This window comes from Pseudobutyrivibrio sp. C4, assembly GCF_900111635.1.
Classification (GTDB): Bacteria; Bacillota; Clostridia; order Lachnospirales; family Lachnospiraceae; genus Pseudobutyrivibrio; species Pseudobutyrivibrio ruminis.
The window spans coordinates 1-230686 of the sequence record NZ_FOHF01000002.1; the positions used below are offsets into that span (position 1 = coordinate 1).

Below are 230686 nucleotides of genomic sequence, written 5' to 3' on the forward strand. Positions count from 1 at the left end.
TGTGGGATCTTAGCTCAGCTGGGAGAGCATCTGCCTTACAAGCAGGGGGTCACAGGTTCGAGCCCTGTAGGTCCCATTCACAATCATTAATTTGATTGTAGATGCCGTAGTGGCGGAACTGGCAGACGCGCGGGACTTAAAATCCCGTGGTGGCGACATCGTACCGGTTCGATTCCGGTCTACGGCATTCACTCTTTTGAGTGAAACTGAATATTGTGTGTGTGTAGCTCAGCTGGATAGAGCACTTGGCTACGGACCAAGGTGTCGGGGGTTCGAATCCTCTCACGCACGCTAAATTAAAAGAAAAAGAGATAGGTTTTACCTATCTCTTTTTTCTTTTAACTCATTCGAACTCTCGCCTGCCGGCTCGGTCGGCGCTAAACGACGTCCACTGGACGTCAGCGCCCTCTCACGCACGCTATTTTGGGCGCAATCTTTATTATAATCATAGACAGCTAACATTGACAGTGTTTATATGATGTGATAAAACTGTACTATAAGCTGTAGTACAGTCTAGAACATATGGGGAATTGAAGTATGAGAATAATTGGCTTTTTCTTGTGGTTAATACAGGGAATATTGTTGTTGGCTTTGACCATGTTAGGCCTTATGGCGATTGACTATTATGTTAGTCCAGATTGGTTATACAATGACAATATTGTCTTTTTTATTTTAGGTCTAGTATTTTTTATTCATTTTATATTTGGAATTAAAAGAAGTAATAAGAGATATAATAAGAAACAAGAGTATGAAGATACATATTATGATGAGAATCAGCCTGTAAAGACTTATCATGCTCACACTAAGAAACCAAATCATTTACGTCGTTCTTTCCTGGCTTGTTCACTGGTAGCTTTATTATTAATCGGGCTAGGTATTCATAACATTTCAAAGCAAAATGAATTAGATGGCGTACCGGAAAACGTTATTGAGTTTGGTGAAAATTATCCAGAAGCAGAGGAATACGTTAAGAATTTCAATAAATACGCATATGCTGATCTTGACATGGATGTGTCAGATGAAATGTCCAAGAAAGACATTCCTCTTTTTATCCAGTGGGATAAAAGATGGGGATATAAAAACTATGGCGCTAATTACGTGGGCGTAGCAGGCTGTGGTCCTACTTGTCTGGCTATGGTTGTGTGTGGATTAGAGCAAGATGCAGATATAAATCCGTATGTTGTTGCAGAATATGCATCAGACAAGGGATACTATACATATGGTCAGGGAACATCCTGGGATATTATGACAGAAGGTGCGCGTCATTACGGACTGAGCGTTTCTAGTGGAAATGTTTCTTCGGAATATATTACAGACAATTTGTCTAGCGAAACGCCTATGATTTGCTCAATGTCACCAGGAGATTTTACAAAAACAGGGCATTTTATTGTATTAACTGGAATAGATTCAAACGGAAAAATCATTGTAAATGATCCAAACAGTCCTAAGAATAGTAACAAACACTGGGATGTAAATACATTAGTATCCCAGATGAAGAGTGTTTGGAAATATAATATATAGTTAAATTGGAGGGGAAGAGATGAAAAAATTACTTGTATGTTGTCTTTGTGGTTTATTATTAGTTGGATGTGGACAGTCCAACGCAGATAATACATCAGAATTAGAAAGTTCAGAGGAGACTAATCAGGTACAAGAATCAGTTGAAAGTGAACCAGAAGAGTCAGAAGAAACAACTGAAGCAGAGCCTGAAATAGCAGAATATCCATTGGATCTTGATATATCAGGATGTGATACTTTTACACAGATTGTGGATACTGTACTTGAGCCAGGAATGGGCTATACAAACGAAACAATCGGTGATACAGACGCTTTGTTAGTATGCACATTTGCTTACGATAACATGGATGGCAATATGGCAGCTATCGATTCGGCGATATATGTTTATAATGATGGCGTGCCAGAGTGTATCGGAAATGTATCCTCTATAGGCACAGCTTATCCGCTTGCAGTAAAGGATGGCTATTTATATGTTGGAATCTATCATGGAACTGCAAAATATACTATTGAAGATAATGAGTTAATTGAGGTTGAATCTTCCTGGATAGAATATGATGATGAGGGTAACGAAGAATTCTATTATCATGAAGTAGCAGGAGAAGAAACAAAATCAGAAAGCTCTGATGTAGTAGACAGCATTCAGAATGAATATGATGAAGCTACAATCCTCAATTTCGATGTAATTCAATAAAAAGGGTGAAGCGCTAGCATTGAATGCTAGCGCTTCTTTTATTAAATGTATTGAAATGAAAAATGAAGTTATTATCTAGTAGTTATTATTTGCTCTGTTCCGCAAGCCATGACCACATATTTACGCCATCTTCTTCACATTCATTGTTGAAGAAGTACAACCATGACCAGTGGCCCATGTATTGGTATGCTTCACCGTCATCTCCGGTGAAACGACCAGTTGTATCATGTACATCGTCAAATACTGAAGAATGAACATTAGCACCTATTGCTTCGAGTCGTTTGATTGTTGGTATTTCAAAATTTTCTGGAACAACAGTTGTGTCGTTTTTCGCATATATGAACCATACTGGTAAATCCTTAATTGATTCAATTTGAGCATCTGTGATTCCACTGTCAGCGTATGCTTCACAGATTGGGAAAGCAGCTGCAAAATAATCAGGATAATTCATAATCATATCCATTGTCATGTAGCCACCATTTGAGCATCCTCCAATATAAATACGATTTGTATCGATATTAGGATTAGATGCAACGTATTCATCTATAAGGCCTTTTAATGTTTCAAGGTAAACAGAGTCTGTACCAGGATTATCGGCCCAATCTCCATTTTCATTATAAGTAAGCCAGAAGGTATCTGTTTGAGGTGTAAGTACATAAGCTCCACCCATTACTTCTTGAAATTCATCGGAATATAAAGCTGTTACTTCGTTGCCTAATACAGCGATTTCGTTTTGTGTACCACCTTCTCCTGCACCATGAATCCAAATAACAAGTGGGTGTTTATTTCCGTCATCTTCTGGAGCATAAGAACCATATGTCAGTGTATACTTGTCATCTGAATATGTTCCTGTAAAATCAACGTTTTCAAGTTGAGGATAAATCGAACCATCTAAAGATAAATCAATAGCCGAGTCAATTGTGACATCAGAAATATCAGCTCCATCTGCACTCTTTAAAGTTTGACCATCATTTAATGTAACTTCCAGTTCATAAGGTGAGCACACAGTGTTTTGCCAAGTGAAAACATCGTAGCAGAATGGGTTACCCTCATCTGGACTATATGAAAGCTCAAGAGCAACATATTCAGATGAATCAGTTTTGTTTCCATTCTCATCACAGGTGTAGGCATCTAATACGGTCCTGTCTGCAGTTGCTGTAATGTGTTCTGAAGGATCACCTTCAAAGTTTTCATCCATAAGTGCGGCATAGTTAAATGATTCTTTTGTTTCAGATACAGAAAATGTATCAGCCGATACTGATGAAGAATCAATTGAATCATTAAAGTGGATTATTGTAGTAGTTACTGCTGGGCCCCAATCATCACCAACTACTACAGCTTTTTGTGTTCCAGTTAATGAAACTGGAGTGTTTGCATCGACTGTGGCATCACTGTTTGAAGATTCAGTTGTACCACAACCCACAAGACCGAAGACACACAATGATGCCATCAGTAGAGAAATAGTTTTTTTCCTCATTGTAAAAATCCTCCCATATATTGATTGATAATAGAATGAATAATAGCACAAATAAACTCTGCAGATTTAGTTGACTGATAACTGGTTAAAAAATAAGGATGATTGGTAAAACAAAAAAACTGATGCAATTCAATGGTATGTGATATAATTTCTAAAGACTAGTTTTTGGAGGTACAATCATGAAAGCATATTTTGCAGGTGGATGTTTTTGGTGTGTGACACCAATTTATAAAATATATGGAGTGGACCAGGTAACATGTGGCTACTCCGGTGGTGATGAAGTAAATCCTACATATGAGGATGTTAAGGCGCAAAAGACAGGACATAGGGAAACTATTGAATTGACATATGATCCAGCAAATGTGACCTATGACAAATTGCTTGATATTTATCTTGCAAATGTTGATCCCTTTGATGGAGAAGGCCAGTTCATTGATAAAGGTTTTTCTTATACATTAGCTATCTATTACAATGCTGATGAAGAAAAAGCTATTGCTGAAAAGAAGATAAAGGAGCTGGAGCAGGAGACAGGTAAGAAGGTTCAAATCTCCTTAGAAAAGTTTAAAAGCTTTTATGAGGCAGAGGAAGAACATCAGGATTATTATTTAAAAAATCCGGAAGCCTTTGAAAAGGAGCTAATAGAAAGCGGTCGAAAGGAGTCATAATCATGCAGGAAAAACTAAAAAAGATAAAGGTTTTGTTTGGTGATGTAGATAACACACTTCTTTGCCTAAAAATGTACAACGAAGCCGGTAAAAGAATAGTTGGTTTTGAAGATGCTAACGACTGGCTTAAGTATAATATAAACAATAATGCTTACATCAAATGCCAGGCTCCTAGAGGAGTAAAGAATCTTATTGATGATTTGCATTTTAATCATGGCGTTAAGATTTATGGCCTTACAGAATGTAGCAACTCTTTTGAATACAACTCAAAATATAACCGTCTGAGAGAGTGTTACCCAGGTGTTTTCGAGCATCATGGAGATCTGATTTCAACAGAAACACGTCATAAAAAAGTTCTCATAATGAAAATGATTGCAGAACGCGACGGCTACAATATGGACGAGATTATGTTTATAGATGATAGCTATACAGAAATTATGGAAGCTTTTGGAGCAGGAATCTTGGCCATGCATACCACAGAAGTTATGGAGCGATTCATGTAATAAAGGTATTCCAAAACGGAATATAAGCTATACATAAATGAATACACAATACCCCTTAAATCTATTGCGATAAACAAAGTATGATTATAAAATTTACTTTGTATGTTTTAAAGAATAAGGGGTATTTTTTTGGTATATATAATTAAAAGGGTATTACAGTTAATACCGATTCTGTTTGCAATTACATTTCTTTCATTTGCAATGATGAGACTTGCAGGAAGCGATGTTGTTGAGCAGAAAATGTTGAACACAGGACAGGTTATTTCAGAGACACAGCTTGAAATGGCAAGGGAACAATTAGGCCTTAATTCTCCATTTTTAGTTCAATATTTTAGATGGCTTGGCAATTTGCTTCACGGAGATATGGGCGTTAGCTATGTCTCTGGCAAGGATGTGTTTGAGACTTTTGTTTCAAAGCTTCCTGCCACAATACTGCTTACAGTTACATCGATTGTGCTTACAGTCATAATATCCATTCCTCTTGGAGTAATATCAGCTGTATATCAAAACAAATTCATAGACTACATAATTAGATTTTTTAGCTTTATTGGAAATAGTTTGCCTAATTTTTTTGTATCCTTGGTACTTATGTATTTCCTAGGAATCAAATTGGGATGGCTACCAATTATTTCAAAGGATATTAATAGCACTAGTATAATCATGCCAACTTTGACTTTGGCTATAGCTATGTCTTCAAAATATTTGCGTCAGGTTCGTACAACTGTGTTGGATGAGCTAAGCAAGGATTATATTGTTGGAGCTAAAGCAAGAGGTGTAAAGTTTTCAATTACACTCATGGGAAGTGTGCTTCGTGCAACGCTTGTAACAATAATTACGCTGTTGGCATTATCTATTGGAAGCCTTTTGGGGGGAACAGCTATTGTTGAATCTATTTTTATGTGGGATGGCGTTGGCAAAATGGCAGTAGATGCCATTAATATGCGTGACTATCCAATTATTCAGGCATATGTAATGTGGATGGCGATTATCTATGTGCTCGTTAATCTCATTACAGATTTATCATACAGATTCTTGGACCCAAGAATTAGATTGGGGGATAGAGAATCATGAAAAAGAAAATCAAATTAATCATAATGAGTTGCTTAGTAGTTCTGATTATTGTTATGGCTATTTTCGCAACATATATATGTCCATATGATCCTTATGAACAGGATTTAAGTATTGCCTATCAGGCCCCTTGTTTACAGCATCTTATGGGAACAGATGCCTATGGCAGAGACATGTTTTCAAGAGTAATAATAGGTGGCCAGGTAAGTATATTGTCTACCCTTGCTTTAGTATTAATAATTGCAATATTCGGTACAACAGTGGGGATAATATGCGGATACTTTGGTAATAAAGTTGATTTTGTTGTTATGAGAATATCAGATTTATGTCTTGCTTTTCCAGGATTAGTATTTGCTCTAGCAGTAGCAGCAATACTAGGTGGAGGTATCGTAAATGCGGTAATAGCATTGGCGGTTATAAGCTGGCCAAAGTATTCTCGAGTGGCTAGAGGACTTACACTATCTATAAAGGATTGTGCTTACATTGAGGCAGCAAAATTAGCAGGAGATAATTCTCTTCAAATAATTTGCCGTCATGTGATTCCAAATATATTAGGACCAATCATAGTTACAGCCACATTAGATATTGGAACAATGATGATGGAAATCGCAGGTTTATCATTCCTAGGCCTTGGCGCGCAGCCACCTGTAGCAGAGTGGGGAAGTATGATGTCTAATGGACGAAGCATGTTGCAGACTTACCCATGGGTTGTATTATCACCTGGAATTGCAATTTTTATATCAGTAGTTATTTTCAATCTTTTTGGAGATACATTACGTGACGCAGTCGATCCGAAAAACATATCAGGATCGTTAAAGAATAAAAATTAGAAATTTCTATAATAAAGAAATTTTTAATATATAAAATAAGGAGTATTTATAATGAAAAAGTTAGTAGCAATGTTTCTTGCTTTGACACTTACAGCAGCTACATTTGTAGGCTGTGGAACAAAAGCAGAAAACCAGACAGCTGATTCTAGCGCAGAATCAGGGAAAAAGACATTTGTCTTTGGAGACACAACATTTAATGCAGAAAATGAAGAGGCAAATATTGATCCACATGACACATATTGTGGATGGGCAGCAATTAGATATGGAGTGGGAGAGACACTATTCAAGTTCAATGACAATATGGAACTTGAGCCATGGATTGCTGAAAGTTATGAAAACATTGATGAATTAACATGGAAGATTACACTTAAGGATGGCGTAACATTCTCTAATGGAAATCCTTGTGATGCAGAGGCAGTAAAGGCTTGCATCGAGGATTTGGTTGCAGTTCATGAACGTGCAGCAGGAGATTTGGCAATTGATTCAATTGAGGCAGATGGCCTTGAGCTTACAATTAAAACTACAACACCAAAGCCAACATTAATTAATTATCTTTGTGACCCTTATGGATGTATTATAGATGTTACTGCAGGAAATGCAGATGGAATCGTTGTTGGTACAGGTCCATTTGTTGCAACAGAGTTGGTTACAGATGACCATTTAAATCTAGTAAAGAACGAGAATTACTGGGGTGGAAATGTAAATATTGATGAAGTAACTGTTCTTACTATCTCTGATGGAGATACACTTGCAATGGCACTTCAGAATGGTGACATTGATGCTGCTTATGGTATGGCATATGCAAGTTATCCATTATTTGAAAATGATGATTATGTATTTACAAGCACAGCAACAAGCCGCGCGTTCTACCTTCAGATGAATTACAATTCAGATATCATAAAGGATGATGCAGTACGAGAGGCCATTGCTCTTGGCATTGATAAAGAGGGATTCGTAAATACGTTATTAAATGGATATGGTTATGTAGGTTCAGGTGCATTCCCAGATACATTCCCATTTGGTGCGGGCGTAAATGCCAAGGAGTATGACCCTGAAAAGGCTAAGGAAGTTCTCGAAGCAGCAGGTTGGGTTGATACTGATGGTGATGGAATCAGAGAAAAAGATGGAAAGACATTAACAATCAATTGGGTATCATATCCTAGCCGTCAGGAGCTTCCTCTTTTAGCTGAGAGCGCTCAGGCTAATCTAAAGGATATCGGAATTGATGTACAGTTAAATGTAACAGCTGACCACGGCACAATCGTTTCAGAGCCTACAGGATGGGACGTATATGCAGCAGCATTTGTTACAGCCGGCATTGGTGATCCAATGTATTTCTTTAGTACACATTGTTTATCAGATTCAACAAAGAATCGTGGAGCATATTCTAATGCACAGTTGGAAGAACTTGCACAGGAGATGAACAACACATTTGATGTTGATGCAAGAAATGATTTGGCTGTTCAGATGCAGCAGATAATTTTGGATGATGATGCATTTGTATTCTGCTCATTCCTTCGCATGAGCATGATTAGCAAGTCAAATGTCACAGGCTTGACAGCTCATTCTAGTGATTATTATGAGCTTACAGCAGAATTAGATATTAATTAATTTGAGGAGAGCTTACGCTATGAATGAAACTTTTTTTGATTACAATTCCGTAAGTATAGAATTTGATGGAAAAGTGGCAGTTAATAGCGTAAGCTTTTCTATTAATAAGGGCGAAGTGCTTGCTTTAGTAGGTGAGTCTGGCAGTGGTAAATCTACAATAATTAAGTCGATAATTGGAATACTAAATTCAGATGGAAAAGTAACTGAAGGCGAAGTGGTATTCGAAGGTGAAAATCTCTTTTCTAAAAAGGAAAAAGAGTATCGAAATATACGCGGAAAAAAAATAGGAATGATTTTCCAGGACTCATTAGGTTCCTTTTGCCCAATAAGGACAATCGGAGACCAGATAACAGAAGCGGTGAGAGCTCATGAAAAAATAAGCAAACCAGAAGTGAAGGCAAAAGCATTGGAGCTATTTCATAAGCTGAATTTTAGTGAACCGGAAAAGCTATGGAAAAGCTATCCATTTGAGCTGTCTGGTGGAATGAATCAACGTGTAGGAATAGCTATGGCGATGTTACTTGATCCGCCATTACTTTTGGCGGATGAGCCAACCAGTGCTCTGGATCCCAAAGCTACAGATATGGTTTTAGAGGAACTCAATAATATGCGTGATAATCTTGGTACTTCTATCATCATTGTGACTCATGACATGTCAATTGTGCCAAGAATAGCAGACAAAATATTAGTTTTAAAAGATGGAACAGTAATGGAATATGGTAATGCCACAGAGGTCTTAAACAATCCTAAAAGCGATTACACAAAGCTTTTATGTGACGCAGTGCCAGTTTCAGGGAGAAAAGGATGGAACCTTTCATTAAAGTAGAAAATATATGTAAGACATTTTCTAGGAATGACAAACAGAATACAGAGGTCCTGAAGGGCATTTCTTTTCAGGTGAATAAAGGTGAATGTCTCGGAATAGTTGGAGAGTCCGGAAGTGGAAAAAGCACATTGGCGCGAATTATGCTTGGGCTGATTCCTGCTACAGATGGAAAGATAATCATCAATGGAGAAGAGCAAAAGGGCATTAGACTTGGAAGCCAGATGGTCTTTCAGAACCCAAATGAATCTTTTAATCCTCGTAAAACTATTGGGTATGGTGTCGGTGAAGGTTTAAAGAATAAGGGGGTGCCACAGGACGAAATTGACGAAAAGATAGATTATCTTTTCGACATGTGTGGTCTACAAAGGGAGTTGAAAAATAAATATCCACACCAAATCAGCGGAGGACAATGTCAGCGAGCTGCTATAGCCAGAGCGTTAGCTATGAATCCGGATATACTTATATGTGATGAAGCAACAAGTGCGTTGGATGTGACGGTACAAAAACAAGTAATCGAACTGTTGCAGGAACTTAGAAGCAAGCAGGATATAACGATTATATTTATCAGTCATAACATGGCACTTGTAGAAATGTTTTGTGATCGAGCCATTTTGATTGAAAATGGCACAACAAAAAGAACTTTTGGTCCAACATAGCCCAAAACTATGGCTATTAACAGTAAAATAAAGTACAATAAAAACTGTTCGGAGGCAATCCAGTTTCTGAATGGTTTTTTATTTTTTAAGATTATGGAAAAGTTAGTAAACGATAATAAAGCCTATTGGATTCAAAGAGCCAAAGGCTATTCAGAGGTTAATAAAGAAGAGTTATCCGGGATTCAGCATTGCACATGGAAAGAGTTTTTGGTGTCAGAAATCTCCAAGTGTTTTCCTGATAGGGAGCCTAGCTCAATAAAGGTCTTGGACGTGGGTGCTGGTCCAGGTTTTATATCTATTATTTTATCTGAGGCAGGCTATCAGGTTACTGCATTCGATTTCGCAGATACCATGCTGGCAGAGGCTAAAGCTAATGCTGGCGAATTATCAAATCAAATAAATTTTGTTCAAGGAGATGCATTGAATCTTCCATTTGAAAAAGATTCTTTTGATGTGGTATTTTCACGAAATCTTACCTGGAATCTTTCAGACCCTGCAAGGGCATATGTTCAGTGGCTTTCTGTTTTAAAGACAGGTGGGCTAATGCTTGTGTTTGATGCAAATTGGTATTCATATCTAGTAGATGAAGAAAAAATGCAAGAATACAAAACAGATCGAGACAATGTAAAAAATAGTTGTCTGGATGACTACAATATAGGCGATAATTTTGAGCAGATGGAACGCATCGCTCTTTCATTGCCACTTACAGATAAAATTCGTCCTAAGTGGGATTATGAATTTTTAAATAGTATTGAAGCAGGGCAGGTGTCCGTGCTTGAGGATGTGGGAAGCAGACTCTATTCTGAAAAAGAAAGGATAAATTATAATTCTACCCCACTATTTATGGTTAGAACAGTAAAAGGGTTATTTTAATGGGTGAGTTACACTATATTGCCTTTGAGGAAGAGGCAGATGATATAAAAGAGAAAGTAGAAAGCTACTGGACCAAAAGAGCCGATGGTTTTTTCAATTTAAGACACGATGAAATAGAAAGCAATAAAGCTGATAGATGGCTTAAAGAAATAGAAAAGTATTTACCAACAGATAGAAGCCTTAAGATTCTTGATGTTGGATGTGGAGCTGGATTTTTTGAAATTATTTTAGGAAAGCTTGGGCACAGTGTTACTGGTATCGATTTAACTGAAGAGATGGTTGCTAAAGCAAATGAAATGATTCGCATATACGATATGGACTCTTCAAAGATAAAGGCTCAGGTTGGAGATGCAGAGAATCTTGACTTTGCTGATGAGGAATTCGATGTAGTGATTAGTAGAAATCTTACATGGACACTTCCACATCCAATTGATGCTTATACACAGTGGCATAGAGTCCTTAAAAAGGGTGGAGTCCTGCTTAATTTTGATGCGGAATATGCTAAAGGGGCTCATAACCTTAAAAGCCCAGAAAATCTTGCACACAAGGATATACCGGATAATCTTAAAGAAGAATGTCATGATATTTATCACATGCTTACAATCAGTATGTTAGATAGACCTCATTGGGATGAACATGTTTTATCTGATATAGGATTTTCATCAATTGAGGTTGACGATGATTTTGGAAATAGAATATTTGTAGAGCATGACGAGTTTTATATACCAGACAAAATGTTTAGTATCAAAGCTGTTAAAGCATAATGATGGGGGATTATTATGGAAATAAAGCAATTAAAATACTTTGTTGTAGCTGCAGATGTGGGATCTTTTAGTGAAGCGGCAAAGGTTTTATATACAACTCAATCCAGTGTCAGCAAGGTAATCTCTGCTCTCGAAAAGGAATTAGGCTATAACCTTTTTCAAAGAGAGAGCAAAGGTATTGCTTTGACATATGAGGGAGTGAAGTTTCACAACAAGGCAAGCGTCCTTGTTTCTGATTTTGAAGCACTGGAAACAACTAGTGTGGAGAATAATAATATCGTAAAAATAAGTATTAACCATAGTTCATGGTTGGCAAACTGTTTCTCAGATTTTTATGAATTAAATAAAGACGATGATGTTTGCTATAACATTCATACAGACACAACTCATAACATCATTAATCGTATGAGAATAATGGAGGATGAGGTTGGCTTTGTATATGTATTTCCTGATACAAGATTACAGTTTGAATATGAAATAAAAAAATATCAGTTGAAATTCGAAAGACTAAAGTCTGTGGATGGAATGATTTATTTCCAGCCAGATGATATACAGCAGAATAGGGATTATTCAAGCAAGATTATTCATGATTTGAAATATATTCAATCTGAACAGGATGATTATATTAGGCAGGAATCATTCCAAACGGAGGATGGTGAGCCTGTAAATATAAAAAATGATATTGCTGTAATTACAAATAGTGATTATGTTATGCATGCATTATTAAAAAATAATTCATTAGCAAATCTTAGTGCGGATAGCTTTAATAGTTATGATTTAGGAATTAGACCAGGAATTCGACTTAAAAATACAAGAGGCAGTATTGACTTCGGAATCATTACAAATGAGAAGGGAAGACAAAGCAAGCAAGCAAGGGCATTTGTGGATTATATTAAGAAACAACTACTTTAATTTTTAGAAACTCTTTTTTTGAGTAAAGCGATAAAGCGTGAATATTCAAGGGCTTGAGGGATAATTTGACAAAAAATAAATTTTGAAAAATTGTGAAGAAATTATGAAAAAAGACTTGCGCAAATGTGTATTAAGTGTTATATTCTATATCGTACTAGCGAAAAGCTAATACCAAATTTTTCATAACTCAGCGACCAAGGGCAACTTTGGTCGCACTCCCCGAACTTCCAGTCGGCGCTGTGGCGCCGGCTTTTTTTATTTTTATGATTATGAATAAATAATCATAAAAGAGAAAAGAAGTGATTTACTACCCAAAAGACAAAGTGAGTCCGTAATTATAGGTGGTTTTTTATACGCGGTATAGGTATAATAAATCATACGAGTAATTCGTATGTTTTTAGTTAGGAGTGTAAATAATGGGTGAAGTTAAAGTAATTGAAATCGGTGAGAGCGTTTTCGCGGAAAACGAAGCGGCAGCTGATGCAATTAGAAATCAAATGAAAGAGCAGGGAACATTCTTTTTGAATGTAATGTCTGGTCCAGGATCAGGAAAGACAACTACACTTTCTGCTCTTATTAATAGAATGAAAGATAAATACAAAATCGGTGAGATGGATGTTGATATCGAAACAAGTATCGACGCTCAGCGTGTAGCCGACGCTACAGGTGTTCAGTCTATCCAGATTCACAATATGGGACTTTGTCACATCGATGCAGATATGACAAGTCGTGCATTAATGGAATACGACACAACAGATTTTGATTTATTAATTTTGGAAAACATTGGTAATCTTGTTTGTCCAGCAGAGTTTGATGTTGGAGCCAACAAAAACCTTATGTTACTTTCAGTTCCAGAGGGAGACGATAAGCCACTTAAGTACCCTCTTATGTTCGAGATTAGTGACGTAGTATTAATTAATAAGATAGATACTCTTGAGTATTTTGATTTTAGCAAAGAAAAAGTTACAGAAAGAATCTTGAAGCTCAATCCAAATGCAAAGATTTTCTTCGTAAGTGGAAAGACTGGCGAGGGACTTGATGAAGTTGTTGCATGGTTAGAGGATGAAATTGCTGCAGTAAAATAGTTTTAAATGTTCGGCTTTATATAAGGAGAATAATTTGAATTATCAGCAGAAAAATATGACGAGAAGTGAGTACGAAGAATTTTTGAAAGTTTCAGCTGGCGAAATGCCAGCTGATTTAGTACTGCGCAATGGAGTATATCTGGACGTATTCACAAATCAGTTCAAAAAAGGTGATATTGCAATTAGCAAAGGTAGCTTTGCGGGAATAGGTAAATACGAAGGTAAAATGACCATCGATATGACAGGCAAGACAATTGTGCCTGGATTTATCGATGGTCATATTCATATAGAAAGTACTACGGTAGTTCCTGAGATTTTTGCAAAAGAGGCAATCCTGCACGGAACCACAGCCATATTGACAGATCCTCATGAGATAGCAAACGTAATGGGGACAGACGGAATAAAATACATGTTGGAAGCTACAGAGAACCTTCCTATGGACATATTCTTTATGATTCCATCCTGCGTTCCATCCTGCGAGTTCGACGAAAGCGGTGCTCAGATATTCGCTCAGGATATGAAGCCATTTTTATCTAACAAAAGAGTATATGGTATTGCAGAACTGATGGATGTAAATGGCGTCGTTAATCGCAGATTCGATGTGATTGATAAGACATATCTGGCAATTATGGAGGATAAGCTGATAGACGGACATGCGCCTTTAGTAACGGGACAGCAATTGATGGCTTATGTTGCAGCAGGAGTGCTTTCAGATCATGAATGTTCAAATATTGATGAAGCGATGGAAAAGCTTGGCGCCGGTCTTTGGATAATGATTAGAGAAGGTACAGCAGCCCAAAATCTGGAGGCACTTGTTGATTTGTGCAAAGAGCCATATGCATCCAGATGTATGTTTTGCACTGATGACAGACACATCAATGACATAATGGATTATGGTCATATTGATAATATAATAAGAAAAGCAATCAATTTAGGAGTGGATCCTGTAATTGCATATAAAATGGCTTCGTGCACTGCGGGAGTGTATTTTGGACTTCGCGACAGGGGGGCCATCTCACCGGGATTTCTTGCGGATTTTGTGGTGTTGAATGATGTGAATAGTGTGGATATTGATAGAGTATACAAAGCAGGTGTGGAAATGACTCCTGACTACTTAAAAACACACTGTAAAAGCAATGTATCTTCTGACCTTATAGAAAAGTCTCATAATACATTTAACCTGCCACAGATAACAAAGGAACTGTTGTTAAATAATAAAGCTTTGCCGGTGCTTGGCTTGGTAGAAGGACAGCTCATAACAACAGACGAGGGAAAAGCCGAGGCGATAGATGTATCAAAGGATATTCTTAAGGCGGTTGTGGTAGAAAGGCACAACGGCACAGGCCATATAGGAATGGGATTTATTAAAGGCTATGGCTTGAAAAGAGGAGCTATTGCAACATCAGTCGCTCATGATGCTCACAATATTATTGCTATCGGAGTATCAGAGGAAAACATATCAGCGGCTATCAATGAGCTAAAGAAAATAGGTGGTGGAATTGTGGTGTACGATGGAGAAAAGGTGCTTAAGACCTATCCACTTCCTGTTGCAGGCTTAATGAGTGAAGTAAGTGCTGATGATGCAAAGACAAAGCTAGATGAGATACATGAGGCAGCTTATCAGCTGGGAGTTAATAAAAATATTGATCCATTTATGACATTGAGTTTTACAGCTTTACCGGTAATACCGGAATTGCGAATTACAACTCATGGTGTGGTAAATGTTAATGATTGGAAATTAGTTTAAATAACAAATCTATTTTAGGGGAATATATGCTACAATAGCACTTATGGATAAGAAAAGAATATTTATAACAGTAGTAATTGCTCTCTGGATTATGCTGATATGGGGACACAGCATGCAGCCAGCCACAATATCGGAGCATGAAAGTGGACGTGTATTATATTATCTTGGCAAAATATTCCCTGCTTTGCTTGCAAGCGAAGACGGAATGGTTATTGTTAGAAAAGCTGCACATATTACAGAGTTTCTTATATTAGGAATATTACTTACAGTAGCTTTTGCAAACAGAATATATGGAAGGTTTAACAGATTCACAACTCCAGCCCTTACGGGTCTTTTTGTTGCATTCATTGATGAAACAATACAGCTTTTTGTTGTAGGCCGTTCAGGGGAAGTAAGAGACCTTTGGTTTGATTTTGGAGGAGTTGTATTAGGAACACTTATTGCACTTGCTTTTTCAAGCGGCAAGCGAACCCGTAGAAAATACTAAGGTGCAAGATTAAAAATAAATTCTAAAAGTGGAGGCAGCATATGGGAAAAAAGAAGATAGTTATCGCACTGGGACATGACGCATTAGGTACCACTGTACTTGAGCAGTGGAATGCTACAAAGCGCACAGCAGTTGCAGTAGCAGAGTTTATTAAGCAGGATTATCAGGTTGTCGTTACTCACAGCAACGGACCACAGGTTAGCATGATTCACACAGCAATGTCTGAGTTCTACCAGAATCATCCTGATTACACATCTACACCAATGTCAGTTTGTTCAGCAATGAGCCAGGGATATATCGGTTACGATTTGCAGCAGGCTATCCGTTCTGAGCTTGTTAGCTGCGGAATTTACAAGCCAGTTTCAACTATTCTTACACAGGTAACAGTTGATCCATATGATGAAGCCTTCTATAAGCCAACAAAGGTTATTGGCAGAGTTATGACTGAGGCCCAGGCCGAGGCAGAAGAAGCAAAAGGCAATCACACTGTTAAGGTTGAGGGTGGATACAGACGAATTGTTGCTGCTCCAAAGCCAATGGAGATTGTTGAAATTGATGCTATCAAAGCTTTGTGCGAGGCAGACCAGGTTGTTATTGCAGCAGGTGGCGGCGGTATTCCAGTTCTCACACAGGACAACAGCCTAAAGGGTGCATCTGCAGTTGTTGAGAAGGATACAGCAGCAGGTCTTCTTGCTTCTGAGCTTGAAGCAGATATGCTGGTTATTCTTACTAGTGTTACAAAGGTATGCAAAAACTTTGGCAAGCCAAATGAAGAGCCTCTTGACTATATCTCAATTGCTGAGGCTAAAAAGATGCTTGAAGATGGAGAGTTTGGCGAGACAGATATGGCACCTAAGATTCAGGCAGCTATTGATTACATTGGCGATTCAGCCATTAGAAAGGTATTGATTACAAAGCTATCAGATGCTGGCAACGCTGTAGGCGGCCAGACTGGTACAATGATTGGAAAATAATAAATGACCATAAAAGATTTAGAGATTGGACAAACAGCGAGAATTGATGAAGTAGGGGGCGAAGGGGCACTTAGACAACATTTCTTGGACATGGGAGTTATACCAGGTGTAGAGGTCACTCTTGTGAGACTGGCGCCTATGGGTGATCCTATGGAACTTCGCGTACACGGCTATGAGCTTACTCTTAGGTTAGCAGATGCTGCCCAGATAAAAGCTACTCCAGTGGAAAATAGGGTTCAGGAGGAAATTACTCAGTCCAAGAAAGATAAACACGATATAAACCATCCTGGCTTAGGTGAGGAAGGAAAGTATCATCTCAAGGGTGACGGCACCCCACTTCCAAAGGGCGAGATGCTTACATTTGCTCTTGTTGGTAACCAGAATTGTGGTAAGACTACACTCTTTAATCAACTCACTGGAGCCAATCAGCATGTTGGTAATTTCCCTGGTGTTACAGTAGACAGAAAAGATGGTGTAATCAGGGGTAAAGAATTTACATGCATCACAGATCTTCCTGGAATATATTCAATGTCGCCATATTCTAGTGAAGAACTTGTCAGCAGAGATTTTGTTTTAAAAGAAAAGCCAAAAGCTATTATCAATATTGTCGATGCCACAAATATCGAACGTAATCTTTACCTTACAATGCAGCTATTGGAACTTAGTATTCCTATGGTTGTTGCTCTTAATATGATGGATGAGTTAAGAGGCAACGGTGGTTCGGTAGATATTAACCGAATGGAAAAAATGCTGGGAGTTCCAGTTGTTCCTATTTCTGCATCTAAAAACGAAGGTATTGATGAGTTAGTTGCTCATGCACTTCATATAGCTCAGTATCAGGAAAAGCCAGAGATAGACGATTTCTGTGATGAAAACGATAACGGCGGTGCAGTGCATAGATGTATCCACGGTGTTATTCATCTTATGGAGGATCATGCTAAAAGAGCAGATATCCCTGTTCGCTTTGCAGCCAGCAAAGCCATCGAAAACGATGCGCAGATAATAAAGCGTCTTGATTTAGATGAAAATGAAATAGAGACATTAGAGCACATCACAAAGCAGATGGAAAAGGAAAGAGGTCTCGATAGAAGTGCTGCCATGGCAGACATGAGATTTGCTTTCATTGAAAAAGTTTGCAATGAATGTGTAATCAAACCTAGAGAAAGTAAAGAGCACATTCGCAGTCAGAAAATTGATAAATGGCTTACAGGTAAATACACAGCTATTCCTATTTTTGTTTGCGTAATGGCAATGGTATTTTTCCTTACATTCAATGTTATAGGAGCATGGCTTCAGGGCTTGTTAGAAATAGGAATTGAAGCGTTAACAAATATTACAGATGCTGCACTGACTGCTGCTAATGTTAATGTAACTGTTCACGAGCTTGTTATTGGCGGCATTTTTGAAGGTGTAGGAGGTGTGCTTAGCTTCCTGCCTATCATCATAACAATGTTTTTCTTCCTATCCATATTGGAGGATAGTGGTTACATTGCCAGAGTAGCTTTCTTCATGGATAAGCTACTTCGTAAAATCGGATTATCTGGAAGAAGTATCGTTCCACTTTTGATTGGATTTGGATGTACTGTTCCTGCAGTTATGTCAACTAGGACACTGCCTAGCGACAGAGATAGAAAGATGACAATCTTGCTTACACCATTTATGAGTTGTACAGCTAAGCTTCCAATCTACACATTCTTTGTTGCAGCATTTTTCCCTAACCATGGATGGCTTGTGATTACAGTTTTGTATTTCCTTGGTATATTCTTGGGAGTGCTAGCTGCATTGTTCTTTAAAAAGGTTAGATTTAAAGGAGAGGCTGTTCCATTTGTTATGGAGCTGCCAAACTATAGATTGCCTAGTGCCAGAAACGTAATTCAGTTGCTTTGGGAAAAGGCAAAGGATTTCTTACAGAGAGCATTCACTGTGATTTTCCTTGCGACTGTAATTGTCTGGGTTCTTCAAAGCTTTGATACACATCTCAATTTAGTATCAGATCAAAAGGATAGTATTCTCGCGCTTATAGCTGGAGGATTAGCTCCTCTCTTTTCACCTATCGGATTGGGAGATTGGAGAATTTGTACATCCCTTATTTCAGGATTTATGGCAAAGGAAAGTGTTGTATCTGTATTGGAAGTACTATTTGGAAGTACTGGTGTTGCAGCTTCGATGTCCACTCTGACAGCATTTTGTTTGTTGGTATTTTCACTTCTTTACACACCATGCGTTGCAGCTATTGCATCTATAAAAAGAGAGATGGGAAGCAAGTGGGCAGTATGTGTTGTTATTTGGCAGTGTGCTATCGCCTGGGTTTGCACATTTATAGTACATACAATAGGACTTCTCATGGGTCTAGTTTAATACTGAATATCTTTAGCAGAGTTTCACATACGTGGAGCTCTGTTTTTTGTTTACACTAATTCAAGTGAGAAATACCTTTCTAAAATTAAATATAGAAAACTTAAGTTAGATGCTTGAAACTACATCCAAATTGTGCTATGTTATACATGCGTTAGAGAAGGCTAACGCTAATTCATGTTAGCTAACATCGGTTGGGTACAATTAATTATAGGCCGGAATAGCTAATTGAGGGATAAATAAAAGTAAGGAAGTAATATATGATGCCATTAGTAGTTGCGCCAACAGGCGAAGAACAGATGATTAAACGAATTGGCGGTTCAGAAGAAGTGAAGCGTCACTTGCAAGAGCTTGGTTTTGTACCAGGGGGATTTGTAACAGTAGTAAACGAGATAGGTGGAAACCTAATCGTTAATGTTAAGGAGTCAAGAGTAGCTGTTGATAAACAACTGGCTCAAAAGATATTTATATAGTAAAAAGGAGAGAAAAATGAAGACATTAAGAGATGTAAGTGTCGGTGAAACAGTTACAGTAGCAAAGCTTACTGGCGAAGGCGCTGTAAAAAGAAGAATCATGGACATGGGTATTACAAAGGGTGTTGAGATTTACGTTCGTAAGATTGCACCATTGGGAGATCCAGTTGAAATTACAGTTAGAGGATATGAGCTTTCTGTACGTAAGGCTGATGCAGAAATGATTCTTTTAAAGGAGGACTAAAAAAGTGGGAATTCGTATTGCGCTTGCAGGTAATCCAAACTGCGGTAAAACAACATTGTTCAATGCACTTACAGGTTCTAACCAGTTCGTTGGTAACTGGCCAGGTGTTACTGTAGAGTACAAAGAGGGTAAATTCAAAGGTGATAAGGAAGTTACAATCGTCGACCTTCCTGGTATCTATTCACTCTCTCCATATACATTAGAGGAGGTTGTATCTCGTAACTATCTTATTGATGAAAAGCCAGATGCTATTATCAATGTTATTGATGGTACAAACCTTGAAAGAAACCTTTATCTTACAACTCAGATTGTTGAGCTTGGTATCCCAGTAGTTATCGGTATCAACATGATGGATGTTGTAGAAAAGAATGGTGATAAGATAAATGCTTCAAAGCTTTCAGAAGAAATCGGTGTTCCTGTTTATGAGCTTTCTGCTTTAAAGAACAGAGGTCTTAAGGAAATCGTTGATGCAGCAGTTAAGGCTGGAAAGGAAGCTAAGCCACAGTCACCAAAGCACAGATTTGATGGTTCAGTAGAGCATGCACTTGCTCACATCGAGGAGCTTTGCTTACATAACATTTCTGATGAAAATGTTCAGAGATGGTATTCAATCAAGTTATTCGAGCGTGATCAGAAGATTCAGGAAAAGCTTGGTCTTTCATCTGATGTTATCTCTCACATCGAAAACGACATTGCTTCATGCGAAAAAGAAATGGATGATGATTCAGAGTCAATCATCACTGGCGAGAGATACAACTACATCGGAACAATCATCAATGGTTGTGTAAAGAAGGCTTCAAAGGGAATGACAACATCTGATAAGATTGATCAGATTGTTACAAACAGATTCCTTGCACTTCCAATCTTTGCAGTAGTTATGTTCCTTGTATACTTTGTATCAGTTACAACAGTTGGTACATGGGCTACTGATTGGGCAAATGATGGTGTATTCGGTGATGGATGGCATTTATTTGCTATCGGTTCTGCTGATTACGCAGATGCAGCTGATGAGTTCACAGCAAATCAGCTTATCGTTGATGGCTATGATTTATATGTAGAAGAAAATGGCACAGAGCCTACAGGCGATTTCGAATATCCTGTAGAGGATGAAGAAACAGCTGCTGTTGAGTATGAGACAGCTACACTTGCTGATTATGAAGCAGCTGCAGCTTATGTAGAAGCTAATGAGGAGCCAGACCCAGCAAACTACGGCGTATGGATTCCTGGTATTCCTGTTTACATTGAGGCAGCTCTTGATGCTATTAACTGCAACGATGTAGTTAAGGGACTTATCCTTGATGGTATCGTAGCAGGTGTTGGTGCAGTTCTTGGTTTCGTTCCACAGATGCTTGTACTTTTCATCTTCCTTGCATTCCTTGAGTCTTGCGGATACATGGCTCGTGTTGCTTTCATCATGGACCGTATCTTCAGAAAGTTTGGTCTTTCAGGTAAGTCATTTATTCCAATGCTTATCGGTACAGGTTGTGGTGTTCCTGGTATCATGGCATCACGTACTATCGAAAATGATAGAGACCGTAAGATGACAATCATGACAACAACATTTATTCCATGTGGAGCTAAGCTTCCATTCATCGCAATGGTAGCAGGCGCTATCTTTGGTGGAGCAGCTTGGGTTGCACCTTCTGCTTACTTCCTTGGAATTTTTGCAATCATCGTATCTGGTATCATGCTTAAGAAGACAAAGCTCTTCGCAGGCGACCCAGCACCATTCGTTATGGAGCTTCCTGCATACCACTGGCCAACAGTTTCAAACGTGCTTCGTAGCATGTGGGAGCGTGGATGGTCATTTATCAAGAAAGCTGGTACAATTATCTTACTTTCAACAATCGTAGTTTGGTTCTGCACATTCTTCGGTGTTGTTGATGGTGCATTTACAATGCTTGAAGAGGATCAGATTGATCATTCAATTCTTGCTACACTTGGTAGATGTCTTGCATGGATTTTCATTCCACTTGGATTTGGTGATTGGGAAGCTACAGTTGCTTCAATCACTGGTCTTGTTGCAAAGGAAAACATCGTTGGTACACTTGCTATTATCTACGGTGCTTCTGGTGATGTTTACGAGACAATGCGTGCTGCATTTACAGATGCATCAGGTTTCGCATTCCTTGCATTCAACCTTCTTTGCGCTCCTTGCTTCGCAGCTATGGGTGCAATCAAGCGTGAGATGAACAACACAAAGTGGTTCTGGACAGCAATCGGATATCAGTGTGGTTTCGCATGGGGAATCGGACTTATCGTATATCAGGTAGGTAAGGTATTCACAGGCGAAGGATTTACATTCGGTACAATCTTTGGTATCGCAGCTATCTGCTGCCTTGTATACGGATTGTTCCGTAAGGATAAGTACAACAAATAAGAGGTAATAATTATGGGTACATTCATAGTAGTAGTTATATTAATTGCAATTGTTGCAGCAATAGTTCGTTCATTGGTCAAAGCCCGCAAGCGTGGCGAACATCCAGCGTGTGGTGGAGACTGTGGTAGCTGCGGCGGAAGCTGTGGATGTCACTAACGTATATACGAATCCCTCGGTCAGTATTGACTGGGGGATTTTTTAATTGATTAAAAAAATTAAGACATGTTGCGCGCAATGGGGCTTTTTGGTATTATTTGAAGTATGAGCGAGGAAATCAAATTTTCCGTAATAATGCCTACATACGGAGTGGGCGATTATATTGGTGATGCACTTGGCTGTCTTCAAATGCAGACCTATGACAACTTCGAAGTTATCATAGTGGATGATTGTTCTCCTGATTCTTCAGGAGACATTGCAAGGGGATATATGGAGCGCGACGACCGCTTCTATTATGTTAAGCACGACACAAACCAAGGGGTATCTGCTGCTAGAAATACAGGCATAGAGCATGCCACTGGGGACTACATTTTATTCCTGGATCCAGACGATTTATACGAAAGAAATCTTCTTAGAGTATGTGCAGCAGCGTTGGAAAGAAACCCTGTGGATTTGCTTGTGTTCAGCTTCACTGAGGACTACAGAAATGCAGCCGGCAAAATCGAATTCATGAAGGGGATTACCCTGGATATGATGGATTACGATGATGATATGGTTACCACAAGTGATGCTGCAACAATCCATAAAATGGCAATGCAGATGGAAGCCATTACAATGCTTGGTTATCCTTGGAACAAATGCTACAAGACAAGCATCATTAAGGAGAATAATCTTCAATATCAAAAGATTAAGCATGTAGAAGATATTCTTTTTAACTGTGACTTTTTAGATTACACAACATCGCTTACTGTGTTAAACGATGTTTTATATCACTATAGAAATCAGGGGCAGGTTCGTCTTACAGGTGGAGAAATCGAGGACTACTTTAAGCTCCAAAAGATTCGTATCGAGAGAATTTACGACCAGCAACAGAAATGGAAGACCTGCGATTTCGAAGCGCTGGGTACTCTTTCAAAGGAATACTTCAGAAGCTTCCAATCAGCAATGGTTCGTCAGTTGGAATCAGGCGTGAAGACCGACGATATTTTGAAGTGGTGTAATGCAGAAGCAGAGACAGAACTGTATCAGAATCTTCGCAGATATATGCCGGAGGATTCAAAGACATTAAAGCTTTTGTATAAGCCTCTTACAGAGGGAATGTTTGGAACAGCTCTTAGAAGAGCCAGACTTATGAAATACACAAAGAGCCATTTCCCTGGAGTGTTTAATAGAGCTAAGCAGCTTAGATAGGCTGATTTGCTTTTAACAATTGGCTAAGGTATAATATAGCTAAGTTTCGAAGAGGAGGTTAAGGATGACAGATCAAGGGTTTTTAATTTTCTTTTTTGTATTAATATTATTAGTTGTTATAGTGGCAGTTATAGCAGTAGTTTCTGCAGTGTCAGGAGCCGCAGCTGCAATCGTCGATGAAGAGGACGAGGAAGAGTCTTAAGCCACGTTTAATCAGGTTATGCTAGGGCACCTTTATGGTGCCCTATACTTTTAATTAGGAGATAGATTTGGATATAAAAATTATTATTGCAATGCACAAACCTTTTCAGATACCGGCAGGTGAGGACTATGTTCCACTGCAGGTAGGTGCGGCAGGCAAAGATAGTATAGGTAATATTTTAAGGGACGATGAGGGAGATAATATCTCTGCTAAGAATCCTTATTATTGTGAATTGACTGGGCTTTATTATGCATGGAAGAATTTGGATGCAGAGGCCATAGGCTTGGTTCATTACAGAAGATACTTTTCGCTTAAGTCAAAGAAATATAGAAAGCATCATGGCTATTTTGATTCGGTGTTATCCCATGATGAGGCAAAGGCTCTTCTTACAAGAGCAGATGTGATAGTACCTAAGAAGCGTCGTTACTATATTGAAAGCTTATACAGTCACTATGCTCATACCTTGGATGGCGCTCATTTGGATATTGCAAAAGAAATTGTAGGTCAGTGCTATCCAGAATACATGAACTCATTGGTAAAGGTTTATGCAAGGTCATGGGGCTACATGTTCAATATGGCCATCATGCCAAAGAAGGAATTGGATGAGTATTGTACTTGGCTTTTTGATATATTGGGCCGCATGGAAGAAAAGATAGATACTACATCTTTGGATGCTTTTTCAGCACGACTTTATGGAAGAGTTAGTGAAATTCTTTTTAATGTTTGGATTGATAAAAAGCAGGAGGAAGGTTTATCCATTGTGGAATGCCCTGTAATCGATATGGAACCAATCAATTGGCCTAAGAAGATTATGGGATTTTTGCAGGCTAAGTTTTTCGGCAAGAAATATAAAGCAAGCATGTAAATTAGAGGCGAGAATAATGAAAATATCAGTGATTACCCCTTTCTATGAAGGGGAAAAATATATGGAAAAATATGTGGCTTGCATGGAAGCAAATCGTAAGTCATTGGAGGCTGCAGGTCACAGTTTGGAGGTTGTACTTGTAAATGACAGCCCATGGAAAAAGCTAGAGGCAGTGTCAATAAACAACCAATATTTTTCCGTTATAACTAATCCGGAAAATAAGGGAATACACTATAGTAGGGTATCAGGCTTAAAGTCATCGACTGGGGATTATATTATGTTCCTTGATCAAGATGATTTGCTTGAAGCAGATGCTCTTGTGAAAATGGCAGACGCATTGTCTTCAAAATCTTGCGATATGATTATCGCAAATGCGAAGTTGGAACAGGCAGATGGTTCATATTTATCATGGTATAGAACTGATGCACATTGGAATAGAGTGTGGGATTTGCAAACATATCTCAAGGTAGGAATTCAAATCATCTCACCAGGACAGTGTTTGATAAAGAAAAGCGCGATTCCAGAATTTTGGAATGAGCATTTAGTCAGAGTAAATGGAGCTGATGATTATTATTTGTGGCTTCTTATGCTTGCAGCAGGAAAGCGAGCAGCTTATTTAAAAGAAGCTTTATACATTCATAAATACACTGGAGCAAACATTTCAGCTGATACGTCAGCCACTGATGCTTCGGTATACGATTTTATAGAATTACTTTACGATTGTGATTATTTTAAAGAGGAAGACATAATCACTCTTCACGAAATGATTACTTATAAAGCTCAGTTTAGAAAGAGTAGCCTGGTTGGCAAAATCGGATGCTCGTTAGCAAATCTTGGTATATTTATTTTTAATCTTAAATTTAAGAGAGAGACTAAAACCAAGTATGGTTTTAACAGATAATCTAGGAGATATGGAATGAAGGATGTAGCAATTCTACTTGCCACATATAATGGGGCAAAGTATTTGCGAGCTCAGCTGGACAGTCTTTTCGGACAGACAAATCAGGACTTTCGAATAGTTGCACATGACGATGGCTCTTCAGACGAGACTATCAATATTTTAAATGAATACATGGATAAGTATCCAGATAGACTGGAAATAATTTACGGTCATCCGACAGGAAGTCCTAAAGCAAATTTCATGTATCTATTGTCTGAAGTAGAAGCGGACTACTATTTCTTTTGCGATCAGGATGATGTTTGGTATCCCGATAAGGTTGAGAAGAGCATAGAGAAGCTACTTGAAACAGAGATAGACTCAGGAGAAATGGAGAGGAAACCGGCTATCGTATTTACGGATATGACAGTTGTGGATGAGAATCTTAATGTAATAGATAATTCGTTTATACGATACTTAGGTAGAAGCCCAAAGAACACAGCCTACACTCAGGTAATTATCGATAATCCGGCGGCAGGGACAACTATGTGCTTTAATAGAGCTTTGAGGGATATAGCTGTGTCATGTGATAGTGTTCAGTGGGAAAATGTGCCAATGCATGATGCGTGGCTTCTTGAAATAGCATCCATATTTGGAACTGTTTATGCAATTGATGAGCCTATGGTTTATTACCGTCAAACTGGGCACAACACTATGGGGGCAGTTACTGAATCAACATCTGAAAAGGTGGCTCGTAATGCAGGTGACATAGCAAATGGATTTCTTTGCAAGAAAAAGGCTTTCATAAATGAAGCACGAATTTTTGCCAGGGAGATTCTTAGACTAAAGGATATACCTGAGGACAAATTAAAAGTGCTGAATGGTTTTGTCCATATAGGCTCAAAGCCAAAGCTTTATAGAATCAGTTATTATCGCAGACATAATTTTACCCGAGCTAAGCATAATCTTTGGATGAGACTTTGGGTATAGAATAGAGGAAATGTAATGGCAGAGAAATCAGCAGTATTTTTTGATATAGATGGTACACTTTGGAACTACGATAAATTCATTCCAGATAGCTGTAGAGAAGGAATAAAGCAGCTCAGGGAAAACGGGCATTTGGCTTTTATCTGTAGTGGGCGAGCAAGATCTTTTATTCAGGATCCAGATTTGCTTAGTCTGGGATTTGATGGAATTGTTTGTTCATGTGGATGCCATATTGAAATAGGTGGAAAAACAGTTTACGAAAAACTAATTGATGTGGATAAAGCTATCGAAACAGTTGAACTGATTCGTGGATACGGATTCAGACCTATTCTAGAAGGACCAAATCAGTTATATATGGAAGACCGTGAGTTTGGCTTGGATGATGGATTTGGCAATATTTTGCGCAGGGACATGGGAAGTAATTTGCTTGGAATCGACAGCAATTATGGAAAGTGGACAATCAACAAAATGTCATGTGCAACAGACGTTGATGAAGACATGCGAATTGAGTGCTACGATAGACTTCGTAAGGACTATCAGATTATCGAGCATAGTGACACTGTTTGCGAGTTGGTGCCAATAGGTCATACCAAAGCGACAGGCATGATGAAAGCATGTGAGCTTGCAGGCATTGATCCAAAGAATACATATGCATTCGGTGATAGCGAGAATGATTTAGATATGCTTGCAGCAGCTGCTGTAGGCATTGCAATGGGGAATGGTACTGAACGTGCGAAGGTAACAGCAGATTATGTGACAACTGCCTTTGACGATGATGGTATATACAATGGATTAAAACACTTTGGGTTAATCTAAATTTTTATAATGTGGGGAGGGGTTTGAATGGATTTTGTAAATAGCGAAACTATTCTGAAGATGGATCGCAAAGCAGCAAATGATAATTATAATGAGATTGACAATAGTTTCAAAGCTTACAAAGATGAAAAAAAGCTTCATGAAGGGGATGATTATCAAGCGCATATGTTTGATCGGTCTTATTTTGGTGGAAATGAGGAATCACAAAGGCTTATTGACTACTATAAGACCAAAATAGATATGACTGACGATGATATAAAAGGCATTAAAGACAATATGCATGCTGCTCCTGCTTTCGATGTAATCACTCAAGAGCAGTACAATAGCAAAAATCGCCTTTCAAAATATAAATATAGAAGAAAAGTAAAAAAATATTTTAAAAAGAGAAGAGATAACCGAAAAGAAGTCTACGATAAAGGTAAAAAATTCAAGGACCTTAAAGACGAAGAAATAAAAGCATCAAGACTTGATAGAAAACTATTCGTACTAGACGAAAAGGTTAGAATTCAAGAAAAGATAAACGGTTATTACAATGCTGGGGTTTATCAAGATGTACAGGAAGATGCGGATTCCATTGAGGCAGCATATCAAAGAGAAAAAAGCAACGAGTTCCGAAGAGCGGAATTAGACGTGGCAGCTTATGAGGCTAAGGTTCAAGGGATAAATAAGTCGGAAGGAATGAAAGCACTTGGTTTTTATACGGATTATACTGAACATTGTGTTAAAATGAACAATTATCTTAGATTCGGAGCAATATCTGGATTTGAAAACTATGCTAAAAAGGGACGTGATTTAATCAGGTCAAACAAAATCGGAAGGGATTTGGTCGTTCGCCGTGGTGTAAAAGGGGTAAAATCACTGGGTTATATGCTCAATTTACCTAACGTAGATAAAATGTCATATGAGGATATAAAAAATGCATTTGAACAAAAGATTCATTCCGAAGAAGAAATCATTATGAGCGACAAGGGGTTTATAAGTACATCCTTACCGTTCGTGCTCCCTTCGTATACGGCAGAAGGAGAAAATAGTATTAATAATCCTTCTAATAATTCTCCAGTAGGTATAGAATTTATAATTCTCGCAAAGAAAGGAACCCAAGCTATTAATCTAACTACCACATCTGAACATTTTGGAGAATGCGAATTATTATTAAAGCCGGGTACGAAATTCAAGATGGTGAAAGCTATTACTGATGGATCCGCGAATCTTGAAAATGGAAGTGAGGGTAGCTGGAAAATCTATCTGACAACAATACCATCCAGTGAAGATGGTGAATTAAAGGAGGCTTCATAATGAATTTTGATATAAAAACAATTTCATCAAAACAAGCAGAGTCTCTTGGGGAGTATATTTTTCCGCCAGTTTTAGGCTCACAGGGATTTTCAGACTATGGGTTTTATATTGCTATTCAGGATAAGGAATTACTAGGAATGGCAGTTATTGATCCAAAGCCTGATATGATAGAAGTACTTAGCCTGGCAGTTAATCCAAAGTACGAAGGCCAGGGGGTAGCTACTGATTTGTTACGAGGAGCATTGGAAAAAACAATGACTCTCTATGACTCGGACATGGCAATGGATACTATTTTCTATGCAACTTTTTCATCTGAGTTTAAATGCAGTGCTGCTCTAGCTAAAATACTTGAAAAGCTTGGTTTTGAGCAGTTTGATACAGGCGCATTTCAGATTGTTACAGTAAAGCAGTTGAAGGAAAGTGAAAACTTAAATATTCCATCTGTCAAAGAAAAGGTAAATAAAAGAATTGCTTCCAACAGAATAGTGCCATTAAAAGAAATGTCAAAAAAGAGCGTCAGTGATTTCTTATATGACCTTTCCGAGAAAAAGGAGATTGTAGATAGATTGAATCCAGATAATCTGGATGAAGATATTAGCTTATTTACTGTCATTGATGGAAAAATAACTGCATGTATTCTTTTTGAAGAGATGCAGGAGGATATTATACAGAACGTTTTGGTATATCAAGTTCCTCGTAATGATATTAAAAAAGTGGAGTTGATGTATTTGTTGTCAGCTGCAGCCTCTGCTATAGCTGAGAAGTATCCTGCAGATGTGGAAGTATCATTCCTGGCAGCAAACGAAGCGTCTGACAAGCTTTTGGATAATCTTTTTGATTCTACAAAAGATTCAGGCAAACAATTGATATATGCTATGGATTTTGAAGCAGCAATGGTTATGCAGGGAGAGGAAAGATTCCATTCGGATCTTCATTTCCAAGGAATCACCTTAGAAAATATGGTATGCAAATCCTGCAAGCATTGTCAGGATTCAATTCTTGAATGTGCGAAGTTCTACCAGAAACCAGATCGAGTGCTGGATGGTGAGGAGTGCAGTTATTTCGAAGCTAAATAGAATTAAGACCCTATCGTATATACGGTAGGGCCTTTTTGTTTATTCTTCGTCGAGGGGCTCGCTTTCATTGGCAGAGGTGACCTCCACCTCTACTTCAGTAACCACCTCTTGTTTCTCAGTTTTTTTGATGGATTTAATAGTTACATTATTATCTACATCAATAGATGCTGAAATATTGTAGCCACTTGTAAAATCATCATCAAAGGATACCTTTGATAGAATCATTTTGATATCATCGTTTTCAATGTTTTGTATAAACTCGTCGGCAGATTGATTTTCTACAAGCTCGTAGGTGGATTCCAGGGATAATTCAGTTGTATCGAGACGAGCAAATGGGTCATCATATACTTCCTTTGTGTAGGAAACGATTATGGTGCAGTGATTTTCTGAATGTGTTTCGACTATTGTTTCGGTTTCAATAGTTTCGTCCTCGGCTTTGTCAGCAACTTCTTCGGCCTCGTCCTCAGTTTCTTCAGCTTCTTCCTTAACTTCTTCTTCGGCGTTTTCTGTGACTTCTTCAGCAGATTCATCCTTGGCTTCAGACTTAGTCTTAGATTCATCTTCAGATTCCACAGAGGATTCGGTTTCATTATTTACAGTATCCTCTACAGAGTCATAACTATTTTCTTCATCCGTAATTTCAGTAATTTCTGCAGATGTAGTGTTTTCTTCTGCTGCTAAGCTTTCCGTTGGAAAACTAAACCATAGAATAGCAATAGATACTATGGCTGTTAGTAATTTTTTCTTCATGTTTTACTCCTAATATTTAATCATTTAATAGTGGAACTTAATGTAGTTTACGCGGTAGTCTCCAGGGACCTGGCCAACATATACATCTTTGCTGTTGTAAGTAGGTTTTTCGGCTTCCATATTTATGATGACGTATAATCCTTCCAATTGATTGTCATCGTAATAGGATAAATCAATAAACTTTGTCTGTGTATCGATGGCATTTGAACTAAAGATGCCAGAGTCTATAATTTCACCGTACCTATTTAGAATGGTATAGCTTGTTTTTGTAGCGTTTGCACTGATGGTGACGCCTTTTGGTCCCTTTGTAATTTTACTTGCTGGAAGTGAGCATGAGCCTTTTCCAACTCCTGAGGCTGAACCACTTAAATCAGCGCCAGTAAAAGTGATTTCACCAGAACCTTTTAGTACAGTGTCAGTTTTTGGAGCAGCAGAAGTGTGAGCAAAGTCTGCAGTGTATTCAATTCTATCGGTATATGATGTGTTAGTAATAGAATCATCAATAATATTGTGAGCAGTACCACAGTTTACGCATCGCATTATGCAAGTGCAGCTTGTGTGGTCCGCATTCCAGTTGTAATCTGAAACAGCAAAAGAATGGCCGTATCTAATACATCTTTTTACATCAGCGTAGGTACCGTTTACGTCAAAAGAATTGTGTCTTCCATTATTGCTTGTGCCATAGCACTCGCCACTACCTACATGCTCTGAATAGCTAGTACGCTGGTTTCCGTGACCGTGATAGATTTTTACACCACAATCGACAACTATGGTAGATGACCAGGTGTCCCTGCTTGAAAGGACGATAGAACTATTTTCAGTCCACCCTGATTCGGAGATGACACGGCCCGTTTTGGAATCATAAATCCTCCAACGGTATGTGGAACCCTGTCCACCTCCGGCACCACCAGGATAACCGCTTGAAAGATTAATCCTACCTACACCCACTGGTTTGTTAAATACGGTGCTTGCTTCATCACAGTGACCGCTGCACCAAAATGATGGATCGACATGACCACCGGGACGAACACCGGCTTTGCTGTTACAAGCGGAAACGTTGATATTACCATCGTGATAAATATTGTGAGTCTGACCGGCTCTTGCTACTGCATTATTGATGCTCCATCCTCCAGAAGCATTAGGATGCTTAAGATAGTAACGCATAAGCCAATCCTGCATCTGCTCGTAGGTGGTTCCGTTGCCGGAAACCAGAGTGCGCAGTCGTGCCCAATATCCACCGCCGAAGCAAATATTGTAGGCCAGCCAATCATAGTCGTTATCACCCAGGTCGGTAGCAGATTTGTAATCGCAGTCAGCATCGGAAACCATGAAAATCAGATACATATCATTGTTGTTTTGAGCTACATCTTCAGCACCTGTCCATAGTTGATTTGATACTTTGTAACCTTCAGCTCCATTTACGATAATGTCACCAACATGCACATCGTTATTGCCAATAGCATAGTTAAAGAATTCCTGAGCTTTTGCTGAAACAAAGCCTTCATAGGATGCTGCAATAAGATTGTACAATTCTACAGAATTATTTCTTGCTGCAATAGCGGCTGCTCCATGGTCTACATAGTCATTTACCATCCACTGCATATATGTGCGCACCCAGTCCTTTTGAGGGGTATTTAGCTTTGAATACTGATTACCGTATATACGAAGTACATCTATATCATGTGTAGATGCAGTGGTGCATGTGGCAGACCATTTTGCATTTTGCTTATCATCTGAAGTGGAATTGATGCCCATTAAAAATACATTAGTAGGAGAGTTGAATCCGCCACCAAGATATTTCCCTTCTGCTGTCAGGTCTACAACAGATTTTGCAAAAACAGGATGGTCTTTGATAGTTTTTGTGTATTGCGTAAACACTGCTGGATTTTCGTTTATCCAATTAACGACAAATTCAGGGTTATTAATAACAGTTTGATAAAGGAAAGTGTCAAATTCAGGATTGTAAGTGACCTGCTTATTCTGGGAACTTTCGGTTGTCCCGGTTGAGCTTACGTAGTTGCTGTAGTATCGATTGGACCAGCTTGTAAACTGCGGATGATACCAAGGCATGCCTGGGGTCCAGTTTAGTTCCTCTTTAAAAAGCTTTAACCAGACGTACTGAGTGACATCACTTTTGCTATACGAATATTTGGATAAGTAGTTAACGTAGTCAGATCTGAAAGGAATAAATTGTTTTGTTTCTTCTGCGCGTGCAGTTATAGAAGTGCCAAAGAGCGCACTAAATACAATCACCAACGACAGTAGCGTGTTGATGATATTTCTTACCATTTTTTTCATTAACTCCTCCTGATATTAAAAAGGCTTAAACTCATTGCCGACGTAGTAACCATGGGAGTTAGTCATTGGATCGTAACCAAATTCAAAGTAGGTTTCATTATCGGAAATGCGATCGTTTATCCTGTCTATTTGTTCCTGTAAATCATTATCTTTGGTATCCATGTTTTCTTGAAGCATGGCATCCCCTTCTTCCTGAGAAAGTTTCAACTCATCATGCATGGACTCCATTTCTTCGTGAATAGATTTTTCCAAGTTGTTTATGATTTTTTCTAAATCAGTAAGTTCCCACGCACTAGAATCAGATGGGGAAGCAGTGTTGTTGTCCTTTAAAGAAACATAAAGGTGCTCATTATAAATGACATAGGCGCCTTTGTTATAAGTGCTTCCTGGAGCATAATCTGCTGCGCCAAGTGAATTCTGATAGGTTCTGCGAAGTCCATCAATCATTGATGTGAGATTTTCGGACTGCTCATTTAATTGACCATCGGTGTATGCTTTTAGCTTTTCGATTTCGCTGATTAATTCCTTGCTGTCTTTCTCATCGGTGGTTTTGTTTTCATCCAGCTCACCTTGTAGTAATTGAATAAGCTGATCAACGTAAGTCTTGTTCTCTGCATATTTGTTTTCAATGATACTAGTCAGGTCTTCTATGGCATCCTTGTTGCTTTGTATATCAGAATAGATATCATTTTCCGTAAGATATTGATTGATGATTTCTCCCAATGCCTGGTTTTGCTCTGTTGTAAAACCGTTTGAAGACTCGATGTATTCTGCAAGGAATTTTAAAATCTTTCTTTTGGCTGCTTCCTGGTTTAGGTCGCCATCTGTATAATCATCAATTGCATCAAGATAAGAATTAGTGATGTACTCTTGAATCTCATCCACTGTTAATTCTGACGCTGAAACAGTCTTCATAGAGCGAAGATTTTTTATACCTAAAATCATGAAATGCCCAAGTGTAATCAAAAGCACAAGTGCCAGTGTCGAAATGAAAATAGCAATCTTGTTTAAGGTGCCATCTGGATATCTATAAGTGTCAATAATGTCCTGTAAAAGGGTATAGTTGTCCCTTGTATCGTTTAATTTCTTTTTCATATAACTCGTATCTCCTTATTTCAGAAATTGTTTGATTTTATTGTTGATAGACTGATAGTCCAGGGGACAATCTGAAGTTTCAAAAGTAGCAATCAGATTTTCTCCTAGATAGATTTGATTTTTTGCGTCATCAATTGTAATTAAGTTTTCATATCTGAATGGAATTTGCTGCTCAGATAGAGCAATCGCAATCATAGACTCTGATTTAGATCGAACCATTAGCCCGCCAACTGTGGGATGAACCAAGCTTTCTGGATAATTGGTATTCTTGGGATAGTCTGCATTAGCCCAAACAGTTGCCTCTGAATCTAGTTTCCCGAAATAGTCAGAGAGTAGTTCGACATAAGCTTTACATATTTCTTTAAAGCAAGCTTCTTTGCCAAATCAACATTGCTCTTCTTTAGATAGTGTTGTTCATGATTATATGTAACAAACCATTTTGTTGAGTTAGAACAGTGCCCTATTGATAAATCTCCTTCTGGCAGAGTCTTTAATAACTTATTCAATTGATTAAGCTTTGTTTGTATTCTGTTTTTTTCTTCTTGGATTCAATCAACTCCTTTCATTTGAGATTTTTGCACTATTTAAAAATGATTGAGAAAAATTTGGCGAAACGCCAAGATGTATCAAAAGATACTTGGAGACTATATCATGGGAAATGAATAATTACAAGAAGAATTTTTTTTATTTTTGCTTTAGGATTTATAACGAAGTGCTGTGAGGCGTTATTTTTACAGGGGTTGTGGGTGAAAAAATTTTTATAATTATTCAAGGTAGAGACTGCAAATTCAATACTTCCCCAGAATAAATTCATATGAAACATCCTTTCAGATTAACTTCCCTCATCTTGACAGAATAGGGAAATTTTTCTATTATTAGATAAGTTTAAATGCGTTGATGGAGAGGAGTACACAGACCTCGTCCTGTAGAGAGGGCCGCTCACTGGCTGAAAGGTGGCCTAGGATAGAATTGTGGAAGGTAGCTTCGGAGCAGGTGGTGAACAAAGCGCGGCCGGAAAAGTCGTGGATAAGCCAACCCGAGTCGTTCCCGTAAGGAATAAGATGAGTTATAAATGCAGGTGGTAACGCGAATTTTCGCCCTGTGTACGTAGTAATACGTGCATAGGGCTTTTTTAATGCCTAGAAAGGAAAAGAAAATGAAAGAATTAGCAAAAACTTATGATCCTAAGGGTCTGGAAGACAGACTCTATAAGAAGTGGGAGGAGAATGGCTATTTCCATGCTGAGGTTGATCGCAGCAAGAAGCCATTCACTATTGTGATGCCACCACCAAATATTACAGGACAGCTTCACATGGGACATGCATTAGATAACACAATGCAGGATATTCTTATCAGATACAAGAGAATGCAGGGATACTCAGCTCTTTGGCAGCCAGGTACTGACCATGCAGCTATCGCTACAGAGGTAAAGGTTATCGAGCACCTTAAGAAGCAGGGAATCGAAAAGGATGACCTTGGTCGCGAGGGATTCCTTGAAAAGTGCTGGGATTGGAAAGATGAGTATGGAACACGTATCATCAACCAGCTTAAGAAGATGGGTTCTTCTGCTGATTGGGAGCGTGAAAGATTCACTATGGATGAAGGCTGCTCAAAGGCTGTAGAAGAAGTTTTTGTTAAGCTTTACAACGAAGGCTACATCTACAAGGGCAACCGTATTATTAACTGGTGTCCGGTTTGCCAGACTTCTATTTCAGATGCAGAAGTAGAGCATGAGGAGCAGGCAGGACATTTCTGGCACATGAAGTACGAAATCGTTGGCGAGCCAGGCCGCTACGTAACATTCGCTACTACACGTCCAGAGACAATGCTTGGTGATACAGCTGTAGCTGTTAATCCTAAGGATGAAAGATATCAGGATATCATTGGCAAGACAGTAATGCTTCCATTTGTAAATCGTGAGATTCCTGTTGTTGCAGATGAATATGTAGATATGGAATTTGGTACAGGTGTTGTTAAGATTACTCCAGCACATGACCCTAACGATTTCGAGGTAGGAAAGAGACACAACCTTCCTGTTATCAACGTTCTCAATGATGATGCTACTATCAATTCAAACGGTGGCGAGTTTGAGGGAATGGATAGATACGAAGCTCGTGAAATCATCGTTAAGAAGATGGATGAGATGGGTCTCCTTGTAAAAATCGAAGATCATACACACAATGTTGGTACACATGATAGATGTAACACAACAGTAGAACCAATGGTTAAGCCACAGTGGTTCGTTGCAATGGAAGAGCTTGCAAAGCCAGCTATCGAGGCTATCAAGACTGGCGAGCTTCAGTTCGTTCCAAAGAATTATGACAAGACATATTTACACTGGCTTGAGAACATTCGTGATTGGTGTATTTCACGTCAGTTATGGTGGGGCCACAGAATCCCTGCTTACTACTGCGAGAAGTGTGGTGAGACAGTTGTTGCTAAAGCTTCAGAGGCTCCAACAGTTTGCCCTAAGTGCGGCCACACTCATATGAAGCAGGATGAGGATACACTTGATACATGGTTCTCATCAGCTCTTTGGCCATTCTCAACACTTGGTTGGCCAAACAACACAGAGGAGCTTGATTACTTCTATCCAACAGACGTACTTGTTACTGGATACGATATCATCTTCTTCTGGGTAATCAGAATGGTATTCTCAGGATACGCTCACACAGGTAAGAGCCCATTCCACACAGTACTTATCCACGGCCTTGTTAGAGATTCACAGGGACGTAAGATGTCTAAGTCACTTGGAAATGGTATCGATCCACTTGAAATTATTGATAAGTATGGCGCTGATGCACTTCGTCTTACTCTTATCACAGGTAATGCACCTGGAAACGATATGAGATTCTACAACGAGCGTGTTGAAAACAGCCGTAACTTCGCAAACAAGGTATGGAACGCTTCACGTTTCATCATGATGAATCTTGCTGACAATCAGGTTACTGAGCCAGCAACAGCAGACCTTGCAACAGAAGATAAGTGGATTATCTCTAAGGTAAACACACTTGCAAAAGATGTTACAGAAAACATGGATAAGTATGAGCTTGGTATTGCAGTTCAGAAAGTTTATGACTTCATTTGGGATGAGTTCTGCGATTGGTATATCGAAATCGTTAAGCCACGTATGTACTCAGAGGAATATACAGCAAGCAAGAACGCAGCACTTTGGACAGCTAAGTATGCACTTACAAATGCACTTAAGCTTCTTCATCCATTCATGCCATTCATTACAGAAGAAATCTTCTGCACTCTTCAGAGCGAGGAAGAAACAATCATGCTTTCAGCTTGGCCTGAGTATGATGAGACAAAGAACTTCCCAGTTGATGAGGCAAAGGTTGAGCGTGCAAAGGATGTTGTTCGTGGTATGAGACAGCTTCGTACAGATATGGATGTTCCACCTTCAAAGAAGGCAGCTATCCACATCGTTTCAGATAATGCTGAGGTACGTGCTACATTTGATGAAATCACACCAATCTTCAAGACACTTGCAGGTGCAACAGAAGTATATGTTCAGGCAGATAAGCTTGGTATTGGCGATGATGCTGTTTCAGCAGTTATTCCTGATGCAACACTCTTTGTTCCACTTGAGGATCTTGTAGATTTTGAAAAGGAAAAAGAGCGTCTTACAAAGGAAAAAGAGAAGCTCGAGAAAGAGCTTGCTCGTTCACGCGGAATGCTTTCAAATGAAAAGTTTATGAGCAAGGCTCCAGAGGCAAAGGTTGCCGAAGAGCGCGAAAAGCTCGCAAAATATGAGGCAATGATGGCTCAGGTTGAGGCCCGCCTCGCAAGCATGAAGTAATAAAATTATTAAAGTTAGCCTGTAACTATCAAGCTCTGAGTGTTACTCAAGGAGCCAATCTCGCGACGGAGTAATACTCGGGCTTGAGAGTGTAACAGGCGAGGAGGAAACTATGGATATTAAGAACATTTTAAGCAAATGCGACCACACACTTCTTGGTGTGGATGCAACATGGAACGACATTAAGGGGATTGTTGATGATGGAATGAAGTATGAGACTGCTTCAGTTTGCATCCCAGCTAGCTTTGTAAAGCAGGCTGCTGATTATGTAAAGGAGCAGGGCGGACATCTTCCAATCTGCACAGTAATTGGATTCCCTAATGGTTATGCAACAACAGCTTCTAAGTGCTTTATGGCAAGTGATGCTGTAGATAACGGTGCTTCAGAAGTAGATATGGTTATCAATGTAGGTTGGGTTAAGGAAGGCCGTTATGATGATGTTCTTGCTGAGATTAACGCAATTAAGGCTGCTTGCAAGGGTAAGCTTCTTAAGGTAATCATTGAGTGCTGCTTACTTACAGACGAAGAGAAGATTAAGATGTGCGAAGTTGTTTCTAAGTCAGATGCAGATTACATCAAGACTTCAACAGGCTTCTCTACAGGCGGAGCTACATTTGATGATATCAAGCTTATGGCAGATCACATGACAAACGGCAAGCTTATCAAGGCTGCAGGTGGAATTGCTTCACTTGAGGATGCTCAGAAGTTTATCGACCTTGGAGCATCTAGACTTGGTACAAGTAGAGTTGTAAAAGCTGTTAAAGGACTTCCAAACGACGGTAAATACTAATCAGCTGTGAAATTTTCATGAAAATTCTAGTAAAATTAGAATATTTCATGACAAAATTAGAAATAATAACTATAATTATCTTAATATAGTACTATACGTGTACTATGGTTATTATGTACTAAAAATACTACTAGCATAATGTTTTGGGGGACTTATGGCTCAGCCGGTTAGCGCGTTTGCACCAAAAGTACAAGTATCATCAGACGGTTTGGAAGCTACTATGACTTTCAAGATTCCTGATGGAAAAAATGAAGTACCTAAGTTTACTGCAGCACAGTTACTTGGGTTCTTGAGTAATGCCAATGTTTCCTTTGGTATCGACCAAGAGATGTTGGCAAGGCTTGCCGATAGTCCTATTTACGGAAGGCCTATCAAGGTTGCAGCGGGCACACCACAGCAGCAAGGTACCCCGGGATATTACGAGTATCTTTTTGATACAAACTTCAATAGAAAACCAACAATTCGTCCAGATGGCACTGCCGACTATATGAGTATTAAAACAATAGAGACAGTGCAGGAGGGCGATGTTATTGCTACATATCACCCAGCGGTTCAAGGCAGTAGAGGTATGTCTGTTCGTGGACAAATTCTCGAGCCTAAGCCTGTGAGAGATTTGCCACCATTGATTGGTAGAGGCTTTGACAGATCAAGTGACAATCTTACATACACAGCAAAGATTGATGGGAAAATAGAGGTAAACCAGGGGAAGATTCTGGTTTCTCCTGTTCATGAAGTGCAAGGTGATGTTGGCATAGAAACAGGTAACATCAAGTTTAACGGTGATGTTATTGTGCATGGCGGCGTACATGATGGTGCCGTCATTGATGCAGCAGGAAATGTCATAATACATGGGCTTATAGAGGATTGTGACATTCGCGCAGGCAAGGATTTATTCTTGCTATCAGGCGTAAAGGGAAATGAAAAAACAATTATTGATTGCAAGGGCTCTATCACAGCTCAGTTCGTAGAGTATGCAATCATCACATGTTCGGGCAATATTACAGCAGATTATTTCTTTAAGAGTAAAATCTCCTGTGATGGCCACATAGAATTAAATGGAAACAATGCTTCTATTATAGGAGGATATGTTTCTGCAGTTCAGGGTGTAGAGGTCAATGATATTGGCAACTCATTTGGAACTATTACAAATGTATCAGTAGGCGTAGATGTTGAGCGTGCTGCTGAATACGAGATGTTAGCGAAGAAAATAATGGCACTTAATGCCAATGTTCAGAAGATAAAAAAAGGTATCGAGGATTTCGACAAGTTAGGCGAAGAACGCGGTATAAATGTAAAAGAAGATCCAAGACGTATGCAGCTTCTGCGTGTACGTATTCGTGATGAGGCAATCGTTTTGGAAGAAACCAAAAAGCTTAATTACATGAAAGAAGTTATTATGTCTGGCAAGGACGCTACTATCAAGGTGTATAGACGTCTATATGCAGGAAGCAATCTTTCTGTAGATGATCATCATGCAAGTATCAACGAAACTCATGAAGCAATCGAGATAGAAAAAAGCGAAGAAGGCATAAGACTGGTTAAAATAAGAGGCTAGACAGAGGTAAATCATGATAGATTTCGAAGAAGAATTAAAAAAATATGAACCTGCCATAGAAGTAGAGCAGGCCGAGGCAGATATTAAGGCTAGAGACTTAACAGATTTAACAGATTTGTTGATGAACTTATCTACTCAGCAGAATAACGGGAAATAATTGAAGCTTATATTTTACGGAGAATAATAAATGCAATGTTTTATGTGTGGTACCGAAGTTGGTAACGACAAAGTTTGTTACAACTGCGGTGCCGATATTTTGTTATACAAACAAATCATATACACATCCTATGTGTTCTATAATCAGGGCTTGGAAAAGGCCAAAGTCAAGGACTTATCTGGTGCAATTGATTCACTGAAATCATCACTTCAATACTACAAGTATAATACTAGAGCACGTAACCTTCTTGGACTCTGCTATTATCAGACAGGAGAGATGGTTAGAGCTCTAAACGAATGGGTCCTTTCAAAAAATCTGCAGGAAGAGGATAATCCTGATGCGGACAGATATCTTGCAGAAATCGAGAGTGATCCAGGATTATTAACAAAAACTAATTCCACAATCAAAAAATACAATCAGGCTATCGAATATTGCAAGGCCGGTAGTAGAGATTTGGCTATGATTCAGCTGAAAAAGGTTGTAAGCCAGAATCCAAATTTTGTAAAGGCTTTGCAGTTGCTTTCTCTTCTTTATATTCAGGAAAAGAAGTATGCTGACGCAAGGAAATTCCTGAGTCAGGCAGCTAAAATCGATAGCAATAATACTACGACAATACGATATATCCACGAGGTGAAGGAACGTCTCAAGGAGCAGAATACCGGCAGAAGAAGAAAGAAAAACGATGTAGTTACTTTCGCAGATGGTAACGACACAGTTATCATGTCTGAGAATTCATTTAGAAGCATGCTGGACAACTCACGAGCAAGCTTCATGAATATTTTGCTTGGATTGGTTATCGGTTTGTTGATTTGTTTCTTCCTTGTTGTGCCAACAGTTAGAGACAATATGACTGACGATAATACAGACACTGTTCTTGCTTTAAATGAAGAATTATCAGATGCAAAAACAGAGAATGAATCTCTTCAATCAGAAATCGAAAGCTTACAGTCAAGCTTAAGCGCTTATGACGACAAGCAGGATATTGCTACATCTTACGATAATCTATTCGCAGCTCAGAATTATTATAACGAGGGTGATAGCGTTACTGCAGCTGATTATATTCAGCTTGTTACAAGGGATGTGCTTGGAGAACAGGGGCAGACTGCATATGACAATTTATATGCTAGCTTGTCACCTACAATTATCCAGGGGTATTACGATGATGGCAACAACTTCTATACAGAAGAAAACTATGAAAGTGCAATCACAAATTTCAAGACAGTTGTTGAAATAGACGAGACATACAATAGCGGAGCAGCTCTATTTTTACTTGGAGATTGCTACAGACTTACAGGAGAAACTGAACTAGCACTTGAATGCTTTAATCGTGTTGTTGAGCTCTACCCAAGTAATAAATGGGGCAAGCAGGCAAAGGTTTACATTGCCGCTGATGACACAGAATTAAGTGCTACAGAAGTAGGTGAATAATATGACAGATTTTGAATTAGTAAAGTTAGCTCTAGAAGCTAGAGAAATGGCGTACACACCATATTCTCATCATAAAGTTGGCGCTGCTCTTTTATGCAAAGATGGCACAGTTTTCAAGGGATGCAATGTTGAAAACGCAGGATACACTCCTACAAATTGTGCTGAGAGAACTGCAGTGTTCAAAGCAGTAAGCGAGGGCTACAAAGAATACGAAGCCATTGCAGTAGTTGGTGGAATGGATAATCTAAAGGATCTTCCACTTTGTGCACCTTGTGGTGTATGCCGTCAGGTACTTAATGAATTTGGTGATCCTGATACCTTTAGAATTATTCTTGCAGAAGTTAAAAATGCAGATGATTTGTCTAACATTACACAGGATGATGTCAAAATGACAAACAAAACCTTAAAAGAGATACTTCCACTAGGTTTTGGACCAAAAAACTTGTATATAGAATAGTCACAAAAAGTCCTATATTTGTTGCAAAAATAGCAAAATAAATTATAATTTAACTATGTGTTTCTTTATCAGAAGAAACAAAGCAAATAGGAGGAATAGAAGAATGAAAAAGAAGTTATTAAGTGTACTTCTCGTAGCTGCTATGGCTGTATCAACATTTGTTGCATGTGGATCATCTGCATCATCTGATAGCTCATCAGCTACAACAACTGAGGGGGCTGCAGAAACTGAGGCAGCAAGCGATTTCAGAATCGCAATGATTACTGACTCTGGTGATATCACAGATCAGTCATTCAACCAGACAACATACGAGGCTATTCAGGCATTTTCTGCTGAAACAGGTGCTGATTTCCAGTACTATAAGCCAGCAGACAACACAGACGATGACCGTGTTGCTGCATTTGAGAACGCAGTAGCTGATGGTTACAACGTAGTAGTTTGTCCAGGTTATCTTTTCGCTGCTATGATTGCAGAAGTTGCTGATACTTATCCAGATGTTACAATCATCGCACTTGACTGTGGTGAGGGCGACTTCGCTGATGCAGGCATGACAGAAATCCCTTCAAACGTATGTGCATTCACATACCAGGAAGAGCTTGCTGGTTACATGGCAGGTTATGCAGTAGTTAAAGAAGGCTATACAAAGCTTGGTTTCCTTGGTGGTATCGCTGTTCCAGCTGTTATCCGTTATGGATACGGTTTCGTAGCAGGTGCTGATAAGGCTGCTGAGGAGCTTGGAAATTCTTCTGAGGTTGAAGTTAATTATGTATATGGTGGTCAGTTCCAGGGTGATGAGGCTATCACAGCTACTATGGATTCTTGGTACTCAAACGGTACTGAAATCGTATTCGCATGTGGTGGTGGTATCTACACATCAGCTTGCGAAGCTGCTGTAAAGGCTGACGGACACGTTGTTGGTGTCGACGTTGATCAGTCAGGCGTAATTCACGATCAGTATGATGTTGAGGGTCTTTGCGTAACATCTGCTATGAAGGGTCTTGCTGCAACAGTAGAGGCTACACTTACAGATGTTGTCGATGGAAATTGGGATGCTCATGCAGGAAAGATCGAGAACCTTGGTCTTGTATCAGGTACAGATCCTTCTTTAAACTATGTTCAGCTTCCAACAGACACATGGACAATGCAAAACTTCACAGTTGATGATTACAACACACTTGTTTCTCAGATGTATGATGGAACAATCACAGTTGACGTAAGCATCGATGCTATGCCAACAACAACAATCAAGGTTACAGAGTTTGATAATATTCACTAAGGCGTAACTAGATTACAAAGGGAAGGCTTAGTCCTTCCCTTTTTTTGAAATTATAGCAAGGCTATAAAAATCCTTATATGAGGTGTAATGATTTTTATGGTTTTGCTAGCTGAGTCAGGCTAGGCGTAAATCAAAATTTTTATTGTAGAAAGGTATTGCGATGGAAGATTATGTAATTGAGATGCTGCATATTACAAAAGAATTTCCAGGCATTATTGCAAATGACGACATCACTTTGCAACTTAAGCGCGGAGAAATTCATGCACTTCTCGGTGAAAATGGAGCTGGAAAGTCCACGCTTATGAGCGTTCTTTTTGGACTGTACACTCCAGAAAAGGGAGTAATTAAAAAAGACGGTAAAGAGGTTAAAATTAGTAATCCAAATGATGCTACTGACCTAGGTATCGGAATGGTTCATCAGCATTTCATGTTGGTAGATATCTTTTCGGTACTTGATAACATCATTCTTGGATCAGAGCCAAGCAAGTTTGGTTTCCTCACAAAGGAAGAAGCCAGAGCAAAGGTTATTAGATTGTCTGAAAAGTACAATCTTAAGGTTGATCCTGATGCTATGGTAGAGGATATCACTGTTGGTATGCAGCAGCGTGTAGAAATCCTTAAGATGCTTTACAGAGATAACGAAGTTCTTATCTTTGACGAGCCTACAGCTGTTCTTACACCTCAGGAAATAGATGAGCTTATGAAAATCATGAAGGAGCTTGCAGCAGAAGGTAAGTCAATCCTTTTCATCACTCACAAGCTCAACGAAATCATGGAAGTTGCTGACAGATGTTCAATCCTTAGAAAGGGTAAATACATCGGTACAGTTGATGTTGCAAACACTACCAAGGAAGAGCTTTCTTCTATGATGGTTGGACGTAATGTAAAGTTTGCAGTAGACAAGGCACCAGCAAATCCTGGCAAAGAAGTATTGAAGGTAGAGAATGTTTGTGTAAAGAGTAAGATTCATTCAAATGATTCTGTACACAACGTTTCATTCAATGTTCGCGCCGGTGAAATCGTATGTATCGCTGGTATCGACGGAAATGGTCAGACAGAGTTCGTTGGAGCTCTTACAGGTCTCGATGATATTTCAAGTGGTAAAATCACTCTTTGTGGTGAGGATATCACAAAGAAATCTATCAGATATAAGAACACACATGGTATGAGTCATGTCCCAGAAGACAGACATAAGCATGGTCTTGTTCTTGACTATACTCTTGAGGAAAACATGATTCTTCAGAGATATTTCCAGCCAGCTTTCCAGAAGTGTGGACTTATCAAAAAGAAAGAGATGAGACAGTACTCTGACAGACTTGCAAGTGCATTTGATGTTCGTTCTGGCCAGGGCGCTCGCACAATTGTCCGTTCTATGTCTGGTGGTAACCAGCAGAAGGCTATCGTTGCTCGTGAGATGGATAGAGACCATGAGCTTCTTGTTGCAGTTCAGCCTACAAGAGGTCTTGATGTTGGTGCTATCGAATATATCCACGAGGAAATCGTTAAAGAGAGAGACAACGGTAAGGCAATCTTACTTGTTTCTTTAGAGTTGGATGAGGTTATGAACCTATCTGATAGAATTCTTGTTATGTATGAAGGTGAAATCGTTGGAGAGGTAGATCCAAAGCAGACTACACTTCAGGAACTTGGCCTTTATATGTCAGGCGCAAAGCGAGACAACGGAAAGGAGGCTAACTAATGGGAGAGAAGATTAGCTTTTTTAGACGCCCTGCCGTTCAGACGATTATTGCGTCAATTCTATGTGCAGTTTTAGGTATATTCATCGGATATATCATTCTACTTACAATGAATGCTGAGCATGCGACTGAAGGTATGCAGGCAATCATTACAAACTTTTTCAAGTTTAGCGGGAACTCAACAGTTCTTATGAAATACATGGGATCATTCCTTGTAAAATCAATGCCACTTATTCTTTGTGCTGAAGCAATTCTTTTTGCTTACAAAGCCGGATTGTTCAATATCGGAGCTGCCGGTCAGTACACAGTAGGTATTATCGCCAGCCTTTATTGCTCATTGGCACTTGGTTGGAACTGGTTCTTATGTGTTGTTGCAGCAATTGCTGCAGGTGCTCTTTGGGGATTTATGGCAGGACTCCTTAAGGCATACTTCAACGTAAACGAAGTTATCGCAGGTATCATGCTCAACTGGATTGGCTTATATCTTTGCAACATTATCATTGGTGGCGAAAAATGTATGAATCAGACAAAGTCTGAGACATTTGATATTGTATCAGTTAATCCTTCAGCAATATTACCTGGATTCATACAGGATTTCTTCGGTGGCAATAAATACACAACAATCGCAATACCAGCAACAATTATTATTGCTATCGCAATCCTTGTAGTTCTTAACAAGACAACATTTGGTTATGAATTAAAGGCAACAGGTCACAACAAAGAGGCTGCTAAATATGCAGGTATGAATGCAAAGCGCAATATCATCCTTACACTTGTTATTTCAGGTGCCATTTCAGGATTTGCAGCTTCTCAGTTCTATCTTACAGGAATGGAGCACTACACAATTTCTGCTTCAGTTCCAGGCATGGGATTCTCAGGAATCGCCGTTGCGTTCCTTGGTGGTTTACATCCAATCGGAACAATTTTCGCTGGCTTATTTGTAGAGTACATTACTCTTGGTGGTCAGTACCTCAACACAAACTATTACAACCCACAGGTTGCTGATTTAGTTATAGCTATTATCATTTACCTTTGCGGTTTCGTATTGTTCTTTAAGACATTAGTTAATAGACCAGCTAAGGTAAAGGTTAACGCCAATGCCGAGCCAGCAACAAAGTCAGCTAAGGCTGAAGAAAAGGAGGTGTAGTATGGCTTTACTTATTCAATACACCCTCATCTCATCAGCAGTACTGATTCTTGTAGCTTTGGGTGGAATGTTCTCAGAGCGAAGCGGTATCATCAATCTTGGTCTTGAAGGAATCATGGTATTCGGAGCTATGGCAGGTGCTATGGTAATGGTTCTTGTTCCTGAAAATTGGCCAAAGGCAGCAATCATCGTTTGCACACTTTGTGCAGCAGCAATCGCAGGTATGCTTTCATCACTGTTAATCGCAGTTGCCTGCATCAACTTCAAGGCAGATCAGACCCTTGTAGGTACAGCTGTAAACATGCTTGCAACAGCAGCAGCTACTGTTATTATCAAGGCTTTCAACACAACACGTTCTCACGGTTCAGATTTCTCTGCAAAGCTTGATTACAACAGAGGTTACAAAGCATTTATTATTCACACTAGCAAAATCGACTTCAACTGGTTCGAGGTTGTTGGTTTAGTTCTTCTTGTAGCAGCAATTGTCGTATTCTACAAGACAAAGTTTGCTCTTAGACTTAGAGCATGTGGTGAGCATCCACAGGCAGCAGATTCAGTAGGTATCAATGTATACGCTATGAGATATGCAGGTGTTCTTATTTCAGGATTCCTTGCAGGTATCGGTGGTATTATCTACATCGCAGCTGCAAACTCAACATGGCATTTTGATTACGGTGTTGCCGGAGCAGGTTTCCTTGCTCTTGCAGTTATGATTTTTGGTCAGTGGAAGCCAGAGCGTATTGCGTGGTCAGCAATCCTCTTCGCTGTATTTAGATCACTTTCAAACGTATATACAGCAATCGGATTCTTACATGCATTACCTATTTCAGGAACTGTTTACAACATGTTCCCTTACATTGTTTCACTTATCGTTCTTGCATTTACATCACAGAATTCACGTGCACCAAAGGCAGAAGGAATTCCATACGATAAAGGTGCTAGATAAATTGTCATATGAAAATAATTAGCGTAGACGAAATGAAGCCGGGAATGATTCTGGCGGAAAAGATAATAAGTCCTAAGGGACAGGTTCTTGCCAATGAAGGTACAGCCATAACAGCTCAGCAGCTTTTGCACATGAGCTATTATGGCATCAAAGAACTAAAGATTCAGGACGAGGAAGATGCGATTGAAAAATATCAATTCGATGCGCCTGATGAGTTCATCGGTGAGACCCAGTCTTGGCGAATTCTCAATAGTGAGGAATTCAAAGAGTTCAAGCGAGCATACGAAAAATGCTCCGATAGGCTTGAAGGGATTATCAGTGATTTTGCTGAGAAACAGGGGGCATTGGATGATACCGAATTAATCCAGGAGATTCATTCGGTGTTTGAAAAGCATTCTACAGGTCTTGGCATTATGGCTATGATGCTAAACATTCAGGAGATTGACCGTAGCACATTCAGGCATTCTGTGAATGTGGCAATCATTTCCAGAGTGTGTGGAGGATGGCTTGGTATTACAGATGAGAAAGAGCTTGATGTTCTTACTATGTGTGGTCTTTATCACGATATAGGAAAATCTCTTGTGCCTCACAGTATTTTGACTAAGCCAGGTCCACTTAATGCAGAAGAGTATGGTCGAATGGCCGAGCATCCACTTCTCGGATATAATCTGCTTAGTGATTTGCCAATAGATAGACGCATAAAGCTTGCTGCTCTTCAGCACCATGAGCGTAATGATGGCAGCGGTTATCCTTATGGTCTTACAAAGGACTTTATCAATCCTTTTTCAAAGATAATAGCTATTACAGATGTGTATGACGCTATGACAGCTGATAGAGTATATCGAGCTGGAATTTGTCCATTTGAAGTAATTGCTCAGTTCCAAAGAGTGGAGCCAAGCAAGTACGATCAAAATGTATTACATGTCTTTCTACAGAATATTGCCCAGTCCTATATTGGGACAGGTGTGCTTCTTTCGGATAATTCTCGTGGAATTATCACTATGGTTAAAAAGAACGCTTTAGCAAGTCCACTAATACAGCTGGATGACGGTTCGTTCGTAGATTTGCAGGAGCGTACAGATTTGTACATTAGAGCTTGTATATAAAGAAAAGCTAGGAGTTATTGCTCCTAGCTTTTCTGTTTATGCACATATAAGTGATTATTTTAATAGATTATCAACAACCCCAAGTCCATCAAATGTTGCAAGATAATCCTTGATTGTTTCTGGACGACGGATAAGCTTGAAGCTACCATCTTCCTTAAGAAGAACTTCAGCGCTCTTAAGCTTTCCATTGTAGTTATAACCCATTGAGTAGCCGTGTGCACCTGTATCGTGGATAAATAGGATGTCTCCCATATCGATTTGTGGAAGCTGACGGTCTACAGCGAATTTATCGCAATTCTCACAGAGAGAACCAGTGATGTCGTATACCTTATCCTCTGGAGCATTTTCCTTTCCAAGAACTGTTACATGATGATATGAACCGTATACAGCTGGACGCATAAGGTCTACAGCACATGCATCCACTCCGATGTATTCCTTGTAAATGTGCTTTTCGTGGATAGCTGTTGTAACAAGTCCACCATAAGGTCCCATCATAAAACGACCCATTTCAGTGAAGATAGCAACATCTCCAAGGCCGGCAGGAACAAGAATCTCATCAAAGGCCTTATGAACGCCTTCACCAATCACTGCAATATCGTTTGGCTTTTGATCTGGACGGTATGCAATACCAACTCCGCCAGAAAGGTTAACAAACGAAATGGCAATACCTGTCTTTTCTTTAAGCTCAACAATTAGTTCGAATAAAGTCTTTGCAAGGGCAGGGTAGTAATCATTTGTAACAGTGTTTGAAACAAGGAATGCATGGATTCCGAATTCCTCAACGCCCTTATCTCTGAGAACCTGATATGCCTCGAAAATCTGCTCCTTAGTCATTCCGTATTTGCTATCCCCAGGGTTGTCCATGATGCCGTTTGAAAGCTCATATACGCCGCCTGGATTGTATCTGCAACACATCTTCTTAGGAAAATGACCAACGGCTTTCTCGTAGAAATCAATGTGTGTAAAGTCGTCTAAATTTACGATGACTCCTAAATCATCAGCGTACTTGAATTCGCTAGCAGGAGTATCATTAGAAGAAAACATTATATCGTCTTTTTTGAAACCAATCTGGTCTGATAATGCAAGCTCTACATATGATGCACAGTCAACGCCGCAACCTTCTTCCTGAAGAATTTTTAGGATGAATGGATTTGGATTTGCCTTAACAGCAAAATATTCTTTGAAACCTTTATTCCAGCTAAATGCCTTGTTTACCGCACGGGCATTTTCGCGGATTCCCTTTTCGTCATAAATGTTGAAAGGAGTTGGGATTGTTTGTGTAATTTCTTGAATCTTTTCTTTTGTAACAAATGGGGTTTTCATAGCTATTCATCTCCTTGACAATGATACTCAACTTTGATATGCTTTTTCTTGCTGAATAAGCAAGCTGGTGTGGCTCAGAGGTAGAGCACTTCCTTGGTAAGGAAGGGGTCACGGGTTCAATTCCCGTCACCAGCTCTTTTTTATTATCTTCTTTTCTCTGATTGGGAATACTTTAACATAATAAAGTGTTAATGTAAACTGATTTTACACAACTGATTATAATTTTAGGAGGTATATAAATGGACACTAGTAAATATGTAGACTACATGGTAAATCAAACTGTTGATATTCTGGGTATAGATAGCCCTACAGGGTTCACAGCCACTGCAGCCAAGCATTTGATGGCAGAATATGAAAAGCTTGGTTACAAGCCTCAGATGACAACTAAGGGAGGTATCCTTGTTGATTTGGGAGGCAAGGCAGAGGATGATGCGCTTCTTATCGAAGCTCACATGGACACATTAGGCGGAATGGTTTGTAAGATTAAGGATAACGGTAATCTTGAGCTTACTCCACTTGGTGGATTCAATCCAAACAATGGTGAGTCTGAAAACTGTCGCATCTACACCAGAGATGGCAAGGTTTACGAGGGAACATTCCAGCTTAATGACGCATCTGTTCACGTTAATGGAGATTACTCTATAAAGACTCGTGAGTTTAAGGGTATGGAAGTGGTTGTTGATGAGGAGGTTTCATCTGCAGATGATACAAAGGAACTTGGTATCATGATTGGTGATATCGTTGCTTTCGAGCCACGCACAAGAGTTACAGAGTCAGGCTACATCAAGAGTCGTTTCCTTGATGATAAGCTTTCTGTTGGAATTCTTCTTGGCCAGGCAAAATATTTGGCAGACAATAAAATCACACCAGAGAGAAAGGTATACCATCACATCACTGTTTACGAAGAGGTTGGACATGGCGCATGCGGTACTGTTCCAGATGGTGTTACAGAGATTCTTTCAGTAGATATGGGATGCATTGGCGAGGGACTTGATTGCAAGGAGACACAGGTAAGTATCTGTGCAAAGGATAGCGGTGGCCCTTACAATTATGATGTGGTTTCTGCTTTGATAAAGGCCGCTAGAGAGAATGATATCGATTTTGCGGTAGATGTTTACCCTCATTATGGTTCGGACGCTGATGCGGCTCTTAACGCGGGCTACGATGTAAAGCATGGACTTATCGGAGCTGGTGTTTATGCAAGCCACGGATACGAACGCTCTCACAAGAAGGGTGTTGAAAATACATTCAAGCTTCTTATCAACTATGTAAAATAAATAGAGCTGATTATATTAAAATGACAAGGCTTATTGGGCCTTGTCTTTTTGATTTATTTAAGGTTTTAGTTGTAATGTTTTAACACATCGAGTCCCAGCAATAAAGCTTTTTCATGAGAGTCCTTACCAAAGTCTCTGGCATCATAATCATGAACATTTGCCAAAGAATCTCCGGTGAAGAGGAACTGACCGAACTTGGCACCGCGCTTTTTACTAACAGCAGCAAGAGCAGCGCATTCCATTTCCACAACAGAACATCCATCTTCTAATCTATGTTTAACCATATCTTTTGTCTCTCTGAAAAATGCATCTGTAGTCCAGGTAGTGCAGGTTACAAATGGAAGATCATGGTCATTAAAACAGCTTTCTATGGCCTCTACAGGCTCTGTATCAAGCTCTATAAATCGAGAAGCAGGAAGGTAGTGATATGAAGTGCCTTCGGCTCTGAGGGCTTTTGTAGGAACGATAAAAGCGTTTTCAGGTAAATCAGCCAGTACACCGCAGGAACCAACAGCAATAATCTTTTCGCACCCACATGCTATCAACGAATCCAAAAGTGAAGCAGCGGCAGGAGCACCGATTATTGGCTGCACCAGGCAGATATCTTCATCGCCATTCTGCAAAATATAAATATTTACAATATGGGAAAAGGTTTTGAATTCTTCCACTTTTCTGGCATTGTGCTCCAGGGCATATTTTTCAACTACATCACCTAGGAATGCAAAAAGACATTTCTTTGGAAGGGCTACATTATTCCATTCATATGCTGGAGCTATTACTTCAGCTGAGTGGTCGTCGTATTCAAGTATTGGTATGTCGTGTTTAATAATCATGGTGTTCCTCCCTTGTATTTTTAATGGATAGTATAACAATGTTGGGGAGGAAAATACAGAGTTATTTTTAATTTTATAGAAAAAGACCTAGGTATGTACCTAGGTCTTTTTCATTTCCATATGCCGGCTGCGGGACTTGAACCCGCACGATGTTGCCATCAACAGATTTTGAGTCTGCCTCGTCTGCCAATTCCGACAAGCCGGCGTCCGCAGACTAGTATACTAAATTAGATTGATAATTGCAATGCGTTTTTTAGTTTTTCTAGCAACTTTCCGTACTGGTCGATGACATCGTCGTGATGGCTTTTTATATAGTCAATTTTGTTTTCTTTTGCTGCGAATTCAAGGTTCTTTGCGGCACTGGATAGTTCCTCGGCACCGATGGTAAGAGCAGTGCCCTTTAGGGAGTGAGCAATGATTTGATAATTAGCCCAGTCCTCTTTCTGAAGGAGGCTGTTCAATGCTTCACGTTTGTCCTCGTTAACAAATGTGGTTACAATCTGGCGGTAGAAATCTTCATCGCCTGCAGCAAATTCCAGGCCAGCTTTTGCATCTATAAAGCTAAGTGATTTGATGAATTCACTTTCTTCTGGCTCCTGATTAGAATCAGCTTCTGGCTCCTCAGCAGCTTGAATCAAATCTTCTGGTAAATGCTTCAGTACCATCTCGTCCAAAGCATCTGGCTTAATAGGCTTTGAAAGATAATCCGTAAATCCGTTTTCCAGATATTTCTTATCAGCACCCATCATTGCATTAGCGGTAAGCATAACAACTGGTGTTTCAAGGTTTGCACTGGCACCGTTTGCACGAATGCGCTTAAGCACTTCGATGCCGTCCATCTCTGGCATCATATGATCAAGGAAGATGATATCGTATTTACGTTTATGTGCCAGGGCGAGAGCGTCATGGCCATTTAAAGCTGTATCAATCTGTATCTGTGTTTTCTTTAATAGACCAACAAATACATCCAGATTCATTTGCACATCGTCTACTGCAAGTATTCGAGCTTTTGGCGCAATAAAGCTATTTGTATAAGTAAGCTTTTTACGCATATCCAAATCGGTTAGTTCTCCGATTGGTTCAGGGTTGCTTATTTGCTGAGGTATTTCAACGGTGAAAGTAGAGCCATGCTGGTAAGTACTTTTTACGTTGATAACACCATGCAATAAGGATACAAGGTTCTGGGTGATAGTTAAGCCCAGGCCGGTACCCTGGATGGTTCTGTTTCTAGAAAGCTCAAATCTTTGGAAGTTCTCAAAAATATGAGGTAAGTCTTCCTCTTTTATACCAATACCGTTGTCCTTGACCTGAATAACAAGTGCAAGGAAGTTATCATTTCTTTCTTTGTAAGTGGCGCTAAATTGTATGTTTCCGCCCTCAGGAGTGTATTTTACAGCATTAGATAGAAGATTAGATAGAATCTGCTTAATTCGGATATCATCACCTATCAGCCCTGTTGGAAGATTTGGGTCACAGGTAAATGAAAGCATCTGATTCTTCTGGGAAGAAAGGCTTGTAAACATGTGATAACACTCTATTAAAAGATGCTGAATGTTGTATTCGCCGGCGACAACCTCAAGCTTGCCGGATTCAATTTTTGAGAAATCAAGTACGTCATTAATTAAAGAAGTAAGATTTTTCGAAGCGACGTTGATGTTTTCTGCGTATTTTAAAATGGTTTCGTCTTTGCATTCGCGGCGAATCAGCTCATCCATACCGGAAATAATATTAATAGGAGTACGGATTTCGTGAGAAATATTGCTGATGAATTCGGACTTTGCTTTATTAGCTGCCTGAGCTTCATCGATAAGTCGGTTTTCTTCAGTAAGATCAGTAGCAACAAGGATATAGCACATTGGCTGGTTGCTTCGATCGAATTTGCAAGAGAAATTGACGAGGATAACCTTGTTTGTCAACTTTGACGTCAATCGATAGTCAATTACATCGCCTTCGGAGGCTTTTTCAAACATCTTAAGTGGCTCGCCTGAATTTAACTCAAAAATCTCTTTTAAACGAATACGATGTGGCTCATGGTCGAGACCCAAAAGCTTGTCAGCATATTCATTGGATAAATTGAGGTGATAGTTGGTATCGAACACCAGCAGACCTGTTCCCAATGTAGAGAAGATGTCTTTACTGATACTGTTAACAGTGATGTTGAACATCATGTAGTTGTTGGATGCAACAAAGAAAACAACAAAGGCGAAGAACATACCAACAGTGTAAAATACGTGAGTGAGATTAAAATCACTATCGTATATACGGAAATCTGGAATGCATGATGCAGCCAGAATCAAGTTAGAAACATATGCGAAAAATACGAGACGTTTCTCTCTTTTGAAACGCACACTGACTGCCCAAACGCAGGCGATTATGAACATAGAAATACCCATTATAGTTAAGAACGTATAATGGAAAAGATGGCGATATGGATCAAGACGTACATACGCAGTATAGTTTGCGTAGCGCACGAAAGTATCAGATTCCTTACTTCCAAAAATCACAATATCAAATAACGAAGCAAGACCTGATAATCCTATAATGAAATACTCTGCGAATCGGCTGAAATTTAAACAACTGGTTACAAGAAGGATTTCAGCCATAAGATAAATATCGATTCCAATTAGCCCCAGCACTCTAAAATAGTATGCAAATCTAAGGTCAGGGCTGAGGGACATGATAGAGTATCCCATACAGCATAGACCATTTCCTAAGGCTAGCATGAACACCGAATATTTGAAAAATCCTTTAGTGTGTTTCTCCCTCTTTAAAAAGCTTGCACCAAGGTGCAGCGAGGTGGCTCCGGCCAGCAAAATTATTATGTTAATGTATGTAATATTGTTAATTAAAAGTTCCATAAAATCATTATATAAAATAATTTTCTGATTTTCATTATCAACTTGAGAAAATTGTGGTATCATTTCTTATACAAAGATATAGGGGGCAAATATGAGAGTTGCAGTAATAGATGACGAAAGTATATTTAGAATGCAATTGAAAATGATGGTAGAAAAACTTTCTGCGAGCAAGGAGATACCTCTAGAAGTTGAGGAATTCTCAAGCGGACCAGATTTTATTTCTGTTTTATCAGAAAGAAGATTCGACATTGTATTCATGGACATCTTCATGCCGGACATGGATGGCATAGAAGCAGCAAAAAAACTCAGAGAGATGACGGAGAGGACTTTCCTTATATTCATGACAGCGTCGGAAGGTCATTATCCAGATGCATTTTCACTACATGCTTTTGACTACGTCACAAAACCATTTACAATAGAAAGAATAGATCAGGTTCTGACAGAGATAATCGAGCATACACCTATGGATGCAGCCTTTATTAAACTATCAGCTGGGCCGATAGATGAAAAGGTATATTTAAAGGATATTATCTCAGTAACAACAGATGGCCATTACCTGGAAATCAACAAGGATGATGGCACAACCAGCAGAGTCAGACTTACATCAGGCGAATTTTTGGATTTGGCTGGTGCAGACAAAAGATTCATCATGGTAAATCGCGGCATAATTATTAATATGGACTTTATTCATCACCTTGAGGGTGGCGATATTTACATGGATGATAAGAGTATATTCCCGATTTCAGCTCGTAAAGTATCGGAAATTTCTCAACAGATAAAGGATTATCAATTTAGTAATAGATAAAATATTTTAAGTTAGCCGTAATACTTTTGCCAGATTTTAATCAATCTTGCCAAGGGCGTTGCGTCTAACTTTTTTTATGTTACGCTATAAGCAGGGAATTTGGACTTTTTAAATTGAAAGGGCACAGAAAGTTATGAGGAGAGGTTCAGCAAAGGCTTTGGCAGCTGGATTATCTACAATTACATTAGCTAGTAGTATCGTATTTCCGATACAGGTAGAGGCTTCAGAGAATTCTGAAGGCTCTGTTGTTGTGCCTTCAGATACTAAAGAGCAGCAGGTTGTTTCGCCAGAGGAAGCTGCAGTAGAAAGTAGCGCTAGCGCAACTGAATCGGTCGCAGAGACACTTGTTGATGCAGGCGTTTCTACAGAAGTAAGCGATGCAGTGAGTGCTGGCATTGTAGAGGAAAACGCTACTTCTGATTCTCAGGCAATCGCACAAGATATTACCGATGCTAATCAGCAGGTTTCTGATGCAGCTACAGCGGTTTCAGGTGTGGCAGATGCAAAGGATACCATGGATTCAAGCATTGCAGCAGCCGATGAAAGCCTTGCTTCAGCAAATGATACGGCTTCAAGCGTAGCACAGGTCACAGGCCAGGCTAGCGAAGTGGCAAATGCAGCAGTGGTTGCAGTGGCAGACACAAACACTGATCAGGAAAGTGCAGAAGCTATTATCGCAGATGCTACCGCCACTGTTGAGGAAGCTGAAAAGCAGTTCGCATCAGCAGAGGAAACTTATAACAACAAACTTTCAGAATATGAATCAGCTAAAGCGGAATACGAAGCTGCAGCTGAAGAATATAACAATAAAAAATCACAGGCTACATCAGATTTATCAGATGCAGAGGCCACACTTACAGACGCCCAGGAAAAGCTCGCTTCATTAGAAGAGCAGCTGGAGGCGGCAGGCCAGGACCTTGCAGCAGCTGGCGCAGATGCACTTATTGCAGCAGACGCAGATAAATCAGATGTCACATCATACATCGCTACAGTGGTAGAACATTACTACGCACCAAACACAGAGCTTGCTGATGGCCAGTCCGTATCAAACTTTACAGTCACACCTTACAAAGGAAATGTTATTGGTATTTCATATGATATTGTGGATGCCGATGGTAATGTTGTGCGTAACGTTAGTGCTAATTACGGATATACGGTAGATTACAAATCTGGTGAAGTTCGCATTTACGACAGAGATATGGTATACGAATACCAGGACATCAACGGCAACACTGTTTCTCTTACAAAGGAAGAGGCTGAGCAGCTGAAGGATGGCGTGATTGAGTATTCTTATTGGACTGCCACAGGATTTTATATTCCAAGTTATAATGGTATGGTGTATGAAGGCGAAGTAAGACTCTATGATGGCGTATCTTGGAGATATAAGAAATTTGATGATTTAGTTAATTATGAAAAAACAATAGGAAGAGTAGTTACAAGCACACCTGAAGAATACTATAGAGAATATGGCTACTTCAAGTATTACCAAGGCACCAGCGTTTCATCCACTGTTAAGAACTCAAAATACACATCAGAGGACGACCTTAAAAATGCAATAGTTGATGATGCAAAGAAGCAAAATAAAGCGACAGGCGTTGCTTTCGATAAAAGCAGGCTATTAAACATAACAGAGCACAATACGACTGCTGAGGTTTATAGTTACGAAGTAAACAAGAATCAGGTATTTACAAGCGCATCCAAGGATTACGCTTCATATATATCAGAGATTACTGAAAAGTATAATGCTTACAAAGCTCTTTCAGAGGCGGTCAGCTCAGCAAAGGCGGACTTTGAATCAGCCAAGCAGACAGTATCTAGCTTGAAGCAGCAGATTGCAGATTTAGATGCCGCAAGCGATATTAATACAGGAATGGAGCTTGCAAGGCTACAGGGCGAGCTTGAAAAAGCTCAGGCTAATTACGACATAGCAAAATCAAATCTGGCAGATGCAAAGGAAGCTTTAGCAACAGCAAAATCAACATATGAAGCCAGATTCAACACAGTTTCTTCTATAGCATTAGCTCCGGCAGAATCCGAAGAGGTTATCCAAGATGAAGAGGAAATCGAAGAGGAAGAGCTAGAGGAAGAAGAAATTGAAGATGAGGAATCAGTAGAAGAGATTCACATAATCACTTTCCCAAGTGGCAATGCTGGCGGATATGGATATGGTGGCGAGGCAGAGATTCCACAGGATCAGCCTGAGGAGCCTGCACCAGAGGAGACAGTCACAATCGAAGAGGAACAGTCACCTACAGGAATCACCTTAGCAGGCCTCATGGAAAGAGGCAAATGGTTCGTCGGACTTGCAGGTGTTTCAACTGCAGGAGTTGGCGTTGGTATCCTCGAAGCAAAGCGCCGAGCAGCTATAAAGCTCATCGATAAATTAAATCAGTAATAGTTACTAACTAGTCAGCATATGCTGGCTAGTTTTTTTGTGGAAACATCTTGCCAAAAAATGTCACATTTTGCCAACGTTATTGTACGTAACGATTTTCAATGTTATATTTTATAACAGATGTTCACGCAACGTTCACATAACAATCATGGAATGTTAACAATGTGTAATGTACGGTTTAGGGAAAGGAATTTATACGTATGAAGAAGAATGTAGTAAAAGCAATGTCAGTTGGCTTATCGGCAATCACAATTGCAAGCTCACTGAGCGTGCCTGTATTTGCAGAGGAGTCAACAGAAGGGGGACAGCCAGCGGAACCAATCACAGCTTCTCAAGAGGCAGAGACTAATGTAGCAGAGCAGACTGTGGTAAACGATACAGCAGCGCTGAATGAAAGCTACAATGGTGGTCAGTCAGAAACACCAGTAGAAGGTGAGACTAGTACAGAAGGTGAAGCACAGACAACAAACGACACAAAGTCTACACTCGATAAAGTTAAGGATGCTGTTAACACTACAAATGCTACATTTGAAGATGACGACACATATTCATTCAAGGAAAATAGCGAAGTTAGAGATGAATTAGGTAATGTTGTTGTTGACGAAAACGGTGAAATAAAGACAGAAGAAAAGACTGTAGAAGGAAATTATAAAGAAACTGCAGCTGATGCTCAGAAAGCTGCAGAGGCAGCGGGAAAAGCGATTGCAGCCGCAGCAACTGATGCTGAACATATTAAAGATGCAGCGGGCAAGATGGATGCTGCAGCAACAGATGCAAATACAGCCGTAGGTAATGCTGAATCAGCAGCTTCTGATGTTACTTCAGCAGTTAATAAGGCACAGCAGGATGCAAATGCAGCAGTAGTTGCAGTTGCAACTGATTCACAGGAAAATGCTGCTACACTTATTGCTACAGCACAGCAGTCAGTAGCAGATGCACAGCAGACATATAATGAAAAGGCAGAGGATCTTGCAGATGCAAAGAGTGCATATAATGCTGCTAAAGTTGCACTTGAAAAAGCAACTGAAAAGTATCAGGATAATATTTCTGCTGCAACAAAAGATTTGGGCGATGCAGAAAAAAACTTAGCAACATTGCAGGCAAAGGTTGATGAGCTCGAGAAGGCTGTAGAGAATGCACAAAATGCACTTGCTAAATCAGCTGCATATTTTCTTGTTAAAGCAGATGAGGAATATGCTAAGAGCGGAAAGACAGCAGCAGATACAAACAAGTATATTGCAGCAGTAATCGAGAATTTTTACTTAGTAAACAACGTAAAGCTTGCAGAAGGACAAGAGTTAACTGATATTACAGTAAACCCTGTTGAAAACACATCTAACTTCATGAATGTTACATATAAGATTAAAGATCAAGATGGTAACGTTGTTAAGGAAGAAAAGAATTTCAAGATTGGCTTCTCTGTTGATGAGGCTGGAGTAGTTTCTATCTACGAAGAGAGATACGAATATACATACAAGAATGATCAGAATGAAGACGTAAAAGTATCAATTACAGAAAAGGAATTAAATGATTTAGAGACAGAACGCAAGGTAGTAAAGAGATATGGCTATACAGGCGATGATAAAAATGCTACACCATATATCACAGCTACTAAGTATGCCTCATTAGAAGATGAGGAAAAGGCTCAGTATACGCTTAGCTATGTTCTCCTTGGAGATTGGAGCGAAGCTACAATCGATCAAACAACTGTTACAAATACTAAAAATGCTGATGGTAAAGCAGATCAGGTAGAAACTGTTTCTGAGAATGATGAGAACAACTTCACAATTACATATTTCGATGCGGAAGGTAATTATGTAAAGCAGATTCAGAACATTAGTAAACTTACAACTTACAAATATGTTAATAATGTATTGACTGATGTACGTAAGAAGTACAGTGACGACATGACAGCTGAATCTATTGCACGTGCGGATATTAAGCTGGATGAAGGTCAAATAATTAAGGAATTTACTGGCTTAAGTGATTCATGGACAGTAACTGGTTTCTATATTCCTAGATATACGGAATCTGGTGAAACAAGTGACTGGTATAGCAAGGTATTACATAAGCGTCAGGAAGGCGCTGAGAGCCAGATGAAAAAAGATGTTCATAATGATGAGTTAAAGGAGTATTACGATAAGCACTATTATTATGCTACTAGTGAAACACATGATTTGACAACAACCAGTGGTAAAAGATGGGGAGTTAAAACTTGGGAAATTACAGATAACTACACAGTTTCATACGACAAAGTTACAAAGGTTGATCCTACATCATATAGCTTGGCAGATTTGCTTTCAGATGATTGGACTGAATTTGTAAATGCCGTTAGACACAAAGATAACGAAACAATTAAACAAAAGATAGCTAAAGCATATGAACAGAACTACAATTGTAAAGTATCAACAGTTGATAATTTCAACTTACATTTGGATTTGAAATTGCCAGATATTTGGAATTCAACAATAACTGGTACAATCGGTATATATGTAGCAGAGTCAACAGCTATCAATGAGACTGGTAAGACAAAGCAGGAAGCTATTGATAAGGCAACAGCAAAAGCAAATTCTTCTGGTTCTTATGATGCAGCTAACAGCAAAGTGGCAGCTGATGAGAACATTACTAGAGAAGTTTCATACTCAGCAACATTAACAAAAGATGCTAAAGATACATATGATAAGTATGCATACTCAAATGTAACAGCTTATAAAAAGAATGATAAGGGCTTATTTGTTAGCACAGAGCAGGGTTACACAGAACAGATTAGCGGCACAGACCAAACATTATCTGACTACGCTACACTACTTAAGCAGCTTGCAGCAGCAAAAACTGCTGTAGATGCAGCTCAGGATAAGGTAACAGTTATTCAGGGTAAGATTGATGATCTTGGCAAGGATGGCGCAATCTTATCACTTCAGGTTTTTGAGTGGGAGCTTAGACTTGCAGATGCTCAGAAGGAATACGATGCTGCAAAGGCTACACTTGATGCTGCAAAGGCTGCTCTTAACACAGCAACTCAGGCATACAGTGATAAGTATCCAACAATCGTTCCTACAACAGGTGGCGGTGCTACAACTACAACAGGCGGAGCAGCTCCAGTAGTTTACGCTACAGCTACTACAGCAGCAGTTGCAGCAGACGAAGAGCTTGTTATTCCTGATGATGCAGTACCTGCAGCAGGCCAGGCAAGAAGAGCTCGTAGAGCTAGAACAGTTGCAGCAAACGATAACACAACTACAATCGACGAGGCTGAGACACCACTTGCAGGTGGCGATGCAGATGATGCAGTAGTTGAGGATACAGAAGATACAACAACAGTTGAAGAAGATTTAGTACCACTTGCAGGAGAAGCTCAGAAGGGATTCTTCGCAAGAACATGGTGGGGATGGTTACTCCTTATCATTGCAGTCCTTACAGGATCTACAGCATATGCTAAGAAGAAGGCAGATGCTAAGAAAGTTAAGTAATTGGGTTTTAACTGCGACAATTACTTAAATAAAATTCGAAGGGTGAGGTCAAAGAGGTTATGAAGGTTCTAATTCTGAAAGTGAGGATGATAAAGACGATGTTGGAGAATCACAAAACCAGAAAGCAGTTAAAGAAGCTCCAATTGAGTAAACAACAATAATTATCCTACGAAAAAAGAGAGAGTTGGCAGCGGTTGCCAGCTCTCTTTTTTCTAGTAAATTTTTGTATACAAAAAAGAACAGCAAAATGAAAGAATAAACAAAAAAGCTACGTAGTTTTGTGGTATAGTATTGATTGTGAAAAAATAAACGATATTTTTTATCAATTAATTTATGGATACAAAAGCAAGACAGTTATTAGATAAATTAAATACAGAACATTCACTTCAGACTGAAGAGTACCAGTATTTACTTGATCATCGCAATCAGGAGCTGATGGACCTTGCAGCAGAGTATGCACGCCACTTCCAGAATCAGCACTATGGCAACAAAGTATTCATCAGAGGTCTGGTGGAGTTCACAAATTTCTGCAGAAACAATTGTTTGTACTGCGGAATCAGAAGAGACAATCACAACTGTGAGAGATACCGTCTTTCGGCTGATACCATTGTTCAGTGCGCAGATGAAGGCTACGCACTCGGTTTCAGAACTATCGTCCTACAGGGCGGTGAGGATTTCTCTTACAGCGATGAGGATATATGCGATATCATTCGCAGAATAAGGGCATCCCATGAGGATATGGTTGTTACACTTTCCATCGGGGAACGCTCAAAGGAAAGTTATCAAAAGTACTACGAGGCGGGTGCCAGACGCTACTTGCTCAGGCATGAAACTGCCAACCCAGAGCTTTATGCAAAGCTTCATCCGGCAGAGCTTTCATGGGACAATCGCATGGAATGCTTGAAGAATCTTAAAGAGATTGGTTATCAGGTTGGTGCAGGCTTCATGGTGGAATCACCTAGCCAGACCACTTATGACTTAGCCATGGATTTGAAATTCGTTGAAGAATTCAAGCCAGATATGTGTGGCATAGGTCCATTCATTAGCCATAAGGAAACACCATTTGCAAATAGTCCTAGTGGCACATTGGAGACAACACTGTTTTGTCTTTCATTACTAAGGATGATTTATCCACAGGTACTACTTCCAGCCACCACAGCCCTTGGCACAATTCATCCAAAGGGCAGGGAAATGGGAATAAAGGCTGGTGCTAATGTAGTCATGCCAAATCTTTCACCTACCGGTGTTAGAAAAAAATACGCTTTATACGATAATAAGATTTGCACAGGCGAGGAAGCTGCCGAGTGCTTAGGCTGCTTAGGCCAGCGCATGGAGAGTATTGGGTATAAAATTGTTACTGACCCTGGAAACAGAGCTGGTTTATAGATTTAAAACAGTCAAGTGAGGTATAAAAATGTACAATGTAAAATCTTTAAAAGCAGAAGAGTTTATCGACAATCAGGAAATCTTAGATACTATCGAGTATGCAGAGGCAAATAAGAATAACTTCGAATTAATCGAAGAATTACTAGAAAAGGCTCGTCCAGTAAAGACAGCAGAAGGCTGCACATGCAAGGGACTTACTCATCGTGAGGCATCAGTTTTACTGGCATGCGAGGAGCCTAAATACATCGAAAAGATGTATGAGGTAGCACAGGAAATCAAGGATGCTTTCTATGGCAACCGTATCGTTCTCTTTGCACCACTTTATCTTTCTAACTACTGTGTAAATGGCTGTGTTTACTGTCCATATCACGCGAAGAACAAGCACATCGGCCGTAAGAAGCTTACACAGGAAGAGGTTAAGGCTGAGGTTATCGCACTTCAGGATATGGGACACAAGAGACTTGCCATCGAAGCTGGTGAGGATCCTGTAAACAACCCTATCGAGTACATCCTCGAGTGCATCAACACAATCTACAGCATTCATCACAAAAATGGCGATATCCGTCGTGTTAATGTAAATATCGCTGCTACAACAGTTGAAAACTATCGCAAGCTCAAGGAAGCAGGAATTGGTACATACATCCTCTTCCAGGAGACATACAACAAAAAGAGCTATGAGGAGCTTCACCCAACAGGACCAAAGCACGATTACGCATACCATACAGAGGCTATGGACCGCGCTATGGAAGGTGGAATCGACGATGTAGGACTTGGAGTTCTCTTCGGACTTGAAAGCTACAAGTATGAGTTCGCAGGACTTCTTATGCACGCTGAGCACCTTGAGGCTGTTCACGGCGTAGGCCCTCACACAATCTCAGTTCCACGTGTAAAGCACGCTGACGACATCGATCCAGAGGCATTCGACAACTCAATCCCAGATGAGATGTTCACAAAGATTGCAGCTTGTATCAGAATTGCAGTTCCTTACACAGGTATGATTATTTCTACTCGTGAGTCTGAGGAAGTTCGTCGCAAGATGCTTCAGGTTGGTATTTCACAGGTTTCAGGTGGAAGCCGTACATCAGTAGGTGGCTACACAGAAGAGGAGAGACCACACGATACAGAGCAGTTTGATGTTTCAGATCAGCGTACACTTGATGAGGTTGTTCGTTGGCTTATGGAGACAGGTCACATCCCTTCATTCTGTACAGCATGCTACCGTGCAGGACGTACTGGTGATAGATTTATGGCACTTTGCAAGAGCGGACAAATCCTCAATTGCTGCCATCCAAACGCACTTATGACTCTTACTGAGTACCTTGTTGACTACGCTTCAGAGGAGACAAGAGAAGTTGGTTACAAGATGATTGAAGACGAGCTCAAGAAGATTCCTAAGGAAAATGTTAGAAAGATAGCTCTTGAAAACATCGAAGCTATTAAGAACTCAGACAGACGTGATTTCCGTTTCTAAGTTCTCAGTTTTTTAATAAATTAGACAAAGTTATTTTGTATAATCACAATGTCTAAGTTTTTTGTAAAGGAAGAATAAAATGTCCTTGAATAATACACCTAGTGGCCAGCGTGTTCACATTGGCTTCTTTGGAATAAGAAATGCAGGAAAATCAAGCATTGTAAATAAGCTTACAAATCAGGCGGTATCACTTGTGTCTGCACACAAGGGTACCACCACTGATCCAGTTAGAAAGACTATGGAGCTTCTTCCATTGGGACCAGTTGTCATCATTGATACAGCTGGTTTCGATGATGAGGGAGAGCTAGGTGAGCTTAGAAAAGAAAGAACATACCGCATCCTTGATGAGATGGATATCGTTGTTTTGGTACTTGATGCCAGAGCAGACCACCTCACAGAAGAAGAGGTTGATTTCCTAAAGATGGTTAAGGAACGTAAGCTCCCTTATATCATCATTGAAAATCACGTGGATGAGGTGGCAGGTCATCCTTTTGAGGAACTGTCATCAGAGGAAAAGCTTCTTTATGTGGATGCCACAACAGATGATATGGCGGCTGTAAAGCAGGCACTTCTTCAGCTTGCACCAAAGATTACAGAGCCACCACTCGTCGCTGATTTAGTACCAGAAAAGAGCACAGTAGTACTTGTCATCCCAATCGATGAATCAGCCCCAAAGGGACGTATCATCTTGCCTCAGCAAATGGTTCTTAGAGACCTGCTGGACCACAGATGCAAAGCCATCTGCTGCCAGCCAGAGGAGCTCACAGAGGTACTTAACGAAGATAAATCGGTATCACTTGTTATTACTGATTCACAAGCATTTGAAACAGTATCAAAGATGGTGCCTGACAATATACTTTTGACATCATTTAGCATATTGATGGCAAGATACAGAGGAAGCCTTAACACCCAGCTAAAGGGCGTCGCTGCACTTAAAAATTTGCAGGACAATGATAAGGTTTTGATTGCCGAAGCCTGCACACATCACAGACAGTGCAACGACATCGGCACAGTAAAATTACCTGGATGGATTAGAAAGCACACAGGTAAGGATGTTGATTTTGAATTTTCTTCAGGAAATGAATTTCCAGAGGATTTATCAAAATATAAATTAGTAGTTCATTGCGGGGGCTGCATGATTAATGCTAGCGAGATGCAAAGTCGAACTAAGCATTGCGTGGAGCAGGGGGTTCCAATAGTAAACTATGGAATGGCCATTGCCCATTTCAATGGAATATTAGACAGAAGTCTAGAGGTTTTAAAGTAAACTGGCAAACAATGTAAAAGGAGAAAAATATGGTAACTTCAGATCAAAGTATTGTGCGTTTAAAGCACAACATCATGGAAGAAGTGTGTAAGCTTGCTTGGAAGGGTGAGCTCGATGCTTCTCACAAGGAACAGGTTTGTTACGAAATCATTCCTGGCCCAAGACCAACATATCGTTGTTGCGTTTACAAGGAGCGCGAAATCGTAAGACAGCGTGTTATCCTTTCATGCGCAGAGAATCTTCCTACTAACCCAGATTCTAAGAACGTAGTACAGGTTATTCAGCCTGCATGTGATGACTGTTCAATCGCTTCTTACTCAGTTACAGACAACTGCCGTTTCTGTCTTGGAAAGGCATGTCTTAACTCTTGTAAGTTTGGCGCTATTTCACCAGGTGAGAGAAGAATGCACATCGATCCTTCAAAGTGTAAGGAGTGCGGTATGTGTGCTAAGGAATGTCCTTATGGTGCAATCGTTCACCTTGAGAGACCATGTAAGAAGGCTTGCCCAGTTGGTGCTATTTCTTACGATGAGTACGGTCACTGCGTAATCGATGATGAGAAGTGTATCTCATGTGGTCACTGTATCCACAGCTGCCCATTCGGTGCTATCGGTTCTAAGACATATCTTGTACATATCATCAAGGCTATTCTTGAAGGCAAGAAGGTTTACGCTATGTGCGCACCTGCTACAGAGGGACAGTTCGGTGAGGACATCTCTATGGCAGCAGTTAAGGAAGCTTGCAAGAAGATCGGCTTTACAGACATGGTAGAGGTAGGTCTCGGTGGAGATATGACAGCTGCTTACGAGTCTGCTGAGTGGTTCGAGGCAAAGGAAGAAGGACGTAAGATGACAACATCTTGCTGCCCAGCTTTCATCAATATGCTTAGAAAGCACTTCCCAGAGCAGTTCGAGAACAACATGTCTTCAACAATTTCACCTATGTGTGCTATCTCACGTCTTCTTAAGGCTACACAGGGAGATGACGTTGTTACAGTATTCGTTGGACCATGTATCGCAAAGAAGTCTGAGGCTGCTGATGAGTCAGTTCCAGGAAATGCAGATTACGTTATCACATTTGGTGAGCTTCGTGCACTTATGCGTTCTAAGGGCGTTGAGTTCGAGCCAGTAGAGGAGAACTACCAGGAGTCATCTACATTTGGTAAGCACTTCGCTTCCTCAGGCGGTGTTGCAAAGGCTGTTATCGAGTGCATGCAGGAGCGTGGACAGAACACAGATGATATCAAGCTTATGCAGTGCGCAGGTGGTGCTGAATGTAAGAAGGCACTTATGCTTCTTAAGAGCGGCAAGCTTGATGTAGACTTCATCGAAGGTATGATTTGTGAGGGAGGTTGCGTAGGCGGACCTTCTAAGCATAAGGCTGAGAGAGAAATCCTCAAGGCTAGAAATGGTCTTATCGGCAAGGCTGATGGACGTAAGATTCTTGAAAATCTCGAGAATTACCCAATGGACAAGTTCTCAATGTACAGAGACGGACATATGGAATAAGCAAATTAATAGAGTCTGCTTCATTGTGAAGCAGGCTCTTTTTTTTAACCACAGCGTACCCTGTCGGAGAGTTTTCTGACAGGGTGTATTTTTGTGAAAAAATAACCATAAAAAGATAAAAAAATCAACGCTATGTTAGTAAATTTGTGGTATAGTATAGCTAATGTGTTAAAAATATATCAGAAGATATAATGTAATACTAGGGAGGGTAATTTCATATGGAAATGCTAGTAACAGCGTTGATCTGTCTGCCATTTCTGTGGGCGATTTTTCCTGCATTGATTCATCATTCAAAATGCAGGGCTTTTTTCGTCTATCTAGGATGCGCAATTGTAATGATTCTATCCATCATTACAGCGGTTCAGTGGTTTATGGCTGGGGGCCAGACACTGAATTTCTCATTACCATACCAGGAAACATTCGGTCATGTTTTCCTTGTAGGCGATATTCTTTTAATGTTTTTCATCATTTATCTTTGTGCAAAGTATAAGAAAACAATTATATCTTTGCTAACCATTGTATCCACAGTGGTACCAACCGTTTTGGAGCTGGCAGGGCCAAAGATTCCAAACAATTACACAATGAGATTTGACTATCTCACAATGATTATGGTTTTGATTATTGGAATCGTTGGTACACTGATTGGTGTATATGCAGTGGGATATATGCATGGCTATCACATTCATCATCACAAAGAGCTAAAGGATAGAAGAAGCTTTTTCTTGGCCATGATATTTGTATTTTTTGGTGCTATGTTTGGTTTGGTATTTTCAGCAAATCTATGTAGTCTGTATTTCTTCTGGGAAATCACATCTGTAACATCATTCCTGTTGATTGGATACACAAGAACTGATGAGGCTATAAACAATTCATTTAAGGCTTTATGGATGAACTTGCTTGGTGGATGTGGATTGGCAGTGGCAATCTCAGTTGGATATTTATGGTATGGAACTGTAAATCTGTTTGACTATATTGATTTAGTTCAGGCAGATCCTACCAACATCAGAAACATGCTTCCTATCGCATGTCTGGCTTTTGCGGCACTTACAAAATCGGCACAGTTCCCATTCTCTGGATGGCTACTTGGTGCCATGGTTGCGCCTACACCATCATCTGCACTTCTTCATAGTGCAACAATGGTAAAAGCTGGTGTATATCTGTTAATCAGAATCTCTGTTGCAATGGCAGATAACTATGTTGGAAATATGGTAGCCCTTATTGGCGGCTTCACATTCCTTGCTGCATCTTGCCTTGCTATATCAGTTTCTGATGGCAAGAAGGTGCTTGCTTATTCTACAATTTCAAACTTAGGCCTTATAGTTGCATGTACTGGCTGTGGCTATGAGGAGACAATTTGGGCAGCGGTATTCCTTGTAATTTTCCACGCTGTTTCAAAGTCAATGCTTTTCCAGTGCGTTGGTGCTATCGAAAACACAACTGGCAGCCGTGACGTGGAGGATATGCAGGGATTGATTGCTATTTTCCCTAAGCTTGCAGTAATCCTTATGATTGGCATCGCCGGAATGTTCCTTGCACCATTTGGTATGCTCATTTCTAAGTGGGCAGCACTTAAGGCATTCATTGATACTACATCTGTTTACGTATCAACACTTATGGTACTTTTCATTTGCTTTGGCTCAGCTACAACAATGTTCTACTGGACAAAGTGGATGTCGAAGATACTTGGGGCTTCACCACGTGAGAAGTCACGCGACCTCACAAAGAAGAACGAGTACATTTCAATGTTCTTCCATGCATTTATGATGGTTGCACTTATCCTTGGATTCCCATGGCTTTCAAAGCATGTGTTAAAGCCACTTTCAAATGATATGTTTGGCACTGCAACACAGGTTATCTCATATCAAAATATGATAATCATGATTGTGCTGTTGGTAGGCATCTTTGTAGTTCCATTTGTAAACTTTGTGCTGACAAAGGGACAGAAGGCAAAGCAGGTTATCACATACATGGGTGGCGCCAATGCTGGTGACAACTTCAACTTCGTATCATCTACAGGTGATCCAAAGGAAATGCACATTGCAAACTTCTACATGGAAGACATCATGGGTGAAAAGAAGCTGTTCACTCCTGCGATAATGATTTCTGCATTTATCATTATTGTTTATATGATTATCGTGATAGGAGGTGCGTTCTAATGACTACGACTCGAATTATAATTGCAGTACTTTATGTACTTTTAGCACCTTTTGTTATCGGACTTTTAGATGGTTTTGACAGAAAGATTTCTGCACGTATGCAGGGAAGACGTGGTCCATCAGTGCTACAGCCTTTCTTCGATATCAAAAAGCTTTTTGAAAAAGAATTTTTAACAGCAAACAAACAGCAGCTGTTTATGATTTACTCATACGTATTTTTCATTGTGCTATCAGGAGTAATCTTTTTCGCTGGCTTTGATTTATTGCTTGTTGTATTTTCACTTTCAACAGCAGCAATGTTTTTGATTTTGGCATCTACATCAACTCACTCACCATTCTCTTCTCAGGGAACTCACAGAGAGCTGGTTCAAATCATGTCATGCGAACCAATGGAACTGTTGGTGGCAGTTGGATTTTATCTGGCTACAAAAACATTTAATGTAAATGAGATAGTGATGAATTCAACATATTCCAACATCATTTATTTGCCAGGATTTTTTGTAGGCTTTGTATTTATCCTTACAATCAAATTCAGAAAGTCGCCATTCGATATTTCTACATCTCATCATGCCCACCAAGAGGTCATCAAAGGCGTAACATCCGAGATGGTAGGTAAGGAGTATGGAATGGTTACACTTGCTGAGTGGTATGAAAATGCAATCCTTCTTGGCATAGTTGGATTATTCTTCCTTAACAGCAACCCACTTTCAGTGATTGGCGCTATCGTTGCAATTCTTGTTGTGTGGTTCCTTGAGATTCTCATCGACAACACATCAGCAAGAGTAAAATGGCAGCTTATGCTCAAGCTTGCCTGGGGCGTAACAATCGTTGCAGCTGGTATGAATCTCTTCTTGCTAGAGATCATCATGGGTTAATGTTTGGAGTTTAGGAGGATAAGAAATGAGTACAATACATAAATCACCATGGCTCCTTCACTATGATGGAAGTAGCTGTAATGGATGTGATATAGAGGTTTTAGCTTGTACTACACCTGTTTACGATGTAGAAAGATTTGGCGTTATCAACACAGGTAACCCAATGCATGCTGATATTTTCCTCATTACTGGTGGTATCAATTCTCAGAATGAAGCTGTTGTAAAGCAGATTTACGAGCAGATGCCACAGCCAAAGGTTGTAATCGCTGTAGGCACATGTGCTTGTACAGGCGGCATCTTTAAGGAGTGCTACAACATCAAAGGTGGCGCCGACACAGTTATTCCTGTAGACATCTACGTCCCAGGATGCGCTGCCCGACCAGAGTCAATCATCGACGGTGTTGTAAAAGGCATCGGTCTGTTTAAGGAAAAGGCAGAGGCTCTTAAGGCACAGCAGAAGGCTAATTAGTAGGAGGAAATCATGCAAGAACTAAAAAAGGATTTATATTTAATCGACAAGGCTGAGCTCCTCCAGGTAATCATGGAAAAGAAGAATGCTCTTTGGAGACTTTGCCAGATTTGCTGCTCATTCCCAAAAGCAGAAAATCATTATGAAGTAACATATTCATTTGCAAACGGATACGATTTTGCAAACTATAGACTCATCGCTGAGCGTGATGAGGAGGTTCCATCGATCTCTCGTGTATACAAATCAGCTATTTATTATGAAAATGAAATGCACGAGCTTTGGGGACTTAATGTTGAAAATATCAAGGTGGATTTCCACGACAAGCTTTATCGCATCGATGTAGAGACACCATTTATTGAAAAGGAGGATAAGTAGTATGGGAAACAGAAGTATAGTACCTTACGGCCCACAGCATCCTGTCCTTCCTGAGCCAATCCATCTTGATTTAGTTTTGGAAGACGAGAAAGTTTTGGCAGCAATTCCTTCTATTGGATTCATCCACAGAGGACTTGAGAGCCTTACAAGCAAGAAGGATTTCAATGAGATGGTATATGTGGCAGAGCGAATCTGTGGTATCTGCTCATTCATGCATGGCATGGGCTACTGCATGGCACTTGAGGATATCATGAACGTAGAGGTCCCTCGTCGTGCAGATTATTTACGTACAATCTGGGCAGAGATGAGCCGCCTTCACAGCCATTTGCTTTGGCTGGGACTTCTTGCTGATGGCTTTGGATTTGAGTCATTGTTCATGCACTCATGGAGACTTCGTGAGAAGATTCTTGATATGTTTGAGGCATCAACAGGCGGACGTGTTATTTTCTCAGTAAACACAATCGGCGGTGTGCTTAAGGATATGCCAAATGATATGCTAAAGGATTTCGTTCGTCAGCTGGATGAAATGGAAAAGGAAATTCGCGAGACAACAAGCATCTTCCTTGATGACTACACAGTAAAGAGCCGTCTTGTAGATGTGGGTATTATCACAGGCGAGGACGCTATTCGTCGTGGTGCAGTTGGCCCTATGATGAGAGCTTCCGGCATCAATGTTGATATGAGAAAGAACGGATATGCAGCTTACAATGATATTGATTTTGAAGTAATCACATCAAATAAATGTGATTCATATGCTCGCTGCGAAGTGCGTATTGGAGAGCTCTTCCAGTCAATCGATATCATCAGACAGTGCGTTGCCAAGATTCCAGATACAGAAATCAATACAAAGGTTACAGGCATGCCAAACGGTGAGTCATTCATCCGTCTTGAGCAGCCACGTGGAGAGGCGTTCTACCATGTACGCGCCAACGGAACAAAGTTCCTTGACCGCTTCAGAGTCCGCACTCCTACCTTCGCCAACATCCCAGCCCTCACCCAAACACTTCAGGGCTGCCAGTACGGCGATGTACCGTTGCTGGTTTTAACAATTGATCCATGTATTAGCTGTACAGAACGTTAATTAGATGAGTGAAAATAGCTGATTCTTGATATTCTAATTTGTCTGTAGCAAACAAGCTCTTATATTTCTCAAGCGAAACATGAGTTGAGCGGAGAAATCATAAGGCTTGTGGGCGTAACAGACTTGAGTATTCGGGGAAATCAGCGAGAGTTCAATTGGAGGAGGACTATGGGACAGATTTTGCCTTTTACTAAACAAGTGTTAAAGAACCTCTTTTCTGAGCCTGCTACTACTCAGTATCCTTTTGTACAAAGAGAGTATCCAGAGCGCACAAGAGGTCATGTAGACATTAATAAAGATCAGTGCATTCTTTGCGGTATGTGTATGCGCAGCTGCCCACCAGGGGCAATCACAGTTGATAGAGCTGGAAAGACCTGGACTATCAATCGCTTTGATTGTATCCAGTGTGGCTACTGCACAGAGAAGTGCCCAAAGAAATGTTTATCTATTACACCAGGCTACCAGGAGCCAGGCCCAGAAAAGTATACATACTCTGTAGAGGTACCTTACGAGCCACCAAAGCCTGCTGCTAAGCCAGCTGCGGCTGCAGCTCCTGCTGGCGGGACAAAGCCAGAGGCATAGTGCCTTGTTTTGTTATCTGTTATCAAACACGATTATTTAAACGCTCCTGGCTGAGGCTAGGGGCGTTTGCTGGTTAAGAATAATATTATTGACTATATATTATGGGAAAAATAGTAAGATATAGTCGTGGTAGATGTGTGTAGACTATAAATAAGAGCAGACGTAGGTTACATATAGTCAATTCTAGATGAAATGACTATATAGTATAGTAAAAATGCGTATATATAGTCTAAATTAGTCCCAAGAGACTATAAATATGATAAAAGCATAAAGAAATATAGTCAGAACCCATAAAAAAGACTATATAGCATTATGTTTCAGTCAAATATATAGTCATAAAGGTAATGTGCTGACTATATAAAAAACATAATTGTTTTATATATAGTCAGCAATGAAAATTGCGGGAATAATAACGAATGAAATAACGTAGGATATTTATATGATTATAAAATTCATAGTCAAAGGCTTAGTTCAAGGGATAGGGTATCGTCCTTTTGTGGCTAAGCTGGCAGATGAATTGAATATAGATGGATGGGTGCGAAATACCGGAGGAATTGTGACGGTGTGCGCATCAGGAGACGAGGAAAAACTGGAAGAATTGCAAAGTCGATTGGCAGTGGAAGTGCCAACTGGCGGCTTTGTAACATCTGTTGAGGTGGAAGAAATTGATGCTGACGAAACATCGGAACTGGAAGGCAAAGGCTTCACAATAATTGAATCCGACCAGGATACCCAGGCTAATCTTCCCCTCATCCCAGCAGATATTGCAACCTGTGAGAACTGCAAGAAGGAGCTGCTGGACCCCACTAACAGAAGATACTTGCATCCTTTTATTAGCTGTACTGTTTGTGGCCCTAGGTACTCTATACTGGAGCGGTTACCCTATGATAGAGATACAATCACTATGGGGGATTTTGAAATGTGCCCAGAGTGCAAGAAGGAGTACACAGGCAAGCTTGATATTAGGCGCCATGCTCAGACTATAGCTTGCAAAAAATGTGGGCCAAAACTTTCATTTACAGCCATTTCGGGCCAAAATAATGTGGATAACTTGAAATATGCAGGATATCCTGCAAAAAATACAGTTCACAGAAAGTTCACAAGTGAATTTTTAGACAATTCTAACGAGGATTTTGCGCCTCTAAAAGAAGCAATTGTCCATATACTAAATGGCGGAATTTTAGCAGTAAAAGATATCGGTGGATATCACTTGGTGTGCGACCCATTTAACGAGAAAGCAGTGGCAAATCTAAGGCTACTAAAACATCGAGAAGCAAAGGCGTTTGCGGTGATGTTTTATGATTTAGAGCAGGCAAAAGATTACTGCATTATCAATGAAAACGAAGCCAAGCTCCTAGAAAGCCCTGCTCGACCAATCGTGTTATTAAAACGTAAATACGAATTGGCTCAGAAGCTTGCAGACAACGTATGTCTCACAAGCCCTGATATAGGTGCTATGCTTCCGTGCAATCCAGTGCAGATACTTCTTACAAAAGCCCAGGGGCCGCTTATCATGACAAGTGGAAATGCCAGTGGAGATGTGCTTGAAACAGATGATGATAGGATGGAACAGTGGCTACGCCAGCGAGCTCAATCAGATGAAATGAACGAAGTACCAATAGCAATTCTATCTCACAATAGACGAATCCTACGACCAATGGATGACTCAGTAATGAAGGTAGTGGCAGGCCAGCAACAATTCATCAGACGAGGTCGAGGCCACGTGCCAGCGCCAATTCCTGTGGATATTCCAGATGAGATTTTCGCTGCCGGTGGAGATCTAAAGTCTAGCTTTTGTTATGTGAAAAATAGACTGGCATATGTAAGCCAATATCTGGGAGACATGGAATCAGTCAGCTGCCAGGAGTTCTATAAAAAGGAAAAGAAAGCCATGGAAACAATATTTGGCTTTACTCCAAAGAATAATGTTGTGGATAAGCATCCCGGATATTTTAGTAGAAACAATTCTGCATTTGATATAGAAATCCAGCATCACAAAGCCCATGTGGCTTCAGTGATTGCAGAACACGGTCTAAATGGACCTGTGCTAGGCTTTGCCTTTGATGGCACCGGCTATGGTGACGACAAAACCATATGGGGTGGAGAAACATTTCTATGGAAAAGTAATCAGATGACCCGTGTGGCCCACCTGAAGCCAGTAAAGCTTATAGGTGGAGATGAAGGGGCAAAAAACTGTGACACCATTCTCACAGCAATGCTTCATGGAAATGGCCTTCAGCCAACAGAAATAAACATGAACACCCAGTTGATTATGGCTGCGTTAGATAAAAATATAAACACTGTCACATCCTCATCGATGGGGCGATTATTTGATGCTGTGTCGGCACTGCTTGATATATGTCATTACAATTCCTATGAGGGCCAGGCGCCAATCGAGCTGGAAAACATTGCAGCCACAACAAATAAGGCATACAAACTTCATATAGAAACGGACGGTTGTACAAAAACGCTGTTTCGTGATATCGTATATGCGATATCAAATGGGGTTGATAAAGCTGAAATTGCCAGAGGATTTATAGAGGCGGTTTCAGATTATATAGTTGATATTTCAAAGGAATACGAGAATAATCTGGATAAGAATAAACAGGTAGTATTATCTGGAGGAACATTCTTAAATCGAATACTGATGGAAAGCACTGTCGGTAAGCTAGAAGCTCTAGGCTTCAAAGTGTACACGGCAAATCAGCTGCCACCGGGAGACGGTGGAATCTGTTTGGGACAGGCTTTTTTATCGCAATTCGAAAAGGTTTAAAAGGGGTAGAACAATGTGTGTAGCAATACCAGGTTTAGTAAAAAGATTAAAGGATGGCAAGGTCACTGTTGATTTCAATGGAAATGAAGTTGAAGCATATGCTGGCCTTGTAAATGTTAAAGAGGGAGATTACGCCCTAGTTCATGCAGGGTGCGTTATCCAGACTTTAAAAAAGGATGAAGCAGAGGAAATCATTGAGCTGATGGGAGGCCTGGAAGGCTAATGGAATTCTCTGAGATTGTAGATTTTTTAAGAAACTATGATGGCAAGCCAATCAGGCTGATGGAGGTGTGCGGAAGCCATACTCATGCCATAGCAACTCATGGCATCAGGGATATTCTTTCTGACAAGATTCAGCTTTTGTCAGGGCCAGGATGCCCAGTGTGTGTCACACCCACAGCCTATATCGACAAGCTAATAGATATTTGTCTAGAGCCCAATACTACAGTCGCCACATTTGGCGACTTGCTTCGTGTACCTGGCTCCAAAGAAAGCTTGAATGAAGCAAAGGGCCGGGGCGGCTCGGTGGAGATGGTTTATTCTCCAATGAATGTTCTTGCACTGGCAAAGGACCATCCGGACAGACAGTATGTTTTTGCAGCAGTAGGTTTTGAAACAACTACTCCTGTCTATACATTGCTTTTAGATAATGCAATTGCTCAGGGGCTATCTAATATAAAGATTCTTACTGCTTTAAAAACAATGCCAGGAGCTATTTCATATCTTTGCGACAACGGTGCAAAGATAGACGGTTTCATTGCTCCAGGCCATGTTAGCGCCGTCACAGGAGCTGATTATTTTAATGATTTGGCAGATAAATACAGCATACCTTTTGCAGTATCAGGTTTTGGTGCCAAGGAGCTAGTTATAGGCATATATGGCTTGGTTCAAATGGTTATAAACAATCAGCCGCAGGTCAAAAACTATTACACATCAGTGGTTGAGCAGGGCCAGAATGATATAATCGTTTCTCAGCTCAATAAGTATTTTAGGCCTGCAGATGTGGTATGGCGAGGCATGGGAATCATCCCAGGCTCCGGCCTTTTGCTGAGAGATGAATATGCAAGCTTTGATGCAGGAAGCAATGGCCTTGATGAAGATAACAAGCGAAACAAGGCATGCCAATGCGGCGATATCCTGATGGGCAAGGCTACACCAAAGGATTGTCCATTATTTGGAAAGGTGTGTACACCTATGTCGCCGGAGGGGGCTTGCATGGTGTCTGAGGAAGGCTCATGCTTTAATGCTTACTTGGTTCGAAGATAGAGGATGGATAAGATATGGATAAAATTATAATGGAGCATGGCTCAGGTGGTCGTGCAACTGGAGAATTAATAAAAGAGATATTTGAAGCACAATTTGATAGCGATGTTCTTTCTGAAATGGAGGATGCAGCTGTGGTGCCTGGTGATGCCACTATCGCCATGACAACAGATAGCTTTGTGGTTACGCCACTAGAGTTTCCTGGTGGAGATATAGGCCGCCTTTGCATTTGTGGCACGGTTAATGACCTTTGCATGCGCGGGGCTGTGCCTAAATACATCACATGCGGTTTCATTCTGGAAGAGGGCTGTGATATAGAGCAGCTTAGACGCCTTGTAAAATCCATGGCCGCTACAGCAAAGGAAGCAGGCGTGAAAATCGTTGCTGGAGACACAAAGGTAATTGAAGGCAATGGAGGAATTTATATCAACACTGCAGGCGTTGGATTTGTTCCAAAGGGTGTGGACATCAAGGCAAAAAACGCCCAGGATGATGATGTGATTATTGTCTCAGGAAATGTTGGGGACCATCATGCTACGGTTCTCAGCCAGAGAATGGGAATCAAAAACACAATCGAAAGCGATAACGCTCCGCTCCAGGAGATGGTAGGAAAGCTTATTGCTAACAAAATTCCGGTTCATGTGCTGAGAGATGTTACAAGAGGTGGTCTTGCTACAGTCTTAAAGGAACTTGCCTTAGCAAGTGGCCTTAGATTTGAGATTCTCCAGGAAAAGCTTCCTGTGTCAGCACAGGTAAAGTCTTTCTGTGGATTGCTTGGACTTGATCCACTATACATGGGAAATGAAGGTAAGATGGTTGCCATAGTTCCAAAGGAGTATGCTGCGCAAGCAGTGGAAATCATCCGTGGATGTAAATATGGCGAAAATGCATGCATGATTGGGGCAGTTAATACACCTGAAAACGAAAATGAGGTAGGTGCGCTTATAATGAAAACAGAAATAGGCGGTAGACGTTTTCTTGATATTTTGCAAGGTGAAGGACTTCCTAGAATATGTTAACTCCTACAAACTCCAGTAGGACGTTAATATTTAACATTTATTTCATAATTAGGTAGGGGTATCTTGTGCTATAATATACCTACACATCCAAATACGTTTGTTGAATGAATGAGGAGGATGCCATTTGGGAAAAACTGTACTGGTTGTTGATGACTCGAAGTTTATGAGAGCAGTTGTCAAAGGCGAAGTTGAAAGAAATGGCTGTACTGTTGTAGCTGAGGCCGATTGCAGTGATGCAGCGGTTGAAAAATACAAGGAGTTAAAGCCTGATATAGTGACGATGGATATCACAATGACTGTTGATGGACATACCATTGGTCGAAGTTCAAATGGCATAGATGCTATTAAGCAGATTATCGAATTTGATCCAGAGGCCAAGATTCTAGTGGTTAGTGCCATGGGTCAAAAGTGTTACGTTATAGAAGCTATTGAAGCAGGAGCCAAGGACTTTGTTATTAAACCTTTTGATGAAGTTCGATTTGCAGAGGCATTAGCACATTTCAAGTAGAACTGAATATGGCTTAAAAGGACTGCAGAGCGGTCCTTTTATTTTGCAAAAATAAACAAAAAAATTGTGCACAATGGAAACTAATTGCACACAATACATTACTCGATTTCGTTATAAAAAATAATGGGCAAGTAAAAAGACCGAGAACTCGGTCTTTTTGAGGGGAGTATAAATAATTAATAAGGGTGCAACTAGGAAACTCCTAGTTACGGTTCAGATTATAATATAATAGGGGTATCAATGCAATAGAATATTTAAATAATTTTTATTTCATTGACTTGTTATGGGCTGTAGCTTAAGATATTTTTATCTAGGTTTTCCTTGAAAAATCAATTAAGAAAGAGTGTTATAAATTATTTGAAAACGAAGATTTTTACCATTAGTTGTCCATGTCATTTTGGACTTGAGGCACCACTTAAAAGAGAAATATACGATTTAGGATACGACATCACAGAAGTTACCGACGGAAGAGTGACCTTCACAGGCGATGCGGAGGCTATTTGCCGTGCAAATATTCACTTGCGCTGTGCTGAGCGTGTGTTGGTTGAGGTTGGCCGTTTCCATGCCACCACATTTGAGGAGCTTTTCCAGGGAATCAAATCTCTTCCATGGGAAGAATATATTCCAAAGGACGGCAAATTCTGGGTTACAAAAGCTACTTCAGTTAAAAGTAAGCTTTTCTCTTTGACAGACATTCAGTCCATTGCTAAAAAGGCCATGGTTGAGCGTATGAAATCATATTACGATATCAACTGGTTTGATGAGGATGGCGCTGAATATCCAGTAAGAATCTTCTTATTAAAGGACGATGTTGTAGTTACTTTGGATTCTACTGGTGTTCCTCTTCACAAGAGGGGCTACAGAACATACACCAGCAAGGCTCCGCTTTCTGAGACTATGGCGGCAGCTTTAATTGAGCTTACACCATGGCGTGCAGACCGAATCCTTGTGGACCCATTCTGTGGTTCAGGTACATTTTTGATAGAAGCGGCTATGATGGCTGCAAATATTGCACCTGGTCTCAACAGAGACTTCACTTCTATGGACTGGACAAATCTTATCGATTCACAGATTTGGAAGGATTGCTTTGATGAAGCCAGAGCAGAGGTAAATACAGATATCGAATGCGACCTACAAGGTTTTGATATAGATCCTGAAATGGTAAAGATAGCCCGCTTGAATGCAAAGCAAGCAGGAGTTGATCACTTGATTCATTTCCAGGCCAGAGATGTTGCAAATCTTCGCCATCCTAAAAAGTATGGCTTCATTCTTACAAATCCACCATACGGTGAGCGTTTGGAGGACAAAAAGGATTTGCCTGAAATCTACGGCAAGCTTGGAGATGCATTTAAAGCACTTGATAGCTGGTCTATGTACGTTATCACCAGCTATGAGGATGCACCAAAGTCCATTGGCAAGAAGGCAGATAAGAACCGTAAAATCTACAACGGAATGATCAAGACATACTTCTACCAGTTTTTAGGACCTAAGCCAAAGAAGAAGGACTAAATAAATGAAACTTTCCAAGAGATTTTTAGCGTTTGCCTTGATATTGGCAATCACTTTATTTTGGAAATTAAATAATTGGAATGACAGATACGCAGCAGTAGAAACTTTCCGTGGAGCAGCACTGAATGAGGATGTGCTGTATCCTCTTATGTCCAAAAATCTTAACGATTCAAATCAGCTTAAGATTTTCATCAACGGACAGGAATACTCTAACACACAGAGCTATGCCATTTTGGATGACTCTTTGAATCCAGTTGGATCCTTAGAGTTTATTCGTTCTGTGCTGAAAGGCTCAGCCTTCATGGAGGATGAGTCTGCTGCTTTAGTTCAGATAACAGATAATGTATACGAATACATTTTAGACAATACAACCGCCACAGAAAATGGCGATGAAATAGACCTTTCTATTGCTCCTTCTATGCATTTGGGGGAGCTCTATATTGGCATTGAGGACTTGTGCAAGGCATTTGGCTACGCATATGAATACGACAAGGCTACATACACTGTCAGCATTCAGTATGACAAAGTTCCATCATTGCCTAGAGATTACGATCTTAGAGATGTTAATCGCGTCAGCACAATCAGAAATCAAGGCTCAACTTCTACATGTTGGGCATGTGCTTCATTGGAGGCATTGGAGTCTTCATTGCTACCAGTTCATCAGCATCTTTTCTCAGTAGATTCAATGATAAATGAAAACAGTTTTGACCTTGATCAGTCGGCAGGCGGCAAATACACTATGGCCCTTGCATACTTGCTTTCATGGCAGGGACCAGTGGAGGAGCAGACAGAGGAGAGTGATACTACACCTGCAATTATTTCCAGCTTGACTGGTGAGACTCAGGAGAACCAGATTCACCTTCAGGAGGCTCATTTTTATGATGCAGAAAATTTGGATGAGATAAAGTGGGCAGTATATCAGTACGGTGGCGTTTCTACATCCATTTATGCCAGTGTATCTACATCAAATCTGACAGGTTCTAGCAGCTACAATCGCAGAACCAATTCATACTGCTATACAGGAAATGCAAAGCCAAATCACGATGTGGTTATAATTGGCTGGGACGACGATTATCCAGCATCAAACTTCAGCGAGGATGTTCCTGCAAATGGTGCTTTCATCTGCCAAAACAGTTGGGGCACAGGCTTCGGTGATGATGGTGTTTTTTATATTTCTTACTATGATTCAAATATTGGTAACCAGGCGGTATCTTATGTCAAAATAGATACCAACAATACATATAACTATATTTACCAAAGTGATTTGTGTGGTTGGGTTGGACAGATTGGCTATAGCAAGCAGTGGGCTTATGGTGCCAACACATTTGTGGCTGACGCAGATCAGCAGATTGAGGCAGCAGGCTTTTATGCCCTTGGAACTGACACTAGCTATCAGGTTTATTTTGTTTCCAACTACGAAAACACAAGCTCGCTTTCGGAGAAGGAGCTGGTTGCATCAGGCACAGTTTCACAGAAGGGGTATTATACTATCAAGTTTAATTCCCCAAAGACTGTAGCAGAGGGGGAAAGCTTTGCAGTAGTTTTATATGTGAATACACCTGATACTGTTCGTCCTTTGGCAGTTGAGTACGTAACTGATTCTATGACTCAGGCAGTGGACATTACTGATGGCAAGGGATTTATCAGTAACAATGGTTTAGATTGGGAGAACGTGGAGGACGTGGTGCAGGCAAACCTTTGCATCAAGGCCTACGCAAATAATGTTGTGGAAGTGTTCGAATAATATGGAACAAAAAGTGATGGGAGCCTTTACGGCTGTTATTTTGGCAATCACCATTTTGATGAGTTGCCTGCTGATTTATGTGCCGAATATGCACATAATCGCTTTACAAGTGGAGGATGAGAAGCTTTCAGGGGGAAGAATATCTGTTATGGATATGCTGCGCTCCAGCGAGGAAGCTTTGCAAGAGGAAAGTGCGGCTACAAGAGATTCTGTTTTGAAGGGGCACCAAATCAGATTAACTTTGCCACAGAACGTTACCAGTGCCAGTGTGAGCATTGATAACATCCACGTAGATAAAACTATCGCAATTACGATAAATGGTATCGGAAAAGATTATTTCAGCAATTATCCTATGCGAGGTGCGTCAAATAACATCGTTGATGTAACCTACGACAGTGAAAATCTGGTAGGTGTAATTGAAATCACTATGGATGATGTTTTGGAAGTTCAGATGACTTCCGAGGATGAATATATTTACTTTGATTTTGTAGATCCACATGAGATTTACGATTATGTAGTGGTAGTGGATGCAGGCCATGGCGGAAATGTTCCAGGCGCCACAAAGCAGGGCGTATATGAAAAGGATTTGAATCTGGACATAGTGCTGGAGCTAAAGAAATTATTTGATAGAACTGATAAAAATATAGGCGTTTATTACACACGTACTGACGACTCCAATCCTTCCTTTGAAAACAGAGTTGGATTGGCCAACGATTCAGAGGCAGATTTATTCCTGTCTGTGCATAACAATTCAACTGCCTCTGGTAGAATGTCTTCTATCAACGGTACAGAAGTTATGTACGAGGGTGGAGATACCACCGGGGAATCAAAATCATTTTCAACACTTTGCCTTGTGCACCTTTTAAATGAGCTGGGCTCAAAGTCGAAGGGCACAGTAGTAGGAGATGAGGTCTATATTATTAGAATGTCAGAGCCACCAGTTGCACTTGTAGAGGTAGGCTTTATGACAAATCAAAAGGAGTTGGATTTGCTGCAGGATTCAGAATATCAGGCAAAGGCTGCAAAGGCTTTGTACGATGCAGTAATTGAATATTTATATTAATTAGTAGAAGGGAATAATTGTAGTGAAAAGAAAAGTGATTTTTGCAACTGGCAATGCCAACAAAATGCGAGAGATTCGCGAGATTCTTGGAGAGGAGGATTTCGAGATTCTTTCAATGAAAGAAGCTGGCATTGATATTGATATCGTGGAGGATGGTGCCACATTTGAGGAGAACTCATTAATCAAATCCAGAGCAATTGCAGCAGTAGCAAAGGATGCAATTGTGCTTGCTGATGATAGCGGTCTGGAAATCGATGCGCTTAACAAGGAGCCAGGTATTTATTCTGCCAGATATATGGGCGAGGATACATCTTACGATATTAAGAATGCAAATCTTATAGAGCGCCTAGATGGAGTTGAAAAACAGGATAGAAGCGCTAGATTCGTGTGTGCAGTTTCAGCAGTTTTCCCTGATGGAGAGGATGCAGTTGTTCGTGGCACAATCGAGGGCTATATCGGTTGGGAGCCAATGGGCACAAACGGCTTTGGTTACGATCCAATTTTTTATCTTTGGGACAAGGATGTTAGTACAGCAAGCCTTTCACCAGAGGATAAAAATGCTATAAGCCACAGGGGCCAGGCTCTTAGAATGATAAAGGAAGTTATTTATAAGCATGAAAATATTAGTTGTTAGTGATACACATGGCAGATCGGAAAATCTTCGTGATGCCATTCATATAGAAAATCCAGACAGAATTTATCACCTGGGTGATGGACAGGGGGTTGAGGACAATCTTTGGATGATGTCGGAAGCTCCAGCAGAATGTGTCTGTGGAAATTGTGATTGGGGGACAAATCTCCCAAACGAAGTTGTTCTTGAGGTAGGAAAGCATGTAATTATGCTTACTCATGGACATTATTACGGTGTAAATTATGGTTACGAAAGAATAGCCGAAGCTGCCAGAAATAAGGGCTGTGATGTTGTCCTTTATGGCCATACCCATGTACCAACAATCGACCATTACGAGGATTTGATTATAGCAAATCCTGGCAGTATTGCATTCCCAAGACAAAATAGTCGTGAACACACTTATATGACAATTATGGTGGATAATGATGGTGAGTTTACTATGAACTTACATTCATTAGAGGAATACGATAGAACACATGGAAATTAAGATTATCATTGATGGAGAAACTCCACAAAAAGAGCATATCTTGATGTCAGACGAACCTATCAAGTTCGTAGACGCAATGGAGCAGCTTGGACTGAGCTTTTATCGCCCATGCGGTGGAATAGGCAAATGTCTGAGTTGTAACATTCAATTTCTTTATGGCGCACCACAGATGACCTCTGCAGATGAAAAGGCTCTAGATTTTTCGGATATGAGAGCCGGCTGGAGAGTTGGCTGTAAGTGCGTTATCACAAAGGACTGCAAAATTCAGGTCCCAGCATCATTGGCAGGTGAAATTACATCAGTTCTTGCAGACGAAGTTGCAGAAGATGAAGCTATTGATAAGAACAATATTGGTATTGCAGTGGATGTAGGCACAACTACTCTTGCTACAGCTATCATTGATTTATCCACAGGTAAGATTCTGCGTCAGCGTAACTGTACTAATTCTCAGGCTAAATTTGGTGCTGATGTTATGAGCAGAGTAAAGGCGGCCATGGAAGGTCATGGAGAGGATTTAAAGAATTGCATTCGCAAGGATTTAACTGATTTAGGAAACAAAATCCTTGGCGAAGATTTCCTTATGCACAAGGTTGTTTTCTGCGGAAATACTGTCATGACACATTTGCTGCTGGGATACACTGTTGATGGTCTGGCCCAGTATCCATTTATTCCATACACACTTGATAGTGTTAGTTTTGTGGAAAAAGGTCGCAATATTTTCTTTATGCCGTCGATAAGTGCCTTCGTTGGTGGAGATATTGTTTCAGGATTGTTTTATTTGGCAATGCAAGCAAAGAAGAATAATAAAGCACAGGATAAATTCCTCCTTGTAGATTTGGGAACAAATGCTGAGCTTGTATTATTTGATGGAGAAAACTATTGGTGTTCATCTGCATCGGCAGGCCCTGCTCTTGAAGGCGCATCACTTAGCTGTGGTGTGGCATCTGTTCGTGGTGCCATCAATCATCTGAGCATCAATAAAGGTAAATGCACATACACAACCATAGGCGGAGAGCAGCCTATAGGAATCTGCGGTAGCGGTATTATCGACCTTGTGCACGAACTCCACAGAAATAAGATAATAGATGATGGTGGATTACTTTTGGATGAGTACTGCGAAAGCGGATATCCTGTGGCTGATGGTGTGTCAATTACTGGAGAGGATATTCAGCAAGTACTGCTTGCAAAATCAGCAGTTCATTCAGCTATTCAGCTTTTAGTGCAGGAGTCTGGTTTGACCATGGAGGATATCGACCATTTATATGTGGCAGGAGGCCTTGGTGCATCTGCGAGTGTATGGTCGGCTGCAGATATTGGATTGATTCCAAGGGAATTGGCATCCAAATATGAATCTGTGGGAAATACTGCATTGCTTGGTGGAATAGAATATATCCTTAACGGGGATGAAGATATTCTTAACGAGATAAAAGAAAAATCCAAGGTGGTCATTTTAAATGACAACCCTGGATTCGAAAAACTTTTTTTAGAAAATCTAATGCTTAATTAAAGCTGTTCGCCATTGAGCATTAAAAGGTCTTCAGGATCAATAGGTACGCAAAGACATTTTTTGCCATCTACATAGGCTGTTGTAACATCAGCAGCCTTTGTTTCTGAAACCTTAACAACGATATCAGCTTCTTTACCATCTGCTGTTACGCCGCTAACTTCTTTAAGCTGCTTTGTAAGATCTACAACTCTTTCCTTAAGAACATTTTTTTCTACACGAAGCTCGTTATTCTTAAGAGCTTTTTCATCAAGGATTTCTTCTGCAAGTGGAAGAGCCTCCTCAAAATAGTTCTCGAAATTAGCCTGAACCTTTTCAACCTTCATATCTGAAAGACCAGAATCTGTAAGGATGTTTGCAACGTCCTGTGCCTCAAGAATGATTGGTTCTTCAGGGCCGAGACGTTCTGTTTCAACAGTGATGAAATCAGAAAGATTCTGCTGAATATCAAGCTTTGTCTCGATTGTATCTTCTGTTTCCTCTCCGAGAACCTGGTTAAGCATATTGTCGAATGCGTTTTTCTTCTGAGTAGAAGTCTTTTTGGTGCCGCAGCCGATGCAGTTTTCCCAGAACTCTACATGAGGCTCCTTTGTGTTCTTTGTGTATGCTAAGCATGCATGTAAGTCAGTAGTACGCTCTGTAAAGCAAGGGAATGTAAATGCTGTATCAACAGGACCAACAACCCAGTCACGGTCTCTTGCACCGATGCGGTTTTCCTGCTCACGATATCCAAGGCCTGGCTTAGAAAGCTGAACAGGACAGATAGCGCAGATGATATAGTCATAAACTTCCTCTGATTCATCAAGCTTTAAATCGTCTGATGTCTTTACAGGAATATCGTATGTGTCGTGATATAAAAGGATTAAGAAGTTTCCAACAAAATCGTATGATTCAATGATGCGATTGTAGTATTCAATGAGAAGCTTCTCATCCTGAAGACGTGATTCACGAAGTCTCATAAGTAAATCGTGACCGCTTCCTTCGATTTCTGATTCTGGATCAAATGGAAGCTCTAAAAGATTGTTTCCGATTGTACCAGACATTGCTTTGTTGGCAATTTCAAGGTACTTATGAAACTCCTCATCCTCAAGATTAAGGAATGTCTCCTTGAAGGTAAGAACAATTTCTTTGTTTGCATCTACATAGCAACCAACCATTTTATCGAAGTTACATGCGTCCTTCTTAAAACGGCGCTTTATTTCATTTACTTCTTTTTTATTCATTTAACTCTAACTCCTGTCTTTAATGTAACGACTCTATTATATGTTTCAAAAAATTAGATAGCAAGACTTGACGTTTTTGATTTGAAGTACCTTTTGCCATATAGGGGTTGACATTGAATTGTCAAATAACTATACTTTAACACAATAAAGGGGAACAATTATGTCACGTTCATTTGTAATCAACAACAATAATAATAACAATAATAATTCCGTGAATAATAATCAGGGGATTTAATTTTATTGTGTTGATGAGATTTGAAGATTGTTTCAATAAGTAAGAATTAGACAGCCTCATCAAGCGCAAGTTTGATGGGGCTTATTTAATGCCAAAAAGTATTAAGTTTTAAGGAGAAAGAATATGAGCGTTAAAACAACAGACGTAAGAACACTTTCAAGAAATTTTAAAGACTACGATGGCAAGGAAGTAACAGTAGCTGGATGGGTACGCAACATGCGTGACTCAAAGACATTCGGTTTCTTAGTACTTGCTGATGGTACATTCTTCAACCCAGTACAGGTTGTATTTAATCAGGACAAAATCGACAACTTTGATGAGGTTTGTCATTTAAATGTTGGTGCAGCAGTATACGTAACAGGTACTGTAGTTGTTACACCAGAGGCAAAGCAGCCATTTGAGATTCAGGCAACAAAGGTTGATATCGAAGGAAAGTCTACACCAGATTATCCAATTCAGCCAAAGAGACACACAATGGAATACCTTCGTACACAGACACATCTTCGTCCACGTACAAACACATTCCAGGCTGTATTCAGAGTTCGTTCTCTTTGCGCATATGCTATTCACAAGTTCTTCCAGGAGCGTGATTTCGTATATGTACACACACCACTTATCACAGGTTCTGACTGCGAGGGCGCTGGTGAGATGTTCCAGGTTACAACAATGGACCTTAACAACATCCCTAAGACAGAGGATGGCAAGGTGGATTTCTCACAGGATTTCTTTGGCCACGCTACAAACCTTACAGTTTCAGGTCAGTTAAATGGTGAGACATATGCTCAGGCATTCAAGAACATATACACATTTGGACCTACATTCCGTGCAGAGAACTCAAACACAACTCGTCATGCAGCAGAGTTCTGGATGATTGAGCCAGAGATTTCATTTGCAGATCTTGAGGATGACATGATTCTTGCAGAGGATATGTTAAAGTACGTTATCAACTACGTTCTTGAGCATGCTCCAGAGGAGATGGAGTTCTTCAACAACTTCATCGACAAGGGACTTCTTGATAGACTTCATCATGTTGCTAATTCTGATTTCGGCCGCATCACATACACAGATGCAGTTGCAGAGCTTGAGAAGCACAACGATGAATTCGATTACAAGGTATCTTGGGGCTGTGACTTACAGACAGAGCACGAGAGATACCTCACAGAAAAGATTTTTGGCAAGCCAGTATTCGTTACAGATTATCCAAAGGAAATCAAGGCTTTCTATATGAAGCTCAACGAAGATGGCAAGACAGTTGCAGCTATGGATTGCCTCGTTCCAGGTATCGGAGAAATCATCGGTGGTTCTCAGCGTGAGGACGACTATGATGTACTCCTTAAGAGAATGCAGGAATGTGGCCTCAAGGAAGAAGATTACCAGTTCTACCTTGACCTTCGTAAATACGGTAGCTCTCGCCACGCCGGATTCGGACTCGGCTTCGAGCGCTGCGTAATGTATCTCACAGGCATGGGTAACATCCGCGACGTTATTCCATTCCCACGTACCGTAGGTAATTGTGACCTTTAATTTTCACTAGACTAGGAGGAGAATATGAGCAAGATTTACATTCCTGAGGGTTATGCGTCAGCGTTGGACCTCAAAGAGACACAGATAGCTATTAAGAAAGTGAAGGATTTTTTCCAGGCACAGCTTACAGCAGAGCTTAATTTACATCGTGTAACGGCTCCACTTTTTGTTGAGCCTGAGTCAGGACTTAACGATAATCTTAATGGCGTGGAGCGCCCAGTTGCTTTCGGCGTAAAGGAGCAGGGAGACAAAGAAGTTGAAGTTGTTCATTCACTTGCTAAATGGAAGAGAATGGCACTTGGTAGATACGGCTTTAATGTCGGTGAAGGCCTTTACACTGATATGAATGCTATCCGCAGGGATGAAGATACTGACAACATTCACTCTATTTATGTAGACCAGTGGGATTGGGAGTGCATCATAGAGAAATCTGCTCGTACTGAAGAGACTCTTAAGAAATATGTTAAGAGCGTATATGCAGCTCTTCGTGTGACTGAGAAATACATTGCTAATTCTTATGATTATGTTCAGTGCATCTTGCCTGAGGAGATTCATTTTATCACTACTCAGGAGCTAGAGGATAGATGGCCAAATCTTACTCCTAGCCAGCGTGAGTACGAAGCAGCCAAGGAATACGGTGCAATCTTCCTTATGAAGATTGGCGATTTACTTAAGTCTGGGGAGAAGCACGACGGTCGTGCTCCTGATTACGATGATTGGCAGCTTAACGGAGATATCATCGTTTACTATCCAGTTGATGACATTTCACTTGAGCTTTCATCAATGGGTATCAGAGTAGATGAAGATAGTCTTAAGAGTCAGCTTGAAAAGTCTGGTTGCACAGACAGAGCAAGTCTTCCATTCCAGAAGGCAATTTTAGAGAAGAAGCTTCCATATACAATCGGTGGTGGTATCGGCCAGAGCCGTATCTGTATGTTCTTCTTACGCAAGTGTCACATCGGCGAGGTACAGTGTTCATTCTGGCCTGAAGAGGACGTAAAATATGCTAGTGACAAGGGTGTTGTTATTCTGTAGACGGAAATTTTCTCAAGAATGTCTTTCCGTGGCAAACAAAATCCTTTACAAGTACAAAAAAATATCGTAGAATATACTTCGGCTCTCAGGTAATGGGGGCCGATTTTTTGCGAAAATAATATTTTTTATGTAACCCTTTACTTTAAGACTTTAGTGTGCTACAGTAATAGTGTAATAATTTTAGTTTTATAGGCGGGGATTTTACAGGAGTAGTTATAAAAATGAATAAAAAACTTGAAACAGCAGAAATGGATGAGCTTCTTCGTGCTATACTTAGCCTAGAGACAGTTGAAGAAGCATACGAATTTTTTGAAGATTTATGTACTGTAAATGAGATGGTAGCAATGAAGCAGCGCTTCGAAGTTGCTAAGATGCTCAGAGAGGAAAGAACATATCAGGATATCGCTGACGAAACGGGTGCTAGTTCTGCAACTATCAGCCGTGTTAATCGTGCGCTTAATTATGGTAATGACGGATATGATTTAGTACTTAAAAGAATTGGTCAGTAGAGTTATTTATTAGATGAGCTAGGATTTATTCCTAGCTCATTTTTTTTGTGTTGCAATTATGGTATTATATTATGTAGTTTTTGAAACTATGTGATGAAAAATATAGGAGTATTGGAAATGGACAATTCTAGAAAAAGACTTAACGAAATATTACATCAGCTGGCAGAAATCGATTATGTTCATCCAGAGGATATACCTAATATAGATTTATACATGGATCAGGTGCTTACTTTCCTGGATCAGGAGCTTGGTACTGTTCGCGAGGCAACAGAAGACAAAGCTATGACTAAAACCATGATTAACAACTATACCAAGAATCAGATTTTGCCTTCCCCTGAGAAAAAGAAGTATTCAAGGGATCACATGCTGAATCTGATTTTCATTTATTATCTTAAAAACTTTCTATCTATGAAAGAGATTAAGAATATCCTTGACCCTATCAACACTCGCTATTTTGGCTCAAAGGAAGGGCTTGGTTTCTACGATATTTATTCAGCTATGGTAGGCTACGAAAGCAAGGTTGCATCTGATGTTACAAAGGATATTATCCGCAAATACAACATCAGTAAACAAGCCTTTGCTGATCAGGACGAAGAATCTCGCGCAGAATTACAGGAGTTCACTTTCATTTGTGAGCTTGCTTTCGATGTGTTTGTCAAGAAGATGATGATAGAGCAGTACTTGGCTCAAAGAGAGGACAAGCCACAGACAAAGGAAGAAAGTTCTCAAGAAAATCCAATGTAATCTTTGGGATTTTATAGCTAGAATAGTTCTGATGTGATAGAATAAATCAGAACAAATTTTCGAAATATATCATGCAATAAAGGATATTTTATGTTATGGATTTAAGTATGTTAAACGACAAGCAGCGTGAGGGCGTTGAGACTATCAATGGTCCCGTTCTTATTTTGGCTGGCGCTGGTTCAGGCAAGACAAGAGTGCTTACACACCGCGTTGCTTATTTAATAGAGCAGGGTGTGATGCCATACAACATCATGGCTATCACATTTACAAATAAAGCTGCCAGGGAGATGAGGGAGCGTATTGATAATATCGTTGGCTTCGGTTCAGACGGTGTGTGGGTGGCCACTTTCCATGCTAGCTGTGTTCGTATCCTCCGCCGTTTCTGTGAGAATCTTGGGCAGGGATACACTAGCAATTTCACAATTTACGATACAGACGATTGCAAGACTTTGATGAAGGAAGTTTGCAAGTATCTTCAGATTGATACAAAGCAGTTTAAGGAACGCACATTTTTAAATGTCATTTCCGATGCTAAAAACAAGCTCATCAGTCCAGAGGAATTCACTAACCGTGCCATGGGAGATTTCAATATGTCCCGTCAGGCCACAGTTTATCGTGAGTATCAGGCTCGTCTTCGTCAAAACAATGCATTCGATTTCGACGATCTTATCATGAAGACTGTAGAGCTTCTCCGTTTGGATGGGGATGTTCGTGCATATTATAATGACAAATTCAAATACATCATGGTGGACGAGTATCAGGATACCAATGCAGCTCAGTTCGAGTTGGTCCGTCTTCTTATTGGCGGCCAGCAGAATCTTTGTGTAGTTGGTGATGACGACCAGTCTATCTACAAGTTCCGTGGCGCAGATATTTACAATATTTTGAACTTTGAGCAGCACTTCCCAAATGCTCATGTTATCAAGCTTGAGCAAAACTATCGAAGCACTGGAAATATTCTAAACGCTGCCAATGCCGTCATTGCTAACAATGAAGGCCGAAAGGAAAAGGCTCTTTGGACAGAGGCTGAGGATGGAGACAAAATCCAGTTCCAGCAGTTTGACAGTGCATACGAGGAAGCCAGCTACATCGCTAGCAATATTGGCTCAGTTGTACGCAGAGGTGAGGCTGATTATCGTGATTGTGCCGTGCTTTATCGTACCAATGCCCAGTCACGTCTTATAGAAGAAAAAATGATTTACGAGGGCATCCCATACAAAATCGTTGGTGGTGTAAACTTCTACAGCCGTAAGGAAATCAAGGATGTTCTTGCCTACTTAAAGACAGTAGATAATGGTAATGACGATATTGCAGTTCAGCGTATTATCAATATTCCAAAACGAGGAATTGGAGCTACCACTATCACAAAGGTTTCAGATTATGCTAGGGAGCATGGTTTGAATTTCTACGAAGCACTTTTACATGCAAACGATATTCCATCTATTGGAAAGGCTGCCAGCAAAATAAAGGGCTTCACAGACCTTATTGAAAAGCTTAAAAGAATCGCTGTTGAGGAATCAGTATCAGCATTAGTTGAGGAAATCCTTGATCAGACAGACTATGTTGCAGAGCTTAAGGCAGAGGGCACAGACGAGGCAAAGGCTCGTATTGAAAATATCGACGAGTTACTTACAAAGGCGGTTGCCTACGAAAAGGATGCCAGGGATGATGGCGAGGAGCCTTCACTTTCTGGATTCTTGGAGGATGTTGCTCTTGTTGCAGATATAGATAGCTACGAGGAGAGTGACAACTACGTTGTACTTATGACTCTTCATGGAGCAAAGGGATTGGAGTTCCCATACGTATATATGGCTGGCATGGAGGATGGTTTATTCCCAGGGCAGGCAGCTATATTTGACGGTGGTGGAGCTGATTCTGAGCTTGAGGAAGAGCGTCGTTTGGCATACGTAGGTATCACACGTGCTAAGGAGCATCTTACAATGACAAGCGCTCGCATGCGTATGATTCGTGGTGAGACCCAGTTCCATAAGATTTCCAGATTCGTTAAGGAAATTCCTGATGAACTTGTTAAGGGCAATCTGTGGGAGCCAAAGCCAATGGATGACTACTCTAGCACTCCAATCGGTGAGTACTCAGTATATCAGCGTCCTACAGGCAAGGGCCCTACTATAGCTACAAGCTATGGTTCTAGAAACGAATCAGTTAGAAATACATACAGTTCTAACGTATATACGGTAGGAAGCTCTACCACAGCTGTTGCCAATAAAAATGGCACTAAAATCGAAAAGACAACATTGGATTATGGCATTGGCGATAGAGTAAGCCATATCAAATTTAAGGAAGGTACAGTAAAGGATATCATTGATGAAGGCCGTGACTACGAGGTTACAGTCGACTTCGATGGCGTAGGCATCAAGAAAATGTTTGCATCCTTTGCAAAATTAAAGAAAGTATGAAACGTGGAGAAATAGTACAGGGAAAGGTTGTAAAAGTATCTTTTCCAAACAAAGGAATAATGGAGACTGCGGAAGGTGACAAGCTCAGAGTAAAGGGCGTGTTGCCTGGTCAGACTGTGTCAGTTCGTGTAAAGAAATCTTCAAAGGAAAAGGCACAGGGAAATCTTCTTTCAGTGGATGCACCATCACCACTTGAAATGGACACACCAGCATGTGTTCACTTTGGCAAGTGTGGCGGCTGTACCTATCAGTCACTTTCATATGAAAATCAGCTTTCAATTAAAGAGGGTATGATTCACGATTTGATGGCACCAGTTATTGGCGAGGATGTTTGGACATCCACATACGAAGGCATCAAATCCAGCCCAAAGCAGTTTGAATACCGCAACAAAATGGAGTTCTCATTTGGAGACGAGGTAAAGGATGGCCCACTTACTCTTGGTATGCACAAAAAGGGCAGCTTTTACGATGTTGTCACAGTAGATGGATGTCAGATTATCGATGCAGATATGCGTCGCGTCCTTACAATGACTTTGGATTATTTTACAAAGGCAGGACAGCCATATTATCGCAAGAATACTCATGAGGGATATCTTCGCCATTTGCTTGTCCGTAAGGCAGCCAAAACAGGCGAAATTCTCATAGACTTAGTTACTAGCACACAGATATCATCTCTCTACGAGATTGCCCTTTTAGCAGGCTGGAAGGACGCTCTTGTAAGTTGCACTGAGTGGGACGGCAAAATCGCTGGAATCCTTCACACAAAGAATGATAGAGAAGCAGATGTAGTTGCAGATGAAGGCACGGAAATCCTTTATGGCCAGAGCTGGTTCAAGGAGGAGTTACTTGGACTTTCATTTACCATCACACCATTTTCATTCTTCCAGACAAATTCACTGGGAGCAGAGGTGCTTTACAGCACAGCTCGTGATTTTATATCTACAGGCGCTGATGGAGCAGAGGTTTATGATCTTTATTCAGGTACAGGCACCATTGCTCAGGTTATCGCACCTGCAGCAAAGCATGTAACTGGTGTAGAAATCATTGCAGAGGCAGTTGAGGCAGCAAAGGAAAACGCCAAGCTCAATGGCCTTGAAAACTGTGATTTCATAGCAGGTGATGTACTGAAGGTTCTTGATGACATCACAGAAAAGCCTGACTACATCATCCTGGATCCACCTCGTGATGGTATCCATCCAAAGGCTCTCGATAAAATCATAGACTATGGTGTAGATTCACTAGTCTACATCTCTTGCAAGCCTACAAGCCTTGCCCGTGACCTTGAGGTATTCTTGGCCCGCGGCTACAAAGTAACACGTCTTGCATGTGTAGATATGTTCCCTGGAACTTATCATGTGGAGACTGTATGTTTATTGTCCAAACTTCATTAAGCCAAACTTCTTATCAACGTAAAGGTCGATATGGAATAGCTTGATCTTACAAGTGCTGAAACGAAGGCTACTTATAAGCAGATTCAAGAATGGGTGCAGGAAAAGTATAGATTACATGTTACTTACTTGAATATCGCTCAAGTAAAACAAAAACATGGAATTATAGAACGCGAAAATTACAATAAAGCTAAGGCTTTGAATAGCAGGCAGCCGGGCTGCCCAGAAGAGAAGTGGAAAGTTATTGAAGAGGCGTTGAAGTACTTTCAGATGATATAAAAATAAGCACAAGAGACTATTTAAAGTTTCTTGTGCTTTGTTTTTTATTTGTTGTCATTCTCATATTTCTTTATAGCTTGGCGGATGAGATAAAGGACTTCTCCGTTTATTGATCTGCCTTCGTACTCAGCAAGTTCTTTCAATTTATCATGTGTTTCTGTATCTATGCGCAAACCTAGATGTTTATCTTTTTCTTTAGTCATATATTTATCCCTCAATTATTTTATAAGTACATTTTAAGTTCACAAATTGCTGATATGATTAAAATGTACTTATTTTAAGTACATAAAATATATGTTTCTTATTGCCTGCTTTAAAGTTTGAAAAAAGCGATAAAGGAGGCGATTACATGGCTGAATATGGTTACATAAGGATTTCTAGTAAGGATCAAAATCCAGCTAGACAATTTGATGCGATGGAGAATAGAGGAATTCTATCTCGAAATATTTACGTTGATAGGCAATCTGGAAAGGACTTTGACAGACCAGAATATCAAAGATTGCTTAAGAAGCTGAAAAATGAAGATTTGTTAGTTGTAAAAAGTATTGATAGGCTAGGTAGAAATTACGATGAAATACTTGAACAATGGCGTGTAATTACAAAAGAAAAGCAAACTAACATTGAAATACTAGATATGCCATTACTTAATACAGCTTCAGAGCAGGATGGACTTACGGGAAAATTAATTGTAGATTTGGTGCTTCAATTATTGGCATATGTTGCTGAAACTGAACGTGATTTTATACGACAACGCCAAAGTGAAGGCATCGAAGCTGCTATGGCTAGAGGTGTTATGTTTGGTCGTCCAAGGTTAGGAGTAACGCCTAACTTTGAAGAAGCTTATACTGCTTGGAAAAATGGAATAATAAATAGTCGAAAAGCTGCGGAAATAGCAGGTATGTCTCATTCAACGTTCTATAGAAGATGCAAGGAAGTTGAAATGTGAAATAATGCTGAAATATTGTTTCATCAGGTAGACAATAAGAAACAAATAAAAAAGGAGAATAAGCCGCACTTATTCTCCTTAGTCACATTCTATACTCGGAGTTTCAAAAAGTCTGATTTTTGAAACAAGAATTATATATGTTTGTATAAAATTGGAGGTATTCAAATGGCACTGATGGTATGTCCTGATTGTGGAAAAAATGTTTCATCAAGAGTTTCTGCGTGTCCTAATTGTGGATGCCCATCTGAATTCTTTGTTGAGGATTCAAATACTAGTGAAGAAAATCAAGAAGTGAAAGCTGTATCTTCAGATGATAATGAGAAAAAACAAGAAAAATCACAGCATACAGAGATTCAACAAGGCTTGGGTTTTAAACTTGGAAAACAAGATATAGTGTTTGGGCAAGAAGTGCTTTTTTTCTGCGAAGAAAAAAACAATCTTGATATGCGTCGCCAGTACTTGGTTTCAGAATATGCCAAGGGTGTTAATTCTTGTAAAAGTTTTGATAGTTTTATCTCTAATTCAATTAATGCTGCCCAAAAAGCTATTGATACAGAGATTGAATATATAATAGAAAAACTTGTGGAGCATAAAGTATTTAGTTATAGCGGTGCAGCTATTAAAGACCAGGCTTCCAATTATTTGATTTTTGAAAGGACAGATGCTGTTGATGCAATAATGAATCAAATAGATGATGTTGATAATTATGCGAAAAAATTGGCACAGCAAAGAGCATATGAACGTAATAGTAGGTCGCAGTGGCAAGGTGGAGGATTTGGTTTAAAAGGCGCAATAAAAGGTGCAGTTACAGCCGGTGCTTTAAATATGGCGACGGGAGCTATGCGTGGAATAGGTGATTCTTTCACTGACTCCGCTGATAAAGCTGACGTGCAAAGAAGAGTAGAGGCTATAAATAATAGTTCTAATAAAAATCTTGTTATTAATGAATTAAACAATTCATTATATGTTTTAAGTTGTGTTTATTACACTATTTTGGACAAAGAAACTGGTATTTCATCTGATTTAGTATTAGGAGAGAATAGAAAAGAAGCTAAAGCTATTTTAGGAAATTTGCAACGTGTTTCAGATAAGGAACAAAAGTATAACCTATTATTTGAAGTACTGAAAAAAGATCCATTTAACCCGGAAGTTATATTTCAGTTATTAAATGATTGTGGCGAATTAAATATCCCTTTTGAAGAGGCAAAAAAAATAGCAAAAATGATTCAACCGCAAACATATGTGGCTTGGCTTGATTCAGGGGCATTAAATACTGCTTTAGGCTTTTTCAGTGGAGGAGTGGATGAGAATAGAATAAATGATTGTATTAAGTTTGGACAAGAAATGGATTTTTTGACCAAGGATTTATACTGTACATTCACAGATGATGATGAATACAAAAAAAATGGATATAGTACGTTACAAAGATTACAGATTGATTTTCTAAAACTACTTATTTCAAAAGAATTGGAGTTAAATCTTAAAAACAAAGGAGATGCTTCTCAACCTGATGTATTGATTGGTCAAAATGAAGAGAATCTTACTGAAGTATTTGAGATTATATTTAATACATGTGAAAAGTATCATATCTGGAAGTCTTCGGCAGAGTGGGATTTACAAGATTATTTTTCACAAGAAAATTGTGCAGGGGTGAAAGAGTATGTTTCTGTATGGAATGGTTTGAGAGTTTCATCACTGACAGTAGATGGTATTTCATTTAACAATATGCCAGATGCCGACTTATATCGTAAAGAAAAGAAAGTATATACAAAAGTATATAAAGAGAATATTGGCTATGGCGTTTTTGAATCTGGACAATTACAGGAAACTTTAAATCTTTTGATAGGATGTAATTTTAAGAATGAAAATATTTTATCAAGAATAAATGACCTAAAAGCTAGACATTCTTATTTGGAAAACCATGAAAAGACAAAACAATATGAGATTGGAAGAAAAATGGTAGCAGCTTTGCTTAAGAATAAGGTTAATAATCTTTATGTTTATGGTGAGCCTGAATTTCTACAGTTAGCGGAAAAAGCTAAAAGCATGGAAAAGATTAGCCAAGAAGGAACTACGTATTTTCCTCTTGCAATATATGACAATAAGGAATCTGCAGAAAAAATTAATGGGTATGTTCTTACAGAGGCTACTTTTTACAACTGTAATTATCTAATTGATATTGGAAGAAAAACAGTTGATCTAAATGAAATAACAGGTATTTCATTGAATGGAAAAAATATTATTTTTGCGTTATCGTCTGAGTCACAAGTGAAAATGAAGATGCCAGAGGATGCATTGATAATTGTAGATGTTATGGCTGATGTGTTATTAGGAAATAATGATGGTGTATTTAACGAAGTAACAATTTCTGAAGAAATAGAGCATCAATTTGATGAGCTTGCAACTGAGCAAACAGTATTTTGTACTTCGTGTGGTCGTAAAATACCAAAAGATGTTAATTTTTGTACATTTTGTGGTGCACCAAATCAATACCATTAACGAACGGAGGTGAGTGTAAATGAAATGTTCTAAATGTGGTTTCGAGTATGAAGGAATATTTTGTCCTAACTGTGGAAGTAAAAGAGAAGAAGTAAAAACTGACGCAATTGAACAAAGTGGAAAAGATGATACTCCAAAGGAAAATAGGAGAAGTAAGCATATAAACGTTGTCGAAAAACCAAAATATAAGGGTTTGAAAATAGCGTTAATCGCAATCGGTGCGCTCGTTGCTCTTTTTCTTATAGTTATTATTTTGGTACCTACAGGAACAACAGAAACTGCTGATGATGTGACAGATTCAGTTGAAGAAACTGGTGAAAGTACTGATTCAGAAAATGGCGAAGCTAATAATGGTGTAGTAGAAGCAAATGAATTAAAGAGTGAGCAATATGATGCTTTTGTAACACTGATATGTAGTATTTCTGATCCGCCAGAGTTTAGTTCTACTGAAGAGGAAGCAAAATACTTCGAAGGACAATATGATGAGTGGATTTCTGGAAAATCGTGGCATAATATTTTAGCTGATGAAAATGGTAAACCGTATATTGCTGAAAAACAGGATTTTTTTATTGGAACATTTCATGATGAGTATAGTCAAAGAGCATATATGGAGAGTTCATATAGTGGTGATGGCTATTATCTAATTGATATTAATTGGGGAAGCAGTGCCTGGGATAATTCACATTGGAGCTTTATGGCTTATTATAGTCCAGAATTGAATGGATTGTGCTATGAAAATGGGCGATATGCAAGTGAAGAATACTCTGATGATGGATCTGTACGGGAGTATGATACATATTCAGACGGTGAAGGCACACTTGTTAAGGATGGCGATTATATAGTTTGGAATGATTCTAAAGGAGGTCAAGATTACTGTAAATTTAAAAAGGACACTGAGTCAAGTGTAGAGTCAAGTGGATATGATACTGAATATATATGTGAATGGGCAACTTCAATAAGAATGGATGATTCTAATTGGAATGAGTGGTTAATATACTTAGAGAATAATGGAGTTGGTAAGCCTGGTGATAGAACATACGAGAATATGGTTGTAAATGAAATATATGCTAGACATGGTTATATTTTTACTTCAGAAGATTTGAGTGGTTTCTTTAACTCTAAATCATGGTATTCGCCACTTTCTGACGATATGAATGGAATCTATGCTGAATTATCTCAAGTTGAAATAGATAATATAGATTTTTTGAAGGATAGGTATTAGAACGAGTTCACGGGTTAACATTCATGAGACTAAAGCGTGAAAAAAATATTTTTGTATTCTTAATTATATGGAGCCTTTTGTTATGTGGTTGTACAAAAAGGACTTTGGATAGAACTTCTGTAGATGCAACCAATGGAGTGCAAGAACAGACAATTGAAAACTCAACTGACTCAGCATTAGAATCGGTGCACTCTAACCAAGAACAGGAATTATATGACATAAATAATGAAGTCGAAGAAGTGATAGATGATGTGACTAGTAAAGTGCCTAGAGTGATTGTGATAGACCCTGGACACCAGATGAAAGCAGATAGTTCTCAAGAACCGATAGGTCCAGGTGCTAAAGAAACTAAAGCTAAAGTATCAAGCGGTACTGTAGGTGTTGTAAGTGGGTTAAAAGAATACGAGTTTAACTTAATAGTATCTATACAGTTAAAAGCTGAATTGGAAAAAAGGGGTTATCAAATTATTTTATGTCGTGATGAAAATGATGTGAGCATAAGTAATTCTGAAAGAGCCCAAATAGCGAATGAAGCAAATGCAGATGTTTTTCTTCGAATTCATGCTAATGGCTCGGGGGATTCTTCGGTTAATGGTGCAATGACGATTTGTATGAGTCCAAACAATCCATATAACGGTGATTTATATGAGAGAAGCAGAGTCTTGTCGGATTGTGTTTTAAACGGGCTTGTAAATTCTACTGGATGTAATAAAGAGTATGTATGGGAAACAGATACTATGAGTGGTATTAATTGGTCGAGAGTTCCAGTAACGATTGTGGAAGTTGGTTATATGACCAATCCAAATGAAGATTCTTTGTTATCGACAAAAGAATATCAGAATAAAATAGTGGTAGGGATAGCAGACGGTATAGAGGATTATTTTTTGGGGGAAGCCAACTAACATTGGACATTTGGTTCACAGTTGAAGTAGGAGGGGTATAAAAATGATGAAAAAGATTAAACTATTGATTATTATGATGATGGTTATTTGTTTCTTGGTTGCGTGTGGTACGGGTGATGTTGCCTCCACTGGAACATATCGATTACATAGTGATGTAGATTATCCTTCAGTAGAGGTATACGATTCATATATTGTCTTTTATGAAGACGCTAATACTAGTTATACGTATGACGACTATAAGCAGAATGACGATGGAACATATAGTTATGAGATAAGTGATCATTGGAAACTTATTTGTACATTTAAGGGTGAAGATACAGTTAAAGTTAAATTGGCGAAAAGAGATAAATCGATAGCGACTAATCTTGAAAAATTGCAATATAAAGATTTAGGCGGAACATACAAAAGAAGATAGTAATAGTATATGAATATCCCCGTCTAGATAAATCTTAGAGAAAGTTTTGCTAAGAATTGAAATATATTAAAGGAGTAGTTCATGCTTTACGAATTATGGAGAAATTATTTGAATCTTGTAAAGGTAGAATTTAGGAATGTATGTTGTGGCGTCAAACGAAAAAACAAGGTAGTGAAGAACCGATTATGGAAAGAACACCGTGGGGCCTCATTAGTTTTCTTCTTTTTATTATTGCAATTATAGTAGGTATTATCTTGGTAATTAGATAATTTGGATAATCGAAATCAATATGTCTAATAATGCTGATAAGAATTAAGCACCTTCCATGTGAAGGTGCTTAATTTTGAAGTTATATCAGTGCCTTTTGCCTCGCCCATTTAGGCGGGTTCTTGAATATCGGATGCTTGCAGGACTTCTTAACAATTCTCATTAACTCATTTACTTCGGTAGGTGTGAGCTTCGATAGATTTAAATTTAGCATATTACTCCATTTAACTACAGTGACTTTATCTATATAGGCCATTCCTTACTAAAATATTTTCTGCAGAGGCAAAATGCTTTATTTAGAGGAGATATTCCTAATGCAGGACATGAAAAGGTGTATCAAGCTTATGTTAGAGAAACGTAAAGAAAAAGATTTGTTTGATATTGAATACGTTTTGTTTTAATGATAATATATTCGCATTAACGGAATCAGATAATTCGGAAAGGCGGATGGATATTATGACAATAACTGAAAGAATATTTTTTCTTATAAAAGAGCGTGGGTTAAGTCAGAATGCATTTGGCAAAGCTGCGGGGATAGCACCTAGCACAATCAGTGATTGGAAGAGAAAAGGGCATACTCCATCCGCTGATAAGATAATGGATATCTGTAAAGCCCTTGATGTAACACCAGAACAGCTTCTTACTGGAAAGGATATAGATGAAAACTATATAGAGCCTACGGTTGATTATGTGGCTAGAAAACAGGATGAGGAGCTTTTTATTGATAGGAATAGCCTTAAGAAGGATCAAAAGAAAAGATTGAAGGCTTATGTAAAAGCACTGAAGCAACTTGAGGAGTTGGAAGATATATAGAAATAAAGAAAGGAACTTGAGGTCGAAAATTTCGACCTCAAGATTTTAAAAAGAATATGGCTGGAAAAAAGAAGGAAGATTTGCTCCCAGATTTATCGAATAATATTTTTATAATTTCAGAAGAAACAATTCGTGAACGCACATATATTGTCAGAAATCAAAAGGTTATGCTTGATTTTGATTTGGCTGAAATATATGGCTATGAAACAAAAAACCTCAATAGACAAGTGAAGAACAATATTAAAAAATTTTTGGGCGAAGACTTTATGTTTGAACTGACTGACGAGGAAGTGGAAGAACTTTCAAGGTGCAAAAATTTCACCTTGAAAGATGAAGAAAATGGAAGAGGTAAAAATATTAAATATAATCCACATGCATTTACTGAACAAGGCATATATATGCTTATGACGGTATTAAGAGGGGAACTCGCGATTAAGCAAAGTAGAGCGTTGGTAAGAACGTTTAAAAAGATGAAAGATTACATTGTTTCTAATGAAATGCTTCCATCTAACAGACAGATGCTACAGTTATCTATGCAAGTGACAAATACGACTCAAAGTATAGCAGAAATAAAGAAAAGCCTAAATCAAGTTGAAGATAATATGGCATCAGTTATGGGGAAATTATCAGATGTTGTTCGTAAATCTGAACTAGCAGAAATCTTTGAGAATTTTAGTGAAGCAAATGCGTGTCGTGGATACTTATTTTTTAATGGTCAAATTTTTGATTCGGATGTAGCATACGCAGAAATATATTTACAGGCGAGTAGTTCTATTTATGTTGTTGATAATTATATTAGTACAAAAACGCTACAACTGCTAACACACGCAAGAGATGGAGTAGAAATTAAAATATATAGTGATAATTTAATGAAGGGCCTATCAGCTACTGAATACACAGATTTTAGAAAGCAGTATTCGGAACTAAAAATTGAATTGTATGAATCTGGAGGAGTATTTCATGACAGATACATTATTCTTGATTATGGAACGGATAATATGAAGATTTATCTTTGTGGATCATCATCTAAAGATTCAGGAGCAAGAATAACGACTATTCTTGAAGATCAAGATATAGAAAAGTATAAAAATCTTTTAGAGATATTAAAAGGCAATGGCAAATTGAAATTGTAGTGATACGGGGGTAATTATGAAAGAGGAGAAAATGCTTTAGTAGAGGCTAAAGCTAAGAAGTGGTCAATACTTGCTGAAAAGGTTTGCGGAGATAATATCTATAAAGCGCTAATCTTTTTCGATAAAATGTATGAACCAATGAATGAGGCGGAACGCAGAGAGTTCATCACCCAACTTATAGAGAAGGTTAATAAATGAGCGAGATTATATAGAGGTGTATTTCGTTGAATAAAGTTGATAGAATCAGATACAAAGAATATATTAAATGTGCTAACGAATGTACGGCTAACCGGGTTTATCCTTTATCAATTGCGACCGGGACTCAGGATGGAGATGTTTATGTTGATGGCAAAGGCTGTGTACTGTTTTGGCATTATTGCGGCTTTGCGTATATCTCCGGGGATGTGTGCGCAGATGTTCTTGAAGAAGTATATCGAAGTTTTTTGGTGTCTGATACGGAGCGAAGATTTTTACTAATTACAGATTCGAAGTTTGTTTCCGACTATTATTCAGGCATAGACATGCTACGAGTTGATAAAAGGATTGAATACACTCATAGCGGAATCCTTGAAAAGCAACCGAAACTTGATGCCTGCTTTGTTATTGAACGCATAACTGCAGACAATATAGGTGTCATTCAGGGAAGGATCACGCCATCTTTTTCATGGAAAGACAGAGATGTGTTTTTGCGGAATGGATTTGGATTTATGGCAAGAAGTAAGGAAGATGGCAGCTTTGCTGCGGTGGCGTTTTCAAGTGCGGTCAGTCCGGAGGAAGTGGATATTGGTGTTGAGACTGCTGAAACATACAGACACCATGGTCTGGCCTCCTATCTGGCATACAAGATGTGTGAGGAAATCATACTCCAGGGCAGAAGACCTGTATGGGCCCATGCGGAAACGAATACAGGTTCACAGAAAACGGCTCTCAGCGTCGGATTTAAACCAATAGGAATAAATACGGTAATCCAAAAGAAGTAATATATTTGGCAAAGGGGGTAGAAATATGAGGAAGGTGTATTTGGATAATATTCGTTGGATAACAGTAGTGCTAGTTGTTATCTATCATGTAATTTACATATTCAACGGTGTAGTACAGCATGGAATCATCGGACCTTTCAGTGAACATCAGCCCCAGGATACATATCAGTACATTGTATATCCGTGGTTCATGTTACTTCTGTTTGTGGTATCCGGCATGTCAGCCCGCTATGAACTAACTAAACGAACAGAAAAGGAATTCATCAGAGTAAGGACGAGAAAATATCTTGTGCCATCAACAATCGGTCTTCTGGTTTTCGGCTGGGTTCTTGGTTACTACAATATGCTGATTTCCGGTGCATTTGATTCCATGGGCAATGTACCGGGGCCAATCCTTTTCCTGATAATGGCAGTCAGCGGCTCAGGCCCTCTGTGGTACATACAGATGCTTTGGCTCTTTAGCCTGATGCTGGTACTGATCAGAAGGATTGAAAAAGACAGATTCTATAATGTCTGCGACAAAGCCAATCTTTTGATACTTATACTTCTTGTCATACCCGTATTCGGAGCGGCGCAGATACTTAACACACCGATAATAGTGGTGTACAGATTCGGTATCTACGGACTGGGTTTTTTGATCGGCTACTTTGTACTGTCCCATGAGGTCGTGATGGATCGACTTGGCAAAAACTGGCTGTTATTGAGCGTCCTTGCCCTCGCATCCTGCATAGCTTTCGTGATTTTATATATAGGTCAGTCTTATCCGGATCATGTGGTTCTGGATACAATCATGTGCAATGTATACGCATGGTTTGGAACTCTGGGTATACTTGCCTTCATGAAAAAATGGGGGAATTTCACGAATGCTTTCTCAAAGTGGATGTGCCGAAAATCATGGGGCCTCTACGTATTCCATTATCTGATGATAGCGGTCAGTGGATGGTATCTGCATACGTTATGTCCGTTCCTTGCCCCTGTCATCGTATACCTGTTGGTTGCAATAGCAGCATTCGCAGGCTCCTACTTTCTGTATGAAATCATGAGCCGCATACCTTTCATAAGGTGGTGTGTTCTGGGAATAAAAAAGGAGAAGAAAGAATGATTCTTGGAGAAAAAGACAATGGAAATTATTGACGAAAGGATAGACGGCGGAAAAGCTTTTGATTGGGGTAAAACATCAAAAGACTATGCGATGTACAGAGATATTTCACCGGAACAGATTGAGCAGGCTGAACAGTTGGCTAAAGCTGCTGGTATGAATATTAGATTTCAAGCAGAAGCTACAGAGAACCTAAATTTTCCGGTTGAAAGCTTTGATGTTATTACAGCCTGTCAGTGCTTCTGGTATTTTGACCATGAGAGAGTAATACCTTATTTGGCGAAGTTGCTCAAGCCCAATGGCAGGCTTCTCATTTTATACATGGCTTGGTTGCCTTATGAGGATGCAATCGCAGGTGCAAGTGAAGAATTGGCATTGAAGTATAATCCTGAATGGACAGGAGCTGGTGAGACAAGACATCCGATATGGATACCGGATGTGACCTATCGTTATTTTGAATTAGAAGATCATGAAGAATACGATGTTATGGTTCCTTTTACAAGAGAAAGCTGGCACGGCAGGATGAAGGCTTGTCGTGGTGTAGGTGCTTCACTTTCTGATGAGGAATTGCTTGCATGGGAAAATGAGCATAAAGAATTGCTTATGGAGAAGGCACCGGAAAAATTTGAAGTGCGTCATTACGCCGCTCTTGCTGTGCTGAAGAAAAAATAATAAATCAAGGCTCCTTGGCAAAAATCGATAGGATATAGGAACTAAATATAGTATAAAATCAGCTTCCGAACTTGAAAAGTTTGGAAGCTTTTTTGATTCAAGTATTAAATTAATCCAGCAAATACAGTGGCAAACACAACTGTAAGGATGCCGGCAACGGCGATTGAAAGAGAACTCATAGCGCCTTCGATTTCACCGATTTCCATAGCTTTTGCAGTACCGATTGCGTGGGCTGCAGTGCCGAGGGCTAATCCCTTAGAGATTGGCTCGTGGATTCTGAAAATCTTGCAAATGAATTCACCAAGAATATTTCCGATTACTCCGGTGATAACAATTACTGCAACGGTAATTGTTACGTATCCGCCAAGCTCTTCTGAAACACCCATGCCGATAGCTGTGGTGATTGACTTTGGAAGAAGTGTAACGTAGTTTTCATGGGAAAGTCCCATAAGCTTTGCTAAAACAAATACGGTGGCAAGGCTAGTAAGAACACCGGCTGTTATACCAAGAATTACGGCCTTGGCATTCTTCTTGAGAAGCTCAAATTCCTCATAAAGTGGAATAGCAAGGCATACTGTTGAAGGCGTTAAAAGCCAGCTTAAATACTTGGCTCCTTCATTGTATGTTTCGTAGTTGATGCCACATGTACATAAGAAAATGATTGTAAATATGATGGATATCAGAAGAGGATTAAAGAATCCAAATCCAAATTTCTTCTTTAACCATGCACCTAAACCATAGGAAACAAGGCTGATTGTTACTCCAGCGTATGCACTGGTTGCCATAAATTCTGTCATTATGCTTCCTCCTTCTTTCCCATACGAATAATTCCCTGTGAAACTAATCCTGTAGCAGCCATTACTGTAAAGATTGTGATAACAGTAATTACTGAAACTGGTACGAGAACAGGCTTAAGTACATTCCAAGATGACATAAGACCAACTCCTGCTGGGATAAACATTACAGGCATAATTTCAATCAGGAATTTTCCAGATTCTTTAACCTGGTCAAGCTTGAGAATTCCTGTGAGAAGAAAAATAAACATAAAGACCATGCCATAAATGCTTGCAGGTATAGGAAGTGGGAGAACTGCTTTGCAAATCTCTCCAAGAAGTGAAACTGCAAGAATGATTAAGAATTGTTTTAAATATTTCATTGGTATACCTCAATATAACTTAAAAGTTCTTACACATTATACTCTATGTTTTGAAAGAAACAAGGGGGTGTATATTAATTCACATAAAGAACATAATAGTCGGAAATCTCCATTCTTTAGACACAATTGTATAGTAGAATCAAAAAAGAATATGTAGGTAAATTGGTAAACTATCTTTATTTTGCATACTTTGGGGGTAAGAATGAGAGAAGAATACTACGACACCATAACGACTGGAAAAATTCCAAAGGGGCTTCCTGGCGGATTTTTTGTATATGAAGCAGGCGTTGATGAAAATATAGTATTTGCTGAGCCAAACGTAGTAAGACTATTTGGTTGTGATAGCTTTGATGATTTTATGGAATTGGTTGGTGGCAATTTTAAAGGCATGGTTCACCCGGATGATTTGTATAAAATCGAGAATCAAATCGAGGCCCAGACCATCTATGCGGAAAAAAGACATGATTATGTGCGATATAGAATAATTACCAAACAGGGTGACTTACGTTATATAGAAGACTTTGGGCATCTTCTTCACAGTGGTGATGGAAAGAGCTACTATTCTGTATTCATAGTTGACGTTGATCAAAATGAATACTTGAACACCACAAGTAATTCATATGCTGAGGCTGAGGTTCTGTCATCAAATCGAGAGACCGATGAACTGACAGGACTATTAAACATGGCTTATTTCTATAATAAGGTTCAGTTGCTGTTATCTGCTCCAGAATCACGTCGGCAGCTGGCATCCTTTGTCCATTTTGATATTCCTAATTTTAAACTGTACAATGAGCGCCATGGTTTCAAAATGGGCGACGAGCTTTTGTGCGATTTTGGTAGAACGATAAGTGATGTTTTTTATGGCGGAACTGTTGCAAGATTTTCCGATGATCACTTTGTAGTATACTGTACAGCACCAAAGGAAGAAGTTATCGAATGCGTAGAAGAAGTATATCGCAAGATGCTTCTCACAGATGATGTAAATAAAAAAGTAAAAATAAAAGCAGGTATATATTTCATGGAAGACCGCCGTGCAGAAGTTGGATTAGCATGCGACCATGCAAGACTTGCCTGCAATAGTATAAAAAGTCGACATGATATAAACTATTGTGTTTATGATGATATTATTCGTGATGGCCTGCGCCGTCAGCAGTTTGTTGTTGACCATATTGATGAGGCCATTGCAAAGGATTATATAAAGGTATTCTATCAGCCAATTATAAGAGTCAGCACAGGAAAGATATGTGGATATGAAGCTCTTGTAAGATGGGTGGATCCTGAAAATGGAATGCTTCCTCCAGGATACTTTATTGAAACATTGGAGCATTTTCATTTAATTCATCTTGTAGATGAATTCGTAGTAAAAAAAGTTTGTCAGGATTATAGAAAGCTTGCTGATGAGGGAGAATCTTTGGTTCCAATATCAGTAAATATTTCAAGGCTGGATTTTGAGATTTGTAATGTATATAAGCTTCTTTCAGATTTCTGTGAAATATACGAAGTTCCAAGAAACATGATAGATGTGGAAATCACAGAAAGTGCTTTTACAGATAATACTGGACTAATCAAAGAAGAGACAGGCAGAATTCGCGAGGCAGGCTACGAGATATGGATTGACGATTTTGGCAGTGGCTATTCTTCACTGACCACATTGGCGGATTATCAATTCGATGTACTTAAGCTTGATATGGTATTCCTGCGAAGCGCAGATAAAAATCCAAAGACTAAAACCTTAATGAGTTATATTATAAAGACCGCAAATCAGTTGGGAGCATCTCCTCTATGTGAAGGCGTTGAGACTAAGGAACATTATGATTTCCTTAAGGAAGTTGGTTGTGAAAGGGCTCAAGGCTTCTACTTCGGAAAACCTATGCCTCTTAATGAGCTGTTGGATAGAATGTATGAAAAAGGAATGCAGTGGGAAGAATAATTCCCACTGCATTTTTTGATCAATATTAAAGCTGAGCTGTACAATGTGGGCAACGAGTTGCCTTGATATGAATCTTGCTGTAGCAGTATGGGCAATCCTTCTCGGTTGGCTCTGCTGCTTCAGCCTCTTCTTTATTTTTCTTTAAAAGAGCAGCGGCTCTTTCTGTCCCTCTGTTGATACCCTTGATAATTAAGAAAATAACAAGTGCTGTAATAAGGAAATTGATAATTGCGGTAATGAAATTACCATATGTAAGAACTGGTGCGGTCTCTCCAGTTCCAAGGGTAACCTTTAACTCAGAAAAATCTGTTCCTCCAAAGATTCCAAGGATTGGAGTGAGGATATCTTCGTTAAGGGAAGTTACGATAGCTGTGAAAGCACCACCTACGATAACGCCGACAGCCATGTCCATTACATTTCCACGAAGAATAAATTCTTTAAATTCAGAAATAAAACCATTCTTTTTGCTCATAGATTACCTCCCTATTAATAAAAAGTGTGAAATATATTTTTATCACATTTATTTTACCGATTTAAAAGAATATTAGCAATAATCTTAACCAATAATATCTAGATAAACCAATAAAAATTAGTTCAAATTGTAAAAATATAAAAAATTGAAAAATAAGTATTGATTTTATACTTAATATTTGGCAAAATCATAATATACTAATTGCGAACAGATTTAGAGGGAGGATTAATCTAAATGTTTTGTGTAAAATGCGGTAAAGAAATTATGCCTGGTGCAAAGTTCTGTACAGGTTGCGGTGCACCAGCGCCAGCAGCTGAGCAGCCAGCACCACAGCCAATTCCACCAGTACAACAGGCTCCAGTAGAACAGGCTCCAGTAGAACAGCCAGTTCCACCAGTACAACCACAACCAACTCCAGCACCACAGCCACAGCCTATGCCACAGCCACAGCCTGTGCCTCAGCAGGTGGATGTGAAAGCTGCAAAAAAGGCTGCCAAGGAAGCAAAGAAGGCTGAAAAGAGAGCAGCTAAGGCTGCCAAGAAAGCGGCCAAGGCAAATAATGAAGGCGGAAGTAAAAAGCCACCAATTTTTGTTTGGATTATCATTGCAGTTCTAGTGGTTGCAGCAGCGGTAGCAGCAGTGTTTGTTTTGCATCGCTCAAAGACAATCAATGTAAATGATTACATGACTGTAGAATTCACAGGATATGATTCTATGGGTAAAGCAACAGTTACAATTGATGAGACATTCTGGGAAGATTTATATAGCAAATCTAGATTTGATGATAAATCAAAGGTGAAGAAGTCATTCACTTCGCACTATGGTCCAGCAGACTATATGGAAGAGGCTATTGGAAATAAAATCAGCTATGATGTTGATCCAGAGAAAAAGCTTTCAAACGGAGATGAGGTAACAGTCTCTTGGAAGGTTAAGGCTGATTCAATCGAAAAGAAATATGGCGTAAAGGTTGAGTACGAGGACGCAACATACACAGTAGAAAAGCTTGAAGAACTTAAAGAGTTCGATCCATTCGATGGAATCGAAATTTCTTATACAGGTATTGAAGGTGATGGTAAGGCATCTATCAAGGTAGTTAAGGAAGATGCAGTTTATAACGACTTCTCATATTCATCAAGCCAGAGCTACTACTTATCAGAGGGAGATATCATTACCGTAACATACGCACCATCATACAGCGAGGATGAGCTTGCTGAAATGTGTGCAGAGAAATATGGAATGGTTCCTACTGCTGTTACAAAGGATTACAAGGTAGAGGGCCTTGGTCATCTTCTTAAGGATTCTACAGAGATTACTGAGGAGAGCATGGGTTCTGTAATCGAAGATTGCGAAAAGAAGATTACTGATGTTTCTCGTCTCAGTTCAATGGAGGAAATGCAGAGTATTAAGTACTTAGGCTCATACCTTCTCCAGGAGGCAGATTACTCTGAAGGAAATGAAGTAATTGCTGTCTTCGAGTGCTCAGTGATGCTATCTGATTCAGATTCATTAGATACTGATTCATTTACATTCTATACATATGTTGAAATCAACAATGTTAGCATAAATGAAAAGGGTGAATGTGGTTACGAAAAGATTCTTGGTACAACAACCACAACAGTACAATACGAAACAAAGTTTGACAAAAAGTTTAATTACTATGGATATGAAAAAGAAGCCGATTGTAAAGCTGAAATTGAGGAAGCAATTGACTGGTATGTAAAGTACTATGGATTGGTTACTTCAAACACATTCGGTGAGGCTTTATAAGCCAGTTTAACTAACAAAGAAAGACTTCTCACACAGGTGTGTGAGAGGTTTTTTTTTATGCTGGTTTCGATTATAATAGAATAATCGAATTATTAAATCAGGAGAATTTGTTATGGGTTTATTTGACAAAAAGAAAAAAGAACAAGAGGTTAACACAAAGGCAGCTGAAAACCTCAATATCGAAGATACTGACGTGACTGACAAGGTAGATACTAGCAATAGATTCTTCGTATTGGTTGAGGGTGTCACATCAATGCTTGACGGAAATGGAAGCATTATTTCAGGACAGCTTTACGGCCAGCTCCACAAGGGTGACCAGGTATATTTATATCAGGCCAATGCACAGGTTGCAGAATGCGAAATTCAGGCTGTTGAAGCTCTTGTTGAAGAAAAGACTTCAATCGTAGATGAGGCAGAGAACACATCAGTTTCTCTACAGCTCAATCTTCCAGACGAGGTGGCAGTTCGTAAGTATGCTGTCATCACAAATCTTAAGCCACAGGAAAAGGTGGACCCAAGGGTTTCTATCGAAAATCCAGCATTAGCAGGAATTATTAATGGTATGGTTAAGTTTGGCAAGGATAATGGCTTCCATGCAACACTTGCTTACTGGCTCAGCCATGGTCATTTCATTACACCAATCAAAATGGATATTGAGCCTGAGCTCAATGAAAATGGTGTTGCAAAAATCAGCAAGGATACAAAAATCGGATTCTATATGCTTAAGTCTCAGATTAAGCTTACTGGCACACCAGAGGATAAAGATAGCTTAGTACTTCCACTTTTTACAGACTGGGCATCACTTCGCAGATGGAAGAATCTTGCAAAGGATGGACAAAGAGTACATACTCAAATCCTTTCATTCCAGGATGTATACGGAATGCTTAAGCGTGGAAATGTATATTCAGGAATTGCTGTTAATCCATTTAACGAAGTTCCATGTACACTTCCAATTCCTTATTTGGACACTATCACAAACACACCGGGCTACAAAAACGATTTCGGAATCAAGGAAAATGGAGCAGGCGCTGTTCAGGAGCAGAAGATTCCAGCAGGAAAGAGAATCCTTCTTGGTGTTCCAAAGGAGACAGAAGAGGTTGTTGCTATTCGTAGCAAGCTTGAGGAATATGGACAGAATCACGATGATATTAAATCTATCAGCTTCCTTACAAAGGTTGAAGAGGATACAAAGGTTGTTCGCCATCTAGTAGTATTGGAGTTTCCAGAGGGGTACGAAACAGAAAATATGAAGCAGCATATGGAAGCAATCTACAAAGAACTCAATCCGCTTGCACAGGAAATCAAGCAGATTGAATATGCAATAAAGGGGCGCATAAAGGCTATCGATGATGTAGTCGAGCAGCATGAGCAGCAGATGCTGATATATAGAGCGGAGAAATAGTAGGCTTGTTATCGTAACCAGCGTCGTATAGGGGGGATTAAATAATGAAATTAGATGTTAAGAAGACGGTGCAAATGGGGTTTGCATTTCTTTCGATTTGCGCATTTTGGCAGATGTACAACGCACTGATTCCGCTTGTACTCACTAGCACATTTCATCTTAATGAGACCATATCAGGGGTGATTATGGCTATGGATAATGTGCTTGCACTTTTCTTACTACCAATGTTTGGTGCTATATCAGATAAGTGCAAAAGCAAGATGGGCAAGCGTAAGCCATTCATTCTTTTTGGAACTATCGCAGCAGTTATTCTTATGATGCTGCTTCCAATTGTTGATAACAGCTACTTTGCTAATCCAACAATCGAAAAAGAGATTCTATTTATTGGAATACTTGGTGCACTTCTTGTGGCAATGGGCACATATCGTAGCCCAGCTGTTGCTCTTATGGCAGATTGTACTATCAAGCCATTCCGTTCAAGGGCCAATGCCATCATTAATCTGATGGGAGCCATAGGAGGAATCATTTATCTTGGGGTTGCAGCAGTGCTATATCCTGCTTCAAAGATAAAGAATTTGGAGCACGTAAATTACATGTTGGTTTTTGCAGTAGTAGCAGGAATCATGCTTGTGTCTCTTTGCATTGTAATGATTACTGTAGATGAGGTGGCACTTAACAAACAGGTAGAAAACTATGAGCTTCTTCATCCAGAGGAAGTGTTTACAATAGAGGATGAATCTGGAAATGAAGTGCTTCCAAAGGAAGTAAAGCGTTCATTAGTATTTTTACTTATTTCAGTAGCGTTATGGTTCATCGCATACAATGGCATGGAGACATGGTTTACAACATATGCCGTCAGGATGTGGGATATGGCGCTTGGAGATGCTTCGTTATGTCTTCTTGTAGCTACAGCAGGTGCTATTGTTTTCTTTATACCATCAGGTATTGTGGCATCTAAAATAGGCAGAAAGAAAACAATTCTTCTTGGAATCGTAATTCTGGGAGGAAGTTTTTTTGCAGGTTTCATGTTTACACTGATTCACCCAAGCTTTTCGCCATTGCTTTATGTTCTTTTTGCATGTGTAGGTATAGGTTGGGCGTTTATCAATGTAAATTCACTTCCAATGGTTGTAGAAATGTGTAAGGGTTCAGATATCGGAAAATTCACAGGATACTACTACACATTCTCAATGGCAGCCCAAATCGTCACTCCAATTGTTGCAGGATGGCTGCTCTTACATGTGGGATATATCACACTTTTCCCATATGCTACCGTATTTGCGATAATGGCATTTATTACAATGATGTTTGTAAAACATGGAGATGGAAATGTGGAGGCTAAACGCGGCTTGGAAGCTTTTGAAGATATGGATTGATGTTACAAAAGCAAGGAAAAGAGGTAATAAACCAATGAATAAACCATTAGTATTTGCTCACAGGGGAGCCAGTGGCTATTTCCCTGAAAACACTATTCCTGCCTTTAAAGAGGCAGTTAGAATGGGGGCAGATGGAATAGAGCTTGATATACACAAAACAAAGGATGGCCAGCTTGTTGTCATTCATGATGAAAAAATAGACAGAACATCTAATGGTAAGGGAGATGTTAAGGACTTCACTTTGGAGGAGCTTAGAAAATTCAATTACAATGCAACTCATCCAGAGTGTAAGGAAGCACCGATTCCTACCATGAGAGAGGTGTTCGAGCTTATTAAGCCAACTAATCTAATAATCAATATTGAGCTTAAAACCGGAATTGTTTTTTATGAGGGGATAGAGGCAGATATTCTTGCCATGACCAAGGAATTTGGCATGGAAGACAGAGTAATCTATTCATCCTTCAATCACTATAGTGTTATGAAAATAAAGGAGCTTGATCCTACTGCAAGGACAGGATTCCTCTATATGGATGGTACACTTAATATGCCAGAGTACGGCAAGGAACATGGTGTGGAGGCATTGCACCCTGCTCTTTATAATGTACAGTATCCTAATTACGTACAGAGATGCCATGAGCTTGGATTGAAAATCAACACATGGACTGTAAATTCTAAGCAGTATATGCACATGGCATGTGAAATGGGATTGGATGGAATCATCACAAACTATCCAGATAAGGCATTAGAAATAGTAAACAGCTACAATTGGGACTAAAATGAAATTTGAAGATATATTTATTAAGGAACAGGATTTTGCCAACACTATGAAGGGCAAAGTCCTTCCTTTTCTAAAGGATAAAACAAAAGAAGGGTATTTTGAGAATAAAGATGGTATGCAACTGCACTATGCAATGATGGTGCGCCCAGATGAAAAGGCATCCATCGTTATTTCACATGGCTACTGCGAATTCACAACCAAGTATTCTGAGATGCTATATTACTTCTATCAGATGGGATACTCTGTGTTTATTTTGGATCACAGAGGACATGGCCTTTCTGATAGAGAAGTGGAAGGTTATTACAAAATTCACGTAAATAGTTTTCAGGATTACATTTCAGATTTTAATGAATTCATTGAAAAGATAGTTAGGCCGGAAAGTGTTACGGAGCGTTTGATTCTATTTGCCCATTCCATGGGTGGTGGAATTGGAGCATTGTACTTAGAGCAATACCCAGATGTGTTTAAAAGAGCTATTCTTTCCTCACCTATGATAGAGCTTTCTACTGGTGATACCAGCAAGGTAATTGTTAAGATGTTAGCTCTGCTATCGTATATACCATTCTTAAAAAAGAGATATTTGCCGGGGTATCATGATTATGATCACACTTTCAAATATCCTAGATGTTCAGCTTTATCAAAGGCGAGATATACATTCCAATACGAGGAGAGAGAAAGAGAGAAGCATTATCGTACAAACGGATGTACCTTTGGCTGGTCCAGAGAAGCATTTAATGTTTCTAAAAAAATTCTAAAAAACGCAAGCCTAGTAAAAATTCCTGTTATAATAATGCAAGCAGCGATGGATACCTTGGTAATGCCAGAGGCTCAAAACGAATTTGCAAAGCGGGCACAGAACTGTCAGCTTAAAAGATTCGAAGGTAGCAAACATGAAATATTTAATGCAACAGATGACATTATCCTTGAGTATTACAACGAAGTATTTAGTTTTATGCAGGGTTTAGAATAGGAGTTAGCAATGTCAGATAAAGATTTTAGAGAATTTGACCCAGATGAGAAATCTACTACAGATATCTCAGACGAGGTTATAGAGGAAGTTACAGGTCAGGAAATAAATAAGGATAAGGCAGACCACGAGGATAAGCCTACCGAGTTTTGCTATATCTGCCACAGACCAGACAATATCGCAGGCCCATTAATTAAAATGGCACCTGGAATGAGCGTATGCCGCGATTGTATGCAGCACACATTCGATTCTATGGGTGGATTTGGTTTCGGCGGAGGAGACAATTCAAAGAGCAATGTTGATATGAACAAGATTCCTAACATCAGCTTTTTGAACCTTGGAAGCCTCTTCGGTGAAGGACCAAAGGTCAAGAACGCACACGGCGCTACAAGCCAAAAGGCAGAAGATAGACCTGCACCAGCAATCGACATCAACAATATCATTCCACCTCACAAAATCAAGGCTATGCTTGATGAGTATGTGGTCGGTCAGGATTATGCTAAAAAGGTTATGTCTGTTGCTGTTTATAACCATTACAAGCGTGTTGCTACAGGCACAATGGATGATATCGAAATCGAGAAGTCAAATATGCTTATGCTTGGACCTACAGGTTCAGGAAAGACGTATCTTGTTCGTACATTAGCACGTCTTTTGGATGTACCTCTTGCTATCACAGATGCCACATCTCTTACAGAAGCAGGCTATATTGGCGATGATATTGAATCAGTAGTTAGCAAGCTTCTTGCAGCAGCCGGAAACGATGTTGAGCGTTGTCAGCAGGGAATCATTTTCATCGATGAGATTGATAAGCTTGCAAAAAAGAAAAATACAAATCAGCGTGATGTAAGTGGCGAGTCTGTACAGCAGGGAATGCTCAAGCTTCTTGAAGGTGCAGATGTTGAAGTACCTATCGGAGCTTCAAGCAAGAATGCTATGGTGCCTACCACTACAATCAACACACGCAACATTCTATTTATTTGCGGTGGCGCTTTCCCAGCTATGGATGAAATTATCAAGGCCCGTCTTAACAAGCATTCATCAATGGGATTCATGGCAGATCTTAAGGATAAATACGACGATGACAAAAATATCCTTCAAAAGGTTACAGTGGAGGATTTAAGAGAGTTCGGTATGATTCCAGAATTTATCGGACGTCTTCCAATCGTATTTGCTACAGAGATGCTCGATGAGGATATGCTTGTTCGTATCCTTAAGGAGCCAAAGAATGCAATTATCAAGCAGTACCAGAAGCTTCTTGAGCTTGATGAGGTTAAGCTTGACTTCGAAGATGAGGCCCTCCATGCCATTGCAAGAAAGGCTCTTGATAAAAAGCTTGGAGCAAGAGGTCTTCGCTCTATCATAGAGGAATTCATGCTGGATATCATGTATGAGATTCCAAAGGACGATAATATTGGTCAGGTAATCATCACTGAGGATTATATAGAGAAAAAGGGTGGTCCTAGAATCCTGGTTAGGACAACAGGAATGATACCTGAAAAAGCAGCTGCTAATTAAGAACTTACTGTTATGTAACTCCCGTATTAATTGGTGTTAACAGGCATTAAGTAACGAAAATAAAAATTTGTTCAAAATATTCGGACATTTTCTTTACTTTGAATAAGTGTTCTGTTAAACTAAGTTTAGTCGAGTAAAGCTCGGCAAGTAATATATTGGAGGTACTTTAGCATGAGCAAAGGTACAGTTAAGTGGTTCAACAATTCAAAGGGCTACGGATTTATCTCAGACGAAGCTGGAAACGATGTATTCGTTCACTTCAGCGGCATCAACTCAGAGGGATTCAAGACTCTCGAAGAAGGTGCTACAGTTGAGTATGAAGTAACTGATGGGGCAAAGGGACCACAGGCTGTTAACGTAACAGTTGTACGTTAATCAATTTTTTAATCATTAATCTATTTTTCGGATACCTTTGGTTATGTTATGAAAAACAAGCTTTAAGGCAATACAAAAAAGATTAAGGGGAGAGGCAGTGTAAGAAATTACGCTGCCTTGTTTTTTTAAGGAGAAAGTTTGAAAAGGTTTATACACACTATTGTTAATTTAATAGCTGCGTTGTTGATAATGACAGGTCTGTTTATTGCAGTTTGTTTATTTCTCAGCTTTACCAAAGAGGACTTTGATTTAGAGGGGCTTACTAGCGTTAGAAGTGTTTCAGATTTAGTTGATTGGTATCATGGGGAATCAATGGAAGCAATGATTGGAGAGCCAGTCATTGTGGAGTCTGTATCCTATGACAGATATGTATATCAGACAATGTCAGAAGAGGAACAGGAAACCTACGATCAGATATATGATTGCATCATAAACTACAAGGACAAGGTCACTCTTTCCACAAAGGATAAAGACGTGCTAGCCAAGGCCTATGAGGGAGTGATGGCAGACTACGGTAATCTGTTTTGGATAAGTGGCTATCAGTACAACACTTATGCATCTGGTAGCAATATCTTAGGACTGGAATTTGAGCCTAAGTACACCATGAATCAGGAGCAGAGGGATGTTTACCAGGTGAAGATAGATTCTGTTGTGGCTGATTGGCTGTATGGAATTAATCCAGAAGCTAGCGATTTTGACAAGGCGCTGTATGTTTTTGAAACCTTAATAGAAAAGGTAGATTATGACGCAAATAGTCAGGAAAATCAGAATATCTTAAGCGTATTTATTTATCAGTCTACTGTTTGTCAGGGATATGCAGATGCAGCTTGGTATCTGCTGGATCAGCTTGGCATCAAGAGTACTATAGTTACAGGAACAGCCAACAATGAAAGCCATGCATGGAATTTGGTTTATTTGGACGATGCCTACTACTATATGGACGTTACATGGGGAAATAGCAAATACCTTGATGACAACAATGACACATCAAAAAGGATAAACTATGCTTATCTTGCCATGACAACTGAGGAAATCAGCCAAAATCACGTTATAACATCATCATTTGAAGTGCCAGAATGCTTATCTAATGCTGATAATTATTTCGTGAAAAAAGGTCTTTATTACGACTGGTTTGGGGTTGATGCTATCGGTGCACGATTGGCAGAGTCATATAATGCTGGAGATGACGAGATATCATTAAAGTTTAGCAATTCTGATTTATACACCAGAGTATTGACTTATTTCTTTGATGAAAAACACATTTCCGACTATATACAAGAGCTACAGTCCGTTTATTATTTATTGGACGAAAACTCAAATGTAATAACAATAAAATGGAGATAATACACATGTGGTTTTAAAAACTACATGTTGAATTAATAAAAACTATTTACGTGGAACAATAGGGGTGCTATAATAAGTACCACGGAGGAATTGTATACCATGTATAGAGTTATTATTGATAGTTGTGGAGAGTTAACAAAAGAAATGCAGGAGGATGGACATTTTGTTAACGTCCCTCTCACTCTGGAGGTAGGAGATCAGCAAATCATAGATGACGAGAGTTTTGATCAGGCATCATTCTTAAAAGCTGTTGCAGAATGCAGCACATCTCCTAAATCAGCCTGCCCTTCACCAAATGCCTATATGGTAGAGATGGAGTGCGACGCAGAGCGAATCTACATTGTTACACTTTCAGCACAATTATCTGGTTCATATAATAGTGCATGCTTAGCAAAGGATTTATACGAAGAGGACGATGAGTCAAAGCAGATATATGTGTTTGATTCAAAGTCAGCATCCATTGGTGAAACACTTATCGGTCTTAAAATCGCCGAGTGTGAAAACAAAGGAATGTCCTTTGAAGAGGTAGTAAAAACAGTTGAAGAATACATTGCAGGGCAGCATACATTCTTCGTTCTTGAGACACTTGAAACTCTTAGAAAGGCAGGTCGTCTTTCTAATCTTAAGGCAGCTATTGCCGGCACATTAAATATCAAGCCTGTTATGGGTTCTACTGACGAGGGCAGCATTCAGCAGCTTGGTCAGGCCAGAGGCATGGTAAAGGCCTTGGATAAAATGGGCCAGTGTCTTGTAGACGTTACAGAAAACTGCGAGGAAAAGATTCTTGCAATATCTCATTGCAACTGTTTAGAGCGTGCTTTATCATTAAAGGAAAAAATGGAGTCTATGGCTAAGTTCAAGGAAATCTTCATTGTTGATACACGCGGCGTCAGCAGCATGTATGCCAATGACGGAGGCTTGATAATGGTCATTTAATTGCAATGACATACGAAGAAATAGTTTTTACAATTGATAATAAACGCCGATTTGGCAAAGCATGTGGAAGAGATGTAACAAAGGAGCTAATGAAAGCTCTGGACTATCCTGAAAAGGATTTACATATCATTCACATTGCTGGAACCAACGGTAAAGGTTCAGTAGCAGCTTTTGTGAGTAGTATCTTACAGGCTGCTTCTTTTGCATCTAAGGATCATTTTAAGGTAGGTCTTTTCACATCACCTCATCTTATTGAGTACACAGAGCGTATTCAGATTGATGGAAAGCAGATTTCTAGAGAAGATGTTACAAGACTGGGTGAACGCCTGTTATCACTGGAGTTGAATCTAGAACCAACTATGTTTGACTACTGGTTAGCTATGGCAATGCTCTATTTCAAGGAGCAAAATGTTAAATATGTGGTGCTTGAAACTGGTCTTGGAGGAGCAAAGGATTCAACCAATGGATTGAGTGTAAAGCCAGAGGTTTGTGCAATCACCTCTATCGGTTTGGAACATACTCAGTACCTGGGAAATACACTTGGAGAAATTGCAGGTGAGAAGGCGGGTATCATTAAAATAGGTGTGCCTGTTGTTATCGGTGAGATGCCTAATGAAGCCAGTGAGGTTATAATAAACAAGTGTAAGGAACTTGGCTGCCAGTACACTTTGGCAGGTGAAGTTTCGAAGGATAAAAAGCTAGGACTATTTGGAAATTATCAGAGAAAAAACGCTGCGGTAGCAATAGAGACTGTAAAAAGCCTGGGCTTGGCTATTAATAATCAGAACATTGATTCAGGACTTGCAAAAGCAGTTTGGCCTGGAAGGATGCAAATCATATCTGAGCATCCTTTTATAATGGTGGATGGAGCTCATAACCCATCTGGAGTGCAGGCTTTATATGAAAGCTTGCGTACAGAATTTCCAAAGGAAAAAATATCATTTATAATGGCAGTAATGGCAGACAAGGATTATTTGTCTATGGCAAAAATCATGGCTCCTATTGCCCAAAGGATTTATACAGTTACGGTTGAGTCGGATAGGGCTTTACAGGCCAAGGAATTGGCTGATGCAATAGGAGAGCTTGGTATAGATGCAAAATCCTGTGATTCCTATCAGGATGCCTTAAATCAGGCTCTGTTGCAGGATGAAAAGGTTGTTGCATTTGGTTCGTTGTATTTTATAGGTGAAGTGCTTGGCATGAAAGGATGAGAATATGTTTCGAACTAGACAAGAGGCGTTACAGCAGCTTGGATTGGCTCCAAACGCTACAGAGGTTCAGATAAAAAATGCATATAAGGATTTGGTTAAGAGATTCCATCCTGATGCCACTGGAAGTGCGGATACCACTGCCTACAACAAAATCGTAGAGGCGTACAAGTACCTTCAGGTGGACAATGATGGCAAGGCTCTTGTTCACAGCAAAGTCCTTGGTAAGACAAGCAAACGCTCAACAGCTAGTAATGCAGATTATGCTGCATTCCAAAAGAAAGCTGCTAGGCAAAAGCAGCGAAAGGCAGAGGAATTCGAGCAAAAGCAGAAGGAATTCTCTGCAAAGGTAAAGAAACAGGATGAAGATTATAAACGTGCAATGGATGCCATAGATGCTATCCGCGTTGCACGAGCAATACAGTCCATGGTATGGGCTAATGGTTTAGGAAAAGATGAAGGAAGTAATAAAGAATAAAAAAGAAAGTATATTTTGGTCGGTAGTGGTGGTAGCTTTACCAACTATGCTAGAGCAGATTCTATCTGTACTTATGCAATATGTTGATACTGCCATGGTAGGCCGTCTCGGTGCCAATGCTACAGCAGCTGTGTCTACCTCTACCACAATCACATGGTTAGTAGGCAGTATGCCATATGCTTTTGGTGTTGCTGTAATGACACTTATTGCACAAGCGATTGGAGCAGGCGAAGAGCACAAGATAAAGCTTGTGGCTAAGCGAAGCTTAGTATTTGCTCTGGGAGTAGGTGCTGTGCTAGAGGTTATCTGCCTTGCGCTATCTCCATTTGTTGCCACTTGGATGGGGGCAGAAGAGGCAATTAGGCCTGCAGCTACACGATACTTTTTCTGGATATCAGTACCAGTAATTTTAAAGTCGGTACAGTACATTTTGGCATCTGCAATCAGAGCCACAAAAGACACAAAGACACCAATGGTTATCAGCATTTCTATTAATGCTGTAAACCTTGTGTTGGATTATATATTCATATACATGTTAGGACTTGGAGTAGATGGAGCTGCCTATGCTACCTGTATATCAGCAGCCTTAGGTGGAATACTCACATTAATCGTGTTCTTCAAGAATCCGTTGTTGTCATTTAAGGGAAATCTTTTCGAGGAAGACAAAGAGACTACTCAGAAGATGTGGAAGCTATCTCTTCCAATTTTGCTAATAAATGTTGCATCAACATCAGGCTATGTTGTTTTTGCAGGATTAGTATCACACATGGGTACGATCATCTTTGCGGCACACAGTATTGCAGTTGGTGCAGAGGAGCTGTTCTATATAGGTGGATATGGCTTCAAATCCGCAGCGAATACTATGGTTGGAATTGCCTATGGCGAGCAGAACCACGAAAAGTATCATGCTGTGTGCGTCAGCAGTATAGTTTGTACCCTTGCAGTTATGACGCTCAGCGGTGTTTTGCTATTCATTTTTGCAGAAACATTGATGGGATTTTTCACTACAGATGCCAGCGTTATTGCGCTGGGCACTACAGTTCTCAAGATGGTCGCATTCAGCGAACCTTTCTACGGAATGTATGTAATCTCAGAAGGTATTTATTATGGACTTGGCAAAACCAAGTATCCATTTGTAATAGAATTCGGTGGTATGTGGCTTGTAAGAATACTTGCCACATACCTCGGAATTCATTTCTTCAACCAGGGACTGGTTTATGTTTGGACTTGTATGATTGCTGACAATGTAATCAAGGCAACCTTGCTTACACTGCCGCTCCCTCGCCTTTGGAGACAGGTCGATCATTTCTCTGAATAGTTGTAACTTTGATTTCTTCTGCTGGTAATTCCACCTGGAAGAATCGTACGTTTTCAGTAAGAGCTTCAGCAATTGCCTGGAGCTCATTTGCTTGTTCTACAACAGCTGTCATTGATTCATCAAGCTGTGATAGTGATGCACTGGTTTCTTCGGTAGATGCTGCATTCTCCTGTGAAATAGAAGATAGAGAATCTACAGACTGAAGAATATTATTCTTACCGTCATCCACATTCTTTACAAGCTCAACAATCTGATTATTGCCAGCTTCGGTTTCCTGAAGCAGGTTAAGCATTTCATCAAATGATACGCTCATTTCTTCGAGAGCAGCGGCCTCAGTAGTGGTTGCTGCTTTTATTTCTTCAGCAAGCTGTTTATTGTTCTCAGAATAGTGTGTAATTGTTGATAACATGCCTGTAATTTCACCTGCAAGTGTATTTGTTTCCTCTGCCAGGTTCTTGATGTTATCTGCAACAACTGCAAATCCACGGCCGGCTTCTCCTGCACGTGCTGCTTCGATAGAAGCATTAAGGGCTAGAAGGTTTGTCTGGCTTGAAATGTTGATGATACCCTCTGCAGCAGCAGAAATCTGGGATACAACGTTTGCGGTCTCACCAACAGAATCTGAAACCTCGCTAGCAACTGTATCTGTATTTTGATCCTGAATCTTTATCTGCTCAAGCATCTCTTTCAACTTAGAAGACTTGTCATATACCATCTGGCCGTTTTCAAGGTTGTTATTTGCTGATTCAAGAACCTTATCAACAGCTTCACCGATTTCTATTGTGATAGCAGAAGCATTGCTAACATCCTGTGCCATAGCGGTAGCACTTTCTGCAATATCATAAACAGCAGAATTGATGTTGTTTGTTGTCTGCTGAGAAGCGGAAAGGTTGTCCTTTGCAATTTCTGCCTTTGAATTAACATCCTGAGCGTGGTCAATAACTCTTACAAGAGCATTTCTCAAATCGTGACGCATTGACTCAAGTGAGTTGCCGATGGCGTTGAAATCACGAATAAATGAGTTTGGACGTATCTTTGTGACAAAATCACCGCCAGAGATTATATCAACAGAAGCTCTAATGTTCTTAAGGTTTTTATTAATAGTCATGATTATGAAAATTGAGAAGAGTAAAAGTATGAGTGAAATCACGACAAATACACCAAGTGTTATAAGGATTGCGATAGTAGCATTTGTATGGTTATATTCTCTTTCCTGCTCAGCCCAAAGCTCAACAATATCGCTCATTTCAGATAGAGCATTGCGGGCTGCTGAAAAGTGATTAATCCAAGTAATGAAATCGCCCTGGCCTGTAACAAAGTCATAGTCCTTTTCCCATAGAGCATAGTTAGTGTTGAAATCATCGTAGAGAGTAGACATTGTGTTGCCGTTTTCAGATGTTACCTGATTCCACAGATAGTCATTTGTCTTGGCAAGCTCTACAGCCTCATTTACACGCTCTAAAACTTCCGCATTGTTTTCCTCTACCTCATCAAGGTAGCGCTGCGCAGTAGCGTTATCTACGTAGCGTTCATAAGCGTTGTATTGAGTTCCAGCTAACTGTGCCTGGTAAAAATCACGATCCGCATTTGTAAGAAGGTTGCTTATTGAATATAAGGTGTCAAAATAGACCTTTTCGTCTTGAAGCATGATTTCTGACTGGCGGTATCCGCTTACAAGATTACTGATTAATAAAGCAACAATAAGGGGAAGCACCATTGTGAGCAATAGTGCATTTAGGCTGAATCCAGCCCTAGACTTTTTTTCCATAATACATTAATCTCCTTCTCATAATTATGTATACAATAATCTAGTGAGTAGCTCCATTTTACTATGTTTTTCGACATTTTTGTTGCATTTTATAACCTTTTTTAGAAAATAGGTTATATTCACAAAAATTATGTGAAAAAATTGTTGACATATAACAATAATCATGATAAAGTGCTCTAGGTTTAGTAATGATATATTTTGACTAGGTTTTATTGTGAGGTGAAATATGGAACTTACAACACTTAATAAAGAGTACAAATTACTTCGTGAAGAGAGTAATGAAAAATTTATAAAGATGACTCAGCTTGAGCCAGAGATTAATGTGGTTGAGGAGTACTGGATTACATCAGATCATACATTAGGAAATGCTAGATGCTATTTCGATTCATACGAAATGAGCATTGAGTACGCCTTGGACAGAGTTGATTACAGAATGACTCTTAACGCTGATGGCCAGAAGCCATTCATCATCTTAGTAAATGGCAAGACAATCAACACTAAGGGACAGCTCGAATCTTTCCTCAACGGTGATTTCGAAATCAAAGCTGACAACATCGTAGAAAGCAACGTACGTCGTCTTTATTCATAATAGTGTAACGAAAAAACAGCCTGTTACGACTACAAGCCTACTGATTTCTCCGCTCGGCGGGAATGCCTCGCTTGAGAAATAGTAGAGCTTGATGTCTACAGGCTGTTTTTAATTTACTCTATGATAATAAAGACGACGCCGCTACATTAACGGCTAGCCATTATCCGAAGTAGCGCTTGAGGAGACCTTCGAGTGCCTTACCGTGACGAGCTTCGTCGCGAGCCATCTCGTGTACTGTGTCATGGATTGCATCAAGGTTGTTCTTCTTTGCACATTTTGCAAGATCGAACTTACCAGATGTAGCGCCGTATTCACAATCTACACGCCAAGCAAGATTCTTCTTTGTAGAATCTGTCATATTAATTTCTAAGTCAGAACCAAGTAATTCTGCAAACTTAGCTGCATGCTCAGCTTCTTCAAAAGCAGCTTTTTCCCAATATAAACCAATTTCAGGATAACCTTCTCTATGAGCTACACGAGCCATGCAAAGGTACATACCAACCTCTGAGCACTCGCCCTCGAAGTTAGACTTGAGCTGCTCGAAAATATATTTCTTATCTTCATCAGAAATCTCAGGATTATTCTTAACTGTAGAAGCGTATACACCGAATTCGTGCTCAGCAGCGAGTGTAAGCTCTCCTTCAACCTTCTTAAACTTATCGCTCTTTGCATGGCAGATAGGGCACTCCTCTGGTGGATTCTCGCCTTCATAAACATAACCGCATACAGAACAAACATACTTTGCCATAATTAGACTCCTTTCACATTAACCATTGTTATTTGTTTCATTATTAATTACACAATCCTTGCAAATGCCTGTGAATAAAAGTGAGGCCTGCTCGACTGTGCCAATTCCGGCGCTAGATGCTGCAAGAATTTGATCTACACTAGGAGTAACATCTACATCCATCAGCCTGTGACAGCATCTACAAAAGTAATGACTGTGAGCTGAGGTATCAGCATCAAAGTGGTCGATTCCATCGCCAGTTGAAATCTTTCGTACTTCTCCTAAATCCACGAGAAGAGTGAGATTTCTATAAACCGTTCCAAGACTGATTTTTGGATTTTCCTCCCTAACATGCTGATAAATAACATCTGCTGTAGGGTGCTCCTTGGTAGACATTAAATATTCTTTTATGGATTCTCTTTGTCTACTATAATTCATAAAATGCACCTGCCTTTTAAAACTACATTGGCAAAATCAATAATGATTATCTATATAATATCATGTAGATGTGAAAAGTCAATATAAAAATAGTAATAATTACTATTTTATAAAACTAATTTTAGTTAGTCTAAAAATTCCTTGAGCTCTCAATAGAATAAAAAAAATCCCGAATCCGTTTGGATTCGGGATTTCTTTATGCTTTAAGTGTAATATATCCTACATTTTTTAGATTGTTCATGTATACGCTAAGGCGCTCATAAAGTGGCTCAGCTTCTTCACCGTACTTTTCTTTGACAAGCTGTCCAATTTCGTAAACAGATCTATTGCCATCAATACAAGTGAAAATGTAGCTACCCATTCCTTCAAGATGTATGTGGGAGATAGCTGGCTTATGGAAAAACTTCTGAGCAATACGATTTGTAATGCCTGTGTTTTCCATATCAACTATAACTTCACCAGATTCATCTGTAGTCCAGGTAAGTCCATCTTTAATTTCGAATACATAATCTAAAAAGTTGTCTGATTTATTATTTTTCATTTTTCTTTCCCTTAGCAGCATACCAAACTGCAGCAACTACAAGAGCTAAAAGGATGAAGGCCTGAACGTTTCCTGATGGAATAATAGATGAAAGGTTCATCTTATCAAGAAGGCCTGTTACAGCGAATATTGCAAGTAATACACCGACGATACCTTCACCAGCAATAAGACCTGAGCAGAAGAGGATACCCTTTCCGTTTTCGTTCTTTGCTGCGCGCTTCTTGTCTGTGAAAAGTCTTACAAGACCACCGAGCATGATTGTAGATGAAAGCTCAAGTGGAAGGTAAAGACCGATAGCAACTGGAAGTGCACCGATACCAAGAATCTCAACAGCGATTGAGATAAATGCACCAATAAAGATAAGTGCCCATGGAAGGTTTCCATTCATAACACCTTCGATAATCATCTTCATCATTGTAGCCTGTGGAGCTGCAAGAGCGTCTGTACCAAAACCGTAAGCAGAGTTAAGAAGAATCATAACACCACCGATTGCAAGAGCAGCTGCGATAGTACCCATGATTTCACCGTACTGCTGCTTCTTAGGTGTAGCACCAAGGATGTAACCTGTCTTAAGATCCTGTGATGTATCACCAGCCATACAAGCTGCGATACAAATGATAGAACCGATTGCGATAGCACCCTGCATACCGTGAGCACCTGTATCACCAGCAACCTTTAAGCAGATTGTAGCAATAAGGATAGTAGCAATTGTCATACCTGAAACAGGGTTGTTTGAGCTACCTACAAGACCAACCATACGTGAAGAAACGGCACTGAAGAAGAAACCGAATACTACGATAATGATAGCACCAAGCAATGAAACTGGTACAGCAGGTACAAGCCAGATAGCAATGATAAGTACTACGATAGCACCAAGTACAAATCTGATATCCATATCAAGAGCTGTTCTTTCGTTTGTTGTAGCACCAGCATTCTTAATGCTCTTGATTGAATCCATAAATGTCTTAACGATAAGTGGAAGTGTCTTGATAAGGCTGATAATACCAGCAGAAGCAACGGCACCTGCACCAATATACTTAATGTAGCTTGCCCAGATAGCTGAAGCACCGCCTGTAGCATAAAGCTCTGCAACAGAAACGCTAGCTGGATACATAACGATGTCGCCACCAAATGTAACGATAGCTGGGATAAGAACGAACCATCCGATTACACCACCGGCGAACATGTAAGCTGAAATACGAGCACCGCAGATATAACCAACTGAAACAAGTGCTGGATAAACTTCTGCAGAAAGCTCTGTCTTTAAAGCGTCAAGCTTGAGTGTAACTACACCCTGGATAGCATAGAAACCATCTACAAGAAGCTTTACTACAGCACCAATTCCCATACCGATGAAAACTGATTTAGCTGAAGAGCCACCTTCTTCACCAGCAAGAAGAACCTCTGCACAAGCAGTTCCTTCTGGATAAGGGAGAACACCGTGCTCCTGAACGATAAGTGCACTACGAAGTGGAACCATGAAGAATACTCCAAGTAAACCACCAAATAAAGCGATTACAGTAATTGTAACAAGTGAAGGTGTTTCCATAACGCCTTCCTTTGCCCAAAGGAAAAGTGCAGGCATTGTAAAGATTGCACCTGCAGCAAGTGACTCACCGGCTGAACCAATAGTCTGAACCATGTTACTTTCAAGGATTGAATCCTTCTTTAAGATAACACGGATAACTGCCATAGAAATAACAGCTGCTGGGATAGAAGCTGAAACTGTCATACCAACTCTAAGTCCCAAGTAAGCGTTCGCTGCACCGAAGATTACAGCAAGAAGAAGACCCATAATAATAGATGTAAGAGTCATCTCTGGAGTTACCTTGTCAGCAGGAACGTAAGGTTTAAATTCCTGATTCATAATATTTTGTCTCCTTTAATAACAACAGTTTTTACATTATATATTCACTTTAAAGTGGATGCAAATTGATGTATTAAAGTATTAAAGCGCTAAAGTGCAACCGGTAAACCTTGAAACTTAAACGTTTTAGGCTAAAAAGTTCACTAATTGTTCACAAAATGCCTATAGACAAAACTGAGTTGTGAGACTATTATATAGAAGTTCGCTGTATAGACGATAAATTTATAGATGGGGAGGCATGAAAAAATGGCTATTGGTGAAATTATTACTTGCACAAGTCCTGAAGATTTGTACAGAAGAGCAGAGGACTTACTTCAAAAAGGAGTTAAAACAGTATTCGTTGCACGTAACACTTTAAAGGTTGTCAGCGTTACTACAAAATAAATCCGAAATGCATGGGCCGATGGAATTATCCATCGGTCTTTTTATATTGTTGATTTAATTTTACACTTTAACTTACTAAAGCAATATGATAGAATGAATCACATGATAAGTTTTGGGTAAAGGAGAAGAGATATATGAAAAAGAAAGTCTTATCGATGGTTTTAAGTATGGCTATGGCAACTGCAATGTTAGTTGGTTGTGGCGCATCTTCAGATAATAACGAGTCAACAACTACTGAAGAGGCTACAACATCAGCTGAGGGGCAGGTTTATAAGGTTGGTATTGTTCAGTATGTAGACGATGCTTCTTTAAATCAGATTGTAGCCAATATTGAGTCACAGCTTGATTTGCTTGCAAAGGAAAACGGATGCACATTTGAGTACGAAGATTACTATTATAATGGCAATGCGGATTCAACAACAATCAACCAGATTGTTACTGAGCTTATCAATGATGAAGTGGATGTGCTTGTTCCGATTGCAACACCTACAGCAATGATTTGCCAGGCAGCAACAGAGGACAATCAGATTCCTGTTGTATTTGCAGCTGTATCAGATCCAGAGGCAGCAGGCCTTGTAGAGAGCAATGATGCACCTGGTTCAAATGTTACAGGAACATCAGATGCGTTAAATACAGAGGCAGTTCTCGATTTAATGCTTGAGCAGAATAGAGACTTAGAAAAAGTAGGCTTACTTTACGACAAGGGGCAGGATTCATCAGCAGGACCAATCAAGGATGCAAAGAAGTACCTTGAGGCTGCTGGTATTGAATATGTTGAGAAGACAGGAAACACAAATGATGAGGTTATGCTTGCTGCAGATGCACTTGTTGCAGAAGGGGTAGAAGCAGTATTCACTCCAACTGACAACACTATCATGACAGCAGAGCTTGGAATCTATGAGAAGTTTATTGAAGCTGGAATCCCACATTACTGTGGTGCTGATTCATTCGCTCTTAATGGTGCTTACCTTGGCTATGGTGTAAACTATGCGACACTTGGCAAGGAGACTGCAAACATGGTTGCAGAAATCCTTGTAGAAGGCAAAGACCCAGCAACACTTCCTGTTAAGACTCTTGATAATGGAACAGCTACTGTTAACACTGAAACAGCAGCGGCTCTCAATCTAGATTATGATAAGCTTCGCGATATGTGCGATGGATTAGTTGAAGTGCAGACAGCGGAGGAATTTGATTAATGTCTAGTATTTTTACAGTGTCGATTTTTCAAAGTGCTTTAGAGCTAGGGTGTATATACGCCCTAGTTGCTTTGGCACTTTTTATTTCTTTTACAATACTTAATATTGCAGATTTAACAACAGATGGCTGTTTTACATTAGGTTGCGCCGTTGGTGCTATGGTTACTTTAGCTGGCCACCCATTTCTTGCGCTAATTGCTGCCATGGTGGCAGGTGCAATGGCTGGATTTGTTACAGCCTTTTTGCAGACAAAGCTTGGTGTAGAATCAATTCTTGCAGGTATCATTGTTAATACCGGGTTATATACAATAAACATTGCTGTTATGGGATTTTCTTCTATAGCAAACCTCTTTGGATGTGACACTTTATTTTCTATAGGAAAGGATACTCTCGGCGGCACATTCATTGGAGATTGGTACAAGGTTATTTTGGTAGCTCTTATTGTGGCGGTGATATCTTCTATTTTATGGTGGTTTCTTGGCACCACTTTAGGTATGTCTATTCGTGCTACAGGTGACAATGCAGATATGGTCAGATCATCATCTATCAATCCTACATTCACCATCACAGTAGGACTTTGCTTAGCAAACTCACTTACAGGACTTTCTGGAGCATTGATTGCCCAGTATCAAAAGTCAGCAGATATTAATATAGGAACAGGAATGGTTACAATAGCCCTTGCTTCCTTAATCATTGGTCAAACCTTGATTGGAAATAAGGGAAGCATGCTGCGCAGGATTTTAGGAACAATTCTTGGATCGGTGCTTTATCGTTTTATAGTTGCAATAGCTCTTAGACTTTCTGTACCAGCAGAGGCTTTAAAGCTTGTATCGGCACTTATCGTTGCTATTGCAATTGCGACTCCTTATGTAAAGAAAAAGGTTGCCCTTAAAAAGAGAGAGTTTGCCAACTATAGAGGAAGTGCAAAGGGGGAGGTATAGTAAATGCTGAAAATCGATAATATTTCTAAAACCTTCAACCCTGGTACAGTTAATGAAAAAGCTGCGCTAACAAATCTTTCTTTAGAGTTAAAGAATGGAGATTTTGCCACAATCGTTGGTTCAAACGGAGCTGGAAAATCTACAATGTTTAATGCAATTGCAGGCACATTTATTGTTGATGAAGGCAATATCTATTTGGATGATGAGGATATCACCTTCAAAAAAGAATATATGCGAAGCAGAGTCATTGGACATCTTTTCCAGGACCCATTAAAAGGCACAGCCCCTAATATGACCATAGAAGAAAATATGGCTTTAGCATATCTTCGCGCATCTCATTCTTCTGGAAAACTCTTTTCACGAATCAGTGCAAAGGATAAATCTCGATTTAGAGAACAATTATCCTTGCTTGGAATGGGACTAGAGGATAGAATGAAACAGCCGGTTGGTTTGCTTTCAGGTGGACAAAGACAAGCTCTTACACTTTTAATGGCTACATTTGTTACTCCAAAGCTTTTACTTTTAGATGAGCATACAGCGGCTCTTGACCCAGCCACAGCAGAAAAGGTTTTGGACCTTACAAAATCAATTGTTAAAGAGCAGGGCATTACTTGCCTTATGGTTACACACAATATGCATCAGGCATTGGAAGTTGGCAATCGTACACTTATGATGAATGCTGGTCACATTGTGTTTGATACAGAAGGAGAAGAGAGAGCCAAGCTTACGGTTGCAGATTTGTTAGAGAAGTTTAAAACCGGCGCTGGGGAAGAATTAGACAATGATAGGGTTTTACTTTCATAACTTTTATGCAAGTTACCACTTTAAATCGTTAAAGTGTTCTAGTATTATATAAGCTATATAAAATTTAGGAAGAGGAAATAATAATGAAAAAGGTAGTTAAATTTGGCGGAAGTTCACTAGCTGATGCAGGTCAGTTTAAGAAAGTTGGGGACATCATCCGTGCAGACGAAAACAGAGTATTCGTAGTTCCATCTGCACCAGGCAAGAGAAACAGCAAGGACACAAAGGTTACAGACATGCTTATTGCCACATACGAGGCAGCAAAGGCAGGCAAGGATGTTACTGAGAATCTTGCAGCTATAAAGGCTAGATACGATGAGATTATTACAGGTCTTGATTTAAAAGGCTTTTCTCTTGATGAAGATTTTAAGAAGATTGCCGCCGATATTAAAGAGGACCTTTCATTAGATTATTTAGCAAGCCGTGGAGAGTTCCTTAACGGTAAGATCATGGCAGAGTATTTGGGCTATGATTTCATCGATGCAAAGGATGTGATTTTCTTTAACGAAGAAGGACAGCTCAACGCATATAAAACAGAAAAGACAATGTCAAAGGCACTTGAGGAGCATCCACATGCTGTTATTCCAGGATTCTATGGATGTGGCAAGGATGGCAAGGTAAAGACATTCTCACGTGGTGGTTCCGATGTTACAGGTTCAATCGTAGCTGGCGCAGCAAAGGTAGATGTATACGAGAACTGGACAGATGTATCAGGCTTCTTGATTTGTGATCCACGTATTGTAAAGAATCCTGTTGCTATGCAGACAATCACATACAGAGAGCTTCGCGAGCTTTCATATATGGGCGCTTCAGTTCTTCACGAAGATGCAATTTTCCCTGTTCGTTCAGCTGGTATTCCAATCAACATCAAGAATACTAACAAGCCAGATGATGAAGGTACATGGATTGTTGAAAGCACAGGCCAGCGCAATGAATACGTTATTACAGGTATTGCTGGAAAGAAGGGCTTCTGTACAGTCCTTATTACAAAGTCTCTTATGAACTCTGAGGTAGGTTTCTGTAGAAAGGCACTTCAGGCATTTGAGGATAATGGAATCTGTATCGAGCACATGCCATCAGGTATTGATACGATGACTGTTGTTGTTCATGAGGATGAGTTCATTAACAAGGAACAGGCTGTAGTTTCAGCTATTCACAGAAACTGCTCACCAGATTCTATCGAAATCGAATCAGACCTTGCACTTATCGCAGTTGTAGGTCGTGGTATGAAAAACACTCGTGGTACTGCTGGTAGAATCTTTGCTGCACTTAGCCATGCTCATGTAAATGTTCGCATGATTGATCAGGGTTCTTCAGAGCTTAATATCATAATTGGTGTAGAAAATGCTGATTTTGAAGCAGCAGTAAAAGCTATCTATGATATTTTTGTAACTACCAAGCTATAATCTGACATATTTTACAAATTCTTATTAATATCAAAAAACTCTATTTTCATTATTGACTAAACAATTAAATTGTCTTATATTCTTGTTATTGGGGATGGAAAAAATCCCCAATAATCAAGATGCGCAACCAATTGCGCAACAACTTAATAATGTTTCAATTTTGGAGCTTTAGTTATTAGGCCGACTAAGGATTCAAAGCATGTAATGGAAAGGGAGGTTCTATTCATGAAAAGAATGGGGAAGGTGACAAAACGAATTGTCACAGTCTGCATTGCTTTTGCTATGTTACTAGGATTACCTGGTGCAAATCTAGCAATGCTATCAGAAAATGGCCTAAACACAGTTCAGGCCGCATCAAAGGTCAGCAGAGAGTCGGTTCACGACGGAGCTATTCTTCACGCATTTTGTTGGAATTTTAATACTATCAAGGAGAATATGGCAGATATTGCAGCTGCAGGATATACAGCTGTGCAGACATCGCCTATTAACGATTGCCTGTCTACAGAGCCAGGTCTTACTTTGTATAGTGATACGGGTAAATGGTATTACCATTATCAGCCAACTGACTGGGTTATTGGAAACTATCAGCTTGGCACAAGAGATGAGTTTAAGGCTATGTGCGAAACAGCAGATGAATATGGAATCGCTGTTATTGTAGATATTGATCCTAATCATACTACACCATTATTCTCAGAAATCAGCCAGGATTTCCTTGATGCTGTAGACGCAAGCTACGATGATGTGACTAATCTTTATCACATCAATGGCTCGGATGTATCAAGAAACATTGATTACAGTGATAGAGTGTCGGTTGTTTATGACCCAATGGGAGGCTTGCCAGATGTTGATACAGAAAGTGATGCTTTCCAGGCATATTTCTATCAGTTCTTAGCAGATTGTATTGATTGCGGTGCTGATGGATTCAGAATTGATACTGCAAAGCATATTGCACTTCCAGATGATGGAGTTCCAGCAGCTTATGCGGGTCAGGAAGATAGAAATGATTTCTATCCAAATATGAAATCATATATAGATGATTTAGATAATGTAGATTATGATGATTTGTTTGTATATGGAGAAGTTCTTCAGGGCGATACAGACAGACTTGCAGCATATCAGGATATGCTTGGTGGAACTACAGCAAGCAATTACGGTGCGAAAATCAGAAGTGCTGTTTCATCAGGTTCGCTTTCTGCAAGCAAGCTTGAAAGCTATGGCATTAGCGATGATACAACTACAGGAACAACCTATACAGCTGATTCCGACAAGCTTGTTACCTGGGTTGAATCGCACGACAACTACATAAATGACAAGTCATACAACACAGTTGATGACACAGAGGTAATCCTTGGTTGGGCTATAATTGCTTCAAGAGAAGCTGGAACACCACTGTTTTTCAGTAGACCAAATAATAGCTCTGCTGAAAATCCATGGGGAGATAATGTGTTAGGTGCAGCAGGTTCAGATTTATATAAAGATCCTCAGGTTGTTGCAGTGAATAAGTTTAGAACTGCCATGACAGGTGAGGATGAATACCTTAGAAATCCAAACGGAAATAATTCTGTTCTTATGGTTGAGAGAGGTACAAAGGGAGCAGTTATAATCAATGGCTCTGATGAAGCATTTGATTTAGAGTCAGAGACAAATCTTGCAGATGGCACTTACGTCAATTCTGTAGAAGGTGAAGATGGTATCTTTACAGTTCAGGATGGCGTGATTTCTGGAAAAATAGCAGCTAAGTCAGTTGTTGTTCTTGATGAAGCAACTGATGGGGAGTATTCCACGCTGTTCTTCTTTAACTCAAAACAGTGGTCTACTGTTAGCGCCATTGTTGATGGTAATACTTATGATTGTGATAGCACTGGTGATGGTTGGTGGAAAGTTACCATTCCATCAGAAGAATTCGAAGTAGTATTTACAGATGGAACAAGCAAATCAGATAAGTTCTCGATTACAAGTACTTCAGGAAAGTATTTGACTGGAGAAAACAGCACTTGCTACATGACAAAGGCTGAGGCAGAAAAGGCAATTGGCGTTGTAACCACATCAGTGTATTTCTATAACACTGAGGAATGGTCAACAGTTAAAGCCTATGCTTGGCTGGATGGTGGTACACAGATTTTTGGAGGATGGCCAGGAGCTACAGCTAAAAATGAGGGAGACTATTGGTGGAGAGCTGATGTCAAGCTTATGAGCGACGATGATTTCTCTATCATATTTAATAACGGCTCTGGCGCACAGACTGTAGATATAAAGATTTCCGATAAGACAAAGACATATATCGCTTTAGATGGTGGTAGCAGTAATGGAAATCTTACAGTAGGTCTTTATAGCTCAAAGGATGAAGCTATGGATGCTACTGGAATTTATCCGGATAAGACCACTGTTTACTTCTACAACACAAAAGGCTGGGAGACAGTTGGAGTTTATACATGGGGTGCTGTAAGCCTTGGGGATTGGCCAGGCAAAGAGGCAACCTATGATGGCGATGATTGGTGGAAGATGACCATCAACGCTGCACCAGGTGATGACTTCAATATCATTTTCAATGACATGGGAAATGGTGGTCAGACTGGTGATTTAAAGGTTACAAGTATTAAAAATGTTTACTTCTGGGGCAGCAATGCTTACAGCTCTAAGAAAGAGGCTGAGGCGGCTGCAAAGGCAGCATCAGAGCGAGAGGCAGAAGAGGTTGAAGAAAAGGACGGATACACCCTAGTATATTTCTACGATGAAAATCAGTGGGATAATGTATACGTATATGCTTGGGGCGGAAATTACAACAATTGCATTGGAACGTGGCCAGGTACCCAGATGACATTTATTGGAGATAATTGGTACGCAGCAAATGTATTAACAGAAGCTATTGAGAATACTGATTTACACTTAATCTTCAATAATGGAAATGGAACACAGCTAGCTGACAATGTAATGACAGACAAGACAAAGCTTTACTTTGTATCTAGAAGCACTGATGCATTTTCTTCTAAAGAAGAGGTTATGGAGCTAGTTGGAAAGACCACAGAAGAAGATGATGACGATGATGATGTTACATATAAAGATGTAGAGGAAGAGACAGAAGTTGCTGATGGTATGGTTCGTGTGTACTATCAGCTTAGCGCAGACTGGGACAGTGATGTATACATGTATGCATGGCTGAAACAGGCTGATGGAAATAGTGCAGGCTTACCTTTAGGAGATTGGCCAGGAACCAAGATGACTCACATTGGAAAAGGTTGGCACTATGTAGATATTCCAGAGGAATACTGGAATATGCGCGGGGAGAGCGAAGAGTTGTCTGAAGATGAAGAAGATGTAGAAGAGGAAGAACCAACAGAGGTAGATGAAGACAACGAAGATATTGAAGAAGAGTTGCCAGAAGAGAGTAGTGATGAAGAATTTGATGAAGAAGTAGATAAGGATGCTGATGCTCAAGAGGAAGAAGCAGAAGATGAGGATGCTGATACTCAAGAGGATGAAGCAGAAGATGAGGGGTTAACTATAGCAAGTAATAATGTGTATGTAGTAGGTGCTACAGGTTACACATTAAAGCTAATTATTAACGATAATGGAATTCATCAGCAGATTGAGGACGCGGAGACTGTAGTAACAACTAGTCGTCCATCAGATGAAGAGCTTGGAAAGACAACAGAGTCCACAGATGACAATAAGGAAGAGAATAACACTTCTAATAATGAGAGCTCTACAAGCACAGGCCAGACAAGTTCATCATCAAGCTCAAGTCAGGCAAGCACAAGTACAACAAGTAGCGCAACTTCATCAACAAGCACAAGTACATCAAGCTCATCAACAAGTGTAAGTGCTTCTACAAGCACAGATGAAACAGCTGCTACAGATGCTACAACGACTACAGACAATACAGCTACAGCAGACACTGAGTCTGAAACTTCTAATGAGAAGACTACAGTTACAAAGACTGCATCAAATGCTACTAAGGAATCAACAAAGGATACAACCTCAGATGATTCTAATACTACAGCTTCAACTGCAACTACAGAGGAAGCTGATAGCAACACAGATTCTCAGAGCATTCAGGATGCAGAAACACCAGCAGCAGCTACTGAAACAGAAAGCGGAAATACTGCACTTGTTATAGTACTAATAGTAGTGATGATAGCATTTGCCGGTGGTGGAGCTTTTGTGATATCTCAGGGAGGAATAGCCAGAATTTTAACTAAGAAAAAATAAATCATAATAGTGCATTAATGGGTGAATTTTTTGTTTCCTCAAAAGGCTACATATGGTATACTACCTACAGTTTAGGAAGGAAGGTACAATATGAGCCTTATAATAAAAAACGGAAGGGTTTTGAATCCACCTACAAACACAGACGAAATATTAGATATTAAGATAGACGGGAACAGTATTTCAGCTATTGAGGCTGAAATTGTTCCCGTTTTTTCTGATACGGTAATCGATGCCAAGGGCTGCTATGTGTTCCCGGGGCTTATCGATATGCACGTTCATTTCAGAGATCCAGGGCAGACTGCCAAGGAAGACATTGAGACCGGTTCAAAGGCTGCTGCAAGAGGCGGTGTTACTACTGTTCTTGCCATGCCAAATACAAAGCCGGTGGTTGATAATCCAGAGCTTGTAAACTATGTCCATGATAAGGGCAAGTCAGTTGGCCTATGCAGAGTGCTTCAGGTTGGCTCGGTTACAAAGGGAATGGAAGGCAAGGAGCTTTCTGATTTAGAAGGCATGATAAATGCCGGCATCCCAGCTATTTCTGAGGATGGCAAATCGGTAATGGATTCCGGTTTGTACCGAGAAGCTATGAAAATCGTAGCGAAGAAAAATGTTCCAGTTCTCGCTCACTGTGAGGATATTAATCTTGTTCAGGGCGGCGTTATGAACATGGGAACAAAATCTGATTCTATGGGAGAAAAGGGAATCAGCAACGCAGTAGAAAACATCATTGAAGCCCGTGACATTATGCTTGCAGAAGAGACAGGGGTTACACTTCATCTTTGTCATTGCTCTACAAAGGAAAGCTATGACATTCTTAAAGAGGCAAAGGCTAGAGGAATCAAGGTATCTGGCGAAGTTTGTCCTCATCATTTTACACTTACAGAAGACGATATCGTCCCAGGCGACGGTAACTATAAAATGAATCCACCAGTTCGTACAGCTGAAGATAGAGAGGCGCTTAGACGTGGCCTTGCGGAGGGCGTATTTGAGGTAATATCTACAGACCACGCTCCACACACTGCAGAAGAAAAGGCCAAGGGCTTTGCATCACCATTTGGAATAGTTGGACTTGAAACATCGGCAAGTCTTGCTTATACAGAGCTTGTATTATCAGGTCTTATTACACCGCTTACAATGGCTGCATATATGAGTAGCAATCCAGCTAGGATCCTTGGCAGACAGGATTTGGGTGATATATCTGTTGGTAAAGCAGCAGACATCACAATCTTTGATCCAACTATCGAATATGAAATTCATGCTGCCGACTTTGTTGGCAAGTCAAAGAATATGCCTTATGAGAATCGTAAGGTACAGGGAAAAGTTGTAAAAACTATATTTGGAGGTAATGTTGTATATGATTCAGAAGCTAATTAACCAGATTCAGGAGAAGAACGCACCAATAGTTGTAGGACTCGATCCTACTATGAAGCTTATGCCAAAGTCACTTGTTGATAAGTGGATAGGCGAATGCGGCCAGACACTTGAGGCAGTAGGCGAGGCTATGTTCGACTACAACAGACAGATTATGGATGCTACTGCAGACTTGATTCCAGCAGTAAAGCCACAGATTGCCATGTATGAAAGCTATGGCATCCCAGGTATGATTGCCTACAAAAAGACAGTTGATTATGCGAAGGAACTTGGTCTTATCGTTATTGCAGATATCAAGCGTGGTGACATTGGCTCAACATCTACAGCATACGCTCTTGGACACCTTGGTTCAGTTCAGGTGGGCGAGTACAAATATCAGGGCTTTGATGCAGACATGGCTACAGTAAACCCATATCTTGGAACAGATGGCGTAAAGCCTTTCGTTGATGTTTGCAAGGAAGAGGACAAGGGAATCTTTGTACTCTGCAAGACTTCAAATCCATCATCAGGAGAATTCCAGGATAGACTTATCGACGGCAGACCACTTTACGAGCACATGGCTGAGAAAATCGAAGAGTGGGGTGCAGACACTCGCGAGGGCAACTACTCTAATGTAGGTGCGGTAGTTGGTGCAACTTATCCAGAGATGGGCGCAAAGCTCCGCAAGCTTATGCCTCACACATATATCCTTGTGCCAGGTTATGGAGCACAGGGCGGTAAGGGTGCTGACCTTGTAAACTTCTTCAATGAGGATGGCCTTGGCGCTATTGTAAACTCAAGCCGTGGCATCATCGCAGCATACCAGCAGGAGAAATATGCGAAGTATGGCGAAGAGAACTTTGCAGGAGCAAGTAGAGCAGCTGTAGAGGATATGCTCGCTGATATCCGCGGAGCACTTGGCAAATAAATACACGTTAGACGTGTTTACCACTAGCAAAGCAGGAAATAGAGAAAGCTAGTGGTAAGAAATAGAGAGATTACCACTAGCAAAGCTGAAAATAGAGAAAGCTAGTGGTAAAAAATAGAGAGATTACCACTAGCAAAGCTGAAAATGGAAAAGCTAGTGGTAAAAGAGTACAGAGATTACCACTAGCAAAGCTAAAAATGGAAAAGCTAGTGGTAAAAGAGTAGAGAGATTACCACTAGCAAAGCCGAAAATAGAAAAGCTAGTGGTAAAGAGCCGAAAGATTACCACTGGTAAATGAAGAAAAGCAATGTGCTAGTGGTAAATTAAGTTAGGAGTTTAATAAAAGATGAAAATTAAAGAGAAAGCTAAGATTGTAGAGAATAAGAACTTAGCTGAGGGAGTGTACAGTATAGTTCTGTCTACAAAGGTTGCAGAATATGCCGTCCCAGGTCAGTTTATAAACATTTTCTCAAATGATAAAAGCAAGCTGTTACCTCGTCCTATCAGCATCTGCGAAATCAATGAGTTAAAAAATACTCTTCGAGTGGTATTTCGAGTTGTAGGCGAAGGAACAACAGAGTTTTCTGAGCTTCAAGCTGGCGACACTGTAGAAATCCTTGGTCCTCTTGGAAATGGTTTTCCACTTGAGGGAGAAAAGGCTATTGTAGTTGGTGGTGGAATTGGTGTGCCTCCAATGCTAGAGCTTGCAAAGCAGTTGAAGGGCTCTGTTACAGCAGTAATGGGATATCGCAACGATGATTTATTCCTTGCTGATGAATTTATTGATGCAGCAGCTGATGTAATTATCGCTACAGATGATGGCTCAGTTGGAGTGCATGGTACTGTTGTGGATGCTATGAAGGAAAATGATTTGACTGCAGATGTTATCTATGCTTGTGGTCCAAAGCCTATGCTTAGAGGCGTTGCACAGTATGCCCTTGAAAAAGGCATCAAATGCTATGTTTCAATGGAAGAGAGAATGGCATGTGGTGTTGGTGCATGCTTGGGATGCGTATGCCAGTCTAAAGAAGTAGATGATCACAGCCACGTTAAAAATAAAAGAGTCTGCAAAGACGGTCCAGTTTTCTTATCTACGGAGGTGGAATTGTAATGAATACAAAGGTTACTATCGCAGGAGTAGAATTTCAGAATCCTATTATGGAAGCTTCAGGAACCTTTGGTTCAGGCATGGAGTATTCAGAATTTGTAGACTTAAATAAGCTTGGTGCTGTTGTTACAAAAGGCGTTGCAAATGTGCCTTGGCCAGGTAATCCAACACCAAGAATTGCCGAGGTAAAATCGGGCATGCTTAACGCCATCGGCCTGCAGAATCCAGGGGTTGAGGTGTTCTGTGAAAGAGATTTAAAATTCCTTGAACAGTACAAAGATACAAAGGTAGTGGTTAATGTTTGCGGTCATTCAGCCGAAGAATATATTGAAGTGGTAGATAGATTGGCAGATGAAAAGCGAGTTGATATGCTAGAAATCAACATCTCTTGTCCTAACGTTAAAGAGGGCGGAATCGCTTTTGGTCAGGATCCTAAGGCAGTAGAAGAAATCACAAGACTTGTGAAATCTCATGCAAAGCAGCCAATCGTCATGAAGCTTTCTCCAAACGTTACAGACATCAAGGTTATGGCAAAAGCTGCGGAAGCTGGGGGAGCGGATGCCATTTCCCTTATTAATACTCTTACAGGGATGAAAATCGATGTTGAACGTCAAAGCTTTGTACTGGCAAACAAAACCGGTGGTATGTCAGGTCCTGCTGTTCATCCTATAGCTGTTCGTATGGTCTATGAGTGTGCTTCTACAGTTTCAATTCCAATTATAGGAATGGGTGGAATTTCAACATGGGAAGATGCAATTGAAATGATGCTTGCGGGGGCAACTGCCGTTTCAATTGGTACAGCTAATTTCTACAATCCTACAGCAACACTGGATATACTTAACGGAATGAAGGAATATATGGAGAGGAAGGGTATTGAGGATATCAACGATATAATAGGCATAGTGAAATAAGGTTTTGCTACACATAATAATTGAATGGTTACATTGTTCACGGAAATTTCTCACAATATACTCAGATTTTTCCGTGACACTTTCAAATTCATTTGCTAAACTTTATTTACGTCCACAATTTGAAAGGAGGGGAGCTGATGAAGTTCAAGAAGATAGGTGAGGACAAGATTAGATGTGTCATCACAAAAGAAGAAATGGAACAGAACGGCATGGAGCTTGGTGATTTCGTCAGTGACCAGGAAAAGACCCAGAGCTTTATTAGGGATATTCTTGCTGAAGCCTGTGAGACCCTCGGAATTGAGACTCATGCAAAGGCGTACAGCGTTCAAATGACAGTGATGCCACAGGGTGATGTTGCATTACTTATATCTCCAGATTCAAGCACAGGACTGGCTACAGCAATTGAAGAATTAAAAAAGCATCTCACAGGTTTACAGGAGACGCTTTCAACTACGAAAACACCTCAGAGTGCTGCAATTTCAGCTAGTACATCTGATGTTCCAGTACAGCCTGCAAAGGCTATTACAGACGAAAGTGATGAGGTGACAGATCAGTATCTGGACACTCCACTTTGGGCAATACTTGATGATTTAGATTCAGCAATTTTACTTTGCAAGCATCTTCCAAAGTACGACGGAATGAAGAGTACTTTGTACCGTTACGGAGATGACTACTACATCAAGCTGAATTTTGAGCTTACACGCAGACAGATTTCAGCTGTGATTTTAGTAATAGCAGAGTTTGCAAATCAGATGTTTACAGAAAGCTTTGATGGGGCATTTCTATTAGAGCACGGCGATTTGATTTGCGAAGATTGTGCAAATGTTTTATCACAAATTTAATACAAAAATACCAATAGTCAGGAGATTATCTCCTGACTATTTTTTATTGAAAAATAAAAGTTTAGTTAACAGCATAACCAGTTGATAAATCGCCATTTATCGATAAACTATTAGAAGGAGTTTATTGATATTGTATTACGTATAAGGGAGTTTTATGAACAGACACGCATTATTACACATACCAGAATCAAGATATTGTTTTCCATTATCGACGGATGAAATAGTTCTTAGACTTAGAACTGCCAGAGAAGATGCAGAAAGTGGACTTAAGGTAAGCTTAATCTATGGTGTGAAATACGATTATAAAGAAGAGAGATACACTGTGGATGTTCCGCTTAAATATAAAGATGAGCTATTCGCTTATTATGAAATCCAGCTGAAAATAAACGACGTTCGATTTGTTTATATTTTCCAGCTGGAGAAGAATAACAAAGTATATTATTACAGCGAAGATGGTCTTACTGAAAGCTATAATTACGACGATTGTTATTATAATTTCTTCCAGTTGCCTTATATCAATGAAAATGATGTAATGCCACTTGTAGAATGGATGCCAGGTTCTGTTTTCTATCAGATTTTTGTTGATAGATTCTGCGTTGGGGATGAAAACAAGGATATGTCCTATATCGACATGAGATGGGGAGATAAACCTACCCCTAAAAGCCATGCTGGAGGAGATTTGCGAGGCATTATTAAGCGCCTTGATTATCTTAAGGATTTGGGCATTTCAGGAATATATTTAACGCCTATATTTTTATCGGAATCAAATCACAAGTACGATATTATTGACTATAAAACTATAGATCCACAGTTTGGCTCAACCGAAGATTTGCTTGAACTGGTAAAGGAAGCTCATGCCAGAGGTATTAGACTTGTGCTGGATGCAGTTTTTAATCATTGCAGCACAAAGATGGAGCAGTTTCAGGATGTAGTAAAAAATGGACGTAAATCAAAGTATCACGATTGGTTCATTATTGATGGAGATAAGGCAGACGTAGAAAATCGTAATTACGAATGCTTTGCATATTCAAAGTCCATGCCAAAACTTAACACAGCGAATCCTGATGTGCAAAAATATTTGCTGGATATTGCTACCTATTGGATAGATGTTGCAGACATTGATGGATGGCGCCTTGATGTGGCTGATGAAGTGTCACATGATTTCTGGAGAATGTTCAGAAAGGCTGTAAAAGCGAAAAAGAGTGATGCCGTAATCATCGGAGAAAACTGGCATGATGCATACCCAGCTTTGCAAGGTGACCAGCAGGATAGCATTATGAATTATGCATATACGAAGATATGTCTTGATTATTTTGCAAAAGGAATATGCGATGAGGCAAAAACTGTCCAGCATCTAAATGGAATTTTGATGCGTAACATGAAGCAGGTAAACTATATGATGCTGAATTTGCTTGATTCTCATGATACAGAGCGCTTCTTTACTGCTATAGGCAAAGATAAAAAGAAGCTGGAAACAGCAATAGCAATGACAATGTTTATGCCGGGCACGCCTTGTTTGTACTATGGAACAGAACAGGCTATGGAGGGGAATCATGACCCTGATTGCAGACGCTGTTTTAATTGGAACAAAGAAGAGTGGGATTTGGACTTCTTAGAGAAGGTAAAGAGCTTAATAGTTTTAAAAAAGAATCCAATACTACAGTTAGGAGATACTTCTATTGTAGAGGATGATAATGCTATTAATATCATTAGAAGCTACGAAGGAAAAACAATGACCATTAAAATTACAAGTCCTACCGTATATACGATATGTTAAAAAATCCTAGGTGCTAATTTGCACCTAGGATTTCTTTTGCATTTTTTATTCTTTCTGGGGTTGGTGATTCTACGCCTTCAAGGCGATATGGTATGCCTAGCTCAGCATACTTTGGAACTCCCAGACTGTGGTATGGAAGAACTTCCACACGCTCTACAGTTTTTAGTGTATCAATGAATTCACGTGTACGATGGAGCAGTTCATCATTATCACTTCCACCAGGAACAAGCACATGTCTAATCCAAATTTTTACACCCATATCAGAGATTTCTTTTGCCATCTGAAGGATATTGTCATTAGGCACACCTGTGAGCTTCTTATGCTCCTCTGGATCGATGTTTTTGATATCAAGCATAACAGTGTCGGTAACGCTCATTAATTCCTTCCATTTGCTGTAAAATGGCTCTTCATGAGTGAATGGCTGGCCGGCAGTATCAAGGCAAGTGGTGATACCTTTAGCTTTGGCTTTCTTAAATAAATCCAACACAAAATCAATCTGAAGAAGTGGCTCGCCACCGCTGACAGTGATTCCGCCATCTTTCTTCCAGTAAGGCTTGTAGCGAAGAGCTTTCTCAAGGACCTGATCGGCAGTATACTGCTCACCCTGATGCTCAGCCCATGTCTCTGGGTTGTGGCAAAAAGCGCAGCGCATCTTGCATCCATTTAAGAATATTATATAACGAACTCCAGGGCCATCAACGGCCCCGAAGCTCTCAAATTTATTTATATAACCAAGTATTTCACGCATTATAATGCCTCGTGGCAAGTACGTGCAATAACGTCCATCTGCTGTTCCTTTGTAAGGTCGATGAACTTAACAGCGTATCCAGATACACGGATTGTGAAGTTAGCGTACTCTGGCTTCTCTGGATGCTCCATAGCATCGATAAGCTTTTCTTTACCGAATACGTTAACGTTGAGGTGATGAGCACCCTGATCAAAGTATCCGTCAAGTACGTTAACAAGGTTGTTAACACGCTCTTCCTCTGAGTGTCCAAGGGCACCTGGGTTGATTGTCTGTGTATTAGAGATTCCGTCAAGTGCTTCTTCATATGGAAGCTTAGCTACTGAGTTAAGTGAAGCAACAAGACCGTTCTTCTCTGCACCGTATGCTGGGTTAGCACCTGGTGAAAGTGGCTCGCCTGCTGGTCTTCCGTCTGGAAGAGCACCTGTTGCCTTACCGTATACAACGTTTGATGTAATTGTAAGGATAGATGTTGTAGGCTCTGAATCTCTGTATGTGTGGATATGACGAAGCTTTGTCATGAATGTTCTAAGAAGCCATACAGCAATCTCATCAGCTCTGTCATCATCGTTACCATAACGTGGGAAGTCTCCCTCGATTTCGAAATCCTTTGTGATTCCGTCCTCATCACGGATAGCCTTAACCTTTGCATACTTGATAGCTGAAAGTGAATCTACACAGTGTGAGAATCCAGCGATACCTGTAGCAAATGAACGACGTACGTGTGTATCAATAAGTGCCATCTGGCAAACTTCATAGTAATACTTATCATGCATGTAGTGAATCATGTTGAGGGCTCCAACATACATGTGAGCTAACCAATCCATCATCTGATCAAACTTGTGCATAACCTCATCGTAATCAAGGTACTCAGATGTGATAGGTGTGTACTCAGGACCAACCTGATCATGTGACTTCTCATCAACACCACCGTTGATAGCGTAAAGAAGACACTTAGCAAGGTTTGCACGAGCACCGAAGAACTGAAGCTCCTTACCTGTTTCTGTAGCAGATACACAGCAGCAGATTGAGTAATCATCGCCCCATGTAACTCTCATAACATCATCGTTCTCGTACTGGATAGAAGATGTGTTTACAGAAATCTTTGCAGCGTACTTCTTGAAGCTTTCTGGAAGACGGCTAGAGTACATAACTGTAAGGTTTGGCTCTGGTGAAGGACCCATGTTTTCAAGTGTGTGAAGGAATCTGTAGCAAGTCTTTGTAACCTGGTGACGTCCATCAAGACCAATACCACCAACTTCAAGTGTAGCCCATACTGGGTCACCTGAGAATAACTGGTTGTAAGACTCGATACGAGCGAACTTAACCATACGGCACTTCATTGTGAAGTGATCGATGATTTCCTGTGCCTCAGACTCTGTGATAACACCGTTTGCAAGGTCACGTGTCATGTAGATATCAAGGAATGTAGAAACACGTCCTACTGACATAGCAGCACCGTTCTGAGTCTTGATAGCTGCAAGGTAACCGAAGTATAACCACTGAGCAGCTTCCTTAGCGTTTGCAGCTGGCTTAGAAATATCAAAGCCGTAAGAAGCAGCCATTTCCTTCATGCCCTTAAGAGCGTTAATCTGGTCTGTGATTTCCTCGCGAAGCTGGAAGTCATAACGTCTCATACCCTGACGATTTGTGTTAGCGAAGTCAATCTGCTTCTTTTCGATAAGGTAATCGATACCGTAAAGAGCAACTCTTCTGTAATCGCCTACGATACGACCACGGCCGTATGTATCAGGAAGACCTGTAAGAATTTTATTGTGACGAGCTTCCATAATCTCTGGTGTGTAGATATCGAAAACTCCCTGATTGTGTGTTTTGTGATAAACAGTAAAGATTTCGTGAAGCTTCTCGCTTGGCTCATAACCGTACATTCTGCAAGACTGCTCAGCCATTTTAATACCACCGTATGGCATGAAAGCTCTCTTAAGAGGCTTGTCTGTCTGAAGACCAACGATTTGTTCAAGATCCTTTGTATCTTCTGAGATGTAACCTGGGCCATAAGAAGTAAGAGATGAAACAATTTCTGTTTCCATGTCTAAAACGCCGCCCTTAGCACGCTCAGCTGCCTGAAGTTCCTGAAGCTTACCCCAAAGTGTGTTAGTAGCATCTGTAGGACCTGCTAAGAAAGACTCATCTCCATCATAAGGAGTGTAGTTGTTCTGGATGAAGTCACGTACGTCAACGTTATCTTTCCAAACGCGACCGACGAAACCATTCCATTGTGCGAAATCATGATTTGCCATTGATTTGTTTCCCTTTCTGTTTATAAAAATATAAAAATTTATAGTTCTGTTTGCAAGCTAGGTGGAAGCCTTACAAACGCCGGCTAGTGGGGTTATATTAGCCATAATTTGGACAGTTAGTTGCGTCTAACAATCTAGCCTCTAATAATATACCATAGGAGTGACAAAAAATTCACAATGTATTAAAATAAAAACATTTTTGAGTGTATTTCTGCAAAAACAAATTGCGTGTGATTTATTATTTATGGCTTTTGTATAGTAGAGATTTTTTTGGTACAATGAATTCACATTAATTTACAAAGTTTGGAGATAAATTTGGCTACAAATAATACAAGTACAAAAAACAAAGTAAAAGGGCCTAGTCAGACTGCTCCTGCAGGATACAAAGGCAAGAATCAGGCATTCCTTGATGCGGAATATCTTAGCGCGAGATATAAAAAGAGTTCCATCGAGGATGTTATTTCTGTGGGCGTAATTATTACAAACCCAGCCCATGAGGAGCTTGATAGATTCTACTCAACAGTTCAGCTAAGACCTGGCCATAAATTACCGCCGCTTATTACTGAGCTCACTGGTCTTACCAATGAAGATTTAGAGGACGCTCCAGCTTACGAGGATGTTATGACTGAGCTTATCACTCGCATTCGTAAGTTTCAGGTTGGAAAAATCTGCGTTTGGGGCGGAGATAAAAACAGCTTTCAAAGAGACTATGAATCTAGAAATCTGGAAAAGCCACTTAAGCGAAGCGTTGCAAAGTTTATTAGCACTTTTGACAATATTCAAAAAGAAGTCAGCTTGGATGTTACTGGAGGCTTAGATGCAAATCTTTCCCTTGCAGATATGAAAACAATCTGTGGCCTTGGCGGTCATGTGGAGCATAACGCTCTTGCAGATGCTGAAGACATGCTTAACTGCATCAGAATCATCGAACAGGATCAGATGAAGTACGATGGGGTACGAGCAGCTGAATATAAAAAGTTCAGAGGCGAATATGTTAAAAATAGAAGCTTTGGTGATGTGGAAGAGGATGATGAACTAATCATCGATTCTAAGATAGGTACTGATTTCTTGGAAGAATTAAAGCGTAAAGGCTTCCACGAGAATCCAAAGACAAAAGCTTTTATGGATGATTTAGGATTCTTACTCGGTCAGGGAAATGTATATATGGGTACTTTCTCTGAGATGATGGAAGAAAAGTCTAAGGAGATATAAAATGGGAAAACAAAAGTGGAAAGCAGGTAATATGATTTATCCACTTCCAGCTGTAATGATTACATGCCGAGATAAGGAAGGAAATGATAATGTGTTTACTGTTGCATGGACAGGAACAGTATGTACCAATCCGCCTATGGCATACATTTCAGTTAGGCCTAGCAGATACTCATACAATATGATAAAAGAGACAGGTGAATTTGTAATCAACTTGACTACAGAGGAGCTTGCTTTCGCTACAGATTTCTGTGGTGTTAAAAGCGGTAGGGATGTAGATAAGTTCGAAGCTTGCGGCCTTCACAAGGAAATGGCTGATGAAGTCAATGTTCCTATGCTAGTTGAATCGCCAGTCAACATCGAGTGCAGGGTGAGAGAAGCACATGAATATGGTAGCCATACTATGTTCGTTGCAGATGTTCTTGCTGTGCATGCAGATGAGAAGTATATGAATGAAACAGGAAAGTTTCAATTGGAAGAATCAGAGCCATTGGCATATTGCCATGGCACTTATTTTGGCCTTACAAAACCAAAGGGTACCTTTGGTTACTCTATAAAAAAGAAAGAAGGAAAGAAAAAATGAACAAGACAGTAAGAGGACTATTTGAATTTATAGAGGAGAGCCCATCTCAGTTTCACGTTGTGGCAAACGAGAGACAGAGATTTTTAGATGCTGGTTTCGTAGAGTTAAACGAAGCTAAAGAGTGGAAAATCGAGCTTGGTAAGAACTATTTCGTTACAAGAAACGGTTCATCAATTCTTGCATTCAGAATGCCTAAGGATTCACTTAAGAGCTTCATGATTATGGCTTCACACAGCGATTCACCAACATTCAGAATCAAAGAACAGCCAGAAATGAAAGAGGGCCACTATGTAAAGCTTAACACAGAAAAGTACGGCGGAATGCTTATGGCTCCTTGGTTTGACAGACCACTTTCAATCGCTGGTCGTGTAATTGTCAGAAGCAAAAATGGTATCGAGACAAAGCTTATAGATTTCGACAGAGATCTTTGCATGCTTCCTTCACTTGCAATCCACATGAACAGAGAAGCAAACGATGGTTACAAATACAATCCACAGAAGGATTTACTTCCACTTGTATCTATGGATGAAAACTTTAATCTTAAGAAGCTTGTTGCAGCAGAGCTTTCAGTTAAGGAAGAGGAAATCGTAGGTTCTGATTTATTCCTCTACAACAGAGAGCCAGGTAAAGTTTGGGGTGCAGACGAAGAATTTATTTCTATCAGAAGACTTGATGACCTTCAGTGCTCATACAGCTCAATGATGGGACTTCTTGGAGCTAAGAATTCAAACACAGCAGCTCAGATTCACGTAACATTTGATAATGAAGAAGTAGGAAGTGGTACAAAGCAGGGTGCTGATTCTACATTCTTATATGATACTTTGGTTCGCATTAACGAAGCTATGGGTGGCAATAACTCAAGCCTTCTCACAGCAATTGCAAATTCATTTATGGTTTCTGCAGACAATGCTCATGCGCTACATCCAAACTATGCAGAAAAGAGCGACCCAACAAACAAGGTTTATATGAATGAAGGCGTTGTAATCAAGTTCAATGCAAATCAGAAATACATGACAGATGGTTTGGCATTTGGAATTTTCACAGAAATGTGCAACAAGGCAAAGGTTCCATATCAGACATTTGTAAACCGTTCGGATGTAGCTGGTGGTTCTACACTTGGTAACATTTCAAACGCTCATGTTTCAATCAATGGTGTTGATATCGGATTAGCTCAGCTTGCTATGCATTCTCCATATGAGACAGCAGGTGTGAAAGATACCGAATATTTGCTTAAAATTGCTACGAAATTTTACGAAACTGTCATTGAAAATGTTTCGGGCTCAGATTATAATTTTGATTAATTTTGAAGGCTTTGACACACTTATATTGACACTTGGGGGAAAATGAGATGAAATTCAGACCATGCATTGACATTCACAACGGTAAGGTAAAGCAAATTGTTGGTTCAACTATTTCAGATTTGGGGAAAGCAGATGGTCAGCCGAAGGAGAATTTTGTAGCGGACAAAGGTGCAGCTTATTTTGCGAACCTTTACAAGTCAGATGATCTTAGAGGTGGACACATTATCAATCTGAATATGAAAGGCACACCAGAGTATGAGGCTTCAAAGGAAGAAGCTATGGAAGCTCTTAGAGCATATCCTGGTGGAATGCAGTATGGTGGCGGAGTAGATGATAAAAACGCTAGAGATTTTATATCTGCTGGTGCCAGCCATGTTATTGTTACTTCTTTTGTTTTTAACGATGGAAGAGTCGATTACGATGCTTTGAAGCGCATATCAGAGGTCGTTGGAAGAGAGCATTTGGTTCTGGATTTATCTTGTACCAGAATAGATGATAAATATGTCATTGTTACAGACAGATGGCAGAAGGTTTCCAAGGAGATTATCACATACAATTTCCTTGATAGACTTGCATACTATTGCGATGAGTTTTTGATTCATGCAGCAGATGTGGAGGGAAGACAGAGCGGTATTGATAGGGATTTAGTTGGTTTTTTATCAGGTTACAAGCGTGTTCCAATTACATATGCAGGTGGAGTATCAGATTACGGAGATATAGAACTCATTAGCTATCTATCTGATAATAATATGGATTTCACTGTAGGCTCATGCCTGGATTTATTCGGCGGAGATTTATCCTACGAAAGAATAGTGAAAAGAATTGTAACTAGGTAATAAGGCAACAAAGGAAGGTACACATGTTTAAAGTAAACACAAATTTCCAAAAACTCCCAGGCAGCTATCTATTCTCTACAATCGCGAAAAAAGTAGCTGCATATCAAGAAGCTAATCCAAATGCAGATATTATCAGACTTGGTATTGGCGATGTAACACAACCAATTGCACCAGCTATGATTAACGCACTTCACAGTGCAGTTGATGAAATGGGAGACGCTAAAACCTTCCATGGTTATGCTCCAGATTTAGGATATTCATTCTTGCGTGAGGCCATTGCAAAGAATGATTATCAAAGCAGAGGCTGCGATATTTCAGCAGATGAAGTTTTTGTTTCGGATGGAGCAAAATCAGATTCTGCAGATATTCAGGAATTATTTGCAGCAGATGTTAAAATCGCTGTTTGTGATCCGGTCTATCCAGTTTACGTAGATTCAAATGTTATGGCAGGACGATGTGGCACATATGATGCTACTCTTGGTAAGTGGTCAGATCTTATCTACATGCCAACAACAGCTGAGAACAATTTCGTTCCAGAATTTCCAAAGGAGACACCAGATGTAATCTATCTATGTCTTCCAAACAACCCTACAGGAACTACTCTTACAAAGAGCCAGCTTCAGCTTTGGGTTGATTATGCAAACAAAAATAAGTGCCTCATCATTTTTGATGCAGCATACGAAGCATATATTTCAGAGGAAGATGTTCCTCATTCTATTTATGAATGTACAGGTGCAAAGACTTGCGCTATCGAGATTCATTCATTCTCAAAGAATGCTGGCTTTACTGGCGTTCGTTTGGGATACACAGTAGTGCCAAAGGATCTTGTTTATGACGGTGTATCACTTCACGGTATGTGGGCTCGCCGTCACGGTACAAAGTTCAACGGGGCACCTTACATCATCCAGAGAGCAGGAGAGGCAGTTTACTCTGCAGAAGGTCAGGCTCAGATTAAGCAGCAGGTTGGCTTCTACATGAACAATGCCAAGACAATCTACACTGGTCTTAAGGATGCTGGATATCAGGTATATGGTGGAGTTAATGCTCCTTATATTTGGTTAAAGACACCTGACAACATGACATCATGGGATTTCTTTGATTATCTTCTTGAGAATGTTCAAATCGTTGGAACACCAGGTGCTGGCTTTGGACCATCAGGTGAGGGCTACTTTAGACTTACTGCTTTTGGTTCAGCTGAAAATACAGTTAGAGCTATTGAGCGAATCAAAAACTTATAAATATGGTTAATACTAAGTATGAACTAATAATTAAAGACATAAAAAAGGCAATCAATTCCGGCAAATATGGGGTGGATGAGAAAATAGCTTCGGAAAATGAGCTGGCCGCAAAGTATGGTGTTAGTAGACAAACGGTACGAAAAGCCATAGGACAGCTTATTTCTGAAGGCTATCTTTATGCACGTCATGGAAGCGGAACCTTTGTTGCACGTCCCAAAACAAAAAGAGGCCACAGCAAAAATATTGCTGTGGTTTCGACTTACATGTCGGATTATATTTTCCCGAGAGTTATTCAGGGTATCAATCAGGTCCTGGATGAAAATGGATATAGTATCCTTCTTAAAACCACCAACAATTCCCGTAAGGGTGAGGCTTGGTGTATGGAAGAGCTTTTGTCTAAAAACATTGACGGCATGATTATTGAACCTAGCCAAAGTGCTATCAGCTGCCAGCATCAGGTCTTGTACGAGCAAATGGATGCAATGGGAATCCCTTATGTATTTATTCAGGGATGCTATGAGGCTATGATGGACAGGCCTTATGTAATGCTTGACGATGTGGAAGGCGGCAAGCTTATCACAGAGCATTTGCTTGGTTTAGGACATCGACAGATCGCAGGTATTTTCAAGGCAGATGATACTCAGGGGATTCTTCGACACAAGGGGTATGTAAAAGCATTGGCTTCTGCAGGCGTTGCTTATGATCCTGATTTAGTTGTGTGGTATCACACAAAGGATAAATCTACAAAGCCTATGGAAGGGCTTCTCAGGATTTTTGAAAATGGAATTCCTTGTCATGGAGTAGTTTGCTACAACGATGAAATCGCAGCAGATGTAATAAAGGGATTGACCAATATAGGCAGAAATGTTCCTCATGATATTTCGGTGACAGGGTTTGACAACTCTCTGCTTGCACACAGCAAAGGCATCACCACAATTGCTCATCCGCAGGAGGAGTTAGGAAAGAAAGCAGCCCAGACCTTGCTTGGGCTCATTGACGGAAGCATTTCAAAAAAAGAGGCTCACATATTATTGGAGCCAAAAGTAATAGAAAGAAAATCATGTTTTTAAGCAGTAAAAAAGACGCCGGCGGGGCGTCTTTTTTAAAAAGGGAGAATAATGTTATGAAAAAAATGGTTCATCGCTTCTGTCTTGCGATGTAATTATAATACAATCAATTTCTGAAGGAACAATGGAAAATATGTGAATAAAGAATGCAAAATAAAAATAGTATTTGTGAATTGCTGACCGATGGTGTGAAATAATAGAAATATGTTAATGCATGTAACTAAATACGCTACAAACAAATAGCTGGTACCATCGTACCAGCTTTAATAAAAACACCAAATACATTAAATTAACTCATACGCGCACATCTATCATGGTGCCGGAAGTGGGATAGACCAAGCTCTCTAGTGAAGGAGTATTCATACTCATACTCTGTGCTAGCGCCTGACCCTGTCCTTCTACAAGATCTAATGTCTTACCGAGCATAGCAGTCCCCACTGCTGACATTAACTGATTTTGACTTAGGCTCATAGAAATTTCGGCTATATCCATATGGCGCCTCCCCTAAAAAAGACTGAATCTTTTTCATTTCTATTTAAGTGTATCATTTGCTATATTTTATTTGGTGCCAAATTGTGACTAATATGTGAACAAACTGTGAATTATGCAGAAGTGTGAGAAATAAGTGTAGTTTTTATGTGCACTGTAGAAAAATGAAAAAAGAATAATTATAATAAAATATAGTTATAATTAGAGGGGAAACATGGCTATACTAAAAATCAATTTGAACGATCCTTTGATGAAAGCAATCAAAGCAGTCAACTCTATTGGCGGTAAATCGCTTACCCAGGAGGACCTTAAAAAGCAAAGATCTTCCATGGAATTGGCAAGTAAGCTTGCCACTCCAAACGATGGGTTTACTGTAGAAAGCTTCATTGCAGAGGGCGTTTCTTGTGAATGGGTTAAACCAGATTTGGCCCATAATCCAAACTACATAATTTTATATGCTCATGGCGGTGGATATACTTGCGGCGGTCTTGGTTATGCAAGGATTCTTGCAGCAAAATTAGCTATATCCACAGGCTTTTCTGTAGTCTCGTTCGAGTATAGACTCGCCCCTGAAAACAAATATCCAGCTGCTTTGGATGATGGAATGGTTGTATGGAATCATCTTGTGCAGCAGGGCTATGGAGCAAAACAGATTCTTCTTGCAGGAGATTCAGCAGGAGGAAATCTTGTATTGTGTATGACACAAAAGCTTATAGAAGAAGGTCGAATTGGGCCTAAAGCTTTATTGTTATTTAGCCCATGGACGGATATGACAGCCACATCTTCATCTTACGAATCCTGCAAAGATAAGGATCCAATCCTTACAAAGGATTATGTGGAGGGAGTGAGAGATGCTTACATAGGTGCGAAGGCAGACAAAGCCGATGCAAAATACAGTCCGTTATATGGAGATTTCAAGGATTTTCCACCAACCCTTATTATGGTTGGTAAAAATGAAATCCTTTATGAGGATAGCGCACAGCTGTCAAAAAAGATTCATAAGGCTGGCGCACAGGTGACGCTGGACACCGAAAAAGATGGATGGCATGTGTATCAGCAGATGCCCCTGCCAATGGCTGGGCGAGCTATGAAACGTCTGTCACGGTTCGTCACGAATGTAATATATGAGTAAGGACAAGAGAGAATGAGTAGAGATAATTGGTATAAGGTTGACAATGTCGCAAAGGTTTTTTTGGCGACTGCAGCTAAGAGAGATACACGAACTCTCAGGGTCAGCTGTACATTATGGGAGGACATTGATCCAGATTTACTTCAGGAAGCAGTGCTTTCTGCAATTCAAATAAGACCACAGTTCCAGGTGAGAATTCGCCGAGGCATTTTCTGGCACTATATGGAGGACACAGATATTCAGCCAGTTGTTACAGAAGAACACGGAAGAGTTTGTCCGATTCTTTATGTTCCTGGCAGACCAATGCTTCATTACAGAGTTACTTATTACGGCAAGAGAATTAATCTAGATTTGTTCCATGCAATTTCTGATGGAACAGGTGCACTAGAGTTTTTAAATATCATAGTTTTGGATTATTTAAAGCTAAAATATCCAGGAAGATACGAGGAGACAACTATCCACTCTGGAGCGTCAGAGGATGACTTGAATCAGGATAGTTACAAGCAGTTCTTTGGAAGCATGGGACTTAAAGGTTCATCCCTTAAGTACGCATATCATCCAAGTGGATTAAAGCTTCCATACGATCAGCTTCAGTTTTTCGAGGTTCACATGCCTACAGAGCAGCTGCTGCCAAAGGCAAAGGAACTTGGAGTATCTCTTACAAGCTACATTGGCGCTAGATTCATGCTGGCAATCATGGAGGACATGCCTCCTAGAAAGCGCAAGACACCTATAAATGTGTCAATGCCTGTAAATCTTAGAAATTACTATCCAAGTCAGACATCCAGAAACTTCTTCAACAATGTTAATGTTTCCCATGTTTTTGATGAGGAGATTTCATTTGAAGATTTGGTTAAGGAATTCGATGAGAAGCTTAAGGCAAATCTTACTGAGGAAAACATTAAAAAACAGATGGATAACTTTGAGACCATGGAGTATGTAGCTCCAGTTCGAGCAGTTCCACTTTTTATAAAGCAGTGGGTTGTTCGCTATGGCTCAAAGATTACAGATAAAAAGGTTTCAATGGTTCTTTCTAATTTGGGAGTTCAGAAACCACCAAAGGAAGTGGCAGAGCAGGTTCAGAACTACAGTGCATTCTGTAGCTCAGGAAATCTTTTCTCTACAATGTCTAGCTACAATGGGGATTTGTCACTTGGAATATCATCACCTTATTCCAACACCAGAGTTGTTAAGAACCTGGTACGCGGACTGACTGACGAGGGAATCAACATTAGAGTTTATGCTACGGAGGTGATTCGATAATGAAGAACTGTCCTTATTGTAAAATAGAGGTAGGTGGCAACCTTAAAAAATGTCCACTATGCCAAAGTAAGTTAAATGGAGAAGCAGAGGCTCCTTATTTTCCAAAGCAGACGACACTCCAGCTACAATCATTTTTTTACAAGGTCCAGCTGTTCATTATTTGGACAATTGTAATTGCAAGCTTAGGGGTAGATTTTCTCTTTGGTGTAAAGCTTTGGCCAGCACTTGCTCATATACATTGGAGCTTGATAGTTGCTATGTGGCTTATTGTTTTTGAATTTGGCATCATGCGATTATTCAAAAAAGGTATTAGTTCATCAAGAATAATGACGCTGTTTGTGTTTATTGTCTTAGGTATGTTGGGAATTACATCATACTATATAGGCCAGTTATGGGTTATAGCTGAATGGGTAGCGCCTATTGTAATCATGGGTACTCTGATTGCAAATTTTGTTTTGGCGATGCTTGATAAAAATGGAAATTCAATGGTATATCTTCTAACTAATTTAGTGGTTGGAATTTTACCTTACATTGTATTTTATTTTGCTGAAAGAGATTGTCCTCTAGTATGGATTATATGCTTGCTGGTGAGCGTTATTCTCTTTGTAGGCGCAATAATATTCAAAGGACGTGAAGTGGTTGGCGAAATCCAAAGGAGACTAAACGTTTAATGGGAGTATTCGGGGAAGAGTTTAACAAAAATAAATACATTGTCGACAATATCGACAGAGCGCTTTCTGAGGGCTGGATTGAGGTGTACTATCAACCAATAATTCGTACATCTAATGGTCGAGTCTGCGGTGAGGAAGCGCTTGTTAGATGGGAAGACCCTGTCTTTGGTATGCTCAATCCAATCGATTTTGTTCCTACTATGGAGGCAGTAAATAAAGTCCATTTGCTGGACTTATTTGTGCTGGAACGAACACTGGAAAAAATGGAAGAGCAGCTAAAGCGAGGTCTTTTTGTTGTTCCTACATCAGTTAATCTTTCACAAGTGGACTTTTATACTTGTGATGTTGTAGATGAAATAGCAACAAGAGTGGAAAAATCTAAAATATCAAAGCATATGATAGCTATTTCTGTCTCTGAAGATGCTATTAATCCAGGGGATAATTTTATTCTTTCTCAGTTAGAGCAGCTGCAGGAGCTGGGATTCCAGATTTGGCTTGATGATTATGGCAGTGGAGATGCTGCGCCAGCTGTGCTTCAGTTGATGCATTTTGATCTTTTAAAAATAAACATATTCTTCGTAAGACAAATTGCTAATAGTGAAAGCGCTAGAATTATTTTGACTGAATTTGTCAGAATGGCTATGTCACTAGGTATGGAGACTGCAGTAGAGGGCGTTGAGTCAGCAGAACAGGTTGACTTTTTAAATGAAATTGGATGTAGCCGTATGCAGGGATTCTATTACTGCAAGCCTATTTCAGTTAGCCAAGTTCTGGAACGTTATGAAAAAGGAACGGCAATTGGTTTTGAGAATCCAAAGGAAACCGATTATTATGCGTCAATTGGAAAGATAAACCTTTACGATATTTCTTTTGCAAGAAAGAATGGGGATTTGGACAATTATTTTGACACGTTTCCAGTTGCGATTGTTGAATCCTATGATGATGTTATAAAAATTATCAGAGAAAACCAGGCCTTTAGAAATTTCTTATATTCAAATTCCGGAATTGAAGGAAGAGATTTTATATACAAAGTCAAAGAAAATGCAAAAGAAAGTGCTGGAGAATATACCGTAAATGCGATACGTAAATGTGCTAAAGATGGGAAAAGGGTAATCTTTGATGATAGAACAAGGCATAAAAAGACGATTCAATTGCTGTTACAAAGGGTAGCTGTAAATCCTGTCACGAAAGTTGCCGCAGTGGCTGTTGTAATTCTTCAAGTTGGAGAAAAGATAAATCAGGCAGACACTCTTACATACAACTATATAGCGCGAGCTTTATCAGAGGATTATATTAATCTTTTCTATGTAAATATGGATACTGATGAGTTTGTGGAATACAATCCGGATGGCCTCAATAGAGATGTATCTGTTGAGAATAAAGGAACGGATTTCTTTAATAAATCTTTGAATAACTTTTTTAGCAGAATCTATTCTGAAGATTTAGATATGATGAATAAATCCTTCACAAAGGATAAAATTATAAAGAGTCTAAAGAATAAGGGTACATTTTCAATAACCTATAGACGTATAGTGAACGGTGAACCTATATATGTCAACTTGAAGGCAGTAAAGGTCAGAGAAGACGATAATTATATTCTGATAGGTATCAATAATGTTGATGACCAGGTGAAACAGCGCGAGGCGATTGAGAAGATAAAAGAAGAGAGAAAAGCTTATTCCCGTATCATGGCGTTGTCTGGTGAGTTTATAAACATCTACTCTGTTGATCCTGTCACTAATAATTATGTCAGCTATAATTCCTCAGAAGAATATGGAAGGCTTAATCTGGCGATGAAGGGTGAAGATTTCTTTGAGGAGACTGCACGAAATGTTTGGCACACTTTCCATCCAGATGACATTAAGGACTTTTTAAAGGTCTTTGATAAAAAAACTGTTCTTAAAAGAATAGAAGAGGATGGAATCTTTGTATACAAGTATAGAGTGATGGTTGAAAACCAGGTTGTTCATTGGTGTTTGAGAGCAACCCTTATACAAGAGGATAATGAAGCACGGCTTCTTGTAGGTGTTATGAACATCGAAAAGCAAGTGGTTCAAGAAAGAGAATATGCAACTTCGCTTATTGAAGCAGAGGAAAGAGCTACAAAAGACCAGCTTACAGGTGTTAAAAACAAAAGAGCATACGCTGATGAGGAGGAGCATTTAAATACACAGATACAGGCAGGAGTTGGGGTAAAATTTGCCATTATTGTTTGCGATTTAAATGGCTTGAAACAAGTAAACGACAATCAGGGACATCAGGCAGGTGATGATTATATAAAAGAAGGCTGTATGATTTTGTGCGACGCCTTTGCAAGAAGCCCTGTATATAGAATCGGTGGTGATGAATTTGTCGCCATAGCCCAGGGCAAAGACTATGAAATGATTGAAAACAGACTTGGCAAAATTGATAGGGCCAATAAAAGAAACGATAAGGCTAATAGCGTGACAATGGCTGTTGGCTGGGCGAAATTTAGCAAGGAAGACAGATTTGTTTCCGACGTTTTTGATAGGGCAGATTCTGCTATGTACGAGAACAAAAAGAAGATGAAAGAAATAATTAAAAATAGGAAACAAAAATGATTGACAAAACTTTAACAATGCTCTAATATAGTAATCATGAAAAATCGAAGGGGAATGCCCTACAAAGAGGAGGATTACTATGAGCGAATTTAACAATTTAAAGCTTGAAGTTGCTGATGAGATTGCGGTACTTACTATCTCTCGTCCAGCAGCACTTAATGCACTTAACAGCGAGACTCTTGATGAGCTTGATGTTGCATTAACAGAAATCGAAGCAAGAGACGATGTAAAGGTTCTTATCCTTACAGGCGGTCCTGATAAGAAGGATAACCCATACAAGTCATTTGTTGCTGGAGCAGACATCTCTGAGATGGTTAACTTCACAGCAGCTGAGGCGCGTGCATTTGGTATGAAGGCTTCAGTTCCATTCTTTAAGCTTATGAATATGAGACAGGTTACAATCGCTGCTGTTAACGGCTTTGCACTTGGCGGTGGTTGCGAAATCTCTATGGCTTGCGATATTCGTATCGCTGCTGACAATGCTACATTTGGTCAGCCAGAGACAGGCCTTGGAATTATCCCAGGTTTCGGTGGCACACAGAGACTTGCTCGTCTTGTTGGTATGGGACGCGCTAAGGAGCTTATCTTCACTTGCGATTCAATCGATGCAAACGAGGCATACAGAATTGGTCTTGTAAACAAGGTTGTTGCTAAGGAAGAGCTTATGAACACAGCTAAGGAAATGGCTAAGAAGATTGCTTCAAAGGGAAGCTATGCTGTTTCTATTGCAAAGGCTGCAATCAACAATGGTTACGACATGGACATCAAGAATGCAGTTGAGATGGAGGCTAACCTCTTCGGTATTACATGCTCTACACACGACAAGGCAGAGGGCATGGGTGCATTCCTTGAGAGACGTGCTGCAAATCTTACAGATTTCTAATAAAATTAATTGATTTTTTACCACCCTTGCAAAAAGGGTGGTTTTTTTGGTTTTGCTTGTAAAATAGGGCATAAACAGTTATCATAATTAAGATTAGGTTAATTATATAATTTAGGAGATATTATGGGTAACGATTACATGTTTGAAGATGAAAATGAACAGTCATCACAGCAGAATACAAACAACCAATATAACAATCAGTACAATAATCAATTTAATAATCAATACAACAATCCAAACTACGGATATAATCAGCAAGCATACTATTATCAGCAGCCTCCTAAAAAGGCAGATAATGGCTTAGCTATAGCATCACTGGTGTTAGGCATCATTGCTTTGCTGTTATTCTTATCATTCTTTAATATTTTATTAGCTTTGGTTTCAATAGTTCTTGGTTGCATTTATTTATCACAGGCAAAAGGACAAAAGGGTAACCAAGGCCTCGCTATTGCAGGTATCGTCACATCAATTATAAGCATTGTTCTTTGCTGTGTTTGCTACGTAGTTATTATTGCAAATATTGCAAACATTTATGACGCAAGCGAAGACATTCTTCAGTATTACGAAGAGTACGATGAGGACTACTTGGACAATTATCTAGATGACAATCAGATATTAGAGGACGAGCTTCATTCATTAGATGAGGATGATACATTATAATTTTGGTTAGAGGTGCTTTTAGCACTTTTTGGCATATTTAAATAAGAGAAGGGATATCTGACGAGAAAGGATATCCTCTAGAAAGGAATTACTTTTATATGTACAACAAGGTAGACGCAAGCCTGAACTTCGTTGAAAGGGAGAAGCAGGTAGAAAAGTTCTGGAAGGAAAATGATATCTTCCAGAAATCAATGGATTCAAGAAAAGAAGGAGAGACATACACATTCTATGATGGCCCTCCAACAGCAAACGGTAAGCCTCACATTGGGCATGTTGAGACTCGTGCAATCAAGGACATGATTCCTAGATATCAGACTATGAAGGGCAAGTTCGTTCCTCGTAAGGCTGGTTGGGATACACATGGTCTTCCAGTTGAGCTTGAAGTTGAAAAGCTTCTTGGCCTCAATGGAAAAGAACAGATCGAAGAATACGGTATGGAGCCTTTCATTAAGAAATGTAAGGAATCTGTATGGAAATATAAAGGAATGTGGGAGGATTTCTCTGGCACAGTAGGTTTCTGGGCAGATATGGACAATCCTTATATCACATATGACGACAATTTCATCGAGTCAGAGTGGTGGGCTCTCAAGACTATCTGGGACAAGAAGCTCCTTTACAAGGGCTTTAAAATCGTTCCATATTGCCCACGTTGTGGTACTCCACTTTCTGCACAGGAAGTTGCACAGGGATACAAGACAGTTAAGGAACGTTCAGCAATCGTTCGTTTCAAAATCGTAGGTGAGGATGCTTACTTCCTTGCTTGGACAACAACACCTTGGACACTTCCATCAAACCTTGCACTTTGCGTTAACCCAGATGAGACATACATCCGCGTAAAGGCAGCTGATGGATATACATATATTCTTGCTGAAGCACTTGCAGACAAAGTATTAGGCAAGCTTGCTGAAGAAGGCGAAAAGGCATACGAAGTACTTGAGACATATAAGGGTACAGACCTTGAGTACAAAGAGTACGAGCCACTTTTTGAGTGCGCTGGCGTTGCAGCTACAAAGCAGCATAAAAAGGCACACTTCGTTACATGTGATACATACGTTACTATGTCAGATGGTACTGGTATCGTACATATCGCTCCTGCATTTGGTGAGGACGATGCAAAGGTTGGACGTAAATACGACCTTCCATTCGTTCAGTTCGTAGATGGTAAGGGTGAGCTTACAGCTGAGACACCATATGCTGGTCAGTTCGTTAAGGATGCAGATCCTAACGTACTTAAGGATCTTGATGCTGAAGGCAAGCTTTTCGAAGCACCAAAGTTTGAGCATGAGTATCCACACTGCTGGAGATGCGACACTCCACTTATCTACTATGCTAGAGAGTCATGGTTCATCAAGATGACAGAAGTTAAGGATGACCTGATTAAGAATAATAACACTGTAAACTGGATTCCAGAATCAATCGGTAAGGGACGTTTCGGCGATTGGCTTGAGAACGTTCAGGACTGGGGTATCTCTCGTAACCGTTACTGGGGAACTCCACTCAACATCTGGGAGTGTCCAGACTGTGGCAAGCAGATTTCAATCGGTAGCCGCAAGGAATTAGCAGAGCTTTCAGGACGTGCTGACGCAGAGACAATCGAGCTTCACCGTCCATACATTGATGAGGTTACATGCACATGTCCTGAGTGTAAGGGCACAATGAAGCGTGTACCAGAAGTTATCGACTGCTGGTTCGATTCAGGTGCTATGCCATTTGCTCAGCACCATTATCCATTTGAGAACAAAGAGGTATTTGAGCAGCAGTTCCCAGCTAAGTTCATTTCTGAGGCTGTTGACCAGACCCGTGGATGGTTCTACTCACTTATGGCAGAATCAACACTCCTCTTCAATAAGGCACCATACGAGAACGTTATCGTACTTGGTCACGTTCAGGATGAAAACGGACAGAAGATGTCTAAGTCTAAGGGCAATGCTGTTGATCCATTTGACGCACTTGAGAAAATGGGAGCAGATGCAATCAGATGGTATTTCTACACATCTTCAGCACCATGGATTCCAAAGAGATTTGGTGAGAATGCGGTTATGGAAGGTCAGAGAAAGTTCCTTGGAACACTTTGGAATACATACGCTTTCTATATCTTATATGCAAACATTGATGAGTTTGATCCTACAAAGTACGAGCTTGATTTCAACAAGCTTGCAGTTATGGATAAGTGGATTCTTTCTCGTCTCAACTCAGCAATCAAGGCTGTTGATGACAACCTTGGTTCATACAAGATTCCAGAGGCAGCTAGAGCTCTTGACGAGTTCGTAGATGACTTATCTAACTGGTATGTTCGTCGTTGCCGTGATAGATTCTGGGCAAAGGGCATGGAGCAGGACAAGATCAATGCTTACATGACACTTTACACATGCTTAAAGGATATCTCACTTGCAGCAGCACCTATGATTCCTTTCATGACAGAAGAAATCTATCAGAATATGGTTCGCTCAGTAGACAAGACTGCACCAGAGTCAATCCACCTTTGCGACTTCCCAACTGTTAATGAATCATTCATTGACAAGAAGCTTGAGGAGGATATGGATGAGCTCTTAAAGATTGTAGTTCACGGTCGTGCATGTAGAAATACAGCCAACATCAAGAACCGTCAGCCAATCGGTCAGATGTACATCAAGGCTGAGCATGAGCTTGATGAAATGTACGTTAGCATCATCGAGGATGAGCTTAATGTCAAGAAAGCTACATTCACAGAGGATGTTTCAGCATTCACATCATACTCATTCAAGCCACAGCTTCGTACAGTAGGACCTAAGTATGGTAAGTTCTTGGGTGGCATCCAGAAGGCACTTTCATCACTTGATGGAAACGCAGCATATGCAGAGCTTAAGGCAAATGGGGTTATTAAATTGCCTGAGGTTGATGCATCTATCGAGCTTGCAGAGGAAGACTTACTTATCTCTATGGCGCAGACAGAAGGCTTCGTAGCAGATGGAGACAACTACGTAACAGTAGTTCTTGATACAAACCTTACAGAAGAGCTTCTTGAGGAAGGCTTTGTTCGTGAAATCGTTTCAAAAATTCAGACAATGCGTAAGGAAGCTGATTTCGAAGTTATGGACCGCATCACAGTAGCGTATGCCGGAACACCAAAGGCTAACGAAATCTTCGCTAAGAACAAAGAGCTTATTGCAGGTGAGGTTCTCGCTGATGAAATCGCAGAGGGTTCAGACGGCTCCCTCGTTAAAGAGTGGAACATCAACGGTGAGAAAGTAACCTTAGCCGTAACACGTAAGTAATTCGTATACTAAAGATAGCTCGTAGGTAACAAGCTATTAGGTTTCTGAAGGAGACGTGTTGTCGAGTGAAGAAACACTAATGCTTGTAACCGTGACGAGCGAGCCATTAGGAGGGGTTTTGAGATATGAAGAGACAGATGCCAAGCACAAGAGAGATTGAGCAGGAGATAGTAGGCCGCGTCAAGACTATGTTCCGTAAGGACTTTGAGATGGCAACTAAGGAGGAGATTTATAGAGCTTGCGCCGAAGTTGTCAACGACGTGGTAATTGATAACTGGCTCACTACTCAAAAATCATTTGTGCAGCAGGATCCAAAGTGCGTATATTACATGTCTATGGAGTTTCTGATTGGTCGACTTCTTGGAAACAACATGATTAATATGCGTGGATATACAGAGGTTATGGATGCCCTGGATGAATTAGGGGTTGATATAAACGAAGTAGAGGACCAGGAGCCAGATCCAGCACTTGGAAATGGTGGTCTTGGTCGACTTGCTGCGTGCTTCCTTGACTCTCTTGCGACTTTACAGTATCCAGCTTATGGCTGCGGTATCAGATATCACTATGGTATGTTCAAGCAGAAAATCGAGGATGGCTATCAGCAGGAAGTTCCAGATAATTGGCTTCAGACTAGATACCCATTTGAGCTTCAGCGTACCGAGTATGAATTTGAAGTTAGATTTGGCGGATGGGTTCGCTATGACAGTCAGCCAGATGGCACAACAAAGTATATTCATGAGGGATATAATGCTGTAATAGCTACACCTTATGATTTACCTGTCACTGGTTTTGATAATGGTATGGTTAACACTCTTATGATTTGGGATGCCAAACCAAAGGAAGTGTTCAGACTTGACTCATTTGAAAAGGGTGACTACAGCAGAGCGGTTGAGGATATGAACCTTGCAAGAAACCTTACTGAGGTTCTTTATCCAAACGACAATCATATTCAGGGTAAAGAGCTTCGATTAAAGCAGCAGTACTTCTTTGTATCTGCATCTATTCAGAGAGCTCTTGCAAAGTATTTGCGTTATCACAAGGATATCAAGAAGCTTCCTGAAAAGGTTGTATTCCAGATGAATGATACTCACCCAACTCTGACAGTTGCTGAGCTTATGCGTATCCTTATGGATGTACATGGCTTAGGCTGGGATGAGGCGTGGGAGATTACAACACACTGTGTTGCCTACACAAACCACACCATCATGTCAGAGGCTCTTGAAAAATGGCCACAGGATATCTTCAAGAGATTGCTTCCACGTGTCTTTATGATCGTTGAGGAAATCAACCGCAGATTCTGTGATGAAATCAGAGCCAAGTTCCCTGGTGACGAGGAGCGAGTACATCGTATGGCAATCCTTGCAGACGACCAGGTCAAGATGGCACACATGGCAATCGCCGCAAGCTACAGTGTTAACGGTGTTGCAGCTCTTCATACAGAGATTTTGAAGAACGTATCTCTTCATGATTTCTACGAAATGTATCCTGAGAAATTCAACAACAAGACCAATGGTATTACTCAGCGTCGTTTCTTGATGCATGGTAATTACAAGCTTTCAGATTGGGTAATCAAAAAGATTGGCCGTGGTTGGATTACAGACTTATCTCAGATGAAGAAGTTAGAGAGCTTTGTTGATGACAAGAAATCTCTTGATGAGTTTATGGATATCAAGCTCGATAACAAAAAGCGTCTGGCTAAGTATATATTAGAGCATAATGGAATCGAGGTTGATCCTAATTCAATTTTCGATGTTCAGGTTAAGAGATTACATGAATACAAGCGTCAGCTTTTAAATATTCTTCATGTAATGTATCTCTACAATCAGATTAAGGAAAATCCAGAGATGGACTTCTATCCAACTACATTTATCTTTGGTGCTAAGGCTTCTGCAGGTTATGAAAATGCAAAGCTTATCATCAAGCTGATAAACAATGTAGCAGCGGTAATCAACAACGATAAATCAATCGACGACAAAATCAAGGTTGTCTTTATTGAAGATTATCGTGTATCAAATGCTGAATGGATATTTGCAGCAGCAGATGTTTCAGAACAGATTTCTACAGCTTCAAAGGAGGCATCTGGTACTGGAAACATGAAGTTCATGCTTAATGGTGCCGTTACAATCGGTACAATGGATGGCGCAAATGTAGAGATGTACCAGGAGCTTGGCGGAGAGAATATTTACATCTTCGGTATGAGCTCAGATGAGGTAATTGCTCACGAAAAGAATAACGACTACAATCCGGTAGATGTTATGAATGGAAATCATCACATTCAAAAGGTATTGCAGCAGCTTGTAAATGGCAATTACAGTATTGATAATCCGGAATTGTTCCGCCCACTTTACAATTCTCTTTTAAATACACAGTGTACAGCAAAGGCTGATACATACTTTGTATTAAAGGATTTCGCATCTTATTGTGAGACTCATGAAAAGATTCAGGAGGCTTACAAGGATAAATATAAATGGGCAAAGATGGCACTTGAAAACGTAGCTCATGTTGGCAAGTTCTCATCAGATAGAACAATCCAGGAGTATGTAGATGATATTTGGCACTTGGATAAGCTTGATTTGAAATAAGTGCCTAGAAGGAAAGTTTACAGACTATGAATGACAAAAGAAAATATATACCTTGGATATTTATTCCATGTATTCTTGCATTTGTTTTGCAGGTTGGAGCCAGCTTATTCGTAATTCAAGCAATCGTTACTTATGTACTTGCTACATTTAATGGCAGTACCTACGAAGATCTTGTTAATGCGCTTGTAGATGCAATGCTATCGGATGGAGCAAATGTTCTTTATATCATATATGCTGTTGCTGGAATCATCATTTTTACATTCGTTCAGAAGAAGATATTTAGTGATGATAAGCAGACTAAGCTATCAGAGGTATCAAAGAATGTTCCAGCTACAATAGCAGGCGTGTTGCTCTTTTGCTTAGGCATGCAATACGTTAGCAACTACCTTACAGCTGCATTAGCTAGTGCATTTCCATCATGGCTTGAGGAATACGAAGAGCTTATGGAGACTGCAGGACTGGATGACAGCCTTACACTTATTATGGGCATATATGCAGTTATTCTTGCACCAATATGCGAGGAACTTATTTTCAGAGGTGTTACATTTAGCGCAGCTAAAAAGGTTATGCCATATTACCTTGCAATCATTGTACAGGCAATCCTCTTTGGTGCCTTCCATATGAATGCAATCCAAGGCTGCTATGCATTTGTCCTTGGACTTGGAATGGGCTATGTAATGCACTTATACAACAATATATTTGTTACAATTATTATCCATATGATATTTAACTTGATTGGCACCTATGGCTCAGATTTCTTGCCATACGGTGGCGATACAATTATCGGATTCTTCTTGTGGATGCTGGGTTCCCTTGTTGTTACTTACGTTTCAATAATTCTTCTCAGAAAAGGGGCTTCATCTGTTAAGGAAAAGGAATTTACAGCCGATATATAATTACACGGACGATAATAATCACAGGACCAGGAAGGCACGCCTTCCTGGTTTTTCTATTTACTAGAAACTGTGATAAGGAAAACGGACTTTCCCTTTATAAATTATGTTTCATTTATAGGAGGAAAGAGCATGGTAATTCAAAATTCCGAGGTCAAAATGGCCGCAAAAAGTACTTTCACTGCATCAACGAAAGTGGAGTATGAGGACACTATTCGGCCGGCAATCAAGCTGGGCAATGTGGTGATGGCAGATGATGGAGAAGGATTCCTTTCATCTCTGAACTATGAATTAAACCAGAACGGGGAGGTGCAGGAAGCAGGAGAAAAAGCTCCTGTAGAGTCAGTGGTTGCAAATATGCAAACCAGAATGCAGACGATGCATTATTTGCTCAGAGCAATATTGATGAGCAAGATATTTGGCGATAATTCTGAGTTTAAAAACATTCTGCAGGAAATCTTTAAAAGCAATGAGGGATATTATCAAACAACCACAATCAACTACGAATACAGTGAAAGCCAAGAGCTGGCTTACTCGGCTGTAGGTACAGCAGTTACTGCAGATGGGAGACATCTGAATTTCAATTATGGTTTTGCAATGTCGGAATCATTTAAGGAAGAATTCCAATCTGTGGAGGAAAACTTTGTAAGATATATTGATCCATTGGTGGTTAATCTCAATGACCGTCCAACAAAGGTAGCAGATCAGCCTTTCTATTTTGACTTGGATGGAGACGGGGAAAAGGATAATCTTCATCAGTTGGAAGCTGGCTCAGGTTTCCTGGCCCTTGATAGAAATGAAGACGGCGAAATCAATGATGGGAAGGAGCTATTTGGAGTAACAACAGGAGATGGCTTTAAAGAGCTTGAAATCTTTGATGAGGATTGCAACGGCTGGATTGATGAAAATGACAGCATCTTCGAGAAGCTTAGAGTCTGGACCATGAATGAAAAAGGAGATATGGAGCTTTATACATTAAAGCAGTCTGATGTGGGAGCTATATATCTTGGCCGTGTAGGAACGGATTTTGTACAGCATGATGATGAACACAAAGCAATGGCTGCTATGCGTGAGACAGGTATCTTTTTACATGAGTCAGACGGACATGCCGGAAGTGTTCAGCACGTTGATTTTGCCACCTAATCTGCTATAATTGACCTAAGTATTTTAGGTGGGTTTAATGATATGAAAATATTCGGGGGCAAAAGAAGATTAAAGAGCAACAGTGCACTTGCTATTGCAGCAGGTTGTGCTGTTGCTTTTATGTTTATAGCTACGGTTATCAGTATAGGAATCTATCAGCAACGCATGGATGAAGCCAAGAAATTGCTGGTTGAGGCGGAGTATGAGCAGTACGATTCTTATGTAATTATGATTTCTTCAAATGATTCATCGGACTTTTGGCAGGATGTATATAAATCTGCCAAGGAATATGGCGCTGAACAGGGCGTGTATGTGGATATGCTTTCTACCAGTATCGACAAATCATATTCCAAAGCAGAGTATATGGAGATGGCCATCGAATCCAATTGCGATGCTATTTTACTAGAGGGAGACGATTCACCAGAGACAGCCGAAATGGTGGCAAAGGCAAAGCATGCAGATATTCCTGTATTCACATTGGAGTCAGATATTGATATGGCAAATCGCGTTAGCTATATTGGAGCTAATAGCTATACTATCGCCAGCTTATACGGAGAGTCTTTAATTGAGAATCTCGCGAAGCAAAAGAAGGTAATGGTTTTAGCTGGTAATACAGTCAATCCTACAGAGGCAAGTGCTTTTGTTAATAATATGCAGTCGGCATTGGACGGTCGTGAATTGCCAAATGGAAACCTGGATTTTGAAGTACGTACAGTTGAAAGCAAGGATGCTTTTGCAAATGAGGAGTATATCCAAAATCTCTTTAAGGAAAATGATTTGGCGCCAGTTGTAATCTGTCTTGATCAGGAATCTACAGAAAGCTTTTATCAGGCCATGATTGACTATAACAAAGTTGGTCAGATAATGCTTTTAGGAAGTAATGTTTCACCTACCATTCTTACTGGAATTAAACAGGGGGTAATTCTTAGCACAGTATATGTGGATGCACAGAGCATTGGTGTATCTGCAGCGGAAGCATATATCGAATATAGGGATGCAGGATATGTATCTGATTACATAAGTGTTGACGCAAATGTAATCGATGCCACCAACATCGATGAAGCGATGGAGGAGGTAGAAAATGAGTAGGATTAAGCGAAAATCTATCTCCCTCAGACAAAAGATGATTATGTCATTTTGTATTCCTACGGTACTGCTGTTCCTTGTAAACATGATGCTGTACTTGGGAACTGCCCAGATGCTTAACTCCTTGGATGTTATCTACGCCAGCAATAATACGCTGAACGATTTGAGTGAGAGTCTGGATCGTTTGCAGAATGCCACAGCAGGCTATCTAAATACCAAAACCAGTGATGCTTTGGAACAGTATTATATTTACGAAGAAGAGTATTCTGATTTGGTAGATAATCTGGATGATAACAAGGATGATAATGAAAACAGAGTCCTTGAAAGAAATATTAAAAACATGTCGGAAAACTACCTGGAGCTTACAAACCAGGCAGTTGAAAGTAAACGTGGTGGTAATGTAGAAAAGTATAAAAGTATCTATGAGGAGGCTGCCAGAACATATGGCTACATAGATACCAGCATTACAAACCTCAACAATCAGCAGTTCATCAACAACTCTAAATCCTATGGAGCTATGATGACCGCCCTTCAAACACTTGAAGAGCTGAATATTTTAACACTTGTAATTATAGGTATTGCCAATTTGTTTTTCGTAGTACTTATCGCATCAACTATTGCAGACCCACTTATAAAGCTGGCTGCCACAGCCAACAGCGTGTCACAGGGAGACTTCAATGTAGAGCTTCTGCCTGTTAAAAGCAATGATGAGGTTGGCGTAGTAACAAAAGCATTCAACAAAATGGTTGTTTCAATAAAGAACTATATCGAAAAGCTTCGTGAATCTATGGAAGTGGAGCGCCGTCTCAAGGAAAACGAGCTGATAATGGAAAACCATATTAAGGATGCAGAGCTTCGATACTTGCAGGCGCAGATTAATCCTCATTTTTTGTTTAACACTTTGAATGCTGGCGCCCAGCTTGCCATGATGGAGGGGGCAGACAGGACCAGCAATTACATTCAAAGGGTGGCAGATTTCTTTAGATACAATATCAAAAAGAACAAGGATGTTGTGTCTTTGCGTGAGGAAATTGAGCTTGTAGACATCTACATTTACATCATAAATGTTAGATTTGCAGGGGAAATCCAGTTCACCAAGGAGATTGATGAGTCACTTCTTGGGGTAAAGATACCTAGTATGATACTTCAGCCTATTGTTGAAAATAGTATCAACTATGGCCTTAGAAACATAGATTGGACCAAGAAAATCAAGCTTTCTGTGTATGAGCTGGGGGACTATATATGTGTCAGCATTAAAGACAATGGTATTGGTATGACACAGGAAAAAATTGAGCAGGTTTTGGATGGCACATACAAGAGCAATCCTGCTAAATCAACATCCAATGGAGTTGGATTAAACAACTGTATTGAGCGTCTTAACATCTTCTACGAAAGCGAAGATGTATTAGATATTATATCTGAGGGAGAAAAGATGGGAACGGAGACAATTCTTTATCTTCCAAAGAAGGATTATGAGAAGGAACAAATGTAATGTACAAAATAATGTTGGCGGATGACGAGGGAATAGTCATCGATTCATTGAAATTCATAATAGAAAAGGAATTTGGAAGCAAGTGCGATATCCGTACAGCCAAAACTGGCAGACAGGTTATTGAGCTGGCGGAGGAATATCAGCCGGATATAGCCTTTATGGATATTCAGATGCCTGGCATCAACGGCATCGAAGCTATGCGAGAAATTCGAAAGACCAACAGTCATATCGTATTTATAGTAATGACTGCGTACGACAAATTCGATTATGCTAAGGAAGCTATTTCCCTGGGGGTTTTGGACTACCTAAACAAACCGGTTAGTAGAGATGGAATCATCACCATTCTAAACAAAGCCATGGGGCAAATCGATGGTGAAAGAGCAAAGCGAAGCAATGACCTTCGAGTTAGAGAAAAGCTGGAAACGGTAGTGCCTATCATCGAAAATGGTTTGATTCAGGATTTGCTTTTCAAGGAATATTTCAAAGAGGATATTGACAACTACAAAACTCTGCTTGGAATTGATTCGGAATATGGATACATGGCCTGCATGGTATTTGGTAGAGAGATGGTTGGAAACTACATGACCAGCGCTGTAGCAGTTTCTATTCAGGCTCAGAAATCATATCGAGAGATTCATACCATAACAGAGGATTATATAAAGGGAATTATGGGAGCGGTAATGTCTAATAAAATACCAATCCTTATTCCAACAGATAGCAATACCTTACCATATAATGAAAGAAATAATGTGGTGGAAAGTGCTAGAGCCCTTTGCAGGAAGCTTTCAGATAGATTCGATATGGATTTTCGAATTGGATTTGGCTCTGTAAAGCCGCTGGATAGAATGGCAGAATCATACGAGGAAGCAAACTCAGTGTTGATAGCAACCACAAGCCACGTAGCTCACGTGGATGATATGCCTGTTGCATGTCAGTACGAGGAAAGCTATCCAATGGATTTGGAAAAGCGTTTGTTTAATGAAATATCCCTTGGAAATGTAAATGAGACGGTGGCATTATCACAGGCATTCTTTGAGTGGATGGAAGAAAACTACGCAAATGATAATGACAGTGTTCGATTGAAATGCCTGGAGTTCGTTCTTTGGGCTGAGCATCTATCTTATGAAAAGACAGCTCGTGTATACGAGTTTAAAAGCAGGGCAAACTATTTGTCAGAACTCTTAAATCTTGGGGGATTAAACGAAGTAAAGCATTGGTTTATTGAGAAGATGAAGGCTGCTGCTGTTTGGGTGGCAAACAAGCAGGAGGAACAGTCAATGAGTGTTGTCAATAAAGCAAGGCAATACATAGATGAAAACTATATGAAGGAATTAACTTTAGATGATATATCTCGAATGGTTAATATAAGTTCATATTATTTTTCAAAGGTTTTTAAAGAGGAGACAGGTGAGAACTTCATCGACTATCTTACAAAGCTACGTATCGAGGCAGCAAAAAAGCTGCTTAAGACAACTAGCAAGTCAATGAAGGAGATATCAGCGGAGGTAGGATATCCGGATCCAAACTACTTTTCACGTAACTTCAAAAAGTATACTGGAAAGACACCTACGGACTACGCAAAATGTAACTAATAATTATTGGGGTGAATAATAATGAAAGGATATTTGAAAAAGATAGTGGTGATGACACTATCCCTTGCGATGCTTTCAGGATGCGCTAGTAGTTCTGCAGATAGCGCAAATACTTCTTCTAATAAAGAAGATGGTATTGAAATTGGTTTATGTTTTGATTCATTTGTAATCGAGCGCTGGGAGAAGGATAGAGATGTGTTTGTGGATACAGCATCATCTTTAGGGGCGACGGTTAATGTTCAAAATGCAAACGGTGATGTGGATAAACAAATCGAGCAGATTACATATCTGATAGATAAGGGCGTGGATTGTCTAGTAATAATTCCAGTAGATGGTGAAGCCCTAACAGACGTAATCAAAACCGCTAAAGAAAAAGATATTGCTGTGGTTTCTTACGATAGAATTATCCCAAATGCAGACACAGACCTTTACATATCATTCGACAACAACATGGTAGGCCAAATGCTTGGAGAATCCTTGGCAGATTCTGGTGCAAAAAGCGTGGTAATGATTTGCGGGCCACTTACTGATGGCAATGTGCCTATGGTAAACGACGGATTCTATTCAGTCATGAATGAGAACAATATCGAAATTCTGGACACATACTATTGCGAGGGCTGGAAGGCTGAGTTAGGTGGCGCCTATGTTTATGACAATTTGGACACTATCAAGCAGGCGGATGCCATAATGTGTGGCAATGATGATGTGGCTACATCTGTAATCAGAGCTTTGGCTGTATGCCAGCTGGCAGGTGAAAAGCCGGTGGTTGGACAGGATGCAGATTTACCTGCGTGTCAGCACATTGTTGAGGGAACACAGCTGATGACGGTGTTCAAGCCTGTAAGTAAATTGGCAGAACAGGCAGCGCAACTTTCTGTGCAGCTTGCCAGTGGAGAGGATATTGATGTGGATTCCACAATAAGTGACGGGCAGTACGACATCCCTTATGTGGCTACGGAGCCAGTGGCAGTGACCAGAGACAATATCGATGAAGTGATTATAGATAGCGGATTCCATTCTAAAGAGGACGTTTATATGAATGTTTCTGAGAAATCCGGTGAAAATGAATAGCAAATTTTTGCATGACAAAAAATGACTAGCACAAAAATGTGCTAGTCATTTTTCATTGTGTGAATAAAGTTAGACAAAAATGTGAAGAAAGTGACAACCATTTTCAGACATCTTCATGATATCGTATCTATAGTAACAAACAAACCTAAATGAAAGGGAGGTTTTCAAAGAATGAAGAGAAAGTTATTAAGTGTACTTTTGACAGGTGCTCTTGCAGCTTCAATGTTTGTAGGTTGCGGAACTAGCACAGAGACAACAGACACAGGTGCAGCTGGTGGGGATACAGCTACAGAGACAACAGATGATGGTGGTTCTACAGCAGCAACAGGAACAAAGGTTGGTGTTGCAATGCCTACAAAGGATCTCCAGAGATGGAATCAGGATGGTGCTAACATGCAGTCAGAGCTTGAAGCAGCTGGCTACGAAGTAGACCTTCAGTACGCTTCAAACGATGTTCAGACTCAGGTTTCACAGATTGAAAACATGATCAACTCAGGATGTAACGTTCTTGTAGTTGCAGCTATCGAAGGTTCATCACTTGGTGAAGCTATGGATATGGCAGCTGAGAACAACATCCCAGTTATCGCATATGACCGTTTGATTATGAACTCAGATGCAGTTTCATACTATGCAACATTCGATAACTACAAGGTAGGTCAGGTTCAGGGTCAGTACATCATTGATCAGCTTGATCTTGAGAACACATCAGAGACATTCACAATGGAAATCACAGCTGGTGACCCAGGTGATAACAATGCTGGTTTCTTCTATGATGGTGCTATGGATCTTCTTAAGCCATACATCGAGGCTGGTACACTTGTTGTTAAATCTGGTCAGGTAGATTTCGCAGAAGTTGCTACTCCAGCATGGGCTACAGAAACAGCTCAGTCACGTATGGAGACAATTCTTTCTTCTAACTACGCTAACGAAGACCTTGATGTTTGCCTCTGCTCTAACGATTCTACAGCACTTGGTGTTGAGAACGCACTTGCAGCAAACTACAAGGGTGAATATCCAATCATCACAGGTCAGGATTGCGATATTGAGAACACAAAGAACATGATCGCTGGAAAGCAGTCTATGTCAGTATTCAAGGATACACGTACACTTGCTTCACAGGTTGTTAAGATGGTAGGTCAGATCCTCAGCGGTGAGACAGTTGATGTTAACGATACTGAGACATATGACAATGGTACAGGAGTTATTCCTTCATACCTTTGCGAGCCAGTATTCGCTGATAAGGACAACTACAAAGAGTTACTTATCGACTCAGGATATTATACTGAGGACCAGTTACAGTAATTAAAAAAGAAATGCTTTTTAGGGCAGGGAAACCTGCCCTATTTTAGAGAAGAGAATGTTTTTAAGAAAATAAAAGTTATTTTAAGGAGGGAGACTTAAGTGGGAAAAACAATACTTGAGATGAAATCAATCACCAAAGAGTTCCCAGGAGTAAAAGCCCTTGATAACGTAAACTTAAAGGTAGAGGAAGGCGAAATTCATGCTCTTGTAGGAGAGAATGGAGCTGGTAAATCTACTCTTATGAACGTTTTAAGTGGTATTTATCCATTTGGATCTTACACTGGAGACATCGTATACAATGGTGAAGTTTGTCAGTTCCAGAAAATCAAGGATTCTGAGGAAAAAGGAATCGTTATCATTCATCAGGAATTGGCGTTAATCCCTTATATGTCTATAGGTGAGAACATGTTCCTTGGAAATGAACAGGGAAGCAAGGCAGCTATTGATTGGGACAAAACATACGCAGAAGCAGACAAATATTTAAAGATGGTTGGTTTATCAGAAAGCAGCCGTACTTTAATCAAAGATATAGGTGTTGGTAAACAGCAGCTTGTTGAAATTGCAAAGGCATTAGCAAAGAATGCTAAGCTCCTCATCCTTGATGAGCCAACATCATCACTTAATGAAACAGATTCGAGAGCACTTCTTGATTTACTTCTTAAATTCAAGCAGGAAGGAATGACATCTATCATCATTTCTCATAAGCTAAACGAAGTTTCTTATGTAGCAGATAAGATTACTGTTATCCGTGATGGTTCCACAATCGAAACTCTTGATAAGAGTGTAGATGATATTTCAGAAGATAGAATCATTAAAGGCATGGTTGGTCGTGAAATGACAGACCGTTTCCCTAAGCGCCACGGTGTAGAAATCGGTGACATCGCTATGGAGGTTAAGGATTGGACAGTTTACCATCCACAGTTTTCGGAGCGTAAGGTTGTTGATGGAGTATCAATGAATATACGTAAAGGCGAAGTAGTTGGTATCGCAGGTCTTATGGGTGCTGGACGTACAGAGCTTGCAATGAGTATCTTCGGAAAGGCTTATGGAACTAACATTTCAGGTCAGCTTTTCTTAAACGGTGAAGAAGTTCATTTAAAGAATATCAAAGATGCAATCAAGCACAAGATTGCATACGTAACAGAAGATAGAAAGGGCAACGGACTTGTACTTACAAATCCAATCAAGATTAACACAACTCTTGCAAACCTTTCATCACTTTGTTCTAAGCGCGTTATCGATCAGGATAAAGAATATCAGGTAGCAGAGGAGTACAGAGATAAGCTCAAGACAAAATGTCCTACAGTTGAGCAGAACGTTGGAAACCTTTCGGGTGGTAACCAGCAGAAGGTTCTTCTTGCTAAGTGGATGTTTGCAGATCCAGATGTACTTATTCTTGATGAGCCTACACGTGGTATTGACGTTGGTGCTAAGTACGAAATCTACTGCATCATCAATGATTTGGTTGCAGCAGGAAAATCAGTAATAATGATTTCATCAGAGCTTCCAGAAGTACTTGGTATGTCAGACCGTATATACGTTATGAACGAAGGTAAAATGGTTGGCGAAATGGCAGGGGCAGAAGCTTCACAGGAAAGCATTATGTCTTGCATCTTGAAGTCATAGAAGGGAGAGAAAACATGGTCTCAGTTAATATTAAAGACACATTAAAAAAATACACCATGGTTATCGCCCTGGTGATTATTATCGGAATCTTCTACGTTGGAACAGGCGGAACAATTCTTCTGTCTCAGAACGTAAACAACTTGCTTTCACAGAACGCATACGTATTTGTGTTAGCAACTGGTATGTTACTTTGTATCTTAACTGGTGGTAACATCGATCTTTCTGTTGGTTCAGTTGTCTGCTTCGTAGGTGGTATTGGAGCAGTAATGATGAGTAAGGGAATGAACGTATGGTTTGCAGTTCTTGTAATGCTCTTTGTGGGTGTTTTAGTTGGTGCATGGCAGGCGTTCTGGGTAGCATACATAAACGTACCACCATTCATTGCAACACTTGCTGGTATGTACGCATTCAGAGGTTTATCAAATGTAGTATTAAATGGTTATGCAGTTTCTATTTCAAATACAACATTCCTTAATGTATTTGGTGGTGGTGCTGATTGCTACATCCCTGATTTCTTCCATGGAGAAAGCCTCAACATTACATGTTTACTTGCAGGCCTTATTGCAGTTGCAGTTTATGTATTAATCTCAATTAAAAACAGAGTATCGGCTTCTAGAAAAGGCTACGTTACAACAAGCGCAGCTAGCTTCTACGCAAAGCTTGTTATTCTTTCACTTGTAATTTTATTCTTAGCATATAAGCTTGCTGGTTACAAAGGAATTCCTACATCATTATTATGGATTATCCTTATCGTCCTTGTTTACAACTACATCACAACAAAGACAACAATCGGACGTTACTTATATGCAGTAGGTGGTAACGAAAAAGCTACACAGCTTTCAGGTATCAACACAAAGAAGGTTTACTTCTTCGCTTATACAAACATGGGATTCTTAGCAGCTTTTGCTGGTATCCTTACAGTAGCTCGTGCAGCTTCTGCACAGCCTACATACGGTCAGTTCTATGAAATGGATGCAATCGGTGCTTGCTTCATCGGTGGTGCATCTGCATACGGTGGAACAGGTTCAGTATTCGGCGCAATCATTGGTGCTCTTTTGATGGGTGTTATCAACCAGGGTATGTTGATTATGGGTGTTGATGCAAACTATCAGAAGGTTGTTAAAGGTTTAGTACTTCTTGCAGCGGTTATCTTTGATGTTATGTCTAAGAGAGAGAAAAAGTAGGAAGGGAGGAGCGAAAAAGTGAAAGACAAGATTTTTAAAATATTAAAAGAAAACACAATGCTCATTGTTCTGGTCCTGGTTGTTCTCTTCTTTAACTTTACAACTCACGGCACAATGCTTATGCCAAGCCAGTTCAACGCATTGATTACACAGAACGCATATGTATATGTTCTTGCAACAGGTATGTTGATGTGTATGTTAACAGGTGGTAATATCGACCTTTCCTGCGGTTCATTTGTTTGTTTAGTAGGTATCATCGGAGCAAAAGTAATGGTAAACATGGGTGCTTCAACTCCAGTTGGAATCCTTGTAATGCTCCTCATCGGAATCATCTATGGATGCTTACTTGGATATGTAATTGCTTACATCAATATTCCACCATGGATTGCTACACTTGCAGGTTTCCTTGCGCTTCGTGGATGGGGCGTTGCATTACTTAACGGTTCATCAAACATCAGCCCACTTCCACCAGAATTTTGTGCATTATTCTCAGGCAAGATGAATGACCTTTTCGGTGGTCCAAGAATCGGTGGTGTTCAGTACAACATGACAAGTATTGTAATTGGACTTATCGCTTCAATCATCGTAGTAGTTCTTCTTTTCAGATCACGTGCAAACAAGCTTAAGAAGGGCTATGTTGCAGACAGCCTTGTAGCAGTAATCGTTAAGTGCGTACTTATCGACTTTGTAATCATGCTCTTTGCATACAAGTTCTCACTTGCAGGTGGTGTACCATACTCACTCATCTGGGTAGCAGTAATAGTACTTATCTACAGCTTCATTACATCAAAGACAGATATCGGACGTTACTTCTACACAATCGGTGGTAACTCAGAGGCAACAAGACTTTCAGGTATCGATACAAAGAGAATCATGTTTATCGCATACTTGAACATGGCTGTACTTACAGTTATTTCTGCATTCCTTACAATGGCTCGTTTCCAGGCTGCAAACTCTACAGCTGGTACAAACTACGAGATGGATGCCATCTCAGCCTGCGTAGTAGGTGGTGTATCTGCATACGGTGGATCAGGTACAGTATTCGGAATGATTGTTGGTGCTACCCTCATCGGTGTAATCAACCTTGGTATGTCCCTCATGGGTATCGATGCCAACTGGCAGAAGGTTGTTAAGGGCGTAGTACTTCTCGGAGCCGTAGTCTTCGAAATCCTCAACAACAAGAAAAGCGCAACAAAGTAATACATAAGATTTTATTTTCTTCATTATATTCTCTTAATGTTATTATAACTAAAAGCTCGCGACCTCCCATTGGCCGCGAGCTTTTGTTTTGAATATCGCGGCCAAGAGTGCTAATATCTTAGGTATGGAAATAATAAAAGGATTCTTACAGAGGAAAATGGTTATATTACTGGCGGCGGTTGTACTGGTGTTTTTTGTGCTGTTTAATTCGGGATTCTTTGGGGGCAAGGATGAGCGAATTAAGATTTCCTGCGTGGGCGATAGTCTTACCTATGGAAGTGGAGTGCTGAAGACCAGGGATACGGATGCGTATCCAGCACAGCTGCAGATAAAGATGGGAACAGATCATTTGGTTTCTAATTTTGGATTGCGTAATGCTACGGCATCTGCAACTGGGGATTTGCCTTATGTGGAGTCGGAGGAGTATCAGCAGTCTCTGAAGTCTAAGCCTGATATTGTGGTGCTTATGCTTGGAACAAATGATACAAAGACTTATAACTGGAATGCATCAGACTATGAGGCAGGGCTGAAGGAGCTTGTGGAGTCATATCAGCAGCTTGATACTAAGCCTACAGTGTACTTGATGCGTAGTCCATATTGCTATTCATTGGATGGAAGTGATGTGGCAGAGTATGATATTCAGCCTGCAGTTGTATCTGATGAATTGGGTGGAATCGTTGAAAAGGTTGCGGCTGAGACTGGCGTGGAAGTGATTGATTTGTATCAGCTTACTGAGGGCCAGGATGAGCTTTATACTGACGGAATTCACTTTAATGCTAAGGGATATGAGCTTATAGCTGATGAGGTATATTCTAATTTAAAATAATTATCAATAAACCTGTTGACATTTTATGCCGGCAGGTTTATATTTTAATCAAACATATGAACAATCATTCATATATTCAAATTTAAAGAAGACCCAATGGGGGACGGAGGAAAATATCATGAAGAAAACTTACAAAATCGATGTAGATTGTGCAAACTGTGCAAACAAGATGGAGCAGGCTGCTAAGGAGACAGCAGGTGTTGCTGATGCTACAGTTAATTTTATGGCACTCAAGATGAACGTTGAGTTCGAAGATGGAGCAGATGTTAAGGCTGTTATGGAAGAAGTTCTTAAGAACTGCAAGAAGGTAGAGGACGATTGCGAGATTTTTTTATAGGAGTTTGATATGAACAAAAAGCAGAAGAAGGTACTAATCAGAATAATTGCAGCGGCTTTGATGATGGCAATCCTGTTGTTGCTTCCTTTGGAAGAGGGCAGTTGGATTCGTTTTGTGCTGTTTTTGATTCCATATTTTACTATTGGATATGACATTTTAAAGAAGGCATTTAAGGGAATCAAGAACAAGCAGGTCTTTGATGAGAATTTCCTTATGGCTGTTGCCACTATTGGTGCAATGGCACTTGGGGAATATACAGAAGGCGTAGCGGTTATGCTATTCTACCAGGTTGGCGAATTATTCCAATCATACGCTGTAGGAAAGAGCAGACGTAACATTTCCCAGCTTATGGACATTAGGCCTGATTTTGCAAACATAATGGTGGATGGTCAGCTTACACAGGTTGATCCTGACGAAGTGGAAATTGGAAGCGAAATCGTTGTTCAGCCTGGTGAAAAGATTCCTATCGATGGTGTGGTTATTGACGGTACAGCTACTCTTGATACTGCAGCCCTTACAGGTGAAAGCGTTCCTAGAAGCGCAAAGCCTGGGGACGAGGTTATTTCCGGATGTATCAATATGTCAGGTGTTCTCACTATCCGCACTACAAAGGAATTCGGCGAATCTACAGCATCAAAGATTCTCGACTTGGTGGAGAATGCATCTTCAAAGAAATCAAAGCCAGAGAATTTTATTTCAAGATTTGCCAGAGTGTACACACCAGCTGTTTGTTATTCAGCGGTAGCACTTGCAGTACTTCCACCAGTGATTTCACTTATTATCGGTGTTAATCCTAACTGGGGCCAGTGGATTTATAGAGCCCTTACATTCCTTGTTATCAGTTGCCCATGTGCACTTGTTATCAGTATTCCGCTTACATTCTTTGCAGGAATTGGTGGTGCCAGCAAGGAAGGTGTCCTTGTAAAAGGTTCAAACTACCTTGATATGCTTTCAAAGGCTAAAATCGCTGTTATGGACAAAACAGGTACACTTACTGAGGGTGTCTTCAAGGTTACAAAGATTGTTCCAAAGGATATTTCTGAGGATAAGCTTTTGATGTATGCTGCTATGGCTGAGGTATACTCAAATCATCCTATTTCACGTAGCTTGAAGGAGGCTTACAGCAAGCCTATCGATACAAACGATGTTACTGATGTGGAGGAAATCTCTGGACATGGAATCAGAGCTACAGTTCTTGGAAAGACTGTAAATGCAGGAAATGAGAAGCTTATGGCTTCTGTTGGTACAGCTTTCAACCAGGCAAATGAGCCAGGTACAGTTATCTATATCGCAATTGATGGTCAGTATAAAGGCTACATCCTTATATCTGATCAGATAAAGGCCACATCAAAGGCTGCTATCGAAAATATGAAGCGAGTTGGTGTGAGACAGACAGTTATGCTTACTGGCGATAGCAAGAGCGTAGCAGATATCGTTGCAAAGGATTTAGGACTTGATAGTGTTTGCTCAGAGCTTTTACCTGGAGATAAGGTCCAGAAGGTAGAGGAGTTATTAGCATCCAAATCAGAGAATGAACAGTTGATTTTCGTTGGCGATGGTATAAATGATGCTCCAGTTCTTTCAAGAGCTGATATCGGTATTGCCATGGGAGCTCTAGGTAGCGATGCAGCTATTGAAGCCGCAGATGTTGTTCTTATGGATGACGACCCTATGAAGATTTCAAAAGCCATCGGTATTGCAAAAAAGTGCATGCGTATAGTATATGAAAATATTTACTTTGCCATCGGAATTAAGGTATTATGTTTGATACTTGGTGCGATTGGTATTGCAAATATGTGGTATGCTATTTTTGCAGACGTTGGAGTTATGGTTATTGCAGTTCTCAACGCAATCCGCGCATTACGTGTGAAGAACATTTAGGAGGTTTGACAATGGTTAAACATGCAGAATGCTGTGAAGAGCAGTGTGTACATAAAGAATTGGTAGCAAATGTACTTAACGATTTGCCTGATGAGGATGTCTTATACGATTTGGCAGAGCTTTTCAAGGTTTTTGGTGATAGTACCAGGGTACGAATCCTGATTGCTTTATTCGAGGCAGAGCTTTGCGTATGCGACATTTCAGAAGCTCTTGGTATGACACAATCAGCTGTATCACATCAGCTGCAGATTCTTCGTACAAATAAGCTTGTAAAGAGCCGTCGCGAAGGCAAGCAAATTTATTATAGTTTGGCAGACGAGCATGTGGTTACCATTATGGCACAAGGCTTAAATCACATCTTAGAATAATATATAGAATGTTGTTGGCTTCCTGTTCTTTGATTGAGGAACAGGAAGCTTTTTTATTGAATTTTTAGGCTGTAACGAAACAATTTATCAATAAGAAAAAAATGTGAAAAAAGTATTGACTTCGAACTTCTATTAGTATAAGATAACCACAGTTAGCAACGGCTAACTAAAATATGAACAGGAAGCTAACATTATGTGCGAAGAAGTATTTGAAATGATATGTGCCATGGACAGGCGATGTGTAGAGTTGCAAGTTGTATTGCAGTGTGCTCCCACATTAGCTGGCCTTAAAACTTCAAATCTTCTTATAGTTCCGAAAGATCAGGAAGATAAGGTTAGATTTGTTCTTAGGCATTCAGGCTTGTTGGGGTATCGCCTCGTGTACGATAGACATCGAGTTATCTTTTTGGTTTTTAATAGGGATAAGCTCATAAGCTACCTTGCAAAGCCAGAGGTAAAGGAATTTCTTTCCTCTTATGGATATCGTACAGATGCCTTTGGGTATTCACTTCGAAATTTCCAGAATCGATATGATTCTTATGTTCATAAAAGGGATAATTTCCCTCATGAGATGGGAGTGTTCCTCGGATATCCGCTTTGTGATGTAGTAGGCTTCATTCAAAACGGAGGAGACGGATTTGTGCTGTCGGGGTATTGGAAGGTTTACAAAAATGCGACTGAGGCACAGAAGTTATTTGAAAAATTTGACATTGTAAAAGATGATATGGTTCGCATGGTATTTAAAGGATATTCATTAAAAGATATCGTAAATACGTATGCAAAGCCTGTCGTATCCTTGGCAGTTTAACGTCAAAATATCTTATTTTAAAGGAGATTAAAGTCATGAGTAAGGTTAATGTTGTATTTTGGTCACAGTCTGGTAATACAGAGAGTATGGCAAACGCTGTAGGTGCTGGTGTTACAGCAGCAGGCGGCGAGGCTAACGTAGTATACGTTGGTGATGCTTCTATAGATGAGCTCAAGAATGCAAAGGCATTTGCACTTGGATGTCCAGCTATGGGCGCTGAGGTTCTTGAGGAAGGCGAGATGGAGCCATTTGTTACAGATTTAGAGGGCTTTGTTTCAGGTAAGACAATCGGTCTTTTCGGCTCATATGGCTGGGGAGATGGTCAGTGGATGCGCGACTGGGTTGATCGCATGACATCAGCAGGCGCAACAGTAGTAAACGGCGAAGGCGTTATTTGCCAGGACGCTCCAGACGGAGCAGCAGAAGCTGCATGCCAGGAGCTTGGTAAAGCTTTAGCAGCAGTTTAATTTAATATTTAGCTTATTTCCTTTCCCTGAGTTTCTAACCGGGTTTCTTGGGGAAGTTATTAGACTCCTTTTACAGCCTCCAGGTATGCCAGTGCCTGGAGGTAAATTATTCTGGATTAGCCTTTGATGGAGGCAAATATCGATGGCTTATGCCACAGATAAAAGTTGTCGGAATATCTGATATTTCGTGATAAAATCTAACAATTTAATTTTGAAAAAGTTGTTGACAAAGCCTTGATTCTCATATATACTCTCTATTGTTCGCGAGAGAGATATGCAACAAACGCAGAACGAATTATTTCGGGGTGTGGCTCAGTTTGGCTAGAGCACCTGGTTTGGGACCAGGGGGTCGCAGGTTCGAATCCTGTCACCCCGGAAAGAACTTCTGATATATTACTGATATTGTGGGATCTTAGCTCAGCTGGGAGAGCATCTGCCTTACAAGCAGGGGGTCACAGGTTCGAGCCCTGTAGGTCCCACTTTGTTATCTTTATTGATAACATGCCGTAGTGGCGGAACTGGCAGACGCGCGGGACTTAAAATCCCGTGGTGGCGACATCGTACCGGTTCGATTCCGGTCTACGGCATTAACTTTTAACTAACGGGGTGTGGCTCAGTTTGGCTAGAGCACCTGGTTTGGGACCAGGGGGTCGCAGGTTCGAATCCTGTCACCCCGATTTAATGAATATGTGCGGGTGTGGTTCAATGGTAGAACATCAGCCTTCCAAGCTGAATACGTGGGTTCGATTCCCATCACCCGCTTTTTTAATCCAATTACAGCTGATTATGTGTCAGTAGCTCAGCTGGATAGAGCAACGGCCTTCTAAGCCGTGGGTCGGGGGTTCGAATCCCTTCTGGCACATGTTTTTAATATGGTGGGTGTGGCACAGCTGGTTAGCGCGTCGGATTGTGGTTCCGAAGGTCGAGGGTTCGAACCCCTCTACCCACCCTTTACAACTAAATATTTTATTTTGTAACTTGCGCGACTAGCTCAGTTGGCAGAGCACCTGACTCTTAATCAGGGTGTCCAGGGTTCGAACCCCTGGTCGCGCATTTTTCTATATGGGTGGTTTCCCGAGTGGCCAAAGGGGACAGACTGTAAATCTGCTGCTAATTGCTTCGGTGGTTCGAATCCACCACCACCCATTTTTAATTTGGCGAGATAGCTCAGTTGGCTAGAGCACGCGGTTCATACCCGCGGTGTCGAGGGTTCGAATCCCCCTCTCGCTACTTTATTATTATCGCGGGATGGAGCAGTCTGGAAGCTCGCCGGGCTCATAACCCGGAGGTCGGTGGTTCAAATCCACCTCCCGCAACTCTGTGCCCAGATAGCTCAGTTGGTAGAGCAGAGGACTGAAAATCCTCGTGTCGTTGGTTCGATTCCGACTCTGGGCACTTAAATATATTACTATGTGTGTGTAGCTCAGCTGGATAGAGCACTTGGCTACGGACCAAGGTGTCGGGAGTTCGAATCTTCTCACGCACGCTAAATAGTAAGCACTGAATCACTTTGGTTCAGTGCTTTTTTATTTGAAACATTATTCATAATTATTTACTGAGGATAGAAACCATGCTGTCCTTTTTTATGGTTGAGATTGGTAAACTATGGTAGGTCTTTTAATATACATTTGATTTGCTAAAATACAACTATAAAAGCTATAGCGAATACATACGGAGGGTTCACACATGCCAAAAGAATATCAAATCAATGGTGTTACTTATTATTTTTCAAAAGATAAATTTCAAGAAATAGTCAAAAAACTTATTAAAGATAAAAGATCAGCTGGTGTTAAATACAATTCCTCAGACTGCTATGGAGATTTGGCAGATGCTTTAAATTCATCAGAAGAGACAATACGAAAATGGTATTCAAAGGGTGGCCCTTCTCCAGTAGATATAGCATTAGTAGAGGCTATATCAGAATATGCTGGATTAACTAGTGTAACTGAATTGCTAGAGAAAAAGGAGTCGCATACCATGAATGTTGAAAATACCAATAATACAGATCGTGAATTAGTAAAAACAATCTATAATCAAATGCTCTGCTTTGCAGAAAAACTCGCCTACGGGTATTTTAATAAAACTGTGCAACTTGGTGATGGCACAAGCCATGTGTGTTGGGATAGAGATACTATATTTAATGCCTTGATCCAACTTCATATGCAAATAGATAGAGCGTCTATGGATATAAAAAGTCAAACAGCCAATAAATTACATGACATAATACTGACATATACGGAAAACGTTATGTGTCATGACGTATCTGCAAAATGGGATGCTCTATGCAATTGTGATTATTTAATGGCTAGAAGAGTATTAGTGGATACATATAATTACGGCACATCAGATGAAGATGATGAGGAGTATGGCTTAAAGGAATATATTAAAAGAATTTATCCTAGCATCTATGATGATGAAGAAGATTATCTTGAAATACCTTTTACATATCAATTCATCTATATGCGTGAATTTGCCATAGCTTTAAACAATGTTTTTAGGAATGATTTTCCAGAATACTTTTTATTTGAATAAGGAGTCTAGTAGATGATAAATAAAAACAATTATGAAAAGCTTAAAGAAAATTATGGTAAAGTAGCTAGTTGGGCTATATGGAATACCGACTATTCTGAATCTATGCCTAAGAAGAATACTGCTGATTTATCTATATTTGAAGATAAGAATCTCCTTGAAACAATAAATACAGGTTATGTATTTGTAGGATTAAATGCTTCAAGTACTCATGGTGATATCTCAAATGGTCAATCTGCTTGGTTTAACTTTCATAGTAGTTATTCTAGACAGAATGATTACAAACTCAGATATGCTTTACAAGGAACTAAATACTGGGGTAGCTATATAACAGATGTTATCAAACATTATGAGGAAGTTGATTCTAGTAAGGTAGTATCATATCTAAAAAGGAACCCTAGTATCGTAAAGGACAATATAAGTGACTTCAAAGAAGAAATAGCTTTATTGGGCGATAAACCAGTTTTAGTAGCCCTAGGAACAGCGACCTACAATTTATTAATCGAACATTTAGGAGATGAATATACTATTAAAAAGATTAAGCATTACTCATATACAATAGGCAAAGAAGACTATCGAGCTGAAGTTCTTAATATCTTAAAATAATTACAAAATAGTTTTGTGTGTTTTTTGTTTACTCATAATAAGTTGTTAAAGCGTCTAGAACTCTAATGCTAGACGCTTTAACTTTTTTTAGATTGTTCTATTTAAGGTGATATTAACAAGACATCCTTCGATTTGTTTCGTCAATGTCAATAACAACAGCTTTATCACTAACGGCATCATAGACTATAACTTTATTTATATATAAGTCTGTTCTCTTAGTCGATAGATAATGATAAGCAAGTATTTGACGAAGGTATTTTTCGTCAATATTATTTGTTACTTTTACATCTAATATAATATCCTCTGTAATGTAATCTGCTAAGCCTGATATATGTTGTATTGTAAGGTTTGGGTCGATATTATTTAGTGTAGGTCTGTCATCGTAGAGCGTCTTTTTTACATAATTGGCTGTTTTTGTACCTAGTTCAATAACTAATTCGACAAAATACTTATATTTATCTTGAATTAGTTGAGAAATCGATATTGTCTTTATTACCTTTGAGACCCCTGTTCCGAAACAGTTAATCATCATCTGGCGATATTTGAGCATACATGCTCTAACAATAATAGTATCGTTAATCTTCGCAGGATAAGCTTCATCAAGTGCCTTCTGGATAAATCCATTTAAATATGATTCTCCATACACAAGATATTTTGAATAGTACTCGACGCAGTAACCTAGTGCAGAATTACAACGTTTATCAAGATTAAAACTATTTTTACCTTTAAAACAATGTTGTCTGCCATACGCTAATTCGTTCTTGTATTTATTGCTAATATAGGAGTTAAATTTATTATGATTACTAATTTTAGCAGTTACAGTTTTTGCTTCGGTCCAAATCACTTCATTGTTTGCTGTTTTGCTTGGTCGCATTAAGTCTACGCCTATAGTAGAAGATTCTTTGTCGTTTATAGTCTTTGTATATTCTTTATAATTTAGTGCTAAATCACTCTTATTAATTCTATCTAGTGCATGTATATGTTTATTACGAAGCATAAACATCTCGTCTGAGTTAATACGTTCAAATAAAGCGTTGTAAGATATAATAAATTTATCTATACAGTTATTCCGTAAGTTTTCTTCAGTTAATTGGAGTCTTGAGGTTATTGTATTAACTATAAGCTCTTTACTAGGGTAAAAAATAATCTTATCTAAATTGTTTTCTGTAGGTGTTAAACGCATTTCTAAGGCGCCAAAATAATCAGAGATGGTACTTTCATCAATAGAATATTCTTTATCATAATCACGCTCGCACGTTAAAACAGGAACTTGATAATTATTTTTTAGTAAAAAATCCTTATTATCTGGATTCATTGAAATGTATACTACAACATTCCAGTTAATTGCACTATGGTAATTAGAATTGGTTAATGATTTAATATTATCCAATACTTTGTTGAATCGATGCTCACTATCCCAAAGAGTTTCATAGGTTTTTCTTCGTTCTTTATACTCAATTAAATAGTAACAAATTAAATATAAGGCATGTGTATCCAACGTATCATTAGTTGGAAAAACTCCCTCATCTGATAAATTGATTGACGTATTCAGTATATTTTCCAATAAAGCACAAAACTTTTTATATCCCTTTTGTTCTTTATTTATAGAGATATATTCATTAACAGTCTTCGAAGCGCTGATTTTACCAGGAATCTTGAATTTGCGATCACTTACCTCATCAAGAAAGCATACATTATTTAGATTAGCAATTCTCTCATCAATATAATCATGTGTATACACAGATTTGTTAGATAAAAAACTTTCTAATAAAGGATTAAGATCAATTGCCTTTTTTGATAAAGTAAACTCCTCTGTATGACAATTATTAAGCGTAATGGCAGAAATAAGTTTGTAATAAGGCTCACATTTAATTAACTCATATTCGTCTTTTTCATAATTAAATGTATTTTCTGTATCATACAAAGGTAGCTTGTAAATATTAGCAAGTTTTATCTTTTCACCCCACATCGTGTAGTAGTAATTATTAGAACACTCCTTTTTCTCAGCATAAAAATCTGTTAAGGGGCTAACAGTATTAAATCCTGTATTTGGATCTACTTTAATAGTATAAGTTCCAGTTTTATTCTCTAATTCAATTATATATAGGCCATTTGGAAGTTGCCCATTTGTTACTTGTATAGTTGAATTTGGTTTTAAATCTTCACATGAAATATGGTCGCAAAATGCATAATATAATTCACCATTTTCATCGCTATCAATATTCATGCTTTTCACATTGTAAAAGACAAAGCACTCACGAGTTTCCTCTAGCAATTTTTTATTTTCAGGTAAAAATATATCTATATCATTACGATATAAAAGAGCATTTCTTCGACATCTGCCTATTACCTGTATCGTTGTCGCATTGTTTTCTGGTTGATTATCCATGTATAATACATGGGCTCTTCTTATATCTATTCCCTCTACAATCTTAAATTTATTTATAATTACATCATATTCATTATTGTCTTCACAAAGCTCAGCCATTACATAGTCATCATTAGTTATATCAATCCATTTTAAATTGTTTTTCTCACATAAAAAAACAATATGTTCATATAGGTAGGCATCATTTCCTACACAGCGAAAAATAGCACATGGATTATAATTAGGAATGTTTTCATGAGCTTGTTTTACTTCTATTAACTTAGCAATAGCGTCTTCTGGTCGTCCAACTGTTTGATTGACAGAACGTAGCATCATTGTTTGCGCAAAATTACATTTAATATCGCTATAGATATTTGTAGCGGATATATTTATTATTTTGTAGCAAACATTAGCTAAGACTTCATCAAAGCGATTTGTCTTAATATGTCCTTCATCTCTAAGCCAGATGCAAGGCATATTAGTAGGTATATTATCAATGATATCTTGCGCATCTAATTTACTATTAATCCTATAATCTGCACTACCATATACGTAGAAGTTATTATTAGCACAATCATGTTGAATGCTTGAACGAATTTGAATGTGTAATTGTCCTTTTGAAAGAGTAGTAATTATAAAATAAAAATGAGGTAGCTTATTTATCAGTTTTGCCATCATTTTTGTCTTTCCTGTACCTGTTGCAGAAGTAAAATTAATACGCTTCATTGTTTCATACTCAGGACTATTTATTAATTGTATTAATTCATTAACGTAGTAATCTTGCGTAGAATTAATTTCTTTAAATGCATCTGTTCTATTCATAATATACCTCTAAATGTAAGAAGAATGTTTTAACGATATTATATAGCAGGGTATAGTAATAATCGACAATTACACTATAAGTTATTTAAGGACCATCACATTGAGCTATGCGTTTTAAGCTATTAAGTTGTAGCGAACATTTATTTAAACATTTACAATATTAAACTATAAAGCAAAATTGGTTTGCAGGGATTAATAAAAAAACATATTAGCTCAACGAATTAATCTATGAGTATTATAAAGAATACATACACTGAAGACTATTACAAAGGTACTGAATCATTATGGTGCAGTGCCTTTTTGTTTATTTTTGTGTAAAAACCAGTAAATTTGTGGCTTCCGAGGTGTCCATTTTATAGTTGGCTATTTGAGTATACTTATAATTAGAAAAACGTGAAATGCGTATTCTGAAATAATTCGCAGGAGGTAATCACATGAAAATTTTTAATGATTATGAAGAATTTAGTGAAGCCTTTGAAAAAGCCGGAGAAGGAGATATCACAGCTGTTAGAAATATGCTTAATCATCTCTTAGTAAATCTAGATGATGATAATGATCCAGAGCTAATAAAACTATTACGCCAGGCTTATATTGATAAGTTAATTGATGAAGGTGAGGCTTATGCTTGGGTATATAAAGGAGACGAGATTCTAAGAAACCATGAGGCTGAACACTTCGTTTATGAAGCACTCAAATGCTATCTTAAAGCCACAGCTTTCGGCGATAATATGGGATTTGATAGCATTGGAGAATTATATTTTAAAGGCGATTATGTTGAAAGAGATTATGATATGTCTTTTATATTCTTTCATCTAGGAATTAAACATGCAAATACACTTAATCCTATGAGTCTTTGCAGAATAGGGCAGATGTATAAGTATGGGTTTCATGGTGAACTTAATTTAGAGACAGCAGAAGAATTCTTTTCAAAAGCAATATCAGTTGGAAGCAATCATGGAATAATTGATGATTATGCTTTAATTGCAGCAAATGAGCTTTATGAAATGAGAGCAAGTTAGTCTAATAATATATTAAATACTATTCTAAAGGAGGATTTTAAAAATGGTAGGATTTGGATTTGATGCAGGAGCGCTTAGAGCAGCAGGACAGGCAGGAGACATGTATGTAGTTGTACAGGTAGTACTTACTGAGAAATTTATTGGCACAGGATCAGGAGTATCTAGTCTTACTAACTTGCAGAAGACTATTAATGAGCAAGCAGCAAAAGGATATAGACTTCATACAATCTCTACTACATCTTCTGGTACAAAGGGCTTTATGGGTGGTGATAAGATACAAGCTACTATGGTTTTTGAAAAAGTGCTCTAAAGGGAGAAATCTATGAGTAGAATTATATTCTGGTTACAGCGGAAGAAAAGGATAGCCAAGAGGTCATGTGGAAGGTGTTGCATTACCTGCCCTTATTATAATGAATGTATAAATGACGGTAGCTTTTAGGGCTCCTGTAAAGTATATTTATCCGATTATTTGCCCATTTGTTCGCGTGGTGAAATTTTCTCTGAATTTTCAGGGCCAAAGTGTGAACGAGGTATCTAGAAAAATCAAAATTAAAATGTCCAATTTATGGATGTAGAATAGCGCTAGAATAATTTTATCGAAAAGATGGCGTTAGAATTGTTGTAAAGTATTTGTTAATTATCTAATACATATAAAGAGGATTTGAGATACGAGAAATGTGCATGAGCAAATAAAAGAAAAGCAAGATCTAAAGGCAAATGAAAAATGGACAGGAGTTAGACCATCTGCAAAACAATGTAAGAAATGTATTCATGCACTTAAAGATACTAAATTTACAATAGGTGCGGAAAAAGCAAACTGCGATATGTTTATATCACCTGATGATAAAAGTCCAGGGATTTTATCCGATGAGGTAGAATGCCCTTATTTAGAAGAATAGATTCTAAGAGTGTTATAGTTGTAGAAACCAATGTTAGTTTATAGACCGGATTCAATACTCCATGTAACAACATAAGCTATTTAATGATATTATGTATAAAGCAGAAGAATATATAAATTTGAAGGGGAAGTAATCATGATAAATGACGTACGAGACAAAAGAATATCAAGAATTTTTGATGTTAACAGTGAAAATATTTATAGCATTCCGAAATATCAGCGACAATATACATGGGGCAAAGGCGACTGGGATGCATTATTTAATGATGTAATGGAAAATGAGCCTGGATATTTTTTAGGCTCGTTTATTTGCGTTAGTACTAGTTCGTTGAGTGGAAATTGCCTGGATTTAATAGATGGACAACAAAGATTTACAACAGTCACTCTTTTACTGACAGCTATTTATGAAAAACTTGCTACTTACAAAAAAGAAATGGATGAAGAACAAGTTAATGATTTGTTTAATTTGCGAAAAGAGATTGCTATAAAAAGAGAAAACAATGAATATGTTCCTCGCTTAAACCTACAGAAGCAAAACTACAATGATAAGGATTTTGCTTATATACTTTATTCTGCAAATATTATTTCAACTGTTTCTACAAAACCAGATAATTTCGGCTATAGAAGAATTGGGAAGGCGTATAAACATTTTTGTGAACTATTAGATGAAGAGGTTAGTAGAAGAATTGCGGAAAATGAAGCGACAAATGAAATAGCTGCCTTAATGGATATAAAAAAGAAATTTGAAAAAGCAGTACTTGTTGGAATCCAGGTAGATAGCAATAAAGATGCATATATGCTATTTGAATCTCTTAACCACAGAGGTGTGCCATTATCTGCATTAGATTTAATAAAAAATACGTTAATAGCAAAAGCTGAGAATGAAGCTGAAGCAGATAGTAGCTATGAAAAATGGGGTGCTATTCTTAACTTAATTGGTAGCGAAGACTATGCTATGCAAGAAAGATTCTTCCGCCAATATTACAATGCATTTAGGGAAGAGCTTAATGCAAAAGCTGAAAATAATGGTAAAAAATATCCATTAGGTTATTTGGCAACAAAAACTACCCTGATTGATATATATGAAAAGATGATTTCACTTGACTGTCAATGGCTGTTAAATGATTTGCTAAGTAAAGCAGAGAAGTATGCTGTTATTGTAAATAATGATAAAAGCAAAATATATTCTGATTCACTTGTTAAACTAGAACGAATCTCTGGAGCACCATCATATATTTTGTTGCTTTATATATTGTCAAATCAAAGTGAATTGGACTTATCGGATGAAGATGTTAATTGGATCGTACAAGCTCTGATAGTGTTCTTTGTAAGGAGAAATGTAACAGATGTTCCGGGTACGAGAAAGCTAATAGCATTTTTCATAGAATGTGTTTCAGATATAAGAGAGTTAGCAGCAGAAAGTGTAAAAGCAACAATAAAAGGGAAGCTAAGAGATATTTCTGCTCCAGATAGTATGTTTATCGAAAAATTATCTGGGGATATCTATGATGAAAATGCTGATGCTGCAAGATTTATATTATGTGATATAGAAGAACAACATCAAACAAAAGAAACATACACAAAACTATGGGAGAGAGATTCTAAAAATAAATATATTTGGACTATAGAACACGTATTTCCGGAGGGCGAAAATATTCCTAAGGCGTGGGTAGATATGATAGCTAATGGTGATGTCGAGTTGGCTAAACACTATCGTGAAGAATATGTACATAAGCTAGGAAATTTAACAATAACTGGTTTTAATTCGAATTTATCTAACAAGAGTTTTGAAGAAAAGAAAGATAGAAAATCAAAAGACAATAAAACAGTTGGCTATAAGAACGGATTATATTTAAATAAAGATATTGTTAATGAAGATACTTGGACTATTGATAAGATAGATGCAAGAACTGAGCAGCTTGTTGCTATTGCTCAAAAACTATATGATTGGGAGTCACTTTAAGTATAATTAACAGTTCAGCGAGGGATACAAATGGAATACCTTAAGAGGGAAGATATAACAGACAATGTAGCTATAATAAAAATAAATCAATCGTACAAGGATTCGTTAACAGCCTTAGAATTATATGATTGTACTCGTGGATGTTGGAAAAGAAAGCTTGAAAGTGTGCGAAGTGCTGAGTATGTGCTTGCGGTCGCAAAAGGAATTGTAAAAGAAGTTTATCAAGTAGACGAGTGGCTACCTGCACAAAAACTTAACAGAGAGACTATACCTTATGACAGTAATTTTGAAAAAGATAGAATTGGGTTCAGTGGAAGAATTGCTGATAATATAATAAGAAAAAAATACATAGGTGTATCCGTAGAAAAATTATTTAAACGTGGAGAAGCTAATCCTGTTAAGATTTTTTTGAATGACCGCTAAGAAGTATAAATGAGTAATATTTAGAAAATCTAGTTCATTCATATTTTATGAAACAGTGGCATTTATATTACTTTAGCAAGAAATTATCTGGAGGATAATAATATGTTTTACGAAATCCAACCACAAAAAAATAAAGATCAATATAAACGAATACTTAAGATAATAGGTCAATTATCAAATTTGTTTTCTGAAAGTGATTGCCCATATCTATCTTATAGAGCACATGAAAACTCATTTTGTAAATATTTGGAAGCTGATAATTTGGCTCGATATGATTGTTCTGCAGATGCCAAAAAAGATAGAGTCGGAGTGGGATTAAAAACATGGATGGGTAGAGATGATCAAAAAGTTGCAGAATTTGGTCGTCTAAGAAATACTTATGCTGAGTTAAATGGCATAGAGTTAATAGACAAAATAGCAGAGTATCGAAATGAAAGAATTCGAGTTACTATGAATATGCATGGCATCGATACCATGATTTATCATGTTGTTAAAAGAATTCCAGGGGCAATGCAGATACTAGAATGTTCTTTTGATTACATAGACAGAGAGAATATTAGTTTAATTGATGAGAGAGGAAATAATAATAATACCTATTTTTCTGATGGAGTTCACACTTATCATTTCAGTCGCTCTAAAAATACTTTATACATGATTTTCGATGATTTGGAAGAACTTGATCGAATAGAAGTTCCAATCATTGATGACCCCTTTGAATTACTTATGCATCTAAGTGACATAGTTAATTCAAATAATAAAGATGAGCATTTATCTATAGCTGCAGATGAAACGATAAATACTTATTCTATTAATGTGAGTACAGAATCCAGTGATAATGAAGATTCACAAACAAATGTAAATAATATTATTAATGTAATAGAAAATAGTAATAGTGATACTCTTATAGAGCCCCAGATATGCTTACCACTATTTGCGATAAAAAAGGGGGAAAGATATGTTCCAGAGCGTAGTGGTTTAAACCAATGGAATGCTAATGGTAGAGCGCGTGATTGTAATGAGATATATATACCTTATTTATCTGAAGTAAGACAAGCTCATCCAGATTTCTTTCCACCACGAGACACACCATTTGATTTAAAATTACCTGATGGGACTGTTATTTCAGCAAAAGTTTGCCAAGCAGCCTTTCCTAAAGTGTCAGATGAGGCGATGGCAAAAATGTCAGAGGAAGATAGACTGAAAGAAGAACAAAGACAACTTGTTGGAAAATCTATAATGAGTAATCCTAATAAAGTATTAGGAAAATGGCTGTTACGAGATGTGTTTGAGGTGCCAGAAGGAACTTTAATTACATATGAAATGTTGGAGAGGTTTGGTGTCGATTCAGTAGTGTTCACAAAGCATAGTAGCCAAAAGTATTCAATTGATTTTGCAGAACTTGGAACTTATGAAAAATTCTATGGAATGGACAGTTTTTCAGAAGAAATAGATGAATAAGAATAGAAGAACAAAGACATAAATGCGGAAATTGTTTTTGAAGGATTGCGGCGCGCCGCGATTTTTACTATAATTAAAATAATAAAAGGGAGGACGATATTTTATGATTACTATAGCATCTTTTTTTGCAGGAGTTGGTGGAATAGATTTAGGTTTTTCTCAAACTGGAGTCTTTGAAACAATTTATGCAAATGAATTTGATAAATATCCAGCACAAACTTTAGAAATGAATTTTCCAAACTTAAAAGTTGACATTAGAGATATCCATGACGTTAAAAGCGAAGAGATCCCGGATACGGATATAATCGTCGGAGGATTTCCATGCCAAGCTTTTTCAATTGCAGGATATCGCCAGGGTTTTGATGATGTAAAAGGTAGAGGCGAATTATTTTTTGAATTAATAAGAATCATTGAAGCTCATAGACCAAGGGTGGCTTTTTTTGAAAATGTTAAAAATCTTGTTAGTCATGACAATGGCAATACTTTTAGGGTAATATGTGAGCAACTAGATATTTTAGGGTACCATTATACATTTCAGGTATTAAATGCAATGAATTATGGTAATATGGCTCAAAATCGTGAAAGAATATATATTGTTGCATTCAGGGATACCGAGGATTATGCACGTTTTCATTGGCCATTACCAATCACCTTAAATACAACAGTTAGGGATATTATTGATTTTGATAACCCTAAAGATGAGAAATACTACTATACTCCTGGAAAATATAAAGGCGATATTTATGAACAATTAGTTCTTGCTACACAAGACGAAGATATAAATAATCCTTCTGTTTACCAATGGAGACGTAAATATGTAAGAAAAAATAAGAGTGGAGTTGTTCCAACATTAACTGCAAATCAAGGCGAGGGTGGACATAATGTATGTATTGTTAAAGTTAAAGATGGCATAAGAAAAATGACGCCACGAGAATGTTTTAATACTCAAGGTTTTCCAGATGATTATATTTTACCTACAAATCAAAGCGATGCAAAACTTTATAAGCAAGCAGGGAATTCTGTATGCGTTCCAGTAATCAGAAGGATAGCAGAAAGCATAGCGGAAGCTATTGGAGAGAAGGATATTATTATTGCCAAAAATAATATCGACCAAGTTATCAGCAATCAGGCTTAGTGTGTATACAACAGAAAGGAATTTCATATGAGGCTATATATGAAAGTTACTAATGATATTTACGAATTACCTATTGCGGTTGCCGAAAGTAGAGGTATTTTAGCTAAGATGGTTGGTACCACTCCTGAAACTGTTTCCAGTAGAATATCTCACAAAAGTCCTGGTTGGCATGTTGTTGATATATGTGACGATGAAGATGATGAAAAGCTAGATACAACGTAAGTTGTTATCTAGCCTTTTTTCTTGTAAAATTTAAATATATCAATTTCTTGGGGGTGATGATAATTGAAGTTTTCGAGATTATCATGTGAAGGCGATAAAGTTAAGCATTATTTTTTTACGAGTACAAAAGACTTTGTTGTCAATTCTAGTGTTAGCACTAAAGATATAGATGATTGCTTTGATTTTGCGTGGGGGATGACTTTTGGAGGACTTGGAGAACACCGAGAAAAAAGAAGTGGTGGAACAAAAAAAAGAGGTCCAGAGAGTATATTCCAAGACACTTTCCAAGGAAAGCTAGCTGAATATGCTATATACAATTATTTTGCTCAAAACGAGGACATTACTGTTTCCATTCCCGATCTCAGCCAATCAAAGAAAGGCAAATGGGATTCAAACGATTTAATGATAGATGATGACTATATAACTATTAAATCTACAAAACAGCAAGGTAACCTATTTTTGTTAGAAGTAAAGGACTGGGACAGTAATGCTACATATATTCCTAACAAAGATAAAGATAATCAGGGGGTATATGATTATTTTATGTTCGTTAGAATAGCTCCAGCTGCAAAGGATATTTTTAAAGGAATAAATAATAACTCTCAAAAAGACTATAAATTAAAAGCTGAAAAGACTATATGGAAACCTAATATTGTAGGATTTTTACCTGCTTATATTGTGAAAGAATATATAAAGCAAGGCTTTATAATCAAAAGGAACGATTATATTACTAAACGTACTAGGATAGACGCTGATAATTATTACATACAATCAGGAGATTTCTTAGATATAGAAGACTTTTTATAGCTAAAAGACCTAAAGATATATACATGTATATGATTTGAAGATTTATATTTACAAATAGCAAAGACTAATGCATATTAGATGTATCTTATAATGAATTATTGGGAAGAAATATAAATGTCTAAAAAGATTTGCGCAACATATATAAAATATGGCGCAAATCTTTTTTTTATAATAAATATACCTGAAAGTTATCCGTATATTTGAAATATTTGAAAAATAATGATAATATATAAAAAATATAACATCCGTTTTCGATTCAGGAGGTATGAATAATGGCTAATGAAACTAAAAAAGAAAAGTTTATTAGGTTGGCAGAAGCTAGAACAAATAAAATAATATCAATGATTAGACTACTTGGTAATTGTTCTAACACAAGAGTATATGAATATAATTCTAAAGATGTCAAAAAGATATTTGATGCAATAGATAAAGAATTAAAAATGGCTAAAACAAGGTTTGATTTACAAGAGAATTCTGACGACACATTTAGCCTATAAGCTTGGAGGAATTGATAATGGTACAATGGAGATTTCCAATCAATGATGATGGAGAAATAAAAGGAATTAATGATTCGGGAGTGGCAACTTTTAGTGGTACCCCATTAGAATCACTAGCTAGAGAAATATGTCAAAACTCATTAGATGCTCATGATACAAGTAAAAAGGTTAATATCGAATTCAGCTTGTTTAGTATTCCAACTAGTGCTCTGCCAGGCTCAGAATATTTGATAGATACTTTTGATAGATGTAAAGAGTTTTGGACTATTCAAAAAGGTAGTGCTACAAAAGATTTTTTTCAGCATGCTACACGTGTGATTAGTAATGAAAAATGTTCTATATTACGAATTAGTGATTTTCATACAACTGGATTACTTGGTACAAATGAACAAAGAAATTCCGATTGGACTAATTTGACAAAATCATCAGGCGCTTCAGACAAAAAAGGAACGGCAGGAGGTTCATACGGTATAGGAAAGTATGCACCATTCGCGTGTTCTGAATTATCTACTGTTTTTTATAGTACTTATAATTCAGACGGAGAAGAAGCATACCAGGGTGTATCAAGATTAGTTACATTTACAAATGAAAACAATCAAACTACACAAGGTGTCGGTTATTTTGGAGAGGAAAAAAACACACCTGTTCATAATGAACAATTGCATTTAGATCCTGATTTTCGGCCTCGTACTGGTAATACATATGGTACAGATATATATATTTGTGGCTATAAGTTTGACACTCATGACTGGGAAAATAAACTTATTGTTTCTATTCTAGATGGTTTTTTAGGTGCAATATGGAAAGATCAAATAGAAGTAAAAATAGGTAATAAATTAATTACAAAGAGTACATTAAGTTCTTTAATTGACGAATATCAAGATGAGCTAAAAAGTACAACCAGCAAGTATTATATGGTACTAACCTCTGAAGAAACTTGCTGGTTTGAAGAGAATTTTAATGGATTGGGAACGATTAAGTTAGGATTACTTATTGGTGAACAGGACATGCCAAAAAAAGTTTCAATGATACGTCAAACAGGCATGAAAATTTTTGACAAAGCGATAACATCTCAAGTTCCATTTGCTGGTGTCTTGTTTATAGAAGGCGATAAGATAAATGAAAGATTGAGATTGATAGAAAACCCGCGTCATGATAAGTGGGAACCAGAAAGAGCTGCTAACCCAACCCAGGAGGCAAGCCTGATTAAGGCTCTATATAATAATATAAAAGAACACCTCGAAGAACTATTAACGACAGGTTCCGAAGAAGAAATGGACGCTGTAGGAATCGGATCCTTTATTCCTGATGAGGACATTGATGATGCAGATTTATCAAAAGATGAGGTTATCAGTGACCAAATACAAGATATTAATAGAAAAGTAGTAAAAAAGAAGAGTCTTCCTGCTAATAAAGAAGGCGACGATTTCAATACTGACGATTCGAATCTAGATGATGTCAATGTTGAGCGCGGAGGCAATGATTTAGGATATCCACATAATGGTGGCCACACAGATCAACATACTGGGCGCAAAGAGGATAATGTACATATTGAAGGCCCTGGTACTGAAAAAATGCCAACTCGTAAAGCAGTTACATTAGAAAAATTTGTACCTGTACGCGTTGATAAAGAAAAAGGTATTTATATGTTTAAGTTAATACCTTCAATCAACGCAACGAATGGTGAAATTGAAGTATACTTGTCTGCTGAAACCAGTATATATGAAGCTCCGATAAAAAGTGCCCAATTAATTGGAGGTAATGAATGTACCGTAAGTGGTCATATTATTAAAGGCGTACCGTTGACTAAAGATTCTGAATTAAGGATGAAAATAGAATTGGATTATTATGAGATTTGCTCATTGGAGGTAAAGATTTATGCAACTGCGTAATAAATATTATACTCATCCTGTATTAATGGAGGGCACTGATTTTTATGAAAATAGTCTATTTGAGACAAATGTAGACGCGGAGAGGGTCGGCTATGATATTTGTTTTAAGATGTCAGCTACTCTTCAAAATAAATTGTTAGTAGATTATTTAAGAAGTGGTGATGTAGTGATTGTCTACCATATAGAATGTCCTCAAACATGTTATAGAAATGCAATTTCAACGAATGAATTAGAGCTATCATATACATTAAGAGATAAAGATATCAATGGAAAGGTAGAAATATGTAGTTTTTTGATAGCCAATAAAAATATTCCTAGCTATTGCAATGACGACTTTTCAGCAGACTATAGGGGATTTCGCTTTGATATAGAACAAGGTTGCATAATGGGAGTAGGTAATCAAGTAAACTTTATTGTAAATAAAATTAAAGATGATTTATCAAGTACATCTTCAATTTTTTCAATTATCCCAAACTATGATGAAAATATTTCTGTTATGCAAGTAGATTTAATGGGCGAAAAGATTGTAATATCACTTCCGGTAAAAGCATTCAATGTATATAAAAACATGAGCTCTATGCTTGATATTCAAAGCACCATGCATTCAATTGTTATTATACCTGCACTTCAATATGTGTTTAACGAATTGAAGTCAGTAAAGGACCAATTATACGAATACGAAGATAAAAGATGGTTTATTAATCTTTCAAAAGCATGCGCAAAAATGAATGTTGCTTTAAATGAAGATAATATGGAAAATATAAACCCCCTTGAAATGGCACAATTATTAATAGATGCGCCTATTACTGATGGTTTAATTAATATAGCAATTTCGGAGGACATAGATGAAAATTAAGTATATTACAGAAGATGGTCTAGCCTTTTTGAAAAATAATAAAAATGAGCTCTATAAAAAGGTAATTAAAGAAAATATTTCCTTAGAGCAATTTTTACAGAACACCAATTACTTAAAAGAATCAAACATTGAAATCGAAGATTTTATCTTAGAGACTGGTGAAAATGAAGAAGGGAAAGAGTCCCTGACAGATGCTGAGAATGTTAAACGTGTTTACAATCACATGAAAGCTCTATCCGATTCGCAGGCATCTGATGAAAGACTATGGGTAGCGATGACATTAGGCTCCCAATTAGATTATATGAAATATCGCTGGAATCCAATAGATTCGACTGATATGCTTAATCGTTTCTTTTTTAATTATTCTAGCCAACGTTCACTATTCAGAAATGGCATAGCTAGATTATGGTGGATTGGAAGAGTGACAGTAGATTATAAGCGCGATAATCCATACGAATTAACGGACTTTGTCTGTAAATATCAGGATTTTATAGAGTCTGTATGTGGTAGAAATGTTTTTAATAATCCAATCACTTTGAAGGGTACTGTGTCAGCCATTTATGATGCTAGCAAAGAGGGGAGAAGTATTGATCGTGATTTGATTAGAGCTGTTGCAAAGTATGTAAATCTTCTTGCTGGAACATATATTATAGACGTTTTAGGATATGATTTTATATACAATAAAGTTTCCGCATATATAAAGAATCATTCATAGATAAGAGGGTACAATATGATCTGTAAAAACTGTGGCAATGAATACGACGAGATTAACTTTGATGTTTGTCCATTTTGTTTAACTGCTCCAATTTTAGAAACAAGCAATATCAAAAATGATAAATCAGATACAAATGAAAACAGTGACACTTTAGAGACGCAGAGTGAAATCAATAGTTTAGAACAACCCACAGAGCAAAATGACATAAATTACGAAGAAGTTAATATATTTGATTGTCTTGATCTAAGTGTCCGCGCAAAAAATGTTCTTTTAAGGAATAGAATAACAACTGTTGCAGATTTAATAACTTATTATGATAATGGTAAATTTGAAGCTACACGCGGTGCAGGTAAGAAAACTATTGATGAAATTAATATGTTTATATCTGAACTGCTAAAAGGCAATGTCAGTATTGCTAAAGAAAAGGAATTGCCACCTACTAGTATTCCACAAAGAATCATTGAGGGAATAGAAAATGGCGATTTACAAAATATTCACATCAACAGATTGTATGATTTATCCAATCGTACTTACAATACTCTTGCAACAAACAATCTTACTAGCATACTTGAATTGGCATTATTTTTACAGGAAAATTCTGTTGATGATCTTCGAAGAGCCGGCAGCGTTGCGAAGAAAGAAATTTACGACATACTTAGCAATTATTTAAATGGAAATTACAATGAAGACAATACATCTTTCAAAAAAAATGCTATTGAAGAATATTTTAATGAAGAAAAAATAAATGCAAGCAGAAACTATAATGTCGTGTTAAGAAGAGCCAAGCATGATACGCTTCAAGAAATAGGTGACGAAATCAAGTTAAGTAGGGAAAGAGTGCGCCAGATAGAGGCTAAATTCATCCGAAAATACTTTAGAACAGTTGAATACATAGTGCAACCAATAATTGAAAAAGATGGTTATTTTAAGCTGAATGATTTGTCAGATTATTTTTCAGATGAAGATAACCGCTTAGTGGCACAACATATCCTTAAGCAGGACGGAAAGTATGAATATTTAAGCTTTGCAGATTGCATAGTCGAAAGTAAAGAAAAAGAATCAACTTCAAGCAAAATATTACAATTAGTCATAGGTTTTATTGGAGATGGGATAGACATTGATGATTGTTATGAAGAACTTGATGAAAGTTTTAAGCAAGAAGGCTTTTTTTTCATGGGACAAGACGAATTGCTTAGTTTATTTGAAGAATATAATTTCAAAGTATATGGCTCATACGTTGCGCCAAAATCCGTTTCTTATACTCAATTATGTAGATTAGTTCTTAATGAGTATTTCCCAAATGGATTAAAAACAACCCAAGATAACAATGCTATTTGCGAAGACTTGGATAATCTGAGGAAAATCGTTAAGGAAAAATACGGCGAAGAGCTTCCAGCAGGAAATAGAGCACTGACAGCCAGATTGGCAGATAACTTCATTATTCGTGATAGAGGCAAAATCATTACCAAGGAAAATGTGCAAATTGACTTAACCGTTTTAAACAAAATAAAAGAAGAAATTGATGATTATGAAGTAGATAATGTATATTACTCTGAACTATATGCCAAAAACGAAGGTCTTCTTAGTCTTACGAGTAATATTGACAACTATTATTTTCTACATGGCGTTTTAATGTTATATTACCCTTACGAATACGAATATCACAGAGATTATTTGATCCGCCGTAGGGTTGACGGCCAAGTCATTAGTAACGCTGAACGAATAAATAATTTCATATTAGAGCAAAAAAGACCTGTTTCAAAAGACGAAATAAAAAAAGCTTTTCCAGGATTCTCTGACATAATGATAGAATTAATCTTTGAACAGGAACCAAACCTGTTTCGTTGGGACTATCATATGTATAGCTCAACAGATTTGATTATTATTGATGAGTACGAAAAAAAAGAATTAGAAAACAATTTAAAAGTATTATTAGAGCGAAATGGAATCGTATCAGATAAAAAGCTTTATTCTGTCATAAAAACAAATATGCCATTAATGCTAGAACGCAATAATATTGATAATGCCGTTCCGCTTTTCTATTATGTTGCAAAGCTTTTTAAAGAATCTTTGGATTATAGACGTCCAAATCTTGTAAAAAAAGGCTTAATAGAAAACTGCAAATACACTATGAAAGAATTATCATTATATTTATTAGGTTATCCGGACTTTATTTCCTATGATCGTTATCAAGCATTAATTGAGGAAATGATGTGGACCCCAGTTTCTGCATCAATGACCTTTTTTTGCATAGAAGAAGATTATATACGTACATCAAATGACATTTATGTAAAAAATGACCTATTTAACTTATCTGCGGATGTAATTCAGTCTATAAAAACAAGTCTTGATAAAATGATGCAAGATAATAAATATCTGCCATTAATTAATATAGTAGATTACAGTGACTTCCCTGAAATAGAATATGAATGGAATTATTTCTTGCTTGAAAGTATTATAAGAAAATATATACCTACATATACATTGGTCGCACCTGATTATAAAGACAGAAGATATCAAAAAAATATAATAATTGATAGTGCACTGGGAATCGATTCATATTCGCAATTAATAGCTCATATTTTAAAATCTGAGGGCTATTCAAGTATATCAGAAGGAAAGCTTTCATCGTTTTTGGCGATCCGAGGACTTGCGCGTATGGTTATACCAAAAGAGTTAGCACAATCAAAATATTTTAAATTTAAAGATGAAACATATACAATCTATTAGCCGAAAAAGTTTTGTAGGCAACGATTTCTGGCTTTTAGAAATGTATGTAATTATATAATTACGCCATTAATTGATAATTTAGGGGTTATATACTAAATTTTCCTTTAGTTTATTACCAATATTAGAAGATATTAATTAAAGATAGGATTTCTAAACAAAAGGAGATTTTCATTCATGGGAATTAGAATCTATCTTGAGTGTACAAAACAAAAATAGAGTACTTTTAGCCTATAGGAGGACATATAAATGGCTATAAATGATAATTTGTTGGCTTTTACACCTGAAACAAATAGTTATTATGTTAATCATCCCAGAGATTTTGTTCCTTATGGAACTATTTCTAATGTTGACAAATTTGAATCTTTTGAGTTTGCATATGATATGTCTTATGGGAAAAAAGGTGCGCATAGAGCCTATCGATCAGGTGGTTCGAATGTACGAGCCATGGGTGAAATATTTATAAATGCATTTCAGGGAAAGCTAGCTGAATATGCTTTATATCGCTATTATGAAAAAAAGAATATCTATATGAAAAAACCAGATACATCGGTATTTATGCTAGGGCAATGGGATAGTTTTGATTTAGAATGTCAAGGTAAACATATATCAGTCAAATCTACCAAATCATATGGGAATTTATTACTATTGGAGACTGCAGATTGGAATGATGAAGGTGAATATAAACCTAATAAAGAGAGTGGTGCATCAAAATACGATTATACAGTATTAGTTCGCTTTAAACCGGATGGCGAAGATTTAATGAAGCAGAGCAAACTATTATACCAAAAGGACGAAGAAATACCTGAAGATATAAAAGACATTCTTATTGAAAAAATAAGAAATATAAACTGGACTTATGATTTCCCTGGATTTATCTTTTACACAGAATTGGTAAAAATGATAAGAGATAAGCAAATACTTCCCAAGGAAGCTATGCTTAATGGAAGTACAAAGATGGATGCAGAAAATTATTATTATCAAACTGGCAAAATGCATCCACTAAGCGATAGTTTTACATTAACTGAAAGAACCAAAACTGAGCATTCTAGCGATTTGCTTGAACGTGAATGCCCAGAATGTGGTAAAAAGTTGCATCAAAAAAATAGTTCTTTCATAGAATACTGGGAATGTGATTGTGGCTATAAAGAACCAATTGAGCTATAGCCTTTCCCAAAAGAGTTCTTAAACATTTCGTGTATTAAAATAAATCACATTAACTCGATTATATTTTTTGCCAGAAGCATCCTGTAAAAAAATTGTTTTTGAAGATGCACGTTTAGTAATATCGAATTTATAAGTTTTTATATATTTACAATCAACAAGGGCTTTGAGATAGTCTTCGATATATCTCATAAGCCTTTTTTCTTTTGCTAGTTTTCCCTTTTTAGAAGCAGGAAATGAGATTTTTAAATCATACATCATATCATTTAGATTAATACTCCAATTGATTTTCTTACCATTTAGATACATAGATCTACAATAGTGTATCTTGGAAAGAAGGTAGTATTTAATCATTAATCCCTCTTTAGTCTGCGGCATAGGCAAAAGATCCAGCTGTTTTTGCTGTTCCTTATTAGGTAACGCCAGTAGAGGAGTTGCCATTTTGAAGAATCGACTTGCCTGATTAAAGTAAAATGATGAAGCATTTTGATTAAACTTAAGCGAAACTCCATTTTTTATCATCACTTTTTCAAAAGTATCTTCTTTAAGCAAAAAGTGAGATTCCTTATCATCTTCAAAAGGAAAAACTATTTCCCTGTTAATCAAACTATCTATTGTCTCTATTACCTCTTTTTTCAAAGGTGATTTTGAATCAAAATAGTCCCTTCCAGATAGAAGTCTAAGAATATCCAAATATGTAATGTTATACTTACCACTTAAAACGAACGAACTTAATGCATCCAAGACCATTACATCAAAAAAGTCTGGCATGGTCTCATTTCTAAGATTTTTGCTCTTTATTAAAAACCAGCCATAAACGGATCTATTAAGATATATATATGCTGTAGGGTCTACTTGTTTTATAGTAGGCTCGTAGTTTCTAAAATAATCATCTATAAACTGGTTTCTTTCCTGAACTGTTTTAAGATGAGTATATTCTATCATCATATTTACGCGGTCCATGGCAAGTAAATACTCTGTGGAATCAGCTGTATATTCAGGATTGGCGTTTATCCAGGCTTTAAGCAAGAATAAATCTGTTTCGCTATAAAGCAGAATACAATTTGCCACAGAATCACCATGTCTTCCGGCACGGCCTACTTCTTGATAGTAGTTTTCTATAGAACGTGGAAGACTATAGTGAATTACATATGTTACATCCCTACCATTTGGCTTATCTATACCCATTCCAAAGGCAGAAGTTGCAATAATACATGATAGTTTGCTTTCATCATGGAAGAACTTGCTTAATGTGGTAGCGTTCTCCTTACGTTGACTTAACGAGTCTTTTTCTTCAGCTTCATCTTTTGAAATACCATAGTATTTACCACAGATAATCCCTTTTGAAGACAAACAATCGTATAAATCTCTAACATTTTTCTTAGTATTGCAGTATATAATGCCAAGCTCTTCTTTATGCTCTAAAACATATTTATAAATATACTCTGGCTTCTTTGTCTCACTGCATCTATGGGATAAGAGATTTAAATTATCTCTAATCATTTTCCCAACAAATAAGTTATTGTCTTTATTATCAATAGAAATGTTTAACCCAAGAAGCTTAATTATATCTTTAATAACATGGACAGTAGCAGTAGCAGTAAAAGCAGCTATAATAGGTGCAACTTTACAATAGGTATCTATTGTTGTCCTAATCATACTGTAAGTAGGTCTAAAATCATGTCCCCATAAAGAAACACAGTGAGCTTCATCTATAACAATGAAAGAAACCTCTCTATCTACAAAAAGGTCTTTTGCCAATGGGCTAGTAAATCCTTCTGGAGAAATAAATATGATTTTATAATTTTCTGGATGTTCTTTAAAAGTCATAATTGCTTCCCCGTCTGACTGGCTATGTAAAGCTATTGCCTTTGCTTGGATTTTTGCATTACTTAGATATTTATTTATTCGATCACACTGGTTAGTCATTAAGGAGATGATAGGCTCGATAATAATAGTGGAATATCCATTTTCAGCCATAACAAGGGCAGGCAATTGGTAACATAGTGACTTTCCAAAGCCTGTCCCAAGAACAGATAGAGTATCCTTGCCATCTAGTATTGCTTTAATAATGTCTAATTGATGCTCTCTAAAACCTTCAAAATGAAAATATTCATCTAGAAATTCTAATATTTGCTTTTCGGTAAATTTTTGTTTTTTCATATTTCAATTCCTTCTAAGAAAAGTATATATCACAAAACTGAATTTTAAAAGGGGATTATGTTCTATACTAATATCGTGCAATCGAGCAATTACAAAGGGCTCACGAAAAAATAAAAAACGTAATTAAAAATATAGGACAGCTTGCGCTGTCAATCTATTTTTTGAATAGATAAAAAAATCTATATTAATTTTTTTTGACTGCTTGCGCAGTCAAATTTTTTTTAGAAAGATTAATACTAATAACAGAAAGGCGAAATACTATGGCAAACATTATTTCAGAATCAGTAAGAGGCATTCAGTTAGCACCAATTGATGATGTGTTTTTGAGAGATCGAAAGGTTTTCCTCGTAGGCGAAGTTAATGATCAGTCTTGTGATGAACTCATCAAGCAACTTTTATTTATGGAAGCAGAAGATAATAAAAAGCCTATTACACTTTTTATTAATTCTCCAGGCGGTAGTGTTGGCGCTGGTCTTGGTGTATATGACACAATCCGTTTGCTTAAAAGTCCAGTTCGCACTGTTGTAACAGGTATTGCAGCAAGCATGGGAAGCATCATTTTACTAGCATGTGATAAGGACAACAGATTAATGTTACCTAGTAGTAAAGTAATGATCCATGATTGTAGCTGGAGCAAGCGTGAAATGGGTGGAATGAAACCATTTGAAATTGAACAGGAACTTAATGATCTTAAAAAGACAAATGAAAGACTTATTTCAATTATTGCTGAGCGTACAGGAAAGACTATTGAGGAAGTTTCCAAAGTAACGATGTCAGATAGTTACTTTAATGCTGAAGAATCAATAGAGTTTGGCCTGGCTTCTAGAATAATCGATTCAGATTGTTTAAGTGAAATACTGAAGAAGGATAACTAAATATGAAAGGGGGATGAAAATGAAGATACTAATTATAGAAGATACTGCTTTAAAACTTGCTTCAATCAGTAGAGTTTTAAAGAATGCAGGATTCATAGAAATTGATAGTGAAAAGAACCTTGAAGATGGTCTAAAAGCTATTGAAGCAAGTGTAAAATCAGATGATAAATATGGGGTGATTATCACAGATATGTGGTATCCAAGAGAAGATCTTGGTCTAGAGGAACAGTGTGGGTTGGAACTTGTGGACACTGTTAAAGCGCGTGGCTACAATATCCCAGTTATTATCTGCTCCAGTCAACAGTACAGATGTGAAAATGCCTTAGGCGAAGTCTTATATAAAGAAAATGAAGACTGGGATAAAGAATTACTTATCAGCCTTGTGAAGAAGGCTTACAACATCAACAAAACGAAAGGGGAAAACAATGAATAGAAGTGATAGATATAATAAAAGGTATTTAGGGGAAGAATTTAGTGTAAGCAATGATACCTGGCAGACCCATCTCAATAACAATGATTTGATAGTTGGAAGCTCTGGCTCTTCCAAAACTGGCTCAATTGTATATCCTCAGCTTAAATCACTACAGGATTCCAGTCTTATTGTAGTAGATACGAAGAGACGCTTGGAAAAGATGTTTAGGAATGAGCTCACGGAAAAAGGTTATAAGGTAAAGGTACTTGATTTTGTAAATCCTGAAAACAGCTGTAAGTATAATCCATTGTCTTACATCAGAAAAAATAAAGATGGAAGCTACCGAGAACAGGACATAGCCAAGGTGGCCGCTGCACTTATTCCTGACTCTGCAAGTGTTGAAGCTTTTTGGCCTCGTAGTGCCAGAAGATATTTGGAATTTTTTATTGCATTTGTACTTATGAAGCTGCCTGAAACACAGCACAATATGTCTGAGGTTGCAAAGTTTTATGCCTTTTATGTAGGCGGTGGTGATTATAGTGAATACGTTAATGGATTTATAAGGTCTCACCAGAATTCTTTAGTGGCCAAGCGTCATGCACAAATATGCGGGGAGAAAACAGCAGACAAAACAAGGGCAAGTATACTGGCATTTGTATCGATGGCACTTGCGCCATTTGAATACGCTGAGTATGAAGAATTTTTTAAATATAGATATGAAAGAAGATATGAATACAAAATAAATTTTGGAAATGATAAGGATGACGACGAATGGGATTATGTCGATGAGGATTTGTGGGACAAAATCGACGAAGAGGATGATGGTATCCTTACATTATGTGATGAGGTGGTAGACATAGCCTCTCTTGGCAGAGAGAAAACAGTATTGTTTTTAAATATCTCTGATTGTGACCACAGTATGGATCATATTGTAAATCTGTTTTATACACAAGCGCTTCAGACACTTATATCAGAGGCAGATGCAAATCCTGACGGACAGCTTAAAGTTCCTGTAAGAATAATCATGGATGATTTTGCCTCATCAGCAGTTATTCCTGATTTTGACAAGATTATTTCGGTAGTCAGAAGCCGAGATATTTGGCTTACCATGTGCATTCAGTCTTTTGCACAGTTGGAGTCGTTGTATTCACACACTCAGGCACAGACAATTATCAATAACTGTGACCACATTGTTTATCTTGGAAGCAATGATTTGGAGTCGGCTAAATTTATTGGAACCCGAGTTAACAAGACTCCGGAGACCATTCTTTGTATGGATAGAGAATCAGAGTATCTTCTAGAGTCAGGTAAGCTGGGCAGACTTATTAAGAAGATTCCTTCTTATGGCTTTAGTCCAGAGGAGGAATCTGAGATAGAAATGGGCGCATAGAAAGGAAGTTTAAAATGGAACAAAGAATGACTGCTAAATACATATTTGATTCGTTACTAACCAATTACGATAACGAAGTGGTTATTAAAAAGTATAGCTGGCTAAGAAATAAGGCAATAATTGGCGCCATAAACCAGGGGCGCCCTAATGTACGCACGGAGCTATACATAGACCTCGAAGAGGCGGTTAAAGCGGAGCAGATTGATGATGTGGGCTTCGAGTTGATTTACTATTATTTGAAATTCCTATCTGGAAGATTTCTTTTTGTAGTAGACCCGAATTGGGATTATGAATATGTAATTACCTTTACCTTTTGTTGCTACATAAATTCAAAGCAGTTAGCTATGGCAATAAAAACTATTGAAGAAGTTCTGGAAATCTTGCTACCAGATTATAGTAAGTATATCAAAGTAGGCACTGAAATTTGCGAGCCATTTAGCCATACATTTCGGAAGACCAATTTAAAGGTTAAAACAATGAATGAAAGGTTAACTTCTGATGAGCAATTAAAGGTTATTAAAATAGTTGTGGGTGATTTATCGACGCTTTCAGTCTCACCAAATGATAAGGATGATTACTTCCGATACGTTTACTTCTTTCGCTCCTTTGGAATGAAAGTGTTGACTCTTTGTAGCAGAGATGAAGATTTATACAAGAATACCATGAATATGGCATCCAAAGACTATGAAGTATATAAAAACTGTACAGTGAGGGATTATGATTATTGCCTGTGGGCATTTATAGCGATCATTATCAGGCAAATGATTGCAGAAGAGTCTTGCAAGGACATCGAAGGACTTAGTAAAATTTATGAAAAAAAAACAGTTTGCTGATAAAATTGGTTTTGGAGGTCGAAAAATATGGATAAAAAGAAAATATATGCACCAATGGTTGTAGAACACAGTGCACGTAGTTCAATGACGCGTGATGAAATAGAACAGCGCCCTTTGGCGCACTTATATAGAATCAAGGGTAAGGCAAAGGGCTATGAGATTTTACCTGAAGAATGTGTGATTTTTTCAAATCTAGAAAACAACGAAAACCTTGTGGCAGATATGGACCAGTTTTCGAAGGAATTTGAGGTATATCAGGAACCAGAGTATGAAATAGAGTTTATCAATAGCTTTATTGAAAGAAAGCTGGATGAAGTTGGTGGGCCTGTATATTCAAGAAAATTGCAATTATATTTTGAAAAATACAATGATGAGTACAGATGTATGTCTATATATCATATGGATATGCATAACTTATCTTTTGAGCATCATGCGGATGAAACTATTAAAAAGAAATGTAAGGGCTCGTTTATTAATATGGTAATTGTGCTTTGTGAGGATGAGAACGGTTATAAATTTCCGTGGTATTTCGGGACCCCTCCAAGTGATAAATGCTATGCCAAGGGCGCAACCCCATACGAAGCCTTAAAGCGCCTACGTAGGAACTATGAGTTGATGGAAGGAAATGTACTGCGCAGACCAGAAGGACAGTGGGACAAGGTTAAATGGTTTGATGCACTTAATTGCTATGCCGATACAAGCCTTATAGGTCTTAGTGATATTTGATTTGAAAAAGGGAAGAACAATTATGTTTGAAAACTTTGAAATAATAGATTTTAGAAGAAGAAAGTTTGAAGAAAAATGTAAAAACGTCCTTCGTAAATTTTACGAAGGACGTTTTTGTATCCATGTATAATGTGTAAATGCTTAATGATAACTTATTTTTCTATTAAGAAAGGGAAAAATATTATGACAAATACATTTAAGAACGACACTTTAGAAAATAAGATTGAAGTTTTAATGGAAATCAACGCTGAAACAGCTGGTTGGGGAATCAACGAGTTGTTAATGGAAAACTGTGACTACTATAGCTCATGGCATATGAATCATATGGATGAAACATATGCGAAGCTTGCTAAAGCTTATAGTTACGAAGAACTAGTCGAAAGACTAAATGAATAAAATATAGTGAGGTACCTACATATGGAAAATATTAAACCTAGGGAAATGAATGTTGCAAGAACAGGACAAAGAACATTTCAGATTAAAACAGTTCTTTTTGATGAAGAATTTGCAAACCAGGAAACAATTGATAAAACACTAAATGGTCTAGCTGATGTGGTGATGGGGCAATTGAAAAACCAAGAATATATACCAGCAGATGCTGAAGTGACAAATCTTCAATCAAGTCAGCTAGATGATAACAACGTGATGATATCCATCGAATGGGATACAACACTGAACACATCGTACATCATTTGCGACACATTAGATGCTGTAATAACAACAGCCAAGCAAATGAAGCCGATTGCAAGCGTCTTTGAAAATCGTAATCTTACAGTTTACAAGAATCCGATGACCAAAGATTATGCTGTTGGTTTTTCATTGCCAAGTGATGCAAATCAATTAAAAACATTAAAGGCAACCTTGATTCACCTCGGCGATTACGACCAGATCCGAGTGCAGGAATTTGTAAATTTTGCTCCAGAGTATTTATCTGAGCACGGTAAATTAATATGTAACGATTTGTTCATGTTAGCTGAAATATAGAAAGGAAAGATACTATGAAAGCTATTGATAAACTTTTTAGTGATTATGATTTGGAACCAATGGATAATTTGGAACCATGGCATCATGCAAATCCGGCGTATGATGAATTTGAGAAGAATGCATATGGCGGAAAAAGCTGTGTCTTGGCGGCCCAAGTTGCAGTTGATCCTATTAATGGGGAAGCAGATGTAGATAGCAAAGAATTTATTCAGGCTATTAAAGATAAAAAGTTTGATGTTTATTATGACTTTGAGACGCTATATGCTGGGGATATATTTGTTGTATTAAATGAGAAAGTAAGGGACAGCGAATTAATAAAACGAATTCAATGTATTGGACTTTCGGTTCTATATAACTCAAGTTCTAAAGTCGTTTGTAATCATTCAATTACAATGATTGGTGTTGGTGATACAGAAGAATTTTGGATTTCAGGAAATGATTTTATAAATCTTCTAGACCAGCCTCAGCGAGTAAAGGAATACGAAGATAAGCTTTTTGAGGTTCCATGTGATCGATATTGGGGAAATGACCCTGATGAGGAATGGGATGAATACCCTGTTTGCTCATTCGATGATGAATGCTCTGACGAAGACGATTATTGGGATGAAGAAGATGATTGGGATGAAGAAAAATATACGGAGGTGAAAGAATGAGTGACTGGGGAACAGTAGTTTTTCTATATGATTATGAGCGGGACTTCAAATGGGATTTTTGGAATGAAGAGGGTGAAGCTGAACGCGTAAAAACACAAGGAATAATAGTAAAGCACTATAAAGCTTCTGGAATAAGTGGAATAGTACAACATGCTTATTATGGCATGAGATACTTTATGGAAAGATTTGATCGTTATAGCCTGGATTTATCAGACTATAGAAGAGGAAGATCTTCGAATCTACGAGAGGTTAAAACGGCATTTGATGTTTTCATGGATCAAGGAATCATTGATTTGGGGCTAGATTCAGTAGAACGTGTTATCAAAAATTGGGGAAGAAATAAAAAGAGATATGAAGAAAAACCTAGCGAATTGAAATATGATTTATTTGCCGGAGATGGAACGGATGGCTATTTCTATATATATTTTAGCGGCAAGCCTGAAACTGGATACTCACTGAAATACACCTACGTACGAGGAAATGACCTTCATGATATTCCACACGCCTTTAAAAATGCTTTTGGTGGTGAGTATAATTATAAGAATAATAAAGATGAAATTGATAAGGCAATTAAGTTCTTTGAGGAAAATGGAACTTTAATAACCGCAGAGAAAGATGTGAAATATATTGAAAATAGGGGGACGACTATAGTACAGCAAGCAATGGAAACAAATTAGTCACATGGGACTTCGTAAATATTACGAAGTCCTTTTTTATACCCTGATAAAATGCATATATCAAAGATAAAGAGAGGAAACAAAAATGCCAAATATTATTTTAGATTCAGTTAGAGGACCACAACCAGTACCAATTGATGACATGTTCTTAAAGAACAGAAAAATATTTCTCGTGGGTGAGGTAAATGATGCATCCTGCAATGATTTGATCAAGCAGCTTCTTTATATGGAAGCAGAGGATGATACTCAGCCAATTACATTGTTCATAAATTCTCCAGGCGGACAAGTTGGATCAGGCCTTGCAGTGTATGACACGATTCGCCTCATGAAAAGTCCGGTTACAGCAGTTGTAACAGGAATTGCAGCCAGCATGGGAAGTATCATCTTGTTGGCTTGTGATGAGGATAAGCGCTTAATGCTTCCAAGCAGCAAAGTGATGATCCACGATTGTAGCTGGGGTAAAAGAGAAATGGGCGGAATGAAGCCATTTGAAATTGAGCAGGAATTGAGGCAGCTTGAGCAGGTTAATGAAAGACTTGTTTCTATCATTGCAGAGAGAACTGGAAATACGGTTGAGCAGGTCTCAAAGGTGACAATGTCTGACAGCTATTTTAGTGCTGAGGAGGCTATTGAGTTTGGACTAGCTTCAAAGGTGATTGATTCAGAATGTTTAGGTGAGTTGATGAAAAGGAATGTCGCTTAGTTATGAAGAAATTTGAGAAAAGCCAGATTAAGACAGTATTTTTAACATACATTTTATGTGTCGCAATGCCTTTATCGGTAAAGTTTTGTTTGAAGCAGATAGATGCATATAATGCGCAGTATAATTCTCAGCAGTTTTTAAATATGTTAGATGAGAAGCGTTATGCCGACAGGATGGAAGAGCGTAAGCAGCAAGAAATTGCCAGAGAAAAAGAAAAACAGGAAATGGATGAGCTTGTTAATAAAGTAATGGAAATGGTGAATGGCGAAAATGAATAAGATACTGAAAGTGATTAATATTATTTTTATATGGATAACTCTGTCGGCATTTATTTTAGGTCTTTGGTTTGGGCACGAAGCTAATATGGCAAAAGTTCATCATCAAATGATTGAAGATGCCCTAATGGGGATATCTTTTGATAGCTCAGAATCCTATGCTACTCTGAGAGAAGATTATCTTCCTAAGTTTGCCGATGAAGAAGTCTGGGGAGAATTGTTTCCACCAGAACCAACATCTACACTAGACGGCAACACCGTACGACACATAGATGCACAGAAATTGGCACTGAGTACGGAAGAGGCGTATATTAATATGAGTAAGGAAGGCAACTTCGTAGCTAATCTTCGCGTGGCCAGCAACAGAGGTGTGCACTTTAGCATCTTTTTTGTGGGCACTGTTGATGGAGATGGTGTTAGGTTTACGAAGATGTATTAGATGCCATGATCATCGATTATTGGTAGTTTAATTTATTAAGGTTAAAAGAGAGGAAAGAAATGAGTTACATCGGAGTCGAAGTTGCGATTATAAAAATAAAGGATGAGTTTAAGGAAGATTTTGAGAATCTTTATTATTTGGGGGGATGAAAAAGTAAACAATGAAGAATTAAAAACATATATTGAGGATATTCTTGCAAAATATAAGGAAGAAAGGGGGATAGTGTTCAAAGACATGATTTCTATGGATGTTCATCGGTTCCTGGCGCTTAGAAGAGCAGAATATCCTGTTTTGTATAGGACAAGTGACTATTGATAATGTTATACTAAAGAAAATGTCAATAATCTCTGATTAAAATATCTACAGCTCGGAGGAACAATAATGAACTACTTTGTTTGGAAGGCAACTACAAAAACAGAATGGGCAATTGTAGAAACTAACGTAAAGAATAATAAAAAATACAGTAATCAAATAATTAGCGTGTATCCATATAGCACAAAAGTTAATGGATCCAAAGACTATGTCTACGGAGGATTAGCTACATCAAAAGAAGAGTTAGATATTTTTAAAAAACTAATCCCTGACTGTGACTTTGTAATAATTGATTCTGAAGAAAAAGACTATGATGTGGCCGAAGCATCATTGGCTGAAAATGTTGAAAAACTCGATGATTACATTATTGTTCGAAGCGAGTATGGGAAAATAGAATCTTTACATACTAGCTTTTCTCATCTTATCCGAAAGTATGGCAATGCTGTAATAGCAAAAAATCAAGATAAAAATATGCTTGATAATTTCGTTTCTAATAAAACCTTTGCAGGTAAGGAGAATAGAACTCAGAATTGTTCAGTGATTCCTACACTGTTTAAACTAGATAAAAGTAGTGTGCGCATAAATGGAACAAAGATTATTATCCAATTTGAAAGAATATATGATGATAATGTTGTTTTAAAATACCTGAAAAAAGGTGCTGTTTTTAATGCTTTTCTACCTTATATTGGAGAAGATAAATCTGATACAAACACTACATACACATTCGTAGATAACTCAGGTAATGACATTTCCTTTGTCTTACCAAGCCAGATGTCTACAAGAATGCTATATTTGCAGTTAGTTGAAATACAAAAGGGATTTCTTACGGATGTTGATACAAAAATCTATCTGATTTTTAACAAGGATGCATCATATTCAAAAGGATATGCAACCTTTAACAATATGACCATTGATGATTTCAATCAATTGGAGATTACAGACGAAAGTGATGAATCAATAAAAAATATCTATTTATATGATGGACAGATGGATTACACATTCAAATTCGCCTGCTATACAAAGAATCTACCTATACCAGCATTATCTGATGGACTATTTGCCTATGTAGACGGCTCAAGCTTAAAAACTGGTAAAGAAAAAGAAGCATATGGCACAGGTGTAGTACTGTCTCAAAACAATACTGTTAGATTCTGCCATAATGAAGGCGTTGCTAAAGGCTCAAATTTCATCGGAGAAATTCAAGCAGTTACTGAATTATTAAAGGAACTGAATAATATGCCTGATGAAGATACAACAGTTAGAATTTTCTTTGATAATACAGCAGTAGGATATTACCCACATGGTCTTTTTGGTTGGAAAGAACAAAAAGGAGTTGATGAGCATAAATATGTTATAGCATACAAAGAAACTCTTGATAAATTTGTAGATAATCATCCTAGCATAAAGTTAGTATTTGAACACCTTGATGCACATTGTATGATATTCGGAAATGAATTTGCTGATAGAATCGCCAAGGTTGAAAATACTGAGGTCGAAGATGAAGAGGTTGCTCCTGGATATTTTGAAAAAAGAAAAATCGTATGTGCTTCAGCTGGAATCTTTTCTGATGGTTTCAAAGTTAAATTCAACTATATTAATGATGAAATCAAAATTGATTTCTTGCATAAACTTAGTGAAAAACTAAGAACTTATCTGAGAAACTATATGGCTGAAATGGAAAAATATGATTTGTTAGATGACTATGCTATGTATAATTCCATTGCTGAACCATTTGTTTATACGCATTGCAAAAATATATATGCTAGTGGGAAAATAACAAAAGAGCAATGGAAAAAAATCGAAATGAGATATGAGCTGTAATAAGGAAAGCTATTATTTGAGTGCTCATAGAGCAATTTTAAACACATAAGATTAAATGAACACCACTTTGAGATGGATTTGAATAATTGTCTCGGAGTGGCGTTTTTTGTTTTTTAATAACAATTTGATGAATAATGAGGTAGTAATTATGTAAAAAAAAAATTAGTAACCTTATTTGTTGCAATACTATTAATTGGTTGTGGCAGAATTGATCGATATGATGACTTCTCATATCAATATCTCTCCGATATTGAAAAAAATACTTTTGTATTCGCTAGTGGCGTAGGTGCTTGGTCAACATCTATGACTATTTTTCCTGATGAAAGTTTTGATGGTGAATATTCTGAATATTCTGATACTGATATGGGTGTTTCAAACGAAGAGTACCCTAAGGGGACCTATTATTTATGAGTCTGGAACAGAATATACTTGGAATAATTAAATTATGAATCTATCATGAATGTTAGGTCATTGTTGGGAGGTAGAAGAAATGTCAAATATAAATGAGTTTAATAAATTATTAAATGAGATTCTTGATGAAAAATTTCCTAATACAATTCGATATGCAGTAAGTAGTGGAGACTATTGGCAGGATATCGTCATTGAATTGCGTGAGAATGGACAACAATTACGCTACAGCCCTTACGAATTATTTAAACAATCTCATAATTATGAAGATACTATAGAAGCTTTGTTAAAGGAATGGAATGCTAAACTTAACGGAATTTAAAATCTATGCTAGATCAAGAATTAAAAGATGAACTTAAAAGAATTACAGCAAAAAATAACCCTGATTTTTTCTAGCTAGGTGGCTATGATAAAGAACCACTTACCAAGCTACCATGCTGCGTATTATATGAGTTGGTGAATAAGTATACATAAAATAATTGATTAGTCTTAAATACCGTATACCAGATAACAAAAATAATGAAAGGAATCAATGATATGACTTTATACAGTTTAATTAAACAAATTTCAAATATTATCACAGCTGATACTGACGCATTTTATAAATATGTATTATATACCTCTGATGATAATGGAGGCTTCTTAAGAACTAGGTATTGTTGGTGGCCTGATAAACCTGTAGCGGATCTAGAATTAGAATCAGGCTATTCAAAAGTGCTAGTAACATCTAAAACTAAAATTAATCCATCAGATTTGCTTGATGAATCAAGCCCTAAAGTAAAACTACAAATTACATATTCGGACGAAAATGCCACCCTCGAAGAAGCTGAATGGGATGCACAGCTTGGATATTGTTATGTCTACATTTTTGATTTAGTCCATAACACTTACACATTAGATTATGTAGCTTGTCCATATTTATAGGAATACTTTTCAAAAATATGAAAAATCACGAAAACAACTAAACAATACCACTCTAGATAACATTTTCCTAGAGTGGTATTTATATAATCAAAAAGGTTAACTAAGATTTGTTTTTAGATTTTAATAAGGGTTTTAGTTTTTTGTATACGTCACTAGTGCGCTTGCTATCTTTAAAATATTTGGCCATACCATTACAAATAGCTTGTTTAGTTTTATACTTATTGAAAATCGTTAAAACTTCATTCGGCTCATTATTATTACCGATAAGAGCAGTAATTTCCGCCAATGAGGCGATATCTTTAGAAGAAACTTTACTCTTTTTTTTCTTGGCGGTGGCTTTTATAGCAATTGGCTGCTCACCTATTTCTTTAGATTTAACAGTTATACGATTTACAGAATAATTAAGTCTCTTCCAAAATTCTAAAGCAACATCAAATCCGTTGTCGTCAGATACTATATAATAATTGCCATTTACGCCTTCTTGTCCAAGCAAATATCCAAGATATGAAGTTAATTGAAAGTCTAGCGCGTTTTTTGTGCCGACATTGACTTTAAAGCACTTAAGCTTGGTGTTTGAAGACATTAAAGGCTCAAGGATATCAAAAGTAATGTTCTTACTATTATCTGAGTAGAAAATAATGACAGTATCGTCGGCTGTCATCCCATTTAAAACCTTAAACCCTTCAGCATGAACATTTTCATAATCAATTAAATAATAATTCATAATCCACACCCCCGCATACCAACTATATTAAATAGACTATCGTTGTTATTTATACAAAGCAATAGCTATTCTAGAAAAAGCATACTTGTTCTTATACATAGCAAATAAAAAAATGCTAGAATTAAGATAACTAACTCTGATGATTTCCCCTTAAAGGGAGTGAGGTATTCTTATGGGAATTTATCTTTCAGAAGAAGAAGCTAAAATTAGTAGAACAATTACAAATATAACAAGTGAATTGCCAGATACGGTAGCGGATTTTGCTAAGTATATGGAGTTCGAAAACCATAAGAAACTCAGCTATATTTATGAATGTGTACGTAACATAAGACTTTTCTATCAGATATTAGCAAGCGAATTAGGTATTGATGCTATAAAAGCGATAGGACTAGTTCATTTGTCAAATTTAACCCCTGAAATATTAGACAAATACGTATCTTCTCCAAGTAAACCCAAAAGAATGTATGCTCAACCAGTAAGTCCTAATTCAACGACACGATCTAGTAGAAAAATTAGCCTTTGGTTCTATTATGACTATTTGGTTTTTAAGCGTTTAGTAGAAAAGAATCCAGTTTATGACTGGGAAAAAATGAATAAACCAAAGAAGCCAAAGAAGATTTCTTCACCAGACAAAGTCAAATTTACTGGTGACGCAAAGACAAAAACAACTATAGATGGTAAATACAGCATAATAAAAGAACGTAATTCAAATAGAGAAGAGAGTATGTTTGTATATCATATAAGAGATGAAGTAAAAGGCTCTTATTTTACAGACGAAAATGGGGAGATTCTTGCTATCATCCCTTATATGGAAGCAAGAGAATTTGTAAAGAATCTCTATAGTAGGAACACTAAAAATAAATGAGAACATTTAAATACAAAGACTATGAAATAACGGTTCATACTGAACCCAAATATAATCCAAATTCTATGGATAATCTACCATATGATAAGGTTATTCCTATAGATGTACCATTTGATGATTTTAACACCTGCTTTTCGCTAAATATAGAAAAGGATGGTGAATCCACTTCAGTTCTTATCATTGCCCCTCACTATATTAGTGTAGAATCATGTGTACTTCCTCATGAAAAAGGCCTGTTCATGCTTCTTGATAATTTCGTATGTTTATTTGATGTAGAAGCCAAGGAAATTGTTAAGAAAGTTGATTTAGAACCATACGGAACCACCGAAAGACCATATATCTATGGAGAAGATTATATTATTCATGGCGAAATGAATATTTACAGAGTTTCAAAGAATCTTGAAATCAAATGGCAATATTCCGGCAGAGATATTTGGGAAAGATATCGTGGTCCTGAACCAGCTTTTGAAATGAAAGAGGATAGGATATGTCTATATGACTTCATGGATAACTACTATGAACTAGATTACGATGGAAACTTGATATTTGAAAAAGAAAACCCATATCAAGTAAATCCCTATATTGGAAAGAAGCAAGCAAACAATGAACAAAAAAGACCAGATGACAGTATAAAACTTCGTGAGTACAGGAATGGAACTAGAAACCCTCTACGCTTGCTTTCCAGATTTTTCAAAGGAAGAAATAGCTGAAATCTATAATAATTATAAAGATAATCAATCATCAGAAAATACCTCACCTATAAACATAAGTGTCAATTGTTCGTAGTAAAATTACATTAAAAGATGGAGCAGACGCATGAAATTACTAGTTAAACACTTCAACGAACTCACAACAACTGAATTATATGAAATTCTAAAAACTAGAGCTGAAATCTTTGTCGTAGAGCAAGACTGTCCGTATCAAGACCTAGACGATAAAGATCAAGATGCAATTCATATCTTCTGTTGGAATGATAATAATCGAGTGGCAGCTTGCCTCAGAGTCTTTTGGAAAGATGAAAATGAAGGCGTCGCTCAAATTGGAAGAGTAGTGACATTACAACATGGTACTGGCCTTGGCGGTAAACTACTTCATGCTGGAGTAGAACTTGCAATCAACCTGTTCAAAGCAAAGAAGATTTATCTAGAAGCCCAGGAATACGCTAAAGGTTATTATGCTAGAGAGGGTTTTGAGGTTGTTTCAGAACCATTTCTAGAAGATGGAATCCCTCACGTAAAGATGGAAAAGATTATCTAGAGGTATACTATGTTTTTCAAGAAAAAGATTGAAAAGAAAGCATATGATATAACCACAAAGAAACCTGTTATTAAAGCTAGCATATGCACAGGTGAGCAGGTAGCTGGATTTAGGGATATTGCCACAGGCGCCTTTGAGGAAATAATGCTTATTAAAAGCCAAGAAGATTTGGCTGCGTTTAAAGCAATGTATGACATCACAGAAGAAATAGAAAAGATTTACTAAAGGAAGAATGATTTATGTTTTTTATTATGGGAATAACTGATGGCCGCAAAGACTTTGACTTTAGTCAGACCGTCATATGTGATAATTGCGGAAAATATGGAAGATATCAGGTCTTCATGCTCTTTACAGTTCTATCTCTTTTCTTTATCCCAACTTTTAAATGGAATAAAAGATATTATGTTCAGATGAGTTGCTGTGGCAGTATATACGAACTTAATCCTGAAATAGGTAAGCGAATAGCTTCAGGAGAAGACCTACAAATCAAGCCTCAAGATCTCACTAAAGTAGGCAATGGTAGAGGCTTCTTCAAACATTGCAATAACTGTGGTTATGAGACATCGGAAGACTTTGATTTTTGTCCTAAGTGTGGAATGAGGTTTTAAAATGCATTACAGATTACTCGAACCAAATGATAACTCGCTACTAGCTGAAATAGTCAGAAAAAATCTTAAAAGACATAACCTGGATATTCCTGGAACAGTATACTTTGACGATAACCTAAATCATCTCAGTGACTTTTATCTAGCATCTCCCAAACGAGCATACTTTGTTGCTCTAGATGGCAATGACAACATTGTAGGTGGAATAGGGCTTGCAGAACTTGATTTTATGGATAATACGGCCGAGCTACAAAAGCTTTATCTAACCGACGCTGCTAAAGGCCAGGGATTATCTTATAAACTTATAGAATTAGTAGAAGAAACTGCTATAAATAAAGGCTATAAGCGGATGTATCTTGAGACTCATACAAATTTAAAGACTGCGATTCATGTATATGAAAAATGTGGATATAAGCTAATTGAACGGCCTAAAGAAGTCGTTCATAGCTCAATGAATAGATTCTATCTAAAAGAATTATCATAAAGAGTAGAATTCATTTACTTTTCACATACTTTCCACTACACAAACGCAATGGGAGATTAATATAACATCATCGCAAGAGCGATAGAAACTTTTTCATATATCATTCAAAAAGGCTGCCGATAAGGCAGCCCATTTTATTTCTTAGCATTTTCGAAGATCTTTGATGTAGCCTTATAAACTACACTAGTCTTATCATTACCAAGTGATTTTTGAAGTTTATTATTGTAAGCAGATGTATTCTCGCAAGATGCAAATGCATCATACACTTTCTTATAGTCTGGAGCACTTAATTCAGCACCTTTAAGTGCAGCTCTGATTTCAGCTTTTTGCTTATCAGTAACAGTAGGTCGAGTAGTAGTTCTAGGCTTCTTCGGCTGAGGTTTTGTTACTACCTTTTGTCTTCCGGTTCTTGTGGTTGTTCTTCCAGAATTACCAGCCCGTCTTGTGTAAGTTCTTCTAGGTCTAGCCTTTGGTTGCTCTTCAGATATTTCTTCAACCACTTTCTCTTTTATTACAATGGATTCCTGACGCTTTATTGAGTATCCCTTTTCAGTCCAAAAATCCACCACGGCATCAAATCCAGAATCTCTACTGATAACGAATATTGCATCATAAGAATTCTGTCCCAACTTATATCCAAGATATGTTGTTAGTTGGAAATCCAAATAATTCTTTGCCGTCTTTTCGGCTTTTACATGCTCTATGTTTGCCGAAGAGCTAGTTATAGCTATAAGCGATTCATAGGCCACAGATTTTACCTTTGAACCATAAAATATTACAACAATATCATTACCAGATAATTGATCAACACCAACCAGACCAGCATCTGAAACATTCTCATAATCAACAAGATATAATCTCTTATTGACTTTTGATTCAACAGTGGTAGTGCTTATATCTGATGCCTTATTTTCATTTTTAACATCCTTATTAAATAATCCCATATTAACCTCACGTATTTCTATAGTTAACAGACCTATTGTATCATAGGTTTGTGTAAAATTTTTTTGTATAATATCATCGCTATACCAAATTATTTTAATCCACATCTGTTATAGGTAATATTTATAGGCTGGTATACAAAGTGGAACAAAACCCACGTAAGTGATAAACTAATAGCCATTAGAGATAGAAATTGGAGAGAATTATTTAAATGATAAAACAAGTAGTTATCTGGAAGTTACAGGACAAGTGCTTTGGCCCAAATTTAGGGGCTATTAAGGCAAACATTAAGACAAAGCTTGAAGAATTGAATGGTAATATTCCAGGACTTGAGAGTATAGTAGTTTGCACAGATTGCCTCAGCTCATCAAATGGAGATGTCACTGTAGAAGCATTATTTGAGAGCGAAGATGCATTTAAAAATTATCAAAAACATGAGCTCCGTCTTGCAGCCACAAAGGATGCTATTGTACCTTTCGTGGATACAACAACTCATGTGGAATATGAACTATAAAATCATTTAAAAAAGGGGGTTTTGAAATGGATGTTAAGGATATTATTACTAAGGTAGCAGGTAACAAGGATCTTTTAGACAAGCTTAAGTCTGCAGATGTTAAACAGGCAAAAGAACTATTAGACAAAGCTGGTGTAAAGGTCAATGAGGCTGATGTTAAAAAGGTAAAAGAAGCTTTAGCTGACGGTAAGATTGACATGAAAGAAATCAAAGATATTGCTGGAGGCCTTTTTAAATAAAATTTATATGACAAGAGAAGAATGGTTTGCTCAGCTGTTTACACGGCTGGGCAATTCTAAATTTAGGACAAGTTTTAAATTAAAGCAAAAAGATATAGACTATATACATGAGAAAGGGCTAGATACTATAAGAGCTCACGCTGCAGATTTCATTGCTAAAAGAGAAGCACCTGCAGTGATTCCAAACGATGGTAAGCAGACGCCGACAAAAGGTCACCCGGTATTTATTGCTCAGCATGCTACAGCTACCTGCTGTAGAGAGTGCATTAGGAAATGGCATAAAATCCAGCCTGGCAAAGAACTAAGCCAAATTCAGCAGGATTATTTAGTCGATGTAATCATGACTTGGATTGAAAAAGAGTTAGAATCCAGTGGGTAGACGAAAGAAGATATGAAAGAGATAGGCAAAAAAGCCTATCTCTTTTTTTATTAAATTTTTAAGTTCTAAATTTATGTACAGGCATTTGGAAGTAATAAAGCGTGGTTGGGGGTAGTATCTAAGTATCAACTGAAAGGAGAAAATATCAATGGAGAAAATAAGATTAATAAGTATAGAAGATTTTAAAGAGATGCTATTCTGCGGTGAAGCAGAACAAGTTTCGTGTTGGAGGGGTGGAAGAGTCGGATATACAAAGGCGCTTTTGCAATGTTTCAAATATAAAAATGAATATTATGTAAGATTGATAGATTGCTCGGGAGATATAGCCAGAGTTTTTTCTAATAAGTATTCAGCAAATTATTATTTCAAAGTAATTACAAATGGTGGTCATTATGAGAAAATAAAGGAGGTAGCATAATGGTTACATTACATAGTATTGAAAGAACAACAGAAAGAACTGGATTGAATAGAAAAGCATCTGTTCGTATGATGGAAAATGCTTATAACAGAGGAATCGATGCGAATCAGTTTAGTACTGTAGAAAAAGAATACTTAGAAAGAAAAGCCGATGATGGAACAATAATAAAATACTATGCAGGATATTGCTTCATTTTTAGCTGTGAAGGGCTGTGTATCACAATGTATAAGGCTCCTACTTGGTTTGGCAAAAGACATTTTGATGGTAAAAATAGAATTCGTAATCTGAAGAAATACAATAAAAAATATTATTTTGACCAGTACAATGAAAGTTCTGATTGGGAGGGAATGCTGTATGGAAGCAAAACAAAAATTTGAAACCATTGTTCAAGAAATAGAAAATTTAATACGTGAAGATGCATATATACAGGACAAAGAAATCAGTAAGATGGCTTTTGAGTTTGTTAATGAAGTCATAGATGAACGAAGCCGGAATAACATTTTTAATTTTTTAATGGACAAAACAGTAATTCAATATATATCGGAACGACGTATGATGATTAGTTATCAAAAACTATTGTCTGATAAGGATATGCGTAAAACTTATAAAGAAGCCATAGATATATCAGGAACAGGTACAGCTCAGGCTTTTTCTACTAAGTTTAAAAAAATGTTTGGTGTATCACCTAAAGAAGCGTTTGATATAAATGATGGATTGAAATATAAAGCTCGGCCATCTTGGGATAGTCTTGCAGAAAATGGAGTAGAAATGAAAATGGATAATAGAGAAATAATCGTTGCTGCTATTGATAAATCAAAAGATATACAGAATTATGTACGTGGTTTGAAGGAGTTCTATGGTTTCAATGATGAAGAAGTTCATTTTGCATCAAATTTATGGCTTGATGGTAAATCTTCATTGAGAGAATGTTTCCAATTTGTGGCTGATTATATATATGAAAAAGAAGGTACAGATAGAGATAACAGATTGGAAACGGATTTAACAAAAGATATAGTTCAACATCTATATTTTGAAAAGAAATATAATTTTGACCAGATATTTAGGATATTATTACTGCAATATTTGGGAATAATAAAACAACATATAGTTGATTACGAAGATGAATATATATTGGTTTGCAGCGAATACGATTATCATGGAGAAGATCAAAAAATAATTAAAGAGAAGTACGATTACTATAGAAAAATGCGGACTGAATCGTATACTAAATATGACTCCCAATTATATGGATTTTACGTATCTTATGATTCAAAGGAAAATGCTTTTAAAAGATTAAAACCAGGAATTACAAGCGAAATAGAATTAGAAAAGTGTAAAGAGAATTTTTGGGAAGATTTGATGCCTAAAGAAGACGAAGAATACCTTGGGGTAGTAGATTCAGATTATATAAATGATGATATGTATGAGCCAGAAGTATGGGATGAAAATGCTATAAGAAATTACAAAGATAATGATTATGACGAAGATGAATGGTTTGCTGACGAATTTGAGCGTGATGTAATTGATGATAATGAAATATATGCATATGACGAAGCGCTATATAGAGAGTTTGAAATGGCATGTAATAAGGAGGCTTGCTTAAGGCAGGAAGAAATTGAACGAATGAAGACTGTCAGACGTCCATTTAAAGAATTCTTTGATTTGGATATTGAAAGTTATTGGAATTCAAATAATAATATGCAAAATAAATTATCGGATGAAGATATCATTAATACGATGGATGTAAGTGGTCTGTTACCTGTAACTTAATTAAGAAGTAGTTTTTTGTGATTTTTATAATAGAATAGAAAAGAGGGGCTATTTATGTTTATGTATAACGGCGAAGCATACTATTATGCAAATGGGAAATGGCTTAATAATGAATCAAAAATTGTTGATAAAGAAATAGCGGCAATATTGGATAAATTGTATAGCAAAGATGAAATAGAGCAGGGAATGAATGCTCGAAAGAAACAACAAAGGAAATCAGCCACGAATTTAGGAGCCGGGCATTATGTTTATAGTAAAAAAATCGCTAATAATAGCATGAATTTAAATGATGATACATATAAAACGGTAAAAATAAATTCTTCAGATAATAATTTGAATGATGAATCATCAAAGTTATATGAGATGGTTATGGGAATGTCAAAAGAGGAAATAGATTCATGCAAAATGTATCAAGCTATATATAATAATCCTAAGGCGTATACACCATGGACTAAAGAAGAGGAAGAAAAATTATTATTTGAGATTTCACAGGGAATGAAGATTTCTAAAATTGCAAAAATTCATGAGCGCACATCCGGTGCTATACGAGCTAGATTAAAACATATAGATGAACGTAATCATATATAAAATTTCACTTAAAAAGAGACTTGTTGTAAAATTCAATTCAATTAAGCAAGCTGTCCGATAAAAAGACAGCATTGGATGATATTATTACATCACATTAAGAAATGCTTATCTCTAAACATCAGTTGATGTTTTGTTTTTGTCATATTGTTAGCAGATATCGGAATGGAATGGTCCTTCCTCTGAGTAGTAAGGTATCTGTTCACAAGTTCTTTTCCATAGCTTGTGACCTTAGTCTTGTAGGGGAATGTATTAAGAGGCCAGCAGGACTTACCTTTCTTTTTGTTTATAAGATAAATGTTTTCTAATACCAAGCTCCAGGGTTTTTACCTCTCCCTGGGGCTATTTTTCTATCTTCCTGCATGCAAAACTGATAAAATTACGATAAACGATGGCTTGAAAGTGAGCCACTTCCCTTTTCTATACTTATCGATGAATTCAAAAGCCTGCATTCAGCAGGCTTTTGTTGTAACAGTATCGCTAGAAGCTATTGTTACTTTAGAGATTTTTTATAAATAGTGAATATTAGATGCACTGAATCATAGAACAGCTTTTAATATTATATCTTATGTGTCAAATGACATTCATTTAATAAGGGGACTTTAATAAGGGGGAGGCCTCGGGTTTATATATTTATCTATGCGTATAATTTAAGTTATATTTGCAAATATGATATAAATACTTTAAAATAGCTATAGAAAACATAATAAAGGTTATTCAGGAGAATCCATATGAATCAACATGGCAATGTTAAACCTAAATCAAATATAGATAAACTTGAAGAAATAAAGGCAAAATTACCTTCATGCATACATGGATACTTTGATTTTGGATCTCATGATAAAGCTATATTAACAAAACTAAATTATGCCAGGGATTTACTGTATTTCTTTGAGTATACGGTAAACTTCTTGCCATATTTTCCTGAAAAAGAATCTTCAGAACTAACTATAGATGACCTCAAGTCGATTACGCCGAACGACATCAACAAGTTTGTGACATGGATGAAGGATAAACAGGAATTGTCTGAACGAACCTGTGCACGTCGCAGATCGTCGGTTTCTATAATATATAATTACCTAATTAATACAGAGCGAAAACTAGATTTTAATCCAGTTACTGGCTCTGAAGGGATTTCTATTGAGCAAAGCGATTTTGTTACCTATTTGAATCTTGATGAACAAGCAAAACTACTAGATTGTATACAATATGGGACTGGTCTGACTAAGCGTGAATTGGCTTTCCATGAAAAATATAAAAAACGTGATTTAGCCATCATCTTTCTGTTTTTAGACACTGGACTTCGTATATCCGAATTACAGGCTCTTAATATAAATGATGTGGTTATCTATGATAATTTTATGCATGATGAATCTAACGAATGTTTCGTTCTCACTTTAAGGAAAGGTAAAAAAAGAAGCGGAAAAACCCCTTCGAAAGTTTATTTTTCAGATGAATCAAAGGCCTATATCCAGGATTATCTTAGATCTAGGGAAATCCATGGAGAGAAATTTGACAGCAACTCTCCTCTCTTCATCACCTTAGATGGGGATAGACTTTCTGTGCGTCAAATTCAACAGATGTTAAAGAAATACGTTAGAGCTTCGCTTCGCCGTAGTGATATCAGCGTACACAAGCTTCGCTCTAGCTTTGCTATGGAATTTTATAAGGCTGAGCATGATATTCTAGTTCTTCAAAACCGTATGGGGCATACTTCTATCGCAGCTACTAATATATATGCTAAAGCCAGCGATAAAGAAGAATCTGTTAAGAAATCTAGAAATTGGCGCCAAAAGTAAATGCAAAAATACCCTCCTTACTGGTTGTACCGTAAAGAGGGTACATATCACCTACTCAATGGTATAGAGATTGTTTATGCAAAAATTTTATCTGTCACCTTACTAACTGCTTTAGAACCAGTCTCTAGTAAGGCATTAACATGATTTTTCAATTCGTTTTTTGTTTTTACGATTGCTTCACCTAGGTTGCTTCCCATTACTTGCCCAACAAAACCACCTATAAATCCTCCAACAACTGAGCATACCTTAGCTCCTACTGGGCCACATATTGTTCCAACAAAGCCACCAACAACTTTTCCAATTGCAGTACCCTTTACAGAACCCTTGGCTGTACCTATAAAACCACCTAATACTGACAATGTTGTTTTTTCTATTTCATTAATTCCTTCTTCAAAAGAACACTCTGATTTAGATATTTTATGTAAAGTCTTTACATTTTCGACAGCAGTAATAGCTAATCCAACACATGACTCAGCTTCGTTCAGTAATGGTATTTTAGGTACTTTTAATTTTTTAAGTTTTA

The 230686-nt window shown here is 38.5% G+C and carries 210 protein-coding genes and 18 tRNA genes (1 of these 228 cut by a window edge); 201 read left to right on the forward strand and 27 right to left on the reverse strand.

Annotated features, from left to right (window positions below; translation table 11 throughout):
• Positions 1-3 precede the first annotated feature (3 nt).
• From BMY66_RS03790 to BMY66_RS03810, 5 genes are all read left to right on the forward strand, one after another.
• Positions 4-76 (forward strand) — tRNA-Val (locus BMY66_RS03790).
• A gap of 27 nt (positions 77-103) precedes the next feature.
• A tRNA-Leu gene (locus BMY66_RS03795) sits at positions 104-187 on the forward strand.
• Positions 188-217: 30 nt separating this feature from the next.
• Positions 218-291: transfer RNA gene (locus tag BMY66_RS03800), tRNA-Arg, on the forward strand.
• A gap of 246 nt (positions 292-537) precedes the next feature.
• A complete protein-coding gene (locus tag BMY66_RS03805; RefSeq protein ID WP_090394189.1) occupies positions 538-1521 on the forward strand; it encodes a C39 family peptidase in 984 nt (327 codons plus the stop codon).
• 19 nt (positions 1522-1540) lie between these two features.
• Complete coding sequence (locus BMY66_RS03810) at positions 1541-2209, forward strand: hypothetical protein (protein WP_090394190.1); 669 nt, start codon at positions 1541-1543, stop codon at positions 2207-2209.
• A gap of 85 nt (positions 2210-2294) precedes the next feature.
• Here BMY66_RS03810 and BMY66_RS03815 read toward each other — a convergent pair whose 3' ends face one another.
• On the reverse strand, positions 2295-3686 hold the full coding sequence (locus BMY66_RS03815; protein ID WP_090394191.1) for a prolyl oligopeptidase family serine peptidase: 1392 nt from the start codon (positions 3684-3686) through the stop codon (positions 2295-2297).
• Positions 3687-3865: 179 nt separating this feature from the next.
• Here BMY66_RS03815 and msrA point away from each other — a divergent pair, with 179 nt between their 5' ends.
• The 27 genes from msrA to BMY66_RS03945 all read left to right on the forward strand — a co-directional run bounded on the left by msrA (position 3866) and on the right by BMY66_RS03945 (position 29605).
• On the forward strand, positions 3866-4351 hold the full coding sequence (gene msrA / locus BMY66_RS03820) for a peptide-methionine (S)-S-oxide reductase MsrA (protein WP_044936892.1): 486 nt from the start codon (positions 3866-3868) through the stop codon (positions 4349-4351).
• 2 nt (positions 4352-4353) lie between these two features.
• On the forward strand, positions 4354-4854 hold the full coding sequence (locus BMY66_RS03825) for a hypothetical protein (RefSeq protein WP_044936895.1): 501 nt from the start codon (positions 4354-4356) through the stop codon (positions 4852-4854).
• Positions 4855-4983: 129 nt separating this feature from the next.
• Positions 4984-5925 (forward strand): nickel ABC transporter permease, encoded by a 942-nt coding sequence (nikB, locus tag BMY66_RS03830; protein ID WP_242942673.1) that lies wholly within the window; start codon positions 4984-4986, stop codon positions 5923-5925.
• Entirely contained in the window at positions 5922-6752 is an 831-nt protein-coding gene (gene nikC, locus BMY66_RS03835) for a nickel transporter permease (RefSeq protein ID WP_090394192.1), read from the forward strand. The genes nikB and nikC overlap by 4 nt, the downstream gene beginning before the upstream one ends.
• 51 nt (positions 6753-6803) lie before the next feature.
• Positions 6804-8363: an ABC transporter substrate-binding protein gene (locus BMY66_RS03840; RefSeq protein ID WP_090394193.1), complete on the forward strand. Its 1560-nt coding sequence runs from the start codon at positions 6804-6806 to the stop codon at positions 8361-8363.
• Positions 8364-8382: 19 nt separating this feature from the next.
• Positions 8383-9189 (forward strand): ABC transporter ATP-binding protein, encoded by an 807-nt coding sequence (locus BMY66_RS03845; protein ID WP_090394194.1) that lies wholly within the window; start codon positions 8383-8385, stop codon positions 9187-9189.
• Complete coding sequence (locus BMY66_RS03850; protein WP_044936904.1) at positions 9168-9845, forward strand: ABC transporter ATP-binding protein; 678 nt, start codon at positions 9168-9170, stop codon at positions 9843-9845. Before BMY66_RS03845 ends, BMY66_RS03850 begins: the two co-directional genes overlap by 22 nt.
• Positions 9846-9938: 93 nt before the next feature.
• The gene (locus BMY66_RS03855) at positions 9939-10718 is read left to right on the forward strand and encodes a class I SAM-dependent methyltransferase (RefSeq protein WP_090394580.1); all 780 of its coding nucleotides are present in this window, start codon (positions 9939-9941) and stop codon (positions 10716-10718) included.
• Positions 10718-11482 carry a class I SAM-dependent methyltransferase gene (locus BMY66_RS03860; RefSeq protein ID WP_090394195.1) on the forward strand — a complete coding sequence of 255 codons (765 nt, stop codon included), beginning with the start codon at positions 10718-10720 and terminating at the stop codon, positions 11480-11482. The genes BMY66_RS03855 and BMY66_RS03860 overlap by 1 nt, the downstream gene beginning before the upstream one ends.
• A gap of 15 nt (positions 11483-11497) precedes the next feature.
• Positions 11498-12394 carry a LysR family transcriptional regulator gene (locus tag BMY66_RS03865; protein WP_090394196.1) on the forward strand — a complete coding sequence of 299 codons (897 nt, stop codon included), beginning with the start codon at positions 11498-11500 and terminating at the stop codon, positions 12392-12394.
• A 416-nt stretch (positions 12395-12810) separates the two neighbouring features.
• Entirely contained in the window at positions 12811-13479 is a 669-nt protein-coding gene (hypB, locus tag BMY66_RS03870; protein ID WP_044936910.1) for a hydrogenase nickel incorporation protein HypB, read from the forward strand.
• A 34-nt stretch (positions 13480-13513) separates the two neighbouring features.
• A complete protein-coding gene (gene ade, locus BMY66_RS03875; protein ID WP_242942674.1) occupies positions 13514-15226 on the forward strand; it encodes an adenine deaminase in 1713 nt (570 codons plus the stop codon).
• Positions 15227-15269: 43 nt separating this feature from the next.
• The gene (locus tag BMY66_RS03880) at positions 15270-15713 is read left to right on the forward strand and encodes a VanZ family protein (RefSeq protein ID WP_090394197.1); all 444 of its coding nucleotides are present in this window, start codon (positions 15270-15272) and stop codon (positions 15711-15713) included.
• A 41-nt stretch (positions 15714-15754) separates the two neighbouring features.
• Positions 15755-16687: a carbamate kinase gene (gene arcC, locus BMY66_RS03885; protein WP_090394198.1), complete on the forward strand. Its 933-nt coding sequence runs from the start codon at positions 15755-15757 to the stop codon at positions 16685-16687.
• A 3-nt stretch (positions 16688-16690) separates the two neighbouring features.
• Entirely contained in the window at positions 16691-19045 is a 2355-nt protein-coding gene (gene feoB / locus BMY66_RS03890; RefSeq protein WP_090394199.1) for a ferrous iron transport protein B, read from the forward strand.
• 260 nt (positions 19046-19305) lie between these two features.
• Positions 19306-19515 carry a FeoA family protein gene (locus tag BMY66_RS03895; RefSeq protein ID WP_334291136.1) on the forward strand — a complete coding sequence of 70 codons (210 nt, stop codon included), beginning with the start codon at positions 19306-19308 and terminating at the stop codon, positions 19513-19515.
• A 16-nt stretch (positions 19516-19531) separates the two neighbouring features.
• Positions 19532-19759: a FeoA family protein gene (locus BMY66_RS03900; RefSeq protein ID WP_033153260.1), complete on the forward strand. Its 228-nt coding sequence runs from the start codon at positions 19532-19534 to the stop codon at positions 19757-19759.
• Between the two features lie 4 nt (positions 19760-19763).
• Positions 19764-22139, forward strand: a complete 2376-nt coding sequence (feoB, locus tag BMY66_RS03905; protein ID WP_090394200.1) for a ferrous iron transporter B — start codon at positions 19764-19766, stop codon at positions 22137-22139.
• 12 nt (positions 22140-22151) lie between these two features.
• Positions 22152-22295 (forward strand): FeoB-associated Cys-rich membrane protein, encoded by a 144-nt coding sequence (locus tag BMY66_RS03910; protein ID WP_044936922.1) that lies wholly within the window; start codon positions 22152-22154, stop codon positions 22293-22295.
• A gap of 105 nt (positions 22296-22400) precedes the next feature.
• Entirely contained in the window at positions 22401-23486 is a 1086-nt protein-coding gene (locus BMY66_RS03915; protein WP_090394201.1) for a glycosyltransferase family 2 protein, read from the forward strand.
• 64 nt (positions 23487-23550) lie between these two features.
• A complete protein-coding gene (locus tag BMY66_RS13700) occupies positions 23551-23688 on the forward strand; it encodes a hypothetical protein (protein WP_177175576.1) in 138 nt (45 codons plus the stop codon).
• A 67-nt stretch (positions 23689-23755) separates the two neighbouring features.
• Positions 23756-24553 (forward strand): DUF4422 domain-containing protein, encoded by a 798-nt coding sequence (locus BMY66_RS03920; protein WP_242942675.1) that lies wholly within the window; start codon positions 23756-23758, stop codon positions 24551-24553.
• Between the two features lie 16 nt (positions 24554-24569).
• A complete protein-coding gene (locus BMY66_RS03925) occupies positions 24570-25454 on the forward strand; it encodes a glycosyltransferase family 2 protein (protein ID WP_090394202.1) in 885 nt (294 codons plus the stop codon).
• Positions 25455-25469: 15 nt separating this feature from the next.
• Positions 25470-26420: a glycosyltransferase family 2 protein gene (locus BMY66_RS03930; RefSeq protein WP_090394203.1), complete on the forward strand. Its 951-nt coding sequence runs from the start codon at positions 25470-25472 to the stop codon at positions 26418-26420.
• A gap of 15 nt (positions 26421-26435) precedes the next feature.
• The gene (locus BMY66_RS03935; protein ID WP_090394204.1) at positions 26436-27233 is read left to right on the forward strand and encodes an HAD hydrolase family protein; all 798 of its coding nucleotides are present in this window, start codon (positions 26436-26438) and stop codon (positions 27231-27233) included.
• Between the two features lie 27 nt (positions 27234-27260).
• The gene (locus BMY66_RS03940; RefSeq protein ID WP_090394205.1) at positions 27261-28529 is read left to right on the forward strand and encodes an ADP-ribosyltransferase; all 1269 of its coding nucleotides are present in this window, start codon (positions 27261-27263) and stop codon (positions 28527-28529) included.
• Entirely contained in the window at positions 28529-29605 is a 1077-nt protein-coding gene (locus tag BMY66_RS03945; protein WP_090394206.1) for a GNAT family N-acetyltransferase, read from the forward strand. The genes BMY66_RS03940 and BMY66_RS03945 overlap by 1 nt, the downstream gene beginning before the upstream one ends.
• 39 nt (positions 29606-29644) lie before the next feature.
• On the opposite strand, the gene BMY66_RS03950 is transcribed toward BMY66_RS03945, so the two are convergent.
• The 4 genes from BMY66_RS03950 to BMY66_RS13620 all read right to left on the reverse strand — a co-directional run bounded on the left by BMY66_RS03950 (position 29645) and on the right by BMY66_RS13620 (position 34254).
• Positions 29645-30355, reverse strand: a complete 711-nt coding sequence (locus BMY66_RS03950; protein ID WP_090394207.1) for a hypothetical protein — start codon at positions 30353-30355, stop codon at positions 29645-29647.
• A 24-nt stretch (positions 30356-30379) separates the two neighbouring features.
• Complete coding sequence (locus tag BMY66_RS03955) at positions 30380-32653, reverse strand: hypothetical protein (RefSeq protein ID WP_090394208.1); 2274 nt, start codon at positions 32651-32653, stop codon at positions 30380-30382.
• 15 nt (positions 32654-32668) lie between these two features.
• Entirely contained in the window at positions 32669-33748 is a 1080-nt protein-coding gene (locus BMY66_RS03960; RefSeq protein WP_090394209.1) for an RND transporter family protein, read from the reverse strand.
• Between the two features lie 308 nt (positions 33749-34056).
• On the reverse strand, positions 34057-34254 hold the full coding sequence (locus tag BMY66_RS13620; RefSeq protein ID WP_143064498.1) for a hypothetical protein: 198 nt from the start codon (positions 34252-34254) through the stop codon (positions 34057-34059).
• 650 nt (positions 34255-34904) lie between these two features.
• Here BMY66_RS13620 and BMY66_RS03970 point away from each other — a divergent pair.
• The 11 genes from BMY66_RS03970 to BMY66_RS04015 all read left to right on the forward strand — a co-directional run bounded on the left by BMY66_RS03970 (position 34905) and on the right by BMY66_RS04015 (position 48112).
• On the forward strand, positions 34905-37553 hold the full coding sequence (locus BMY66_RS03970) for a valine--tRNA ligase (RefSeq protein ID WP_090394211.1): 2649 nt from the start codon (positions 34905-34907) through the stop codon (positions 37551-37553).
• A 112-nt stretch (positions 37554-37665) separates the two neighbouring features.
• The gene (gene deoC / locus BMY66_RS03975) at positions 37666-38343 is read left to right on the forward strand and encodes a deoxyribose-phosphate aldolase (protein WP_090394212.1); all 678 of its coding nucleotides are present in this window, start codon (positions 37666-37668) and stop codon (positions 38341-38343) included.
• A 154-nt stretch (positions 38344-38497) separates the two neighbouring features.
• The gene (locus tag BMY66_RS03980) at positions 38498-39898 is read left to right on the forward strand and encodes a FapA family protein (protein ID WP_049960348.1); all 1401 of its coding nucleotides are present in this window, start codon (positions 38498-38500) and stop codon (positions 39896-39898) included.
• 13 nt (positions 39899-39911) lie between these two features.
• The gene (locus BMY66_RS13705; protein WP_167541212.1) at positions 39912-40055 is read left to right on the forward strand and encodes a hypothetical protein; all 144 of its coding nucleotides are present in this window, start codon (positions 39912-39914) and stop codon (positions 40053-40055) included.
• A gap of 30 nt (positions 40056-40085) precedes the next feature.
• A complete protein-coding gene (locus tag BMY66_RS03985) occupies positions 40086-41483 on the forward strand; it encodes a tetratricopeptide repeat protein (protein ID WP_044936947.1) in 1398 nt (465 codons plus the stop codon).
• Between the two features lies 1 nt (position 41484).
• Entirely contained in the window at positions 41485-41940 is a 456-nt protein-coding gene (locus tag BMY66_RS03990; protein WP_090394213.1) for a cytidine deaminase, read from the forward strand.
• A 103-nt stretch (positions 41941-42043) separates the two neighbouring features.
• Positions 42044-43216 carry a BMP family lipoprotein gene (locus tag BMY66_RS03995; RefSeq protein ID WP_090394214.1) on the forward strand — a complete coding sequence of 391 codons (1173 nt, stop codon included), beginning with the start codon at positions 42044-42046 and terminating at the stop codon, positions 43214-43216.
• 160 nt (positions 43217-43376) lie between these two features.
• Complete coding sequence (locus BMY66_RS04000; RefSeq protein ID WP_044936954.1) at positions 43377-44915, forward strand: ABC transporter ATP-binding protein; 1539 nt, start codon at positions 43377-43379, stop codon at positions 44913-44915.
• Positions 44915-46060 carry an ABC transporter permease gene (locus BMY66_RS04005; RefSeq protein WP_044936956.1) on the forward strand — a complete coding sequence of 382 codons (1146 nt, stop codon included), beginning with the start codon at positions 44915-44917 and terminating at the stop codon, positions 46058-46060. Before BMY66_RS04000 ends, BMY66_RS04005 begins: the two co-directional genes overlap by 1 nt.
• Position 46061: 1 nt before the next feature.
• A complete protein-coding gene (locus tag BMY66_RS04010) occupies positions 46062-47006 on the forward strand; it encodes an ABC transporter permease (protein ID WP_044936959.1) in 945 nt (314 codons plus the stop codon).
• A gap of 8 nt (positions 47007-47014) precedes the next feature.
• A complete protein-coding gene (locus BMY66_RS04015; RefSeq protein WP_090394215.1) occupies positions 47015-48112 on the forward strand; it encodes an HD-GYP domain-containing protein in 1098 nt (365 codons plus the stop codon).
• A gap of 54 nt (positions 48113-48166) precedes the next feature.
• On the opposite strand, the gene BMY66_RS04020 is transcribed toward BMY66_RS04015, so the two are convergent.
• Positions 48167-49435, reverse strand: a complete 1269-nt coding sequence (locus BMY66_RS04020; RefSeq protein WP_090394216.1) for a diaminopimelate decarboxylase — start codon at positions 49433-49435, stop codon at positions 48167-48169.
• Positions 49436-49498: 63 nt separating this feature from the next.
• Here BMY66_RS04020 and BMY66_RS04025 point away from each other — a divergent pair.
• Positions 49499-49570, forward strand: a tRNA-Thr gene (locus tag BMY66_RS04025).
• Positions 49571-49674: 104 nt separating this feature from the next.
• Positions 49675-50712, forward strand: a complete 1038-nt coding sequence (locus BMY66_RS04030) for a M42 family metallopeptidase (RefSeq protein ID WP_090394217.1) — start codon at positions 49675-49677, stop codon at positions 50710-50712.
• A 65-nt stretch (positions 50713-50777) separates the two neighbouring features.
• On the opposite strand, the gene BMY66_RS04035 is transcribed toward BMY66_RS04030, so the two are convergent.
• From BMY66_RS04035 to BMY66_RS04045, 3 genes are all read right to left on the reverse strand, one after another.
• On the reverse strand, positions 50778-51545 hold the full coding sequence (locus BMY66_RS04035; RefSeq protein ID WP_090394218.1) for a nucleoside phosphorylase: 768 nt from the start codon (positions 51543-51545) through the stop codon (positions 50778-50780).
• A 121-nt stretch (positions 51546-51666) separates the two neighbouring features.
• Positions 51667-51750 (reverse strand) — tRNA-Leu (locus tag BMY66_RS04040).
• Positions 51751-51772: 22 nt separating this feature from the next.
• Positions 51773-54403 carry a hybrid sensor histidine kinase/response regulator gene (locus tag BMY66_RS04045; RefSeq protein WP_177175578.1) on the reverse strand — a complete coding sequence of 877 codons (2631 nt, stop codon included), beginning with the start codon at positions 54401-54403 and terminating at the stop codon, positions 51773-51775.
• 91 nt (positions 54404-54494) lie between these two features.
• Between BMY66_RS04045 and BMY66_RS04050 the strand changes: the two genes are divergently transcribed.
• The 24 genes from BMY66_RS04050 (at position 54495) to BMY66_RS04165 (ending at position 84747) form a co-directional block, all read left to right on the forward strand.
• Positions 54495-55208: a LytR/AlgR family response regulator transcription factor gene (locus tag BMY66_RS04050; protein ID WP_033153299.1), complete on the forward strand. Its 714-nt coding sequence runs from the start codon at positions 54495-54497 to the stop codon at positions 55206-55208.
• Positions 55209-55341: 133 nt separating this feature from the next.
• Positions 55342-57603 carry a hypothetical protein gene (locus BMY66_RS13710; protein ID WP_090394220.1) on the forward strand — a complete coding sequence of 754 codons (2262 nt, stop codon included), beginning with the start codon at positions 55342-55344 and terminating at the stop codon, positions 57601-57603.
• Positions 57604-57803: 200 nt separating this feature from the next.
• Positions 57804-61073 carry a hypothetical protein gene (locus tag BMY66_RS04060; RefSeq protein ID WP_090394221.1) on the forward strand — a complete coding sequence of 1090 codons (3270 nt, stop codon included), beginning with the start codon at positions 57804-57806 and terminating at the stop codon, positions 61071-61073.
• Between the two features lie 333 nt (positions 61074-61406).
• Positions 61407-62459, forward strand: a complete 1053-nt coding sequence (hydE, locus tag BMY66_RS04065) for a [FeFe] hydrogenase H-cluster radical SAM maturase HydE (protein WP_090394222.1) — start codon at positions 61407-61409, stop codon at positions 62457-62459.
• Between the two features lie 28 nt (positions 62460-62487).
• Positions 62488-63930: a [FeFe] hydrogenase H-cluster radical SAM maturase HydG gene (gene hydG / locus BMY66_RS04070; protein WP_044936979.1), complete on the forward strand. Its 1443-nt coding sequence runs from the start codon at positions 62488-62490 to the stop codon at positions 63928-63930.
• Positions 63931-64009: 79 nt separating this feature from the next.
• On the forward strand, positions 64010-65197 hold the full coding sequence (gene hydF, locus BMY66_RS04075) for a [FeFe] hydrogenase H-cluster maturation GTPase HydF (RefSeq protein WP_090394223.1): 1188 nt from the start codon (positions 64010-64012) through the stop codon (positions 65195-65197).
• Positions 65198-65226: 29 nt separating this feature from the next.
• Complete coding sequence (locus tag BMY66_RS04080; protein ID WP_090394224.1) at positions 65227-66705, forward strand: 4Fe-4S dicluster domain-containing protein; 1479 nt, start codon at positions 65227-65229, stop codon at positions 66703-66705.
• A 218-nt stretch (positions 66706-66923) separates the two neighbouring features.
• Positions 66924-68861 carry an NADH-quinone oxidoreductase subunit 5 family protein gene (locus tag BMY66_RS04085; protein WP_090394225.1) on the forward strand — a complete coding sequence of 646 codons (1938 nt, stop codon included), beginning with the start codon at positions 66924-66926 and terminating at the stop codon, positions 68859-68861.
• Positions 68861-69736: an NADH-quinone oxidoreductase subunit H gene (locus BMY66_RS04090; RefSeq protein ID WP_044936987.1), complete on the forward strand. Its 876-nt coding sequence runs from the start codon at positions 68861-68863 to the stop codon at positions 69734-69736. The genes BMY66_RS04085 and BMY66_RS04090 overlap by 1 nt, the downstream gene beginning before the upstream one ends.
• A 25-nt stretch (positions 69737-69761) precedes the next feature.
• Positions 69762-70205: an NADH-quinone oxidoreductase subunit B family protein gene (locus tag BMY66_RS04095; protein ID WP_044936990.1), complete on the forward strand. Its 444-nt coding sequence runs from the start codon at positions 69762-69764 to the stop codon at positions 70203-70205.
• 12 nt (positions 70206-70217) lie between these two features.
• Complete coding sequence (locus BMY66_RS04100; protein WP_049960350.1) at positions 70218-70580, forward strand: NADH-quinone oxidoreductase subunit C; 363 nt, start codon at positions 70218-70220, stop codon at positions 70578-70580.
• A 1-nt stretch (position 70581) separates the two neighbouring features.
• Positions 70582-71661, forward strand: coding sequence for a hydrogenase large subunit (locus tag BMY66_RS04105; RefSeq protein ID WP_090394226.1), 1080 nt, complete (start codon positions 70582-70584; stop codon positions 71659-71661).
• Positions 71662-71829: 168 nt separating this feature from the next.
• Positions 71830-72243 carry a 4Fe-4S dicluster domain-containing protein gene (locus tag BMY66_RS04110; RefSeq protein WP_090394227.1) on the forward strand — a complete coding sequence of 138 codons (414 nt, stop codon included), beginning with the start codon at positions 71830-71832 and terminating at the stop codon, positions 72241-72243.
• A gap of 439 nt (positions 72244-72682) precedes the next feature.
• Positions 72683-75016: a carbamoyltransferase HypF gene (locus BMY66_RS04115; protein WP_090394228.1), complete on the forward strand. Its 2334-nt coding sequence runs from the start codon at positions 72683-72685 to the stop codon at positions 75014-75016.
• Positions 75017-75029: 13 nt separating this feature from the next.
• Positions 75030-75239 carry a HypC/HybG/HupF family hydrogenase formation chaperone gene (locus tag BMY66_RS04120; protein WP_033153322.1) on the forward strand — a complete coding sequence of 70 codons (210 nt, stop codon included), beginning with the start codon at positions 75030-75032 and terminating at the stop codon, positions 75237-75239.
• Complete coding sequence (hypD, locus tag BMY66_RS04125) at positions 75239-76282, forward strand: hydrogenase formation protein HypD (RefSeq protein ID WP_090394229.1); 1044 nt, start codon at positions 75239-75241, stop codon at positions 76280-76282. The genes BMY66_RS04120 and hypD overlap by 1 nt, the downstream gene beginning before the upstream one ends.
• Before the next feature lie 14 nt (positions 76283-76296).
• Complete coding sequence (gene hypE / locus BMY66_RS04130) at positions 76297-77298, forward strand: hydrogenase expression/formation protein HypE (protein WP_044937003.1); 1002 nt, start codon at positions 76297-76299, stop codon at positions 77296-77298.
• Between the two features lie 124 nt (positions 77299-77422).
• The gene (locus tag BMY66_RS04135) at positions 77423-77806 is read left to right on the forward strand and encodes a response regulator (protein WP_044937006.1); all 384 of its coding nucleotides are present in this window, start codon (positions 77423-77425) and stop codon (positions 77804-77806) included.
• A 357-nt stretch (positions 77807-78163) separates the two neighbouring features.
• Positions 78164-79315 carry a THUMP domain-containing class I SAM-dependent RNA methyltransferase gene (locus BMY66_RS04140; protein WP_044937009.1) on the forward strand — a complete coding sequence of 384 codons (1152 nt, stop codon included), beginning with the start codon at positions 78164-78166 and terminating at the stop codon, positions 79313-79315.
• Positions 79316-79319: 4 nt separating this feature from the next.
• On the forward strand, positions 79320-81059 hold the full coding sequence (locus BMY66_RS04145; RefSeq protein ID WP_090394230.1) for a lectin like domain-containing protein: 1740 nt from the start codon (positions 79320-79322) through the stop codon (positions 81057-81059).
• A 1-nt stretch (position 81060) separates the two neighbouring features.
• Entirely contained in the window at positions 81061-82122 is a 1062-nt protein-coding gene (locus BMY66_RS04150) for an N-acetylmuramoyl-L-alanine amidase family protein (protein WP_074788627.1), read from the forward strand.
• A 22-nt stretch (positions 82123-82144) separates the two neighbouring features.
• Positions 82145-82756, forward strand: a complete 612-nt coding sequence (gene rdgB / locus BMY66_RS04155; RefSeq protein WP_033153331.1) for an RdgB/HAM1 family non-canonical purine NTP pyrophosphatase — start codon at positions 82145-82147, stop codon at positions 82754-82756.
• Entirely contained in the window at positions 82737-83240 is a 504-nt protein-coding gene (locus BMY66_RS04160; RefSeq protein ID WP_044937016.1) for a metallophosphoesterase family protein, read from the forward strand. Before rdgB ends, BMY66_RS04160 begins: the two co-directional genes overlap by 20 nt.
• Positions 83230-84747, forward strand: a complete 1518-nt coding sequence (locus BMY66_RS04165) for an ASKHA domain-containing protein (protein ID WP_090394231.1) — start codon at positions 83230-83232, stop codon at positions 84745-84747. The genes BMY66_RS04160 and BMY66_RS04165 overlap by 11 nt, the downstream gene beginning before the upstream one ends.
• Here BMY66_RS04165 and BMY66_RS04170 read toward each other — a convergent pair.
• Positions 84744-85967, reverse strand: coding sequence for a DUF4317 domain-containing protein (locus BMY66_RS04170; protein WP_090394232.1), 1224 nt, complete (start codon positions 85965-85967; stop codon positions 84744-84746). The two genes, BMY66_RS04165 and BMY66_RS04170, sit on opposite strands and share 4 nt — an antisense overlap.
• Positions 85968-86325: 358 nt before the next feature.
• On the opposite strand from BMY66_RS04170, the gene asnS reads away from it, so the two are divergent.
• From asnS to rlmD, 6 genes are all read left to right on the forward strand, one after another.
• Complete coding sequence (asnS, locus tag BMY66_RS04175; RefSeq protein WP_033153339.1) at positions 86326-87726, forward strand: asparagine--tRNA ligase; 1401 nt, start codon at positions 86326-86328, stop codon at positions 87724-87726.
• 24 nt (positions 87727-87750) lie between these two features.
• Positions 87751-88761 carry an aspartate--ammonia ligase gene (gene asnA / locus BMY66_RS04180; RefSeq protein ID WP_044937027.1) on the forward strand — a complete coding sequence of 337 codons (1011 nt, stop codon included), beginning with the start codon at positions 87751-87753 and terminating at the stop codon, positions 88759-88761.
• Between the two features lie 221 nt (positions 88762-88982).
• Positions 88983-89270 carry a YerC/YecD family TrpR-related protein gene (locus BMY66_RS04185; protein WP_033153343.1) on the forward strand — a complete coding sequence of 96 codons (288 nt, stop codon included), beginning with the start codon at positions 88983-88985 and terminating at the stop codon, positions 89268-89270.
• Between the two features lie 117 nt (positions 89271-89387).
• Entirely contained in the window at positions 89388-90014 is a 627-nt protein-coding gene (locus tag BMY66_RS04190) for a DUF1836 domain-containing protein (protein WP_074788633.1), read from the forward strand.
• A gap of 95 nt (positions 90015-90109) precedes the next feature.
• Positions 90110-92431: an ATP-dependent helicase gene (locus tag BMY66_RS04195; protein ID WP_090394233.1), complete on the forward strand. Its 2322-nt coding sequence runs from the start codon at positions 90110-90112 to the stop codon at positions 92429-92431.
• On the forward strand, positions 92428-93822 hold the full coding sequence (gene rlmD, locus BMY66_RS04200; RefSeq protein ID WP_090394234.1) for a 23S rRNA (uracil(1939)-C(5))-methyltransferase RlmD: 1395 nt from the start codon (positions 92428-92430) through the stop codon (positions 93820-93822). Before BMY66_RS04195 ends, rlmD begins: the two co-directional genes overlap by 4 nt.
• A gap of 320 nt (positions 93823-94142) precedes the next feature.
• On the opposite strand, the gene BMY66_RS04210 is transcribed toward rlmD, so the two are convergent.
• Positions 94143-94301, reverse strand: a complete 159-nt coding sequence (locus BMY66_RS04210) for a type II toxin-antitoxin system antitoxin (protein WP_090394235.1) — start codon at positions 94299-94301, stop codon at positions 94143-94145.
• A gap of 146 nt (positions 94302-94447) precedes the next feature.
• Here BMY66_RS04210 and BMY66_RS04215 point away from each other — a divergent pair, with 146 nt between their 5' ends.
• The 10 genes from BMY66_RS04215 (at position 94448) to BMY66_RS04260 (ending at position 105046) form a co-directional block, all read left to right on the forward strand.
• A complete protein-coding gene (locus tag BMY66_RS04215; RefSeq protein ID WP_090394236.1) occupies positions 94448-95044 on the forward strand; it encodes a recombinase family protein in 597 nt (198 codons plus the stop codon).
• Positions 95045-95209: 165 nt separating this feature from the next.
• Entirely contained in the window at positions 95210-97543 is a 2334-nt protein-coding gene (locus BMY66_RS04220) for a zinc ribbon domain-containing protein (protein ID WP_143064499.1), read from the forward strand.
• Between the two features lie 19 nt (positions 97544-97562).
• A complete protein-coding gene (locus tag BMY66_RS04225; RefSeq protein ID WP_090394237.1) occupies positions 97563-98765 on the forward strand; it encodes a YARHG domain-containing protein in 1203 nt (400 codons plus the stop codon).
• Between the two features lie 23 nt (positions 98766-98788).
• Positions 98789-99667, forward strand: a complete 879-nt coding sequence (locus BMY66_RS04230) for an N-acetylmuramoyl-L-alanine amidase family protein (RefSeq protein WP_090394238.1) — start codon at positions 98789-98791, stop codon at positions 99665-99667.
• Between the two features lie 43 nt (positions 99668-99710).
• Entirely contained in the window at positions 99711-100082 is a 372-nt protein-coding gene (locus BMY66_RS04235) for a hypothetical protein (protein WP_090394239.1), read from the forward strand.
• Between the two features lie 723 nt (positions 100083-100805).
• Complete coding sequence (locus BMY66_RS04240; RefSeq protein ID WP_090394240.1) at positions 100806-101162, forward strand: helix-turn-helix domain-containing protein; 357 nt, start codon at positions 100806-100808, stop codon at positions 101160-101162.
• A 56-nt stretch (positions 101163-101218) separates the two neighbouring features.
• The gene (locus BMY66_RS04245) at positions 101219-102295 is read left to right on the forward strand and encodes an ORF6N domain-containing protein (RefSeq protein ID WP_090394241.1); all 1077 of its coding nucleotides are present in this window, start codon (positions 101219-101221) and stop codon (positions 102293-102295) included.
• 224 nt (positions 102296-102519) lie between these two features.
• Positions 102520-103275, forward strand: a complete 756-nt coding sequence (locus BMY66_RS04250; protein ID WP_177175579.1) for a GNAT family N-acetyltransferase — start codon at positions 102520-102522, stop codon at positions 103273-103275.
• Between the two features lie 25 nt (positions 103276-103300).
• Entirely contained in the window at positions 103301-104377 is a 1077-nt protein-coding gene (locus BMY66_RS04255) for an acyltransferase family protein (protein WP_090394243.1), read from the forward strand.
• An 18-nt stretch (positions 104378-104395) separates the two neighbouring features.
• On the forward strand, positions 104396-105046 hold the full coding sequence (locus tag BMY66_RS04260; protein ID WP_090394244.1) for a class I SAM-dependent methyltransferase: 651 nt from the start codon (positions 104396-104398) through the stop codon (positions 105044-105046).
• 104 nt (positions 105047-105150) lie between these two features.
• On the opposite strand, the gene BMY66_RS04265 is transcribed toward BMY66_RS04260, so the two are convergent.
• The gene (locus BMY66_RS04265; protein WP_090394245.1) at positions 105151-105843 is read right to left on the reverse strand and encodes an LrgB family protein; all 693 of its coding nucleotides are present in this window, start codon (positions 105841-105843) and stop codon (positions 105151-105153) included.
• Positions 105843-106202, reverse strand: a complete 360-nt coding sequence (locus BMY66_RS04270; protein ID WP_090394246.1) for a CidA/LrgA family protein — start codon at positions 106200-106202, stop codon at positions 105843-105845. Before BMY66_RS04270 ends, BMY66_RS04265 begins: the two co-directional genes overlap by 1 nt.
• A gap of 202 nt (positions 106203-106404) precedes the next feature.
• On the opposite strand from BMY66_RS04270, the gene BMY66_RS04275 reads away from it, so the two are divergent.
• Positions 106405-108132: a GGDEF and EAL domain-containing protein gene (locus BMY66_RS04275; RefSeq protein ID WP_090394247.1), complete on the forward strand. Its 1728-nt coding sequence runs from the start codon at positions 106405-106407 to the stop codon at positions 108130-108132.
• A gap of 25 nt (positions 108133-108157) precedes the next feature.
• On the opposite strand, the gene mscL is transcribed toward BMY66_RS04275, so the two are convergent.
• On the reverse strand, positions 108158-108604 hold the full coding sequence (gene mscL, locus BMY66_RS04280; RefSeq protein ID WP_090394248.1) for a large conductance mechanosensitive channel protein MscL: 447 nt from the start codon (positions 108602-108604) through the stop codon (positions 108158-108160).
• A 234-nt stretch (positions 108605-108838) separates the two neighbouring features.
• Here mscL and BMY66_RS04285 point away from each other — a divergent pair, with 234 nt between their 5' ends.
• The 12 genes from BMY66_RS04285 (at position 108839) to BMY66_RS04340 (ending at position 122068) form a co-directional block, all read left to right on the forward strand.
• On the forward strand, positions 108839-110371 hold the full coding sequence (locus tag BMY66_RS04285) for a zinc ribbon domain-containing protein (protein ID WP_090394249.1): 1533 nt from the start codon (positions 108839-108841) through the stop codon (positions 110369-110371).
• Between the two features lie 112 nt (positions 110372-110483).
• Entirely contained in the window at positions 110484-111773 is a 1290-nt protein-coding gene (locus BMY66_RS04290) for an SseB family protein (protein WP_090394250.1), read from the forward strand.
• A 44-nt stretch (positions 111774-111817) separates the two neighbouring features.
• A complete protein-coding gene (locus BMY66_RS04295) occupies positions 111818-113149 on the forward strand; it encodes an MFS transporter (RefSeq protein WP_090394251.1) in 1332 nt (443 codons plus the stop codon).
• Positions 113150-113183: 34 nt separating this feature from the next.
• The gene (locus tag BMY66_RS04300) at positions 113184-113924 is read left to right on the forward strand and encodes a glycerophosphodiester phosphodiesterase (RefSeq protein ID WP_074788897.1); all 741 of its coding nucleotides are present in this window, start codon (positions 113184-113186) and stop codon (positions 113922-113924) included.
• A gap of 1 nt (position 113925) precedes the next feature.
• The gene (locus BMY66_RS04305; protein ID WP_049960352.1) at positions 113926-114897 is read left to right on the forward strand and encodes an alpha/beta hydrolase; all 972 of its coding nucleotides are present in this window, start codon (positions 113926-113928) and stop codon (positions 114895-114897) included.
• A gap of 9 nt (positions 114898-114906) precedes the next feature.
• Positions 114907-116409 carry an ATP-dependent Clp protease ATP-binding subunit ClpX gene (gene clpX, locus BMY66_RS04310; RefSeq protein ID WP_044937064.1) on the forward strand — a complete coding sequence of 501 codons (1503 nt, stop codon included), beginning with the start codon at positions 114907-114909 and terminating at the stop codon, positions 116407-116409.
• Positions 116410-116580: 171 nt separating this feature from the next.
• Complete coding sequence (locus BMY66_RS04315; RefSeq protein ID WP_028235478.1) at positions 116581-116784, forward strand: cold-shock protein; 204 nt, start codon at positions 116581-116583, stop codon at positions 116782-116784.
• A 138-nt stretch (positions 116785-116922) separates the two neighbouring features.
• On the forward strand, positions 116923-118128 hold the full coding sequence (locus BMY66_RS04320) for a transglutaminase domain-containing protein (protein ID WP_090394252.1): 1206 nt from the start codon (positions 116923-116925) through the stop codon (positions 118126-118128).
• Positions 118129-118227: 99 nt separating this feature from the next.
• Positions 118228-119064, forward strand: a complete 837-nt coding sequence (locus BMY66_RS04325) for a DegV family protein (RefSeq protein WP_044937073.1) — start codon at positions 118228-118230, stop codon at positions 119062-119064.
• A gap of 5 nt (positions 119065-119069) precedes the next feature.
• Positions 119070-120275, forward strand: coding sequence for a bifunctional folylpolyglutamate synthase/dihydrofolate synthase (locus tag BMY66_RS04330; protein ID WP_090394253.1), 1206 nt, complete (start codon positions 119070-119072; stop codon positions 120273-120275).
• A 4-nt stretch (positions 120276-120279) separates the two neighbouring features.
• Positions 120280-120750, forward strand: coding sequence for a J domain-containing protein (locus BMY66_RS04335; protein WP_090394254.1), 471 nt, complete (start codon positions 120280-120282; stop codon positions 120748-120750).
• Positions 120728-122068 carry an MATE family efflux transporter gene (locus BMY66_RS04340; RefSeq protein ID WP_090394255.1) on the forward strand — a complete coding sequence of 447 codons (1341 nt, stop codon included), beginning with the start codon at positions 120728-120730 and terminating at the stop codon, positions 122066-122068. The genes BMY66_RS04335 and BMY66_RS04340 overlap by 23 nt, the downstream gene beginning before the upstream one ends.
• On the opposite strand, the gene BMY66_RS04345 is transcribed toward BMY66_RS04340, so the two are convergent.
• Complete coding sequence (locus BMY66_RS04345; protein ID WP_090394256.1) at positions 122016-123836, reverse strand: methyl-accepting chemotaxis protein; 1821 nt, start codon at positions 123834-123836, stop codon at positions 122016-122018. The genes BMY66_RS04340 and BMY66_RS04345 overlap by 53 nt on opposite strands.
• Before the next feature lie 226 nt (positions 123837-124062).
• Between BMY66_RS04345 and BMY66_RS04350 the strand changes: the two genes are divergently transcribed.
• A complete protein-coding gene (locus BMY66_RS04350; RefSeq protein ID WP_090394257.1) occupies positions 124063-124425 on the forward strand; it encodes a hypothetical protein in 363 nt (120 codons plus the stop codon).
• 160 nt (positions 124426-124585) lie between these two features.
• Here BMY66_RS04350 and BMY66_RS04355 read toward each other — a convergent pair whose 3' ends face one another.
• From BMY66_RS04355 to BMY66_RS04370, 4 genes are all read right to left on the reverse strand, one after another.
• Positions 124586-125173: an NADH peroxidase gene (locus BMY66_RS04355; RefSeq protein ID WP_044937091.1), complete on the reverse strand. Its 588-nt coding sequence runs from the start codon at positions 125171-125173 to the stop codon at positions 124586-124588.
• Between the two features lie 18 nt (positions 125174-125191).
• Positions 125192-125590: a Fur family transcriptional regulator gene (locus BMY66_RS04360; protein ID WP_330387047.1), complete on the reverse strand. Its 399-nt coding sequence runs from the start codon at positions 125588-125590 to the stop codon at positions 125192-125194.
• A 196-nt stretch (positions 125591-125786) separates the two neighbouring features.
• The gene (locus BMY66_RS04365; RefSeq protein WP_090394259.1) at positions 125787-126131 is read right to left on the reverse strand and encodes a PqqD family protein; all 345 of its coding nucleotides are present in this window, start codon (positions 126129-126131) and stop codon (positions 125787-125789) included.
• Positions 126121-127998, reverse strand: a complete 1878-nt coding sequence (locus BMY66_RS04370) for an OPT family oligopeptide transporter (protein WP_090394260.1) — start codon at positions 127996-127998, stop codon at positions 126121-126123. Before BMY66_RS04370 ends, BMY66_RS04365 begins: the two co-directional genes overlap by 11 nt.
• Positions 127999-128244: 246 nt before the next feature.
• Here BMY66_RS04370 and BMY66_RS13715 point away from each other — a divergent pair, with 246 nt between their 5' ends.
• The 12 genes from BMY66_RS13715 to BMY66_RS04425 all read left to right on the forward strand — a co-directional run bounded on the left by BMY66_RS13715 (position 128245) and on the right by BMY66_RS04425 (position 143857).
• The gene (locus tag BMY66_RS13715; protein WP_167541216.1) at positions 128245-128382 is read left to right on the forward strand and encodes a hypothetical protein; all 138 of its coding nucleotides are present in this window, start codon (positions 128245-128247) and stop codon (positions 128380-128382) included.
• A 134-nt stretch (positions 128383-128516) separates the two neighbouring features.
• On the forward strand, positions 128517-129578 hold the full coding sequence (locus tag BMY66_RS04375; protein ID WP_090394261.1) for an ABC transporter substrate-binding protein: 1062 nt from the start codon (positions 128517-128519) through the stop codon (positions 129576-129578).
• Entirely contained in the window at positions 129578-130519 is a 942-nt protein-coding gene (locus BMY66_RS04380; RefSeq protein ID WP_090394262.1) for an ABC transporter permease, read from the forward strand. Before BMY66_RS04375 ends, BMY66_RS04380 begins: the two co-directional genes overlap by 1 nt.
• Before the next feature lie 3 nt (positions 130520-130522).
• A complete protein-coding gene (locus tag BMY66_RS04385) occupies positions 130523-131323 on the forward strand; it encodes an ABC transporter ATP-binding protein (protein WP_044937108.1) in 801 nt (266 codons plus the stop codon).
• A gap of 83 nt (positions 131324-131406) precedes the next feature.
• Positions 131407-132729, forward strand: coding sequence for an aspartate kinase (locus BMY66_RS04390; RefSeq protein ID WP_033153416.1), 1323 nt, complete (start codon positions 131407-131409; stop codon positions 132727-132729).
• Positions 132730-132954: 225 nt separating this feature from the next.
• Positions 132955-136938, forward strand: coding sequence for a starch-binding protein (locus BMY66_RS04395; protein WP_177175580.1), 3984 nt, complete (start codon positions 132955-132957; stop codon positions 136936-136938).
• Positions 136939-137028: 90 nt separating this feature from the next.
• On the forward strand, positions 137029-138315 hold the full coding sequence (locus BMY66_RS04400) for a dihydroorotase (RefSeq protein WP_090394264.1): 1287 nt from the start codon (positions 137029-137031) through the stop codon (positions 138313-138315).
• Positions 138296-139219, forward strand: coding sequence for an orotidine-5'-phosphate decarboxylase (gene pyrF, locus BMY66_RS04405; RefSeq protein ID WP_090394265.1), 924 nt, complete (start codon positions 138296-138298; stop codon positions 139217-139219). Before BMY66_RS04400 ends, pyrF begins: the two co-directional genes overlap by 20 nt.
• Positions 139220-139565: 346 nt before the next feature.
• Complete coding sequence (locus BMY66_RS04410; protein ID WP_090394266.1) at positions 139566-140330, forward strand: dihydroorotate dehydrogenase electron transfer subunit; 765 nt, start codon at positions 139566-139568, stop codon at positions 140328-140330.
• Entirely contained in the window at positions 140330-141238 is a 909-nt protein-coding gene (locus BMY66_RS04415) for a dihydroorotate dehydrogenase (RefSeq protein WP_090394267.1), read from the forward strand. The genes BMY66_RS04410 and BMY66_RS04415 overlap by 1 nt, the downstream gene beginning before the upstream one ends.
• A gap of 137 nt (positions 141239-141375) precedes the next feature.
• Positions 141376-142080, forward strand: coding sequence for an adaptor protein MecA (locus tag BMY66_RS04420; protein ID WP_044937127.1), 705 nt, complete (start codon positions 141376-141378; stop codon positions 142078-142080).
• Positions 142081-142234: 154 nt separating this feature from the next.
• The gene (locus BMY66_RS04425) at positions 142235-143857 is read left to right on the forward strand and encodes a glycoside hydrolase family 13 protein (protein WP_090394268.1); all 1623 of its coding nucleotides are present in this window, start codon (positions 142235-142237) and stop codon (positions 143855-143857) included.
• A gap of 13 nt (positions 143858-143870) precedes the next feature.
• On the opposite strand, the gene pflA is transcribed toward BMY66_RS04425, so the two are convergent.
• Positions 143871-144605, reverse strand: coding sequence for a pyruvate formate-lyase-activating protein (gene pflA, locus BMY66_RS04430; protein ID WP_090394269.1), 735 nt, complete (start codon positions 144603-144605; stop codon positions 143871-143873).
• Positions 144605-146863 carry a formate C-acetyltransferase gene (gene pflB / locus BMY66_RS04435; RefSeq protein ID WP_090394270.1) on the reverse strand — a complete coding sequence of 753 codons (2259 nt, stop codon included), beginning with the start codon at positions 146861-146863 and terminating at the stop codon, positions 144605-144607. The genes pflA and pflB overlap by 1 nt, the downstream gene beginning before the upstream one ends.
• A gap of 315 nt (positions 146864-147178) precedes the next feature.
• Here pflB and BMY66_RS04440 point away from each other — a divergent pair, with 315 nt between their 5' ends.
• Genes BMY66_RS04440 through BMY66_RS04465 form a run of 6 tightly spaced genes read left to right on the forward strand, consistent with a single transcriptional unit; the run spans position 147179 to position 153100 of the window.
• Entirely contained in the window at positions 147179-148075 is an 897-nt protein-coding gene (locus BMY66_RS04440) for an exonuclease domain-containing protein (protein ID WP_044937141.1), read from the forward strand.
• A 1-nt stretch (position 148076) separates the two neighbouring features.
• The gene (locus BMY66_RS04445; RefSeq protein ID WP_044937144.1) at positions 148077-148655 is read left to right on the forward strand and encodes a flavin reductase family protein; all 579 of its coding nucleotides are present in this window, start codon (positions 148077-148079) and stop codon (positions 148653-148655) included.
• Positions 148652-149956, forward strand: a complete 1305-nt coding sequence (locus BMY66_RS04450; protein ID WP_090394271.1) for a M18 family aminopeptidase — start codon at positions 148652-148654, stop codon at positions 149954-149956. The genes BMY66_RS04445 and BMY66_RS04450 overlap by 4 nt, the downstream gene beginning before the upstream one ends.
• A 47-nt stretch (positions 149957-150003) precedes the next feature.
• The gene (hisA, locus tag BMY66_RS04455) at positions 150004-150792 is read left to right on the forward strand and encodes a phosphoribosylformimino-5-aminoimidazole carboxamide ribotide isomerase (protein ID WP_090394272.1); all 789 of its coding nucleotides are present in this window, start codon (positions 150004-150006) and stop codon (positions 150790-150792) included.
• A gap of 23 nt (positions 150793-150815) precedes the next feature.
• Positions 150816-152030: an LL-diaminopimelate aminotransferase gene (locus tag BMY66_RS04460; RefSeq protein WP_090394273.1), complete on the forward strand. Its 1215-nt coding sequence runs from the start codon at positions 150816-150818 to the stop codon at positions 152028-152030.
• Between the two features lie 2 nt (positions 152031-152032).
• Positions 152033-153100, forward strand: a complete 1068-nt coding sequence (locus tag BMY66_RS04465; protein ID WP_090394274.1) for a GntR family transcriptional regulator — start codon at positions 152033-152035, stop codon at positions 153098-153100.
• A gap of 291 nt (positions 153101-153391) precedes the next feature.
• Here BMY66_RS04465 and BMY66_RS04470 read toward each other — a convergent pair whose 3' ends face one another.
• Complete coding sequence (locus tag BMY66_RS04470; RefSeq protein WP_033153446.1) at positions 153392-153589, reverse strand: YjfB family protein; 198 nt, start codon at positions 153587-153589, stop codon at positions 153392-153394.
• 211 nt (positions 153590-153800) lie between these two features.
• Between BMY66_RS04470 and BMY66_RS04475 the strand changes: the two genes are divergently transcribed.
• The 39 genes from BMY66_RS04475 (at position 153801) to BMY66_RS04665 (ending at position 187021) form a co-directional block, all read left to right on the forward strand.
• Entirely contained in the window at positions 153801-154718 is a 918-nt protein-coding gene (locus tag BMY66_RS04475; RefSeq protein ID WP_242942676.1) for an alpha/beta hydrolase, read from the forward strand.
• A gap of 12 nt (positions 154719-154730) precedes the next feature.
• A complete protein-coding gene (locus BMY66_RS04480; RefSeq protein ID WP_090394275.1) occupies positions 154731-155978 on the forward strand; it encodes a condensation domain-containing protein in 1248 nt (415 codons plus the stop codon).
• Positions 155978-156649 carry a DUF6320 domain-containing protein gene (locus BMY66_RS04485; protein ID WP_090394276.1) on the forward strand — a complete coding sequence of 224 codons (672 nt, stop codon included), beginning with the start codon at positions 155978-155980 and terminating at the stop codon, positions 156647-156649. Before BMY66_RS04480 ends, BMY66_RS04485 begins: the two co-directional genes overlap by 1 nt.
• Positions 156649-159231: a bifunctional diguanylate cyclase/phosphodiesterase gene (locus BMY66_RS04490; protein WP_090394277.1), complete on the forward strand. Its 2583-nt coding sequence runs from the start codon at positions 156649-156651 to the stop codon at positions 159229-159231. Before BMY66_RS04485 ends, BMY66_RS04490 begins: the two co-directional genes overlap by 1 nt.
• Before the next feature lie 79 nt (positions 159232-159310).
• The gene (locus BMY66_RS04495; protein WP_044937166.1) at positions 159311-160114 is read left to right on the forward strand and encodes an enoyl-CoA hydratase-related protein; all 804 of its coding nucleotides are present in this window, start codon (positions 159311-159313) and stop codon (positions 160112-160114) included.
• A gap of 123 nt (positions 160115-160237) precedes the next feature.
• Complete coding sequence (locus tag BMY66_RS04500; RefSeq protein ID WP_090394278.1) at positions 160238-160774, forward strand: DUF4190 domain-containing protein; 537 nt, start codon at positions 160238-160240, stop codon at positions 160772-160774.
• A gap of 98 nt (positions 160775-160872) precedes the next feature.
• Positions 160873-164028 (forward strand): isoleucine--tRNA ligase, encoded by a 3156-nt coding sequence (gene ileS, locus BMY66_RS04505; protein ID WP_090394279.1) that lies wholly within the window; start codon positions 160873-160875, stop codon positions 164026-164028.
• 125 nt (positions 164029-164153) lie between these two features.
• Positions 164154-166610, forward strand: a complete 2457-nt coding sequence (locus BMY66_RS04510) for a glycogen/starch/alpha-glucan phosphorylase (protein ID WP_090394280.1) — start codon at positions 164154-164156, stop codon at positions 166608-166610.
• Between the two features lie 26 nt (positions 166611-166636).
• Positions 166637-167506: a CPBP family intramembrane glutamic endopeptidase gene (locus BMY66_RS04515; RefSeq protein WP_090394281.1), complete on the forward strand. Its 870-nt coding sequence runs from the start codon at positions 166637-166639 to the stop codon at positions 167504-167506.
• A gap of 129 nt (positions 167507-167635) precedes the next feature.
• A complete protein-coding gene (locus tag BMY66_RS04520; protein WP_090394282.1) occupies positions 167636-168646 on the forward strand; it encodes a hypothetical protein in 1011 nt (336 codons plus the stop codon).
• Positions 168647-168688: 42 nt separating this feature from the next.
• Positions 168689-169735: a sugar ABC transporter substrate-binding protein gene (locus BMY66_RS04525; RefSeq protein WP_090394283.1), complete on the forward strand. Its 1047-nt coding sequence runs from the start codon at positions 168689-168691 to the stop codon at positions 169733-169735.
• Positions 169728-171224 carry a sensor histidine kinase gene (locus BMY66_RS04530; RefSeq protein ID WP_074788688.1) on the forward strand — a complete coding sequence of 499 codons (1497 nt, stop codon included), beginning with the start codon at positions 169728-169730 and terminating at the stop codon, positions 171222-171224. Before BMY66_RS04525 ends, BMY66_RS04530 begins: the two co-directional genes overlap by 8 nt.
• Positions 171224-172816, forward strand: coding sequence for a response regulator (locus BMY66_RS04535; protein ID WP_090394284.1), 1593 nt, complete (start codon positions 171224-171226; stop codon positions 172814-172816). Before BMY66_RS04530 ends, BMY66_RS04535 begins: the two co-directional genes overlap by 1 nt.
• A gap of 21 nt (positions 172817-172837) precedes the next feature.
• A complete protein-coding gene (locus BMY66_RS04540) occupies positions 172838-173887 on the forward strand; it encodes a sugar ABC transporter substrate-binding protein (protein ID WP_090394285.1) in 1050 nt (349 codons plus the stop codon).
• Positions 173888-174058: 171 nt separating this feature from the next.
• Positions 174059-175189 carry a multiple monosaccharide ABC transporter substrate-binding protein gene (chvE, locus tag BMY66_RS04545; protein ID WP_044937179.1) on the forward strand — a complete coding sequence of 377 codons (1131 nt, stop codon included), beginning with the start codon at positions 174059-174061 and terminating at the stop codon, positions 175187-175189.
• Between the two features lie 120 nt (positions 175190-175309).
• On the forward strand, positions 175310-176815 hold the full coding sequence (mmsA, locus tag BMY66_RS04550) for a multiple monosaccharide ABC transporter ATP-binding protein (RefSeq protein ID WP_442960174.1): 1506 nt from the start codon (positions 175310-175312) through the stop codon (positions 176813-176815).
• Positions 176816-176829: 14 nt separating this feature from the next.
• A complete protein-coding gene (gene mmsB / locus BMY66_RS04555; protein WP_090394287.1) occupies positions 176830-177999 on the forward strand; it encodes a multiple monosaccharide ABC transporter permease in 1170 nt (389 codons plus the stop codon).
• Positions 178000-178017: 18 nt separating this feature from the next.
• Entirely contained in the window at positions 178018-179199 is a 1182-nt protein-coding gene (locus BMY66_RS04560; protein WP_278335582.1) for an ABC transporter permease subunit, read from the forward strand.
• Positions 179200-179323: 124 nt separating this feature from the next.
• Complete coding sequence (locus BMY66_RS04565; RefSeq protein ID WP_090394288.1) at positions 179324-180025, forward strand: GDSL-type esterase/lipase family protein; 702 nt, start codon at positions 179324-179326, stop codon at positions 180023-180025.
• Positions 180026-180143: 118 nt separating this feature from the next.
• Positions 180144-180362 carry a cation transporter gene (locus tag BMY66_RS04570; RefSeq protein WP_044937188.1) on the forward strand — a complete coding sequence of 73 codons (219 nt, stop codon included), beginning with the start codon at positions 180144-180146 and terminating at the stop codon, positions 180360-180362.
• A gap of 9 nt (positions 180363-180371) precedes the next feature.
• Positions 180372-182243, forward strand: a complete 1872-nt coding sequence (locus BMY66_RS04575) for a heavy metal translocating P-type ATPase (RefSeq protein ID WP_090394289.1) — start codon at positions 180372-180374, stop codon at positions 182241-182243.
• An 11-nt stretch (positions 182244-182254) separates the two neighbouring features.
• Positions 182255-182611: an ArsR/SmtB family transcription factor gene (locus BMY66_RS04580; RefSeq protein ID WP_074788695.1), complete on the forward strand. Its 357-nt coding sequence runs from the start codon at positions 182255-182257 to the stop codon at positions 182609-182611.
• A gap of 193 nt (positions 182612-182804) precedes the next feature.
• Positions 182805-183419 carry a DUF3793 family protein gene (locus BMY66_RS04585; protein WP_090394290.1) on the forward strand — a complete coding sequence of 205 codons (615 nt, stop codon included), beginning with the start codon at positions 182805-182807 and terminating at the stop codon, positions 183417-183419.
• A 35-nt stretch (positions 183420-183454) separates the two neighbouring features.
• Positions 183455-183886, forward strand: coding sequence for a flavodoxin (locus BMY66_RS04590; RefSeq protein WP_090394291.1), 432 nt, complete (start codon positions 183455-183457; stop codon positions 183884-183886).
• A gap of 301 nt (positions 183887-184187) precedes the next feature.
• Positions 184188-184262: transfer RNA gene (locus BMY66_RS04595), tRNA-Pro, on the forward strand.
• 30 nt (positions 184263-184292) lie between these two features.
• A tRNA-Val gene (locus tag BMY66_RS04600) sits at positions 184293-184365 on the forward strand.
• A 24-nt stretch (positions 184366-184389) separates the two neighbouring features.
• A tRNA-Leu gene (locus BMY66_RS04605) sits at positions 184390-184473 on the forward strand.
• Positions 184474-184488: 15 nt separating this feature from the next.
• A tRNA-Pro gene (locus BMY66_RS04610) sits at positions 184489-184563 on the forward strand.
• A 14-nt stretch (positions 184564-184577) separates the two neighbouring features.
• A tRNA-Gly gene (locus tag BMY66_RS04615) sits at positions 184578-184648 on the forward strand.
• A 26-nt stretch (positions 184649-184674) separates the two neighbouring features.
• A tRNA-Arg gene (locus BMY66_RS04620) sits at positions 184675-184748 on the forward strand.
• A gap of 13 nt (positions 184749-184761) precedes the next feature.
• Positions 184762-184835: transfer RNA gene (locus BMY66_RS04625), tRNA-His, on the forward strand.
• Between the two features lie 31 nt (positions 184836-184866).
• Positions 184867-184939 (forward strand) — tRNA-Lys (locus tag BMY66_RS04630).
• Positions 184940-184950: 11 nt separating this feature from the next.
• Positions 184951-185032: transfer RNA gene (locus BMY66_RS04635), tRNA-Tyr, on the forward strand.
• Between the two features lie 10 nt (positions 185033-185042).
• Positions 185043-185116 (forward strand) — tRNA-Met (locus BMY66_RS04640).
• A 12-nt stretch (positions 185117-185128) separates the two neighbouring features.
• Positions 185129-185202: transfer RNA gene (locus tag BMY66_RS04645), tRNA-Met, on the forward strand.
• 6 nt (positions 185203-185208) lie between these two features.
• Positions 185209-185281 (forward strand) — tRNA-Phe (locus BMY66_RS04650).
• A gap of 17 nt (positions 185282-185298) precedes the next feature.
• Positions 185299-185372, forward strand: a tRNA-Arg gene (locus BMY66_RS04655).
• Positions 185373-185572: 200 nt separating this feature from the next.
• A complete protein-coding gene (locus BMY66_RS04660) occupies positions 185573-186418 on the forward strand; it encodes a hypothetical protein (RefSeq protein WP_090394292.1) in 846 nt (281 codons plus the stop codon).
• Positions 186419-186430: 12 nt separating this feature from the next.
• Entirely contained in the window at positions 186431-187021 is a 591-nt protein-coding gene (locus tag BMY66_RS04665) for a hypothetical protein (protein ID WP_090394293.1), read from the forward strand.
• 112 nt (positions 187022-187133) lie between these two features.
• On the opposite strand, the gene BMY66_RS04670 is transcribed toward BMY66_RS04665, so the two are convergent.
• Complete coding sequence (locus BMY66_RS04670; protein WP_090394294.1) at positions 187134-190211, reverse strand: DEAD/DEAH box helicase family protein; 3078 nt, start codon at positions 190209-190211, stop codon at positions 187134-187136.
• Between the two features lie 434 nt (positions 190212-190645).
• On the opposite strand from BMY66_RS04670, the gene BMY66_RS04675 reads away from it, so the two are divergent.
• The 15 genes from BMY66_RS04675 (at position 190646) to BMY66_RS04745 (ending at position 205990) form a co-directional block, all read left to right on the forward strand.
• The gene (locus BMY66_RS04675) at positions 190646-191230 is read left to right on the forward strand and encodes an SEL1-like repeat protein (protein WP_090394295.1); all 585 of its coding nucleotides are present in this window, start codon (positions 190646-190648) and stop codon (positions 191228-191230) included.
• Positions 191231-191273: 43 nt separating this feature from the next.
• A complete protein-coding gene (locus BMY66_RS04680; RefSeq protein ID WP_177175581.1) occupies positions 191274-191540 on the forward strand; it encodes a DUF4177 domain-containing protein in 267 nt (88 codons plus the stop codon).
• A gap of 367 nt (positions 191541-191907) precedes the next feature.
• Positions 191908-192129: a hypothetical protein gene (locus tag BMY66_RS04685; RefSeq protein WP_090394296.1), complete on the forward strand. Its 222-nt coding sequence runs from the start codon at positions 191908-191910 to the stop codon at positions 192127-192129.
• A 135-nt stretch (positions 192130-192264) separates the two neighbouring features.
• On the forward strand, positions 192265-194091 hold the full coding sequence (locus BMY66_RS04690; RefSeq protein WP_090394297.1) for a DUF262 domain-containing protein: 1827 nt from the start codon (positions 192265-192267) through the stop codon (positions 194089-194091).
• 30 nt (positions 194092-194121) lie between these two features.
• Positions 194122-194514 (forward strand): hypothetical protein, encoded by a 393-nt coding sequence (locus BMY66_RS04695; RefSeq protein ID WP_090394298.1) that lies wholly within the window; start codon positions 194122-194124, stop codon positions 194512-194514.
• Positions 194515-194616: 102 nt separating this feature from the next.
• A complete protein-coding gene (locus tag BMY66_RS04700; protein WP_090394299.1) occupies positions 194617-195972 on the forward strand; it encodes a phospholipase D-like domain-containing protein in 1356 nt (451 codons plus the stop codon).
• Positions 195973-196075: 103 nt separating this feature from the next.
• The gene (locus tag BMY66_RS04705; RefSeq protein WP_090394300.1) at positions 196076-197107 is read left to right on the forward strand and encodes a DNA cytosine methyltransferase; all 1032 of its coding nucleotides are present in this window, start codon (positions 196076-196078) and stop codon (positions 197105-197107) included.
• 39 nt (positions 197108-197146) lie between these two features.
• Positions 197147-197329: a hypothetical protein gene (locus BMY66_RS04710; protein ID WP_090394301.1), complete on the forward strand. Its 183-nt coding sequence runs from the start codon at positions 197147-197149 to the stop codon at positions 197327-197329.
• Between the two features lie 63 nt (positions 197330-197392).
• The gene (locus tag BMY66_RS04715) at positions 197393-198136 is read left to right on the forward strand and encodes a hypothetical protein (protein WP_090394302.1); all 744 of its coding nucleotides are present in this window, start codon (positions 197393-197395) and stop codon (positions 198134-198136) included.
• 272 nt (positions 198137-198408) lie between these two features.
• Positions 198409-198633, forward strand: coding sequence for a hypothetical protein (locus tag BMY66_RS04720; protein ID WP_090394303.1), 225 nt, complete (start codon positions 198409-198411; stop codon positions 198631-198633).
• Between the two features lie 17 nt (positions 198634-198650).
• Positions 198651-200525, forward strand: a complete 1875-nt coding sequence (locus tag BMY66_RS04725) for a hypothetical protein (protein ID WP_090394304.1) — start codon at positions 198651-198653, stop codon at positions 200523-200525.
• A complete protein-coding gene (locus tag BMY66_RS04730) occupies positions 200512-201381 on the forward strand; it encodes a hypothetical protein (protein WP_090394305.1) in 870 nt (289 codons plus the stop codon). Before BMY66_RS04725 ends, BMY66_RS04730 begins: the two co-directional genes overlap by 14 nt.
• Positions 201371-202096 (forward strand): DUF6339 family protein, encoded by a 726-nt coding sequence (locus BMY66_RS04735; RefSeq protein WP_090394306.1) that lies wholly within the window; start codon positions 201371-201373, stop codon positions 202094-202096. The genes BMY66_RS04730 and BMY66_RS04735 overlap by 11 nt, the downstream gene beginning before the upstream one ends.
• Positions 202097-202111: 15 nt before the next feature.
• Positions 202112-204826: a DNA-directed RNA polymerase subunit alpha C-terminal domain-containing protein gene (locus tag BMY66_RS04740; protein ID WP_090394307.1), complete on the forward strand. Its 2715-nt coding sequence runs from the start codon at positions 202112-202114 to the stop codon at positions 204824-204826.
• Positions 204827-205072: 246 nt separating this feature from the next.
• Positions 205073-205990, forward strand: a complete 918-nt coding sequence (locus tag BMY66_RS04745; protein ID WP_090394308.1) for a hypothetical protein — start codon at positions 205073-205075, stop codon at positions 205988-205990.
• Between the two features lie 18 nt (positions 205991-206008).
• Here BMY66_RS04745 and BMY66_RS04750 read toward each other — a convergent pair whose 3' ends face one another.
• Positions 206009-208150 carry a RecQ family ATP-dependent DNA helicase gene (locus BMY66_RS04750; protein ID WP_090394309.1) on the reverse strand — a complete coding sequence of 714 codons (2142 nt, stop codon included), beginning with the start codon at positions 208148-208150 and terminating at the stop codon, positions 206009-206011.
• 260 nt (positions 208151-208410) lie between these two features.
• On the opposite strand from BMY66_RS04750, the gene BMY66_RS04755 reads away from it, so the two are divergent.
• From BMY66_RS04755 to BMY66_RS04830, 16 genes are all read left to right on the forward strand, one after another.
• A complete protein-coding gene (locus tag BMY66_RS04755) occupies positions 208411-209025 on the forward strand; it encodes a ClpP family protease (protein WP_090394310.1) in 615 nt (204 codons plus the stop codon).
• Positions 209026-209044: 19 nt separating this feature from the next.
• On the forward strand, positions 209045-209458 hold the full coding sequence (locus BMY66_RS04760) for a response regulator (RefSeq protein ID WP_177175582.1): 414 nt from the start codon (positions 209045-209047) through the stop codon (positions 209456-209458).
• Positions 209451-210827, forward strand: a complete 1377-nt coding sequence (locus BMY66_RS04765) for a type IV secretory system conjugative DNA transfer family protein (protein ID WP_090394312.1) — start codon at positions 209451-209453, stop codon at positions 210825-210827. The genes BMY66_RS04760 and BMY66_RS04765 overlap by 8 nt, the downstream gene beginning before the upstream one ends.
• Before the next feature lie 14 nt (positions 210828-210841).
• The gene (locus BMY66_RS04770) at positions 210842-211660 is read left to right on the forward strand and encodes a hypothetical protein (protein WP_090394313.1); all 819 of its coding nucleotides are present in this window, start codon (positions 210842-210844) and stop codon (positions 211658-211660) included.
• 27 nt (positions 211661-211687) lie between these two features.
• Complete coding sequence (locus BMY66_RS04775) at positions 211688-212386, forward strand: hypothetical protein (RefSeq protein WP_090394314.1); 699 nt, start codon at positions 211688-211690, stop codon at positions 212384-212386.
• A 183-nt stretch (positions 212387-212569) separates the two neighbouring features.
• Positions 212570-212782 (forward strand): hypothetical protein, encoded by a 213-nt coding sequence (locus BMY66_RS04780; protein ID WP_090394315.1) that lies wholly within the window; start codon positions 212570-212572, stop codon positions 212780-212782.
• Positions 212783-212803: 21 nt separating this feature from the next.
• Positions 212804-213370 carry an adaptor protein MecA gene (locus tag BMY66_RS04785; protein WP_090394316.1) on the forward strand — a complete coding sequence of 189 codons (567 nt, stop codon included), beginning with the start codon at positions 212804-212806 and terminating at the stop codon, positions 213368-213370.
• 14 nt (positions 213371-213384) lie between these two features.
• A complete protein-coding gene (locus tag BMY66_RS04790; protein ID WP_090394317.1) occupies positions 213385-214023 on the forward strand; it encodes a hypothetical protein in 639 nt (212 codons plus the stop codon).
• Complete coding sequence (locus BMY66_RS04795) at positions 214020-214700, forward strand: hypothetical protein (protein WP_090394318.1); 681 nt, start codon at positions 214020-214022, stop codon at positions 214698-214700. Before BMY66_RS04790 ends, BMY66_RS04795 begins: the two co-directional genes overlap by 4 nt.
• Positions 214701-214785: 85 nt before the next feature.
• Positions 214786-215403 (forward strand): ClpP family protease, encoded by a 618-nt coding sequence (locus tag BMY66_RS04800; protein WP_090394319.1) that lies wholly within the window; start codon positions 214786-214788, stop codon positions 215401-215403.
• Positions 215404-215405: 2 nt separating this feature from the next.
• Positions 215406-215681 carry a hypothetical protein gene (locus BMY66_RS04805; RefSeq protein ID WP_090394320.1) on the forward strand — a complete coding sequence of 92 codons (276 nt, stop codon included), beginning with the start codon at positions 215406-215408 and terminating at the stop codon, positions 215679-215681.
• A 124-nt stretch (positions 215682-215805) separates the two neighbouring features.
• Positions 215806-216117, forward strand: coding sequence for a hypothetical protein (locus tag BMY66_RS04810; protein WP_143064501.1), 312 nt, complete (start codon positions 215806-215808; stop codon positions 216115-216117).
• A gap of 102 nt (positions 216118-216219) precedes the next feature.
• Complete coding sequence (locus BMY66_RS04815) at positions 216220-216432, forward strand: hypothetical protein (RefSeq protein WP_090394322.1); 213 nt, start codon at positions 216220-216222, stop codon at positions 216430-216432.
• A 66-nt stretch (positions 216433-216498) separates the two neighbouring features.
• The gene (locus BMY66_RS04820; protein WP_090394323.1) at positions 216499-218250 is read left to right on the forward strand and encodes an RNase H family protein; all 1752 of its coding nucleotides are present in this window, start codon (positions 216499-216501) and stop codon (positions 218248-218250) included.
• 490 nt (positions 218251-218740) lie between these two features.
• Positions 218741-218980: a hypothetical protein gene (locus tag BMY66_RS04825; RefSeq protein ID WP_090394324.1), complete on the forward strand. Its 240-nt coding sequence runs from the start codon at positions 218741-218743 to the stop codon at positions 218978-218980.
• Between the two features lie 197 nt (positions 218981-219177).
• Positions 219178-219582, forward strand: coding sequence for a hypothetical protein (locus BMY66_RS04830; RefSeq protein ID WP_143064502.1), 405 nt, complete (start codon positions 219178-219180; stop codon positions 219580-219582).
• Positions 219583-219682: 100 nt separating this feature from the next.
• On the opposite strand, the gene BMY66_RS04835 is transcribed toward BMY66_RS04830, so the two are convergent.
• Positions 219683-220306, reverse strand: coding sequence for a PIN domain-containing protein (locus BMY66_RS04835; protein ID WP_090394326.1), 624 nt, complete (start codon positions 220304-220306; stop codon positions 219683-219685).
• A 172-nt stretch (positions 220307-220478) separates the two neighbouring features.
• Here BMY66_RS04835 and BMY66_RS04840 point away from each other — a divergent pair, with 172 nt between their 5' ends.
• The 6 genes from BMY66_RS04840 to BMY66_RS04865 all read left to right on the forward strand — a co-directional run bounded on the left by BMY66_RS04840 (position 220479) and on the right by BMY66_RS04865 (position 223517).
• Positions 220479-221171 carry a hypothetical protein gene (locus tag BMY66_RS04840; RefSeq protein WP_090394327.1) on the forward strand — a complete coding sequence of 231 codons (693 nt, stop codon included), beginning with the start codon at positions 220479-220481 and terminating at the stop codon, positions 221169-221171.
• The gene (locus BMY66_RS04845) at positions 221168-221881 is read left to right on the forward strand and encodes a hypothetical protein (RefSeq protein ID WP_090394328.1); all 714 of its coding nucleotides are present in this window, start codon (positions 221168-221170) and stop codon (positions 221879-221881) included. Before BMY66_RS04840 ends, BMY66_RS04845 begins: the two co-directional genes overlap by 4 nt.
• A gap of 106 nt (positions 221882-221987) precedes the next feature.
• Entirely contained in the window at positions 221988-222428 is a 441-nt protein-coding gene (locus BMY66_RS04850) for a GNAT family N-acetyltransferase (RefSeq protein ID WP_090394329.1), read from the forward strand.
• 9 nt (positions 222429-222437) lie between these two features.
• Positions 222438-222653 (forward strand): aspartate dehydrogenase, encoded by a 216-nt coding sequence (locus tag BMY66_RS04855; RefSeq protein WP_090394330.1) that lies wholly within the window; start codon positions 222438-222440, stop codon positions 222651-222653.
• Between the two features lie 14 nt (positions 222654-222667).
• Positions 222668-223036, forward strand: a complete 369-nt coding sequence (locus tag BMY66_RS04860) for a zinc ribbon domain-containing protein (RefSeq protein ID WP_090394331.1) — start codon at positions 222668-222670, stop codon at positions 223034-223036.
• 1 nt (position 223037) lies between these two features.
• Positions 223038-223517, forward strand: a complete 480-nt coding sequence (locus tag BMY66_RS04865; protein WP_090394332.1) for a GNAT family N-acetyltransferase — start codon at positions 223038-223040, stop codon at positions 223515-223517.
• 134 nt (positions 223518-223651) lie between these two features.
• Here BMY66_RS04865 and BMY66_RS04870 read toward each other — a convergent pair whose 3' ends face one another.
• A complete protein-coding gene (locus tag BMY66_RS04870) occupies positions 223652-224566 on the reverse strand; it encodes a PIN domain-containing protein (protein ID WP_143064503.1) in 915 nt (304 codons plus the stop codon).
• Positions 224567-224670: 104 nt separating this feature from the next.
• Between BMY66_RS04870 and BMY66_RS04875 the strand changes: the two genes are divergently transcribed.
• The 8 genes from BMY66_RS04875 to BMY66_RS04910 all read left to right on the forward strand — a co-directional run bounded on the left by BMY66_RS04875 (position 224671) and on the right by BMY66_RS04910 (position 230163).
• The gene (locus tag BMY66_RS04875) at positions 224671-224973 is read left to right on the forward strand and encodes a Dabb family protein (protein ID WP_090394334.1); all 303 of its coding nucleotides are present in this window, start codon (positions 224671-224673) and stop codon (positions 224971-224973) included.
• Between the two features lie 26 nt (positions 224974-224999).
• On the forward strand, positions 225000-225212 hold the full coding sequence (locus tag BMY66_RS04880; protein ID WP_090394335.1) for a hypothetical protein: 213 nt from the start codon (positions 225000-225002) through the stop codon (positions 225210-225212).
• A gap of 7 nt (positions 225213-225219) precedes the next feature.
• On the forward strand, positions 225220-225591 hold the full coding sequence (locus BMY66_RS04885; protein WP_090394336.1) for a DUF4186 domain-containing protein: 372 nt from the start codon (positions 225220-225222) through the stop codon (positions 225589-225591).
• 148 nt (positions 225592-225739) lie between these two features.
• On the forward strand, positions 225740-226009 hold the full coding sequence (locus tag BMY66_RS04890) for a hypothetical protein (RefSeq protein WP_090394337.1): 270 nt from the start codon (positions 225740-225742) through the stop codon (positions 226007-226009).
• On the forward strand, positions 226009-226386 hold the full coding sequence (locus BMY66_RS04895; RefSeq protein ID WP_090394338.1) for a hypothetical protein: 378 nt from the start codon (positions 226009-226011) through the stop codon (positions 226384-226386). Before BMY66_RS04890 ends, BMY66_RS04895 begins: the two co-directional genes overlap by 1 nt.
• Positions 226364-227779 (forward strand): helix-turn-helix domain-containing protein, encoded by a 1416-nt coding sequence (locus BMY66_RS04900; protein ID WP_090394339.1) that lies wholly within the window; start codon positions 226364-226366, stop codon positions 227777-227779. The genes BMY66_RS04895 and BMY66_RS04900 overlap by 23 nt, the downstream gene beginning before the upstream one ends.
• Positions 227780-227839: 60 nt before the next feature.
• On the forward strand, positions 227840-228367 hold the full coding sequence (locus BMY66_RS04905) for a hypothetical protein (RefSeq protein ID WP_143064504.1): 528 nt from the start codon (positions 227840-227842) through the stop codon (positions 228365-228367).
• 728 nt (positions 228368-229095) lie between these two features.
• On the forward strand, positions 229096-230163 hold the full coding sequence (locus tag BMY66_RS04910) for a tyrosine-type recombinase/integrase (protein ID WP_090394341.1): 1068 nt from the start codon (positions 229096-229098) through the stop codon (positions 230161-230163).
• A 74-nt stretch (positions 230164-230237) separates the two neighbouring features.
• On the opposite strand, the gene BMY66_RS04915 is transcribed toward BMY66_RS04910, so the two are convergent.
• Positions 230238-230686, reverse strand: partial view of a hypothetical protein gene (locus BMY66_RS04915; protein ID WP_090394342.1) — the 3' end only. It continues 1063 nt past the right edge of the window; 449 of the gene's 1512 nt are visible here — the last part of the coding sequence; the start codon falls outside the window, past its right edge; the stop codon is at positions 230238-230240.

Coding starts and splice junctions, on each gene's coding strand:
- BMY66_RS03805 (WP_090394189.1), top strand. CDS start 538: ATGAGAATAATTGGCTTTTTCTTGTGGTTAATACAGGGAATATTGTTG.
- BMY66_RS03810 (WP_090394190.1), top strand. CDS start 1,541: ATGAAAAAATTACTTGTATGTTGTCTTTGTGGTTTATTATTAGTTGGA.
- BMY66_RS03815 (WP_090394191.1), bottom strand. CDS start 3,686: ATGAGGAAAAAAACTATTTCTCTACTGATGGCATCATTGTGTGTCTTC.
- msrA (WP_044936892.1), top strand. CDS start 3,866: ATGAAAGCATATTTTGCAGGTGGATGTTTTTGGTGTGTGACACCAATT.
- BMY66_RS03825 (WP_044936895.1), top strand. CDS start 4,354: ATGCAGGAAAAACTAAAAAAGATAAAGGTTTTGTTTGGTGATGTAGAT.
- nikC (WP_090394192.1), top strand. CDS start 5,922: ATGAAAAAGAAAATCAAATTAATCATAATGAGTTGCTTAGTAGTTCTG.
- BMY66_RS03840 (WP_090394193.1), top strand. CDS start 6,804: ATGAAAAAGTTAGTAGCAATGTTTCTTGCTTTGACACTTACAGCAGCT.
- BMY66_RS03845 (WP_090394194.1), top strand. CDS start 8,383: ATGAATGAAACTTTTTTTGATTACAATTCCGTAAGTATAGAATTTGAT.
- BMY66_RS03850 (WP_044936904.1), top strand. CDS start 9,168: ATGGAACCTTTCATTAAAGTAGAAAATATATGTAAGACATTTTCTAGG.
- BMY66_RS03855 (WP_090394580.1), top strand. CDS start 9,939: ATGGAAAAGTTAGTAAACGATAATAAAGCCTATTGGATTCAAAGAGCC.
- BMY66_RS03860 (WP_090394195.1), top strand. CDS start 10,718: ATGGGTGAGTTACACTATATTGCCTTTGAGGAAGAGGCAGATGATATA.
- BMY66_RS03865 (WP_090394196.1), top strand. CDS start 11,498: ATGGAAATAAAGCAATTAAAATACTTTGTTGTAGCTGCAGATGTGGGA.
- hypB (WP_044936910.1), top strand. CDS start 12,811: ATGGGTGAAGTTAAAGTAATTGAAATCGGTGAGAGCGTTTTCGCGGAA.
- BMY66_RS03880 (WP_090394197.1), top strand. CDS start 15,270: ATGGATAAGAAAAGAATATTTATAACAGTAGTAATTGCTCTCTGGATT.
- arcC (WP_090394198.1), top strand. CDS start 15,755: ATGGGAAAAAAGAAGATAGTTATCGCACTGGGACATGACGCATTAGGT.
- feoB (WP_090394199.1), top strand. CDS start 16,691: ATGACCATAAAAGATTTAGAGATTGGACAAACAGCGAGAATTGATGAA.
- BMY66_RS03895 (WP_334291136.1), top strand. CDS start 19,306: ATGCCATTAGTAGTTGCGCCAACAGGCGAAGAACAGATGATTAAACGA.
- BMY66_RS03900 (WP_033153260.1), top strand. CDS start 19,532: ATGAAGACATTAAGAGATGTAAGTGTCGGTGAAACAGTTACAGTAGCA.
- BMY66_RS03910 (WP_044936922.1), top strand. CDS start 22,152: ATGGGTACATTCATAGTAGTAGTTATATTAATTGCAATTGTTGCAGCA.
- BMY66_RS03915 (WP_090394201.1), top strand. CDS start 22,401: ATGAGCGAGGAAATCAAATTTTCCGTAATAATGCCTACATACGGAGTG.
- BMY66_RS13700 (WP_177175576.1), top strand. CDS start 23,551: ATGACAGATCAAGGGTTTTTAATTTTCTTTTTTGTATTAATATTATTA.
- BMY66_RS03925 (WP_090394202.1), top strand. CDS start 24,570: ATGAAAATATCAGTGATTACCCCTTTCTATGAAGGGGAAAAATATATG.
- BMY66_RS03930 (WP_090394203.1), top strand. CDS start 25,470: ATGAAGGATGTAGCAATTCTACTTGCCACATATAATGGGGCAAAGTAT.
- BMY66_RS03935 (WP_090394204.1), top strand. CDS start 26,436: ATGGCAGAGAAATCAGCAGTATTTTTTGATATAGATGGTACACTTTGG.
- BMY66_RS03940 (WP_090394205.1), top strand. CDS start 27,261: ATGGATTTTGTAAATAGCGAAACTATTCTGAAGATGGATCGCAAAGCA.
- BMY66_RS03945 (WP_090394206.1), top strand. CDS start 28,529: ATGAATTTTGATATAAAAACAATTTCATCAAAACAAGCAGAGTCTCTT.
- BMY66_RS03950 (WP_090394207.1), bottom strand. CDS start 30,355: ATGAAGAAAAAATTACTAACAGCCATAGTATCTATTGCTATTCTATGG.
- BMY66_RS03955 (WP_090394208.1), bottom strand. CDS start 32,653: ATGAAAAAAATGGTAAGAAATATCATCAACACGCTACTGTCGTTGGTG.
- BMY66_RS03960 (WP_090394209.1), bottom strand. CDS start 33,748: ATGAAAAAGAAATTAAACGATACAAGGGACAACTATACCCTTTTACAG.
- BMY66_RS03970 (WP_090394211.1), top strand. CDS start 34,905: ATGAAAGAATTAGCAAAAACTTATGATCCTAAGGGTCTGGAAGACAGA.
- deoC (WP_090394212.1), top strand. CDS start 37,666: ATGGATATTAAGAACATTTTAAGCAAATGCGACCACACACTTCTTGGT.
- BMY66_RS03980 (WP_049960348.1), top strand. CDS start 38,498: ATGGCTCAGCCGGTTAGCGCGTTTGCACCAAAAGTACAAGTATCATCA.
- BMY66_RS13705 (WP_167541212.1), top strand. CDS start 39,912: ATGATAGATTTCGAAGAAGAATTAAAAAAATATGAACCTGCCATAGAA.
- BMY66_RS03985 (WP_044936947.1), top strand. CDS start 40,086: ATGCAATGTTTTATGTGTGGTACCGAAGTTGGTAACGACAAAGTTTGT.
- BMY66_RS03990 (WP_090394213.1), top strand. CDS start 41,485: ATGACAGATTTTGAATTAGTAAAGTTAGCTCTAGAAGCTAGAGAAATG.
- BMY66_RS03995 (WP_090394214.1), top strand. CDS start 42,044: ATGAAAAAGAAGTTATTAAGTGTACTTCTCGTAGCTGCTATGGCTGTA.
- BMY66_RS04000 (WP_044936954.1), top strand. CDS start 43,377: ATGGAAGATTATGTAATTGAGATGCTGCATATTACAAAAGAATTTCCA.
- BMY66_RS04005 (WP_044936956.1), top strand. CDS start 44,915: ATGGGAGAGAAGATTAGCTTTTTTAGACGCCCTGCCGTTCAGACGATT.
- BMY66_RS04010 (WP_044936959.1), top strand. CDS start 46,062: ATGGCTTTACTTATTCAATACACCCTCATCTCATCAGCAGTACTGATT.
- BMY66_RS04015 (WP_090394215.1), top strand. CDS start 47,015: ATGAAAATAATTAGCGTAGACGAAATGAAGCCGGGAATGATTCTGGCG.
- BMY66_RS04020 (WP_090394216.1), bottom strand. CDS start 49,435: ATGAAAACCCCATTTGTTACAAAAGAAAAGATTCAAGAAATTACACAA.
- BMY66_RS04030 (WP_090394217.1), top strand. CDS start 49,675: ATGGACACTAGTAAATATGTAGACTACATGGTAAATCAAACTGTTGAT.
- BMY66_RS04035 (WP_090394218.1), bottom strand. CDS start 51,545: ATGATTATTAAACACGACATACCAATACTTGAATACGACGACCACTCA.
- BMY66_RS04045 (WP_177175578.1), bottom strand. CDS start 54,403: ATGGAACTTTTAATTAACAATATTACATACATTAACATAATAATTTTG.
- BMY66_RS04050 (WP_033153299.1), top strand. CDS start 54,495: ATGAGAGTTGCAGTAATAGATGACGAAAGTATATTTAGAATGCAATTG.
- BMY66_RS13710 (WP_090394220.1), top strand. CDS start 55,342: ATGAGGAGAGGTTCAGCAAAGGCTTTGGCAGCTGGATTATCTACAATT.
- BMY66_RS04060 (WP_090394221.1), top strand. CDS start 57,804: ATGAAGAAGAATGTAGTAAAAGCAATGTCAGTTGGCTTATCGGCAATC.
- hydE (WP_090394222.1), top strand. CDS start 61,407: ATGGATACAAAAGCAAGACAGTTATTAGATAAATTAAATACAGAACAT.
- hydG (WP_044936979.1), top strand. CDS start 62,488: ATGTACAATGTAAAATCTTTAAAAGCAGAAGAGTTTATCGACAATCAG.
- hydF (WP_090394223.1), top strand. CDS start 64,010: ATGTCCTTGAATAATACACCTAGTGGCCAGCGTGTTCACATTGGCTTC.
- BMY66_RS04080 (WP_090394224.1), top strand. CDS start 65,227: ATGGTAACTTCAGATCAAAGTATTGTGCGTTTAAAGCACAACATCATG.
- BMY66_RS04085 (WP_090394225.1), top strand. CDS start 66,924: ATGGAAATGCTAGTAACAGCGTTGATCTGTCTGCCATTTCTGTGGGCG.
- BMY66_RS04090 (WP_044936987.1), top strand. CDS start 68,861: ATGACTACGACTCGAATTATAATTGCAGTACTTTATGTACTTTTAGCA.
- BMY66_RS04095 (WP_044936990.1), top strand. CDS start 69,762: ATGAGTACAATACATAAATCACCATGGCTCCTTCACTATGATGGAAGT.
- BMY66_RS04100 (WP_049960350.1), top strand. CDS start 70,218: ATGCAAGAACTAAAAAAGGATTTATATTTAATCGACAAGGCTGAGCTC.
- BMY66_RS04105 (WP_090394226.1), top strand. CDS start 70,582: ATGGGAAACAGAAGTATAGTACCTTACGGCCCACAGCATCCTGTCCTT.
- BMY66_RS04110 (WP_090394227.1), top strand. CDS start 71,830: ATGGGACAGATTTTGCCTTTTACTAAACAAGTGTTAAAGAACCTCTTT.
- BMY66_RS04115 (WP_090394228.1), top strand. CDS start 72,683: ATGATTATAAAATTCATAGTCAAAGGCTTAGTTCAAGGGATAGGGTAT.
- BMY66_RS04120 (WP_033153322.1), top strand. CDS start 75,030: ATGTGTGTAGCAATACCAGGTTTAGTAAAAAGATTAAAGGATGGCAAG.
- hypD (WP_090394229.1), top strand. CDS start 75,239: ATGGAATTCTCTGAGATTGTAGATTTTTTAAGAAACTATGATGGCAAG.
- hypE (WP_044937003.1), top strand. CDS start 76,297: ATGGATAAAATTATAATGGAGCATGGCTCAGGTGGTCGTGCAACTGGA.
- BMY66_RS04145 (WP_090394230.1), top strand. CDS start 79,320: ATGAAACTTTCCAAGAGATTTTTAGCGTTTGCCTTGATATTGGCAATC.
- BMY66_RS04150 (WP_074788627.1), top strand. CDS start 81,061: ATGGAACAAAAAGTGATGGGAGCCTTTACGGCTGTTATTTTGGCAATC.
- BMY66_RS04160 (WP_044937016.1), top strand. CDS start 82,737: ATGAAAATATTAGTTGTTAGTGATACACATGGCAGATCGGAAAATCTT.
- BMY66_RS04165 (WP_090394231.1), top strand. CDS start 83,230: ATGGAAATTAAGATTATCATTGATGGAGAAACTCCACAAAAAGAGCAT.
- BMY66_RS04170 (WP_090394232.1), bottom strand. CDS start 85,967: ATGAATAAAAAAGAAGTAAATGAAATAAAGCGCCGTTTTAAGAAGGAC.
- asnS (WP_033153339.1), top strand. CDS start 86,326: ATGAGCGTTAAAACAACAGACGTAAGAACACTTTCAAGAAATTTTAAA.
- asnA (WP_044937027.1), top strand. CDS start 87,751: ATGAGCAAGATTTACATTCCTGAGGGTTATGCGTCAGCGTTGGACCTC.
- BMY66_RS04185 (WP_033153343.1), top strand. CDS start 88,983: ATGAATAAAAAACTTGAAACAGCAGAAATGGATGAGCTTCTTCGTGCT.
- BMY66_RS04190 (WP_074788633.1), top strand. CDS start 89,388: ATGGACAATTCTAGAAAAAGACTTAACGAAATATTACATCAGCTGGCA.
- BMY66_RS04195 (WP_090394233.1), top strand. CDS start 90,110: ATGGATTTAAGTATGTTAAACGACAAGCAGCGTGAGGGCGTTGAGACT.
- rlmD (WP_090394234.1), top strand. CDS start 92,428: ATGAAACGTGGAGAAATAGTACAGGGAAAGGTTGTAAAAGTATCTTTT.
- BMY66_RS04210 (WP_090394235.1), bottom strand. CDS start 94,301: ATGACTAAAGAAAAAGATAAACATCTAGGTTTGCGCATAGATACAGAA.
- BMY66_RS04215 (WP_090394236.1), top strand. CDS start 94,448: ATGGCTGAATATGGTTACATAAGGATTTCTAGTAAGGATCAAAATCCA.
- BMY66_RS04220 (WP_143064499.1), top strand. CDS start 95,210: ATGGCACTGATGGTATGTCCTGATTGTGGAAAAAATGTTTCATCAAGA.
- BMY66_RS04225 (WP_090394237.1), top strand. CDS start 97,563: ATGAAATGTTCTAAATGTGGTTTCGAGTATGAAGGAATATTTTGTCCT.
- BMY66_RS04230 (WP_090394238.1), top strand. CDS start 98,789: ATGAGACTAAAGCGTGAAAAAAATATTTTTGTATTCTTAATTATATGG.
- BMY66_RS04235 (WP_090394239.1), top strand. CDS start 99,711: ATGATGAAAAAGATTAAACTATTGATTATTATGATGATGGTTATTTGT.
- BMY66_RS04240 (WP_090394240.1), top strand. CDS start 100,806: ATGACAATAACTGAAAGAATATTTTTTCTTATAAAAGAGCGTGGGTTA.
- BMY66_RS04245 (WP_090394241.1), top strand. CDS start 101,219: ATGGCTGGAAAAAAGAAGGAAGATTTGCTCCCAGATTTATCGAATAAT.
- BMY66_RS04255 (WP_090394243.1), top strand. CDS start 103,301: ATGAGGAAGGTGTATTTGGATAATATTCGTTGGATAACAGTAGTGCTA.
- BMY66_RS04260 (WP_090394244.1), top strand. CDS start 104,396: ATGGAAATTATTGACGAAAGGATAGACGGCGGAAAAGCTTTTGATTGG.
- BMY66_RS04265 (WP_090394245.1), bottom strand. CDS start 105,843: ATGACAGAATTTATGGCAACCAGTGCATACGCTGGAGTAACAATCAGC.
- BMY66_RS04270 (WP_090394246.1), bottom strand. CDS start 106,202: ATGAAATATTTAAAACAATTCTTAATCATTCTTGCAGTTTCACTTCTT.
- BMY66_RS04275 (WP_090394247.1), top strand. CDS start 106,405: ATGAGAGAAGAATACTACGACACCATAACGACTGGAAAAATTCCAAAG.
- mscL (WP_090394248.1), bottom strand. CDS start 108,604: ATGAGCAAAAAGAATGGTTTTATTTCTGAATTTAAAGAATTTATTCTT.
- BMY66_RS04285 (WP_090394249.1), top strand. CDS start 108,839: ATGTTTTGTGTAAAATGCGGTAAAGAAATTATGCCTGGTGCAAAGTTC.
- BMY66_RS04290 (WP_090394250.1), top strand. CDS start 110,484: ATGGGTTTATTTGACAAAAAGAAAAAAGAACAAGAGGTTAACACAAAG.
- BMY66_RS04295 (WP_090394251.1), top strand. CDS start 111,818: ATGAAATTAGATGTTAAGAAGACGGTGCAAATGGGGTTTGCATTTCTT.
- BMY66_RS04300 (WP_074788897.1), top strand. CDS start 113,184: ATGAATAAACCATTAGTATTTGCTCACAGGGGAGCCAGTGGCTATTTC.
- BMY66_RS04305 (WP_049960352.1), top strand. CDS start 113,926: ATGAAATTTGAAGATATATTTATTAAGGAACAGGATTTTGCCAACACT.
- clpX (WP_044937064.1), top strand. CDS start 114,907: ATGTCAGATAAAGATTTTAGAGAATTTGACCCAGATGAGAAATCTACT.
- BMY66_RS04315 (WP_028235478.1), top strand. CDS start 116,581: ATGAGCAAAGGTACAGTTAAGTGGTTCAACAATTCAAAGGGCTACGGA.
- BMY66_RS04325 (WP_044937073.1), top strand. CDS start 118,228: ATGTATAGAGTTATTATTGATAGTTGTGGAGAGTTAACAAAAGAAATG.
- BMY66_RS04330 (WP_090394253.1), top strand. CDS start 119,070: ATGACATACGAAGAAATAGTTTTTACAATTGATAATAAACGCCGATTT.
- BMY66_RS04335 (WP_090394254.1), top strand. CDS start 120,280: ATGTTTCGAACTAGACAAGAGGCGTTACAGCAGCTTGGATTGGCTCCA.
- BMY66_RS04340 (WP_090394255.1), top strand. CDS start 120,728: ATGAAGGAAGTAATAAAGAATAAAAAAGAAAGTATATTTTGGTCGGTA.
- BMY66_RS04345 (WP_090394256.1), bottom strand. CDS start 123,836: ATGGAAAAAAAGTCTAGGGCTGGATTCAGCCTAAATGCACTATTGCTC.
- BMY66_RS04350 (WP_090394257.1), top strand. CDS start 124,063: ATGGAACTTACAACACTTAATAAAGAGTACAAATTACTTCGTGAAGAG.
- BMY66_RS04355 (WP_044937091.1), bottom strand. CDS start 125,173: ATGGCAAAGTATGTTTGTTCTGTATGCGGTTATGTTTATGAAGGCGAG.
- BMY66_RS04360 (WP_330387047.1), bottom strand. CDS start 125,590: ATGAATTATAGTAGACAAAGAGAATCCATAAAAGAATATTTAATGTCT.
- BMY66_RS04365 (WP_090394259.1), bottom strand. CDS start 126,131: ATGAAAAATAATAAATCAGACAACTTTTTAGATTATGTATTCGAAATT.
- BMY66_RS04370 (WP_090394260.1), bottom strand. CDS start 127,998: ATGAATCAGGAATTTAAACCTTACGTTCCTGCTGACAAGGTAACTCCA.
- BMY66_RS13715 (WP_167541216.1), top strand. CDS start 128,245: ATGGCTATTGGTGAAATTATTACTTGCACAAGTCCTGAAGATTTGTAC.
- BMY66_RS04375 (WP_090394261.1), top strand. CDS start 128,517: ATGAAAAAGAAAGTCTTATCGATGGTTTTAAGTATGGCTATGGCAACT.
- BMY66_RS04380 (WP_090394262.1), top strand. CDS start 129,578: ATGTCTAGTATTTTTACAGTGTCGATTTTTCAAAGTGCTTTAGAGCTA.
- BMY66_RS04385 (WP_044937108.1), top strand. CDS start 130,523: ATGCTGAAAATCGATAATATTTCTAAAACCTTCAACCCTGGTACAGTT.
- BMY66_RS04390 (WP_033153416.1), top strand. CDS start 131,407: ATGAAAAAGGTAGTTAAATTTGGCGGAAGTTCACTAGCTGATGCAGGT.
- BMY66_RS04395 (WP_177175580.1), top strand. CDS start 132,955: ATGAAAAGAATGGGGAAGGTGACAAAACGAATTGTCACAGTCTGCATT.
- BMY66_RS04400 (WP_090394264.1), top strand. CDS start 137,029: ATGAGCCTTATAATAAAAAACGGAAGGGTTTTGAATCCACCTACAAAC.
- pyrF (WP_090394265.1), top strand. CDS start 138,296: ATGATTCAGAAGCTAATTAACCAGATTCAGGAGAAGAACGCACCAATA.
- BMY66_RS04410 (WP_090394266.1), top strand. CDS start 139,566: ATGAAAATTAAAGAGAAAGCTAAGATTGTAGAGAATAAGAACTTAGCT.
- BMY66_RS04415 (WP_090394267.1), top strand. CDS start 140,330: ATGAATACAAAGGTTACTATCGCAGGAGTAGAATTTCAGAATCCTATT.
- BMY66_RS04420 (WP_044937127.1), top strand. CDS start 141,376: ATGAAGTTCAAGAAGATAGGTGAGGACAAGATTAGATGTGTCATCACA.
- BMY66_RS04425 (WP_090394268.1), top strand. CDS start 142,235: ATGAACAGACACGCATTATTACACATACCAGAATCAAGATATTGTTTT.
- pflA (WP_090394269.1), bottom strand. CDS start 144,605: ATGCGTGAAATACTTGGTTATATAAATAAATTTGAGAGCTTCGGGGCC.
- pflB (WP_090394270.1), bottom strand. CDS start 146,863: ATGGCAAATCATGATTTCGCACAATGGAATGGTTTCGTCGGTCGCGTT.
- BMY66_RS04445 (WP_044937144.1), top strand. CDS start 148,077: ATGGGAAAACAAAAGTGGAAAGCAGGTAATATGATTTATCCACTTCCA.
- BMY66_RS04450 (WP_090394271.1), top strand. CDS start 148,652: ATGAACAAGACAGTAAGAGGACTATTTGAATTTATAGAGGAGAGCCCA.
- hisA (WP_090394272.1), top strand. CDS start 150,004: ATGAAATTCAGACCATGCATTGACATTCACAACGGTAAGGTAAAGCAA.
- BMY66_RS04460 (WP_090394273.1), top strand. CDS start 150,816: ATGTTTAAAGTAAACACAAATTTCCAAAAACTCCCAGGCAGCTATCTA.
- BMY66_RS04465 (WP_090394274.1), top strand. CDS start 152,033: ATGGTTAATACTAAGTATGAACTAATAATTAAAGACATAAAAAAGGCA.
- BMY66_RS04470 (WP_033153446.1), bottom strand. CDS start 153,589: ATGGATATAGCCGAAATTTCTATGAGCCTAAGTCAAAATCAGTTAATG.
- BMY66_RS04475 (WP_242942676.1), top strand. CDS start 153,801: ATGGCTATACTAAAAATCAATTTGAACGATCCTTTGATGAAAGCAATC.
- BMY66_RS04480 (WP_090394275.1), top strand. CDS start 154,731: ATGAGTAGAGATAATTGGTATAAGGTTGACAATGTCGCAAAGGTTTTT.
- BMY66_RS04485 (WP_090394276.1), top strand. CDS start 155,978: ATGAAGAACTGTCCTTATTGTAAAATAGAGGTAGGTGGCAACCTTAAA.
- BMY66_RS04490 (WP_090394277.1), top strand. CDS start 156,649: ATGGGAGTATTCGGGGAAGAGTTTAACAAAAATAAATACATTGTCGAC.
- BMY66_RS04495 (WP_044937166.1), top strand. CDS start 159,311: ATGAGCGAATTTAACAATTTAAAGCTTGAAGTTGCTGATGAGATTGCG.
- BMY66_RS04500 (WP_090394278.1), top strand. CDS start 160,238: ATGGGTAACGATTACATGTTTGAAGATGAAAATGAACAGTCATCACAG.
- ileS (WP_090394279.1), top strand. CDS start 160,873: ATGTACAACAAGGTAGACGCAAGCCTGAACTTCGTTGAAAGGGAGAAG.
- BMY66_RS04510 (WP_090394280.1), top strand. CDS start 164,154: ATGAAGAGACAGATGCCAAGCACAAGAGAGATTGAGCAGGAGATAGTA.
- BMY66_RS04515 (WP_090394281.1), top strand. CDS start 166,637: ATGAATGACAAAAGAAAATATATACCTTGGATATTTATTCCATGTATT.
- BMY66_RS04520 (WP_090394282.1), top strand. CDS start 167,636: ATGGTAATTCAAAATTCCGAGGTCAAAATGGCCGCAAAAAGTACTTTC.
- BMY66_RS04525 (WP_090394283.1), top strand. CDS start 168,689: ATGAAAATATTCGGGGGCAAAAGAAGATTAAAGAGCAACAGTGCACTT.
- BMY66_RS04530 (WP_074788688.1), top strand. CDS start 169,728: ATGAGTAGGATTAAGCGAAAATCTATCTCCCTCAGACAAAAGATGATT.
- BMY66_RS04535 (WP_090394284.1), top strand. CDS start 171,224: ATGTACAAAATAATGTTGGCGGATGACGAGGGAATAGTCATCGATTCA.
- BMY66_RS04540 (WP_090394285.1), top strand. CDS start 172,838: ATGAAAGGATATTTGAAAAAGATAGTGGTGATGACACTATCCCTTGCG.
- chvE (WP_044937179.1), top strand. CDS start 174,059: ATGAAGAGAAAGTTATTAAGTGTACTTTTGACAGGTGCTCTTGCAGCT.
- mmsA (WP_442960174.1), top strand. CDS start 175,310: ATGAAATCAATCACCAAAGAGTTCCCAGGAGTAAAAGCCCTTGATAAC.
- mmsB (WP_090394287.1), top strand. CDS start 176,830: ATGGTCTCAGTTAATATTAAAGACACATTAAAAAAATACACCATGGTT.
- BMY66_RS04565 (WP_090394288.1), top strand. CDS start 179,324: ATGGAAATAATAAAAGGATTCTTACAGAGGAAAATGGTTATATTACTG.
- BMY66_RS04570 (WP_044937188.1), top strand. CDS start 180,144: ATGAAGAAAACTTACAAAATCGATGTAGATTGTGCAAACTGTGCAAAC.
- BMY66_RS04575 (WP_090394289.1), top strand. CDS start 180,372: ATGAACAAAAAGCAGAAGAAGGTACTAATCAGAATAATTGCAGCGGCT.
- BMY66_RS04580 (WP_074788695.1), top strand. CDS start 182,255: ATGGTTAAACATGCAGAATGCTGTGAAGAGCAGTGTGTACATAAAGAA.
- BMY66_RS04585 (WP_090394290.1), top strand. CDS start 182,805: ATGTGCGAAGAAGTATTTGAAATGATATGTGCCATGGACAGGCGATGT.
- BMY66_RS04590 (WP_090394291.1), top strand. CDS start 183,455: ATGAGTAAGGTTAATGTTGTATTTTGGTCACAGTCTGGTAATACAGAG.
- BMY66_RS04660 (WP_090394292.1), top strand. CDS start 185,573: ATGCCAAAAGAATATCAAATCAATGGTGTTACTTATTATTTTTCAAAA.
- BMY66_RS04665 (WP_090394293.1), top strand. CDS start 186,431: ATGATAAATAAAAACAATTATGAAAAGCTTAAAGAAAATTATGGTAAA.
- BMY66_RS04670 (WP_090394294.1), bottom strand. CDS start 190,211: ATGAATAGAACAGATGCATTTAAAGAAATTAATTCTACGCAAGATTAC.
- BMY66_RS04675 (WP_090394295.1), top strand. CDS start 190,646: ATGAAAATTTTTAATGATTATGAAGAATTTAGTGAAGCCTTTGAAAAA.
- BMY66_RS04680 (WP_177175581.1), top strand. CDS start 191,274: ATGGTAGGATTTGGATTTGATGCAGGAGCGCTTAGAGCAGCAGGACAG.
- BMY66_RS04690 (WP_090394297.1), top strand. CDS start 192,265: ATGATAAATGACGTACGAGACAAAAGAATATCAAGAATTTTTGATGTT.
- BMY66_RS04695 (WP_090394298.1), top strand. CDS start 194,122: ATGGAATACCTTAAGAGGGAAGATATAACAGACAATGTAGCTATAATA.
- BMY66_RS04700 (WP_090394299.1), top strand. CDS start 194,617: ATGTTTTACGAAATCCAACCACAAAAAAATAAAGATCAATATAAACGA.
- BMY66_RS04705 (WP_090394300.1), top strand. CDS start 196,076: ATGATTACTATAGCATCTTTTTTTGCAGGAGTTGGTGGAATAGATTTA.
- BMY66_RS04710 (WP_090394301.1), top strand. CDS start 197,147: ATGAAAGTTACTAATGATATTTACGAATTACCTATTGCGGTTGCCGAA.
- BMY66_RS04720 (WP_090394303.1), top strand. CDS start 198,409: ATGGCTAATGAAACTAAAAAAGAAAAGTTTATTAGGTTGGCAGAAGCT.
- BMY66_RS04725 (WP_090394304.1), top strand. CDS start 198,651: ATGGTACAATGGAGATTTCCAATCAATGATGATGGAGAAATAAAAGGA.
- BMY66_RS04730 (WP_090394305.1), top strand. CDS start 200,512: ATGCAACTGCGTAATAAATATTATACTCATCCTGTATTAATGGAGGGC.
- BMY66_RS04735 (WP_090394306.1), top strand. CDS start 201,371: ATGAAAATTAAGTATATTACAGAAGATGGTCTAGCCTTTTTGAAAAAT.
- BMY66_RS04740 (WP_090394307.1), top strand. CDS start 202,112: ATGATCTGTAAAAACTGTGGCAATGAATACGACGAGATTAACTTTGAT.
- BMY66_RS04745 (WP_090394308.1), top strand. CDS start 205,073: ATGGCTATAAATGATAATTTGTTGGCTTTTACACCTGAAACAAATAGT.
- BMY66_RS04750 (WP_090394309.1), bottom strand. CDS start 208,150: ATGAAAAAACAAAAATTTACCGAAAAGCAAATATTAGAATTTCTAGAT.
- BMY66_RS04755 (WP_090394310.1), top strand. CDS start 208,411: ATGGCAAACATTATTTCAGAATCAGTAAGAGGCATTCAGTTAGCACCA.
- BMY66_RS04760 (WP_177175582.1), top strand. CDS start 209,045: ATGAAGATACTAATTATAGAAGATACTGCTTTAAAACTTGCTTCAATC.
- BMY66_RS04765 (WP_090394312.1), top strand. CDS start 209,451: ATGAATAGAAGTGATAGATATAATAAAAGGTATTTAGGGGAAGAATTT.
- BMY66_RS04770 (WP_090394313.1), top strand. CDS start 210,842: ATGGAACAAAGAATGACTGCTAAATACATATTTGATTCGTTACTAACC.
- BMY66_RS04775 (WP_090394314.1), top strand. CDS start 211,688: ATGGATAAAAAGAAAATATATGCACCAATGGTTGTAGAACACAGTGCA.
- BMY66_RS04780 (WP_090394315.1), top strand. CDS start 212,570: ATGACAAATACATTTAAGAACGACACTTTAGAAAATAAGATTGAAGTT.
- BMY66_RS04785 (WP_090394316.1), top strand. CDS start 212,804: ATGGAAAATATTAAACCTAGGGAAATGAATGTTGCAAGAACAGGACAA.
- BMY66_RS04790 (WP_090394317.1), top strand. CDS start 213,385: ATGAAAGCTATTGATAAACTTTTTAGTGATTATGATTTGGAACCAATG.
- BMY66_RS04795 (WP_090394318.1), top strand. CDS start 214,020: ATGAGTGACTGGGGAACAGTAGTTTTTCTATATGATTATGAGCGGGAC.
- BMY66_RS04800 (WP_090394319.1), top strand. CDS start 214,786: ATGCCAAATATTATTTTAGATTCAGTTAGAGGACCACAACCAGTACCA.
- BMY66_RS04805 (WP_090394320.1), top strand. CDS start 215,406: ATGAAGAAATTTGAGAAAAGCCAGATTAAGACAGTATTTTTAACATAC.
- BMY66_RS04810 (WP_143064501.1), top strand. CDS start 215,806: ATGGGGATATCTTTTGATAGCTCAGAATCCTATGCTACTCTGAGAGAA.
- BMY66_RS04815 (WP_090394322.1), top strand. CDS start 216,220: ATGAGTTTAAGGAAGATTTTGAGAATCTTTATTATTTGGGGGGATGAA.
- BMY66_RS04820 (WP_090394323.1), top strand. CDS start 216,499: ATGAACTACTTTGTTTGGAAGGCAACTACAAAAACAGAATGGGCAATT.
- BMY66_RS04825 (WP_090394324.1), top strand. CDS start 218,741: ATGTCAAATATAAATGAGTTTAATAAATTATTAAATGAGATTCTTGAT.
- BMY66_RS04830 (WP_143064502.1), top strand. CDS start 219,178: ATGAAAGGAATCAATGATATGACTTTATACAGTTTAATTAAACAAATT.
- BMY66_RS04835 (WP_090394326.1), bottom strand. CDS start 220,306: ATGAATTATTATTTAATTGATTATGAAAATGTTCATGCTGAAGGGTTT.
- BMY66_RS04840 (WP_090394327.1), top strand. CDS start 220,479: ATGGGAATTTATCTTTCAGAAGAAGAAGCTAAAATTAGTAGAACAATT.
- BMY66_RS04845 (WP_090394328.1), top strand. CDS start 221,168: ATGAGAACATTTAAATACAAAGACTATGAAATAACGGTTCATACTGAA.
- BMY66_RS04850 (WP_090394329.1), top strand. CDS start 221,988: ATGAAATTACTAGTTAAACACTTCAACGAACTCACAACAACTGAATTA.
- BMY66_RS04855 (WP_090394330.1), top strand. CDS start 222,438: ATGTTTTTCAAGAAAAAGATTGAAAAGAAAGCATATGATATAACCACA.
- BMY66_RS04860 (WP_090394331.1), top strand. CDS start 222,668: ATGTTTTTTATTATGGGAATAACTGATGGCCGCAAAGACTTTGACTTT.
- BMY66_RS04865 (WP_090394332.1), top strand. CDS start 223,038: ATGCATTACAGATTACTCGAACCAAATGATAACTCGCTACTAGCTGAA.
- BMY66_RS04870 (WP_143064503.1), bottom strand. CDS start 224,566: ATGTGGATTAAAATAATTTGGTATAGCGATGATATTATACAAAAAAAT.
- BMY66_RS04875 (WP_090394334.1), top strand. CDS start 224,671: ATGATAAAACAAGTAGTTATCTGGAAGTTACAGGACAAGTGCTTTGGC.
- BMY66_RS04880 (WP_090394335.1), top strand. CDS start 225,000: ATGGATGTTAAGGATATTATTACTAAGGTAGCAGGTAACAAGGATCTT.
- BMY66_RS04885 (WP_090394336.1), top strand. CDS start 225,220: ATGACAAGAGAAGAATGGTTTGCTCAGCTGTTTACACGGCTGGGCAAT.
- BMY66_RS04890 (WP_090394337.1), top strand. CDS start 225,740: ATGGAGAAAATAAGATTAATAAGTATAGAAGATTTTAAAGAGATGCTA.
- BMY66_RS04895 (WP_090394338.1), top strand. CDS start 226,009: ATGGTTACATTACATAGTATTGAAAGAACAACAGAAAGAACTGGATTG.
- BMY66_RS04900 (WP_090394339.1), top strand. CDS start 226,364: ATGGAAGCAAAACAAAAATTTGAAACCATTGTTCAAGAAATAGAAAAT.
- BMY66_RS04905 (WP_143064504.1), top strand. CDS start 227,840: ATGTATAACGGCGAAGCATACTATTATGCAAATGGGAAATGGCTTAAT.
- BMY66_RS04910 (WP_090394341.1), top strand. CDS start 229,096: ATGAATCAACATGGCAATGTTAAACCTAAATCAAATATAGATAAACTT.